General features: G+C 66.3%; 174 protein-coding genes, 1 tRNA gene, 2 rRNA genes and 23 pseudogenes (1 of these 200 running past the window's edge). 107 read left to right on the forward strand and 93 right to left on the reverse strand.

What is annotated here, in order from left to right:
- From LV780_RS19840 to LV780_RS19850, 3 genes are all read left to right on the forward strand, one after another.
- A 23S ribosomal RNA gene (locus LV780_RS19840) occupies positions 1–2,269 on the forward strand (it extends 652 nt beyond the left edge of the window).
- Between the two features lie 101 nt (positions 2,270–2,370).
- A 5S ribosomal RNA gene (gene rrf / locus LV780_RS19845) occupies positions 2,371–2,485 on the forward strand.
- A 70-nt stretch (positions 2,486–2,555) separates the two neighbouring features.
- Positions 2,556–2,632 (forward strand) — tRNA-Met (locus tag LV780_RS19850).
- Positions 2,633–2,689: 57 nt separating this feature from the next.
- Here the strand turns inward: LV780_RS19850 and LV780_RS19855 are convergent.
- Positions 2,690–3,781, reverse strand: coding sequence for an ISAs1 family transposase (locus LV780_RS19855; protein ID WP_117345187.1), 1,092 nt, complete (start codon positions 3,779–3,781; stop codon positions 2,690–2,692).
- Between the two features lie 60 nt (positions 3,782–3,841).
- Here LV780_RS19855 and tnpA (LV780_RS19860) point away from each other — a divergent pair, with 60 nt between their 5' ends.
- The 5 genes and pseudogenes from tnpA (LV780_RS19860) to LV780_RS19880 form a co-directional block, all read left to right on the forward strand.
- A complete protein-coding gene (tnpA, locus tag LV780_RS19860) occupies positions 3,842–4,249 on the forward strand; it encodes an IS66-like element accessory protein TnpA (RefSeq protein ID WP_117345188.1) in 408 nt (135 codons plus the stop codon).
- A complete protein-coding gene (tnpB, locus tag LV780_RS19865; RefSeq protein ID WP_011910610.1) occupies positions 4,246–4,596 on the forward strand; it encodes an IS66 family insertion sequence element accessory protein TnpB in 351 nt (116 codons plus the stop codon). Before tnpA (LV780_RS19860) ends, tnpB begins: the two co-directional genes overlap by 4 nt.
- Before the next feature lie 57 nt (positions 4,597–4,653).
- Positions 4,654–6,252, forward strand: a complete 1,599-nt coding sequence (tnpC, locus tag LV780_RS19870; protein WP_117345189.1) for an IS66 family transposase — start codon at positions 4,654–4,656, stop codon at positions 6,250–6,252.
- Positions 6,249–6,851, forward strand: coding sequence for a plasmid pRiA4b ORF-3 family protein (locus LV780_RS19875; protein WP_117345190.1), 603 nt, complete (start codon positions 6,249–6,251; stop codon positions 6,849–6,851). Before tnpC ends, LV780_RS19875 begins: the two co-directional genes overlap by 4 nt.
- Before the next feature lie 368 nt (positions 6,852–7,219).
- Positions 7,220–7,579: pseudogene (locus LV780_RS19880) on the forward strand (transposase domain-containing protein); the annotation flags it as partial.
- Here LV780_RS19880 and LV780_RS22025 read toward each other — a convergent pair.
- From LV780_RS22025 to LV780_RS19920, 8 genes and pseudogenes are all read right to left on the reverse strand, one after another.
- Positions 7,514–9,100: pseudogene (locus LV780_RS22025) on the reverse strand (hypothetical protein); the annotation flags it as partial. The pseudogenes LV780_RS19880 and LV780_RS22025 sit on opposite strands and share 66 nt — an antisense overlap.
- An 86-nt stretch (positions 9,101–9,186) precedes the next feature.
- On the reverse strand, positions 9,187–10,704 hold the full coding sequence (locus LV780_RS19890; protein ID WP_147326430.1) for a sulfotransferase family protein: 1,518 nt from the start codon (positions 10,702–10,704) through the stop codon (positions 9,187–9,189).
- A complete protein-coding gene (locus tag LV780_RS19895) occupies positions 10,697–13,339 on the reverse strand; it encodes a glycosyltransferase domain-containing protein (RefSeq protein WP_117345193.1) in 2,643 nt (880 codons plus the stop codon). Before LV780_RS19895 ends, LV780_RS19890 begins: the two co-directional genes overlap by 8 nt.
- 226 nt (positions 13,340–13,565) lie before the next feature.
- Complete coding sequence (locus LV780_RS19900; RefSeq protein ID WP_011907123.1) at positions 13,566–14,525, reverse strand: IS481 family transposase; 960 nt, start codon at positions 14,523–14,525, stop codon at positions 13,566–13,568.
- A 170-nt stretch (positions 14,526–14,695) separates the two neighbouring features.
- Positions 14,696–15,748, reverse strand: a pseudogene (locus LV780_RS19905) (IS110 family RNA-guided transposase).
- A gap of 504 nt (positions 15,749–16,252) precedes the next feature.
- Entirely contained in the window at positions 16,253–17,245 is a 993-nt protein-coding gene (locus LV780_RS19910; RefSeq protein ID WP_117345194.1) for a hypothetical protein, read from the reverse strand.
- The gene (locus LV780_RS19915) at positions 17,245–19,497 is read right to left on the reverse strand and encodes a glycoside hydrolase family 99-like domain-containing protein (RefSeq protein WP_117345282.1); all 2,253 of its coding nucleotides are present in this window, start codon (positions 19,495–19,497) and stop codon (positions 17,245–17,247) included. Before LV780_RS19915 ends, LV780_RS19910 begins: the two co-directional genes overlap by 1 nt.
- A gap of 63 nt (positions 19,498–19,560) precedes the next feature.
- Entirely contained in the window at positions 19,561–20,361 is an 801-nt protein-coding gene (locus LV780_RS19920) for an ABC transporter permease (protein WP_117345195.1), read from the reverse strand.
- Between the two features lie 476 nt (positions 20,362–20,837).
- On the opposite strand from LV780_RS19920, the gene LV780_RS19925 reads away from it, so the two are divergent.
- From LV780_RS19925 to LV780_RS19970, 10 genes are all read left to right on the forward strand, one after another.
- Positions 20,838–21,983 (forward strand): sugar transporter, encoded by a 1,146-nt coding sequence (locus tag LV780_RS19925; protein ID WP_117345196.1) that lies wholly within the window; start codon positions 20,838–20,840, stop codon positions 21,981–21,983.
- A gap of 17 nt (positions 21,984–22,000) precedes the next feature.
- Positions 22,001–22,729: an ABC transporter ATP-binding protein gene (locus LV780_RS19930; RefSeq protein ID WP_117345197.1), complete on the forward strand. Its 729-nt coding sequence runs from the start codon at positions 22,001–22,003 to the stop codon at positions 22,727–22,729.
- 176 nt (positions 22,730–22,905) lie between these two features.
- Positions 22,906–23,844: a glycosyltransferase family 2 protein gene (locus tag LV780_RS19935; RefSeq protein WP_117345198.1), complete on the forward strand. Its 939-nt coding sequence runs from the start codon at positions 22,906–22,908 to the stop codon at positions 23,842–23,844.
- A gap of 70 nt (positions 23,845–23,914) precedes the next feature.
- Positions 23,915–24,478 (forward strand): dTDP-4-dehydrorhamnose 3,5-epimerase, encoded by a 564-nt coding sequence (gene rfbC / locus LV780_RS19940; RefSeq protein ID WP_117345199.1) that lies wholly within the window; start codon positions 23,915–23,917, stop codon positions 24,476–24,478.
- A gap of 4 nt (positions 24,479–24,482) precedes the next feature.
- On the forward strand, positions 24,483–25,523 hold the full coding sequence (gene rfbB / locus LV780_RS19945) for a dTDP-glucose 4,6-dehydratase (RefSeq protein ID WP_117345200.1): 1,041 nt from the start codon (positions 24,483–24,485) through the stop codon (positions 25,521–25,523).
- The gene (locus LV780_RS19950; RefSeq protein ID WP_181969660.1) at positions 25,520–26,344 is read left to right on the forward strand and encodes a sulfotransferase family protein; all 825 of its coding nucleotides are present in this window, start codon (positions 25,520–25,522) and stop codon (positions 26,342–26,344) included. Before rfbB ends, LV780_RS19950 begins: the two co-directional genes overlap by 4 nt.
- Entirely contained in the window at positions 26,341–27,195 is an 855-nt protein-coding gene (gene rfbD, locus LV780_RS19955) for a dTDP-4-dehydrorhamnose reductase (RefSeq protein ID WP_117345202.1), read from the forward strand. The genes LV780_RS19950 and rfbD overlap by 4 nt, the downstream gene beginning before the upstream one ends.
- Positions 27,192–28,082 carry a glucose-1-phosphate thymidylyltransferase RfbA gene (gene rfbA, locus LV780_RS19960; protein ID WP_117345203.1) on the forward strand — a complete coding sequence of 297 codons (891 nt, stop codon included), beginning with the start codon at positions 27,192–27,194 and terminating at the stop codon, positions 28,080–28,082. Before rfbD ends, rfbA begins: the two co-directional genes overlap by 4 nt.
- A gap of 43 nt (positions 28,083–28,125) precedes the next feature.
- Positions 28,126–28,473, forward strand: a complete 348-nt coding sequence (locus tag LV780_RS19965) for a hypothetical protein (RefSeq protein ID WP_233864292.1) — start codon at positions 28,126–28,128, stop codon at positions 28,471–28,473.
- Positions 28,449–29,036 carry an exopolysaccharide biosynthesis protein gene (locus LV780_RS19970; protein WP_117345204.1) on the forward strand — a complete coding sequence of 196 codons (588 nt, stop codon included), beginning with the start codon at positions 28,449–28,451 and terminating at the stop codon, positions 29,034–29,036. Before LV780_RS19965 ends, LV780_RS19970 begins: the two co-directional genes overlap by 25 nt.
- A 127-nt stretch (positions 29,037–29,163) precedes the next feature.
- Here LV780_RS19970 and LV780_RS19975 read toward each other — a convergent pair whose 3' ends face one another.
- Positions 29,164–29,505, reverse strand: coding sequence for a carboxymuconolactone decarboxylase family protein (locus tag LV780_RS19975; protein WP_117345205.1), 342 nt, complete (start codon positions 29,503–29,505; stop codon positions 29,164–29,166).
- Positions 29,506–30,161: 656 nt separating this feature from the next.
- Between LV780_RS19975 and LV780_RS19980 the strand changes: the two genes are divergently transcribed.
- The 8 genes and pseudogenes from LV780_RS19980 (at position 30,162) to LV780_RS20015 (ending at position 35,499) form a co-directional block, all read left to right on the forward strand.
- Positions 30,162–30,497 carry a calcium-binding protein gene (locus LV780_RS19980; protein ID WP_117345206.1) on the forward strand — a complete coding sequence of 112 codons (336 nt, stop codon included), beginning with the start codon at positions 30,162–30,164 and terminating at the stop codon, positions 30,495–30,497.
- Complete coding sequence (locus LV780_RS19985; RefSeq protein ID WP_117345207.1) at positions 30,466–30,978, forward strand: hypothetical protein; 513 nt, start codon at positions 30,466–30,468, stop codon at positions 30,976–30,978. Before LV780_RS19980 ends, LV780_RS19985 begins: the two co-directional genes overlap by 32 nt.
- Complete coding sequence (locus LV780_RS19990; protein ID WP_117345208.1) at positions 30,968–31,210, forward strand: hypothetical protein; 243 nt, start codon at positions 30,968–30,970, stop codon at positions 31,208–31,210. The genes LV780_RS19985 and LV780_RS19990 overlap by 11 nt, the downstream gene beginning before the upstream one ends.
- 127 nt (positions 31,211–31,337) lie before the next feature.
- Positions 31,338–31,831 (forward strand): annotated as a pseudogene (locus LV780_RS19995) (RrF2 family transcriptional regulator).
- Between the two features lie 247 nt (positions 31,832–32,078).
- On the forward strand, positions 32,079–33,080 hold the full coding sequence (locus tag LV780_RS20000) for a sulfate ABC transporter substrate-binding protein (RefSeq protein WP_117345209.1): 1,002 nt from the start codon (positions 32,079–32,081) through the stop codon (positions 33,078–33,080).
- Positions 33,081–33,082: 2 nt separating this feature from the next.
- Positions 33,083–33,921, forward strand: a pseudogene (gene cysT / locus LV780_RS20005) (sulfate ABC transporter permease subunit CysT).
- A 3-nt stretch (positions 33,922–33,924) separates the two neighbouring features.
- A pseudogene (cysW, locus tag LV780_RS20010) lies at positions 33,925–34,769 on the forward strand (sulfate ABC transporter permease subunit CysW).
- A 10-nt stretch (positions 34,770–34,779) separates the two neighbouring features.
- Complete coding sequence (locus LV780_RS20015; protein ID WP_117345210.1) at positions 34,780–35,499, forward strand: sulfate/molybdate ABC transporter ATP-binding protein; 720 nt, start codon at positions 34,780–34,782, stop codon at positions 35,497–35,499.
- 176 nt (positions 35,500–35,675) lie between these two features.
- On the opposite strand, the gene nusG is transcribed toward LV780_RS20015, so the two are convergent.
- Both nusG and LV780_RS20025 read right to left on the reverse strand, forming a co-directional pair.
- On the reverse strand, positions 35,676–36,200 hold the full coding sequence (nusG, locus tag LV780_RS20020) for a transcription termination/antitermination protein NusG (protein ID WP_117345211.1): 525 nt from the start codon (positions 36,198–36,200) through the stop codon (positions 35,676–35,678).
- Entirely contained in the window at positions 36,197–37,384 is a 1,188-nt protein-coding gene (locus tag LV780_RS20025; protein WP_117345212.1) for an MraY family glycosyltransferase, read from the reverse strand. Before LV780_RS20025 ends, nusG begins: the two co-directional genes overlap by 4 nt.
- Before the next feature lie 595 nt (positions 37,385–37,979).
- On the opposite strand from LV780_RS20025, the gene LV780_RS20030 reads away from it, so the two are divergent.
- From LV780_RS20030 to LV780_RS20065, 8 genes are all read left to right on the forward strand, one after another.
- Positions 37,980–39,050, forward strand: a complete 1,071-nt coding sequence (locus LV780_RS20030) for a polysaccharide biosynthesis/export family protein (protein ID WP_117345213.1) — start codon at positions 37,980–37,982, stop codon at positions 39,048–39,050.
- A gap of 3 nt (positions 39,051–39,053) precedes the next feature.
- Positions 39,054–39,503, forward strand: a complete 450-nt coding sequence (locus LV780_RS20035; RefSeq protein ID WP_101342118.1) for a low molecular weight protein-tyrosine-phosphatase — start codon at positions 39,054–39,056, stop codon at positions 39,501–39,503.
- Complete coding sequence (locus LV780_RS20040) at positions 39,500–41,692, forward strand: polysaccharide biosynthesis tyrosine autokinase (protein ID WP_117345214.1); 2,193 nt, start codon at positions 39,500–39,502, stop codon at positions 41,690–41,692. The genes LV780_RS20035 and LV780_RS20040 overlap by 4 nt, the downstream gene beginning before the upstream one ends.
- A 60-nt stretch (positions 41,693–41,752) precedes the next feature.
- Positions 41,753–43,180 (forward strand): mannose-1-phosphate guanylyltransferase/mannose-6-phosphate isomerase, encoded by a 1,428-nt coding sequence (locus LV780_RS20045; protein ID WP_117345215.1) that lies wholly within the window; start codon positions 41,753–41,755, stop codon positions 43,178–43,180.
- Position 43,181: 1 nt separating this feature from the next.
- Positions 43,182–44,579, forward strand: a complete 1,398-nt coding sequence (locus LV780_RS20050) for a phosphohexomutase domain-containing protein (protein ID WP_117345216.1) — start codon at positions 43,182–43,184, stop codon at positions 44,577–44,579.
- Between the two features lie 112 nt (positions 44,580–44,691).
- The gene (locus tag LV780_RS20055; protein WP_117345217.1) at positions 44,692–45,585 is read left to right on the forward strand and encodes a UTP--glucose-1-phosphate uridylyltransferase; all 894 of its coding nucleotides are present in this window, start codon (positions 44,692–44,694) and stop codon (positions 45,583–45,585) included.
- 127 nt (positions 45,586–45,712) lie between these two features.
- Entirely contained in the window at positions 45,713–47,107 is a 1,395-nt protein-coding gene (locus LV780_RS20060) for a UDP-glucose dehydrogenase family protein (protein WP_117345218.1), read from the forward strand.
- 96 nt (positions 47,108–47,203) lie between these two features.
- Complete coding sequence (locus LV780_RS20065; protein WP_117345219.1) at positions 47,204–48,208, forward strand: NAD-dependent epimerase/dehydratase family protein; 1,005 nt, start codon at positions 47,204–47,206, stop codon at positions 48,206–48,208.
- 87 nt (positions 48,209–48,295) lie between these two features.
- On the opposite strand, the gene LV780_RS20070 is transcribed toward LV780_RS20065, so the two are convergent.
- The 6 genes from LV780_RS20070 to LV780_RS20095 form a co-directional block, all read right to left on the reverse strand.
- Positions 48,296–48,523 carry a hypothetical protein gene (locus tag LV780_RS20070; RefSeq protein ID WP_180325238.1) on the reverse strand — a complete coding sequence of 76 codons (228 nt, stop codon included), beginning with the start codon at positions 48,521–48,523 and terminating at the stop codon, positions 48,296–48,298.
- 188 nt (positions 48,524–48,711) lie between these two features.
- On the reverse strand, positions 48,712–49,869 hold the full coding sequence (locus LV780_RS20075; RefSeq protein ID WP_233864222.1) for an extracellular catalytic domain type 1 short-chain-length polyhydroxyalkanoate depolymerase: 1,158 nt from the start codon (positions 49,867–49,869) through the stop codon (positions 48,712–48,714).
- A 30-nt stretch (positions 49,870–49,899) separates the two neighbouring features.
- Complete coding sequence (locus tag LV780_RS20080) at positions 49,900–50,310, reverse strand: CopG family transcriptional regulator (RefSeq protein ID WP_117345283.1); 411 nt, start codon at positions 50,308–50,310, stop codon at positions 49,900–49,902.
- Between the two features lie 142 nt (positions 50,311–50,452).
- Entirely contained in the window at positions 50,453–50,860 is a 408-nt protein-coding gene (locus LV780_RS20085) for a BLUF domain-containing protein (RefSeq protein WP_117345220.1), read from the reverse strand.
- 327 nt (positions 50,861–51,187) lie between these two features.
- Positions 51,188–51,568 carry a histidine kinase gene (locus LV780_RS20090; protein ID WP_101341531.1) on the reverse strand — a complete coding sequence of 127 codons (381 nt, stop codon included), beginning with the start codon at positions 51,566–51,568 and terminating at the stop codon, positions 51,188–51,190.
- Positions 51,569–52,178: 610 nt separating this feature from the next.
- Positions 52,179–53,381, reverse strand: coding sequence for an IS256 family transposase (locus LV780_RS20095; protein WP_117345032.1), 1,203 nt, complete (start codon positions 53,379–53,381; stop codon positions 52,179–52,181).
- A gap of 403 nt (positions 53,382–53,784) precedes the next feature.
- On the opposite strand from LV780_RS20095, the gene LV780_RS20100 reads away from it, so the two are divergent.
- From LV780_RS20100 to tnpA (LV780_RS20120), 5 genes are all read left to right on the forward strand, one after another.
- Positions 53,785–54,603 (forward strand): type IV toxin-antitoxin system AbiEi family antitoxin domain-containing protein, encoded by an 819-nt coding sequence (locus LV780_RS20100; RefSeq protein WP_180325192.1) that lies wholly within the window; start codon positions 53,785–53,787, stop codon positions 54,601–54,603.
- Positions 54,593–54,754 (forward strand): hypothetical protein, encoded by a 162-nt coding sequence (locus LV780_RS22145; RefSeq protein ID WP_204840137.1) that lies wholly within the window; start codon positions 54,593–54,595, stop codon positions 54,752–54,754. The genes LV780_RS20100 and LV780_RS22145 overlap by 11 nt, the downstream gene beginning before the upstream one ends.
- 99 nt (positions 54,755–54,853) lie before the next feature.
- Entirely contained in the window at positions 54,854–55,261 is a 408-nt protein-coding gene (locus tag LV780_RS20110) for a GSU2403 family nucleotidyltransferase fold protein (protein ID WP_233864226.1), read from the forward strand.
- A gap of 399 nt (positions 55,262–55,660) precedes the next feature.
- Positions 55,661–55,921: a type II toxin-antitoxin system prevent-host-death family antitoxin gene (locus LV780_RS20115; RefSeq protein WP_101341529.1), complete on the forward strand. Its 261-nt coding sequence runs from the start codon at positions 55,661–55,663 to the stop codon at positions 55,919–55,921.
- A 670-nt stretch (positions 55,922–56,591) separates the two neighbouring features.
- Entirely contained in the window at positions 56,592–56,993 is a 402-nt protein-coding gene (tnpA, locus tag LV780_RS20120; protein WP_011910979.1) for an IS66-like element accessory protein TnpA, read from the forward strand.
- 216 nt (positions 56,994–57,209) lie between these two features.
- Here tnpA (LV780_RS20120) and LV780_RS20125 read toward each other — a convergent pair whose 3' ends face one another.
- The 3 genes from LV780_RS20125 to LV780_RS20135 are packed head-to-tail and all read right to left on the reverse strand — an operon-like array spanning position 57,210 to position 59,409.
- A complete protein-coding gene (locus LV780_RS20125; RefSeq protein WP_233864228.1) occupies positions 57,210–58,499 on the reverse strand; it encodes a sensor histidine kinase in 1,290 nt (429 codons plus the stop codon).
- The gene (locus tag LV780_RS20130; RefSeq protein WP_011911182.1) at positions 58,496–59,164 is read right to left on the reverse strand and encodes a response regulator transcription factor; all 669 of its coding nucleotides are present in this window, start codon (positions 59,162–59,164) and stop codon (positions 58,496–58,498) included. The genes LV780_RS20125 and LV780_RS20130 overlap by 4 nt, the downstream gene beginning before the upstream one ends.
- Positions 59,161–59,409 carry a Cys/Met metabolism pyridoxal-phosphate-dependent enzyme gene (locus LV780_RS20135; RefSeq protein ID WP_233864231.1) on the reverse strand — a complete coding sequence of 83 codons (249 nt, stop codon included), beginning with the start codon at positions 59,407–59,409 and terminating at the stop codon, positions 59,161–59,163. The genes LV780_RS20130 and LV780_RS20135 overlap by 4 nt, the downstream gene beginning before the upstream one ends.
- Before the next feature lie 161 nt (positions 59,410–59,570).
- Here LV780_RS20135 and LV780_RS20140 point away from each other — a divergent pair, with 161 nt between their 5' ends.
- From LV780_RS20140 to LV780_RS22030, 3 genes and pseudogenes are all read left to right on the forward strand, one after another.
- On the forward strand, positions 59,571–60,389 hold the full coding sequence (locus LV780_RS20140; RefSeq protein WP_233864233.1) for a prevent-host-death protein: 819 nt from the start codon (positions 59,571–59,573) through the stop codon (positions 60,387–60,389).
- Between the two features lie 430 nt (positions 60,390–60,819).
- The gene (locus LV780_RS20145) at positions 60,820–62,157 is read left to right on the forward strand and encodes a ferredoxin reductase family protein (RefSeq protein ID WP_011910974.1); all 1,338 of its coding nucleotides are present in this window, start codon (positions 60,820–60,822) and stop codon (positions 62,155–62,157) included.
- 84 nt (positions 62,158–62,241) lie between these two features.
- Positions 62,242–62,442: pseudogene (locus tag LV780_RS22030) on the forward strand (helix-turn-helix domain-containing protein); the annotation flags it as partial.
- Between the two features lie 92 nt (positions 62,443–62,534).
- Here LV780_RS22030 and gltS read toward each other — a convergent pair.
- Positions 62,535–63,740: a sodium/glutamate symporter gene (gltS, locus tag LV780_RS20155; protein WP_011910972.1), complete on the reverse strand. Its 1,206-nt coding sequence runs from the start codon at positions 63,738–63,740 to the stop codon at positions 62,535–62,537.
- 397 nt (positions 63,741–64,137) lie between these two features.
- On the opposite strand from gltS, the pseudogene LV780_RS20160 reads away from it, so the two are divergent.
- The 5 genes and pseudogenes from LV780_RS20160 to LV780_RS20180 all read left to right on the forward strand — a co-directional run.
- Positions 64,138–64,725 (forward strand): annotated as a pseudogene (locus tag LV780_RS20160) (Tn3 family transposase); the annotation flags it as partial.
- A 603-nt stretch (positions 64,726–65,328) separates the two neighbouring features.
- Positions 65,329–65,598, forward strand: coding sequence for a type II toxin-antitoxin system Phd/YefM family antitoxin (locus LV780_RS20165; protein WP_011910970.1), 270 nt, complete (start codon positions 65,329–65,331; stop codon positions 65,596–65,598).
- On the forward strand, positions 65,579–65,845 hold the full coding sequence (locus LV780_RS20170) for a Txe/YoeB family addiction module toxin (protein WP_011910969.1): 267 nt from the start codon (positions 65,579–65,581) through the stop codon (positions 65,843–65,845). The genes LV780_RS20165 and LV780_RS20170 overlap by 20 nt, the downstream gene beginning before the upstream one ends.
- Before the next feature lie 257 nt (positions 65,846–66,102).
- Positions 66,103–66,327, forward strand: a complete 225-nt coding sequence (locus LV780_RS20175; protein ID WP_108222325.1) for an AbrB/MazE/SpoVT family DNA-binding domain-containing protein — start codon at positions 66,103–66,105, stop codon at positions 66,325–66,327.
- Positions 66,324–66,728, forward strand: coding sequence for a type II toxin-antitoxin system death-on-curing family toxin (locus LV780_RS20180; RefSeq protein WP_011910966.1), 405 nt, complete (start codon positions 66,324–66,326; stop codon positions 66,726–66,728). The genes LV780_RS20175 and LV780_RS20180 overlap by 4 nt, the downstream gene beginning before the upstream one ends.
- A gap of 102 nt (positions 66,729–66,830) precedes the next feature.
- Here the strand turns inward: LV780_RS20180 and LV780_RS22035 are convergent.
- Positions 66,831–66,938, reverse strand: a pseudogene (locus tag LV780_RS22035) (helix-turn-helix domain-containing protein); the annotation flags it as partial.
- 164 nt (positions 66,939–67,102) lie between these two features.
- Between LV780_RS22035 and LV780_RS20190 the strand changes: the two are divergent.
- Positions 67,103–67,282 (forward strand): hypothetical protein, encoded by a 180-nt coding sequence (locus tag LV780_RS20190; RefSeq protein ID WP_101339531.1) that lies wholly within the window; start codon positions 67,103–67,105, stop codon positions 67,280–67,282.
- A gap of 118 nt (positions 67,283–67,400) precedes the next feature.
- The gene (locus tag LV780_RS20195) at positions 67,401–67,565 is read left to right on the forward strand and encodes a hypothetical protein (protein ID WP_180325088.1); all 165 of its coding nucleotides are present in this window, start codon (positions 67,401–67,403) and stop codon (positions 67,563–67,565) included.
- Positions 67,566–67,586: 21 nt separating this feature from the next.
- Here LV780_RS20195 and yddG read toward each other — a convergent pair whose 3' ends face one another.
- The 11 genes and pseudogenes from yddG to LV780_RS20250 form a co-directional block, all read right to left on the reverse strand.
- On the reverse strand, positions 67,587–68,510 hold the full coding sequence (yddG, locus tag LV780_RS20200; RefSeq protein WP_117345223.1) for an aromatic amino acid exporter YddG: 924 nt from the start codon (positions 68,508–68,510) through the stop codon (positions 67,587–67,589).
- Between the two features lie 119 nt (positions 68,511–68,629).
- Positions 68,630–69,433, reverse strand: a complete 804-nt coding sequence (locus LV780_RS20205) for an AraC family transcriptional regulator (RefSeq protein WP_117345224.1) — start codon at positions 69,431–69,433, stop codon at positions 68,630–68,632.
- Positions 69,434–70,648: 1,215 nt separating this feature from the next.
- Positions 70,649–70,870: a helix-turn-helix domain-containing protein gene (locus LV780_RS20210; protein WP_233864235.1), complete on the reverse strand. Its 222-nt coding sequence runs from the start codon at positions 70,868–70,870 to the stop codon at positions 70,649–70,651.
- Positions 70,871–71,009: 139 nt separating this feature from the next.
- On the reverse strand, positions 71,010–76,139 hold the full coding sequence (locus LV780_RS20215; protein WP_117345225.1) for a RecQ family ATP-dependent DNA helicase: 5,130 nt from the start codon (positions 76,137–76,139) through the stop codon (positions 71,010–71,012).
- A 280-nt stretch (positions 76,140–76,419) separates the two neighbouring features.
- Positions 76,420–77,046, reverse strand: a complete 627-nt coding sequence (locus LV780_RS20220; RefSeq protein ID WP_101339536.1) for an RES family NAD+ phosphorylase — start codon at positions 77,044–77,046, stop codon at positions 76,420–76,422.
- Positions 77,046–77,705: a hypothetical protein gene (locus LV780_RS20225; RefSeq protein ID WP_117345226.1), complete on the reverse strand. Its 660-nt coding sequence runs from the start codon at positions 77,703–77,705 to the stop codon at positions 77,046–77,048. Before LV780_RS20225 ends, LV780_RS20220 begins: the two co-directional genes overlap by 1 nt.
- Before the next feature lie 408 nt (positions 77,706–78,113).
- The gene (locus LV780_RS20230; protein WP_101339538.1) at positions 78,114–78,512 is read right to left on the reverse strand and encodes an H-NS histone family protein; all 399 of its coding nucleotides are present in this window, start codon (positions 78,510–78,512) and stop codon (positions 78,114–78,116) included.
- Complete coding sequence (locus LV780_RS20235; RefSeq protein WP_233864237.1) at positions 78,509–78,904, reverse strand: hypothetical protein; 396 nt, start codon at positions 78,902–78,904, stop codon at positions 78,509–78,511. The genes LV780_RS20230 and LV780_RS20235 overlap by 4 nt, the downstream gene beginning before the upstream one ends.
- A 1-nt stretch (position 78,905) precedes the next feature.
- Entirely contained in the window at positions 78,906–79,703 is a 798-nt protein-coding gene (locus LV780_RS20240; RefSeq protein ID WP_117345227.1) for a hypothetical protein, read from the reverse strand.
- Between the two features lie 826 nt (positions 79,704–80,529).
- Positions 80,530–80,673: pseudogene (locus tag LV780_RS22200) on the reverse strand (IS256 family transposase); the annotation flags it as partial.
- A gap of 62 nt (positions 80,674–80,735) precedes the next feature.
- Positions 80,736–81,752, reverse strand: coding sequence for a stealth family protein (locus tag LV780_RS20250; protein ID WP_117345228.1), 1,017 nt, complete (start codon positions 81,750–81,752; stop codon positions 80,736–80,738).
- Positions 81,753–82,344: 592 nt separating this feature from the next.
- Here LV780_RS20250 and LV780_RS20260 point away from each other — a divergent pair.
- The 3 genes from LV780_RS20260 (at position 82,345) to LV780_RS20270 (ending at position 84,661) form a co-directional block, all read left to right on the forward strand.
- Positions 82,345–82,602, forward strand: a complete 258-nt coding sequence (locus tag LV780_RS20260) for a hypothetical protein (RefSeq protein ID WP_233864239.1) — start codon at positions 82,345–82,347, stop codon at positions 82,600–82,602.
- A gap of 488 nt (positions 82,603–83,090) precedes the next feature.
- Complete coding sequence (locus LV780_RS20265; RefSeq protein ID WP_181969651.1) at positions 83,091–83,540, forward strand: hypothetical protein; 450 nt, start codon at positions 83,091–83,093, stop codon at positions 83,538–83,540.
- A 233-nt stretch (positions 83,541–83,773) separates the two neighbouring features.
- Positions 83,774–84,661: a metallophosphoesterase gene (locus tag LV780_RS20270; protein ID WP_117345229.1), complete on the forward strand. Its 888-nt coding sequence runs from the start codon at positions 83,774–83,776 to the stop codon at positions 84,659–84,661.
- A gap of 105 nt (positions 84,662–84,766) precedes the next feature.
- Here LV780_RS20270 and LV780_RS20275 read toward each other — a convergent pair whose 3' ends face one another.
- Positions 84,767–86,584: a DUF6634 family protein gene (locus LV780_RS20275; RefSeq protein ID WP_117345230.1), complete on the reverse strand. Its 1,818-nt coding sequence runs from the start codon at positions 86,582–86,584 to the stop codon at positions 84,767–84,769.
- 740 nt (positions 86,585–87,324) lie between these two features.
- Between LV780_RS20275 and LV780_RS20280 the strand changes: the two genes are divergently transcribed.
- The 7 genes from LV780_RS20280 to LV780_RS20315 all read left to right on the forward strand — a co-directional run bounded on the left by LV780_RS20280 (position 87,325) and on the right by LV780_RS20315 (position 92,470).
- Complete coding sequence (locus LV780_RS20280) at positions 87,325–87,777, forward strand: hypothetical protein (protein ID WP_011910945.1); 453 nt, start codon at positions 87,325–87,327, stop codon at positions 87,775–87,777.
- A 13-nt stretch (positions 87,778–87,790) separates the two neighbouring features.
- Positions 87,791–88,294 carry a hypothetical protein gene (locus tag LV780_RS20285; RefSeq protein WP_117345231.1) on the forward strand — a complete coding sequence of 168 codons (504 nt, stop codon included), beginning with the start codon at positions 87,791–87,793 and terminating at the stop codon, positions 88,292–88,294.
- A gap of 5 nt (positions 88,295–88,299) precedes the next feature.
- Positions 88,300–88,866, forward strand: a complete 567-nt coding sequence (locus LV780_RS22150; protein ID WP_407647929.1) for a type II toxin-antitoxin system RelE/ParE family toxin — start codon at positions 88,300–88,302, stop codon at positions 88,864–88,866.
- On the forward strand, positions 88,784–89,722 hold the full coding sequence (locus tag LV780_RS20300; protein WP_011910942.1) for a hypothetical protein: 939 nt from the start codon (positions 88,784–88,786) through the stop codon (positions 89,720–89,722). The genes LV780_RS22150 and LV780_RS20300 overlap by 83 nt, the downstream gene beginning before the upstream one ends.
- A gap of 287 nt (positions 89,723–90,009) precedes the next feature.
- Positions 90,010–90,372, forward strand: a complete 363-nt coding sequence (locus LV780_RS20305; protein WP_011910941.1) for a hypothetical protein — start codon at positions 90,010–90,012, stop codon at positions 90,370–90,372.
- 485 nt (positions 90,373–90,857) lie between these two features.
- Entirely contained in the window at positions 90,858–91,148 is a 291-nt protein-coding gene (locus LV780_RS20310) for a helix-turn-helix domain-containing protein (protein WP_011910940.1), read from the forward strand.
- Complete coding sequence (locus tag LV780_RS20315) at positions 91,145–92,470, forward strand: type II toxin-antitoxin system HipA family toxin (RefSeq protein WP_117345232.1); 1,326 nt, start codon at positions 91,145–91,147, stop codon at positions 92,468–92,470. Before LV780_RS20310 ends, LV780_RS20315 begins: the two co-directional genes overlap by 4 nt.
- 84 nt (positions 92,471–92,554) lie before the next feature.
- Here LV780_RS20315 and LV780_RS20320 read toward each other — a convergent pair.
- The 3 genes and pseudogenes from LV780_RS20320 to LV780_RS20330 form a co-directional block, all read right to left on the reverse strand.
- Positions 92,555–92,656 (reverse strand): annotated as a pseudogene (locus LV780_RS20320) (IS5/IS1182 family transposase); the annotation flags it as partial.
- 335 nt (positions 92,657–92,991) lie between these two features.
- Positions 92,992–94,344 carry a type II toxin-antitoxin system HipA family toxin gene (locus LV780_RS20325; RefSeq protein ID WP_117345233.1) on the reverse strand — a complete coding sequence of 451 codons (1,353 nt, stop codon included), beginning with the start codon at positions 94,342–94,344 and terminating at the stop codon, positions 92,992–92,994.
- A gap of 1 nt (position 94,345) precedes the next feature.
- On the reverse strand, positions 94,346–94,594 hold the full coding sequence (locus tag LV780_RS20330) for a helix-turn-helix domain-containing protein (RefSeq protein ID WP_011910936.1): 249 nt from the start codon (positions 94,592–94,594) through the stop codon (positions 94,346–94,348).
- Between the two features lie 342 nt (positions 94,595–94,936).
- Between LV780_RS20330 and LV780_RS20335 the strand changes: the two genes are divergently transcribed.
- Together LV780_RS20335 and LV780_RS20340 are read left to right on the forward strand one after the other, a co-directional pair.
- A complete protein-coding gene (locus tag LV780_RS20335) occupies positions 94,937–95,293 on the forward strand; it encodes a TA system antitoxin ParD family protein (RefSeq protein ID WP_101339594.1) in 357 nt (118 codons plus the stop codon).
- A complete protein-coding gene (locus LV780_RS20340) occupies positions 95,290–95,877 on the forward strand; it encodes a zeta toxin family protein (RefSeq protein ID WP_117345234.1) in 588 nt (195 codons plus the stop codon). The genes LV780_RS20335 and LV780_RS20340 overlap by 4 nt, the downstream gene beginning before the upstream one ends.
- 98 nt (positions 95,878–95,975) lie before the next feature.
- Here LV780_RS20340 and LV780_RS20345 read toward each other — a convergent pair whose 3' ends face one another.
- On the reverse strand, positions 95,976–96,224 hold the full coding sequence (locus LV780_RS20345; protein ID WP_117345235.1) for a hypothetical protein: 249 nt from the start codon (positions 96,222–96,224) through the stop codon (positions 95,976–95,978).
- A 59-nt stretch (positions 96,225–96,283) separates the two neighbouring features.
- On the opposite strand from LV780_RS20345, the pseudogene LV780_RS20350 reads away from it, so the two are divergent.
- Positions 96,284–96,746: pseudogene (locus LV780_RS20350) on the forward strand (IS5 family transposase); the annotation flags it as partial.
- 79 nt (positions 96,747–96,825) lie between these two features.
- On the opposite strand, the gene LV780_RS20355 reads toward LV780_RS20350, so the two are convergent.
- Positions 96,826–97,197, reverse strand: a complete 372-nt coding sequence (locus LV780_RS20355; RefSeq protein ID WP_143542796.1) for a glycoside hydrolase family 32 protein — start codon at positions 97,195–97,197, stop codon at positions 96,826–96,828.
- 210 nt (positions 97,198–97,407) lie between these two features.
- Here LV780_RS20355 and LV780_RS20360 point away from each other — a divergent pair.
- A pseudogene (locus LV780_RS20360) lies at positions 97,408–97,530 on the forward strand (IS3 family transposase); the annotation flags it as partial.
- Between the two features lie 370 nt (positions 97,531–97,900).
- Here LV780_RS20360 and LV780_RS20365 read toward each other — a convergent pair.
- Together LV780_RS20365 and LV780_RS20370 are read right to left on the reverse strand one after the other, a co-directional pair.
- Positions 97,901–98,299 (reverse strand): hypothetical protein, encoded by a 399-nt coding sequence (locus LV780_RS20365; RefSeq protein WP_117345236.1) that lies wholly within the window; start codon positions 98,297–98,299, stop codon positions 97,901–97,903.
- Positions 98,300–98,920: 621 nt separating this feature from the next.
- Positions 98,921–99,238 (reverse strand): H-NS histone family protein, encoded by a 318-nt coding sequence (locus tag LV780_RS20370; protein ID WP_117345285.1) that lies wholly within the window; start codon positions 99,236–99,238, stop codon positions 98,921–98,923.
- 570 nt (positions 99,239–99,808) lie between these two features.
- On the opposite strand from LV780_RS20370, the gene LV780_RS20375 reads away from it, so the two are divergent.
- The 3 genes from LV780_RS20375 (at position 99,809) to LV780_RS20385 (ending at position 101,831) form a co-directional block, all read left to right on the forward strand.
- On the forward strand, positions 99,809–100,339 hold the full coding sequence (locus LV780_RS20375) for a methanogen output domain 1-containing protein (RefSeq protein WP_117345237.1): 531 nt from the start codon (positions 99,809–99,811) through the stop codon (positions 100,337–100,339).
- Positions 100,340–100,416: 77 nt separating this feature from the next.
- Positions 100,417–101,373 (forward strand): sensor histidine kinase, encoded by a 957-nt coding sequence (locus LV780_RS20380; protein ID WP_233864241.1) that lies wholly within the window; start codon positions 100,417–100,419, stop codon positions 101,371–101,373.
- Positions 101,370–101,831 (forward strand): response regulator, encoded by a 462-nt coding sequence (locus tag LV780_RS20385; protein ID WP_117345239.1) that lies wholly within the window; start codon positions 101,370–101,372, stop codon positions 101,829–101,831. Before LV780_RS20380 ends, LV780_RS20385 begins: the two co-directional genes overlap by 4 nt.
- 142 nt (positions 101,832–101,973) lie before the next feature.
- Here LV780_RS20385 and LV780_RS20390 read toward each other — a convergent pair whose 3' ends face one another.
- The 3 genes from LV780_RS20390 to LV780_RS20400 form a co-directional block, all read right to left on the reverse strand.
- Complete coding sequence (locus LV780_RS20390) at positions 101,974–102,222, reverse strand: PIN domain-containing protein (protein WP_117345240.1); 249 nt, start codon at positions 102,220–102,222, stop codon at positions 101,974–101,976.
- Positions 102,223–102,376: 154 nt separating this feature from the next.
- Complete coding sequence (locus LV780_RS20395; RefSeq protein ID WP_011910924.1) at positions 102,377–102,889, reverse strand: hypothetical protein; 513 nt, start codon at positions 102,887–102,889, stop codon at positions 102,377–102,379.
- Between the two features lie 137 nt (positions 102,890–103,026).
- Positions 103,027–103,398 (reverse strand): hypothetical protein, encoded by a 372-nt coding sequence (locus tag LV780_RS20400; protein WP_233864243.1) that lies wholly within the window; start codon positions 103,396–103,398, stop codon positions 103,027–103,029.
- A gap of 587 nt (positions 103,399–103,985) precedes the next feature.
- Between LV780_RS20400 and LV780_RS20405 the strand changes: the two genes are divergently transcribed.
- Positions 103,986–104,699, forward strand: coding sequence for a hypothetical protein (locus LV780_RS20405; protein ID WP_101339585.1), 714 nt, complete (start codon positions 103,986–103,988; stop codon positions 104,697–104,699).
- Positions 104,700–104,794: 95 nt separating this feature from the next.
- On the opposite strand, the gene LV780_RS20410 is transcribed toward LV780_RS20405, so the two are convergent.
- From LV780_RS20410 to LV780_RS20420, 3 genes are all read right to left on the reverse strand, one after another.
- A complete protein-coding gene (locus LV780_RS20410) occupies positions 104,795–105,160 on the reverse strand; it encodes a hypothetical protein (RefSeq protein WP_117345242.1) in 366 nt (121 codons plus the stop codon).
- Between the two features lie 21 nt (positions 105,161–105,181).
- The gene (locus LV780_RS20415; protein WP_117345243.1) at positions 105,182–107,260 is read right to left on the reverse strand and encodes a hypothetical protein; all 2,079 of its coding nucleotides are present in this window, start codon (positions 107,258–107,260) and stop codon (positions 105,182–105,184) included.
- 114 nt (positions 107,261–107,374) lie between these two features.
- The gene (locus tag LV780_RS20420) at positions 107,375–107,902 is read right to left on the reverse strand and encodes a hypothetical protein (RefSeq protein WP_117345244.1); all 528 of its coding nucleotides are present in this window, start codon (positions 107,900–107,902) and stop codon (positions 107,375–107,377) included.
- 866 nt (positions 107,903–108,768) lie between these two features.
- On the opposite strand from LV780_RS20420, the gene LV780_RS20425 reads away from it, so the two are divergent.
- The 9 genes from LV780_RS20425 to LV780_RS20465 all read left to right on the forward strand — a co-directional run bounded on the left by LV780_RS20425 (position 108,769) and on the right by LV780_RS20465 (position 124,318).
- Positions 108,769–109,368 (forward strand): hypothetical protein, encoded by a 600-nt coding sequence (locus LV780_RS20425; protein ID WP_233864245.1) that lies wholly within the window; start codon positions 108,769–108,771, stop codon positions 109,366–109,368.
- A 172-nt stretch (positions 109,369–109,540) separates the two neighbouring features.
- Positions 109,541–111,874: a UDP-forming cellulose synthase catalytic subunit gene (gene bcsA / locus LV780_RS20430; protein WP_117345286.1), complete on the forward strand. Its 2,334-nt coding sequence runs from the start codon at positions 109,541–109,543 to the stop codon at positions 111,872–111,874.
- 5 nt (positions 111,875–111,879) lie between these two features.
- Positions 111,880–114,060: a cellulose biosynthesis cyclic di-GMP-binding regulatory protein BcsB gene (locus LV780_RS20435; protein WP_117345246.1), complete on the forward strand. Its 2,181-nt coding sequence runs from the start codon at positions 111,880–111,882 to the stop codon at positions 114,058–114,060.
- Positions 114,057–115,145 carry a glycosyl hydrolase family 8 gene (locus tag LV780_RS20440; RefSeq protein ID WP_117345247.1) on the forward strand — a complete coding sequence of 363 codons (1,089 nt, stop codon included), beginning with the start codon at positions 114,057–114,059 and terminating at the stop codon, positions 115,143–115,145. Before LV780_RS20435 ends, LV780_RS20440 begins: the two co-directional genes overlap by 4 nt.
- The gene (locus LV780_RS20445) at positions 115,130–116,506 is read left to right on the forward strand and encodes a hypothetical protein (protein WP_117345248.1); all 1,377 of its coding nucleotides are present in this window, start codon (positions 115,130–115,132) and stop codon (positions 116,504–116,506) included. Before LV780_RS20440 ends, LV780_RS20445 begins: the two co-directional genes overlap by 16 nt.
- Positions 116,507–116,908: 402 nt before the next feature.
- On the forward strand, positions 116,909–117,943 hold the full coding sequence (locus LV780_RS20450; RefSeq protein WP_117345249.1) for a sensor domain-containing diguanylate cyclase: 1,035 nt from the start codon (positions 116,909–116,911) through the stop codon (positions 117,941–117,943).
- 95 nt (positions 117,944–118,038) lie between these two features.
- A complete protein-coding gene (locus LV780_RS20455) occupies positions 118,039–122,403 on the forward strand; it encodes a diguanylate cyclase domain-containing protein (protein ID WP_233864254.1) in 4,365 nt (1,454 codons plus the stop codon).
- Positions 122,404–122,798: 395 nt separating this feature from the next.
- Positions 122,799–123,497: a response regulator transcription factor gene (locus LV780_RS20460; RefSeq protein WP_117345252.1), complete on the forward strand. Its 699-nt coding sequence runs from the start codon at positions 122,799–122,801 to the stop codon at positions 123,495–123,497.
- Between the two features lie 428 nt (positions 123,498–123,925).
- Positions 123,926–124,318, forward strand: coding sequence for a hypothetical protein (locus LV780_RS20465; RefSeq protein WP_233864256.1), 393 nt, complete (start codon positions 123,926–123,928; stop codon positions 124,316–124,318).
- 14 nt (positions 124,319–124,332) lie between these two features.
- Here LV780_RS20465 and LV780_RS20470 read toward each other — a convergent pair.
- A pseudogene (locus tag LV780_RS20470) lies at positions 124,333–124,559 on the reverse strand (IS110 family transposase); the annotation flags it as partial.
- Between the two features lie 58 nt (positions 124,560–124,617).
- On the opposite strand from LV780_RS20470, the gene LV780_RS20475 reads away from it, so the two are divergent.
- Positions 124,618–124,872, forward strand: coding sequence for a type II toxin-antitoxin system HicA family toxin (locus LV780_RS20475; RefSeq protein WP_101339598.1), 255 nt, complete (start codon positions 124,618–124,620; stop codon positions 124,870–124,872).
- Positions 124,869–125,198: pseudogene (locus LV780_RS20480) on the forward strand (type II toxin-antitoxin system HicB family antitoxin); the annotation flags it as partial. The gene LV780_RS20475 and the pseudogene LV780_RS20480, both read left to right, overlap by 4 nt.
- 442 nt (positions 125,199–125,640) lie before the next feature.
- On the opposite strand, the gene LV780_RS20485 reads toward LV780_RS20480, so the two are convergent.
- Complete coding sequence (locus LV780_RS20485) at positions 125,641–126,180, reverse strand: hypothetical protein (RefSeq protein ID WP_233864258.1); 540 nt, start codon at positions 126,178–126,180, stop codon at positions 125,641–125,643.
- 465 nt (positions 126,181–126,645) lie between these two features.
- On the opposite strand from LV780_RS20485, the gene LV780_RS20490 reads away from it, so the two are divergent.
- The 4 genes and pseudogenes from LV780_RS20490 to LV780_RS20505 form a co-directional block, all read left to right on the forward strand.
- Positions 126,646–127,269 (forward strand): LuxR C-terminal-related transcriptional regulator, encoded by a 624-nt coding sequence (locus tag LV780_RS20490; RefSeq protein WP_117345256.1) that lies wholly within the window; start codon positions 126,646–126,648, stop codon positions 127,267–127,269.
- A gap of 198 nt (positions 127,270–127,467) precedes the next feature.
- Positions 127,468–128,088 (forward strand): helix-turn-helix transcriptional regulator, encoded by a 621-nt coding sequence (locus tag LV780_RS20495; protein WP_011910905.1) that lies wholly within the window; start codon positions 127,468–127,470, stop codon positions 128,086–128,088.
- Positions 128,089–128,260: 172 nt separating this feature from the next.
- Positions 128,261–128,491, forward strand: coding sequence for a type II toxin-antitoxin system VapB family antitoxin (gene vapB / locus LV780_RS20500; RefSeq protein WP_044249817.1), 231 nt, complete (start codon positions 128,261–128,263; stop codon positions 128,489–128,491).
- A pseudogene (locus LV780_RS20505) lies at positions 128,491–128,598 on the forward strand (VapC toxin family PIN domain ribonuclease); the annotation flags it as partial. The gene vapB and the pseudogene LV780_RS20505, both read left to right, overlap by 1 nt.
- Before the next feature lie 113 nt (positions 128,599–128,711).
- Here LV780_RS20505 and istB (LV780_RS20510) read toward each other — a convergent pair.
- Both istB (LV780_RS20510) and istA (LV780_RS20515) read right to left on the reverse strand, forming a co-directional pair.
- Positions 128,712–129,476 carry an IS21-like element helper ATPase IstB gene (istB, locus tag LV780_RS20510; RefSeq protein WP_117345027.1) on the reverse strand — a complete coding sequence of 255 codons (765 nt, stop codon included), beginning with the start codon at positions 129,474–129,476 and terminating at the stop codon, positions 128,712–128,714.
- Between the two features lie 13 nt (positions 129,477–129,489).
- The gene (gene istA / locus LV780_RS20515; protein WP_117345026.1) at positions 129,490–131,028 is read right to left on the reverse strand and encodes an IS21 family transposase; all 1,539 of its coding nucleotides are present in this window, start codon (positions 131,026–131,028) and stop codon (positions 129,490–129,492) included.
- 170 nt (positions 131,029–131,198) lie between these two features.
- On the opposite strand from istA (LV780_RS20515), the pseudogene vapC reads away from it, so the two are divergent.
- From vapC to LV780_RS20530, 4 genes and pseudogenes are all read left to right on the forward strand, one after another.
- Positions 131,199–131,504: pseudogene (gene vapC, locus LV780_RS20520) on the forward strand (tRNA(fMet)-specific endonuclease VapC); the annotation flags it as partial.
- A 145-nt stretch (positions 131,505–131,649) separates the two neighbouring features.
- The gene (locus tag LV780_RS20525; RefSeq protein ID WP_181969653.1) at positions 131,650–131,967 is read left to right on the forward strand and encodes a transposase; all 318 of its coding nucleotides are present in this window, start codon (positions 131,650–131,652) and stop codon (positions 131,965–131,967) included.
- Positions 131,928–132,320, forward strand: a complete 393-nt coding sequence (locus LV780_RS21980) for a transposase (RefSeq protein ID WP_181969654.1) — start codon at positions 131,928–131,930, stop codon at positions 132,318–132,320. Before LV780_RS20525 ends, LV780_RS21980 begins: the two co-directional genes overlap by 40 nt.
- A complete protein-coding gene (locus tag LV780_RS20530) occupies positions 132,266–132,814 on the forward strand; it encodes a transposase (protein ID WP_011910902.1) in 549 nt (182 codons plus the stop codon). Before LV780_RS21980 ends, LV780_RS20530 begins: the two co-directional genes overlap by 55 nt.
- Positions 132,815–133,108: 294 nt before the next feature.
- Here LV780_RS20530 and LV780_RS20535 read toward each other — a convergent pair whose 3' ends face one another.
- The 4 genes from LV780_RS20535 to LV780_RS20550 all read right to left on the reverse strand — a co-directional run bounded on the left by LV780_RS20535 (position 133,109) and on the right by LV780_RS20550 (position 136,083).
- On the reverse strand, positions 133,109–134,335 hold the full coding sequence (locus tag LV780_RS20535) for a type II toxin-antitoxin system HipA family toxin (RefSeq protein WP_101339568.1): 1,227 nt from the start codon (positions 134,333–134,335) through the stop codon (positions 133,109–133,111).
- A gap of 2 nt (positions 134,336–134,337) precedes the next feature.
- Complete coding sequence (locus LV780_RS20540; protein ID WP_101339567.1) at positions 134,338–134,649, reverse strand: helix-turn-helix domain-containing protein; 312 nt, start codon at positions 134,647–134,649, stop codon at positions 134,338–134,340.
- Positions 134,650–135,403: 754 nt separating this feature from the next.
- Positions 135,404–135,649, reverse strand: coding sequence for a hypothetical protein (locus LV780_RS20545; protein ID WP_011910894.1), 246 nt, complete (start codon positions 135,647–135,649; stop codon positions 135,404–135,406).
- Complete coding sequence (locus tag LV780_RS20550) at positions 135,646–136,083, reverse strand: putative toxin-antitoxin system toxin component, PIN family (protein WP_101339565.1); 438 nt, start codon at positions 136,081–136,083, stop codon at positions 135,646–135,648. Before LV780_RS20550 ends, LV780_RS20545 begins: the two co-directional genes overlap by 4 nt.
- 557 nt (positions 136,084–136,640) lie before the next feature.
- Here LV780_RS20550 and LV780_RS20555 point away from each other — a divergent pair.
- The 3 genes from LV780_RS20555 to LV780_RS20565 all read left to right on the forward strand — a co-directional run bounded on the left by LV780_RS20555 (position 136,641) and on the right by LV780_RS20565 (position 138,885).
- On the forward strand, positions 136,641–137,000 hold the full coding sequence (locus LV780_RS20555) for a helix-turn-helix domain-containing protein (RefSeq protein ID WP_044249727.1): 360 nt from the start codon (positions 136,641–136,643) through the stop codon (positions 136,998–137,000).
- Positions 137,000–138,244, forward strand: coding sequence for a type II toxin-antitoxin system HipA family toxin (locus tag LV780_RS20560; protein WP_011910891.1), 1,245 nt, complete (start codon positions 137,000–137,002; stop codon positions 138,242–138,244). The genes LV780_RS20555 and LV780_RS20560 overlap by 1 nt, the downstream gene beginning before the upstream one ends.
- Positions 138,245–138,681: 437 nt before the next feature.
- Positions 138,682–138,885 (forward strand): hypothetical protein, encoded by a 204-nt coding sequence (locus tag LV780_RS20565; RefSeq protein ID WP_101339564.1) that lies wholly within the window; start codon positions 138,682–138,684, stop codon positions 138,883–138,885.
- A gap of 16 nt (positions 138,886–138,901) precedes the next feature.
- Here LV780_RS20565 and LV780_RS20570 read toward each other — a convergent pair whose 3' ends face one another.
- The gene (locus tag LV780_RS20570) at positions 138,902–139,984 is read right to left on the reverse strand and encodes an RNA methyltransferase (protein ID WP_011910890.1); all 1,083 of its coding nucleotides are present in this window, start codon (positions 139,982–139,984) and stop codon (positions 138,902–138,904) included.
- Between the two features lie 592 nt (positions 139,985–140,576).
- Between LV780_RS20570 and LV780_RS20575 the strand changes: the two genes are divergently transcribed.
- The 4 genes from LV780_RS20575 to LV780_RS20590 all read left to right on the forward strand — a co-directional run bounded on the left by LV780_RS20575 (position 140,577) and on the right by LV780_RS20590 (position 143,608).
- Positions 140,577–140,969 (forward strand): hypothetical protein, encoded by a 393-nt coding sequence (locus tag LV780_RS20575; RefSeq protein WP_044249823.1) that lies wholly within the window; start codon positions 140,577–140,579, stop codon positions 140,967–140,969.
- A gap of 271 nt (positions 140,970–141,240) precedes the next feature.
- On the forward strand, positions 141,241–141,660 hold the full coding sequence (locus LV780_RS20580) for a type II toxin-antitoxin system RelE/ParE family toxin (RefSeq protein ID WP_101339562.1): 420 nt from the start codon (positions 141,241–141,243) through the stop codon (positions 141,658–141,660).
- Positions 141,564–142,814, forward strand: coding sequence for a hypothetical protein (locus LV780_RS20585; protein ID WP_117345258.1), 1,251 nt, complete (start codon positions 141,564–141,566; stop codon positions 142,812–142,814). Before LV780_RS20580 ends, LV780_RS20585 begins: the two co-directional genes overlap by 97 nt.
- A 314-nt stretch (positions 142,815–143,128) precedes the next feature.
- Positions 143,129–143,608 (forward strand): hypothetical protein, encoded by a 480-nt coding sequence (locus LV780_RS20590; protein WP_233864260.1) that lies wholly within the window; start codon positions 143,129–143,131, stop codon positions 143,606–143,608.
- Between the two features lie 160 nt (positions 143,609–143,768).
- Here LV780_RS20590 and LV780_RS20595 read toward each other — a convergent pair whose 3' ends face one another.
- Both LV780_RS20595 and LV780_RS20600 read right to left on the reverse strand, forming a co-directional pair.
- On the reverse strand, positions 143,769–144,257 hold the full coding sequence (locus LV780_RS20595) for a hypothetical protein (RefSeq protein ID WP_044249825.1): 489 nt from the start codon (positions 144,255–144,257) through the stop codon (positions 143,769–143,771).
- Between the two features lie 416 nt (positions 144,258–144,673).
- Positions 144,674–145,264 (reverse strand): hypothetical protein, encoded by a 591-nt coding sequence (locus LV780_RS20600; RefSeq protein WP_233864262.1) that lies wholly within the window; start codon positions 145,262–145,264, stop codon positions 144,674–144,676.
- A gap of 315 nt (positions 145,265–145,579) precedes the next feature.
- Between LV780_RS20600 and LV780_RS20605 the strand changes: the two genes are divergently transcribed.
- The 3 genes from LV780_RS20605 to LV780_RS20615 all read left to right on the forward strand — a co-directional run bounded on the left by LV780_RS20605 (position 145,580) and on the right by LV780_RS20615 (position 148,707).
- Complete coding sequence (locus tag LV780_RS20605; protein WP_117345259.1) at positions 145,580–146,095, forward strand: hypothetical protein; 516 nt, start codon at positions 145,580–145,582, stop codon at positions 146,093–146,095.
- A gap of 552 nt (positions 146,096–146,647) precedes the next feature.
- Positions 146,648–148,183, forward strand: coding sequence for a YadA C-terminal domain-containing protein (locus tag LV780_RS20610; protein WP_233864263.1), 1,536 nt, complete (start codon positions 146,648–146,650; stop codon positions 148,181–148,183).
- Between the two features lie 62 nt (positions 148,184–148,245).
- Complete coding sequence (locus tag LV780_RS20615; RefSeq protein WP_011910881.1) at positions 148,246–148,707, forward strand: hypothetical protein; 462 nt, start codon at positions 148,246–148,248, stop codon at positions 148,705–148,707.
- A gap of 302 nt (positions 148,708–149,009) precedes the next feature.
- Here the strand turns inward: LV780_RS20615 and LV780_RS20620 are convergent, their stop codons facing one another.
- Positions 149,010–149,270, reverse strand: coding sequence for a WGR domain-containing protein (locus tag LV780_RS20620; RefSeq protein ID WP_011910880.1), 261 nt, complete (start codon positions 149,268–149,270; stop codon positions 149,010–149,012).
- A 371-nt stretch (positions 149,271–149,641) separates the two neighbouring features.
- Here LV780_RS20620 and tspO point away from each other — a divergent pair, with 371 nt between their 5' ends.
- The 4 genes from tspO to LV780_RS20640 all read left to right on the forward strand — a co-directional run bounded on the left by tspO (position 149,642) and on the right by LV780_RS20640 (position 154,748).
- Positions 149,642–150,112: a tryptophan-rich sensory protein TspO gene (gene tspO, locus LV780_RS20625; protein ID WP_011910879.1), complete on the forward strand. Its 471-nt coding sequence runs from the start codon at positions 149,642–149,644 to the stop codon at positions 150,110–150,112.
- 531 nt (positions 150,113–150,643) lie between these two features.
- Positions 150,644–150,982: a hypothetical protein gene (locus tag LV780_RS20630; protein WP_011910878.1), complete on the forward strand. Its 339-nt coding sequence runs from the start codon at positions 150,644–150,646 to the stop codon at positions 150,980–150,982.
- A complete protein-coding gene (locus LV780_RS20635) occupies positions 150,979–153,516 on the forward strand; it encodes a DUF927 domain-containing protein (RefSeq protein ID WP_101339557.1) in 2,538 nt (845 codons plus the stop codon). The genes LV780_RS20630 and LV780_RS20635 overlap by 4 nt, the downstream gene beginning before the upstream one ends.
- Positions 153,516–154,748, forward strand: coding sequence for a hypothetical protein (locus LV780_RS20640; protein WP_117345261.1), 1,233 nt, complete (start codon positions 153,516–153,518; stop codon positions 154,746–154,748). Before LV780_RS20635 ends, LV780_RS20640 begins: the two co-directional genes overlap by 1 nt.
- Positions 154,749–154,770: 22 nt before the next feature.
- On the opposite strand, the gene LV780_RS20645 is transcribed toward LV780_RS20640, so the two are convergent.
- Positions 154,771–154,914 (reverse strand): hypothetical protein, encoded by a 144-nt coding sequence (locus tag LV780_RS20645; protein ID WP_181969655.1) that lies wholly within the window; start codon positions 154,912–154,914, stop codon positions 154,771–154,773.
- Positions 154,915–155,128: 214 nt separating this feature from the next.
- Between LV780_RS20645 and LV780_RS20650 the strand changes: the two genes are divergently transcribed.
- Positions 155,129–156,331, forward strand: a complete 1,203-nt coding sequence (locus tag LV780_RS20650) for a Fic family protein (protein ID WP_117345263.1) — start codon at positions 155,129–155,131, stop codon at positions 156,329–156,331.
- Between the two features lie 93 nt (positions 156,332–156,424).
- On the opposite strand, the gene LV780_RS20655 is transcribed toward LV780_RS20650, so the two are convergent.
- Entirely contained in the window at positions 156,425–157,648 is a 1,224-nt protein-coding gene (locus LV780_RS20655; RefSeq protein WP_011910873.1) for an AAA family ATPase, read from the reverse strand.
- A gap of 224 nt (positions 157,649–157,872) precedes the next feature.
- Here LV780_RS20655 and LV780_RS20660 point away from each other — a divergent pair, with 224 nt between their 5' ends.
- Positions 157,873–158,682 carry a hypothetical protein gene (locus tag LV780_RS20660; protein ID WP_233864264.1) on the forward strand — a complete coding sequence of 270 codons (810 nt, stop codon included), beginning with the start codon at positions 157,873–157,875 and terminating at the stop codon, positions 158,680–158,682.
- 544 nt (positions 158,683–159,226) lie between these two features.
- Here LV780_RS20660 and LV780_RS20665 read toward each other — a convergent pair.
- The 3 genes from LV780_RS20665 to LV780_RS20675 all read right to left on the reverse strand — a co-directional run bounded on the left by LV780_RS20665 (position 159,227) and on the right by LV780_RS20675 (position 160,106).
- A complete protein-coding gene (locus tag LV780_RS20665; RefSeq protein ID WP_044249733.1) occupies positions 159,227–159,409 on the reverse strand; it encodes a hypothetical protein in 183 nt (60 codons plus the stop codon).
- A 150-nt stretch (positions 159,410–159,559) separates the two neighbouring features.
- Positions 159,560–159,853 (reverse strand): type II toxin-antitoxin system RelE/ParE family toxin, encoded by a 294-nt coding sequence (locus LV780_RS20670; RefSeq protein WP_011910870.1) that lies wholly within the window; start codon positions 159,851–159,853, stop codon positions 159,560–159,562.
- Positions 159,840–160,106 (reverse strand): type II toxin-antitoxin system ParD family antitoxin, encoded by a 267-nt coding sequence (locus LV780_RS20675; RefSeq protein ID WP_011910869.1) that lies wholly within the window; start codon positions 160,104–160,106, stop codon positions 159,840–159,842. The genes LV780_RS20670 and LV780_RS20675 overlap by 14 nt, the downstream gene beginning before the upstream one ends.
- A 675-nt stretch (positions 160,107–160,781) precedes the next feature.
- On the opposite strand from LV780_RS20675, the gene LV780_RS20680 reads away from it, so the two are divergent.
- Positions 160,782–162,155, forward strand: a complete 1,374-nt coding sequence (locus LV780_RS20680; RefSeq protein ID WP_233864266.1) for a Fic family protein — start codon at positions 160,782–160,784, stop codon at positions 162,153–162,155.
- A 468-nt stretch (positions 162,156–162,623) separates the two neighbouring features.
- Here the strand turns inward: LV780_RS20680 and LV780_RS20685 are convergent, their stop codons facing one another.
- From LV780_RS20685 to LV780_RS20765, 17 genes and pseudogenes are all read right to left on the reverse strand, one after another.
- Positions 162,624–163,955, reverse strand: a complete 1,332-nt coding sequence (locus LV780_RS20685) for a HipA domain-containing protein (protein ID WP_011910866.1) — start codon at positions 163,953–163,955, stop codon at positions 162,624–162,626.
- Positions 163,956–164,071: 116 nt separating this feature from the next.
- Positions 164,072–164,353 (reverse strand): annotated as a pseudogene (locus LV780_RS20690) (helix-turn-helix domain-containing protein); the annotation flags it as partial.
- A gap of 175 nt (positions 164,354–164,528) precedes the next feature.
- A complete protein-coding gene (locus tag LV780_RS20695) occupies positions 164,529–165,563 on the reverse strand; it encodes a GSU2403 family nucleotidyltransferase fold protein (protein ID WP_117345267.1) in 1,035 nt (344 codons plus the stop codon).
- A 350-nt stretch (positions 165,564–165,913) separates the two neighbouring features.
- Positions 165,914–166,225, reverse strand: a complete 312-nt coding sequence (locus LV780_RS20700) for an AzlD domain-containing protein (RefSeq protein WP_011910864.1) — start codon at positions 166,223–166,225, stop codon at positions 165,914–165,916.
- Entirely contained in the window at positions 166,222–166,902 is a 681-nt protein-coding gene (locus LV780_RS20705) for an AzlC family ABC transporter permease (protein WP_011910863.1), read from the reverse strand. The genes LV780_RS20700 and LV780_RS20705 overlap by 4 nt, the downstream gene beginning before the upstream one ends.
- The gene (locus tag LV780_RS20710; protein WP_117345268.1) at positions 166,902–167,582 is read right to left on the reverse strand and encodes a class I SAM-dependent methyltransferase; all 681 of its coding nucleotides are present in this window, start codon (positions 167,580–167,582) and stop codon (positions 166,902–166,904) included. Before LV780_RS20710 ends, LV780_RS20705 begins: the two co-directional genes overlap by 1 nt.
- 162 nt (positions 167,583–167,744) lie before the next feature.
- Positions 167,745–168,509 carry an IS21-like element helper ATPase IstB gene (gene istB, locus LV780_RS20715; RefSeq protein ID WP_117345027.1) on the reverse strand — a complete coding sequence of 255 codons (765 nt, stop codon included), beginning with the start codon at positions 168,507–168,509 and terminating at the stop codon, positions 167,745–167,747.
- Positions 168,510–168,522: 13 nt separating this feature from the next.
- On the reverse strand, positions 168,523–170,061 hold the full coding sequence (gene istA, locus LV780_RS20720) for an IS21 family transposase (RefSeq protein ID WP_117345026.1): 1,539 nt from the start codon (positions 170,059–170,061) through the stop codon (positions 168,523–168,525).
- Positions 170,062–170,170: 109 nt separating this feature from the next.
- Positions 170,171–171,361 (reverse strand): helix-turn-helix domain-containing protein, encoded by a 1,191-nt coding sequence (locus LV780_RS20725; protein ID WP_181969657.1) that lies wholly within the window; start codon positions 171,359–171,361, stop codon positions 170,171–170,173.
- 339 nt (positions 171,362–171,700) lie between these two features.
- Positions 171,701–172,132, reverse strand: coding sequence for a BLUF domain-containing protein (locus LV780_RS20730; RefSeq protein WP_108222394.1), 432 nt, complete (start codon positions 172,130–172,132; stop codon positions 171,701–171,703).
- Positions 172,122–173,741: a methyl-accepting chemotaxis protein gene (locus LV780_RS20735; protein ID WP_117345270.1), complete on the reverse strand. Its 1,620-nt coding sequence runs from the start codon at positions 173,739–173,741 to the stop codon at positions 172,122–172,124. Before LV780_RS20735 ends, LV780_RS20730 begins: the two co-directional genes overlap by 11 nt.
- 494 nt (positions 173,742–174,235) lie before the next feature.
- Positions 174,236–174,373: pseudogene (locus tag LV780_RS20740) on the reverse strand (transposase); the annotation flags it as partial.
- Between the two features lie 94 nt (positions 174,374–174,467).
- Positions 174,468–175,631, reverse strand: coding sequence for an ATP-binding protein (locus LV780_RS20745; protein WP_117345271.1), 1,164 nt, complete (start codon positions 175,629–175,631; stop codon positions 174,468–174,470).
- Between the two features lie 53 nt (positions 175,632–175,684).
- Positions 175,685–175,945 (reverse strand): annotated as a pseudogene (locus tag LV780_RS20750) (IS110 family transposase); the annotation flags it as partial.
- Positions 175,946–175,974: 29 nt separating this feature from the next.
- Positions 175,975–176,864: pseudogene (locus LV780_RS22045) on the reverse strand (ABC transporter ATP-binding protein).
- Between the two features lie 109 nt (positions 176,865–176,973).
- On the reverse strand, positions 176,974–177,270 hold the full coding sequence (locus LV780_RS20760; RefSeq protein WP_117345272.1) for a CcdB family protein: 297 nt from the start codon (positions 177,268–177,270) through the stop codon (positions 176,974–176,976).
- On the reverse strand, positions 177,270–177,515 hold the full coding sequence (locus tag LV780_RS20765) for a type II toxin-antitoxin system CcdA family antitoxin (protein WP_044249738.1): 246 nt from the start codon (positions 177,513–177,515) through the stop codon (positions 177,270–177,272). Before LV780_RS20765 ends, LV780_RS20760 begins: the two co-directional genes overlap by 1 nt.
- Before the next feature lie 440 nt (positions 177,516–177,955).
- Between LV780_RS20765 and LV780_RS20770 the strand changes: the two genes are divergently transcribed.
- A complete protein-coding gene (locus LV780_RS20770; protein WP_011910860.1) occupies positions 177,956–179,050 on the forward strand; it encodes a Fic family protein in 1,095 nt (364 codons plus the stop codon).
- 498 nt (positions 179,051–179,548) lie between these two features.
- Here LV780_RS20770 and scpB read toward each other — a convergent pair whose 3' ends face one another.
- The 7 genes from scpB to LV780_RS20805 all read right to left on the reverse strand — a co-directional run bounded on the left by scpB (position 179,549) and on the right by LV780_RS20805 (position 185,437).
- The gene (scpB, locus tag LV780_RS20775) at positions 179,549–180,142 is read right to left on the reverse strand and encodes an SMC-Scp complex subunit ScpB (RefSeq protein ID WP_011910859.1); all 594 of its coding nucleotides are present in this window, start codon (positions 180,140–180,142) and stop codon (positions 179,549–179,551) included.
- Between the two features lie 2 nt (positions 180,143–180,144).
- Complete coding sequence (locus LV780_RS20780; protein ID WP_011910858.1) at positions 180,145–181,023, reverse strand: DUF1403 family protein; 879 nt, start codon at positions 181,021–181,023, stop codon at positions 180,145–180,147.
- 187 nt (positions 181,024–181,210) lie between these two features.
- A complete protein-coding gene (locus LV780_RS20785) occupies positions 181,211–182,182 on the reverse strand; it encodes a TniQ family protein (RefSeq protein ID WP_233864270.1) in 972 nt (323 codons plus the stop codon).
- A gap of 71 nt (positions 182,183–182,253) precedes the next feature.
- A complete protein-coding gene (locus tag LV780_RS20790; RefSeq protein WP_011910856.1) occupies positions 182,254–183,132 on the reverse strand; it encodes a TniB family NTP-binding protein in 879 nt (292 codons plus the stop codon).
- Positions 183,125–184,771, reverse strand: a complete 1,647-nt coding sequence (locus LV780_RS20795) for a Mu transposase C-terminal domain-containing protein (RefSeq protein WP_117345273.1) — start codon at positions 184,769–184,771, stop codon at positions 183,125–183,127. Before LV780_RS20795 ends, LV780_RS20790 begins: the two co-directional genes overlap by 8 nt.
- Positions 184,772–184,901: 130 nt before the next feature.
- Complete coding sequence (locus LV780_RS20800) at positions 184,902–185,204, reverse strand: CcdB family protein (protein WP_101341595.1); 303 nt, start codon at positions 185,202–185,204, stop codon at positions 184,902–184,904.
- Positions 185,205–185,215: 11 nt separating this feature from the next.
- A complete protein-coding gene (locus tag LV780_RS20805; RefSeq protein ID WP_011910853.1) occupies positions 185,216–185,437 on the reverse strand; it encodes a type II toxin-antitoxin system CcdA family antitoxin in 222 nt (73 codons plus the stop codon).
- 400 nt (positions 185,438–185,837) lie between these two features.
- Here LV780_RS20805 and LV780_RS20810 point away from each other — a divergent pair, with 400 nt between their 5' ends.
- Entirely contained in the window at positions 185,838–186,935 is a 1,098-nt protein-coding gene (locus LV780_RS20810) for a tyrosine-type recombinase/integrase (protein WP_108222403.1), read from the forward strand.
- Between the two features lie 79 nt (positions 186,936–187,014).
- On the opposite strand, the gene kdsA is transcribed toward LV780_RS20810, so the two are convergent.
- Positions 187,015–187,851: a 3-deoxy-8-phosphooctulonate synthase gene (gene kdsA, locus LV780_RS20815; protein ID WP_117345274.1), complete on the reverse strand. Its 837-nt coding sequence runs from the start codon at positions 187,849–187,851 to the stop codon at positions 187,015–187,017.
- A 342-nt stretch (positions 187,852–188,193) separates the two neighbouring features.
- Between kdsA and LV780_RS20820 the strand changes: the two are divergent.
- Positions 188,194–188,720 (forward strand): annotated as a pseudogene (locus LV780_RS20820) (transposase); the annotation flags it as partial.
- Positions 188,721–188,899: 179 nt separating this feature from the next.
- Here LV780_RS20820 and istB (LV780_RS20825) read toward each other — a convergent pair.
- The gene (gene istB / locus LV780_RS20825; protein ID WP_117345275.1) at positions 188,900–189,763 is read right to left on the reverse strand and encodes an IS21-like element helper ATPase IstB; all 864 of its coding nucleotides are present in this window, start codon (positions 189,761–189,763) and stop codon (positions 188,900–188,902) included.
- Positions 189,760–191,296, reverse strand: a pseudogene (istA, locus tag LV780_RS20830) (IS21 family transposase). The gene istB (LV780_RS20825) and the pseudogene istA (LV780_RS20830) overlap by 4 nt, the downstream one beginning before the upstream one ends.
- Before the next feature lie 195 nt (positions 191,297–191,491).
- Here istA (LV780_RS20830) and LV780_RS22055 point away from each other — a divergent pair.
- A complete protein-coding gene (locus LV780_RS22055) occupies positions 191,492–191,668 on the forward strand; it encodes a hypothetical protein (protein WP_326489527.1) in 177 nt (58 codons plus the stop codon).
- A gap of 103 nt (positions 191,669–191,771) precedes the next feature.
- Here LV780_RS22055 and LV780_RS20840 read toward each other — a convergent pair whose 3' ends face one another.
- A complete protein-coding gene (locus tag LV780_RS20840) occupies positions 191,772–192,683 on the reverse strand; it encodes a replication initiator protein A (protein ID WP_117345288.1) in 912 nt (303 codons plus the stop codon).
- Between the last annotated feature and the right edge of the window lie 756 nt (positions 192,684–193,439).

Below are 193,439 nucleotides of genomic sequence, written 5' to 3' on the forward strand. Positions count from 1 at the left end.
TCAACGACTTGGTCTCACGAGCAAGCTTAAGCCGGTAGGTGGAGGCGCAGCGAAAGCGAGTCTTAAAAGGGCGTCGAGTTCGTGGGATCAGACCCGAAACCAGGTGATCTAGCCATGAGCAGGATGAAGTCAGGGTAACACCTGATGGAGGTCCGAACCAACACCCGTTGAAAAGGGTCTGGATGACTTGTGGCTAGGGGTGAAAGGCCAATCAAACCTGGAGATAGCTGGTTCTCCGCGAAAGCTATTTAGGTAGCGCCTCGGACGAATACCTCGGGGGGTAGAGCACTGCATGGATGATGGGGGCCCACAGCCTTACTGAGTCTAAGCAAACTCCGAATACCCGAGAGTACTATCCGGGAGACACACGGCGGGTGCTAACGTCCGTCGTGAAGAGGGAAACAACCCTGACCTGCAGCTAAGGCCCCCAATTCGTGGCTAAGTGGGAAAGCATGTGGGACGGCCAAAACAACCAGGAGGTTGGCTTAGAAGCAGCCATCCTTTAAAGATAGCGTAACAGCTCACTGGTCTAGATAAGCTGTCCTGCGGCGAAGATGTAACGGGGCTCAAGCCACGAGCCGAAGCTCAGGATGCACAGCAATGTGCGTGGTAGCGGAGCGTTCCGTGATATAGCGCACTGTCTGTTCTAATGATCGCGACACCAATGCGCTCAAGCAGCGAAGCGGTAGCGCGCGCATATGCGCAGACAAAGCGCTTTCTGTGAAGCCGGGCCGTAAGGCATCCGGTGGAGAGATCGGAAGCGAGAATGTTGACATGAGTAGCGACAAACAGGGTGAGAGACCCTGTCGCCGAAAGTCCAAGGGTTCCTGCTTAAAGCTAATCTGAGCAGGGTGAGCCGGCCCCTAAGGCGAGGCCGAAAGGCGTAGTCGATGGGAACCAGGTTAATATTCCTGGGCCAGGAGGATGTGACGGATCGCAGGTGTAGTTCGGCCTTATCGGATTGGCCGGGCTGCTGAGCGGTCCCTGGAAATAGCCCTCCATCAGACCGTACCCTAAACCGACACAGGTGGACTGGTAGAGAATACCAAGGCGCTTGAGAGAACCACATCAAAGGAACTCGGCAAAATGCCTCCGTAAGTTCGCGAGAAGGAGGCCCCGTCTTTGGGCAACCAGAGGCGGGGGGCACAAACCAGGGGGTGGCGACTGTTTACTTAAAACACAGGGCTCTGCGAAGCCGCAAGGCGACGTATAGGGTCTGACGCCTGCCCGGTGCTGGAAGGTTAAAAGGAGAGGTGCAAGCCTTGAATTGAAGCCCCAGTAAACGGCGGCCGTAACTATAACGGTCCTAAGGTAGCGAAATTCCTTGTCGGGTAAGTTCCGACCTGCACGAATGGCGTAACGATCTCCCCGCTGTCTCTGATGTGGACTCAGCGAAATTGAACTGTGTGTCAAGATGCACACTTCCCGCGGTTAGACGGAAAGACCCCATGAACCTTTACTATAGCTTCGCACTGGCATCAGGAATGTGATGTGCAGGATAGGTGGTAGGCATCGAAACGGGGACGCCAGTTCCCGTGGAGCCAACCTTGAGATACCACCCTTCGCATTCTTGATGTCTAACCGCGGTCCATTACCTGGATCCGGGACCCTGCGTGGTGGGTAGTTTGACTGGGGCGGTCGCCTCCCAAACAGTAACGGAGGCGCGCGATGGTGGGCTCAGACCGGTCGGAAATCGGTCGTCGAGTGCAATGGCAGAAGCCCGCCTGACTGCAAGACTGACAAGTCGAGCAGAGACGAAAGTCGGCCATAGTGATCCGGTGGTCCCGAGTGGAAGGGCCATCGCTCAACGGATAAAAGGTACTCTGGGGATAACAGGCTGATGATGCCCAAGAGTCCATATCGACGGCATCGTTTGGCACCTCGATGTCGGCTCATCTCATCCTGGGGCTGGAGCAGGTCCCAAGGGTATGGCTGTTCGCCATTTAAAGAGGTACGTGAGCTGGGTTTAGAACGTCGTGAGACAGTTCGGTCCCTATCTGCCGTGGGTGTAGGAGACTTGAGAAGAGTTGCCCCTAGTACGAGAGGACCGGGGTGAACGAACCACTGGTGGACCAGTTGTCGTGCCAACGGCAGTGCTGGGTAGCTATGTTCGGACAGGATAACCGCTGAAGGCATCTAAGCGGGAAGCCCCCTTCAAAACAAGGTCTCCCTTGAGGGCCGTGGAAGACCACCACGTCGATAGGCCAGAGGTGTAAGCGCAGCAATGCGTTCAGCTGACTGGTACTAATTGCCCGATTGGCTTGATCTGAACCGGTAACAGCAAGGCTCAAAAAGCCTCCGCTCTACCCCAGATCAGAAGCAGCACGACCTGGAACAAGCATAAGCCTGATGTTGTCGTTTCTTCTCCGGTCTGGTGGCCATAGCACGAGCAAAACACCCGATCCCATCCCGAACTCGGCCGTTAAGTGCCGTCGCGCCAATGGTACTGCGTCTCAAGACGTGGGAGAGTAGGTCGCCGCCAGACCTGAAAAGAAACGAAAATCTCCAGAACGATCAAAATCAACCGCGTCAAAATACAAACGACGCAAAACGGCCGCGGGGTGGAGCAGCCCGGTAGCTCGTCAGGCTCATAACCTGAAGGCCGCAGGTTCAAATCCTGCCCCCGCAACCAGAATTACCAAACAAGAACAACAGTTTGCAGCCTCCCGCCAGGGCCATCGCATTTGGATCAGGTCTCGGGCAACTGCTTGAGAAGGCTGAGAAGGAATTCGTCATCCCACCCCGCCCGCTTCAGCTTGATCGACAGCGAACTCTTGGACCCGTCTCGCCGGGCCACGTCCAGCGCGCGGCGTCGAAGGACGGCGATGTTGTCCGGCCCGTTATCCTTGCGGTTGCGCGCGGCGTCCTCGCGGAACGACACGTCCAGTTGCCAGTGCAGCGCGTTCTCGATGGCCCAGTGGGCGCGCACGGTGGCCAGCAGGACCTCGGGCGTGGGCAGCCACGAGAGGGCGAACCAGCGGGTATCGGACTGGATCTTGCCCTCGCTCTCGCGGGTGGCCTCGATCCGGCCGAACGCCTTCAGCCGAGGAAAATCATGATGCTCCGCCAATCCCTTGGCCGAGACCACCGTCGCCGTCCGCGTCTCGCGGCGGCCGTGCCCCGTCTCCTCCTGGCGGGCCACCGAATGGTCGGGCGCCAGCTTGCCGAAGCACGAGCGGGCGTCGGACAAAAGTGAGTCCTGGTTGGCCTTCAGCGAGAGGCACCAGTCGCCGCCCCGGGCGTTGATCGCTGCAACCGTGCGGCGATTGCAGTGCAGCGCATCGGCCGTCACCACCTTGCCCTTCAGCGCGATCAGTCCCAGCACCTCGAGCGCCGCCTCCAGTTCGCCGCCCTTCTCGGTCGGCACCGAGGCGAGCGTCAGGCGCAGCCGCGCGGCGTAGGCCGAGACCATCATCCGCGTCCGTCCGCCATCGCCCCGGTCGCGCGAGCCGCGCAGGACCTTTCCGTCGATGGCAATCACGTCGCCCTTGCCGAGGAGGCCCGCGATCTCGGCGAGCACCCGCCCGAAGGCCGCGTCGAGCGCCTTCGGGTCGATCACCCGAAACACGGCCGAGAATGTGTCGTGCGAGGGGATGGCGTGGCGGAGCTTCAGGAAATCCCTGAAAATACGCTCCTTTGCGCGGCCGAAGGCGGCCATCTCGGCGCAAGAGGTCGCTCCGCAGAGCACGGCTACAAAGGCCACCACGAGCAGCTCCGCAAGGTCGTGGCGGGCGTTGTCGGCGCGCGGATCAGGGATGTCGTCGAAGGCGGAGAGGAAGATCGTAAGGCTCCGCCGAGGGCCGCCTGCCGGGGCCTGGTTTTATGACTTACGTCATGACGTATGTCATGCGCTAAGGTCATTTCACAATTTGAGGTCTTCGCGGCGGGCGAGCTTGGCCGCCGCCGGACCTGGTCGGACGCGGAGAAGATCCGCATCGTCGAAGAGAGCTATCGCGGTCACCGGCAGGGCTCGGTGGTCGCACGCCGGCACGGCATCTCGCGCGCGCTGCTGACGCAATGGCGGCGCGCCTGGCACAAGGGGCTGCTGGACGGCGGACGTCCGGTTTTCACGCCGGTGGAGATCGGCCCAGATCTTCGTGACCGACAGCGGGAGGCACCGGCCATGCAAGGAGAGGATGCCCACGCGCGGATCGAAATCACGCTGGCGAACGGCCGACGCCTCGCCGTGTCGGCAGACATCGAGGCGGTGGCGCTGACGCGCCTCGTGCAGGTGCTCGAACGCGCATGATCGCCTTTCCAGCGGGAACGCGGGTGTGGATCGCCGGCGGCGTCACCGACATGCGGTGCGGGATGAACTCGCTCGCGCTCAAGATCCAGCAGGGGCTCGGCCGCGACCCGCATGGCGGCGAGATCTTCTGCTTCCGCGGCCGCAAGGCGGACATGGTGAAGCTGCTGTGGTTCGACGGGGTGGGCGTGTCGCTCTATGCGAAGCGCCTCGAGGCGGGCAAGTTTGTCTGGCCGTCGAGCACCACGGGCGAGGCCGTTGCGATATCCGCAGCTCAGCTCGGCTATCTGCTGGACGGAATTGACTGGCGCAATCCGCGCTGGACCCAGAGGCCGAAGAAGATGGGCTGATGTCGCGGAAGCATCTGTAATTGTTGGCTTCCGTGGCTGTGCATGGTAGAAGCGGCCATGTCCGATCCCGCTTGCGAACTCGAGAAACTGCGCGCCGAACTGGCGGCCACGAAGGCCGAACTGGCGCAGGCGCGCGCGGTGGTCTCGACCTCGGAGGCGATGATCGCGGGGCTCAAGCTCGAGATCGCGCTGCTCCGGCGCGAGCACTACGGGCGCAGCGCCGAACGCACCGCCAGGCTGATCGACCAGCTGGAACTGCAGCTCGAGGAGCTGGTGACCGCCGCCGCCGAGGACAGGATCCGTGTGGAGAAGACGACGAAGGTCGCGGCCTTCGAGCGCCGGAAGCCGGTTCGCAAACCCTTCCCCGAGCATCTGCCGCGCGAGCGCGTGGTGGTTCCGGCGCCGACGTCTTGTTCCTGCTGCGGATCGGACCGCATCGCGAAGATGGGGGAAGACGTCACCGAGACGCTCGAGGTGGTGCCGCGGCAGTGGAAGGTGATCCAGACGGTTCGGGAGAAGTTCACTTGCCGGGCCTGCGAGAAGATCAGCCAGGCGCCGGCGCCCTTCCACCCGATCCCGCGCGGCTGGGCCGGCCCGAGCCTGCTGGCCATGATCGTCTTCGAGAAGTTCGGCCAGCATCAGCCGTTGAACCGCCAGGCCGAGCGGTATGCCCGCGAGGGCGTGGACCTGAGCCTTTCGACGCTCGCCGACCAGATCGGCGCCGTGGCGGAACTGCTGAAGCCGCTCCATGACCTGATCGAGGCGCACGTCCTTGCCGCTTCCCGCCTGCATGGCGACGACACCACGGTGCCGCTGCTCGCCCGGGGCGGCACGAAGACGGCGCGGCTCTGGACCTATGTTCGCGACGACCGCCCCTTCAGCGGCACCGCCCCGCCGGCGGTGGTCTTCCGCTTCTCCCGTGACCGGGCCGGGGAGCATCCGGCCGAGCACCTGACGGGGTGGAAGGGCATCCTGCAGGCCGACGCTTACGCCGGCTACAACCAGCTCTACCGCGGCGACCGGAAGCCGGGGCCGGTCCTGCCGGCGCTTTGTTGGAGCCATGCCCGGCGCAAGTTCTTCGAGCTGGCCGATGTCGAGGGGAACATCCGCAAGGGCAAAGATGCGAAGGAAATCTCCCCGATCGCCTTCGAGGCGGTCAGGCGCATCGACGCGATCTTCGAGATCGAGCGCAAGCTGAACGGGCAGGATCCCGCCGCCCGTCTCGCAGCACGACAGGAACGCTCGGCCCCGCTGGTCGAGGATCTGGAGCGCTGGCTCCGGACCGAACGCGCGCTCCTGTCGAAGCACGCCAAAGTGGCCAAGGCGATCGACTACCTGCTCTCGCCCGATCACTGGCCGGGCTTCACCCGGTTCCTGTCCGACGGCCGGGTCTGCCTGTCGAACAATTGCGCCGAGCGGGCGCTGCGGGGAGTGGCCCTCGGCCGCAAGAGCTGGCTCTTCGCCGGTTCCGAGCGCGGTGGCCACCGCGCCGCCTTCATGTATTCCCTCATCGGCACCGCCAGGCTCAACGGCATCGACCCGCAGGCCTGGCTCGCGGACGCCATCGCCCGGATCTCGGACCTGCCGGTCTCACGCCTGCCCGAGTTGCTGCCGTGGACCTGGTGCAACCCAGCCCATCCCAGGATCGCCGCATGACGCTGGTCGCCCGCCTCAAGGTCACCCTGCCGGACGTCGAGCCGGAGGTGCTGCGCCGCTTCGACGTGCCGCTGAAGATCCGGCTCAGCCGGCTGCACGAGGTGATCCAGGCCGCCATGGGCTGGAGCGACACGCACCTCTACGAGTTCCGCGCAGGAGGCGTCGGCTGGGGTGTCGCCGATCCCGACGGCTTCCACGACGGCCCTCTACCCGCCAGCAAGACCAGCCTGCTCGATGTCATCGAGGACACCGGCACGAAGACGATCCACTACATCTACGACTTCGGCGACAACTGGCACCATGTGATCAGGGTCGAGAAGATCGACGACGCTCTCCCCGGCGCCGACTACCCGCGCCTTGTCCGTGCCATCGGCGCCTGTCCTCCCGAGGACGTGGGGGGTGCCCCCGGCTATGCCGAATTCCTCGAGGCACGCGCCGATCCGAACCATGAAGCTCACGCCGACATGATGGACCTCCATGGCGGCACGTTCGACCCGGACGACGCCGGCATCGGCCGCATCCTCGACAGCTTCGAGCGCCTGGCGAAGAAATGGGCGCCGAGGCCCCGGAAGCCGAAGACAACCAGCAGGCCGCTCTGAGAGACCGGCCGGCCCGCGGCCTTTGCCGGATGCTTACGGAAGATCTGCATCGGGCGCGGGCCTCCGGAGCGGGTTGTCTCCGCCCGAGAATCCATATCACGCCCGAGCGCAAGCGCCTTCGATCAAGCCTCGGACAAACGCGATTCCCCTGAGCCTCCCGCGGGAGGCCGTTCGCATTTGCAGAGCTGATCGGTGCTACGGCGCACCGCCACGGTAATCCTCCCCCCTTTAACGGGGCGCGACCGTAGAATTATGGTAACCGGCCGTTCTGTCTTGCAGTTACCCACAAGTTGGTGCGGTGAATTGATTCACCTGCCAGCCTGGTCTTGGCGACGACACTACGGTCATGATTCGTCATGTGGCACCGAATGCGTGAGGCCCGTGCCCGGCTGGAGCGGCTGCTCGCACAGATGCGGCGCGACACCTTCGGCTCGAAGTCCGAGAAGCTCGATCCCGACCAGCGGAACCTGCCGTTCGAGGATGTCGAAGCCGCGGCCGGCATGCTGGCCGCGGCAAGCGAAGCGGCCGAGAAGGCACTCGGGGGTCTAAAAAATCTCCCAAGCCTGTCCCAACACGAGATTTCCGTATTCCGTGAATCCCCTGCCCGCATGGGTGAAAGAGGTGATCTCTCCCAGAATCGGGCCGGTTCTCGCGGCGTAGAAATCTACCCGGACATAATCCTTCAGATTTGCCGCAACCTGATCGGCCAGCCTCAGGATCTCGGGCAGGCATCGCGGTGCAACGATAGGGGCGTTGGGATGTTCGACTACATGGCGGAAGGGCGCCGGGCTATGGCACCAGTCGCGGGCCAGCCAGGACTGACGGCGATGCAGCGCATCGCGGGAGATCGCGTTCTTGTCATCTACATGGATGATCCGCGCCCGACCCCCAAAGCAATGCACCTTGTAGTCAAGCGGGATGAAGGGAAGCCTAGGGTCGGTGCCGTCCTGCTCGATATATTCCTCCACCACGAATTCGCAATTCGGGTGGTTCTCCATATATTTAGCCACTGCGGCGCGGATTTCGGAACGACCATAAGTTAAACCGTCGAAAAGATTGAGATCCCCATGCATCAGGAACAGCGCCACGCCGGATCCGAAATCCGGCTTCAGGACATAGCGGCCGGGAAAGCAGAACGCATCGAAATCCGCCATGTCCCGTAGGATGGCATAGGTTTCGGGCACAGCGATGGACCGGGCCTTGGCATAGGCGCGGGTCAGTTCCTTTGACGCGAAGTGGCGGATCCGGTGGGGGCAGCGATCCAGCGGACCATCCCGGCGCCATGGGTCCGAATCGTGCAGGGGGTTGGTCAGCCCGGCCGGGGTGCTGGCGGGCGCATCCGCGTTATAGGCTAGGTCAAGCCGTTTGCAGCATGCCTCGCCTCGCTCGCAAAGCTGCTTGCCGAAAAGCCTGCCCCAGCGATCCAGGACCCTCTCATGAAACGGTTCGAACAGCCGATCCTCGACTAAGCAGCGGTCCTTGAGACCAAAATCCAGAAAGATCGCCCGGGGTCTGGCATCAATGAATTGAGCCGCCCGGTCCAGCGCCTGCGGCAAGGCGCCATCCACGACCTGCGCCCGGATGTCGAGATATTCGGCCTCCAAGTGCGCCGGCCAGTCCACCGCATGATCCGCCCCGCTGCCGATCCAGGGCCGCGCCAGATTGAAATGATAGGGCAGCTTCAGCCTGCGGCGGCTGGTGATCAGGGCCTCCCCGTCCGGCTGCGTGTCTGGCACCAGTTCACCCAGAATCTCGTGGCTGCCCCCGTCCAGCGCCCAGTCCGGCAGCCTTGCCGAGAAACCGTGGCAGCCAGTGCCGTATCCCGCCGCAAGCAGATCCCGCCGGAACCTGTTGACCGGTATCACACCGACCGCCTTGCCATCGATTGACAGGCGCAGGCTGCAGACCCGGCCCGCCGCGTCCCGCCCCCAGCCCCGCAGCAGGCCATTGGGGGTGACCATATCGCAGAACAACTGCGATGTGTTGGGTTTCCCGGCTTTCCGCGCGACCTTTTGCAACCCTTCGAAAGGGCCCGTGGTGACATGCGGCAGGGGCGTCAGGGAAAATGCACCCTGCATCGTCTTCCGGCGATAAAGAGAATCCAGCACCCGGGCATTGTCGAGAATGAGGGCAAAACAACCAGCTGCATCGGTTGCAAAATAGCCCGTCGCACCGATCGATGCTAGCGTGGTCCAGACCTCTTCTGGGTCGACCCCCGTGAAGGCGAGTTCCACAACCTGAACCGTCATTCATCCTCCTAATCCCGTGTTCAACACCGCAGGCGATTTTCTTCCAGCTTGGTGACAAGTGCCTTGTGCATCCTCTGCCTGTGCCTTCAGCGATTGCCTCGCAGCCTGTCCACCACGGTGCGCAGCGGCGCCGTGAGCCGCCAGGAGGTGCTGGAGCGCAGCGCGTTTATTTCTGCCTCAAGCCGCGCGCGTTCGGCCTCAAGCGCGCGGTCTGCGGCATCGCGGGCCTGCAGCCTGGCCTCCAGCGTCCGGCGCATAGCCTCCCCCTCCAGATGGCGCTGACGCAGTTCCTCCAGATCCTGACGCGTTTGCCCCGCCAGATCGGCCAGACGGCCCATTTCCTGCATCTGCTTCAGGCTTTTCGCCAGCAATTCGTTATTGCGGGTCTCGGCGGCCATGCGGGCGCGTTCGGCCTCTTCGGCCCGAAGCGTGGCCTGATCCGCCTCATGCCTGCGCTGCGCCAAGGCGCTTTCCCGCTCCGACAGCCGGTCATGCAGCGCGGCCAGTTCCGCCGTCGCGGCAGAGGCCCGGTCCTCGGCCCCGGCTTGCGCCGCCTGCGCGTTCTCCCAGGCCTGCCGCGCTACACTCATCTCCACCTGCAAACGCTCCGCCGTGACCTTGTGGTTCTGCAGCGTCTCCGTCAGCGTGGCGACCTTGTCCTGCAAGGAACGGCGGCGTTGGTCGTTGAGGCTGGCCAGCGCGGCAAATGCCGGCACCGCAGCGTCAAATTCACTCCGCACCCTGTCGAGCAATGCATGATCGGCCTTGCGCTCGGATTTCATGCTCCAGCGCTCCAGCACCCGATAGGTGTCACGCACCCAATCCAGTAAGGCGGGATTGTCGGTGACCCGGGCCGCGCCCTCCACATGGTGACGTAGCTCTGGGCCAAGAAAATCCTCGATCGTCCTCGCGGCGTCTGCGTCGAAGCGCGGCAGGCTGAGGTCGAAGGTCTTCTGCAGGGCGGCCGTGACGCCCGCCCAGTTGGCCAAAATTTGCTCATAGCTCGTGATCTGCCGGGGCGCGCCCCGCGTCGCCGCCTCTGCATCCAGCAAATGGCGCAGCCAGATCAGTAGCCCCTCCGCGCTGTCTATCTTGTCGCGACGGTTCAGCGACTGCGCCACTTCCAGCGGGTTGCGGAAGGTCAGCACCGGCATTGCCCGGAAGCCGGCCGCGGCGATGGCTTCCTGCCAAAAAGGAGTCATGCGGCAGATCCGCGGATCCTTGAGCACAGCTAGCGCGGTGCCGTCGAATTCCGCCAGCAGCAGGTCGCGCGCCTCGCCCAGCCGGGCCTGCCCCTCGGGAGAGCGGAACCAGCCGGCGGGCAGCGGTCGCCAGTCGTTCCACTTCGACCCGCAATCCGCCAGCAGCCGGTCATTGAAACGGCGCAGCCTCTCGCTCTCGAAATGGCCACGGGGATTCGCCTCGCTGGCCGGCATCGGGTGTAGGGGCAGGCGGCATCCAAGATGATGCAGAAGCCCGCTAAGTGCCGAAGTGCCCGAGCGGTGCATGCCCAGCACCAGAAAGATATGTCTCTTCACCGGGCTCTCGGGCCGGGCTGGTTCCGCGGTCGTCATCGGGCGATCACCATCCTTCGCGTTAGCCATGAAGCGCCCTACCAAGATGCGCCTCTATATGCTGCTGCACTTCCTCAAGCCTGATGGTCCCATGCGGCGGCTTGGTGGGGTAGAAGACCTCGGGAATGTTGCGGGTGGACTGGCCCTTGGGCCGCAACGACAGCGGATGGATGCCCGATTTCCACATGGCATAGGGAAAGCTCACTTGGTCCCTGCGGCTGTTCTCCTCAATCTCGTTCCACCATAGCGTCATCGCCCGCATCACATCCGGATCATTGTGCCGCCGGACGATGAAATTGCATTCATAGAGCGGCAACTGATTATCCCAGCCCTCGGCTTGGTAGCGGGCATATTGTGCCTGAATCAAATCAGGATCGTCCTTCCTGAGCTTGCAAAGCTGCGTGACCTCAGCATTCAGCGTATTGCGTTCCGGATGTTCGAACAATGCCACTTTCGCCTGCTGCTCGATCGCCATGGTCAGGAAACGGCTGAGATCGTCCAGGACGAAGATATTGGCGTCGATCCAGAGGCTCCATTCATAATCCGGAAAATAGAGATGTGGCAGGATCTTGGGTTTTTTGGCCGTGCGGACCGGATCTTCCCGGGCCTCGTCGAACGGCACCTGCTCCCAGGGCGCGACAGGATCGAGCGGCGTGTCGGAAAAGACGTAGAAGTCGAAATTCCCGAGTTCCGCCAGCGGCGCCTTCAGATTGTCATAGCCGCCCGCCACCGAGGTGTAGATGACATAGGGCTTGCGGAACTTCTTCTGCCAGCGGCTGTAATAGGCGCTGTCGCCACCGATGTTCTGTGGCAGGTAGCGCCGCTCGGAATCGCCGCGGTAATCCGGGTCGGTGCGCTTGTGCCCCTCGGCCAGCCCTGGGCGACCGAAGCCCCCCTTCAGCCCTAGATGCAGGCAGGGATGGTCCTGCAGCAGCCGCTTGTTTCCCTCGAAGCTCTGCCACCAGTAGCGGTCCAGCACACCCTTCTCGCGGATCTCGGCATTGTTCATCCGGCAGACTTCCAGCAGGTGGTCCCAAGCCGGGCCGCGGGTGAAGGCGGATTGCGCAAAGGCGGTGTGGCGCGGCGGCTTTCCATGTTTCCAGGTTGCCTCGATCAAATGGTAATAGCGGATGGTGTTGAGCCCCACGAGATCATGCTGCTCAAGATGCGGTAGCAGGTATTCCGCGTAAAGGGGGGAATACCAGTCATCATCCTCCACGATCAGTACCCGGTCGCCGGTGACATGTTCAAGCGCCGCCGGCACATTGACCGACAATGTATGGGGCGGGTCGTCGGATCGGCGCTCGCGGCGGATATAGGTGGCCCAGTCGGGCAGGCGCATCTGCTCGGTCAGCGGCACCAACCCGTCATCGACGATGATCCATTCGCGCGGCAGCACGGTCTGGGTCGCCACCATCTGGATGCAGCGGTTAAAGGCCGCGCCACGGTCACCGGTCGGGGTAATGATGGAATACTCCCCCTGTCGCTGGTTCTGCCGTCCTATCCGGGTGAAGCCCAACCCCGGACGGATACCCTCTACCGCCTGTTTCGAGCGAGTGACGATCCAGCCGTTACAGATCTCGCCCAGCAGTTCGATCATCGGGCGCTTTTCACGGAGGATCTCCGGCGGCAGCACCTCGAAGACCTCTGGTGCGGCCAGCGTGTCACGGCAGGAAGCCAAGGCGACCCGCCCGCCCATGGCGCGCGGCAGGATGCCAAAGAGCCGCTCCACGGCATGGGCAAGCTGACCGTCGCGGCGCATCGCCTCGGCCTTAAAATCCTTACCCGAAACCTGGGTCAGCAACAGATCCGCCACCTCGGCCCGCAGCCAGAAAAAGGTGCCCGCGAAAAAACCCCAGTCGCGGGCGGCAGGGTCGAACCCCTTCTGCTTGCCCGCATCAGCCCCTATTCCCGCCTTGGAGAGGATGCGCTGGATATCCCCACCATTGCCCATCAGGTAACTGGGACCGTGCAGGAACAGCTCACGCGGGCCGCCCAGCAGGATCTTCGGATCCTCACGAAACAACTTGGCGAACTGCGCAACCCGTTCCGGTGTTCCGACCGTGCCCTCGAAGAGTGCCTCGCGCCAAACTGCGGGCAGCTTGTTGCCTCCCTTGGAGTGGATCTTGCAGAAGAAGGCATACCGCGAACGGTCGATTTGCTCCATCACTTGGACGAAGGCGCCGACATCCTGCCCGACATTGACTACCTCTACCGGGATCGCACCGGGAAAGACCTCGCGGATCCGAGCTTCGGAATGCTGCTCCGATCCGGCAGGATAGCTCACATAGCGATCCACTTCGGGCGGAAAACAGCCTAGGTAATGCCCCAGATCGGCAAAGCAATCGGGGTGGTAGGCGTGGACAATCACCGCATAGCCAGCCTGCCCACCGCGCGCCGTAGTGCCGCGGCCCTCGGCCCTTCCGTGACGCTCGTAATGCAGCAGCGGGTTCACATCGACCGCACGCACGTCGGGGTTACGTTCTAAATAGCCCTCAGTGCTAAATTCCGGCCCCGGATCTCGACCGATGCGCGCGCCCACGAAAAGGTAATGAGCGGCAGGTTCAAGCTGGGAATAGGTCACATCCGGATAGGTCCGGCGATACCAGTCCGCATCGAAATAGGAACTAGCCGTGATGGTGCGGATATCGTGATCAGAACTCACGCATGTACCCTTTCTTGAAGAATGCCTGTATCAGACTTTCAGCCTCTAGAAAAACAAGGCAGAGCTCGACCCGAAGCGTGCGCGCGACCATTAGAACGGCAGGCTAGGGGCGTCAACATGAATAAGGCATCCCAAGTTCGACATCAAAACTTTTAAGTAATTGATATTGATAGGGCGTTGTTGCAGAACTTCTGCCCGGAAGGATTCACATCACGAATCCACGGCGTTAGGTGTTCAGTCCCGGCATCTGGTGGATCGGGTCGAGGATGAATCGATCTGGCTCTGAGGTCCAGACCTTGCAGATGTATTCGTAGGGCGTGAGGCCGTTCAGTGTCTTCAGCCTGCGTGCGAAGTTGTACGCTGCCATGAAGTCCGCGAGGTGGGTTCGCAACTGATGGTGGCTGCCGTAGTGGAAGCGCTTGACTGTGGCGTCCTTGATCGTGCGGTTCATCCGCTCGACCTGACCGTTCGTCCATGGATGGTTCGGTTTGGTCAGACGGTGCTCGATCCCATTCGCCTCGCAGATCATGTCGAAGCGCATCGGCCGGGAGTAGATGGTGTTCCGGTTCCGGGGTTGCTCGGCGAACTGGATGCCATTGTCAGTAAGAACCGTGTGGACCTGATAGGGCACGGCTTCGAGCAAGTGCTGGAGGAACTCCCAGGCAGTCTTTCTGTCAGCTGTTGCAACGAGTTGAGCAACGGCGAACTTGGACGTCCGGTCGATGCCGACGAAGAGGAAGAGCTTCCCTTCGCCGGTCTGCACCTCGGCGATATCGATGTGAAAGAACCCGATGGGGTAGCGCTTGAACTTCTGCCGCTTTGGCTTGTCGCCCTCGACATCCGGAAGACGCGAGATGCCGTGACGCTGCAGGCAACGATGCAGCGCCGACCGTGTCAGGTGCGGGATCGAGGGCTGGAGAGCATAGAGGCAATCATCCAGCGGCAGCAGCGTGTGCCTTCGGAAGGCGACGACTGCCGCCTCTTCGGCCTCGGTCAGGACGGTGGACCGCGGTTCCGACGGCCCGGTCTTCATGTCCTCGACTGTCGCCCGCTTGCGCCACTTCGCCACCGTCTTGGGGTTGATGCCCAGTTCCCGGCTCAGCTGCGCGAGCGAAGCTTGCGATCGCTGTATTGCAGCTCTGACGGCGTGCGTGGTCGTGGCGCTCCCGTGACGAACTTGTCCCATAGTGCTTCCTTCCATTCCTGCGAAAGGATCGCACCATCAAACCGTGGGATCAAACACCTAGTTCGACCATGGTTTTCCTGATCCAGATCTGTTCGATCGTTGCGCCCATTCAGATCGTCGGCTTCTCACACCCCCCTTGGCACCGGCACCGGAAATCTACGACATGAGGCTCATGCCGCAGACGCCGAGGCCGGATCCCTGTAGTCCTCGTTCTTCGTCAGCATTGCCAGATCTGCCGCGCTATCTTGTTCGCCAGCGCGATCCCGACCAGCATCTTGGGCTTCCTGGCCAGCATCCGCCCGATCCAGCTCTCGGCCTGAACCTTGTGGCGCGCGCGCCCCATGATCCGCGTCATGGCGCCAATGATCAGAAGCCTGCGGATGTCAGCCTGGCCGGCCTTCGAGATCCGCCCCAGCCGGTCCTTGCCTCCCGAGGAATGCTGCCTCGGAACGAGGCCAAGCCAGGCGGCAAAGTCGCGCCCGCACTTGAACTGCGCCATGTCGGGCCCGAATGCCTCGACCGCAAGGGCCGTCAGTGGCCCGACGCCCGGCATGGTCTGCAGGCGACGCGCCGTATCCGACGAGGCCGCCAGTTCCTTCAGCTTCCTGTCCCGGGCCGTGATCCGCGCGGTCTTCTCTGCAATCTGCGCGAGAAGCTCCTGGCACTCCTCGCGGATCACCGCGGGCAGATCGCAGGTCTCCGCTTCCACCAGCGCCTCCATGCGCTTGAGATGGCTGAGGCCGATCGGGAAGACGCGGCCTTGTTCATAGAGGGAAGACGCGGCCTTGTTCATAGAGGATTGCGCGCAAGGCATTCACGTCCTCGGTGCGCTGCCGCACCAGCCGCTCCCGGCCGCGGAACAGGGCTGCTCGCGCCTGCTGCTCCAGCGTCTTCGGAGCGACAAAACGTATCTCGGGCTGGCGCGCCGCGATCACGATCGCCTCCGCATCAGCCGCATCGTTCTTCTGGCGTTTCACGAAGGGCCGCACATACTGCGGCGCGATCAGCTTCGCCTCATGGCCAAGCGCTTCCATCTCCCGCACCCAGTAGCTGGCGCTGCCGCAGGCCTCGAAGACGACCAGACTGGCCGGCTGCTGCGCCATGAACGCGCGGAACTGCTCGCGCGTGAGCTTCTTGCGGAACTTCACCTCTCCGGTCATCGAGGCACCGTGAACCTGGAAAACACGCTTTGCCAGGTCCACCCCGATCATCGTATCCTTCATCTCGCCGTCCTCTCCGCTGCGTGGCGTTGAACACCACGACCTTGGCACATTGCGATGCCGTCAGGGGAGGGCGGCAACCATCCCATCTTGGGGGCACCGTTCTGGTCGGTGCTCTGGCCGCGACTGATGGCGCTACACTGGGCCGACCCGTAGCGGCCCCGCCTCGTCGAACATCAAGCGCCTGCGAAACGTCCGTGGACGATGCCTCGTGATGCGCGAAGGGCGCCGGCGCGGGCCCAACAGAAGCAAATCGGCTGAATTTCCCACGCCGAAACCCGGTCGAACAGTGTGCCGCGTCGGGCTGCTCCCATCGCAGGCTCCCAGAAAACGACGAAAGGCTCCCGCAGCGGAATTCGACGAATATCCCGGGCCAAGAGCTCGCTGTCGATCAAGCTGAAGCGAGCGGGGTGGGATGACGAATTTCTTCTCGGCCTTCTCAAACAGTTGCCCGCGACCTGATCCAAATGCGATGGCCCTGCAGGGCGATGCCCACTCCCGAGGCATTCAGGATTTGCGGGCGCGGTACATCCAGCGGCAACTCCGGGTCCAGAACGAAAGATTGAGACCATCACGATGGATGCGGCCCTCGTGGGGATCGCTCTCGCTCAGGCGGAATTCCGGCTGAACCCCCTTCAGACGCTCCGACAGGCGCCCATTGCGCTGCCGCGCATATTCCATGAGCTGTGCAAACTCCGAGCGTGTCCAGAGACAGGATTTGGCATCGTCACCATATTCAAGACGAAATGCGCCGGTTGTGCATTCCAGCACCCAGCGGGCCGGTTGATCAGGCTCCGTAATCACGCAAGCGGCGAAGGTCGGCAGGGCGAGAGGCGAAACGTTCGACAAACCATCATGCACTACCTTGAGGGAAGAGCCCGAAAGACCGCATTCGAGGGTCTCGAGCATGGCCCCCACCACCCCGTCCCGATGCCGGCGACATGTATCGAAATCGAGGAACGTGATCTCTTCGGGAGCAAAGGCAGCAAGCAGGTGATCATAGAGCAGGTTGTAGTCGATCCACAACCCGTCGGTCATATCGGACCTGAGAACGGAATCGACCATGGCGGACGGTCTGGGCGGTTGCCGCTCCTTTGAAGCCTGCAGATAGATCGACTGCATGAATTGCCACTGCTCACGCACTACGCAGACAACGGAAACACTTTCGAAGTCCGAGAGAAGTTCGCGAACGGCTCGAAAGTCCACCCGGGCGCCCGGCTTGCCGCGCGAGAACTCCTCGGAACTGAGAAACAGCGTTCCCGGCACCTTGGCATAGTTGCGAGCGAGTTGCTTTAGCGTCTCGATGCTGCCGTTCGGAAGAGCGTAGATCTCGGGCAGCTTGTTCCATTCCATCACGAGCCCATGATGGCCCGCCACGCGGCTGAGGCGCGGATAGATCACCCCATGCTGTCGCAGGAGGTCCGCATTGTGCGCGAACATGTCCTGGATCGTGGTGGTTGCCGTCTTGTGGGTTCCGATGTGCAGAACGACCCGTGCCATCAGCTGTTCCTTGCGTCTTGCGGGGAGGGTTCCGCGGGGTGGGTGGCCGGATCGCTCGCTCCCAGATGCTGCCGCATCACCTGGAGATTGAGATTGCCGAAGGTCAGGCTCGGTTCGAGGATGGCCTTCTCGGCCCATTCGTTCCAGGCGTTGACGAACAGCTCGCGGCGGTAGGACTGCGGCACGCGGCGTTCGAGCGCCTCTGCGAGCCAGACATTGAAGGTGGCAGGGTTGGCGCCATAGGCCACATGCCCCGCCGATCCGCGGCGGGCCGTGTTGTCCCAGCTCGGCATGATGCCGGCGATCGTGGACCGGGGCAGACTGCGGACATAGGTGTCCGACAGGGCCCGGCGCGCGACGGCGGCATAATCGTAGATCAGCCCCGAGAAGGCCGGGTTCATCCCGGCGGGCATCCGGTTGCCCTCCGGGCCGCCAAAGAGATAGTCCGCCCCCTTGACCAGCCCGTGCGGCGGCATCTCGACCCAGAAGTCGAAGAGCCCCTCGGGCACCGGATGGGCGCCTTCGACATGGAACCGCACCGCGCCGAGCTCGACCTCGCCGATCCCCGCCCGCCGCCAGCCCTCGCGCAGCCGCGCCACGCTGGCCTGTGGATCGGGCATGTCCTCGGGCCGATAGATCACGAAGCGCGGACGGCGCCCGTCGGGACGGGCATGGCGCGGGTCGCGCAGATAGGGGGCGGTATCGGCGGCGAGCTTCTCCTCGAATCCCTCGGCATAGGTCTGTTCGAGAAGCACGGTGCCCGACAGCCCGTCCCAGTTGCGCCGCCAGCTCTCGTTGGCCCAGCAGAGATAGAAGGGAAAGTCGATCTCGGGCCGCGCCATCAGCCGGTCGATCGGCGCCTCGAGGATGCGGCGCCCGTCGAACCAGTAGTGATAGACGCAGAAGGCGTCGATCCCGGCCGAGCGTGCGAGGCGCGCCTGCTCGCCCATCACCTCGGTGGCGCGCAGGTCGTAGAAGCCAAGGTCGGCGGGCAGCATGGGCTGGAGATGGCCGTCGAACATCGGAGAGGCCTTCACGACCGAGCGCCATTCGGTGAAGCCCTTGCCCCACCAGGCGTCGTTCTCGGGAACGGGATGGAACTGGGGCAGGTAGAAGGCGCTGACGAAGGCGGGCTTCGCGGGCCTCGCGGCGGCGGGGCGGATCTGGCTCGTCTGCAGGATCCTCTGTCCGGCGCGGGTGGTGAGATAGCCCAGAACCCGCTCGATCGCGTGGGCAAGGGTGCCATCGACCTGTCCCTCTTCGGGATCGAAATCCTCGAGACGGAGCTGCAGGCTGCGCAGAAGCCCCAGCACGAGCGGCTTGACCCAGTAGATCGAGCCCGCCGGAAACGACAGCGCCTCGCGGTCGAGCGGGATCTCGATGCGCTGCAGCAGGTGGCGCGTGGTCTCGACGTTCGAGCCCCACCATTCGGTGCCGGTGTAATGCTGGCCGTCGGCCACCCAGAAGCCCGCCGCGGGGTCCTCCACGAAGGCCTCGAGCTTCTCCTCGAGCCCGGTCTCGGGCAGGATCCCCTCGATCAGGTGGCGCCGCCAGATGTCGCCGTCCTGCCGGTGGGGCGATTTCTTCGTGTGGAACTTGCAGACCGCGCGATAGCCCTCGAAGGCGCCCGCATTGAGCAGGGTGACGAAGGGCAGGATGTCCCGCCCGCGGTTCGGCAGCGGCGTGACGAAGGCGCCGGGAAAGTCGGCGCGGATCCTTGCCGCCAGTTCCTCGGTCTCGTCGCCCCGATGGGTCAGGGTGACGTAGAGGTCGAAGGGAATGGTGAGCCAGCGCAGCCGGTCGGCGAATTCCGGCCAGAGGTCCGGATAATAGACATGCACCACCACGGCATAGGGAGCAACGGGTCGTTCATGCTCGAAGCGGACCTGGGGCATGTCCCGGGCCGGCAGCGAGATGACCTCGGGCAACTCCTTGGTCAGGCGCCGCTCGGCATGGCCGATCCGCACATAGTGCAGGAAGGGCGGCGCACCGGCCGTGGCCACCTCGGGGTTGTAACGCAGGTAGGCATCGGGCGAGAAATCCGGATTGGGCCGGTAGCCCAGCTTTTCGCCGTAGGCGATGTAGTGCTTCTCGGGAAACCTCAGGTAGAACGCGTTCAGACCAGGGTAGGCCCCCCGGTAATAGGTGCGGTCGAACAGGCCGCTCTTGCGGATCGCCCGGAGATAGCGGCGCTCCGTGGGCGTCAGGACCATGATCCGGGCGAACCGAAGCAGGCGGTGAATGTCGGGCATGGCCATCTCCAGACTGTCCGCCGCTTCCTAGCAACAGCCTCCGGCAGACGCAAACCCGAGCCGTCAGGCCCCCTCGTTGAGCAGCATCCGGTGATAGCGGTTCAGCAACAACATGCCGAAAAACATGCAGACAAGGCTTACGAGATAGACATAGAGCGGATCGGCCAAGCGTGCGTCATAGGTCGGGAAGAAGCCCTCGCGCATCTTTGCGATCACATGAACCAGCGGATTGTAGGACAGGAGCGCCCGGAATGGCTCGGGCACGGATTCGATCAGGAAAAAGATCCCCGAGAGAATGAACATCGGCCGGTTGAGAATGGCCCAGACCCGTTCCCAGACGGGGGCCACGCTGAAAAGGTAGCAGTTAATCGTGCCGACCCCGAAGGCCAGGGCCCCGGCCATGCTGAAGGCTTCGAGGATGACCGGGAGGTTCAGGCTCACGTTGAGACCGTAGACCACGATGATCCCGCCCGCCACGATCACAAAGACCAGAAGGTTTGTCAGGGTATTCAGCAGGAAGCGGCTCAGGATCGCATCAAAGAAGCTCACCGCCGGATAGGCCAGCAGCGGCCGCGAGAAGCGGATCGCTTGGCCAAGCTTCGAGGTGAGCGATGCGTAATAGACGAAGGGCAAGAAGCCCGTGGCATAGAACAGCGGGAAATTGTTGCCCAGCGGCGGCGAACGCATCACGAAGGAAAAGACCACCGTCAGGAGCGCCACACCGGCCACGGGCTCGGCGACGGCCCAGATGTAGCCGCCGGGCGAGCGGCCGTAACTCGTGGCCATCTCGCGCAGCATCAGCGCGATCACGGAGCGCCCCCAGACGAAGCGCCTGCCTGCGAGAAGACCAGAGAGCAGCGCCATGTCACCGTTCCGTCGTTTCGAACACCCTCCCCGGAGTCGGAGGGCATCGGAGAGGCCGCATAACAGCACTTGCAACCGGCGGTGTAAAGCTGGCATACTATCCTCGATGAGACCCGAGCCGCGGAACCGCCATTGTGAATGCTTCCAAGCCTTCGGCGCCGCCAGCGACCTCCGCCGACGAGACCTCATCCTCCCGACCCTCCGAACCCTTCGTCGCCCCTGCAGGGCCGGGACCTACGACACCGGATCGCCTCAGGCCGTTGCCGCGGCCCGAGAAAGCCGTGGCCAGCGGTGAGAAGGGCGGACAGGGGCCCGTTTCGCCCGGTCCCGTCAGGGCACCCGCCCCGCCTCCGGGAGGGGCTCCACGCCCGGCCTCTGCACCTCCGAAACCGCCCGGAAACCCTGGGAAAGGATCCCCGGCGGGAACGGGCGCCGGCAAGGACGGCCGACCCGGCCTTCTGCCGGGCTCGTTCCGGGTGCCGGCCGCAGCGCCCCGCGCCGTGGCGCGCCTGCGCCACCACGGCATCCTTGCGAGCTTCCTCGGTCTGGTCGCGGCGCCGACCCTTGCGGCGAGCCTCTATCTCTTTGCCGTCGCCGAAGACCAGTATGCCTCGGCGGTCGGCTTCTCGGTTCGGTCCGAAGACATGAGTTCGGCCCTCAGCATGCTGGGCGGCGGTCTGGCCAGCCTCGGCCTCGGCAGCTCGGGCTCGGCCTCCGACTCCGACATCCTCTACCAGTTCATCCAGAGCCAGGAACTGGTGCAGCGGGTCGATCAGAAGCTCGACTTGCGCAGGATCTACTCCCGCCCCGCCTTCGACCCCGTCTTTGCCTTCAACCCGGATGGGCAGATAGAGGATCTGGTCAAGTACTGGCGGCGCATGGTCCGGATCAGCTACGACAGCAACACTGGGTTGATCGAATTGCGGGTCCATGCCTTCGCCCCTCGGGATGCGCAGGCCGTGGCCGCCGCGATCCTCGACGAGTCAACCCGGATGATCAACGATCTCTCCGCCATCGCGCGTTCGGATGCCACCCGCTATGCCCTCGAGGAACTCGAGAAGGCCGTCAACCGCCTGCGCGACCAGCGCGTCGCCATGACCGAATTCCGCTCGCGCACCCAGATCGTCGATCCGAGCGCCGACATTCAGGCCCAGATGGGCCTGCTCAACACGCTCCAGCAGCAGTTGGCCGAGGCGAGCATCGACATCAACCTGCTGCGCCAGACCACCCAGCCGAACGACCCCCGCATCGCTCAGAACGAGCGGCGCATCGCGGTCATCGAGGAGCTGATCCAGCGCGAACGCGAGAAGTTCGGCATGGGCGGCACCGGCAGCGGGTCGGAGGCAAGCACCTATTCCACGCTGATTGCGGAATATGAGCGGCTGAGCGTCGATCTCGAATTTGCCCAGAACGCCTATGTGGCGGCGCTGACCAATCATGATGCGGCGATCGCCGAAGCCCAGCGGATGAACCGCTACCTGGCAACCTATGTCAGCCCCACGCTCGCCCAGCAGTCGCTCTATCCCCAGCGCGGGCTTCTGGCGCTGATGACGGGCGGGCTCACGCTGCTCGTCTGGGCAATCGGGATGCTGATCTACTACAGCGTGCGCGACCGGCGCTGAGCGCGAAAGGCCAGCCCATGATCGAACTGCGCAATGTCTCGAAGAGCTATGTCCTGAACGGGACGCGCAAGGTGGTCGCGCGCGATCTGAACTTCATCTTCCCCTCCGGGGAGAGCGTGGGGCTTCTCGGGCGCAACGGCGCTGGCAAGTCCAGCCTCCTGCGGATGCTTGCGGGCACGATGCTGCCCGACAAGGGCGAGATCCTCTCGAGCGGCACGATTTCCTGGCCCGTGGGCTTCTCCGGCAGCTTCCACCCCGAACTGACCGGGGCGCAGAATGTCCGCTTCGTCGCCCGGCTCTATGGGGTCGACACGGAGGCTATGGTGGAGTTCGTGCGCGACTTTGCCGAGATCGGCCAGCATTTCCACCTGCCGGTCCGCAGCTATTCCTCGGGGATGCGCTCACGCCTGGCCTTCGGCATGTCCATGGCCATTCCCTTCGACACCTACCTCATCGACGAGGTGACGGCGGTGGGCGATGCGGCCTTCAGCGCCAAGAGCAATGCGATCCTGCGCGAACGGCTGGAGCACAGCGGCGCGGTGATCGTCTCGCATGCCATGCCGCTGCTGAAGAAGCTCTGCACCTCGGGCGCCGTGCTCCATGACGGGCAGCTCTTCTACTACGACCGCATCGAGAAGGCGATCCAGCACCACGAGAGCATGATGCAGGGGGCTCTTCCGCCCTGGCTGCGCAAGGGTGCTGGGAGGCCCCACTCTCACCTCGCTGAAGCGGGGGCTGGTGATTGACTCCAGCTTGAAGCCGATGCCTGTCGTGCCGCAGGCGACGCGCCGACCCCAAGGCATTCATGGGGCCGATGCGGCACCGGCCGAGATCCGCCGACGCGGCCCTGCCCGGCTGCATCCGTGCCGGGCAGGAGCCGGACGATGCTGCCCTTGCCGCAGCGCGGCGCTATAGGAGAGTCATGACCGAGTCCCATCCTCCCCGGATCGCCATCCTGCTCGCCACCTACAACGGGGCGGCGAACCTCGACGAGCAACTGGAGAGCCTTGCCGCCCAGCATCTGCGTCCGGCGATGCTGATCGTCAGCGACGATGGCTCGACCGACGGCACGCGCGAGCTGGTCCGGGCCTTCGCCGTCCGCCATTCCTGGCTCGATCTGCGGCTGATCGACGGGCCCTGCCAGGGCTCGGCGCGGAATTTCCTGCATCTGCTGGGCCAGGTGCCCGAGGGGATCGACATGGTGGCGCTGTCGGACCAGGACGACGTCTGGCTGCCCGACAAGCTGGCCCGCGGCGCCAAGGCCCTGCGCAATGAGCCCGCGGACCTGCCGGTGCTCTATGGCGGCTCGAGCTGGATCTGCGACGCCGATCTGGGCAACCGCCGGCCCTATCCCCTGCCCCAGCGCGCGCCGGGCTTCCGCCATGCGCTGGTGCAGAACATCGCCGGCGGCAACACGATGATGCTGAACCGCGGCGGGATCGAGCTTCTGGCCGAGGCCAGCCGCGAGCCTGGCCGCCTCGTGGTGCATGACTGGTGGATCTACCAGATCGTCTCGGGCGCCGGCGGGCGGGTGATCTTCGATCCGGTGCCGCTGCTGCTGTATCGCCAGCACGGCGGCAACCTGATCGGGGCCAATCATGGGTTGGCCGCCAAGAACCGGCGGCTGATGATGATGCTGAGCGGCCGGTTCCGGCTGTGGAACTCGATCAACATCCGCGCGCTGCGCGCCTCGGCCCATCGCTTCACGCCCGAGAACCGGCGGCTGCTGGAGGAGTTCGAGGCGTTGCGCCGCGCCGGCCCTCTCAGCCGGCTGCGCCGCCTGAACCGGATCGGCCTTTACCGGCAGGGCCTGCCGGGCAGCCTGTCGCTGTGGCTGGCCGCGGTGCTGGGCCGGATCTGAGGCGACCCGGCGTGGACAGGATGTGGCCGAGTTGCTATCCAGCGGGCGATTCAAAGCAGGGGAATTTCAGGTGAAGGTTGAAGAAACGGAACTGCCGGGCGTGCTGATCCTGACGCCGAGGGTGTTCGGCGATGCGCGGGGCAGCTTCTGCGAATCCTGGAACCGGGCGACGCTTGCGGGGCTCGGGATCGACCTCGACTTCGTGCAGGACAACCAGTCGATCAGCGCACCCGTCGGCACGGTGCGCGGCCTGCATTACCAGGCGCCGCCGCACGCGCAGGACAAGCTGGTCCGCGTGGGCCATGGCGCGATCCTCGACGTGGCGGTCGATGTGCGGGTGGGCTCGCCCACCTACGGGAAATGGGTGGGGGTGGAGCTTTCGGCCGAAAACGCCCGCCAGCTTCTGGTGCCCAAGGGCTTCCTGCACGGCTTCGTCACGCGAGAGCCCGGAACGGTCGTCCTTTACAAGACCACCGACGTCTATGCCCCCGACTGCGACGGGGCGGTGCATTTCGCCGATCCCGACCTCGGCGTGGACTGGGGGATCGACCCGGCCTCCGCGGTCCTGTCGGACAAGGACGCCCATGCGCCGCGCTTCGCGGACTGGACCAGCCCCTTCACCTACGAGGCCTGACCCCATGAAACTGATCGTGACCGGAGGGGCGGGCTTCATCGGCTCGGCGGTGGTGCGGCAGGCGGTGGCAAAGGGCCACCATGTCGTCAATGTCGACTGCCTGACCTATGCCGCCTGCCTCGAGAACCTGGCCAGCGTCGCCCATGCCCCCAACTACGCCTTCGAGAAGGCCGACATCCGCGACGCGGACGCCATGGCGCGGGTCTTCGCCACCCATCGCCCCGACGCGGTGATGCATCTGGCGGCCGAAAGCCATGTGGACCGCTCGATCGACGGGCCGGGCGCCTTCATCGACACCAACGTCCGCGGCACCTATGTGCTGCTGGAAGCCGCGCGGGCCTACTGGACAGGGCAGGGAAAGCCGCAGGACTTCCGTTTCCACCACATCTCGACCGACGAGGTCTTCGGCACGCTGGGCGAGACGGGGCGGTTCACCGAAGACACGCCCTACGCGCCGAACTCGCCCTATTCGGCGTCCAAGGCCGCCTCGGACCATCTGGTCCGCGCCTGGGGCGAGACCTACGGGCTGCCTTACGTGCTGACCAACTGCTCGAACAACTACGGGCCGTTCCATTTCCCGGAAAAGCTCATTCCGGTGGTGATCCTGAAGGCGCTCGCGGGGGAACCGATCCCGGTCTACGGCAAGGGCAAGAACGTCCGCGACTGGCTCTATGTCGAGGATCACGCCGATGCGCTGCTGACGGTGCTGGCGCGGGGAGAGAACCACCGCAGCTACAACATCGGCGGCGAGAACGAGGCGCGAAACATCGACATCGTCCGCAAGATCTGCGGGATCCTCGATGTCCGGCGCCCCAAGGCCACGCCCTACGCCGACCACATCGCCTTCGTCACCGACCGTCCGGGGCACGACCTGCGCTATGCGATCGACCCCACGCGCATCCGCACCGAGCTTGGCTGGCGGCCGTCCGTCACGCTGGATCAGGGGCTCGAGCACACGGTGGACTGGTATCTGGCCAACGAGCCCTGGTGGCGCGCGCTGCAGGACCGCTCGGGCGTGGGCGAGCGGCTGGGGGTCCGGGCGTGACAGCCAGGGCGGCCGTGAAGCGTCTCGACTTCTTCATCGTCGGGACGCAGAAGGGCGGAACCACCGCCCTTTCGGCCAAGCTTGCTCGCCATCCGGCCATCTGCTGCGCCAAGCCAAAGGAACTGCACGTCTTTGATGACGAACGCCGTGACTGGACCTCCGGCGACATCCCGGACCTGTCGGCCCATTTCCCCGCGGCCAGCGATCACCGGCTCTGGGGAGAAGCCACGCCGATCTACATGTACTGGCCGCAGGCGATCGAGCGGGTGGCGCGCTACAATCCCGAGGCGAAGATCATCGTCAGCCTGCGGCACCCGGCCTACAGGGCCTTGTCGCACTGGAAGATGGAATTCGTCCGCCGCACCGAGGAGTTGTCCTTCGCGGAGGCCATCTCCGAGCGCGGGCGTGCGCGGGTGCGCGCGGCCCCCCAGGTGTTCTCCTATGTCGAGCGGGGCTTCTATGCGCCCCAGATTGCCCGGCTGCTGGCCCATTTCCCGCGGCAGAGCATCTTCTTCTGCCGGATGGAAGACCTGTATCAGGAGGAAGCCGCCGTCCTGCAGGCCCTGGCCGGCTTTCTGGGAGCGGATGGCGCCTTCCCGGACGACCTGGGCCCGAAACGCGTGGTGCCGGTCGAAACCTCCGGCCTTGCCGTCGATGCCACGGCCGAACTGTCCTGGCTGTCCTCGCTTTTCCATGACGACATCCGCGAAACGGCCCGCCTGACCGGCCTGAACCTCGGCGCCTGGACAGACGGAACCTATGATGAAACCTATCTGACGCAGGACTTGCCCATGGCCCCGAAAAGGGTGTTTTCCGCATGACCCTACTCATCTTCGGCCGCACCGGACAGGTCGCCACGGAACTGGCGCGGCAGGCTCCGCAAGCCCGCTTCCTCGGCCGCGACGAGGCCGACCTTGCCGATCCGGATGCCTGCGCCTGGGCCATCCTCGACGCCCGGCCGCAGGCGGTCATCAACGCCGCCGCCTGGACGGCCGTCGATCCCGCCGAGGACGAGGAGGCCCAGGCGACGGTGGTGAACGGTGAGACCCCCGGCGCCATGGCGCGGGCCTGCGCGGAACTGGGCATCCCCCTCGTCCATATCTCGACCGATTATGTCTTCAGCGGCGAAGGCACCCGGCCCTGGCAGCCCGAGGATCCGGTCGCCCCGCTCGGCGCCTATGGCCGCTCGAAGCTTGCCGGCGAAGAGGCTGTGCGCGCCGCCGGCGGGGTCCATGCGATCCTGCGCACCTCCTGGGTCTTCTCGGCCCATGGTGCGAATTTCGTGAAGACCATGCTGCGCCTCGGCGCTGCTCGCGAGACGGTGAGCGTGGTCATGGACCAGGTGGGCGGCCCCACGCCCGCGGCCGACATCGCAAGCGCCTGCCTTGCCATCGCGCGCAGCCTTCCGGCGCGGCCCGAACTGTCGGGCACCTATCATCTCTCGGGCGGCCCGGACGTGAGCTGGGCCGACTTCGCCCGCGAGATCTTCCGCCAGGCGGATCTTCCCTGCCGGGTGCAGGACATCCCCTCCTCGGATTATCCGACCAAGGCCCACCGCCCGGCCAATTCCCGCATGGACAATTCCGCCCTGTCGCGCTTCGGCCTTGACCGCCCCGACTGGCGGCAGGGCCTCGCCCGCGTTCTGGCCGATCTTCAGGAGATTTCCGAATGACCACTCGCAAAGGCATCATCCTGGCCGGAGGCTCGGGCACGCGGCTCTATCCGGTCACCATCGGCGTCTCCAAGCAACTGATGCCAGTCTATGACAAGCCGATGATCTACTATCCGCTCTCGGTGCTGATGCTGGCCGGCATCCGCGAGATCGCGATCATCACCAGGCCGCAGGACCAGGACCAGTTCCGCCGCGTGCTGGGGGACGGCAGCCAGTGGGGGATCGCCCTCAGCTATGTGGTGCAGCCCGAACCGGGCGGTCTCGCCCAGGCCTACACGCTGACCGAGGATTTCCTCGCCGGCGCCCCCTCCTGCATGGTGCTGGGCGACAACATCTTCTTCGGCCACGGTCTGCCGGAACTGCTGGCACGGGCGGATGCGAAGGCGGACGGCGGCACGGTCTTCGGCTATCACGTCGCCGACCCCGAGCGTTATGGCGTGGTGGCGATGGACGAGGCCGGCCGCGTCACCCAGATCATCGAGAAGCCGGAGGTTCCGCCCTCGAACTATGCCGTGACCGGGCTCTATTTCCTCGATGCCCGGGCGCCGGAACTGGCGCGCAGCCTCAAGCCTTCGGCACGGGGTGAGATCGAGATCACCTCGCTCCTCGAGATATACCTGCGCGAGGGCACGCTCAACGTTCAGCGCATGGGCCGCGGCTTTGCCTGGCTCGACACCGGCACGCATGGCAGCCTGCTCGATGCGGGCAACTTTGTGCGCACGCTGCAGAAGCGGCAGGGCATGCAGACCGGCTGCCCCGAAGAGATTGCCTACGCGAATGGCTGGATCGACGCCGATGCGCTGAAGAAGATGGCGGACCGGCTTTCGAAGAACGACTACGGCCAGTATCTGCATGCAATGCTCACCGACCAGATAATGGAAGGATAGGGCTAGAGGGTCTCGAAACCTTCGGACGGTCCCGCTGCTGCTCGTGGAAGAGGTCGATGCTGTCCGCATCGACGCCGAGGCCATGGGCGACATCCGCGGCGGCATCACCGCAAAGCATCCTCCGCTGAACGGCGGCGCGAGATCTGCCGGCGTGACGGCTCCCCTTGACGGGGCGCAGGTCGCGCGCTTCACCCCGGCCGACGTGCCCGGCGCCTTGTGGGAGATGGAGGCGAAGATGCAGATCCTCTGCTCGGTCGAGCATCACGCCGCCTGGGCCGGCTGGACCGCCGCGGACCATGCCGGCGGCGCCGGCGCAGGAACCCTGTCCGGTCCGGGGCCGTTGCTGCGGGAAGCCGGAGGATGGACATGGCCGAACGCACGAGGGCGCTAAGCGACGTTCTGGATGAGCTGGAGGGGGCGGTCCATGACAAGGATATCGCCGTGCAGGAGATCATCGAGCGGCTGGGCGACCGCTCCTTCGCCTCGCTGATGCTGGTCTTCTCGCTGATCTCCACCTCGCCGGCGAGCGCCATTCCGGGCATCACCGCCTTCGTGGCGGTCGTGGTCTTCATCCTGACCGTGCAGATGATCGTCGGACGCAAGAGCGTCTGGCTGCCCGGCTTCATCACCCGGCGACGGATATCGAGCCGGATGCTCTGCAAGGGGATCTCGTGGCTGCGCAAGCCGCTGCGCTTCATCGAGCGCTTCATCGGCAAGCGGCTCGCCTTCCTCGTGCACCGGCCTTGGCTTTTCCTGCCGCTTGCCTGCATCCTGGTGCTGACGCTCGTCATGCCCTTCATGGAGGTGATCCCCACCTCGGGCTCGGTCGCCTCGGCCGCCATCGCCCTCTTCGCGGCCGGCCTGCTGACGCGGGACGGGGTGCTCGTGCTCTTCTCGCTGATCCCGCTCTCGGCGGTGCCCTTCCTGATCTGGCAGGTGGGGTTCGGCATCTGAGGGGGGGGGGTGGCAGGCGCCGCGCCAAGCCGCCCTCATGGACCGGCCTGATCCCGCAGGGCCGAGGTCGGCTCAGGCCGGCCGCCTGCGCGGAGGGCGGCCGCTCCTGGCGGCGCGGCGCGGCCGGTCAGCCTGCGGCGGCCAGCTCGTCCCAGCAGGCGAGGGCCTTGGCCGCATACATCATGCCGGGCCCGCCGCTCATCTGGATCGCCATGGCCAGCACGTCGCCCAGTTCCTCGCGGCTGGCGCCGGCCTTCATCAGCGCCTCGACATGGAGCACGATGCAGGGCTCGCAGCGCTGCACCAGCGCCATGCCGAGCGCCACGAATTCCTTCTCCTTGTGGCCGAGGACGCCGCTCTCCTTGACCGCCTTCGAGAGGGCTCCGAAGCCCCGAGTCTGCTCGGGGGCGGCCTTGTAGAGCGCGCGCAGCTCGTCGCGGATGTAGTCGATCTTCTGTTTGTAGCTCATCGGTCCTGGTCTTTCCTTGTCCCGCTCCGGCGGGAATGGCGGCTCGGTCGCCCCCGGAGGCCGAGCGATCCTCCCCTCCCGAAGGGCACCGGGGCTGGCTCTCATAGACAGGCCACCACCGCCGCGTCAGTGACCATGTCACGCAGGGCCGGGGCCAGGATGTCCCACCTGCCAGAGCGAGGGGCTGCCGTTCCGGAAGATCGTGCGCGGACGCCGCGGGCGCGCCACAAAGGCGACGCAACTTCGACACGCACCCGTCCAGATCCGGACGAAGATATGCCCGCTTGATCGACGAAGGGGTTCGGGGCGGGCAGGATGTCCCAGGCCGACAGCTGGCCGCAGGAAGGCAGTGAATGGCAAACATTTTCGCGAACGTCGGGCTGAACATGGATCAGCTCGATCTAAACCGGATTTACCGCTTCGGCTTCGGCGCCGAATTTTTGACAACATCACGAGACCTTCAACGGCATCACCTATACGGACATCTTCACGGCCGGCTGGTCCCACGGCGGCGAGGAGTACGGCAGCCTCTTCGGCGGCCGGTCGATCGGCTATTCCTCCGTGACGGGCCACATCACCGGGGGAACGGTGACGGGCTATATCGAGGCGGTACTCTCGGACGGCTACTATGCAGCTGGGGCATCGAACGGGCCTCGGTGCCGGCCGTTTCGCTCTACAAGGCCGGTCTGACTCGCTCGACCACGGACGACATGGCGATCATGCGCTCGCTTCTGGGTGGCAACGACCGGTTCGACCTGTCCAACATGGCCGACCTCGTCCGCGGCCACGGGGGCGACGACACGATCCTCGTCCGCGGCGGGCACGACCGTCTCTTCGGCGGGGCGGGCCAGGACCGGATCGACGGCGGCACCGGAGCCGACCTGATCCGCGGCGGCGCCGGGCGCGACCTGCTGCTGGGCGGAGCCGACCGGGGCGCGCGACGTCTTCCTGTTCCGCTCGGTGGCGGACAGTCGGCCGGGCAAGGACCATGACACGATCCGCAGTTTCATCTCGGGGATCGACGACATCGACCTGCGCCCGATCGATGCCCGTCCCGCGGCGGGCGACCAGGCCTTCACCTTCAGCGGCGGCACGGCGCGCGCCTGGTCGGTCTGGTGCGTGGATACGGGACCGGACATCCTGGTGCGGGCCGACGTGACCGGCGACGGGCGGGCGGATTTCGAGATCCTCGTGGCCAATGTGGACCGGCTGACCGCGAGCGACTTCCTGCTGCCGCGTGCCGGGGGAGGAGGCACCCTCCGGCGCCGGCCACCCGTGCCCCCCGCCCCTGCCCTCCGCCGGTTGAAGTGGCGGATCGGGGCCCTATATCCTGTCAGGTCTCCCCCGGATCGGCCTGTCGGCCCCGCTGCGGGAGCCGAGCGAAAACTCCCTTCATTCGATGAAGCATGGCGGTGGATTGCCGCCCAACAATGCGGCAAGCGCCGCCAAGAGAAAGCAGACTATGGCACTTGAATTCGACATCACGACCCGGAACGGCCCGGTGCAGGCACAAGGCACGGTGGACGGCATCGTGCCCTTCCACTTCGAGGATCACGGCGACCACTGGACAGCCCGGATCGGCGGCCACTGGCAGCATACCGAGCCGCAGTCCACCGCCCCCGGCCCCCGTCGCATGGCCGAGGCCCGGCGCAACATCTACCGCGCCCTCGCCCTGTTCCGCAGCCAGGCCAAGCGTCAGGCCTGAACCGGGCCTGAACCGGGCGCCGCCCGGCGGGCGCAGCGCCCCCCATTCCCCCTGCCCCTCGGCCCGCAAGACGGTGACCCGCCGGATCTTTCTTGTGATGGCCCCGCCCGCCCCCTAGCTTGGGCGCATGATCACGCAAAAGATGAAATATGCGCTGAAGGCCCTCATGGTCCTCGCCGAGGAGCGCAACAGCGCGCAGCGTCCGCTGCGGATCGAGGATATCGCGCAGCGCTCGGGCACGCCGAAGCGGTTTCTCGAGCATATTCTGCTCGACATCCGCAATGCGGGCTACATCGCCAGCACCCGCGGACGCTCGGGCGGCTTCTGCTGGTCAAGGAACCGGCGCAGGTGCCGCTGAGCGAGCTTCTGCGGATGATCGACGGGCCGATCGCGCCGCTGCCCTGCCTCTCGCGCCGCTCCTACCAGAAGTGCGACGACTGCACCGACGAGGCCTCCTGCCGGATCCGCAAGGTCTTTGCCGAGATCTTCTGGTCCTATCTCGTGCTGATCGACTCGCTGACGCTGGCCGACCTCGTGGGGGTGCCGGCCGCGGCCGAGCAGATCCTCGCCGCCCCGACCCGGCCCGGTCCCTCGGGCGCGGATTCGGCCACGGGCCCCTGAGGAGCGGCGGCGGTTCTGCCTGTTTTCCAGGAATCGCCAGCCTTGCGGGGCCGGGGCGCAATCTTCCGTAACCCGCTGAAAAATCCGGATCCGGGGGACTCTCGCCCCTCGGGCGAGGCCGGCGATTCCCCTCGCCCGCCAAACACGACTGACTTACTGTATATTTCTGTTGCAATACACGACTTATCCTGTCGTAATTGCCGCGGGCCGGCCGCAAGGTGGCCGCCTCAAGCCAGGAGAGCGGATCATGACCTTCCACACCCCCCTTCACGGCCTCGCCGTGGCAGGCGTCGCGCTCGCGGTGGCGCTGGCGGGCCCCGCACGGGCCGAGACGCTGCTGAACGTCAGCTACGACCCCACGCGTGAGCTTTACCGCGAGGTGAACGAAGCCTTCGCCGCCCGCTGGCAGGCCGAGGGCCACGAGGCGCCCGAAATCGAGACCAGCCACGGCGGCTCGGGCGCGCAGGCCCGCGCGGTGATCGATGGGCTGGGCGCGCAGGTGGTGACGCTGGCGCTGGCTTCGGACATCGACGCCATCGCCGAAAGATCCGGCAAGCTTCCGGCCGACTGGCAGGGCCGGCTGCCGCACAATTCCTCGCCCTACACCTCGACCATCGTGTTCCTCGTCCGCGAGGGCAATCCCAGGGGCATCGCCGACTGGGGTGATCTGGTGGCCGACGGCGTGCAGGTCATCACCCCAAACCCCAAGACGAGCGGCGAGGCGCGCTGGAACTACCTCGCCGCCTGGGCCTGGGCCGAGAAGAACGGTCGGGACCCCAGGGCCTTCCTGCAGGATCTCTTCGCCCATGTGCCGGTGCTAGACACCGGCGCGCGCGGCGCGACCACCACCTTCGCGCAGCGGGGCCTCGGCGATGTGCTGCTCGCCTGGGAGAACGAGGCCTGGCTGGCGCTGAAGGAACTGGGCGAGGACCGGTTCGACATCGTGGTGCCTTCGGTCTCGGTGCTGGCCGAGCCGCCGGTGGCGCTGGTCGAGGGCAACATCGCCTCGGACGCGCAGCGCGAACTGGCCACCGCCTATCTCGACTTCCTCTATTCGCCCGAAGGCCAGGCGCTGGCCTTCAAGCACTATTACCGCGCCTGGGACGCCTCGCAGGCCGCGCCCGGGGATGTGAAGCGCTTCCCCGAGCTGGAGCTGGTGGACATCGGCCATTTCGGCGGCTGGGTCAGGGCGCAGCCCGAGCATTTCGGCGACGGCGGCATCTTCGACCAGATCTACGAGGCCAGGTGACCATGCGCCCGCTCGCGCTCAAGGCGCCCTCGGCCCTGCCGGGCTTCGGCCTCGCGATGGGGATCACGCTGACGCTTCTGTCGCTTGTCGTGCTGCTGCCGATCGGCGCGCTGCTCGGGCGCGGCGCCGCCATCGGCCCGGCCGAGATCGCGGCCCTGCTGGGGCGCGAGCGGGTTCGGGCGGCGCTGGCGCTGTCCTTCCGGGCGGCGCTGGTGGCGGCGCTCTTCAACCTCGTCTTCGGCCTTGCGCTGGCCTGGGTGCTGGCGCGCTACCGCTTCCCCGGCCGCCGCCTCGTCGATGCGGCGGTGGACCTGCCCTTCGCGCTGCCCACCGCGGTGGCCGGCATCGCGCTGACCGCGCTTTACGCGCCCAACGGCCCCCTCGGCCAGCTTCTCGCCCCCTTCGGGCTGCGCGTCGCCTATACCGAGGCGGCATCTGGATCGCGCTGATCTTCGTGGGCCTGCCCTTCGTGGTCCGCACCGTCCAGCCGGTGATCGAGGAGATCGACCGCGAGGTCGAGGAAGCCTCGGCCACGCTCGGCGCCTCGCGCGCGCGCACCTTCGTCCGGGTCATCCTGCCGATGCTGGTGCCGGCGCTGCTCACGGGCTTTGCGCTGTCGCTGGCGCGGGCGGTCGGCGAATATGGCTCGGTCATCTTCATCGCCGGCAACCTGCCGATGCAGACCGAGATCGCGCCGCTTCTCATCATCATCCGGCTGGAGGAGTTCGACTATGACGGCGCGGTGGCGATCGCGCTGGCCATGCTCGGCATCTCGTTCGCGCTGCTTCTCGCCATCAACCTCCTCCAGATCTGGAGCCGCCGCCGCATGGGCGCGGTCTGAGCCATGAGCCACACCCCCTCCCTGCGCCTTCCCGCCACCGCCGAGCCCGTCTGGCTGCGCCGGCTGCTCATCCTCGGCACGCTCGCAGTGCTGGCCCTGCTGGTGCTGGCCCCGCTGGCCATCGTCTTCATCGAGGCGCTGAAGGACGGCGTGGCGCTGGCGCTTGCCGCGCTCGGCAGCCGCGACGCGCAGGCGGCGATCCGGCTGACGCTGACGGTGGCGGCCGTCTCGGTGCCGCTGAACGCCGCCGCTTGGGCGGTCACCAAGTTCGACTGGCGCGGCAAGGCGCTGCTCATCACGCTGATCGACCTGCCCTTCTCGGTCTCGCCCGTGGTGGCGGGCCTGTCTTTCGTGCTGCTCTTCGGCGCCAACTCGGCTCTGGGCGGCTGGCTGGTGGCGAACGGCCTGCCGATAGTCTTCGCGATCCCCGGCATCGTGCTGGCCACCCTGTTCATCACCTTCCCCTTCGTCGCGCGAGAGTTGATCCCGGTGATGACCGAACAGGGCCGCGCCGAGGAGGAGGCCGCGCTGACGCTGGGGGCCTCGGGCTGGCGCACCTTCCTGACCGTCACGCTGCCCAACATCGCTGGGCGTTGCTTTACGGCGTGCTGCTCTGCAACGCCCGCGCGATGGGCGAGTTCGGCGCCGTCGCCGTCGTCTCGGGCAAGATCCGCGGCAAGACCACGACCATGCCGATCATGATCGAGATGTTCTACAACGAATATCTCTCGGTCGCGGCCTTCGCGATGGCGGCGCTTCTGGCGCTTCTGGCCCTCGTCACTCTCACGCTGAAATCGACCCTGGAATGGCGCCATGCAGACCAGCTGGCCGCCACCCACCGCCGCTGAGGAGAGGCCCGTGCATATCGAGATCGACGAGATCGCCAAGAGCTTCGGCCCCACCCCGGCGCTCCATCCCGTGAGCCTCTCCATCCCCTCGGGGGCGCTGATCGCGCTGCTCGGCCCTTCGGGCTCGGGCAAGACGACGCTTCTGCGCATCCTGGGCGGGCTCGAGTTTCCCACCTCGGGGCGGGTGCTCTTCGACGGGCAGGACGCCACCGGGCTCACGGTGCAGGAGCGCTGCGCGGGCTTCGTCTTCCAGAGCTACGCGCTTTTCCGGCACATGACGGTGTTCGAAAACGTGGCCTACGGCCTGCGTGCCCGCCCCCGCCGGACCCGGCCCACCGCGCCCGAGATCGACCGCCGCGTGCACCGGCTGCTCGAGCTGATCCAGCTGCCCGACATCGGCGCGCGCTATCCCGCGCAGCTGTCGGGCGGCCAGCGCCAGCGGGTGGCGCTGGCGTGCGCGCTGGCCATCGAGCCCCGGATGCTGCTTCTCGACGAGCCCTTCGGCGCGCTCGATGCCCGCGTCCGCAGGGAGCTTCGCCAGGGCCTGCGCGAGATCCACGATGCGACGGGCCTGACCACGGTCTTCGTCACCCACGACCAGGAGGAGGCGATGGAGCTGGCCGACTTTGTCGTGGTCATGTCGATGGGCCGCATTGAGCAGGTCGGCCGCCCCGCCGACATCCGCGCCCGGCCCCGGACCGACTTTGTCCGCGATTTCCTCGGGGCGTGATCTGGCCCTTCAGCGATGCCTGTCGGGTGTCCGCGGTGGCGTGAGGTCCCGGACATCTGGCGCGGTTTGCAGGAGGCCGGCAACGCGAGGGAGGCGGATGAGGTGGACGCCCTCCCGCTACGGGCTCGGCGGTGCCGGCTCATGTCGCCGATGTCAGGTCGGGGAAGGGTGCGAGCCTATCCTGCTTTTTGCAGCGCCGCGATCCGGATTTGTGTTTTTGTTTGTCCACCGAGGATATCGAGGAGGATCCAGACGCGTTTGTCGGGTTCGATCTGCTCGACGGTTGCGATGTAGTCGGCGAAGGGGCCGGAGATGATCCGGACGCGGTCGCCGAGGTTGAGCTGCTCGGGTGGGAGGAGTGTTCCGTCGTTTGCGCATCTCTGGCGCAGGCCTGCGATGAGCGCGTGCGGGACGGGGCTGGGGATGTTTCCGAAGGTGACGAGACGTGAGACGCCGTAGGTTGCGTTGATGGCGCGCCACTGGGGGAATTCGGGGTTGAAGCGGACGAAGAGGTAGCCCGGGAAGAGCTGCTGGACGGTGTGCCGGAAGCGGGTTCCGTGTTTTTTCGTCTGGTTCTGCGTCGGGGAGAAGACGGAGAAGTCCTGTCTCAGCAGGTTCCGTTCGGCGATGCGGAAGGCGTTCGGCTTTGTCTGGACGAGGTACCAGGGGGCGGTGTCGGGGAGGTTCTGGTGGCAGGTCACGCGCGCTCTCCGGCTTCCTCGAGATCGAGTTCGCCGCGGGCCTCCTGGGTGCGCGCGGTCATCCAGGGAGCGTTGGCGGCCCGGATGCGCGCCCTGAGGGAGGGGAGGTATCTTCCGCGGCGTGCGGCGAGGGTCATTCCGGTCATGTAGGTGGCGATGAAGAGGGCGCCGAAGGCGGCGAGGGCCGCGAAGGCGGCGAGGGGCTGGTCCCAGAGGAGGACGCCTGCTGCGATGGGAGCCGCGATCATGGGCAGCAGGATGAGGGTTGTGAGGGGATTTGCGACGCGGCGGGCCTGACGTCCGAGGATGAGGATCTCGAGGGCGCGCATGACGAGTTGGTGGAAATGCAGCCTGTCGGGTTCGTCGGAGGGGCGCCCGGCGGTGCGTCGGCGCCAGATGGCGAGGAGCGTGTCGGCGACGGGCCAGAAGAAGATGAGCAGGACGGCCCAGGGGGTCAGCTCGTCGATCCGCGAGATCGACAGGATCCCCACCCATGCCAGCAGGTGGCCGAGCGCATAGGCGCCGGCGTCACCGAGAAAGATCCGGGCCTGGGGGTAGTTGAAGATCAGGAAGCCCACCAGGGCGGAGACGAGCAGGAGCGCCATCCAGACGAGGCCCGGGTCTTCGGCCTGCAGGGCGACGGCTGCGAGGCCGAGGGCGGTGGCCACGCCTGTGAAGCCGGACAGACCGTTCATTCCGTCGATGAGGTTGAAGGCGTTGCAGACGCCCATGACGGAGAAGATGCTGAAGGGGATGGCGAAGGCGGACCAGGCCATGAGGAGGTCGAGGCCCGGGATATCGAGACGGGCGAGCCAGAGCTGCAGGGTGATGACCGCGACCAGGCTGGAGAGGGCGGCGGCGGCGAGGCGGCCGGCGGGCGGAATGCGCAGGCCCAGGTCTTCGGCGAGGCCGGCCAGGGCCACGGGGGCTGCGGAGGCGAGGATGAGGGACCACAGGTGCGCGTCATCGTGTGATGCCAGGAGCGCTCCCGCGGCAAGGCCTGCGAGGACCGCCAGTCCGCCGAGGCGGGGTGTGGGGGTGCAGTGGCTTGCCTGGACGGCGCGGAGGTCGTTGCGTCGCAGGACGAGGGCGATGTGATGGTCGCGTGTCCAGGCGACGAGGGCCGCGGTAAGGACGGATGCGGAAAACGCCGTGATGATCGGGATCAATTGTCCGGAGGTCATGGGGGTCTCCGCAATGTCAAGGAACAGGGTTTCTTGATAGGGGGAGGTCCCGGGATCGCAAATGGACGCCAAAGTTTCCGGCCATGTCTTTGGCGTGCAACCATTCATGCCTTTTCGGGGTTCGGGCTGTCGGCGGATCATGACCATAGGGAGGTTTTTGCCCGGGTCATTCCCCGTGACGCGCCAAAGTGCGCGCCGGCCGATACGTTCGATACATACCCGGGACAGGCGTCAGCCCTGGCTCGACCGGAGCAGCGCCCGGCCTTTTCCGCATGACTTTCCCGGGGGTTGCTGCGGCATGGACCGGGGTGGTCTCCTCGGCGGCTCCTGCAGTCCGCTCCGGACGGCTCCCATCCTTTTCTCTGCGGTATGGGTTTTCTGATACCTGCGATATTTGCCCTGACCGTCCGGTTGGATTTCTGTTCGGGTGGCTTTGTGCTTCTTGCGAATTCAGGGAATTGGCGCGGACGGGGATGATTTGAGGCCCGGTTTCGCGGTCCCGGGGACATCTGTTTTCAAACGATGTCCCTGTTTTCGAGTGTCAGTCGCCGGGTCTTCCGGGAAGGCAGCGGCATTGAAGGAGACGGGATCGCCGATGCTGCACCGACTGACGGTTGTTCTTGTGGGAAGCCTGCCGGTTCTCGCAGGCTGTTCGGAAGGCCATGTGCGCTTTCCGGTGACGGAGAGCGCGCAGAAGGCGCTTCCGGAGAATGTGCAGGTGATCCGGCTGGATGCGGAGAACATCCGCAGCTTCGAGGTGCCGGCGGAACCGCACCAGGCGACGCGGCTGCCGGCCGGCGGAGGATGGGACTACCGGATCGGGGTGGGGGACATCCTGGGGATCACGGTGTTCGACCATCCCGAACTCATGCTGCCGGGGGGCGAGAAGACCGCCGGGGAGAGCGGCTTCCGGGTGCAGGGGGACGGGACGGTGGCCTTTCCCTACGTGGGGGCGGTGCGGGCGAAGGGCCGGGCGCCGGAGGAGGTGCGCGAGGAACTCCGGACGCGGCTTGCGGCCTTCATCCCCGAGCCGCAGGTGGATGTGCGGGTGACGGCCTTCAACTCGCAGGCGGTGAGCGTGACGGGGGAGGTGAGAACCCCGAACCGGCAGGCGCTGACCACGGTCGAGCTGACGCTTCTCGATGCCATCAACGCGGCGGGGGGGCTGGCCGAGACGGCGGACGCGCGGCGGGTGACGGTCCGGCGCGGCAAGAGCTCCTACAGGGTCGATCTCGAGGGGTTCCTGACCGCGGGGCTCGGGAGCAACAACCCGGTGCTGCGGCCGGGCGACATCGTCACGGTGCCGCGCCGGCTGGCGCGCGAGGCCTATCTTCTGGGCGAGATCGTGAAGCCCGCGGCGGTCGATCTTTCGGTCGAGCCGCTGACACTCACCCAGGCGCTGAGCCGGCAGGGCGGCATTCTCGAGCGGCGGGCGGATGCGCGGGGGGTCTTCGTCTTCCGCGCGAACGGCGCGCCGGGCATGAAGGTGTTCCAGCTCGATGCGCGCTCGCCCACGGCGCTCCTCCTGGGGACGCGGTTCCTGCTGCAGCCGGGGGATGTGGTCTATGTGACGCGCGCGCCGCTCAGCCGCTGGAACGACACGATCAGCGACCTGCTGCCCTCGGTGGGGATCACCAGCAGCCTCGATCGGCTGGGGACGAACTGACCGGTGGAGGTTCAGTCCGTCCTCGTGGTCTGCGTCGGCAACATCTGCCGCTCGCCCACCGGCGAGCGGCTTCTGCGGGCGCGGCTGCCGGATCTGCGGGTCGAGTCCGCGGGGCTGGCCGCGCTGGTGGGAAGTGCCGCGGACGGGCGTTCGGCGGCGGTGGCCGAGGCGCAGGGGCTGTCGCTTGCGGGCCATGTGGCGCGGCAGTTCACGCCGGCGATGGGGACGGGGTTCGATCTCATTCTCGTCATGGAGACGGCGCACCGGGCCCGGATCGCCCGGATGGCGCCGCAGCTTCTCGGGCGGACGATGCTCTTTGACCACTGGACGGGAAGTCGAGGGATCCCCGATCCCTACGGCCGCCTGGCCGAGATGTACGAGAGCACGTTTTCACGATTGTCCGCGGCGGCCGATGCCTGGTCGGCCCGGTTGCGCAAGAGGGTTGACGGATGACGGACATGTCCCGGCCGGTGCAGGCCGCAGAGGAGGACGAGATCGATCTCGGACTGCTCATGGCCCGGCTCTGGGCCGGCCGGAACTGGATCGCGGGCGCGACGGCGGCAGCGGCGCTCCTGGCGACCGCCCATCTGGCCAACACGCCCCCCACCTACCGCGCGGATGCGCTGCTGCAGCTCGAGCCCAAGAGCGGCTCGATGGCGCTGCCGCAGGCCCTGTCCGCCATGGCCGAGATCGAGCCGCAGAGCGCGACCGAGGTGGAGATCCTGCGCTCGCGCTTCGTGCTGGGCGAAGCGGTGGCGGGCACCCATCTCGACTGGCGCGCCGCCCCGGTCCGGCTGCCGCTCCTTGGCCAGGCCGTGGCCTCGGGACGGCTGCCGCTGCCCGAGCTCGATGTTCTGGTCCCCTATGACCGGGGCGACGCCCGGATCCGGCTCGACATGCTCGAGGTGCCGCCCGAGTGGATCGGCAAGGAGATCCGGCTGACGGCGGAAGGGGAGGGACGCTTCACGCTTCGGCTGCCGGACGAAAGCCTCGCCGAGGGCGCGGTGGGCGTGCCGCTCTCGCTGCCCGCGAAGGGGTTCGGCCTGCGGATCGGGGCGCTCGAGGGCCCCGCGGGGCGCGCGTTCGTGATCCTGCAGCGCGACGAGACCGAGGCGATCCAGTCGCTGCGGGGGCGGGTTTCGGTCGCCGAGCGCGGGCGGGGCTCGTCCATCCTCGAGGTGAGCCTGACGGGGGAAGATCCGGCCGAACTGCAGCGCACGCTGGGCGCGATCACCGAGGCCTATCTGCGCCAGAACATGAGCCGCAGCGCCGCGGAAGCGCAGAGCAGCCTCGATTTCATCGAGCGCCAGCTGCCCGAGGCGCGCGCGGCGGTCACAAGGGCCGAGGAGCGGCTGAACGCCTACCGCCAGGCCCAGCAGGCGATCGACCTCGGCTTCGAGGGCCAGAGCCTCCTGACCCAGATCGCCGCCGCCGAGGCCGAGCTGCGCCAGCTTGCGGCCGAGGAGGAGGATCTCGCCGAGCGCTACACGCAGCAGCATCCGGTCTATCAGAAACTCCTCTCCGCCCGGGCGCGGCTCGAGGAGCGGCTGGCGGCGCTGCGCCGCGAGACGACCGAGCTGCCCGAGACCCAGCGCGAGGTCTTCAACCTGACGCGCGACCTGGAAGTGGCCCAGCAGGTCTATCTGCAGCTTCTGAACCGGGCGCAGGAGCTGGGCGTGCTGAAGGCCAGCACACTCGGGAACGTGCGCATCATCGACCATGCCCGCACCGAGCCGCTCCCGATCGCGCCGCGGCGGGGGCGGGTTCTGGCGCTGGCGCTTCTGCTGGGCGCGCTCGGCGGGGCGGGCTTCGTTCTCGGGCGGCACTGGCTGCGCCGGGGGGTGCGGGGCGCCGAGGAGATCGACCGGATGGGGCTGCCGGTCTTTGCCACGGTGCTCTATGCCCCTGCGGTGGCCCGCAACCACCGGCAGAAGGGCACCCTGCCGATCCTGGCCCTGACCGAGCCCGACGCGGTGGCGGTCGAAGGGATCCGGTCGCTCCGGACGAGCCTGCATTTCGGGATGCTGGACGCGCAGAGCCGGTCGATCGCCCTCACCTCCTCGGCGCCCGAGGCGGGCAAGTCCTTCCTCGCGGTCAATCTCGCGGTGGTGGCGGCCGATGCGGGCCAGCGGGTCTGCCTCGTCGACGCCGACCTGCGCCGCGGCCGGATCCGGCAGTATTTCAGGGTGGGGAAGGGAGAGCCCGGGCTTTCGGACTATCTCGCCGGCGAGGCGGCGCTCGAGGATCTTCTGCGGCCGACCCCGATCCCGGGCCTCCGGGTGATGACGACGGGCCGCTATCCGCCGAACCCGTCCGAGCTCCTGATGCGGCCGGCCCTGTCCGACCTCGTGGCGGAGCTTGACCGCCGGTTCGACCTGACGATCTTCGATGCCCCGCCCGCGCTCGCGGTCACCGATCCCGTGGTGATCGGGCGCGCGGTGGGGGCGACCATCGCCGTCGTGCGCCACGATGTCACCACGACGGGCGAGGTCGAGGCGCTGATGCGCCAGCTCCAGGGCGCGGGCGTGAAGCCCGCGGGCGCGGTGCTCAACGCCTACAAGCCGGAAGCCGGCCGCGGGCCCTATGGCTACGGATACGGCTATGGCTACCAGTACAGCTACCGGCCGCAGGCCAGGGACTGATCCGCAGATCCGGGTCCGGAACAGCCGGGACCGGAGGACCCATCGGGAAGGTGAGAAACCATGATCACGCAGATCCTGCTCTGCGGCGGCTCGGGCACCCGGCTCTGGCCCCTGTCGCGCAAGGGCTTTCCGAAACAGTTCGCCACCATCCTCGGCGGGCGGAGCCTCTTTGCGGCCTCGGCCGAGCGGCTCTCGGGGCCGGGGTTCGGCCGGCCGGTGATCGTCACCGGTGCCGACTTCCGCTTCGTGGTGACCGAACAGCTGGCCGAGGCGGGCATCGATCCCGCCGCGATCCTGATCGAGCCCGAGCCGCGCAACACCGCCCCCGCGATCCTGGCCGCCGCCCTCCATGTCGCGGCCCGCGACCCCGAGGCGCTGATGCTCGTGGCGCCTTCGGACCATGCGATCGCCGATCCGGCCGCCTTCCGCGAGGCGGTGATGCAGGGGGCACCGATCGCGCGCGCGGGCCGCATCGTCACCTTCGGCATCGCCCCCACCCGCGCCGAGACCGGCTATGGCTGGCTCGAGCTCGAGGGGGCCATGGAGGGGCCTGCGGTCCCGCTCCGGCGGTTCATCGAGAAGCCTGACCGCGCCCATGCGGAGGAGATGCTGGCCGCGGGCCACTTTCTGTGGAACTCCGGGATCTTCCTCTTCTCGGCCGCAACCATCCTGGCCGCCTTCGAGGACCATGCGCCGGGGCTTCTCGAGCCGGTGCGAGGCGCCGTCGAGGCGGCCGTGCCCGATCTGGGGTTCCTGCGCCTCGCACCGGAGCCCTGGGCCAGGGTCGAGCCGATCTCGATCGACTATGCGGTGATGGAGCGGGCGTCCAATCTCTCCGTCGTGCCCTACGTGGGGAGCTGGAACGACCTCGGCGGCTGGGACGCGGTGGCGCTCGAGATGGGACCGGACGACCGGGGCGTGAGCCTCGCGGGCTCGGCCACCGCACTTGACTGCCACGACACGCTCCTGCGGTCGGACAGCGAGGGCGTGGAGATCGTGGGCATCGGGCTCGAGAACATCATCGCGGTGGCGATGAAGGATGCGGTCCTGGTGGCCGACCGCAACCGGGCGCAGGACGTGAAGGCGGCGGTCGAGGCCTTGAAGGCCCGGGGCGCGCGGCAGGCGGAGAACTTCCTCCATGACCGCAGGCCCTGGGGCTTCTTCGAGACGCTGGCCCTGGGCGACCGCTTCCAGGTGAAGCGGATCCTGGTCCATCCGGGCGCCGCGCTCTCGCTTCAGAGCCATGTCCACCGCTCCGAGCACTGGATCGTGGTGCGCGGCACCGCCCGGGTCACGGTCGACAACGAGGTGCGTCTCGTGACCGAGAACCAGTCGGTCTATATTCCGCTCGGCGCCCGCCACCGGATGGAGAACCCCGGCAAGGTGGCGATGGAACTGATCGAGGTGCAGACCGGCAGCTATCTGGGCGAGGATGACATCACGCGCTACGAGGACATCTACGCCCGCGGCCAGGGCGCGCGGGGCTGAGATGGCGCCGCGGTTCGGCACGAGCGGCCTCCGGGGCCTGGTGACGGAGCTGACGCCGGATCTGGTTGCGGCCCATGTGGGGGCCTTCCTGACCGCCTGCCCCCATGGCACGGGGCTTTTCATCGGGCGCGACCTGCGGCCCTCCTCCCCCGCCCTGGCCTCGGTCGTGGCCGAGACGGCGCGGCGCGCGGGTGTGCCGGTCACGGATTGCGGGGCGGTGCCGACGCCCGCGCTGGCGCTGGCTGCGATGGGGGCCGGGGCGGGAGCGGTGATGGTGACCGGCAGCCACATTCCCGCCGACCGCAATGGCCTGAAATTCTACCTGCCCACCGGCGAGATCACCAAGGCCGACGAGGCCGCGATCCTGGCGGCGCTGGATCATCCGATGCCTCCGGCCCCGGAGCCCGCCCCGCTGAGCCGGGATACGACCGCGGGCGCAGCCTGGGTCCGCCGCTCTGTCACGGCCTTCGGAGCCGACGCCCTGGCGGGCCTGAGGGTGGGGGTCTGGAGCCACAGCGCGGTCAGCCGCGATCTCATGATCGCCGCCTTGCGCGCCCTGGGGTGCGCGGCGGTGGTGGAGCTTGGCCGGTCGGAGGAGTTCATCCCGGTCGATACCGAAGCGGTGCCGGAGGGCGCGCGCCGGCAGATTGCGGACTGGATCGCCGAACACCGCCTCGATGCGCTGGTCTCCACCGACGGCGACGGTGACCGGCCGCTTCTGGCGGATGCGGAAGGGCGGGTCATTCCCGGCGACCTGCTGGGCCAGATCACCGCGGCGGCGGTCGGGGCCGAGGTGGTGGTGACGCCGGTCAGCTCCAACAGCGGCGTGGAGGCGGGCGGGCGCTTCCGGAGGGTGATCCGGACGCGGATCGGCTCGCCCTTCGTCATTGCGGGCATGGAGGCGGCTCCGGGCCGCACGGTGGGCTACGAGGCCAACGGCGGCTTCCTGCTGGGCTTCGAGGCCCGTCTTGCCGGGCCGCTGCCGCCGCTTCCGACCCGCGACAGCCTGCTGCCCATTCTGGCGCCCCTGTCGCGGGCGCGCGCCGCGGGCGGGCTTGCGGCGCTGGTCGGCCGCGAGCCGGACCGGTTCACGGCGTCCGACAGGCTCGAGGAGGTGCCGGCCGAGCGGGCCCGGGCGCTGGTGGCCGGGCTCGCAGCGCAGCCGGAGCCGCTCGCCGCGTTCCTGGCTCCGCTGGGGGAGGTGCCGGGCCCGACGGACCTGACCGATGGCCTGCGCGTGACCTGCGCCTCGGGCCGGATCCTCCATGTCCGCCCCTCCGGCAACGCGCCGGAGTTGCGCCTCTATGTCGAGGCCGAGACCCCCGGGACGGCCGGGGATCTCCTGACCCGCGGCCTTGCGGCGCTCGGGCAGGCTCTTGTAAAGATGCCCCCGGCATGACCCCGAGATCCAGTGGCGCGATCCGGCGCCACGGCTCCGGGCGCCCATTTTCGCTCTCCTGCCGGCGGCTTCCGCCACACCCGGATTCCGTTCACAACCACCAGGGCACTTCATGCAACGCAAGATCACAAAGGCGATCCTTCCGGTGGCGGGTCTTGGAACACGCTTTCTTCCCGCCACCAAGTCGATCCCGAAGGAGATCCTGACGCTCGTCGACCGTCCGCTGATCCAGTACGCGATCGACGAGGCGCGGGCGGCGGGCATCGAGCAGTTCATCTTCGTCACCTCGCGCGGCAAATCGGCGCTGGAAGATTATTTCGACGAAGCGCCCGAACTCGAGGAGGCGCTGCGGCGGTCGGGCAAGACGGCCCTTCTCGAGGCTCTCGCCGCGACCGATGTGGCATCGGGAGCAATCGCCTATGTGCGGCAGCACCGGCCCCTCGGCCTCGGCCATGCGGTGCGCTGCGCGCGCCATCTGGTGGGGGATGAACCCTTTGCCGTGATCCTGACCGACGATGTGATCGCGGGCGATCCGCCCTGCCTGCAGCAGATGATCGAGGCGCATGCCGAAACCGGCGGAAGCATGGTGGCGGCGACGGAGGTGCCGCGGGCGGCCACCTCCTCCTACGGCATTCTCGACATTGCCGGGGAGATGGGGGATCTCGTCCGGCTCCGGGGCGTGGTGGAGAAGCCGAAGTCCGAGGCCGCGCCTTCGACGCTCGCGGTGATCGGGCGCTATATCCTGGCCCCGCGGGTGATGGCGCATCTCGACCGGCAGACACCTGGTGCGGGCGGTGAGATCCAGCTGACGGACGCGATCGCCGAGGAGATCCGGGCCGGCGGGCAGGTCTACGGGTTCCGCTTCCGCGGCCGCCGGTATGATTGCGGCTCGAAGGCGGGGTTCCTGCAGGCGACGGTGGCCTTCGGGCTCGCGCGCCCGGATCTGGGCGAGGAGTTCCGTGCCTTCCTCGAGGAGGAGGTCGGTTTCCGCAGGGCCGCCGAGTGATGCCGCGAGCCTGCGCAGACGTCCGGCGGTTCATGGAGAGGCGGGGACCCCGTGACCTGATTGCCTCTTGCCTGCGCCGCCCGGATCTTCGGGCGGCGCTCCTTCCTTTTTGCAGAGGTTCAACGACATGAAGATCGCGATGATCGGCACGGGCTATGTGGGTCTCGTCTCCGGGGTCTGCTTCTCGGACTTCGGCCATGAGGTCGTCTGCGTCGACAAGGACGTATCGAAGATCGCCAGGCTGAAGGACGGCAAGGTGCCGATCTTCGAGCCCGGGCTCGAGGCGCTGATGGCGCGCAACGTGGCGGCGGGGCGGCTCACCTTCACGCTCGATCTGGCCGAGGCGATGCGCGGGGCCGAGGCGGTCTTCATCGCCGTGGGCACGCCGACGCGGCGGGGCGACGGGCATGCCGACCTCACCCATGTCATGGCCGCGGCCGAGGAGATCGCCCGCACGCTCGAGCATTACGCGGTGGTCGTGACCAAATCGACCGTGCCGATCGGCACCAACCGCAAGGTGGCCGAGGTGATCCGGGCGGCCAATCCGGCCGCCGATTTCGACGTGGCCTCGAACCCCGAGTTCCTGCGCGAAGGGGCCGCCATCGACGATTTCATGCGCCCGGACCGCGTGGTGGTGGGGCTGGAGTCCGAGCGCGCCCGGAAGATCATGGCCGACATCTACCGCCCGCTCTTCCTGCGCGACTTCCCGGTGGTCTACACCGGCCTCGAGAGCGCCGAGATGATCAAGTATGCCGCGAACGCCTTCCTCGCGACCAAGATCACCTTCATCAACGAGATCGCGGCGCTCTGCGAGCGGGTGGGGGCCGACATCAAGGCGGTCTCGAAGGGGATGGGCCTCGACGGGCGGATCGGCAACAAGTTCCTCCATGCCGGGCCGGGCTATGGCGGCTCGTGCTTTCCCAAGGACACCAGGGCGCTCGCCCGGATGGGGCAGGAGCATGCCACGCCGATCCGGATCGTCGAGACCGTCATCAAGGTCAATGACGAGATCAAGCGCCGGATGATCGAGAAGATCGAGGATCTCTGCGAGGGCTCGTGCCGTGACAAGGTGATCACGGTGCTGGGGGTGACCTTCAAGCCCAACACCGACGACATGCGCGACGCGCCCTCGCTGACCATCGTCCCGGCCCTGGTCGGCGCGGGGGCGAAGGTGCGGGTGGTCGATCCCGAGGGGCGGCGCGAGGGCGAGCATCTCCTGCCGGGCGTGCGCTGGATGGAGGATGCCTATGCCGCGGCCGAGGGGGCCGAGGCGCTGGTGATCCTGACCGAGTGGAACGAGTTCCGGGCCCTCGATCTGGGCCGGCTGGCGGGGTTGATGGCCGTGCCTCGGCTCGCGGATCTGCGCAATGTCTACGAGCCGGAGGCGGTGCGCGCGGCGGGCTTCATGGCCTGTCAGGCGGTCGGCCGGAGGCTGGACGGGCGGCCGGTCCGGGGCCCGGACCAGGAAACGGGTCGTGCTGCGGCGCACGCCTCCGGGGAGCATGCGCGGAAGACGGCCTGACGGCAGCCCGGCACATCGCTACAGTCCGGCGCCAAATGAAGAACCGCCTGGCCTTGCGGGCCGGGCCCCACCCAGCGAACCCAAGAGGGGCTTTTCGTGAGGCGCATCCTCGTCACCGGCACGGCCGGCTTCATCGGCTTCCATCTCGCGCGGCTGCTGCTGGCCGAGGGCTTCCGCGTCCATGGCTACGACGGGATGACCGACTATTACGACGTGGCCCTGAAGCGGCGGCGCCATGCGATGCTGCTGCAGGACCCGAACTTCTCGGCCACCGAGGGGATGCTCGAGGACCAGGCGCTGTTCGACCGGGTGGCCGATGAGTTCGCCCCGGAGGTGATCGTCCATCTCGCGGCCCAGGCCGGCGTGCGCTATTCGGTCGAGAACCCGCGGGCCTATCTCGATGCCAACGTGATCGGCACCTTCAGCGTGATGGAGGCGGCGCGGCGGCTGAAGGTGGCCCACCTGATGATGGCCTCGACCTCGTCGGTCTATGGCGCGAACGAAGAGATGCCCTTCCGCGAGACCGACAAGGCCGACCACCAGCTCACCATCTATGCGGCGACCAAGAAGGCGAACGAAAGCATGGGCCACGCCTGGGCCCATGTGCATGGGGTGCCGGTCACGATGTTCCGCTTCTTCACCGTCTATGGCCCCTGGGGGCGGCCCGACCTCGCGCTGTTCAAGTTCGTCGACGCGATCCTCGACGGCCGGCCGATCGACATCTACAACCACGGCGAGATGTGGCGCGACTTCACCTATGTGGACGATCTGGTGCGTGCGATCCGGCTTCTGATCGAGGCCGTGCCCGGAGGCCCCGAGACGGCGGTCGAGGAGGACAGCCTCTCGCCCGCCGCCCCCTTCCGCATCGTCAACATCGGCAATTCCGACAAGGTGCGGCTGCTGGATTTCGTCGAGGCCATCGAGGAGAGCCTCGGGCGCCGCGCGATCCGCAACTACATGCCGATGCAGCTGGGCGATGTGCCCGCGACCTGGGCCGATGCGGGGCTCCTCCACCGCCTCACCGGCTACCGCCCGCAGACGGATGTCCGCGACGGCATCGCGCACTTCGTCGCCTGGTATCGCGACTATTCGGGCAAGTAGTCGTGGCTTGTTCGCGACGCCCCGCTGTTGACCGAGCGGGGCGCGGGGCAGGACAGCGCGCCGAGCAGTGGCCGGACGACGCCCGGGTCACCGACGCGCGGGACGAACACCATCCTTCTTGCCGTGCCAGACGATATGGTAGCCGTCGGGGTGGGTCGATCCGTCGTGGCAATGGGCGATGCGATGTTCCGGCACGCCCTTCTTTTCCGGAAGTCCATGCTTGTGGCGAACGCCGCACGGGCATTCGAAGATGCCCAGCGGGTCGCGGTTGTAGTGGTTGGCTGTCACTTCATAAAGCGGCAGATGCTTGACCATGGGATGCGCCTTTCATTTCCGAGGCGAGAATACCGGAGCGGCCTCTGCCCGCAAAGGTCCGGCGCTTCGCTATCCACAGGATCATCGCGAGCGTATTCGGGCGGGGTGATGCGCGGTCCCGACCGCGCCGCCGTCGAGGCGCGGCTCGCCCTGCCACGGGGGCGCCGGATCAGGCGCCCCCGGCCGGGTCAGCTTCCTTCCAGGAAGAAGCGCACCATCTCGGCCGAGGCATCGGGCCCGGCCGGGTCGGTGTAGCTTCCCGAGGCGCCGCCCCCGGCCCAGGCATGGCCGGCGCCCTCGATGCGCCACAGTTCGGCGAGGCTGCGGCCATCCTCCCCCGTCACCGTCTCGCGCCTCCAGCTCCGCCCGGCCGGGGTGCGGCCCCGCTCCTGCCGGCGCGCGCCCCGGGCCGTGGCGCCGGTGGCTGCAAGCAGGGCCTCGGCGTTCGAGGGATGCACGGTCGTGTCCGCCAGCCCGTGGAAGATGATCGTGCGCACCGGCTGGCGCGCCGTGACCGTCGCCCGCGCCCGCTCGCCCCGCATGGCGGCGAAGGCCGAGATCACGTCATGCGCCGCCCCGTGCGGCAGGCCGGAATGGATGCCCGCCGCCGCGAAGAGCTGCGGATGGGTGGCGGCGAGGGTGGCCGCCATCGCGCCCCCGGCCGACAGGCCGGCGACGAAGATCCGCCCCTCCCCGACCGCGCAATCGCGCGCCACCTCCTGCGCGAGGGCGGCCAGCAGCGCGGCCTCTCCGCCGTCCTCGCGCTGGTCGCCGGGACGGAACCAGTTCCAGCAGCCTTGGGCGTTGTGCTGGCGCGTCTGGTGCGGGTAGGCCACGACCAGCCCGTGCCGCTCGGCCTCGGCGTTCATCCGCGAGCCGGCGGCGAAGTCATCGGGATCCTGGGTGCAGCCATGCAGCATCAGCACCAGCCCGCGCGCACCCTGCGACGCCGAGGCCGGAACATAGAGCAGATAGTCGCGCGCGCCGTGGCGGCTGGCGAAGCTGCGGGTCTCGAGCCGCGCCCCCTCGGGGATCGGCGGCCGCGGGCCGCGCCCCGGCTGCGGCGCGCCCGGCCGGATCCGCGCCAGCGCATCGACCACCTCGCGCAGCCCGCGGCGCGCGGGTGGCCCGGCCGGAGCGGGGCGCGGAGCCCTCTCGGCGACCACCTCGGCCTCCTCGATCGGGGGCCCGGCGAGCGGAGGGCGGTTCGCGGGTGCGGGGGGCTCCGGCCGCGGCTCCGCGCGGGCCGAAAGCGCCGCCTGGATGGTGCGCGTCGCATCCCCCGGATGGCCGGCGCGGATCTGTTCGAGCGCGCGGCTCATGGTGGTCGCGAAGTCGATCTTCATGATGTCGTCCTTTCCGGGGCCCGGCTGGCCCTAGCGAATGCGGTCCTTCAGGGCCGCCTTGACCTCGGCGGGCGCCTGCAGCGCGCCAAGGATGGTGAGCGAGCCGATCACGGCCGCGGCGAGCTCGGCCGGAACGTCCGGCGCGATGCGGGCAAGGCCGAGGACGCGGATGTGCAGCCTCTCGCCCGCCGCCTGCGCGGCCTCGAGATCCGCGCGGGTGATGTCGCGCAGCCCCAGCTCCAGCGTGTGGCGCGCGATCGAGCGCGACAGGACCTCGCCCTCGGTGGCCAGCTGGCTGCGGATCGCGGTGCGGATGAAGTCGCTGCGGTTGGAATAGAACCCTTCCTGCACCAGCAGGTCGATCCGGCCGAGATCGACCGGCCCGAGGTTGATCGTGATCTTCTCGCTGTCTGGAACCCTCTGGGCCGGCGCGTTCGACATCGTCTTCTCCATCCACATGGATGGTATATGGATGCCTTACGCCATCCTTCAAGAGGGCGGGGCATCAGCGACCGGCGGCGAAGCCTCGGATGGGTGCGGGCGGTCTGCCCCGCGCGAGGGCGGCGCCCGGTGCTGCGACCCGTCAGGCGGCCGACATCCGGGCCACGATCTGGTCGTGAACCCGCTCCATGTCCTCGGAATCCTTCAGATCGAGCAGCTTCAGCTTCGGCATGAGCGCGCGCAGTTCCTCGCGCGACAGCAGGCGCATGGACCAGTCGGGGAACCGGCGCTGTTCGATCTTGCTCAGGCCGAAGGCGATGATCTCGGAATGCCGCGGGTCCTGCGAGATCCGCAGGAACAGATCCCGGCACGCCTCTTGCGGACCTTCGAGGGTCTGGACGAAGTGAAAGCCGTTGTAGAGCAGGATGCCGGTGATCCCGAGCCGGAAATTCCTCATGCGGCTCGACTGCATGATGCGGACCATGTCACCCACCGGATCGGAGAGGCGGACACGGCTTCTGTAGCTCAGGGACACCAGTTCACGGCACATGCGGTCACAGTCTGCGAATGTGGATATTTCAACAAGCCCATTTCCCGCGTCAGCCCGCGATACGTTTGTCGTCCACATGATCAAACGGAGGAGCGGACCCCGTCCAGCGGTCTCGGGGCGCGAGGGCACGCGCCAGGAGCCGGGCGGGCGGGCCCCGGCAAGATGCGGCCCGCGGATCGGATCGGAGAGCAGGCGGGATCAGACAGCCCTCACGAGACGGAAGGTGGTCATGGCGGCCCTGCCCGGCGCCTGCCGCGGCCGGAGGCTGGCTGTGGCGACTGGGACCGAAGGGATCGTCCGCATCGAGGCGAGGGTGCTCCAGGCGATTTACTGCAGATCTTCCCAGGTGATGGGGAGGCGATACCGGGCAATGATGTCCGCGGCCCTCTGCGCGATCCAGTCGCTCTCCTGAGGGCGCAGGGCGATGGCTTTGGCCACCCGGCTCAGGAAGACGAAGTCTTCGGGGTCGTAGGGCAGGTTGTGGTGCCGGATGATCGCGGCGATCTCGAACGCGGGCAGATGGACGCCCCCCGTTGCCGCTTCGAGAAGACGCGCATGTTCGGCATAGGGGGTCACGGCCTCCCGGAAGGCCTCCTCATCCTCCCTGCGGATCCAGACGGTCCGGGGGATGAGCCCGCGCGCCCGGCGTTCTGCCGAACGGCGTGCCTGATAGGTTTTCATCTCCGCCCGGCGTATGTCGTCAACCATGATCTCTTCCCGACGTGTCGGGGAGAATTTCTATCAGCGTGGCGGGACGGGATCGAGATGCGGCAGATCCGATGGCGGCCCGCCGCGGGATCCGGAACGCGTCAGGCCTGTGCCGCAAGTGGCTTTCCCCTCCAGGCCGGTGCCGCCGGATGTTACAGCGCGTGACCGGTTGAGAGGTCAGGGCGAATGCCGCAACGGGCCCCTTCCCGGCCGGCGGTAAGGCCGCCTCCGGCCAGGCCGGACATCGGGCGAGCGCGGTTCTCCTCGTCGCCGGCCGCGGGACTGCGGCGGCTTTCCCCGGGCGCGCGGATGGCCCGATGAGCCGGGTCTGGTCTTCGCCCGCCGGTCGTCCGGCCGAGCGAAGACCAGACCGGGGCGCCGGACCGAAGGCGGCGATTGCGGCCCCCAGGACGATCAGGGTCGCCGCCGCAAGGATGCTCCAGCTCATCGGGGTCAGGCCGAAGAGGAGAAGAAGGAGCGTGGAGAGGAGGGGCGCCCAGCAGCGGCAGGTGCCCGTGCTTCGTCGCATGGTCCCAGGCGAAGAAGGATCGTGTCCCATCTTGTGGTGTAGCTGACCGCGGGCCTCGTGCTCGGAAGCGGGTCGAGCTGGTCAGTCGCGCTGCGCGGCAGGCAGGCTGACGGTGAGATCATCGCAGACCGGAGCGAGGGTTTCCAGCGTCAGGTATCGGCCGCGCTGGACGGTCCATTCCTCGGTCTGCTCCATCAGGATCGCGCCGACCAAGCGGCGGATGGATGCTTCGTTCGGAAAGATCCCGACCACGTCGGTGCGCCGCTTGATTTCGCCGTTGAGACGCTCGATCGGATTCGTGGAATGTAACTTGGCGCGGTGCTGGGCGGGAAAGGTCATGTAGGCCAGCACATCCTCCTCAGCCGTGTCCATGAGCGTGGCGAGCTTCGGCAGCTTGGGCCGCATCTGGTCGGCCACGAGCCGCCATTGCGCCTTGGCCGCCGCGTGGTCCGGCTGGGCGAAGGCGGTGGCGATGAAGGCGGAAACCACCCGTCGGCTGTTCTTGCCGGCATGCGCCAGGGCATTGCGCTGGAAATGGACCCGGCAGCGCTGCCAGCTGGTGGACAGCACCCGGGCCGTGGCAGCCTTGATGCCCTCGTGCGCGTCGCTGATCACCAGCTTCACGCCGGAGAGCCCGCGGCGCACGAGGTCGCGCAGGAACTCGGTCCAGAACGGCTCGGCTTCCGAGGCCCCAATGGCCATGCCCAGGACTTCGCGTCGCCCATCCGTGTTCACGCCGACGGCGATGGTGACGGCCACCGACACGATGCGCCCGCCCTGGCGGACCTTGAGGTAGGTGGCGTCGATCCACAGATAGGGCCATTCGCCCTCGATCGGCCGCGTGAGGAAGGCGTCGACCCGCTCGTCGATCTCTTCGCAGAGCCGGCTGACCTGGCTCCTGGAGATCCCGGTCCCGCCCATGGCCTGCACGAGATCATCCATCGCGCGGGTCGAGACGCCCTGGACATAGGCTTCCTGGATCACGGCCGTCAGCGCCTTCTCGACCGAGCGCCGCGGCTCGAGGAAGGAGGGGAAATAAGAGCCGGTGCGCAGGCGGGGGATGCGCAGTTCGACACTTCCGGCCCGGGTCTGCCAGTCCCGGTCGCGATAGCCGTTGCGCTGCGCCAGCCGCTCGCTGCTCTTCTCGCCGTAGTCGGCGCCAGTCCTGGCGCCCACCTCGAGCTCCATCAGCCGCTCGGCGGCGAAGCCGATCATCTCGCGCAGCAGGTCGGCATCAGCGCTCTTCTCCACCAGCGCACGGAGGTCCATCATGGGTTTGGTCATCGGGGGCATTCCTCGGTTCAAGGTTGGCTCAGCAACCCGACCCTACCGAAAAACCCGATGACCACCGCACCGCCGCCCGCCCGCTACGGCGCTTGATGTGAGCGCGCGAGCGGGCGGCGGCGCTACCGGCGAGCTACACCATTTGAAGGGACGTCACCCGAAGAAGGCCAGACCCCGTGTCGCCATGATACAAGGAACTTAGGCGATTGGTGCGCCTATGGCTGCGCGGGGCTCTACGCTGGCCGCATGCTATGCGGCGGCCAGCGTAGAGCCTGGTCCGGCCTGCCGGACGCGCCCGCGCGTTCTTTGAAATCCCGCAAATCCGTGCACTCAAAGTATCCGGATCCTCTCAAAGCCAAAGCCCTCCTGTCACCATCTTTGATATTGTGGCATAATGTGTACTATGAGTGCACAACGGAAAGAAAAGTTGAAGAGCGTTCTGGAGGCGGTCCCCGCCGGCTTCGTCGTGGACGCGCGCTGGCTGGACACACATGGCGTCAGCCGTTTCCTGAGCCGCCGCTATACAGACAGCGGCTGGCTCGAACGCCTGGAGCGCGGCGTCTTCCGCCGCCCCGCGCCGCAGCCCGCGCCGCTCGACTGGCAAAGCTGCGTGCTCTCTCTTCAGCATATCATGCACTATCAGGTCCATGTCGGCGGCATATCCGCCCTCGGCCTTCACGGTTACCGCCACTATCTGCCGCTCGGCGCGCCACCGCCTTTGTGGCTCTACGGCGACGACACGCCGCCCTGGCTCTCCCGCCTCACACTCGACGCACCACTCACAAGCCGCCCGTTGTCCCTGTTCAGCGACCCGGCGCTCGGCCTGACGGAGAACAAGACGGGCAGCACGGTGACACTGCCCTGGGGCTGGACCCTGCGCCTGTCCGCCCCGGAACGCGCGATCCTCGAAGCGCTCGACGAACTGCCGGAACAGGAGAGTTTTCACAATCTCGACATGGTGTTCGAAGGGCTTACGACATTGCGCCCCCGCCAGCTGACGGCGCTGCTGCATAGCTGCCGCAAGATCAAGGTCCGGCGCCTGTTCTTCGTCTTCGCCGACCGCCACAAACACGCCTGGCGCGAACGGCTCAATCCGGAGGATTTCAACCTCGGCACGGGCGACCGCGCGCTGATAATCGGCGGCAGACTGCACCCGCGCTATCGCATCATGGTCCCGCCGGACTTTGTGGACACAACCGACGGAGCGACCGATGGCCCATGATGCCTATGCCGCGCAGGTCGCGCTGCTGGTGCGACTGCTGCCCTTCATCGGGGCGGAACCGGTCCTTGCGCTCAAGGGCGGGTCGACCGGCGATAGCGTTTCACCCATGCGTGCGTCGGAAGCTGCTCGAGGTTTGTGTGTAGCAGATTGAATCTACGACACTTTCGGACGCACGCAACCGCCTCCCGCCCAGTTCGATGAATAAGGCGGGGTCACTTTCCCACACAAACTATTTTTTGTGCAGGAAGAATTGCGTCGGACCGGCTTCGCCCTATTCCCACACATCGGCGAGTCCGTTCAGGCTCTCAGGCATCTCGAGTTCACCTTCGATGGCTCGCGCGACGCTGTCTCGCTCTATCGCTCGGGCGTACCGATCAAGGTCCCTGCGCCAGAGCGATACGCCCTGCACAAGCTGATCGTCGCCCCGTTGCGCAGCGGGACATTCCGGGAGAAACGCCGCAAGGACCTCGACCAGGCCAGCTGGCTGCTCTCCGTCCTTTCCGAGCGACGCGCCTACGAACTGTGGTCGGCATGGGACGACCTCTGCCGCCGCGGGCGAACGTGGCGTGAGCGGGTGGATGCCTTGCTCGAAGAGCGCCCCGATGCCCGGGCAAGCCTCGACCTTGTCGAAGACGAGTTCGGGCCTCCCGCATCCTGACGCCGGTCCGGCGGGTACCGTCCGGTGTTCTGACGACTTTTCAAGAAAATATATCTCCATAATCCGGACCGTAAGCCCTCTCCGCAAGGGGCATCTTTTTTGTGACGCCTTCCCGGAGCCGCTCCGTCGGAGGGACGCGGCGATTTCATTTGTCATTTCCAGTCAATGGCTTGCACCCCGACCTTCCATGCCGCCCTCCCGAGCACCGGGACATCTTCCGGGCGCTGCCTTCCTCCGTGGCCCGCAGCGCGACCTGCGCGGGTGGGCCGGGTCGAGGATGGTCCGGACCATCCCCCGGGCCTGGGCAGACGGCGATCTCGCGGCGGCGAGCGGGCATTTCGGACTGGATGTCGAGCGTAAATTACGTAATTTACGCTCAGTTCGAAGGACAGATCGCCCATGCCTCACGCCACGATCGTGGAGGAATTCCCCAAGACCGCCCTTTCCCGCCGGACAGGAGACGTGCTGGCGGCCGCGGCCACCGGCCCGGTCTGCCTCACCGATCATGGCAAGCCGCGCTTCGTGCTCATGACCATGGCACAGTTCGAGCGGCTCTCCGGCCGCACGGACGGCCGGACGGAAGACTGGACCAGGGACCTCTCGCCGGAGGAGCAAGCGCTTTTTCTCGCCGAGATCGACGAGCGGATGTGCGACATCTGATTTGGGGGCCGGGGACTGGGGCCGGTGACTGGGAGCTGTCGGGCGCGGCGATCGGGAAGCCCGCCCTTGGCGTCATCCGGCGCGCATCGCGCCCCTGCGAAAGAGGGCGCTTTGATACCAAGACAGATTGGTGAGCCGTGGAGCCGCGGTTACCTGTTCTTGCGAGGGTATGCCCGCAGGACCGGCGTGATCCGACGGGTTGGACGAGGTCGCATGGCTGCCGCCATGCGTGGGGATGGGGAAGGATGCAGGCGGTGGCAGGGGTACGGGTCCGGACGGTGGGAGGGCTGCACGGATGACGGCGGCCCTCCCCTCCCCGCCCGGAACACCGGACCTGCCGCGCCGCATCCTGGACCTTCTCGGCGCGCTTTTGCGCGCCAGCCCGACCGGGGCCGACGCAGCGCTTTCCTCCACACTCGCCCGCCTTGCGGCGCTCTTCGGGGTCGACCGCGCCGCGGTGGTGCGGCCGGGGTCCGATCCGTCCGGGCCCGACCTGCCCGCGTGCTGGTCGTCGGATGGTGTCGCGCCGGCAGGCATCGGCCTCTCGGGGTCGTTTGCGGGAGGGGGCGAATTCCTACAGGGCTTTGGACGTTCTGCCCTCCGGTCCGTCCGGATGTCTCCGGTGAGGGCCGTCTGCCGGGGTTTGGATTTCTGACTTAAGGCATGCCTTATGTCATGCGCTAAGGTCTTTTCACAATTCGAGGTCTTCGCGGCGGGCGAGCTTGGCTGCCGCCGGAGCTGGACGGATGCGGAGAAGGTCCGCATCGTCGAGGAAAGCTATCGCGGTCACCGGCAGGGCTCGGGGGTCGCGCACCGCCACGGGATCTCGCGGGCGCTGCTGACGCAGTGGCGTCGGGCCTATGATCTCGGGCAACTGGACGGCGCGCCGACGGCGTTCACGGCGCTGGAGATCGCGCCCGATCCGGTGCCGTTGCCGCAGGGGGCGCCATGCGGGGCGGCAGCCGACGCGCGGGTCGAGATCACGCTGGCGAACGGTCGGCGCCTCGCCGTGCCGGCCGACATCGAGGGCGGCGCGCTGACGCGCCTCGTGCAGGTCCTCGAACGCGCATGATCGCCTTTCCAGCGGGCACGCGGGTCTGGATCGCGGGCGGGGTCACGGACATACACCTCGGTGACCAACCGGGATCACACCGTAGACGGCGCTGAAATTACACCACGTGCTCGGACGCTAACGAGTCCCACGCCAAGCCCTTTTGGGCCAAATATATTCTCCTGTGATGAGGATACCTGGACGCAGCGATTGACGAACCGACGCGACCGTGCCCGGTCATGCCCGCGCGGGCAATGTCACGGTGATTGCCAGCCCGCCGCCTTCGGCCTCGGCAAGGATCAGCCTCCCGCCGTAGGCCGCGATCCGGTCGGCCGCGATGGAAAGGCCGAGGCCATGGCCGGGCATCGTTTCATCCAGTCGCGCCCCGCGGGCAAGGATGCGGGCGCGGTCGGCCTCGGGGATGCCGGGGCCGTCGTCGATGATGGTGATCTCTACGCCGTCAGGACAGGGTTCCGCCGCCAGCCGCACGGATGTCCGCGCCCATTTCACCGCATTCTCGGCCAGGGCACCCAGAATTTCGGCCAGATCCTCGGCATCGCCCCGAAAATCCGGGGCGCCGGTCGCTGCGACCTGCAGCGCAACGCCGCGACGCCGCGCCTCGGGCGTCAGGACCAGCGCCACATCCTCCAGGACCGGAGCCAGCGCGACATGGGCGGACGGATCCAGCCCGGCCGCCGCTGCACGGGCGCGCTTGAGGTGCCAGCGGATGATGCGGTCCATCCGGTCGATCAGGGCAGCGTCCTCGGGGCCCGCGCGGTTGGCCAGCACCGCCAGCGGGGTCTTCAGCGCATGCGCCAGATCGCCCGCATGGGCGCGCGCGCGCTCCAGCTGCGCGGCATTGGCGGTGATGAGGCGGTTCAGCTCATCCGACAGGGGCTCCAGCTCGGCGGCCCGTGCCCTGGGCAGCGCCTTCGCCCGCCCGTCGCGCACGGCCGCCACGGCCCGGGCGAAGTACGTCAGGTCCATCAACCCTGCCCGTACCGCCAGCACCTGCGCGGCCATCAAGGCCGCCCCCAGCACCGCCAGCGCCAGGGTCAGGGGGCGGCGAATGACGGCCAGTGCTCCTTCGGCCTCGGCCGCAGGCAAGGTCACCGTCACCGTCAGCCGCCGCCCGTCGCCCGGCGCAGTGAACCCGGCGACGTGCGAGACCAGCGCCGCGCCATCCGGCCCGGTCCGACCCGCGCCATCCACGCCTAGCGTGCCGGTCACCAACGAAGGCGAGCGCGCCAGCACCGCCGCCCCGTCGCTGACCTGCCAGTACCAGCCGGACAGCGGACGCTCGAAACGCGCATCGGCAGGGGACGGAACCACCGCGACGCCCCCCGTCGCATCCCAACGCGCCGCCGCCATCACGCCCCGTGCCGCCGCCGTCAGTTCCGCATCAAGCCTGCGGCTCACGAAATCCGCCAGCACGGCCGACAGCGCCACCCAGGCAACGACCAGCGCCGCCATCGTCAGCCCCGTCGACCAGGCAAGCATCCGCGCGCGGATGGATCGCAACCTCATGCCGGATCGCCGGGCAGCAGCCGATAGCCCTCGCCCCGCCTGGTTTCCACCCGCGCCTCGCCGATCTTCTTCCGCAGCCTGCCGATCACCACCTCCAGCGAGCGGAAATCGCGGTCGGCGTCACGGTCATACATATGTTCGGACAGTTCCGTCCGACTGACGACACGGCCCTTGTTCAGCATCAGGTAGCGCAACAGCCGGGCCTCGAAGGCTGTCAGCCGCAGCGGCATGCCCTCCAGCGTGGCAAGCCCGGTCGCCGTGTCCAGCACGAGGCCGCCCGCCGCCAGTTCCGCCGTCGCGTGCCCCGCCGCGCGGCGGATGAGGCTGGAGAGGCGCAGCGTCACCTCCTCCATGCGGAAGGGCTTCAGCACGTAGTCGTCAGCCCCGGCCCGGAACCCCGCCACCTTGTCCGACCATGCGTCCCGCGCGGTCAGGATCAGCACGGGAAAGGACAGTCCCGCGCCGCGCCAGCGCCGCAGCACCTCGATCCCGTCGATCCCCGGCAGGCCGAGGTCCAGCACGGCGGCGCCGACCGTCTCGGTCGCGCCGAGGAATTCGCCCTCCTCGCCGTCATGCGCCAGTTCCACCGTATATCCCGCCTGCGCCAGCGCGGCCGCGATCTGGCCGGCAAGGTCGCGGTCATCCTCGACCACCAGAACCTTCACGGGGCGCCCTCCGGCAGGATGCGCGCCTCGGACTGGCCGACGCCGTCCACCTCGAGGAACCGGCATCCGGGGCCGGTGATCTCGATGTCCAGCACATTTCCGGCGGGGGTAAGCCAGCGGATTTCCTGCACCAGCCCGTCATCCTCCGCCTCGATCCGCAGGGCCTCGCCCCGATAGCGGGCGGAGACGCAGGCCAGGGCCGAAGCAGCGTCGATGGCGGCGGCATCCTCGGGCGGGTCGGCCATCGCCGGCGCGGCAAGAAAGGCAAGAATCAGGAGTGCGAACGCAGGACGCATGGTTTGTGGATAGTAGCCCAAGGCTCAACGGAAACCAAACCGCGCGGTTGCGGTGGCGTTTGGCGCGAATCGCGCAGAACAGCGCCATGATGAACTCCAAGGAGAAACCGATGAAACGCGTTCTTGCCGCCCTGATCCTGACGACGGCCCTCGCCACTCCCGTTGCCGCGCAGGAAGTCCCGCTTTCCGGCACGGTGGCCGAGGTCTTCGGCACCCGGATCGTGCTGAGCACGCCCGAGGGCCGCGTCCTCGTGACCCTTCCGCAAGGCACCACCGCTCCCGCGCCCGGCACGCGGCTGGACCTGACCGGCACGCGCACGGGCGAGACCTTCGCCGCCACCACCGTGACCGAAGGGCCCGCCGCCGCTCCGGCCGAGGCGGTGCTGCCCTCTGCTCTGCGCGGCCTTGACCTGACCGACATCCGCACCCGCTCCCGCAAGGACGGCAAGATCTACATCTATGCCCGCGGCGGCACCGGCTGGCTCCGGGCCGAGGCGCGGGGTGACCGGCTGCTGGAAGTTCAGACCGATGGCGCGGGTCTGCCGCAGCCGCTGATCGAGACCCTGCTGCCCGCCGCCGTCCGGGCCGAGCCGCGCCTTGCCGAGATCGCCCGCCTGACCGAGATCGATCTGGACGACGACGGCGAAATCTCGGTCGAGGGCTTTGCCACCGACGGAATGCGGATCGAGATCGAATTTTCGCGCGACGGAACCCTGAAGGATTTCGAGCGCGAGCGCGACGACCGCCGCTCGCTGTCCGAGGCCGCGGCGCGGGAAAAGCTGGTTGCGCTCGGCTACACCGACATCGGCTTCATGGAGCGGGGCGGGCGGCATGTCACCGCGCTCGCCACCAACCCCTACGGCGACACGGTCGAGGTGCGGCTGGACGATCAAGGCCGCGTCGAACGCGAGCGTCTGTGGCAGAACTGACGGGGACGCAGATGATCGTCACATCTCGTCCCTCTGCCGTCGTCGCCGAACCGGCCCGCCTTTCCGGCACCCGGATGGCCGCAGGAGCCGGACTTCGCCATGCCCGCCCCGCGGCAAAAGGAACCTCTCTGGCCGGTTCTCCCGACCGGCGCGGTTCCTGCGGCGCCGGCCCTTGCCGTTGATCTGATCGAGGAGGTCCTTGACCTCCTCTGGCGCCTCGGTCGCCGGATCGGCATCAGGTCCCCCGGCGCAGGAGGCCACGGGGGCCGGATGGCCGATCACCGCGATCGAGGCAGGACATGCCGCCCGGGCGTATGGGTGACGCCCCCGCTTCAGTCCGACCATGACCTCATGACAGAGGCTGGCGCGGGCTGGGCGATGGATGCACAGCGGATGCGGCCGGGCGGGCTGGAAATTCCGGAGAAGAAGAATGTTGCGTATCACGTTGGTGTTCTGGGTAGGCCTGCTCGCCCTCACGGCACTTTGGTTTGCGGCCGCACCGGGGGTTCTTGCGGCCCCGGGACTTTTCGAACTTCGCGCCTTCATGCTGCAATACAGCGGGCTTCTGGCCATGGCGATGATGAGCGCCGCGATGATCCTGTCCTTGCGTCTGCGGTGGCCCGAACGCTGGCTTGACGGGATGGACAGGGTTTACCGCCTGCACAAATGGCTGGGCATCGGCGGGCTTGTCCTGTCGATCGTGCATTGGCTGTGGGTCGAGGGGCCGAAATGGGCGGTGGGCTGGGGCCTTGCGACGCGTCCCCAGCGCGGCCCCCGGCCGCCGATCGAGGATCCGGTCGCGGCCTTTCTCGCCGGCTATCGCGGAGCCGCCGAGGACGTGGGCGAGTGGGCGTTCTATCTCGCGGTCGTCCTGATCGTCGTGGCGCTGGCGCGTGTGGTGCCTTACGGCGTTTTCCGCAAGCTCCACCGCCTTCTGCCGCCGATCTATCTGGCGCTGGTGTTTCACACCATCATCCTGACCGACTTCAGCTACTGGACCCAGCCGGTCGGGGTGGTTCTGGCGCTTCTGCTGGTGGCGGGCAGCTATGGGGCAGTGGTGTCGATCCTTGGGCGGATCGGGGCAGGCCGCCGCATCGCCGGCAAGATCACCGGACTGACCCCCTTCCCCGGCGTGCAGTCGCTGGAAAAGCTGATCACGCTGGAACCCGGCTGGCCCGGTCACCAGCCCGGCCAGTTCGCCTTTGTCACCTCCGTTCCGCGTGAAGGGGCCCATCCCTACACCATAGCCTCGGCCTGGAACCCCGACAGCCGGCGCATCAGGTTCGTCACCAAGGCGCTTGGCGACCATACCTCGCAGGTCGGCCAGCGGCTGGAAGTCGGCCAGTCCGTGACGGTCGAAGGCCCCTATGGCTGCTTCACCTTCCAGGACGACTGCCCGGTGCAGATCTGGATCGGCGGCGGCATCGGCATCACGCCGTTCATCGGGGCCATGCAGGCACGGGCGCAGCAGGGGTGGGGGCGGGACAAGGTCATCCACCTGTTCCACACCACCGCCGAGGTTGACGAGAACGCCCTGAGCAGAATCCGCGACGATGCCGCAGCGGCGGGCGTCACGCTCCACCTGATGATCGATTCGAGAGATGGCCGACTGACCGGCGACAGGATCCGCGCCGCCGTGCCCGACTGGCGCGAGGCCAGCCTGTGGTTCTGCGGCCCCGAAGCGTTTGGCCAGGCGATCCGCAAGGACATGCTCGCCCATGGCCTGCGCGCGAAGCGCTTCCATCAGGAACTGTTCCGCATGCGTTGACAGCCGCAACTCCCATCAGGCTGGCCAGCCGGCTGCCATCAAGGTCAGCCGGGCTCCCGCCCGCAGGACCCCCTCGCGCATCCGCGCGAGGGCATGGCGATTGCCAGAGCACGGGGCAAGCTGCGCGGCAAGCAGCCCAAGCTATCGGAAAAGCGGCAGAAAGAGCTGAGGCGTATGCATAGCTCAGGCGAGTACTCGGTCAGCGATCTTGCTGAACTCTTCTCCGTCTCCACGCCGACCGTCTACCGAACCCTGAACCGCGTCAGCCGACCAGTCGGGCCTTGACGTACTTTTCTGTCCCGTCCGGCATCAGAGCCCAGAACGGCTTCGTCAGCGCCACCAGAGGCCAGACAGGCCGCCCGGAGGCGCGCCACATCTCACCCCACCAAAACCGCGATGATCGCCGCATTGACGATGTCGATGAAGAAGCCGCAGACCAGCGGCACGATCACAAAAGCCCGGTGTGCCGCGCCATGCTGCTGCGCCACGGCGGTCATATTGGCAATGGCAGTCGCGGTGGATCCAAGGGTGATCCCGCCAAACCCTGCCGATATCACCGCCGCCTCGTAGTCGCGGCCCATAGCCGGAAATACGATCAGCAAGATGAAGAGCACGGTCAGCAGGATCTGGGCCGCGATCGCAGCGAGGATGAAGAGGAAGACGCTGCTCAATTCCCAAACATGCAGGCCCATCAGCGCCATAATCAGAAAAAGCCCGAGCGATAGATCAGAGATCAACGCCAGCGCATCATCCACTCCAGGCCAAACCCGCCGCACCTTGCGCCCTGGTGCCAGCGGCGCAAGGTTGCGCAGCACGATCCCGGCCACAAGGCAACTCACAAAGGCGGGCAGCGTAACCCCGGCTGCACTGATCACCTCGTGGAGCGCAAGGCCCAGAATCACGGTCACATTCAGCGCCAGCATCGCCCAGAGAATGCAGAAATAGTCCATCCGAACCGCAGGGGCAGCATTGGGCGCGCCGATGTCCAGATCACGGCCTCCCGAGGTCAGGACGCCGCCCCTGCGTATCAAGAAGGCGGCGATGGGGCCACCGATCATACAGGCCGCGATCAGCCCCAGCGTATTGGCCGCAATGCCGAGTTCCAGCGCATTGATGATACCGAGTTGTTCGACAAAGATGGGGGCCCAAGCCAGCGCAGTTCCCACCCCTCCTGTAAGAGAGACCGAACCAACCAGCAGTCCGGCTTTTGGCTCCATCCCGAAAAGACCCGCAAGGCTCATGCCGACCACATTCTGCAGGAGGATGAAACCCGTAGCCAGCACCAGCAGCACGACAAGCGGCCTGCCTCCGGCGAGAAGGTCACGGATACCAGATTTCAGCCCGATCCCGGCAAAGAAAACGAGAAGCAGGAAGTCGCGGATAGCCACATCGAAGGTAATCTGAGTGTCGAACAGGGTCCAGGCGAGACCCGTGACCGCGATGCAGAGAAATCCGCCCGCTACCGGCTCAGGGACAGAATATCTACGCAGAAACCCGCAATTGAGCGTCAGGACCTTGCCCGCGATCAGGAGGACCATCGCGAGGTTGAAGGACAGAAATGGATGTATTGAAAATGTTGTCATGAATTTGCCTTTCGTCCGGTTTTGCCGGCGATTTTTTCACTTTCCTTCGGTTCCGGTGAATCTGTCCTGCTGGGCCGAATTCCGGCGGAACTGGCCGCGGGCTCCAGCTGCTGCCACCTGCTCTTGCAGGGTAATGATGCTGTCCTGTGCCTGGGCGGATAGAGGCCTCGCCCGCATCAGCCTCCGGCAACCCCGGCGCGGTTCAGTACCCCGTGCGCGATCCAGCCTTGAAAAGCTGTTTTCTTCCTGAGGGTTGCCTCATAACAAAAAGAGGTAAGGTGGTCCACCCAGTCTTGCCTCCCTCGCCGTACAGAGCCGCTCCAAGCGTTCATTTTGGTATGCGGCGTGATCGTATCTCAACCAAGGCACAAGCAACCGACGCCCTGTCCGGCGTAGGTCTGACGCTCTTGCGCAGCGCTTCGTCGCCGAGTGCCGCCGGACCAGAACGATCCTGCCCGCGGTCACCACCATCGAGCGGCTCTGCGCCGACGCGCTGGTCGAGGCCGAACGGTGGATCGAGGCCCGCATCGCCGACCGCGTGGACGCTGTGCTGAGGGAGCGGCTTCTGGCGATGCTGGAGGAGACGGTGGACGCTCGCCTGACGCGCTTCGTCTGGCTGCGGCAGTTCGAGGCGGGCTCGGACTGGGCCGCCGCCAACCGCCTGCTGGACCGGCTGGCCTGGCTTCAGGATCTGCCGCTGACCGTCGACCTGCTCGCCGGCGTCCCGGCCACGCGGGTCAGCAGCCTGCGCCGACAGGGGGAACGCCACTTCGCCGACGGGATGCGCGACGTTCCCGAGCGGAGGCGGCTCGCCATTCTCGCCGTCTGCGTGGTCGAGTGGCAGTCGGCCCTGGCCGATGCCGTGGTGGAAACCCACGACCGCATCGTCGGCCAGCTCTACCGCTCGGCCGAGCGGCTCTGCGACGCCAAGGTGGCCGATGCCAAAACGGCCACGCGCGACACGCTGAAATCCTTCGCCGAGGTGACGTCCATCCCCGCATATCTCCACTCGCCGGAGTGCAAGCCCGTTTTGCGGCGCGGGTTCTCTTTTTCCGGCAGGGGCACTCTGCAAGCCTGAGGAGACCGGTCCGCATCATCCCCATGCGGGATCTCCGGCCGCCTGGAGCTGCGACAGGCGACACCACGGTCGATCGACAGCTCCAGCCAATCCGTCCGTCCACCTGCCGCATGGGGGTAGCGCCCGAGACCTGCCCTCCGACGAAAAAATACTTCAAATTCCATTGGCGCCTTCAGGCCTACCATCGAATATCTGGACGCGCAGCCGGGATCGGCTCGACTCTCCGACACGGACACCGCCGCATGACAGGCCGCATCTGCTCGCCGCCGTCGCCCGCAACCGTGCGGCGCGGCGCACAGCTGTCGAAGGCTGAGAACCCGTTCCCCGACGAGCAGAGGCCTGCGCCGCGCCCTATCCTGGCGCGCGCCCGGCAAGCCAGGGTCCATCCCCGCGGGCGCGGTTGCAAGCCAGGGCTTGATATGTACAGCATTCTGTACATATAGGGGTGAGCAGAGACCATATTCGTCCAGGTACATCTCGCATCAACTCTCTCCTTTCCGGCGTATCCACATGAACATCCTCACCTATACGGATGCTCGAAAGCATCTGAAATCCGTCATGGATTCCGCTATCCATGACAAAGAGGAAACCGTGATTACCCGCGCGGGCCAGGAAGCTGTCGTCGTCGTCGGGAAAGAAGAATGGGATGCGATCCAGGCAACGCTCCATCTTCTGTCGTCACCGGTCAACGCCGCCCGACTGCGGGAATCCATTGCTCAGCTGAACGCCGGGCAAGGAACGGAGCGAGACCTGATCGAAGATGAAACTGATATTCTCTGACCGGGCCTGGGATGATTACCACCATTGGCACCAGACAGACGCCACGATCTTCGAGCGGCTGAACGGACTGATCAAGGAGGCCTCACGCCAGCCGTTCCGAGGCACCGGGAAACCGGAACCCTTGAAGGGGGACCTGTCGGGTTGGTGGTCGCGCCGGCTGACCGGAGAGCACCGCCTCGTGTATCGGGTTTCCGGGAGCGGTGTGACGCAAGCGCTGGAGATTGCCCAGTGCCGCTATCACTACTGAGACACCAATGGCCCGGCTTCGACCAGGGCACGCATCGGCAACCGGGCGGGCGCACACCCTGCTGCGGCATCTTCGGAAGACGCCCGCATGTCGCGTCGAGGAGCGCCTCGAACGGGTTCGCGACGAACTCATTCCTGGTCGAACTCCTGGCTTGCCCTGCGAGCAGGAGAAGTGCGTAGGCTCCTGCCCTGAGCCTTGCCCTGCATCGACTCCCGCGGCAATAATGTATATACTTATGTATATACCATGAGGCTGCCATGTTCGAAACGAAGATCCGCAAGGTGGGCAACTCCGCCGTCATGACGTTGAGCGCCGAACTGCTGGCGATCCTCGACGCCAAGGAAGGGGACACTTTGTTCGTGGTGCGGGGCGATGACGGCTCGCTGAAGATCATGACGCATGACCCGTCGGTGGCGGCGGCGCTGGAAGCGGCCGAGATCGTGATGGATGAGAACCGCAGCCTGCTTGCGGCTCTGGCTTGACTGCCCCCGTCTGGGTGCCTCTGGCGGCGATCTTCGCCATCCATGACCGGCAGATCGCTCGGCACGGGGGAAAAAGCGGGCTTCGGGACCGGGACCTGCTCGCGAGTGGCAGTGCCCGTCCTGTCGACCTCTGGTCCTGTGGCACCCCCACTCTGGAGGAGCTGGCGGCCTCCTGTGCGTTCGGCATCACGAAGGCTCATGCCTTCATCGACGGGAACAAGCGGACAGCTTTCGTGACCGCGGTCACCTTTCTGCGCCTGAATGGGGTCGCGTTTCGGCCTGATGCCGCGGAGGGCGTTCGGATGATGGAGGGGCTCGCCGCGGACGCAGTCTCCGAGGCCGAACTTGCAAAGTGGCTGCAGGCGGGCAGCCGTCCGATCCTGATCGGGGCCGCGCGCTGAGTTGGTTTGCGCCCCGACCTGCGGGCCGGAGATACCGGCATCCCGGTAAGTCATCAAAGCCTCGAGCGGCACCCGGCAATGCTTGCCAACCTCGACGAACGCGATCTCGCCCGACTTCAGAAGCTTGGTCAGGTGCGGCCTCAAGACGTTCAGCATGTCGGCCGCCTGCTGGGTCGTGAGCATCGTGCCCACGGGCACCAGCGTGACCATGTTGCCGCTCGCGGCATGGCCGAGGAGTTCGATGATCAACTCGCCAAAGCGGACGGCTTTCGTGACGGCTGCAACCTTTCTGCGTCACCTGCAAGGAAGGTCCGGGAGACCGCGGCTTGCCCGGAAACCGGCAAAAGCCCACCTTGGCCGAAGGAGACACCATCATGCGCATCGAGTCCCAGACCGAGGTGGATCGCTGGCTGAAGCCAGGCCTGCCCGAAGACCAGCCTGAACCGGGCTACGAGGAATGGCTCGCCGCCGAGATCGCGGTCGGGATTGCCGAGCTCGACGCCGGGAAGGGCATTCCGGCTGAACAGGTCTGGAAGGAACTCGGCCTCGAATGAGGCTGATCTTCTCGCCCCGCGCGGCCCGCCGTCTGCGGGAGATCCAAGCCTACCCGCCTTCGCCGCCAGCCTGAACACCGCGCTCCGCGTGGTTCTGCGCATTCGCCAGAGCGCCGAGATGCTCACGGACTTTCCCCTCCTCGCCGTGGAGTGGGAGGGTGGGCCAACACGCACTCTGCGCGTCTCCGGTCTGCCCGGCAGCATCCACTACCGGCTTCACGCCGAGGCGGCCGAGATCATCACCATCCACCACCACCGTCAGACGCCCCCACGCTTCGGCTGAGCGGCTTCTTTGCTGTTTCCATCAGCGGATGTTGCGGACCCGAAGTCCGAAGGCGGCGATTGCGGCTCCCAGGACGATCAGGGTTGCGGCCGCAATGATGCTCCAGCTCATCGGGGTCAGGCCGAAGAGGAGAAGAAGGAGCGTGGAGAGGAGGGGTGCGAGATAGGACAGCGCGCCGAGCAGCGGCAGGTAACCGTGCTTCGTCGCATGGTCCCAGGCGAAGAAGGCCAGGCCGACCGGACCGGCTCCCAGCAGAAGGATCGCCGCCCACTGCGTCGCGTCGGGCATCACGGTCGTCTCGAGGGCCAGATGGGCGCCGAGACCCGCGATCGAAACCAGGCCGCAGACCCCTCCGATGAATTCGCTCGGGACATGCCGGAAGCGTCGGTTGAACACGGAATAGCTGGACCAGACCAGCGCACCCGCGGCCGCGGCCGCGTAACCGGCCAGTGGGAAGGCTCCCCCCGTGGGGCTGCCGTCGGGTCCCAGAATGACCAGCGCGGAGCCGGCGAAACCCAGCGTGGCGCCGACCAGATGCCGGGGGCTGAAGGCCTCACGACGCGAAAGCGTCGACAGGATCACGATCAGAAGCGGCCACAGATAGGCGATCAGGCTGGCCTGCGCGGCCGGCGCCTTGCTCAAGGCCGTGAAGTAGAGGGCGTGATAGGCAAAGATCCCGATGAAGCCGAAGGCCCAGACGCCCCATGGCTGACGCCAGACGCGGAAGGACCCTTTGCCGCGCAGGCCGAGAAGGAGCACGCTCAGCACGAAGGCCACCCCGAAGCTCAGCGAGAGCAGTTGGAAAGGGGGCAGGCCCGCGGCCAATACCGTCAGCAGTGCCAGAGCCGACCAGAAGCCGATCGCGACGAGGCCGACCGCTGTTGCCACGCCCGCCCGGCGGGCTTCGGTGGCCTGGTGGATTGCCGAAGACAGGGAACTGGCCATGGAACCGCCGCGCGATGATGCAGGATGACATCCACGACGCTACCGGGGCTTGTGAGAGGCTGTCTTGTCGGATCCTGCATGTTCCTGGGCCATTCCTGCAAAACCGGGACAAGGGGCGTTCACGACCGGCCGGCGCATCTCCGCCGGAAGGCCGCCGGCGTCACGCCACGTGCCTTTCGAAGCGCGCGGGTCAAGGCGGACTGATCCGAATATCCCGTCAGGACTGCGATCTCGTGGATCGGCTGCCCTGTCTGCTCCAGCAGCGCCAGGGCCCGGGCAGTCCGGCGTTCTGTCAGGTAGGCGAAGGGGCTGATCCCGAGCTCGCGCTGGAAGCGGTCATGCAACCCCCGTTCGCTGATCCCGGCGGCACGGGCGATTGCCGCGACCGTCAGCGGCTCCGCGAGGCTCTTCTCGATGAACAGGCAGGCGCGTCCGACCCGCGTGGAGCGACGTCTTCCGGTTTCCACAAGCTGCCGCGCCGAATCCTCGATGAAGAGCGTGGCCCAGGCCCGGGATATCGGCAGCGCCCCCGTTGTCTTGAAGCTCGCGGCATAGCTGACGAGCAGGTGCAGCCTTGGCGTCATGGGGAAGAACGTCTTGTGGGCATAATCGTCGAGGACGCTGATGCCATTCCGCAGGCTCGTGAAGTGACTGGTGTCGATGTCCAGGACGATGAAATCGCTCGGGTCCGAGCTGACGAACTCGTGGACCTCTCCGCCGGGGACGAACGCGCCTTGCGCTGCGTTGACGACGCCACCCCGTCCGGCCACCTCGATCTCCATCGCCCCTTCCCGCGGCAGGACGACCTGGTGGAAATCGTGTTTGTGGCGGGCCACGGCAGAGGCATAGCTGCGGCGCTCGAGCTTCGGCAGCAACTCCGGCCGCTCTGACCAGGCTTGGGTTTCCAAGATTGCCTCCAGCATGGTGCGGTGCCTCAAACGCTGCGACAAAGGCAGGGATCTGTCACGCCCTTCCTGCCGGAAAGATCAGACCCTCGAAGCCGGGGATCATGGACCGGATGGCGTCGGGATACCTTGCGTTCCGCCCTTGTGGCGCAGTTGCCTGTGGTCGGAAAGCCGGGCCTTGATCGCGCCAGGGGGGAGGAGGTGCAGCGCACGATCCGCAGGGGGCCCAACCAGTTCGTCGACCGTCTCTCATGCCGTCTTGTCGCGGTTCTCCATGATCTGCCGGACGCCGTCCTCATCGAGCATGAAGGCCGCCTGCGGCAGGCCGGAGGGAACGGCCGGGAGGGGGCGCCGCAGGCCTGATGGCGAGAGGTGTGCGGGCTGTTCCCGGTCAGGGCTGCGGCAGGCCCGCTGTTCCCTGCGGAAAATCATTTCGTTTCCAAGCGACTGGACAATGTCCCCGCTGTCCCCGCCGTTCCCGCAGCGGGACAGCCGCTCCTGTCTCCGTTCTTCCTGATTGCTCCCGGCAGAGGAAGACTCCCGTCCCCTTCTCCCTTTTTCCTTCCGGGAACAGAGGGAACAGGGGGACAGGCGGAAGATTGTTCGGCAAATGCAAGGAGATGACCCCGTCGCGGCCTGTTCCCGGCTTGGGAAACGGGCGGGAACAGCGGGGACATTCGGGCCCGGGCTGCCGGGAACGCTCGATGCGCGTCGCCCTGACCGCAGCTGCCAAGGCGGCATTGATGGATCCCGCCTCCCCCGGAGGCCTGAACCGCGCCGCGGCTTCCAGGTCCTGGGGGCTGGCGCCAGGGTTCACCAAGGGAAGCCAGTGCGCGCCCCTCGGGCCGCTCCGCCATCCGGCACCTCGCAACCGGGCCACTCGACAGCCCAAGGGACGCGGCGCGGGCTGTTCCCGGCCAGGACAGCGGCCGATCCGGCGTTCCCCAAGGAAAAACCTTTCCGAGCAAGGAGAGAAGGGAATGTTCCCTCTGTTCCCTGCGGTTCAAGACGGCCTCTTCTGTCTTCCTCTCTTCGCTGGTCCTGCCCCCGAAGAACAGGAAGAATCCTCTTCCCTCTTCCTTTCCATCGGGAACAGAGGGAACAGGGGAACGGGACGACGGGGGAGCGGAATATCTCAGGGGAATGGATTCCGCTTCCTGTTCCCATGCGGAGACGGCCGGTCGGGAACGGCGGGAACCGTCCAGCCGGGCCGGCGGGTTCAGCGATCAGGCCTCAGGCGGCAGAGTGGCGGCCACGCCGCGCAAAGAGCTTCCGCCAGCCGGCGACCGTCTCATCGGGAAGATAGAGAAGACCTGCGACATCCTCGACAGAGAGACCCTCGGACAGGAGCAGCAGGGCATTGGCCATGCGGGCCTGGACGACATCCGGTGTCCGGGCGTCGAGTGCCTTCCTCAGCTTGTCGCGGTCGTCGTCGGAGAGAAACATCTCGGTCATCATACAGTCACCCTGGCCCGGAAAGGGCGCGCTTTGGCACAGAGTCCTGTTGTCTTCAAGCCGGCCGGCACAGCCTCCGCACGGGATGCCCGCCCGCGACAAACGGCACCTCAGGCACGCTGTGCCGTCCGTCTGACGTTCAGCCCGACCATCGGCTGAATGGATCGAGTTCTGGCAGAACGACGTCCCACTCGTCCCGCCGGATCAGGTGCCGGTAGGCGTCGTCGCCGTCGTCCCGCCGCCATTGGAGCACGACCGCGATGTCTCCGCGGATGATCTCCGCGTCATCGGGCGGCACGAACGCCTTCGCCATGCGGCCGAGAACACGTTCCCGGCCATCCAGGATCAGCCAGCGGTCGCCGTGGCGCGACAGGGTGACGGGATCGCCCACCGCCGCCTCGGCGATGGCCGCGAGCGATGGATCTGCGTCCCTCAGGCGACCGGCGAAGGAGAGATCAACGAGCCTGGGATCGGGCGCGATGATCCGGCGCCGGGCGTCCGGGAGCGAGGTGGGGTCCGGAGATACCTCGCGCGGCAGCACCGCACCGCCCACGGATCGCAGGAACGGATGGCGCCCCTGCGCCAGCACGGTGAGGCTCGAGCGCGCCCGGGTCATCGCGACGTAGAACAGCCGGCGCGGCGCATCGGCATCTTCACCGCGCGAGGGACGGTCCCAGCCGCCGTCAAGGATCGCCACGTGGTCAAATTCCAGCCCCTTGGCGCGATGGGCGGTCAGAAGCAGAAGGCCCCGCTGCTCGCCGCGCGCCTCGCGCGCCCATTCGCCGAACCACTGGACGAGATCGGGCACCGGCGCGGCCTTCTCCACCAGCTCGCGCGCAAGGGTCCCGATGCCCTCGCCGATCAGGTCGGTCCAGCGGTTCTGCGGCAGGCCGTTCAGGATCCCGACCAGATCGGCAATGGTCAGAAGCCGCGCGCGGTCGCGCAGCATCTCGCGCAGGAAGGCCTGCATCTCGCGCATGCGCCAGAGGCTGGGCATGGTCTCGCTCGCCAGCTCCACCGGAATGCCAAGCTGTTCGGCATAGGTGCGCGCCGGCTCCAGCCGCCGCCATTCCCGCGCGATGACGGCGGCGCGGCGCCACGACCAGTCCGGGTCGAGACGCGAGAGCCGCAAAAGCTCGTCGACCGCCGCCACCGCCTGCATCCCGTCCCCCGGCGGGCAGGCGAGCAGCGTGACCCGACCCTGCGCCACCGGGTCCAGCGCCGCCATGACCCCGCCCGGGGCCTCCCCGGCGCGGGCGCGGTTGACGGCGATGTCGTGCCCCGCCTTCATCCGTCCCGGGGCCGGGGCGATCACGGCGTTGGCCGCCGCGATGATGTGGCCGGTCGAGCGGTAGTTCTCGGTCAGGTAGACGGGCTTTGCCGCATAATCCGCCTCGAACCGGCGGATGAAGTCGATCGAGGCGCCGGCGAAGGCGTAGATGTTCTGGTCGTCATCGCCGACCGCGAAAAGGCTGAGTCGCAGCTCGCGGTCCTCCAGGGTGCGACCCGCCACGGCGGCGATCAGGGCGTATTCCTCGGGGCCGATGTCCTGGTACTCGTCGACAAGGATCCAGCGGTAGCCCTGGATCAGCGTCTCGCGCAAGGCCTCGGCCTCGGCCTTCGGAAGCCCGTCGCCGCGCAGGAGCGCCACCGCCTGCATCACGATGCCGTCGAAGTCGCGGGGCCCGTCGCGGTCACCGGCGAAGCTTGCCCCGACCAGCCGCATCGCCAGCGCGTGGCAGGTCGAGACGGTGATGCCCGCGGCTTCGTCGCCGATCAGCCGCCGCAGGCGCTCGCGCACCTCGGCCGCTGCGTGGCGGTTGTAGGTCAGGACCAGGATGCCCCGCGGGTCCTCGCGCTTCACGCGAACGAGATAGGCGATGCGATGGACCAGCACGCGGGTCTTGCCCGAGCCGGGGCCGGCCAGGACCAGGACGTTGGTCTGCTCGCGGTCGTCGCGGACGATCTCGGCCTGCACCGGGTTCTCCAGCGCCTCGACGATCGCCTTCCACGAGGCACCCGTGGTCTGGCGGCGGATCTCGACGCCCTTGCCCGGCAGCCAGCGGCGCAGGAAGGCCTCGCGCTCGAGCACGAAATAGTCCTCGGCCAGCCGCTCTGCCTCGCTCATCGCGGTCAGGCCCCTTTCGGCATAGGCCGCCATGGCATGGGTCTGCATCGTCTGCTCGGTGTAATGCTCCTCGAGCGGCGCGAAGTTCTGCACGGTGAAGGTGGTGCCCTTCGGGTTCAGATGCACCGTCATCGCCGGGCGGAACACCGTGAGGCCGCGCCCGAGCGTCGCCACCTGCTGCTCGTGGAGCCAGAGGAGCGCCCGGTCCATCAGCCGGTTCATGTCCTGCACGGACGCGCGCAAGAGCGCGTCACCGTTCAGCGCCGCCTGCATGTGGCCAAGCGTGGTCTCGACCTGCACATCCTTGCCCCGAACTCCCTTCGGCACCCGCCCGATCAGGTGGCGGAGCAGGATCCCGGCCCCCTGCCGCCGCAGGCTCGCGGTCTGCTCGAGCACCGGCCAGCTGCGCTGGAGCCGGACAAACAGCGTGTTCCGGCTGGCCTTCCGGAGGTGCAGGTTGCCGCGCCCGCCCTCCTGGTCGCGCCCGTCCTGCGCCAGGCCCTTCAGAAGCGCCTCGACCAGATCGGGACGCACGCCGGCGTGGCCGCGGTCGCGCAGCGCCTGGGTGGTCTCGGTCAGGTGCAGGGGCTCGGGCTCGCGCCCGTCGGCCTCGGGCGCGGCCTCGCGCATCAGGGCGATGAGGTCGGTTTCCAGCCGCGCCGCCAGCTCCAGCCGCTTCAGCGAGGCGTCCTCGACGCCCACGTGAATGAAGATCGTGATGGCGGTGTCGTTGCTGGCGATCCCCAGCACCTCGAGGTCGCTCAGCGCCTTGCGCAGTGCCGGGCCGGTAAGGCCGCAGGCGCCGGTCAGGTCGTCGGTCGAGATGCCGGTGTCGGCGGGCGCGGTCATCACATGGCGCACGAGGTCGAGGAGCTGGGTCCGCCGCGTTCCGGTGACCTGCGCCTTGTCGAGGATCCCGGCCGCTTCCTCCAGCGTGCGGATGCGGAGCGACGAGGGGAAGACCTGCACCCGGTTCTCCTCGCGGCTGAGAAGCGTCGCCTCCTCCAGCCAGGCCACGGCGGTCTTCACGCGCGTGTCGTCGGTGGCACGGTCGCGCTCGAACTCCTGGTCCTTCTCCTCGCGCACGATCTCGCCGGGGGTCGCCACCACCTCGCCGTTCTTCTTCGTGCGGGTCTCGAGACGGCGCAGCGCCTTCAGGATCGCCCCGATCTCGTGCCGGGCGAGGCGTGAGCGGGCGGAGAGGCCGAACTGCCGCTCCACATCCTCGGCCGCGAACAGCAGCACACAGCGCGCCGGCTGACGGTCGCGCCCGGCCCGTCCCGCCTCCTGCAGGTAGTTCTCCAGCGAGCCCGGGATGTCGCCATGCACCACGAGGCGAATGTCGGGCTTGTCGATCCCCATGCCGAAGGCGTTGGTCGCGGCGATCACGCGCAACTCGCCCACGCGGAAGCGCTCCTGGATCTCGCGCTTCTCCTCGGGCGGCAACCCGGCGTGGAAGCGCTCCGCCGCCAGCCCTTGCGCCTTCAGGAACTCCGCCACGCGCTCGGTGGCCGACCGCGTGGCGCAATAGACCACCGCGCCCGAGGCGCCCTCGGCCGGCAGGTCCGCCTCGATCGCGTCGAGGATGTCGGCGAGCTTCGTCTGGCGCTGGGTGGGAAGGATGGAGAAGCTGAGGTTCGTGCGCACCGCGCCGCCGTCGAGAAGCTGCAGCTCCTGCCCCACGCGGCTCTGGAAATGCTCGCGGATGTCGCGCACGACCTCGGGTTTCGCGGTCGCGGTCAGGCAGAGCACCGGCGCCGGCGGCTCATCGCCCGAGAACTCCCTGATGAAGCGGCTGACGTAGCGGTAGTCCGGCCGGAAGTCGTGGCCCCATTTCGAGATGCAATGCGCCTCGTCCAGCACCCACAGCCCGACCTCGCGCTGCCGCAGCGCCGAGCGGACCGAAACCGAACGCAACTGTTCCGGCGCGATCAGCAGGATGGCCGCGTCGCCCATCCGCACCTGCTCCAGCGCGTGGTGGCGCTCGGGCAGCGAGAGCATGCCGTTCACCGTCACCGCCGAGGAGATCCCGGCCCGCGCCAGCCCCTGCACCTGGTCGGCCATCAGCGCCACCAGCGGCGAGATCACCACGGTCAGCGCGCCGGTCTTGTCGAACTTCGAAAGCGCCGGGATCTGGTAGCAGACCGACTTGCCGGTACCGGTGGGCAGGATGCCGAGGACGCTCTTTCCCGCCATCGCCTCGGCCACGATGCGTTCCTGCAGCGGCCGCCCCATCTCGTCGACCGGCTCGGGGCGGAAGGCCGGGAAGCCGAACCAGCGCTCGAGCGCCCGCTTCGGGTCGTTGTTCGCGGCGCACCAGGCGCAGTCGGGGCTGCCGCAGGCCGTGTCGCGCAGGTGCCGCACGATCAGCGCAGCCTCGCGGAACTGCGTCCGCACCCAGGGCGGCATGACCGAGTCCCCGCCGGCCACCGAGATCCAGGACAGCGCGTAGGCCATCGGCCAGCCGAGCTGCGGGTTCGAGATCCGGCTCAGCGTCTGCTCGATGCGATGCGCGCAGGCCCGTCCCGCCAGAAGCCGCCGGATCGTCGCCTCGGCCTCGGGCGCCGACGGTGGTGGCCGGCCGCGGATCGCCCGGAACAGCGCGTCGAACCCGGCCGACGTCTCACCCCGCGTCGTGAGGAAGTGGGGAACGAGCAGCGCGCCGGGATCCTCCCGCTGCATGTGCCCGAAGGCCGCGATCTGGTTCTCCAGCACCTCGAAGACCAGACGCGCGTCGAGTTCCGGGTCGTTCACATGGCCCGCCTGAAGCCGCCCGTCGTGATAGTGCTTCACGAGGTGGTGATAGGGGTTGCGGGGAAAGGCCAGCGGGTTGAGCCAGAGCGTGTCGATGACGCTCTGGCCCATCGCCGTGAAACGCGGACGCTGCGCCACCAGATGCGGCAGGTCATGACGCAGGATGTTGTGGCCGATGAGGTGATCGGCGCCCTCGCAGAACGCCCCCAGCCGGTCGAGCGCAGGACCGGGATCGCCTCCACTGTGGCGGCAAACCTCGCCGTCCCCCGTCCGGACTGCCGCGAAGGCGAAGAGCCGCGCCGTCCTGGGATCGACTTCCAGATCGAGCGATACGCAGTTTCCCAAGAGGGCGCCCACCGAGGCTCCCGTCTCACGCTGCCGGTTCATGTCAGCCCCGCAATCAGCCGCCACGACCGGAACCTTCCCACTCCGCGACCCGCTGGTCCACCCCAGGCGCCAGGCGCCGGACGTTTCGGATGACCCGGGAATCAGCCGGGCTTTTCACATTCGGCGTTTCCGTATTTTGCGATGCAGGCCTGCTGTGTGCATTGCCGGATCTGCAGGTCTCTCAGCGGTTCGTTTCGATCCACGGTCCGAACGGCGGGAACGGTGTAATATTCGGTGCGCATCATCTGATGGTAGTATGTCTGTGCTCCGGGCCTCGTGGCTATCGCACGATGAAGGAACCGCAACGGGCAGCGGTCTCACTCAGCTCGTCGAGCAGGGTCGGGTCGATTTCTAGCAGCCGGACCGATTCCACGGAAAAATCCGCCGGATCCAGCCGATCACCGAAGAGCAGCATGGCGTGTGCTGCGCTGTCACGGACAGAAGACCAGACGATCCCGTCAGCGTCCGGATTGTCTCGCCATGCCATCTCGGCCAGGCTCCGGCAGAACGGGTAGACGCTGTCATGAGCTTGGAACATCTCTTCAGGGAGGATGCCGAGGCGGCGCAGCTCCGGCGTGAAGAGACCCACGAGCCGTAGCGTCCTTACGGGGGCGATGACGCTCACGCCACGGTCCTCGAGCAACTGCCGGCGATAGCCGCCATACTTCGACGGCGGATCGCGGAACATGGTCTCATAGGCCGCGCCATCGAAGGTCGTGGCCGCATGGAAGGTCGGAATGCACGCCCCGGCCGGGTTCAGGAGCGGGGCAAACCGCGTCGCCCCGCCCCGACAGGGGTTGAACGAGGCTCCGCCGAAATCGCGATGATGGTTACGGAACAACCGGGTCCCGGGATCGACGGTGAAGAGGCTTGCCGGTCGGACGCTGGCGGGAAGAACGAGCGGCATCAGCCGATGATCTCCGAAGCCTCGTTCCGCGCCGCTTCAACAACCCTCTCGTCGTCGCGCCGGATCGCGTCGAGCGGAAGCCCGCCATCGAGCACAGATGAGGGCGAGACCAGCCAGAACGCCGTCTGCCAGGGCGTCATATCGTCCGGCAGGGCGTCAAGGACACGCTTTATCAGCGGGTAAGGCCTGCCGCCCTCATCGAACTGGAAGGCCGGATAGACGGTCCTTTGTCCCACGGGCAGTCCCAGGATGCGGTTGGCTTTGCGCCATACCGCGGCCGTCTGCGAGGGGTTGCTCCCCTTGTTACCGGAGATCTCGTGAACCCTTGTCGAGTCGATGACCGCGAACTCGTCCAGAAACTCCTTCCGCTTCTCGGCATTGCGCAGGTCGATCCGAGCTTCTGCCGCTGCGCGCGGATCGATGGCTATGAGAGAGTCGAGGAGTGCGTTGATGCGGTCCTCGCTGAGTTCGCGCAAACGGTGAGGGGCCTGCTTTTGCAGGAGCCCGACGAGCTTTACGGCAACCGCCTGGATCGCCGGGTTCGCAAAACTCACCAGAAGCGCCTGCCGCTCGTCTCCGTGCTCCAGACGGGTCATGGCCAGATCGAACGGCATCGACTGCGTGGTCTTCTCGTCGATAAACTGCAAGGTGTGGGTCATGTTCAGCTCCTCTGCGATCCAAGGAGAGATATAATTGATATGCATATAGTCTGATATCTGGTCTATTACAAGCCAAGCCCGTTCCCGGTCGAAATCACGGCCCCACCTGGACCCGATTTCCGCCACCGGCGGTCCGGATCTCCTCACTCATCCACCGTCCACGAGGGCGTGTGTCGATCGTGACCAATCGAGGGACTGCGAAGGGCGCAGGCCGTTCTTGTCGGGCGGGGTCCACGCAGACCAACGACAGGCCGCAGGTCCATGGCCGGACGCCGCGCCGTTTGCTCGCCTCTCCTTCGGGTTCGAATGCCGACCCGGCTGGCACCTTCATCGGGCACCTGCCCTTTGCGCCCCACAACCGGCGGAGGCCCGCCGGGATCCCTGCGCCGGCCGGCGCGCCCGCGCGCGTCAGATCAGCATATCCTCGGGTGTCCGGCCGGCGGCCATCGCCTTTTCGAACCAGCGGGGCTTGCGGCCGCGGCCGCACCAGGTCTGGTTGACATTGGCCGGATTGGCGTAACGGAGTTCCCAGGGCGCCAGCTCGCTCGTTCCGGTCAGCTCCCTCAGGGTGAAGCCCAGCTCGCGGGCCCGCCTGGCCAGTTCGGCCTGCGCCTGCGCCTTGCGCTGCCTCTCGAGGGTGGCGATGGCCGCGGCGACCTCGGCTTGCAGCGCTTCGAGCTCCTCGCGCGAGAGGGTTTCGAGATCGAGGACCGCCGCATCCTCCTCCGGAACCGGGCCCTGTCCGGTCGGCGCCCCGGAAGATCCGCCTGGCGCGGTCTGACCCGCGGATGCGCCGCCCTCTGTCATCCGTTCCCTCCCGACGAGATCATGCGGACGAGTTCGCGGGTTGCGGGCGTCGAGCCGGTCAGACGGGCGATGTTGTTCAGCAGTTCGAGCGCCGCCGCCCGCTCCTCGGCCGTCATCGGGGGCAGGCTCCCCAGGGCGATCATCCGCTCGGCATAGGCGTTGAGGATGGTAGCCACCAGCGAGAGCGCCTCGGGACTTCCGGGTTCGGCAGACGCCAGGGCCGCGGCCAGTTCGGGATCGCCCAACTGGGCCGCAACGGCGGCCATGTCCGCGATCGTCGGCGCAAAGACGTCCGGAAGCACCTCGGGGGGCGGTTCCACCACTGTCCGCCCGGCCCAGCCCGTTGCCGGAAGCGCGGCGATGAGGATCGCGGCTGCGGTCCGTTTCAGCATGTCATCCTCCCATTCCGAAGGCATTCCTGAGGGCGAAGGACAGCGAGAGCGTGGCGCGCCGGCTGTCCTCTTCGTCGAAGATGTCGTTGCAGGTCAGGGACACCGAGGCCCCCTTGAGGCCCGGGATCTTCACGCCCACGCCCAGGTTGGCGTAGTCGCCGCTGTAGGAGATGCTTGCGCCGAGATATTCGGTCAGGCCGAGGCCGAAGCCGGCGATGAGGCCGGGATCATCGTCGCGTGCGTGCGTGCCCGCCCCCAGCGTCAGCATGTAGGGGGTGCCTCCGGAGCCACCCAGATGGCCGAACCGGGTGAGAGCCACGGTGGTCTCGACGGAATTGTCCGAGGCATCCCCCCAGGTCACGACATTGTCGAACCCGATCGCGGCATGGAGAGTGCGATCGAAGCTGTGGCCGAACTTGAGCGACAGGAAGCCTGAGTCCCCGAAATCCCTGTCCTCGACGGAGGTCACGTTCACGCTGGCCTGCAGGCCGATGCCGGTGGCCGCGTTGCCGAAGCCTGCGCCGAAGCTCAGCGAGCCGTCGACATCGTCGCTGTCGGGTCCGCGCTTGTTCGATCCCGAGATGGATCCGAAGAGGGTGCCGCCGGGGGCCACGGTGCCGGATCCGATCCCCTGCATGGTGACGTTCAGCGAGGGCCGTGTCGCCATGTCGAGAGCCTGGAGCAGGCCCAGAAGGCCTGGGTCCGCGGCCTGCTGGGCGGCCGCGGCCGAGGGAAGGAGGGCCGAGGCGGCAACGAGTGCCCATCCTTGCAGCCTTCCGACGGATGCTGTGTTCGTCACCGTGTCACTCCTGGGGTTGGGGGTGGCATGTGCCAGGGCGCCGCAGGCCTGCCCTGCGGCCCGGTCTCGCAGGCCCGACTCCGGGCCAGGGTCGCCTCCGTTGCGGGTGGGGCTGCGACCGGAGCGGCCGGTCCCGGAAGCCCGGCGGATGCCCGAAGGCTCCGCCTCCGGGCCATGATCGGATGGGATGCCGCAAGGTCGGTCAAATCGGAAATCCCCCGCCTGGAGATTCAGGCCGCTCCCCGGCCATTCAATACGGATTGCCCATTGGTTTCCACCCGGCCGGAAGATAGGACCAAAAGCGCGGATCGGGTCTTTGGTATTATGACCCGTGAAGGGCGGGGCAACCGGCCGAAATCCGAAATCGCCGCACAAGACGGACCCGGACACATCCGCCGCCGTGAGGAATCCGGAAAACATGAGCCATTCGGCCGCAGGATCTATGTTTAATGGATGACTTCCATTTTTTTGCGCATTAGGCTGCCAAATAGTGACCAACTGCCTCAGGATTGCCCGTCCTGAACCACCTGGCCGCCTCCTGGCGGCATTGACGCCCGGCCCAAAAAGCCCGGCGTCATTTTTCTTTCGGCGCTTGCTGCCGAAGATTCACGAGAGGCCTGCACTGAGCCACCCCTCGTGACGGTCGGACCGATCCCGTGGTCGACTCTGTGTCATTGCATGATGCTGGCGCGGGAAGAACATGCGGATCATCAGCCTGCGCAAGGCCAATGCGCGAGACTGAGCCATGGCTGAATCCGGGAGATGCGGCTCTCGGTATCGCCAGTCTTGGCGACGCCGTCTGTGATTATGACGCCCTCGTCCCTACGCCGGGAATGGCCGCCAAGGCTTCCTGCACGTCCCCTGTGGAGAGGCCGCGGAGGGAGAGCGCCCGCAGGAGCGCGTCGAGGCTCGTCGACCGTCGCGCCCCTTTCGGCAGGATGGCCGAGCTGAACCGGATCTTCACCTCGGCCCCGAGCTGCCAGCCTGGCCGCAGCGCGAGACTTCAGGCGAGGACGCACACAGGCTCCGACATCAGGCCACTGCCTGATCGTCCCTGTCGACCTGCGACCTCGTGTCAGCAGGCAGATGGCTCGCGAATTTCGCCCGCATGACCCTCGTGAACTTCGCGCGCCATTTCGGCTCGAATTCGTCCAGGCTCTGCACACAACCGTACGCTATATCGGGGCGAAAAAGTTGCGCCAGAAGATCCCTGTTCACGGTTTGCGGGCGAAGATAGGCGCAGCCAAGGGGGCTGCGCACCACCGCATTTCCGGAAGCGATTTCCAGATGATTTACGAGGCCAACGGGCAGGAACTGGTCAATGCTGCGAAACCTGTGTTGCACCTGGCGAGCCAGGACGTCGGGATTTTGCGCGAAGAATTCACAAAGCGTACGGCGTCTGATGATGTGAGGGTGGTGGCCAATCTCCAGATACTGGCTCAGTCCTGCCAGCTTTGCGGCATGCATTTGCGCCGTCCTGAAGTGTGCAGATATCCGGCGGTTTCTAAAAATCTTGCAGCGCAAGTTTCTCAGCCGGTACTTTGCTTCCAGCGGCCAGATGGGGCGCATTTTGCCACGAAGGACAATCTTCCCATCCGCGCCGATCAAGTCGGATCTCGCGATGGGGGCGTTCAGGAAGACGTCATCGTTGAAGTACAGGAAATGCTCGGACAGATTCGGAATTGCCCATAGCATCGTCTCGATGGTCAGAGAATTGAACGTTGGCAGAGCTTCGGGAATGCCCTGGAAAATCTCGGTATGATCGACCACGACGATCCGATCTTCGGAGCATAGTCCTGACGCCGAGAAGCTGGACAGCCCTTCAGGCTGTTGGGAGGCTGTGACTACATGGATCCTGTTTATGAAGGGTGCGTACTTGAGGATCGACGCAATGCAGTAGTAGATCTCGCCCAGGTTGTTGAACCGGGTTTCATACGTGCCGTTGCTGTTGTGGGGTCGCCCCTCCGCCTGTATTGCAGCCAACCTTGCCGCTCTATGCTCGGGGTCCGCACCATCGACCCAGGTGATAACTGCATCAATCTTCGTCATCGGATTGCCGTTAAAAAATTCAGATTTCTTGTCTACGGTGCTGCGTCGCGGATTTCAATTTCTTGATCGCGAAGCGACATATTGTCGCTATGCGCGGTGGCGAACCGCCCCAAGTGCGGATTGCCATGGGATCGAGCGCCCCTACAAGGCAGATCATGATCTTGAAAGCGCTGTTCGCAGTACCATTGCTTCTTTTTATCAACAGCGTTTCAGCTGTTTGTTCGGCCCGGCCAAAACAACTTCATCTTCTGCGGGTGACCATGGACGATTGGACAGACAGGTTGGAAGACTACTGGCCTGGCCCGGAGAAATAGCAGTCAGCGCCTCCTTTCGGCGGCTCGCAGGATCATCCGCGCGGGGCAGTCGGTGACAGATGCGCGCGCGGGGCGCGCGGTGATGGAGGAGCCGGCGCACCTTGATCCGCGCGTCTGGGAGAGCGCAGGTACCTCTGGCGGCAGGCTGATGGATCCGCCTACGCCGGTGGCGCCTTCCCTACGGAGGAGACCTCCGCAATGTTCCAGAACCAGTCCTCGTCGAGATTCTCGATCCGTTCGCGAAGCACGATGCGACTGGAGCAGTGATCGAACAGCGCATGGCACTGCGGCTCGTCATCGTGGCGTGCCGTGTAGAGGATGCCGTCCATCCGCGGGAAGGCGGCGCGCAGCGCCTTCGACCATTCCTGCGGCAGATCGTAGGGCAGGCCGCCATGCGTGACCTCGGCGGTCGCACCCAGGCGGCCAAGACCTTCGCCGCAGAGCTACACGAGATGCAGCTCGGATCGAGCCTCGAGCCGCGCACAGGCACGGTTCCGAAGCCGGTCGTTTCGTCGATCAGGTTGACGCCGGGATGACGCAGGAAGGTGTCCGCGAAAGCACCTCTGACGGTCATGGTCGTGTACATGACATCATAGGTGCCGTCGGGAGCGTTCAGCCGGCCGGAGCGCGACCGATCGAAATACACAGGATCGAAACCTGCCGCATGAAAGCGGTGGAGGCTGTGTCCGGCTGGCAGGACGACGACAGAAGTCACGTTCCCCCTGCCCCGCTGTGCCGACAGGGGGGTAAATGGCCCTGAGAGCGCCGCGAGCCCAGCCTCCCCTCTTCATCACCCGCATGTGTCGTGCCGCACGTCAGACCCGATGAGCGGTGCCGGCAGTCCCGCCCGGCTCCCCGGCGAACCTGAACGGGTTGGGGATGACACCCTGATATGACCGAAGGCGTCTCCCCGCCCGAAAGAGAGATCATGTCGCCGCCCCCCCTGGATTACTGTCTCCACGCAGGTCGTTCGACCTGCCGTCAGGGAGAGGGATCCCTTCGACAGGCAAGGGGGGGGGTCTCGATGTTCAGAGCGATTGCGGATCAGGCGGAAGAACCTTGCGGCCCGGAGGGCCTGCCGCCTGCCCTGCCGGCCCGATGGGCCCGGCTTGCGGACCGGATCCGGCTCGAGTGGCAGGCCTCGTGGTTTCCCGACCGCCATCTTGTCATCCGGACGAGCTGGCTGAGCCGAAGGGTTCTTGCCACGATGGCCATCGTTCCGGTGCTGGAGCCGGTGAAGGGGAAGGTTTTCGAGCGCATTTCGGTGGCGGCACGGTCGGTCTTTCCGAATGCGCATGCCCCTGCCGACCGGCTGGACCTGTCCTTCTGCCGGGAACTCGACAATGTCGCCGCGCTCCACGAGGCCGAGGCGGAATTGAAGATGCGCTACGTCAGACTGCTTGCCGACCGCGAGAGCCGGGGAGAGGCGTGGGAGCATCTCGTCGAGGCCGCCACCCTTGCCGACCCTGCCTGATCCCGTGCCGTATCGTGGAACATGAAGGCGGAGCCCCGGCGGCGTTCGGGAGGGCTCCTGCCCTTGCCTGATCCGATCGCCTTGCCTGGGCTCCGCGGCACTCTTGTGGATGCGGAATGACAGAAGCATCTTGCCCATCCCTGTGGTCGCGGGGGCATTGATCCGGCAGGCGGCCAGCTCGAGCATCTCCCGGCATTGAGCAGCCGACGTCCCAGATCCCACGGAGTGCCTCAATGGCCCACTTCTTCACCGCGGACCCGCACTTCGGCCATGAGGCCGTCATCGCGCACGAGCAACGGCCGTTTGCTTCGGTCGAGGCAATGAACGAGGCGCTGGTTTCAAACTACGCGGCCGCGATGACGGTCAGGGACGACCTCTGGATCCTGGGCGATTTCGTCCATGGCGCGAACGTGGCGCTGGCGACGATGCTCCTCGAGCGGATCCCGGGTCGGAAGCATCTGGTCCGTGGCAATCACGACCGCTCGACCATCGCGGCCCTTCCGGGCTGGGCGTCCGTCACGCCCTACCGCGAGATGGTGATCGACAGGCAGCCGCTCACACTCTGCCATTACCCGATGGCGTGCTGGAACGGGTCGCACATCGATCCGGCCGACGGCCGTGGCTCGGTCCAGCTCTTTGGTCATGTCCACGGGCTGACCCGCGGCTGGTGGCGCTGCGTCAACGTTGCGGTCGAGGTCTGGGACTGGAAGCCCGCGAGCCTGGCAGACATCATCGCACGCTCGTCCGAGAACTGTTTCGCAACGCCACTGCATGAGGACATATTCCCAGCCCGCCGCCGGGTGATCTCCTGCGCCACCTGTCACGGCGCGATCGACCGGGGTCGTGGCGATGGCGGCTACCGTTGGGACGGACCACGCATCGTCACCTTCCGCGGCCATCCCGTGCTGGAGCGGATCGCCGACTGGCCAGCCCGCGGCCCGGCGCCAATGGCCAGCGCTGAGGGCACCTTCTGCAGCGAATGCCTCGAAGTGGCGCTTGCCTACGGCGACGCGACCCTTGGGCAGCACTACCGCTTCGCGCCCGGCGTCACGCTGGATAAGATTGCCAGCGGATCCGCCAGTGCCGCAGGGTCAGCGGATGATGGGATCAAGAAATCATGAGTTCCATGTCGCTTGACGCGACCCTGGGTCTTTCCGAGACCGGGACTCCGCCCCTTCTCAGGTAGATCAAGGTGCGCCGGCTCCTCCAGCCAATGATCTGGATGGTCAGGAACGACGATGAGAGCGTACTTGAGCGCGGTCCGTGGCGATGATGTTTTGTACCTCGTCCAGAGTCAGCACATGGGTACGATAGCGTCCAACAGGCGGACCCCAACGCTCGATCAGGCTGTCCATGTCGGAGGGAGACCCGAGGCGGTACCAGCGGGTCACCGTCCGGGCCCAACGCACATCCGGATCGAGGCCACAAAGCCGGCTGGTGGTGCTCACCGGCCCGCAGCACCAGGGATGGCCCGAAGGAGTGCCGAGGAGGAAGCAGCCGCCGTAGCGGCTGTCGCGCACCGCCACCCAATCGTCCAGCCGCGGAGCATCTGCCAGATCGAGGTCGGCGGGTCCTGCGGCTCCCAGCTGCAGCGACACCCTCCACAAGGCGTCGTGGGCCGCCGCCTGATGGCGCTCAAGGAAGAGGAGCCAGTCATGCAGGTAGGCGTGGTCTTCCCCGCCGATGACCGGGCAGGCCGATCCGATCATGTGCCGCTCGAAGTCGATCCGCAGGTCCGCGGGCACGTCGGAAAAACGGATCGCGCGGATGTTGCCCTCGTCGATCACCGGCAGCGTGAGGGATCTCAGCCTGGCATGGCGCTCCGCCTCGGGCGGTTCGCTTCGAGCCGGAACGGCACGGGCCGTCGTCCCGGCCGGTTCCTCGGACACAACCGTGCCTGGCAGTTGCTCCGCCGAGGCCGCCGCGTCCGCGGAGAGCGGGGCATCGGTGGCCTCCGAAAGCAGCCAGTCGAAGAGCGTGGCCTGCCGCTCGATCTCCGCGTCGGAGGGGCGCGGCATCGGCACACCCGCGGCGCCGGCGGCGAGGAGCAACTCGGCTCCGTCGCGCAGCCCGAGCGCCGCGCAGGCGCCGGCGGTCGTGAGCTGTCCGGCCGACCAGCGCCGCAGCGGATGCTCCGGCGCGAGCGGAGCCGCCGGGATGGAAGCATCGAAAGCGATCTGGCAGAGATCGATCAATGGCCGCTCGTCCACGCCCCGGACCTCGCCTGAATAGCCGATCGAGACGTTGCGGATCTCGGTGGTTCCCACCGACGCCGCAAGGCGGCGATGGGAATGGCCGAAAAGCCAGACAGCCGGGCGGCCGGCGGCAATGAGATCGCCGAGATCCGAATGGAAGGCCGGCGTCAGCTCGTCGACCGGGCCCGTCGTCGCGGGGTGCGGACCGTGGTGGGTCACGACAATGGTGCGACCCGCCTCGCCCGCGAAATGCGGCGTGGCCAGCGCGGCGGCGAGCCAGGCGCGGTGGTCCTGGTGGACGGCCACCGTGTCCTCCGGCACGATCGGCACGAAGCGCCGCCGAGCCTCCACGTCGAGCGCCAATCGCGCGTCGGGATCGGACTTCGAGATCCGGCCATAATCGTGGAGCCGGCGGCGCGCCATCTCCATGGCGTCCTCGGGCCGCCCGGCCAGCGCGAAATCGGTCCAGAGCGTGCAGCCGAAAATCCGGGTCGTGCCGTGGCGCAGCTCGCCCTTCTGCAGGAGCCGCGCCCCCGCCGCCTCGGCCAGCCGCCGCAACACGTCGTCGCCGTCGAGGGTGTGCATGTAGTAGTCGTGGTTGCCAGGCACGATGAAGACCCGCTCCGGCGGCAGCCGCCCGCTCAGGAAGGCCAGCGCCCGGGGCCAGTTCAGCTTCGGCACATCTGCGAGGTCACCGGCAATGATCAACGCGTCGGCATCACGCCAGAAGTCGGGCCCGACCGCCAGCGTCTCGAACGGATCACGCTGCCGTCTTGCGTGGCTGTCGTGGTGCAGATCGCCGAGTACGACAAGTCGGCCGGTGCGGTAGGGGATTTCGTGGTGGGTCATCTGCGGGCCTCCGCAACTGCGGCCCGAACGCCGGCCGCGGCCGAGATATCGACGCCGAGGCGCTGCGCTTCCGCGTGCAGGTCTCGTGGCAGGACGCCCCTCTCCCGGGCGTCGGAACTGCCTGCGTGAGGATCACGACCCATCCGGGCCGCGAACTCTTCCAGACGTCGAATGTCCGGCTTGAACCCGTCGCCCCGTCGAGGCGTGAGCCGCCAAGCGATCCACCCCATGCGGGTGACTGCCCCCGGGAGGTGGTCGTCTTCATCGGGCACTCGAGGCCTCCCTGGTCGTCGCGGTCCGATCGGCACGGCAAAAACGGGCGCCACGGGTCATACGCGGATCAAAAGCGCGGCATGGTCTGCCGGAACCCCTCGCACGGAGAGAGCTGCAAGTCAATATTATTGTTCATTTTCAGATGTTTGATGGATTTCATTTTCGCATTCGCAGGGACGGGCGGTGCATGCACGGCCATGGGTGGGCGCCTCCCCTTGAGGGACCGCGCGATGTCGGCAGCGGGCAGAACGCGCGGCTGGCCGGCACAATCGCGGAGAACGTGCGGCCGCCGCAGATAGCGACCTGCTCCGCCGGATTGCCGGCAAACTGGTCGGCGCAGGAGATCTGGTCGGTTCAGTGACCTGAACACGTCACTTCCCAGCCCTCCCACCCAGGTCCTGTCCGATTGACATCGAGAGAGTGCCCGCTATGTTCCAGAAAGTTCCGGATTCTTGAAGGAGCCGATGATGACCGCGATGGAAACCCCGCGCTTCAAGGGCGAAATCAGCGCTCAGGATGATCTGCGCACCAACGCCAAGGGCGGGAGCTTCGCGGCGATCCTGAAGAAGCGTCTCGCGACCGCTCTCGGGCTGGCAGATGCCCCGGGCGGGCAAACCCAGATTCTGGCCGCGGCCACAGTGGAAATCGACAGCGCGCACAGGCTGCTTCTCATGACCGCGAAGGAGTCGTTCGGCACGACCATCCAGGTTCGCCGCACCGGCAAGCACAGCGTGGAGCTCTCGGTCCTGGAGGAGGAGACAGACGAGATCGACGAGGTCGCCGCGAGCTTCGTGGAATTCAAGAAGAAGCTGTTCGCCCGGGGCCGCCTGAACCTCACGGCGCCAATGGACGCTGACGCCTTCGAGGCGTTGGCCGATCACGCGCTGGCAGAAGCCCAGGCTCGCCACCGGGCGGGTTGATCCCGACGTCAGGATGCAGCTCGTTCTCGACACGGACAGCTTCGAACGGCCTTTTCTGGCCGCTTTCGACGAGACGGTTGGTGCCTTGGAGAACGCGGGGCGTATCGTGTCCGGGGCTGCGGCCCGCGCGGAGATGGCCAAGCGGGACCTCGACGACCTCAAGACATTCAAGGCGGAGGTGGTCCGCCATCTGCGGGCGGGGACGCTCGCCAGCCTCCCGGCCCTGCGTGCCGCTTACCGCCGCATCCGACACTGCCACCACCTCACCGTCGGCCCCTGGACGGGGGTGTTCCTGATGGATCCGGACGGGGTGCTCGCGATCGGCCTGGTGTTTTCCAAGGCCCCGCACAGCTTCCTGGACCGCCTTCATGAACTCGTCAACGTGCGATTGGCGGTGCTGGACCAGGCGCTGGCGCGCGGCATCGGCGATGACGAGGCAGGACGGACCAGGCCGCTGGCCGATGTCATCGCGCGCCTTGAGCGCAAGTATGAAGTTACGGGTCGGTCCACGGATTGAAGGTCGTGATCACCGCCGAGGCCGAGGCGGACCTTGAAACGATCGGCGACTACATTGCCCGAGACAACCCCGTGCGGGCGCTGAGCTTCCTACGTGAACTCTACCAGCTCTGCCTTGACATTGCCGACATGCCGCAAGCTTGGCCGAGGGGGTCTGCTGCCGGAGGGGGCGGCGCGAGCCCGTCTTCCGCGTCCGGCAGCACTCGCTCGAGCCACGGCTGCCACGGCTGGACACCGGGTGGACGGCCGGGTGCCGGAACGGTGCGGAATTCTGGCGCCGGATGCAGGCGGCCGGATTCAGCGGCAGCCTGCGCGGCGTCACGCAGTGGGCGACACGCCGGCGGCGGGCAGAAACGTCCCGCAGCGCACTTCCGGCCCGCTGCCCGGCGCCGTACAGGCGACAGGACCGGACATCCGAGTTCCCGTGCCATTTTTCTGGTTCAATACTACACCAACATGAGATACTTGGCGGGACGAAAAGAGGTATTCCATGGCGGACCCACAGTTTTCCGAGGAAGAGCGGCGCACGATCGCCAGCATCTTCTTCACCATCTTCGACAAGCTCTCACTTGAGGAGATGCGCAGTCTCCTGGGCAATCGCATCGGCAAGTCCACGATCAACCGAGACAAGCAGGGTCTGCGCGAGCGCGCAGCGCCATCCTCGGCCTCTGCCGCGGCCTATGCCGCCGCCCTGGGATACGGCGACACGCTCAAGCCCGACGATTCGAACTTCATGCGCATGGTCGTCGACCGGGCAGTCAGCGCACGGCGCAGCTTCTTCGATGCCCAGCCGCTTCTGAGGCGCTTTACATCCGCCCGCCATCCCTATCCCGCGAAGACGATGGCGCGGTTGTTCCGGGCCATCGACGAGCGCCGATGGGACAGCGTGATCGACATCATCGAGACCTTCCGCGAAGGCGACACCGCGGACAAGCATGCATCCGTCGCGCCCTACTTCGAGTTTTACCTCGGCCTTTCCCATCGCAACCTGGGCGACATGACAAACGCGCTCACGCACTTCCGGGCAGCCTACGAAATGATCCCGGAGGGAACCAACGAGGAGCGCGACTTTCTCAGCCATGCCGCCGCCAACTATGCGCTGGCCTTGCAGGACAGCGCGGGGCCACTCCCCGAGCCAAAGGTGCTCGATCACCTTCTCTCGCTGGCCGTTGGCTGCATGCCCGAAAACTTCCCGGACGTCCTCGTCAATGCATTCGTCGTGGCCTCGCGAATGCCGAACGAGTATCTCGGGGTCACCGCCGAACGGATCGCCTCCAAGGTTCGCACGATGCGGGAAGCGGATGAAATCGAGCGGATTCGTGCCACTTTTATGGAACAAATCGAGTTGAGGGACCTTCGCGATGATGATATGTTCCAATACGTCATCGCCGCTCTCGACGAGCAGGTCGCAAAGGTCAAAGGAGCTTAGACAATGATGGACATTGTGCAGGGCTACCCGGTGCCTGGCAACTGGCGCCAGCCCCTCGAAGAGCAAGAGAAGGAAAAGGGCAAATAGGCCCCGCACCCGACCCTGGTGCGGGGACCGATCGGCACGCTGGCGCTCGTGGCAAGGCTCGTCCGGGCCAGGGGATTCCCATCCCACGACAGAAGCGGTGGTATCATACGATCACCGACCTCTTCTCGTCCAAGGCTTCTCCAGCCCCGGAGAAGGGTCCCGGTCCAAACCAGGGCTCACGCGTCGCCTTCATCGCGACGGTGCTGGCCGCAATCCTCTCGGGCGGCCTCATCGGCTATGGCCTCGCCCGCTCGGCTGACTGGGCCTGGAAAGCGGGCCTCGCTGGCATCGTGGTGTCGGTTCTGCTGGGCTTCCTGCTGACAAGGTCGCTTGAGAAACGCCTTTGGGCTCTCTTCTTCGCCTTCATGGCGGGAGCCGCCGGCTCATTGGCGGCACCGGTCTACAGCTTCGCCATCGTGGGCCAGATCGGCAATCCGACGACCGGAACAGGCGTGGCCGGAGATGGCACCCTTTCTTCGGGCGGCAGCATACTCGGCACGGTGATGTGGTTTGCCGGCGCACTGATCGCCGCGCGGCTGGCCTACCTCGAACGACGCCGGTAAGCACTCTCCCCGACCACGACAGCCCTTGGGGCTCGATCGGGCTTGTGGTGACAGGCCAGGCGGGCTTCGTCCAGAGAAGGCGCTCCGGGATCTTCTGGCTGAGGGCTGTGAGATCGAGGTCGTCTGCAAGGGCGGCACCGAGAAGCGCACAACAGATGGTGCGGGAGCTGGGTCACATTCGGGCCGTCCTGCAGAATGGCCGTTCGAGCAAGGTTTCGGTCACCAGGCGGACCCTGTTCAAGCAGCGCGAATTCAAGACGGTCGTCGGTCTCTTGAGTTTCCTCGTGGATATGGGCTTCAGGACGGCCCGCATCCCCGGGGCGCAGGTGGCGGGTCTGCCCCCCAGATCTTACCGAATAGGGGAAGATTGCACCGCATGATTGCTGAGATGAGGGGATTTACCGAATACAATAAAATTCTTGTGTTGCCCCTAGGTCGACCACATGTGTTACCGTAAAAGGTAACGCGATGTGTGAGGCGGGGACATGACGTCCAAACCCGAGGCGCAGATTTTGACCGAAGTCGGTCAGCGGATCCGTGTGCGGCGTGCGGCGGAGGGGCTCAATCTGGGGCAACTCGCCCGCCTGACCGGGATCAGCGGCCCAGCCCTGTCACTCATCGAGACAGGCAAGCGGGACGCCCGCCTGACGACCCTTGCCCGCATCGCCGCCGCCTTGCGCGTCCCGCTGGAGGCCCTGTTGGCGGATGGGACGCGGGAGCGGGAGACTGCCCGCCCGCCCGTCGGTGAGGGCTACGATCTCAAGGACTTCCTGTGACACGGCGGGTCCCGGTCTGGTTCGACAGGCTCCATCTGGCGGATATCGAGGTCGCAGCCGATGGCGCACTCTCGCTGCGCTATGCCGAGCGCTGGTGCCTCACCGACGGGGCGTTTCCACTCTCCGTCACCATGCCGCTGCGTGCCGAGCCTTATCCGTCCGAGGTCGTCGCGCCCTGGCTCGCGAACCTTCTGCCGGAAGAGGAGCCGCTCCGCATCCTGACCCGCTCGCTGGGGCTCGACCAGGCCGATGTACTGGCCCTGCTGGAACAGATCGGCGGGGATACGGCGGGGGCGCTGTCCTTTGGCACGCCCACGGACCGCGCCCGTTGGGCCTGGCGGTCGCTGACCGACCACTATGGCCGCGACGACCCGGCCGAGGCGCTCGAGCGTCATTTCGAAGATCTCGGGCGGCGACCCTTTCTGGTGGGAGAGGAGGGGGTTCGGCAATCGCTGGCGGGCGGCCAGAAGAAATCCGCCCTTGCGGTGCTGGATGCGCAGGGAAACCCCGTTCTGCGCCTGCCCGGACCGGACGATGTGCTGGCCATTCCCCTGAACGGTGCGCCCTCGACCCTGATCGTGAAGCCGGACAATCCGAACCTGCCGGGCCTGACCGAGAACGAGGTCTGGTGCCTGAGACTGGCCTCTGCCATCGGCATCCCGGCGGCGGAGGCGACGATCCTGCGGGCCTCGGGCCGCAGTGCCATTGCCGTCCTGCGCTATGACCGCAGACTGGGGCGACAGGGACAATTGCAGCGCCTGCATCAGGAGGATTTCGCGCAGGCCAATGGCCTGCCGCCGGGGCGGAAGTACGAGCGCGGCACGCGACCCGGACTCAATCTCGCCACCCTCCTGCGCACGGCACGGCATGTGAGCGTGACAGATGCCCTCGCGCTGCTCGACCAGGTGATCTTCAACATCCTCGTCGCCAACACCGACGCCCATGCCAAGAACTATTCCCTGATCCTGCCGATTGCCGGGCCACCGCGTCTGGCACCGCTCTATGATGTCTCCTCCGTGCTGTCCTGGCCGCATGTCGTGCAGGCCTACGCCCAGAACATCGCCGGAAAGAAGCGGACATCGGAGGGGATCGCGGCGCGCCACTGGGCAGCCATCGCCAAAGAGGTCGGCTATCGCCCGCGGGACGTGCTCAACCGTGTCCAGGACCTGATTGACAGGATCGTCGCGCATCGCGTCGGGGTGACGGAGGAGGTCGCGCGTCTGCCCGGCGCGACCGAAGGGTATGTGGCGCAGACGGCGGAGCTGGTGGACGGCAACGCGCTTCGGATGGCCGGGCGTCTTTACGGTCCAGTGTCGACTTAGTTCATCATTGTCGCGCCCAAGTTGACGAAGGCGAGAAGGGTGGCGTCGATCCCGGTCACCGGCCTTTCACCGAAGGCGCCGGTCTTATCCCACGGCTTCCGTGACGGGGATGCCGAGCGACGCGGTGAAGCCGTTGAGCACGGCGACGCGGACCTGGAACTCGGCGACCTGACGGTCGAAGTCCCGGGGGCCTGATGCGGGAGAGGGCAGAACAGCACTCTCATCCGCGGGCTGGTTGCCGCCTGCCTCTGCCCGATGCGGGCTTGCCTCCAAGAACGGATGTCTGTCCCAGCGTACGTGGAGGGTTCCTTGATCTTGGGCCGCCATCTCCAGCGTGCTGCACAGGCGCAGCCTGTGCTTTCCGTTCTACTACTCGAACCTGATCGAGGGACACACACGCGCCCGCGCGACATCGAACGCGTCCTCGCGGGGGCCGAGCTTGACAACCAAGATGGCCGGTTCTGGCCGCTGCGATCGGTTCGGTTGGTCGGCGTTGTTCTCCTTCATGTTGTCGGTGTCGCCTATGACTCGGAGTCCGCTGATGTGTCCTGCAACAGGTCCTTCATCTGTGCGGCTCGCTGAGCCGCATCGGATGCGATCGGTCCCTTGACGGCATCCGGCACCTGATCGCCGACCGCGAGCCGCGCCCGTTCCAGCGCGAGGTCGAGACGGTCGGTCATGTCGCGCAACAGCTTCAAGGTACGACCCTTGGGCAGGCCTGCGGCGCGACCCTGGGCCTCGAAATGGCGAGGCACGATTTCGTCGATGCCGTAATGGCCATCGATCGACATGGCGAGGCGGTAGCGTTTGCGCTGCAGCCGTCCGGCGTGCACGACCGGGGCAAGGCTCAGGATGTCGTAGAGGGGTGCGAGGCGGAAACGGCCGCGGTGCTGCAATTGCAGGCTGAAGTTCTTGGCGTGACCATCCGAGGCACCGATCAGAAAGAAGAAGATCTGCGCCCGGAAGAACGTCTCTCGATCCTCGATCGGCTGATCGGATTCCCGCAGGAGTTCCATGATCTGGGTGATGCCAGGGCCACCCAGCTTCTGGTATTTCAGAGCCGAAGGATATCCGAGGGACTGGCAGATATCCTCCTGTGGCAGGCGTTTCAGGATGTTGCCCTGCCAGGCCCGGTCGAACCGCTCGACGGACAGTGCCACCTGCTCGGGGAGCATGATCTTTTCGACCTGTGCGGTGGGCAGTCCGATTTCGCGAGCCAGCGTCATGCAGAACAGCTCGTTCTCGACACTGTCGCTCAGGTCGATCTGGTCCGGGCCGGGCAGGATGCCCATGGGTGTCTTGAAGATGTGGCTGGTGGGCGTGATGCCGCGAGGCTTCGCCCATTGACCGTTCACACGCAGATAGGCCGTCTTCTCCTGGGCTCCGGCAATGGAAATCCTGAAATCCTCGTCCTCGCCCTGAGCGAGCGGAGCTGCGGCGAGATTCTTCAGATCGGCAACCATCTCATCCTCCGAGATGGAGCGGTACTGCATGTCCTGCTCGGACGGGGTCTCGTCCACTGGCAGGAACTGGAGCGCGCCGACGCAGTCGCGACCCAGCACCGACAGGAGCGAGAAAGCGTCCTTGCCGGTCGCCCCCACGCGCGCGGCGATCTTCTCGCGCAGCTCTCCCTCTGCGTCCGGCAACAGGTTGTCGAAGGCCGCAATAACGGGCTCGCCCTGCCATTTTGTCTGAGTCAGCGGCAGGGCGCTGGCCACCGGGAACGCTTTGTCGGATGCCTGCCAGGCCGGATCGTAGACAAACGTGATGGCGCCGTCGATCGCGCGCATCAGGGTGCCGACCCTGGTCCGCTCATACCAGACGGCGGTCCGGCTTATGCGTTTGCGGTGACCGGGCCGGGCGTTGCGGGCCATCTCAGGATGGCTCCCTGTCGGTCACGCGGTTCGTCGCCGACAGTTCGGCACCGAGGGCCTCGAGGAGGCGCAGATAGACATCAAGGCTCGCCGAGACGACTCCGTTCTCGATGTCGGAGATCGTGGACTGTGCTGTTCCAGTCATCTCGCCCAGCTGCTTCTGACTCAGTTTGCGTGCCGTGCGGCGTGCACGCAGGACGGCCCCGGCCTGTCGCAGGCTTCGAATGGGGGATGAGGGTGATGTCGGCATGAGTGATTTATAGCTTATAAGCGATATATCGTCAATATAGCCCGTAAGCTATATGGCGATCTGGTTACATTTCGTGGATCCAACGGGGTACCGTCCGGGGGGGGGAAGATCCATGAGCGTCACTCCCTGTTGATGGGTTTTCTGAAGATGGCACGCGGTCACGAGGGTGCCGTTGTCGCCAACGATGGCGTAGGCGCCGAGCCAGGGCTCGATCAGCCGGAGCGAGCGCGCACCCCCGAGACAGGCCTTGGGATCGGGGCCAGCGCGCCGATCGTCGACCTGTCAACCTTGAACTTCAGGTAGCAAATTGCTACCTTTTCAAGATCGACAAGGGAATATCGGATGGCCCAGTCCGTCAAGCTCGCCGACGATGTCATGGCGCAGGTCCGCCGGGAGGCGGAGCTTCACAGCCGGTCGGTCGCAGGTCAGATCACCCACTGGCTGCGGCTCGGACAGGCCATTGAACAGTCCGGCGCCTATGACCATGCCCGCGTGACCGCCGCGCTGGAGGGTCGGCTCGATACGGTCGAGCTTGGCAAAGAGGAAGAGATCGCGTGGATCGACGCCTTCACCGAGAAGATGTCCCGCCCTTCCAGGACCGAACAGGCCTTCTTCGCCAAACGTCAGAGGCTTGGCCGGGGCGTCGGGCTTGATGCTGCCGGAAATCTCGTCCGCGCGGGGGGTGACGCGGCCGGATGAGACCCAGCCTCGTCCTGCTCGCCGGTCCGAACGGGGCTGGAAAGTCCACGCTCTACCAGACCCGGGTCGCGCCGGGCTTTGCAGGTCCGTTCATCAACGCAGACCTCATCCAGCGGGACGACCTCGGGGACGCCTCCATGGAGGCGTCCTACCGGGCGGCGGCCATCGCCGAGGAGCGCCGGACGAAACTGCTTGAGGACCGCAAGAGCTTTGCAACCGAAACCGTCTTTTCCCATCCGTCGAAGCTCGATCTTCTCGCGGCCGCGAGGGAGCGCGGCTATATCATCGTGGTCCTGCATGTCGGCGTAGGCGACCCGGAGCTTTCGGTCGCGCGGGTGAAGGGACGTGCGGCGGAAGGTGGCCATGACGTGCCCGAAGACAAGATCAGGGCCCGCTTCGACCGGGGCCAGCCGCTGATCCGTCAGGCCGTGCTCCAAGCCGATCGTGGCATGGTCTTCGACAACTCGGGCCTCAACGAGCCCCCGCATCTGGTCCTGCTCTTCGCCGGCGGACGTCTGGTTCAGGCAGAGGCCATCCTGCCGAACTGGGTTCTGACCGGCTACACCGACGACCTTCTCATCTGATCCTCTCAATCCATCAGCCGGGCGTTTGCGGTCGAGCTGGCGGCACTTCCGGATTGAAGATGGCCCGGGTGACCGGCACCCGGCTCTCTCCTCCGAGATCACGCGTCAGATGGCGCATACCGCTTCTCGAGCCCGGTGCGCCGGTCCACTCGGACCTCCACCCCATGCAGCCTCAGTACGGTAAGCACCCGGCGAAGGCCCCGGCCTGAGTGGTAGCTCGGAGCGGCTTGCTGGCTCGGCTTCCGGGGCTTGGGAGCTCGTTTCGTTGCCAGACGCTCGAAGCTGTCGAGGATGCGGCCGATGCCGACGTCGTCCGGCTCGAACTTGCTGGCATGGAGGTCCATCATCTCGGCGTGAGCCTCATTCGGATCGGCGCGAGCCTCGAGGAACTCGGCATAGCCGGGGGGCGGCCAACACGGCCTCCAGCCTGTGTGTAAAAAAGAGGGACGTGCGCGTCAGATAGATAGGACGAAGGGCGGCATGAACACCAAGCTGCATGCCGTCGCCGATGCGAAGGGCGGCCAATCGGGTTCTTCATGGCGGCCGGCCCGGTCAGCGACTACACTGGGGCCGCCGCCCTGCCGGGTAGCCTGCCGAAGGCCGACTGGATTTCGGCCGACAGGGGCTACGACGCGGACTGGCTGCGAGATGCGTTGAAAGACAAGGGGATGAAGGTCTGCATCCCGGGCAGGAAGACCCGCAGGAAGCCAGTGAGATACGACAGGCGGAGGTACAAGCGCCGCAACCGCATCGAGATCATGTTCGGGCGCCTCAAGGACTGGAGGCGCGTCGCTACCCGATACGACCGATTCCCGGAAACCTTCTTCTCTGCTATTGCCCTCGCAGCCATCGTCTTGTTCTGGCTCTGAAACTCAATGAGTCTGCAGCCTTGGGTCCAGCTACGGAGACGGTATTATCTGCCCTGCCCGAAATCAGACCGAACCAGCATCACCTAGTTACAGGGATTACGAAGCTGGCAGGATACTCGCGGTGCTTGTCCGTGATGGCATCCACAATGCCAAAATCAAGGAAGACGGCGCTTGCTACGATCTTTCCACCCATCGTGCTGGGAATAGCACCGATGGCCTCCTTGCCGCGAGCTGTCTTACAAGTGTACTGCAGAGGATCGTCGGATCGGCGAACTTGAACCACTGTCGGAATATTGACATTTTGGGTCTGCCGTTTGTTGCGCAGCACGCATGTTCCGGAATCTCCGGTGCTAAATGATAGCGCAACCGGCACATTATCGTCATTAGTCAATGTTGCGCATCCGGACAGGCACAGAGATGCTGAGATGACGAGCAGGATTTTCTGGGGCATTAATATCTAACTCTTGCGTTATCTACGAACATGCGAGGAACCCCTTATGCAACGAATGTAGCAGGGTTCGAGCACACGCGCCAAAAAGCTTAAACCTCGGATGACAGAAAGATCCAAGAGCTTTTTGCCGCATGCTGTTGATTTCCCCGGAGAAGTGACTCGATGGTCTTGATCAGCAGCCATTCCCCACCTTCCTCGCCGACCCACTTGCGCCCGCATTCATCGCTCGGCTAGCGTCCTCCGGCACCACGGGCGGTGGAGTGGCCGGCTTCGCCACCCGCACCCGCTACGCCGGCCACCTCAACCGTGGCGCCAAGACTTGTCATGAACTAAGATTAAACCGGACCACCCCATGGGGGCAGACCAATCACGGCCGACCGGAAAATGCTGGTCTACGCTGGTGAACGAGAGGATCCGGCGGCGACGGTTTACGCGCAATGCCTCTGGATGCCGCCGTGGGCCAGTTACGCAATCTGTCGTGCTCGTCGCACACCGAACGTGCCCGATGATGGGCTCCGAGGCTCGTTGGCAGCCAGATTCTGATGACGACAATCCGTCACATCACCCCCGGATATGGCCGAGCTAACATGGCCTTACCCTCAAGTCGGGATTTGTGGCCGCTTGGGATAGGCCGCAGCTCAGCTGTCCACCACTGTTGCTGCGGCCGACCTTCCTTCTCTCCTGCCAACGCCCATCGCGTCTCTCAGTTCAGGATCGGGTAGACCGCTCCGAACACCATGATCAGGAGCGGCGGTAGAACCAGATGACGCCTGCAGGGAACAACGGCCATGAAGGTGATGGCCAGAAGCGCCACCGCGCCGGCGTTTGCCAGCGCCAGGATCAGCGTCACGAAGGGTGCCCCCGCCGGTTCATGATTGAGGCCTGTTCCCGCCAACGTGAGCACGAAGATCAGATAAGCGGCCTCAACCGCCATGAGGCGGCGCCCCCTTCTGAGGGCGTTCGGCCGTAGCTCATCGAAGCGTGCGGCCCATGCGGGATTCTCGCAAAGGCGACTGTTCTGCTTCTGCCGGCGCAATCCATGCATATAGACCAGGGCCGCCATCACCGCCGAGAGCGAGGGTGACAAGAGGGTAAGGATCAAACCAGGTCTCCGGCTCGTGAGTGGACGCAGGGGTCATGCCAAGCTGCGCCTGGATTGCTCTTTGGCCGCGCCATCAGGGCGAGGGTTGATGAGGGTGATATGCCAGATCGCAGAGTCAATATTTGCCGGAGGGCGAACACGGCAAGGCGGTGTGTTTTACGGTCAGAAGGGCATGCGGGCGCGACCCCGGCATTTCCGGGCACGGCTGCTCTGGTCCCTGCGCGGCGGTCGCCTGCCGGTCTCTCCGAGCCGGTCACGCCGTGCGTGGTCCGATAGGACGCCTGTCTCCGTCCATCCGGGTAACGATCCGCACGCGGGCGAGCTGAGCGCGAGGGCCGTGCCGATCCGACGGCGGTTACCGTTCCGCATCAGGAGCGTGCTCTTCATCCTTGCCCACGAAGGACTTGTCCGCGCCAGGTTCGCGCGTGAGATCCTGGACGGTGGACAGGCAACCTGATCGAGCAGAAACCGCCCGCCGCAGAGACGTCTTTCCCGCAGCCGGCATTACCGGGCCGGGAGGGGCGGCATTTCTCCCCGGCCCGATAATACCGGGTGCGCCGGGATCGGGGACCTTTTCGGGCCGGAACAGGAACTGTCCCAGGCCCGGTCAGATCGGATCAATCAGATCCTGAGATCGTCGGGGGACTTGCCGGCGGCAATCGCCGCCAGGAACCAACGTGGCTTGCGGCCCCGTCCGGACCAGGTGTCGGCGGGATCGAGAGGATTGGCATATTGGGCGGGAACGGCCGACCGCTTGCGGACGGGCGCGCCGCCCACCAGTTCCGCAAGCGTAAATCCCATCTGGCGCGCCCGGCTCTCGAGGTCCTCCAGGGCCTGCCTCCTGCGGCGATCCTCGTGGGTGGCAATGGCCTTTGCGATCTGTACCTGCAGGCTTTTGAGCTCCTTCAGCGACAGATCATTCAACTCGATGGCGGACAATTTTCCGTACTCCCTGACTTGAACGGATTGCCCCCCTGCGTAATGGGCGTCTTGCGGCATGACAATTCCGCTTGTGGCCAAATTGCGGAAAATCTCTCTGGGAGCCTGCCGCATGTCCGCCCGGATTTTCGGGCGACAAACGCGAACGACAGGAAAGTCCTGTGCAACGAGGCTTGTCCGGAAAACAATCCGGAAAATTGTCCGCACTGACCTGCAAATCCGGAAAGGGTTTGCCCCGACCAGAGGAAGATCCTGCGCATCGGGGCCAGGATAGCCCAACACGACGCCTGGGAAAGCATTCGCCCGAACGGATCCGGAAGGGCCTCGGCCTCGCATGAGGCAAGTTCCGCGTTCACGAGGTTCAGGATCTCACCCTTGTCGACCGCGGGAAAACGGGCCGTCGCCGGAGGAAGCCGCACCCGTTCCCCGGGAGGCGCCATCGGCAGCTTCGACAGTGTGGACCGTGAGCGTAGAGTGCGCCGGCGGCCGCCAGCGCGCTGGCAAGTTCCTTCGGCCCGTATCATAGTGGGGTTCGGGTTCAAGGCGCGGAGCAGAGGCGAGGGAGTTCCCATGGACGCAGGGGCGGACAAAGTCAGCGATCTTGCCGTGCCGCTGGACGCTGACGTCTTCCTGCGATCGCTGCTTCGGGAACTGGCCGGGACGCTGGAAAAGGTCGTCGGTCTCGACGAGGCCTCGGGCTATATCAGTATCGTCGGCGGCATCATGGGCGAGCATATGAACGGCGCCTACCGCCGCGCGCTGCAGGTCGAGACGCTGACCCGGGAGCAGATCGGCGAGGTGCTGGTGGATCTCAAGCGGCGCATCGAGGGCGACTTCCACATCCTCGAGGAGCGCGAGGACCGGGTCGTGTTCGGCAACCGGCGATGCCCCTTCCGCGAGCATGTGCTGGGACGACCGTCGCTCTGCATGATGACCTCCAATGTCTTCGGCTCGATTGCCGCCGAGAATCTTGGCTACGCACGGGTCGACATCGAGCAGTCGATCGCGGCAGGCGATGCCGGCTGCCGCGTGACAGTCTATCTGACCCCGAAGGAGATGCCCGAACCCAACGCACGCGAGTATTTCCGGCGGGAGGAATGATGGCGGCAGGGGTCGAGCAGTCGCTTCTGGATTTTTTCCAGGAGCCGGTCTTCCTTCTGACGCCGCAGGGCCGGATCATGCGTGTCAACGCGGCCGGCGTCCGGCTGGTCGGCGGCGACCCCACCGGGGAGCATCTGGGGTCCCGTCTCGAGACGTCCCCCGAGGAGCTTCGGGCCTGGCTGCGGTGCTGTTCGGGAACGTCGAGTCCCGTGGCAGGCCAATGGCTGTTTCGTCAGCCGGACGGCGCGGCCCGGCGCCTGCGGGTGCATGGCGCGCGGTTGCGCGAGGCGGATGGGCAGGTCCTGATCGCCGCGCGCTGCACGGTGCCGGAAGCGGACCGTTTCTCGTTGCTGAAGAAGGAGGTCGCTCAGCTGAACGCCGAGGCGCATGCGCGCCGTCAGCGCCAGGCACTTCTGGAAGAGGCGCTGCACCGCAACACGATCCTGCTGCGCGAGCTCAACCATCGGGTGAAGAACAATATCCAGCTCATGGTCGGGCTCTTCTCGGCCGCCATCCGCGAGACCGGATCCCGCGAGGTGAGGGACGCGCTTCAGGCCGCCAACCAACGCCTCCTTTCCGTCAGCGCGGCTCAGGCGCTGATGTACGAGACGCAGCAGATAGCGACGGTCTCATCCGCCGCCTTCCTGCAGGCTCTGGCGCACGCATTCTCGGCGTCGTTCGGCCCGGAGGTGCGCCTCGAGGTTTCGGCGACCGAAGGACAGCTGACCAGTGACGCAACCTTCCCGCTGGCGCTGATCCTGAACGAGCTGGTGACGAACGCGGTCAAGCACGGGCTTTGCGGGCGGGAAGGTGTGGTGCGCATTGCACTAAAACGACAGGGCGACGAGTTCACGCTGATCGTGCAGGATGACGGCCCCGGCATCGCCACGGCCACGCCGGAGCGCCGTTCCTCGGGGCTCGGCCTCGTGAAGGGACTGTGTCGCCAACTGGGCGCCGAACTGAGGGTGGAAAACCGGAACGGGACGTGCATCACCGTGAGATTTACCGACAGCTGCGACGGGACCTGTCGATGACCCTTCAAAGCTTCGCCCCGCCTTCGGGCCCCAGGGACGCTGACAAGACAGCGGCGTCGGAAGAGGTCGTCGCCGGGCCGAAGCCGCTTGCGCGCATCCTCGTGGTCGAGGATGAGTGGCTGGTCGCTTGCGACATCGAGGCGGCGCTCGAAGCCGAGGGGCTGGACGTCGTCGGAATCGCCTCCAGTGCGGACGAGGCGGTCGGCATGGCCGAGGTTCACGGGCCTGATCTGGTGCTGATGGACATCCGGATCCGAGGCCGCCGCGACGGTATCGACGCAGCCCTCGAGATCAGCCGTCGCTTTGGTCTGCGGTGCCTCTTCGTGTCCGCCAATCACGACCCCGGCATGCGGGAGCGCGCGCAGGCCGCCCTCCCGCTGGGATGGGTGCCGAAGCCCTTCTCGGCCCCGCAACTCGTTTCAGCGGTCGGGAACGCGCTGCAAAGCCTTCGATCCTGAGAAGCCTCCCCTTTTCGGAGCGGCCACAGTAATCCGGCCACGGATTCCATGAGCATCCGGCCAGCCATTCCACGGCGATCCGGCCACCCTCATGGCCAGGTTCGGCGGGCGCGCCACGGCCGTGTCCTGCCGCGCCCGGCCGTCAGTCCCAGCGTTCGACCTGCAGATCCGCGACCTTGCGGCATTCCGAAAGCCGTCCGGCCACCAGGATCAGCCCCTGCGAGCGGGCATGGCCGGCCACCATCGCATCCAGGAGGCTGATGTGCTTCCGGCGCCGCAGGAGTTCAAGGCGGATGTCGTGACCATGCCGGGCCGCCAGCAGATCGAACTCCAGCACGTCCAGTTCGATGGGGGCTGCGGGAGAGAAACGCAGATCCCGCAGCCGTGTCATTCCCCAGACGGCCAGCCGGCAAGTGACGGCGCGAAGATGGTCCGGAAGCGGCGCTTGCGCAATATGACCATGAGATCAGGACGCCGTTCTTTCGCGAGCCCGACGCCCGCAGGCGGTCATGTTCCTCGCCGGGGCGGCAACCGGCACCGATGTCTCAGGTCCCGGATGTCGCCGCAATCACCTCGCACCCCCTTTCGGAGGCAAGGCCGCTCAACTCCCGCAGATGGCGGTGGAGGGCTTTCTCCGTCATGAACGTCTCCCAGGCGTAGCGATCGCGCTCCAGCCCCGGAGCGGGATGCGCGGACCAGAGCAGGACGAGCCAGGGCCACCCCTTGAAAGGCGGGGCATATACCGCGACACTGATGCCCGCATCGGGCCTCAGCGCCATGCCCGAGGCCTTGCGGGCAACCGCGCTGTCCGGGCCGCGCCGGAAGTCGAGCGCCCCTTGTGTGACGGGGCACGGCTTGTCCAGTTGTTTGAGGACATTCTCGCGCTCCTCGCGCGTCTCGCAGATCCATGTCTTCCAGCGCAGGCCGGGCGCACCTGACATGAGGGCGGGGACCTTCCCCATGACCACATCGGGCATGTTGGGCAGGTAGGCCTTGTAGACGGCGATGGGCATCCAGCTCCGGATCGGAGCGTTGAAAAGGTGATCCTTGGTGACCATGGGTGATGTTCCTTGGGATGTGGTGTGCCATCGGCTGATGGCCGGTTGCGGATTGCCCGGAGCGACCGCCGAGCGGCCGGTGACGGAAAGGGGGAGGCTTCGATCCCCCCCTTCGCCAGGCGATGGGACGATGCCGCTCAGTAGATCCGGTGGATCATGTGCTCCTGCTGCAGACCGTCCCGGCTGTAGACCAGCAAGGGCTGCCTGCAGGTGGACGGCCTGAGCGTGCGATCGAACATGTGCTGGTCGAGGAGGAGACGGAACGGCGTGCGGGTCAGGTCGTCGAACCAGATCGTGGCAACCGGACGGTCGTGCCAGAGTCCGGTTTCGATCTCGACATGATGGGCGGTCGCCATCTCCGGCAGGAAGCCGCGCTGGCAGTCAGGAACCAGCAGGCGCCAGGCCCCGGCGTTCCCGCTCATGGCAAACAGCCCGTGGCGGGCATGGATGGAATCCCAGTAGCAGGTCTGCTTGATCCGCATTCCATCGTTGATGACGGCATATGCCATTTCTTTCCTCCGTCGCGGGACGATCCCGCCGTGCCCTGAAGATCTCTCGCCAAGGGGCGATCCGTCAGTGGGGGGACACCTGAGGAGGAGGGCAGGCGCGCCCTCGCCCATGGCCCGACGGCACCCATAGGGGTGAGAAGGGTGCGCGCGGATTTCTTCAGGGCCGCAGGCTGACCGGCGCCGGCATCGATGGCCCCTGACGGCTGTGATCGACTGACCGGGATCCCGGCGCGGTGATGCTTCGCGAGGTGCTGGAGAGGCGCATCACGGGACGATGTGCGTCGCGACCGGGGGCTGCGATGGAACTGGTCCGTGCCGAAATCGCAGGCCGTCGAGCGCAGGCACGAGGGTGGCGCCGCTGGTCATGACAGATCCGAACATCGCCCGTCGCTGGACGCTTTGCTCCCGGAAGGCCGGCAGCCGGGGTTCACCTCGGCCGCAGCCCGCCATGTGCAGGAAGAGCCGGCCGGATGCGCGGGTTTGACAGGAAAGGGCAACGCCGGATAGCCTGAACATCCAGTTGCGCGGGGCGCGCGCGCGGTGCCTGCCCCGGTCCTCGAAAGGGCTGTTTTTTCGGGAAGTCCGAGATGAAACTCCTTCTTGCCGGTGTCCTGCCGCATGTGAGTGCCCTGGCGATTTTCGCCGTGTCCGCCTCGGCCCAGGATCTGGACATCCAGCGGGACGCGACATTGCTCATTGTCGAGACCGCCGAGCGGATTTGCGGCATCACCGAAGACAGCGGATCCAGCTCGGAGCTGAACGTTGAAGGCAAGACGGATGCAACTCTGGGTGTGCTCTCGCGTCGACTTCTCAACCTGGGCATAGAAGGCGGCGCAAACCTCGACGAGCACAGCTACAAGAACGTGCTGCGGGAACAGCTTGCGGATGAGCTGAAGGATTCGCGGCAATGCCGCCAGATCATTTTCGACCAGATGTTCGCAAAGGTGTTCGGTGCCGCTCCGCGCGAGGTCTTGCAGGATCAGACGGACGAGATCCTTGCAGGCGGGCGATTGCCGCATCAACTCGACATCATCGGCCCGAACCAGATGTTTCAGGCCAATCCGGGTGAATCCGTGGCCCTGGGACGCGTTTCACGCATCTTCTCGCTGAACGATGTCCTGAGGAACACCAATCTCGGCCCGCTTGTCCATTACAGCTGGGTCGACATGGCGGCCGGGACATCCGACGGGGGATATACGGGACAGGCCCAGCCGATAAAGGTCGCGGACTGTGCCATGACGCCCTATCGGATCGATGTGGAGGAAAAGACGGCGTCCTTCTTCAACACCTGCGGACCGTGATGAGTCCGGGCGATGTGGACGCGGGCTCCGCGGGCCGGGGCAAGGGCCGCCGGCCGTGGGCGGCCTTCCTGGGCCGGGTGGGGATTGTCCGGGGGCTAGTCCTGCCCGAGGAGCCCCACGTCGGAGCTGAAGGAGCAGTCTGCCGTCTGGCTGCAGGCACGGACCGTCTGGATCACGGACCAGTTGGCATCCTCGTAGGAGGCCGAGCGCGACCGGCAGTCGGCGTCGTCACACTCCCATTGCAGGCCTTCCATGTTGGTCTCGAACGCGGTCCCTCCCTCGCCAGCCCCATAGACGAAATTGAGCCCGGTCATGCTGAAATCCGACCCGATCGTCCCCTGCCCCACGATGACGAGGCGCACGCCGGAGGTCGCGGGTCCCGAGGGATCGGCCAAGACCGCGCCGGATGAGGCGAGCAGGCCGATCGCGATCCAGGCGGGGAGTACGATCCTGTTTTTCATCTGCGGGTGCTCCTGTCGGCCTCAGAACTGCATCTTGTAGGAGACCAGCAGGGTGTCTTCCCGCTCGCGCAGGGAATTTCCGAACTGGTCTTCGCCGTAGTCGTATTTGATGGAGGCCCACTGGACACCGAGGACGGGAGAGTTGGGGCGGCTTGCCTGACGCCAGGAGAAGCCGGCGCGGGCGGCGATATAGGCATCCTCGTTCGAGAAGGGGGTGATCTGCGAGGAGAAGGACCAGTTGTCCGAGGCCCTGTAGCTGAAGCCGATGGATGTGCTCTCGTCGTCGGACCCGTCTTCCGCCTGCACGAGACGGTGGCTCAGGGCATAGCTGTGCCCGGCTGTCGTCTGGTAGGAGGCCACGAGATCGATGGTCCGGTCGTTGTCGTTCAGCGTCACGCTTTCTTCGGTGGAGGGCGCCCGATCGAGCTCCTCGCGGGCGCCGAGGCCGAAGGTCAGCTTTCCGCCCTTCGAGAGGGCAACGGTCTTGCTCAGGCGCGCCTCGACATTGCTGTAATAGTCGCGATCCGGGCGGGAATAATGCTCGCCGCGCAGGAGCAGCGAGAGGCCGTTTTGCCCGCGGTAGGAATGGTCGAAGCCGACATAGGCGTTGGTTTCGTCATCGAGGATGGCGCCGGCATAGTAGCGCGTGACGCTCGTTCCGGTGGTCAGGTTCCCCGAGAAGGACAGATGCGGCACGTACCGATAGCTGGACTTCTCCGAGGAGGTATAAAGGGCCAGACCGTCCTGACGTGTGAGATCGATGCCGGTCTGGATGAAGAGATCCTCGATGTTGGCCAGTTCGATCTGGGAGATGCGCTGGCTGATCTCGTCGACGATATAGATGGAGGTACCTTCGGCGAGGGGGGTGTCGAACCCGCCCTGCACGAAGGAATATCCGCCCTCGAGCGTGCTCTCGCGGGGTCCGGTGGTGACGAAGCCGGTACGGCTTGTGGTCTCGATGTCCCGCACGGGCGAGAAGCCGATCCAGAAGCTGTTGAAGATGGACGAGGGCGTATCGGCTGCGGAGCGGATCGGCTTCTGGGGGTGGGCGACATAGCCTCGGCCGGCATGATAGGCGGTGAGGCTTTTCTCGGGCAGTCGGGTGTTGTTGGCCGCGAGGAAGAGGTTGTTGCCGATGCTCAGGCGGGCGGCCGCTTCGGTGAGGGCAAGGGGCGCGCGCGCCGAGGGCAGGATCCAGGAGAGCAGCTGCGCGGCGGCGGCTTTTCCGGTCCATTCATCTCCCTCGAGGAAGATGAAGCCGCGGGTGGTCCGGGCCAGGGAGGCGCCCTCGGCATTGCTGTTCAGCGTCTGGCTGAACCTGTAGATCCCTCCGATGGCGCGCTTGTCCACCGACTCGTGGCGCTCCACGGAATTCTGTCCCGAGCGCTCCTCGCTGGCCACATAGCCCGAGTTGGGCACTGCGAGGGAGAGGCCCACGATTTCCTCGCCGCCGGCGACACCGCGCTGGAAGCCCTCCGCCTTCAGGGCGTTGTGGGTCTCGGCGGAGATTTCGGCTCCGACATCCTCGCCGAAGATGAAGGCCCCCGGGATGAGGGTGTCAGGGTTAATGCTGTCGGGGTCGATCTCGACGGACGGTGTGTAGGTGCAGTAGCTTTCCGGCTCAGCTCCGGGGAAGAAGCACCCGCCCGTGACCGTCAGGTCGAGCTGGAAACCATAGATGTCGATCGCCTCCCGGCGCGTGACCTTGACTTCGCGGCGCCGGTCGACCGTGCGGGCCTGGAAATACCAGCCCGTCTGCTCGCGGGTGTAGAGCCCGCCGCCGGCCCGTTCGTGGAGCGACTGCCGGATCGGATGGGTGCCGGAGATCTCGAAGTCCCAGTCGCGGGAAGCGCCCGACAGCGACAGGGCCTCGAGGGTCGGGCCCTGGCCATAGTTCAGGGTCTCGCCATTGAGCACGAAACGGGTTGTCAGGGGGACGACCCGGCCGGAGGGTGCGGCGGTCGGGGCGGTCATCGGACGCCGGTCCTCGGCGCCGGGGCTACCTTCAAGCAGCACGGCCTTGTCGTCGGCCTGAACCGCGGCCGCGGCCAGCGCCAGTACGGAGGCCGAGAGGGTCAGCCTGAGGCTACGAAGGCGCATACAGTCTCATCCTTGTCCGTTCCCGCGACAGGCGGCCGCGGGCAGAAGTCATCGCCCGGGAAGGGGCATCCCGCACCTGGGGGGATGCGGGATGCCCTGGCTATGTGCCGAAGATCAGCGACGACGGCCTTCCTCAGCCAGAATCAGGATCTCGGATTCGTAGGCATCCGAGCGACCGTCGAAGTCGGTTTCCAGCACGAGCCGGTTGCGCGAGCCGGTGGCCGCCGAGCTGGCGGTGGTGGCGCCCTGGGTCGAGGCCGCGGTGGCCGCGGCGCTGTCACCTTTCGAGGCCGCTACGCTGAGCGACATCAGCGGGCCCTGCCCGGTGTGGATCACGCCGGTCGCGGTCCCGGTGACGGTGACATCGGTATCGGTCGTCGAGGTGGTCAGATTGATGTCGTGGTCGTGGCTTCCGACCGGCTGCCCGAAAACAGACCCGACCGAAGCCGATCCGGTTTCGCCGACGATCGAGATGGTCTGGCCGCCGACGGTGCCGCCAGCGACGACATCAAGGGTCACCGTCTCGGCCACCGGCGGGGCGAAGCTCGCGCTCAGCGCCACGGCCACGGCATCCGCCGACGCGGCGACGGGGGCGAGGCCCATGGCTGCGCCCAGAAGAACGCCTTTTGTGTATTTCGTCATAATCATGCTCCCAATATCGGAACCCTGCAAATGCATGGGCAAAATCTACCTTCAAGCCATACTCATGGCATCGGCAACAGCAATTCTCCAATAAATCCAAAAGATCTCCAAAACTTCATGAGTATTGGGCCGACGCGGAGTCATTAATACCATTGAGAATTTCGAGACGGAACGATCACCACAAGATAAAACCTGAGGTCATGGGCTTTCAACGCAGGCATTGGAAGAATCGGACAACCCATACTTTTTTCCTCGCCAGTTCGCGCATAAGCAGATTCTGGCTCCATCTTATATCGTTAAAAGCGAGGCGTTCAAAATGAAAATTCTGCCCGATGCTCCGGAAGAGATATCATTCAGCGCGGCGTGGGACGGGAACAGCCTGCGGGCCGGAACTTGGCAGGCACCCGCCCTGCGTCGGTCGATGCCAGGAACACCCCTCGAGATTCGGCAAAAGGTCCGGTGGGCATTCTCGCGAGGGCAACGCCGGTCTGGCCGGGTCGTTCGATCGCCCTCGAGACAAGCCGACCGATACTTTCGATAAGAAGCGCGCAGGGATGCCGATATCGAAGCGCATTTCGATACGGCAACAGGAGACGAAACCCATGAGTGACACGCCAAAAGTCGGTCATTCCGGTTCGCAAGAGCAACGCCTTTCATACCGGGCGCAGATTGATCATCCGGGGGAAGTGACCTCTAGTCATTCCGATAATGGCGCCGCCACGGCTCGATGTCCGACTCGAATGGCGAGATGATCTCAAGCGAAATCGGGCAATAGCGTACCAGTGTTTCTGCAGTTCCTCCGGAATGTTCCCTGTTTCCGGCAGCCCGGCCGAATTCTCGTCGCGCTGATCGCGACAGGCCTGCTGATGGCCGCCTGTTCCCCCGATGCCCTGCCCCTGATGGCGGCCCGCACGCCCGAATTCGCAACGGAATATCGGCTCGTGTCGGACCAGCAGCGCTGGATCGGGGCCCCCGCCGGCGGCGTCACCCTCGAGCGCCGGACGCGGACCGGCCCGGAACAGCTCATTGCGCTGCCCAACCATACCGTCACGGCGGGCGACAATTACATTCTCGCCAAGGCACGTGAGGATCTCGGGGGCGGCCGGCGGTTCTCGACGGCGATCTTTTCCGGCCAGATCGGCCCGTCGACCCTTCCCTTCCGCAAGCTCGAAGAGGCGCAGCTGCGCAGCCGCCATGACGGGCTGGGTCCCCTGGTCTGGAGCGAAGTACGCCAGGGCAGCCTCTACTGCGTCCTGGCCTTCCGGCGGACGGACACCGCGGTGCGGATGCTGCCGGGCCGGGCCCGCAGCATCGACCTCATGATGCGCAACTGCGTGACGGGAGATCTCGAGACAGCCCTCGCCCCGATCGGAGATGCAAGCCTTCTGGGCTCCCCAGTCGGGGACGGGAGGGGCGATGCCAGAGCAGGCCTCATGCTCTCCCCCCTGGCGGGGCCCAAGCCATGACCCCCCTCCTCCGGGGCTCCCTTCACAGGCCGATGACCGTCGGCCCCAGCCTCACGGACCGGGGTTCGCACGAGGCCTCCGCAAGCCGGATATGTGCATGCACGCTCCTCCCGCTTCCCTGAGAGGACACAGGCTCCTGCGGGGCCTGCTGATCCTCGCCACCGCCCTCGGCATGCTGCCCCTGGTGGTGTTGCTGAGCGTTCCCTCCGATACGCTCGCCCAGGGGCTGTTCGGCATCACCACGATCCTGATCGTGGCGCTTCTGAAGCCTTTCACCTGGCGCTCCACGCCGCTCCGCTTCCTGATGCTGGCGACCGCCGGCATGGTCGTGATGCGCTACTGGATGTGGCGGCTGTTCGAGACCCTGCCCTCCTGGGAGACGCCCCTGTCGCTGACGGCGGCCGGGATGCTCTTTGCGGTCGAGACCTATGCGATCGCGCTCTTCTTTCTCAATGCCTTCCTGCTTGCGGATCCGCTGAAGCGGGGCCTGCCCGAACAGGTGCCGTCCGAGCGGCTGCCCACGGTCGACATCCTCGTGCCCTCCTACAACGAGCCCGTCGATCTGCTTGCGGTGACGCTCGCCGCGGCCCGGAACATCCGTTACCCGCCGCATCTGCTCAGGGTCGTGCTCTGCGATGATGGCGGCACCGACCAGAAATGCGCCTCCTCCGACCCCGAAGTGGCCCGTGCCGCCCAGGAGCGGCGCCGGGTCCTGCAGGCGCTTTGCGAGCGGCTGGGGGTGAGCTATCTCACCCGCGAGCGCAATGTGAGCGCCAAGGCCGGCAATCTGAATGCGGCCCTCGAGCGAACCGGGGGGGAGTTCGTGGCGGTCTTCGATGCCGACCACATTCCCTCGAGCGACTTCCTGGCCCGCACCGTGGGCTTCCTGGTCAAGGATCCCAGGCTCTTTCTGGTCCAGACGCCGCATTTCTTCATCAACAGGGATCCGATCCAGCGCAACCTCGGCCTGCCGGCCTCCTGCCCGGCCGAGAACGAGATGTTCTATGCGCTCATCCAGCGCGGCCTCGACCGCTGGGACGGGGCCTTCTTCTGCGGCTCGGCGGCCCTTCTGCGCCGTACGGCGCTCGAGGAGGTGGGGGGCTTTTCCGGCAAGACCATCACCGAGGATGCCGAGACCGCGCTCGACATCCATGCGCGGGGCTGGAACAGCCTCTATGTCGACCGGGCCCTGATCGCGGGGCTGCAGCCCGAGACCTTTTCCTCCTTCATCCGGCAGCGGGGCCGCTGGGCGGTCGGGATGATGCAGATCCTGCGGCTGAAGAACCCGATCTTCCGCCCCGGCCTGAGCCTCGCGCAGCGGCTGTGCTACTACAATTCGATCAGCTACTGGTTCTTCCCGCTGGTCCGGCTCGTCTTCCTGCTCTCGCCGCTGCTCTATCTCTTCTTCGGGTTGCAGATCTTCGTCGCCACCTTCGAGGAGGCCCTCGTCTACACGCTGACCTATCTGGTGGTCAGCTTCCTCGTGCAGAACGCGCTCTTTGCGCGCGTGCGCTGGCCGCTGATCTCGGAGATCTACGAGATTGCCCAGACCCCCTATCTGCTGCGCGCCACGCTGGGGGCCCTGCTGCGCCCGAAAGGGTTCCGCTTCGAGGTGACGGCCAAGGACGAGACCGTGGCCGACAGTTTCCTCTCCCCGATCTACAGGCCTCTTCTGGCCCTTTTCCTGCTGATGGCCGCGGGGGTCGCCGCGGCGGGGCTGCGCTGGTTCCTCCTGCCCGACGACCGCCAGGTGGTGCTGCTCGTGGGAGGCTGGGCGCTCTTCAACTTCCTGATCACCGGGCTCAGCCTGCGCGCGGTCGTCGAGCAGCGCCAGCGCCGTGTGGCGCCCAGGGTCGATCTGAACGTGAAGGCGCTCCTGGTGCCGGGCGAAGGCGAGACCTCTCTCGAGGTCGAGGTGGTGGATGCCTCGACCTATGGCGCCCGCCTGCGCCTGGCCGACGCCGCCCGCCCGGGGCTGCGCCTCACGACCGGACAGGCTGTGGCCTTCAAACCGGAGATCGCGCTCCTGCCGCAGGTCAGCCGCATGATCCGGTGCGAGCTGCGCTCGCTTCAGCACGAGGGCCCCGACCTGTTTCTCGGGCTGCGTTTCCTGCCGGACCAGGACCCGGCCGCCCGGGAAACGGTGGCCTGCCTTGTCTTCTCCGATTCGAGGATCTGGGACCGGATGCGCCGCAGGAGCTTCTCGGGACGTGGGCTCCTGTCGGGACTGGGGTTCGTCGCCTGGCGTGCGGCAACAACCATTCCGCGCACCGCCTACGACCTGGTCCGATTGTCCCGGACGGTCCCCGAGGAGGAGACGGGCAAGGACGAAAGTCCCGCGCCCCATATCCTGGCCTTCGGCGGAGAACTGGCCGCACCGGTCCTTCCTGTGCCGGACATGGGCCGGAAAGCGCGTGGCGGGCGCAAACGGCTGGCCGAGGGCCTGTCGGGTCCGGACCTGGAACCTGCCGGCGAAAGCCCGGCCGCTGGCTGGACCGGAGGATGAGCGTCATGCGCCTGGCAACGGCGGGATGTCTCGCCTTCTCCCTGATGCTGGCCGACGGGGCGGGCGCGCAGGTGATCCGGTTCGAGGGCGGGGACGCCAGCCCTGCCAGCCCGGCAGGCCGTCCGCTCGCGGAGGAGGCCGGGGCGGTGGATGTGGCCCTGCGCCAGAGACAGGAGGCCACCGGCGCGGCGGGGGATCGGGCCGAGCCGTCCGCACCCCGGCCCGCAGCCCTGGCTCCCCTCATTCCGCAGGAGCCCGCAAGGATCGGCACCAGCATCCTGCGCCAGCAGGGCACGCAGGGCCGGCTCGAGTTCGAGGTCTTCGCGGCCGACCCCGGTGGAGCGGCCTCGCTCATCCTGGCCTACCGCAACAGCATTGCCGTCCTGCCCGAGGCCTCCTCCATCACCCTGTCGGTCAATGGCCGTGACGTGGCCCGCTTCGCACCCCGGGGCTTCGACGGCTTTGTCCGCGAGACGATCCCGATCCCGCCAGGCCTTCTCATCCAGGGACTGAACCGGATCGTGCTGGAGCCGCAGCTCACCCACCGGATCTATTGCAGCACAGAAGCCTGGTTCCAGCTCTGGAGCGACTGGAACCTGTCCCTGAGCGGTCTGGCCGTGTCTCAAGGAGCCGACCGGCCGGTTCTGCCGGACGAATTCCGCGCCGCGCTGCGGGCGATGGAGGGCCGCGCGCAACCGCTCGTGATCCGCAGGGACAGCACCACGCTCATCGACGAGAAGGCCACGCTCGCCCGTCTCGTCGGCCATCTCGGGGCTGCCGCCGGCGGCAGCCTGCCTCCGGTCGAACCGCAGCACACCCATGGGCTGCACCGAAAGCCCCCTTCTCCGGCGCGCGTGACCTTCCTCGCCTCCGATCGAAACCATGTCGGTTTCCGGCGCGGTGGCGACGGCGCCGCGGTGCTGGTGATCGAATATCCCCCGGGGCAGCTTGCGGATCTGGACGGGCTCGCCCTTCTCCTGCCGCCCGAACCCGCCGTCGGTGATCCGCTCCCCATGCTCACGCCCGGGCGGGTCCAGACGCTCTCCAGCCTCGGTTTCGAGCCGTTCGGCAGTTCCGCAACCCACTCCGCCCGCACGATCCGCTTCCGCCTTCCGCAGGACTGGCTCATCCTGACCAACGAGCCGGCGACGCTGACGCTCGTCCATGCGGCCATGCCGGGACTGGTCCCCGGCTCGCAGATGGTGGTCCGGGTCAATGGCGAGGCGATCCGCCTGATCCGTCTGGACGGCTCGGTCCCGGCACGGGACGATCCGCTGGAGATCCGCTTCGAGGGCCGCAGGCTCCGGCCCGGCATCAACAGCCTTGATTTCCAGGTGGTTCTCCCGAGCCGGTTCCCGGACCGGCCCTGTCCGCCCGACACCATGGAACGCTTCCGGATCAGTCCGACCTCCACCCTGCATGTTCCGGCCTCGCCGCGCATGATCCTGCCCGACCTGGGGCGCGATCTCGCCCGGGTGGAGCGGATGGAGTTCCGCATCTCCGGCGACGGGCTGGGGCTCCAGGCGGCCCTCGGGGCCATGCTGGCCGGGAAAGCCCCGCCCGGGCCGGGACCGGCGGGGAGCATCGAACTGCATGTGGTCGATCTCGAACATCTTCCCCTCTTCCTGCAGGAGCGCCCGGGGCTTTCGGGTCTGTCCGTCGGAGCGGTGCTGCGGCCACTGCGCGGGCAGGCAGGAGGGCCCGGAGACGGCAGCGAAGAACGGCGCCGGCTCCCTCTCGGTACCCGGGAAGCGCTGCGCTGGCTGCAGCTGGCCTTCGGACCGGGGCAGGGGCCGCTGGAAGACTGGCTTCGGGGCCGACAGGGGACTGCGCTGCTGGCCTCGGCGGGGGGGACGGATCCGCGCCGCATCTGGCTTGTGCTTGGCCCCGATGCCAATCCGCGCCAGATCGCCGGCGCGCTTCGGGCCGCCCTCACGACGCCCAACGGGCCGCGCGGCGAGGTGGCCCTGCTGGGACGTGACGGCCGGTGGCAGAGCTGGGGCTCCGACCATGCCTGGCCCCGGCTGCTCGAACCGGTCAGCCTTGCCAACCTGCGCGCCCTCGTCGCAGCCTATGTATCCTGGGCGCCGGGCCTTCTCGTGGTTGCGGGGCTGTCCGTTTCCTGGATCGTGGCCATCGGAGCATGGCTGGCCATCCGGACGGGCCGGAAGAGGAGACACGTATGAAACGCAGGCACTTCATGGCGTCTCTGCTCGGCACCCTCGCGGCAGGACGGGCTTTCGGCGGCTTCGCACAGGAGGGAGCCGCCTTCGTCCTGCCCGCCGATCATCCGCTGCAGCCGGCCTGGCAAGCCTGGAAAAGCCTCTGCCTGCAGGAGGACGGCCGGATCGTCGATGCGCCCCAAAGCGGGGCCAGCCATTCCGAAGGCCAGGGCTACGGCCTGCGGCTGGCCGTGGCCTTCGGGGACGAGGAGGCGTTCCGCAGGATCTTTGAATGGAGCGAAAGCCATCTGGCCCTGCGCGAGGACGGGCTGCTGAGCTGGCGCTACCTGCCCGAAGCCGGCGATCCGGTTCCGGACCGCAACAATGCCTCCGACGGCGACCTCTTCTACGGCTGGGCGCTGATCCAGGGCGCGGTGGCCTGGAACGAGCCCCTCTTCGCCGACCGGGCCCGGATGATCGGCACGGCGCTCGCGCGCAGCTGCCTGGCCGATCATCCCGACGGCTCGGGACGCCGGTATCTTCTGCCGGCCGCCTATGGGTTCACCAGCGACAGGGCCATCACGCTCAACCTGTCCTACTGCATGCCCCGCGCGATGCGCGAACTGGGCGCCTTCGCCGAAGCACCCGCCCTCGTCACGGCGGCGCAGGACGGTCTCGACCTGATGAACGGGATCGCCGGATCAGGCCTTCTGCCCGACTGGCTGCAGCTGACGCCCGAGGGGCGCACTTCCGCGCCCGGCCTGTCCGACCAGAGCGGCTACGAGGCGCTGCGCATTCCGCTCTACCTCTGCTGGTCAGGCATGACCGACACGCCCGCCCAGCAGCGGTTCCGCGAGATGCACCGCCAGGCCGCGGCCTGGGATCCGGGCACCGCCACGGTCTTCGATCCGGAGACCGGCCGGATCCGGGAGAGCAGCGACGAGGTCGGCTACCGGGCTCTCGTCGCTCTCAACGACTGTGTCCTGTCACGGACCGCAGGATCCGCCATGCCGGATTTCGACGCCGCCCAGGTCTATTTCCCCGCCACGCTCCATCTGATGGCGCTGGTCGCACAAGCCGAGTTCTTCCCCAAATGCCTGCCCGTCTGATCCCGTCCCGGCTCCGCCGCAGCCTCACGATCCTCCTCCTCGTCCCGGCGCTCGCGCTCCCGGCAGGCGGGTCCCTGGCACAGGCCCCCTCCGAAGAGGATCTGCGCGCGCTGCGCTATTACCGATCGCAGAACGACACGCCCTCCTACGAAGCGGAGTTGCGGCGCCTTCGGGTACGGTTTCCCGACTGGACGCCCTCGGCCGATCCTCTCGCCGGGCCCGGCGGCCTTGAAGGCCCCTCCCGGGAGATCGACGGGATCTACCAGCTGATCGCCTCCGGCGCCTTCGATGCGGCCGAGGCGCGGATCGGGGAGACCCGCCTGCACTATCCCGACTGGATCCCGCCGCGGGAGATGACGGAGCTGCTCACCCTGTCGCGGGCGCAAGCCTCCTTCGACCGGGCCCTGGTTGCGGCCGACTCCGGGCAGGCGGCGCGGATCGCCGCCGCAATGCCCGCTCTGCTGAGCTGCGAGAGGATCAACAACGCCTGGCGCCTGGCGCAGGCTCAACAGATGGCCGGCGCCACGCAGGAGGCTTTCCGGCTGATGCAGGGGATCGTGCAGAGCTGCGGCAATGGCGAGCATGTGACCGCGACGCTCGAGAAGGCGGATGGCTTTGCCACGCCCGCGCAGATGGCACAGCTTTTCGGCGAGGCGCGGCGGCGGTTTCCGGCGCAGGCCGCACGCTGGGACGAGCTCGAGACCAGGCTGGCCGCCGGCCATGGCCGGTCCCGGCCCGCAAGAGGCCCCGCGGAGCCTGCAACCGCTCCGTCGGCCGGATCCGCCAGGGCCCTTGCGGGGGATCCCTCCTCCGCGGGCGCCGGCACCCCGCCCTCCTCCCGTGTCGTCACCCGTCATCCTGCCCAGTGCCTGGCGGGCACAAGCCCCGCGGTCACCTCCGGCCAGGCCCTCACCCGCGCCTGGTGCGCCTATGACATGCAGCGCCCACTGGAGGCTCTCGCCCTCTTCCGGCGCGCGGCATCCTCGGGCCCGGCCGAACAGAAACGCGATGCCCGGTTCGGAGAGGCCCTCTCGCTGCTCAGGCTCGGCATGGCCGACAGCGCCGCCCGCATCGCCGCCACCACCGAACTGACCCGGCAGCAGCGCCTCGATGTCGAACTCTGGATCCTCGACCAGCGCGGGGTGAGCGCCTATCACCGGGAGGAATACCGGCAGGCCGTCGCCTTCTTCGACGCCTACAGCGCGCTGGCCGGCTTCGAGCGGCGTGATCTGGCGATCCTGCGCGCCTACGCTCTCTTGAACATGGGCAAGCGGAAGGCAGCCCATGCCGCCTTCCAGGCGCTGCATGATGTTCTGGCGTCCGAAGAGACGCGGAACGGCCTGAGGGCGTCCGCCCCCTGACCTGAAAAGGCGCGTCACCGGGGGCGAGCAAGCCCCTGCCAGGGCTCTCACGGAATTTCCGCGGGCGCGCCTTCCTGAAGCAGTCCCGTCCTGCACCGGCAGCCGCCGACCGGAACCATGGCGATGGGCCGCGCCAGAATGTCGCGAAACGACGGCCCAAACGCAGCCTATGATTGCATCGGGACGGCCGCGGGTTCCTCGGCTCCCGGAAAGACGGGAGATGGAGAGGGTCCATCGTGTGAACAGGATTTCAACCGGTGCCGTCGTCAGCAGGCCTCGGGGCGCGCGGGCGGATCGCCGCCACAGGGAAAGCAGCGCGGGACATGGTCCATCCGTACCGAAGAGAGTGCCCCCCCCGCCTTCGGGAAGCCTGCCCGGGGCGCGGGCTGGAGGGAGGGACCAATGCCGCCGCCCATGACATGCCGGCCGGGAATAGCCGGCAACGGTGAGGCCCGGCGGATCGCCGCCTTGCGGCAATACCACATCCTCGACACACTCCCCGACCGGGAATTCGACATCATTACCCGGACCGTGCAGCATGTGTTCAACGTGCCCATGACGGCGATCACCTTCATCGACTCATACCGGCAGTGGTTCAAATCCGAGATCGGCATGGACAGGCGCGAGACCGACCGTGCCAGCAGCTTCTGCAACCGGACGATCGAGGGCTCCGGTCCGATGGCCATCGCCGATGCGCTCGAGGATCCGCACTTCTCCTCGAGCCCGCTGGTCTGCGGCCCCCCCCATATCCGCGCCTATCTCGGCGCCCCGCTGCCGACGCCGGAGGGCCACAATATCGGGGTCCTGTGCATCATGGACCATGTACCGCGCGCCTTCAGCAGCCGTGACGGCGCCCTGCTCACCCATTTCGCCCAGCTGGTCATGGAGCGGCTGGAATTGCGCCGGAGCATTTCGGAGGACATGCTGACCGGGGCCTGCATGCGGCGGGCCTTCGAGGAACAGTTCGCCGCGGCCCTGCACCGCCGACAGGGATCGGGAGACGAGCTGACGCTCGTTCTGTTCGATATCGACGAGTTCAAGGCCTTCAACGACACCTACGGCCATCCCGTCGGTGACCGGATCCTCCGGGCCGTGGGGCGCTGCACCCGCAGCATGATCCGGCCGGGAGACCTTTTCGGCCGCATCGGAGGGGACGAGTTCGCCATCGTCCTGAATGGAACACCCCTGGCCACCGCCGAACGCCGCGTGGAGCGCCTGCGCCAGCGCTTTGCCGCGATCCGCCTTGCGGAGGCACCCGATGCCGCCGTGACCGCCAGTTTCGGCCTGGCCCGCGCCCCGGCCGGCACAACGCCCCAGGAGCTGATGAAGATCACCGATGCCGCGCTCTATGCCGCGAAGGGCCAGGGCAAGAACGCGGTCCACATGAGCACGTTCCTCTTGCCCGGGGGTCCCGGTCCGGGTGAGATGCCGGACTGAGAGCGCCCGGACCTGCCGGGCAGGCCGAAAAGCGGCATCCGTTGCCCCTCACGGCCCGAGGCAGGACGCATTGGCCTCAAACAGCCGGATCACCGATGGACGCTCTTTCCTGCTTCACCTCCCTCGGCCTCGACCGCGCCGTCTACGCGACCGTGGCAACCCTTGCCGGTTTCGTACTGCTCGTCTCCTGGATACTGCGCCAGGACCGTTTCTTCGGCCGCAGGCATTTCCTGGCCTGCCTTTTCGGCATGATCTGGTGGCTCGGCGCCGCATCCCTCGAGCTTGCGACCCCAACGCTTGCCTGCAAGCTTGCCTTCGCATCGGCAGCCTGGCCCGCCATCACCCTCGTGCCGATCTGCTGGTGCCTCTTTCTCGCCCACTACTGCTTCGGACTTGGCGCGCGCCTGCGGCGCACCGAAACCTTCGTCGTCACGGGACTTGTCGGTCTCGCGACGCTCCTGGTCGCGACCAATCCCTGGCACGGGCTGTTCTACCTGCCGGGCACGCGGCTCGGGATGCTCGACGGACGGCCGTCGGCCATCTTCGAGCACGGGCCGCTGTTTCATGCCCTGGCCTCCCTGCTCTACATCTTCCTCTCCTCGGCCGCAGCCATTGCGGCCGCGGCAGCCTTCCGGGCTCCGCGCGCAATGCGGCCAGCCTGGATGATGATGCTCTTCGGCACCCTTGTGCCGCTGGCCGCCAACCTGGCCTACGTGACGCTCGAAACCACCCTCTTCGGCTTCGACCCGACGCCCTTCGCCTTTGCCTTCGTCCTTCTGGTCTTCACCTGGGCCATCTATGCCAACCGGTCCCTCGATCTGACGTCCCAGGCACGCGACCTGATCTTCTTCAACCTCACCGATCCGGTGCTGGTGCTGGATGCCGGGGGGCGGATCGTCGGGATGAACCCGGCGGCGCAGGCGCTGATGCCGGACTTCGCGCCCGGCCAGAGCCCGTCGGACACCGGTCCGCTCGCGCGCCTTCGCCCCCTGCTCGAGGAGAAGGAAGGGGAAGGAAGATGGCAGCGGGTGGAGATCGGGGACCGTATCCTCGAGATCCGGCTGATGCGCATGCGCAAGCCGCTGGGTGGTCGGCAGACCCTTCTCGGCGCCGTGGTTCTGCTGACCGACGTGACCGATCTCCATCGCAATGCGATGCGTCTCGAGCTGGCGCTGGGGCTGGCGCGCAACCAGCTTGCCGAAATCACGCGCCTGCGGGAGATCTCCGAACGTCTCGCACGCTCCGACCCGCTTACGGGTCTCGGCAACCGCCGCGCCCTTGATCTCGTCTTCGAGGCCGCCCTGCCGGAGCATCCTTCGATGGGTCTCGCCCTGCTCGACATCGATCATTTCAAGCAGATCAACGACCGTTTCGGCCATTCCGCGGGAGACCGGGTGCTGCGTCGCTTTGCGGAGGCGGTCACCGAGGTGCTGCCGGAAGGGACACACGCCTTCCGGGTGGGCGGCGAGGAATTCCTGATCCTCTGCCCGGGCTTTGACATGGCCGCAATGGCCGGGCTCGTCGGGCAGGTGGCGCACCAGGTGCAACAGAAGCCGCCCCTGCGCGTGCAGGATCATTCTCCCCTGACCTTCTCCGCCGGGATTGCCGTCCGACCCGAGGACGGCAGCAGTCTTGACCAGCTCTATGCCCAGGCTGACGCCTGCCTCTATGAGGCCAAGCGGAGCGGACGCAACCGCTTCATTCCTTCTCCCGAACGCCCGGCCCTGGATGGGGCGGGGCCCCTCCGGGACGGATCCCGCGATCCTGCCGGAGAAGATGTCCTCGCGCGGCACCTGTCGGACCGGCAGTCGCGCATGGCTGTCCTGATGCGCGAGCTGATGCGGGCCACGGGCTCCGAGGTGGATGGCGCCATCGACCGGGCGCTTGCGGTCATGGGGGCGCAATGCGGAGCGGACCGGGCCTATGTGTTCCGGATCGAGGAGGGCATGTATCTCAGCAACACGCATGAATGGTGCCGCGACGGCATCAGGCCCGAACGTCCCTCGCTGCAGCGGCTGCCGATCTCGCTCATCGAGCCCTGGCTGCCGTTCCTGCAGGAGGACGCCACGATCGACATTCCCGACGTCTCGGCCCTGGAGGAGAGGAACCCGGCCAAGGGACATCTCGTCTCCCAGGGCATCCAGGCCCTGGCCCTGGCTCCTCTCATGGACGGCCCGGCCCTTGCAGGTTTCGTCGGCTTCGATGCGGTCGGACGGCGCGCGCCCTTCGATCCGGGGGAGACGGCCATCCTGCGCTCGCTCGCGGATGCGGTCGGGGCGGCCCTGGCCCGGCACGGCGCCGAAACGATCGCCGCGAGCGCCCAAGGCATCGCCCGGGCGGCCGAACGGGATCTCGCCCGGCTCGCCCATGTCGCCGAGGTGATGACGAACCTCGTCATCATCCTCGACACCGAACTGCGGATCCTCTGGGTCAATCGGGCCTTCGAAACCCAGACCGGCTACCGGTTGGCCGATGTGGCAGGGCGGGACTTCGCGTCCCTGGTCCGGGGTCCGCAGACCGATCCCGCAGCCGTGGCCGCGGTGCAGGCCGCAGTCGAGCGGCGCGAGAGCCACGAGGGCGAGACCATCAATCATGATGCCCGCGGACAACCTTACTGGATCCACTTCAACATCCATCCGATGTTCGATCGGGATGGCACCTATCTCGGCTATGTGTCGGTCGAGACGGTGATCAGCGACCGCAAGGCGCTCGAGCGCGAACTCGAGGCCCGCAATGCCCTCATCGCCGGTGTCCTGCGCACGAGCGTGTCGGCCATTCTCGCGACGGATGCCGCCGGGCGGGTGCTCTATGCCAATGCCGCGGCCCAGCATCTCCTGGCACTCACGCCCGCCCCCGACGATCCGCAGGTCTTCCGCGTGCCCGGCTGGCCGCTCGAGACGCTCGACGGCCAGCCGGTCGGCGAGGCCGCCCTGCCCTCGGCCCTGGTGCGCAGATCCGGCGAGGACCAGCATGACCTGCGCTATGCGGTCCATCTGCCGGAGGGCGGCCGGCGCTTCCTCTCCATCAATGCAGCCCCCCTGCCCCCGGCTCCGCACGGAGCCGAAGTCGTGATGTCGGTGACCGACATCACCGATGCCGAAGCCGTCGCCGACCGGCTGCGCCAGCTTGCGGACGAGGATCCACTGACCGGTCTTGCCAACCGCCGCGCGCTGAGCGCAGCCCTCCAGGCTCGGCTGGCGGATGCCGCCGGCCCTGCCCCCCTGGCCCTGATCATGCTCGACATCGACAATTTCAAGTCCGTGAACGACACGATGCGCCATGAAGCCGGCGACCGTGTGTTGTGCATCGTCGCCGAGCGTCTGCGCGCCTGCGCCGGCCGGGAGGATCTCCTGGCCCGGTTGGGGGGAGACGAGTTCATGCTGCTGGCGTCCGGACTGGAGCGGGAGGCGGCGGTGGCGCTCGCCGAACGGTTGCGGGATGCCATTGCCCGGCCGATCCGGATCGAGGCGCAGCCGATCAGGCTCACGGCCTCGGCGGGGGTTGCCTTGTGCCCCGACCAGGGAACGGTGATGCCCCTGCTGATGTCCGGGGCCGACATCGCCCTCCACGCCGCCAAGCGGGCAGGACGGAACCGGACCATCCTGCTCTCCCGGGAGCTGTTTGCGGCCGAAGAGCGACGCAGCGCCATCACCCGGGCGCTGGACGGCCCCGCCCTCGACAGGCTGCAACTGGTCTATCAGCCGCAGTTCTCCCTCGTGGGCGACGGCGGACTGGCAGGCGTCGAGGCGCTCCTGCGCTGGACGGACCCGGTCCTTGGAGAGGTGCGCCCCGATGAGTTCATTCCGCTGGCCGAGGAAGTCGGCCTGATCGTGACCATCGACGACCAGGTCATCGCGCTGGCCGCCCGCCAGCTCCGGCAGTGGGCGGCTTGCGGCTGGCATCCCCGGCTGAGCATCAATGTCTCGGCACAGAGCCTGGCCCGACGGGCATTCGCGCAGGATACCCTGCAGCGCCTGGCGGCGGAACGGATCGATCCCCGTCAGATCACCCTCGAACTGACGGAAACCTCGCTCCTTGCGCATTCCTCTGCCGAGCAGAACATCGCCTCCCTGCGCCGTAGCGGCATCGGCCTTGCCATCGACGACTACGGGACCGGATATGCCTCGCTTTCCTATCTCCACCGGCTGAAAGCCACGGAAATCAAGATCGACCGCAGCTTCATTGCGGGCCTCACGTCCGAAAATCCCCGGCACAGCAGGACACTCATCCGTGCCATCATCGGGCTTGCCGGAACGCTGGGGATGAGCACGACGGCCGAAGGGGTGGAGACCGACGCACAACGGGAGTGGCTACGGCAGGCGGGGTGCGACCGCATCCAGGGCCATCTCCTGAGTCTTCCCCTGGCGCGGGACGAGCTCGAGGCCCGGTTTCTCGAAGCCCGGCCTCTCGAGGACGCTCACGCACCGCATCCGACACCCCCATCGACACCTTCCCGATGATCCCGCCCCTTCGGGCAGCATCCCCGAAGGAGAGCCGGATGGGCACGTCGAAAGAACTCTTCGATAGCCCCCGCGGGTATTTCGCGCTAGGATTGCAAATCCGGTCCGCTAATATCCTTCATGCAGAAAAGGTATGGCAGGTATGAGTCATCATTTGCTCTGGTATTAATACTTGCGATAAAAAGTACTCTTCGCGAGATAGGAGTGCCATGTGTATCCTCGCGTGGTATGCGCGAACAGTTAAGGCCTCTAGCGCTGAGGTTGAACCGCTCCTTCCTTTGGTTGCGCGCGCTCACCTCACCCCTGCCCTATGGCGGGGCGAATGCGTAAAAAGAAGAATGTGGTGCAGTTTTATAGCGGTTTTGATGCCGCCATCGGTCAGGTGACAGGAAAAGATGCAGAAGAGAAAGATCGCGCTGGCGGAGAATCAGGGACTCGTCCGGGAAGTGCTCGCCGCCTACCTCGCCAGCCAACTCGATGCAGAGATCATCGAAGCCGGGAGCACCCATGAACTCGAGGAGCACCTCGAGCGGAATGGGTCGGTGGACCTGATTCTTCTCGATCTGCTCCTGCCGGGCATGAAGCCGGGGCTCGAGGCGCTCTCCCGTCTCCTCGAGTTGAACCAGGGCCAGCCGCTCGTGCTTTTCGCCAGCAATGCCGGACCCAGTGTCGTGATCGAAGCTCTCGACAAGGGAGCGGCCGGCTACATCGACAAGACCCAGGGCGCCCGCTCGATGGTCAATGCCCTGAACTTCATCCTGGCGGGAGAGACGTACCTCCCGGCCTTCATGCGACTGACGCCGCGGCGGCACGCCTCTGACGAGCGCGGGCTCACTCCCAAGGAACTCGAAGTCCTGGGTGGGCTGACGATCGGCCTGATGAACAAGGAAATCGCCCAGAACATGGGCTTGAGCGAGGTGACGGTGAAGATGCATGTCCGCTCCATCTGTGCCAAGCTGAATGTGAAAAACCGCACACAGGCGGCGATGGTGGCCGCGCAGTTCGGCTATCAGGAGCCTCGGGCCGCCAGGCCGGGACGGCTGGAGGTCGCCGCCCCCCGGCCTGCCGAGAACCCGATCGATCTCGCCAGCTGACCGGATCCGGCACAGGCAGCCGCGCCCGACGGGAGGGGCAGAGTCCACGCACCTCTTCCCGGGGCACGATTGAAATCCTTGAAATCCACCGCGCGCATGGCGAAGGCCGGCCGCGCGGTTTTCCTTATTGATCTTTTTAAGCTGCGCCTCGTCGCTTTGACACCGGGGATATTTCCGTATTTCAGGGGGAACCGCCTCATCCTCCCCCTTGTTGTCAAGCTGGCAGAATATATCCCTTTCCAGATCAGAGGCCGAATGCATATTAACGCTCTTCGCATTTCAGAAACTCTCAAGCGTGCATGATGGAATACGGCAACAAGTCAGGGCGCGCGCGTGAACTGGCCAAGGGCGCCAGAAGAAGGCCGGCGCCCGGTGGAGTGTCAGGAACGCCCGCAGAAGATCCTCGATGCGAGGGAGAGCATATCCTCATGAAGTTGGACCAGATGGCGCGCGGGACGCTGGATGCGGGGCTGCAAAAGGGTGGCGTGAGGCCACGACCATTCTCGGGCTGGGCTCTCGAAGCCGCCCAGGAACTGGAGTGGCAGTCGGCTATTCCCCTCGTCTCCCGGCTCTTCGCCGCCAGCGACCTGCGCCGCGGCGCGGCCTTCCTCGCCTTGTCCGCATGGTATGCGCCGGGCAGGGCTCAACGCATCTGTCTCGCCGGAATGGGCAGCAGCGAATTCGTCACCTGGCTTCTCGAGGAGGACCCGTCGGAAATTGCCGAGGTACTCGACAGCCGCAGGCGCGACCCGCAGGGCCTCGCACGCCTCGGCCGGGAACCACTCCTCCGCCCCGAACAGTATCGAAATCCCTTTCTCTGACCGCCTGCCCTGCCTCAGGCCGCCTCCGGCTGCCGCACCTCAAGGCGTTCCTGAACATCGCCGTTCGTCAGCATGGCCCGGATCGCCCGCGCCATCGATTGGCCCGCGCGATCGCCACGAGCATTCTCGGCTTTCGTGCAGAGATGCGCGCGAGCCAGGAGTCTTCCGGGATCGAGCGCCGCCCCAGCCCGTTGAGCCGGGACATCGCGCCGATGATCAGCAGGCGACGGATGTCGGCCTGGTGCAACAGAACGCACTTCATGCTTGCATCTTTCGCTAGCAATTCCCATCTTGCCCCGATGAACAGCAAGCACCGCAAGACCCTTGCTGCCGTTTTCACGGATCCTGTGTCAGGCACCATCGAATGGGCCGCAGTCGAAAGCCTGCTGCTGGCGGTCGGTGCGCGGCTGATCGAAGGGAGCGGGTCACGGGTGCGACTCGAAAAGGATGGCGAGGTAGCGACGTTCCACCGCCCGCACCCCGCAAAGGAAGCGAAGCGATACCAGGTGCGCGATGCCCGCGACTTTCTGGAACGGATCGGGGTAAGACCATGACCAACACCATGACCTACAAGGGCTATGCCGCCCGGATCGAGTATGACGACGAAGACGGGATTTTCACGGGGCGGATTGCCGGTATCCGTGACGTGGTGGGCTTCCATGCCGACACCGTGGAAGGGCTGCGCAAAGCGTTTCACGAGGCTGTCGAAGACTACATCGAGACTTGCGCCAGGATCGGCAAGGAACCGCAGAAGACCTATTCGGGGCAGGTCATGTTCCGCGTCAGCCCGGATGTTCACCGTAAAGCCGCGCTGGCCGCCGAACTGTCGGGCAAAAGCCTGAACCAGTGGGCCGAAGAAGTGCTGGACCGGGCCGCTGGCTATCCCGCAGAAACTTCAGGATGCCTGGATTTTACCCAACGCCGGCCCAAAACTGGCCCACTTGGCCGAAGTAAAGCTGACCCACCCGGGCGATGAGCAGGCCAGAGCGCGCGGGGTCGCCACATAACCCAGGCGCGATCTGCGTGAAGCATACGTTCCGACGCGGCAACGATCCTCAGCTGACCGGATGCTCCGGAATAGCTGACCGGATGTTGTCGGAACGCCGACCGGATGCCCCGGAATGCGCATTCTGCCCTCTCTCCAGCAGCAGCCCCCTGTTCAGACCTGCAACTGAAGCAACGCTGCGGGATGTCCAGCAATCTTCGGAGTCCGGTCCTCCGGACCACCTGCAGGCAGATCGCCGCCGCCGGAGCAGGGGGTTTCCAAGCCGGACCCGTATTGGTCAGGCCCACTCCCCGAAGTGCCTCGCCGGTCCCAGGTTTTATCCTCGGGTGAGGATCTGCGCGAGCGCCTCGGCGAAGCCGACGCGGGCGGGGGGACGGAAACCGCAGATCTGCGACAGGGTGGTCGCGAAGGCCTCCGCATCATCGATGGGGACGCCCTCCGCCAGGCAGCTCCAGTCAGCCCCCGCCTCCACACGTTTCAGGATTTCGTGCAGAAACCGGGATTTCAGTTCAGCCCCGGCCCGGATCTGTGTGGCCCGGTCGCTCCCGGGCAGCATGAACTCGATGTTCATCTCACAGGATTGGGCTGCCCCCGGCTCCCATGCGCCGGCATGGGCCGAAATATAAACCCCATCCTCCAGGAAAGGAGGGCGGTTTCCTTCCGGGCCTGGGAGGATCATGATCGCATAGGCAGAGGAGCAGAGCCGCGCGCGATACTGCTCGACCCCCGGGCAGGGGGCGTCACTGCGGAGCCAGCGAAGATCGATATGGGCCGCAAGCCGCGCCAGATTCCGGACAAGGCCGGCATGCGCAGCAGAAACGGGCGCCAGGGGCATCCGAAGGCGAGCATGGGTCATGGGAGGTATCTTGCTCATGGACGTGGCGGCGGACCGTTGGGGAAAGTGTTTCCCACGATAATCCGGATCGCACCCGAGCGGAAATGCGCGTCCGAAGGGCCGGGGTCTCCGCTGCAGGGATTACCCATCGCCGCCCCGCCTTTCGTATGGGAACCTCAGCCAGCCTCCCACTTCCGCAAGGATGCCGCCGACACTACATGCTGCATTCATTGGGATCAGGACAGCCAGATCATTGTCCTTGGAACATAACGATTTAATTGATTCACGCTCGCAAGATACAATGCGACGTCCCCTTTCCCATGATAATTCACTGAAGAGAGGGATGGATAAAGGCAAGCGGGAAGAAGTCACCTTTCGCGATCCCGATCCATCCGGTTTTTCTCAGCCTTCAAAAATCGGCCCTGCGAGAGGGCTGACCATTCATCCCCGCGCGCAGGCAGGCCCGAGTTCCCAAACAGCAGATCCATGAAGAAGAAAAAGATTGCCATTGCAGACGACCACATTCTGGTGCGGGAGGTGATCGCGACATATCTCGCCGCCCAGATGGAGGCTGAAGTCATGCAAGCCGGCTCCATCCAGGAACTCGAAGAGCTCCTCGAGAAGGAAGGCTCCTTCGACATCATCCTGCTCGATCTGGTCATGCCCGGCATGAAACCCGGGCTGGAGGCGTTGACGCGGATCCTCGAACTCAACCAACACAAGCCGGTCATGCTCATTTCGGGAAATGCGCCGCCCGGCGTGATCCATGAGGCCCTGCATCGAGGAGCCGCCGGCTATGTGGAGAAAAGCCAAAGCGCCCGATCACTTGTCAATGCGATCAATTTCGTGCTGGCCGGCGAAATCTACGTTCCGATGTCCCTTCGCCTGAACTCCGTACGCCCCTCCATCACCGACGAGAAGGGACTCTCCCCGAAGGAGCTGGAAGTGCTCCGCTGTCTGACGAACGGCCTGATGAACAAGGAAATTGCCCAGACCCTCGGAATAAGCGAGGTGACCGTGAAGATGCATGTCCGCTCGATCTGCGCCAAGATGAACGTCAAGAACCGCACACAGGCGGCCATGATCGGCTCCCAGTTTCTCATGGTGTAGCAAGCACCGACCCCAGAACGAACAGGACAGGCCCTGCAGCGCAGTTCGGAAGCGGAATTTCCCCTTTTCCGGAGAGAAGCCTCTGCAGGGACAGCTTGAAATCAAAAGACAGACTATACTAAATCCCATACAGGGCGTAAAAGCTCTCGCCGGATGGATCTGTATTGATCCTTTGCAGCAATTATTTCATGAACCCGTATGGCCAAGCAGTTCGAGCAGGAAAGAACGCTCCTCTCCCAGATGGCTCCAGCCGGATATTACATTGCCCTGCGCATGCGGTTCTTCGCGCCGGAAACGGAGATCAGCACACTGCCTCCAGCTCTGATGCAGAAGTACTGCATCCGAGGTCTCGCACTGGAAGATCCCATGCTGCAATGGGCCTTCCGCAACCAGGGCGCCATCTGCTGGACCGGGCTTTCCGACCGCGATCCCGCCGGCGTTCTGGCGGAATACGGCGGCCACGGCCTCACCTACGGCGCCGTCGTCAGCATCATGACCCACGGCCGCCCACCGTTGCGCAGCTTCGGGATTTTCGGCCGGCCCGACCGGATCTACAGCGAGGCGGAAATGACCCGGATCGGACAGATCCTCGGGCAGATGCATCGGTCGGAGACACAGATCCTCACCCAGCGCCAGATCGATGTGCTGCGCCTGCTGGCCGAGGGGCATCGCTACAAGAAGATCGCCCACATCCTCGGCATCACGGAAAGCGCGGTGAAGGTGCGACTGAAATCTGCCGCCCTGCGTCTCGGAGCCCGTACGGCCGCACAGACGCTCCGGATGGCGGTCAGCGCCGGCCTGCTGCAGACAGACGAATAAGCCGCCGGCCGGCCGCAGAAGCCCTTTCCCGGATGGGTGGAAGATTGCGCGCGGCCGACACACGATGGAAAAATCAAGCTCCACAGCTTCGACAGGAGCAGGGTGCCGCCCTTGCCTTGACACCGCCCGCCTCGGCCAGTATATACAAGTTGTATATATGCGGGGGCGCGAGGTGGATCGGGGATCGGTCTTCATGAACAACCGGACGCAGGCCATCCGCCTGCCGAAATCGGTCGCGCTCCCGGAAGGCACGCGGAGCGTCGACATCGTCCGTTCGGGCAGAGCCTGGCTCATCGTGCCGAGCCAGGACAGTTGGGCTCAGTGGTTCGACGAGGTCCCTTCGAGTGAAGACTTCATGGAGCGCCGGGAGCAACCGGACGCCGATGAGCGCGGCGATCTCTGATGCTGCGCTACATGCTCGACACGAACATCCTGATCTACACGATCAGGAACCGGCCCGGCGAGGTGAGGGCGAAATTCGAGGCCCATCACGGGACGATGTGCATCTCGTGCGCATTCTACGGATGATGGGCATCGATTCCACGCGATGGTGGGCACGGATTCCACGGCATCGTGGGCAGCCGTTCCACGGCTCGGGCAGCTTGGCCGACCCGCACATGGAGTCAGGCTTGATCGGTAGGGTCAAGCGGTTTCAGCCTCGTTGCGCGCCTACGCATGCTTTCACCCGCCAGCGTCAGGCGGTGGGCATTGTGAACGAGCCGGTCCAGAATGGCGTCGGCCAGCGTCGGGTCGCCGATGGCCTCGTGCCAGTGCTCGAGCGGGAGCTGGCTGGTGACGATGGTAGCGCCGCGGCCGTGGCGGTCCTCGAGGATCTCCAGCAGGTCGCGCCTCTCGAATGATGTCAGGACGGCAAGTCCCCAGTCGTCGAGAATGAGCAGATCAGTCCGCGCCAGAGCCTTGAGCATCCGGGCGTGCCGTCCGTCGCCCCGGGCGATGGCAAGCGCTTCGAAGAGGCGCGGGACCCGGTGGTAGACTACCACTCGCCCGTCCCGGCAGGCCTTTTGGCCGAGTGCGCAGGCGATCCAGCTCTTGCCGAGGCCGGTGGGGCCGGTGATGAGCAGGTTCTCGTGGCGGGCGATCCAGGCACCGTCGACCAAGTGGGCCATCACGGTGCGGTCTATGCCGCGCGGGGTGCGCAGATCGAGATCCTCAACGCAGGCGGCCTGCCGCAAGGCGGCGAACTTGAGCCGGGCAACCAGCCGCTTGGCGTCCCGCTCGGTGGCCTCGCGATCGACCAGAAGGCCGAGCCGCTCTTCGAAGCCGAGGCTGTCGAAGGTGGCCGGGGCGTAGCGCTGCTCGTCCAGCGCCTTCGCCATGCCGGTCAACCCGAGGGCGGTGAGGCGCTCGGAAGTGGGATGGGTCAGCAAGGTCAGTCTCCTTTCAATGATAGTAGCCTTGGCCGCGGATGTTGGGGTGCTGCAGGGGAAGCTGCCCGGCCTCCTCCTCAAGAAAGGCGCGGTCGAGCCCGCTCTGCAGGATCGACCGGATCGAGGCGACCGAACGCGCGCGGATGGACAGGCCTCGCCGGCAGGCCGCGTCGAGACGCGCCGGACCGAAGCTTCTGGCGAGGGCGAGGACGCCGAGGCAGGTGCGAAATCCCTGCTCGGGGTGGGGGCGATCGGCCATCACCACCTCACAGAAGGCGGCAACCGAGGGGCCGAGCTTCGCCGCCTGCGCCAGCATGCGTGCCGGTGTCCATTCGGCGTAGCGGCGATGCGCCGAGGGCATGTGCTCGGGCACCGTGACATGGCTGCGCCGTCCGGAACTGCGGGCGTGGCTGGCAACCCGTTGGCCCTTGTGGAAGATCTCGACGGTTCCGCCGCAGATGCGGACATCCACCTCCTGGCGGATCAGCCCGAACGGCACGGAATACCAGCAGCTGTCGACCTCGACGTGGTAATCCGGTGCGATGCGGGCGCGCTTCCAGCGGGCGAACATGTAGGGCTCCGGCGGCAGCGGTTGCAGGTTCGGTCGGTCGAGGGTGGCGAAGAGATCGGCACGGCTGGCGCCGTAGCCACGCATCACGCGCATGTTCAGTTCATCGACCAGCTGCCGGATCGCAGCGTTCAGCTCGGCCAGCGAGAAGAACCGCCGATTGCGCAGACGCGCCAGGATCCAGCGCTGCGCGACCTGCACCGCGACTTCGACCTTCGCCTTGTCGCGCGGCCGGTAGGGACGCGCCGGCAGGACAGCGGTGCCGTAGTGGCCGGCCATCTCGGCGTAGGTTCGGTTCAGTCCCGGGTCGAACCGATCCGCCTTGAACACTGCCGACTTGAGGTTGTCAGGCACCACCACCTTCGGCACGCCGCCCAGGAAGGCAAACATCCGGACATGTGCGCCGATCCAGTCCTCGAGGCCCTCCGATGCCACGGCTTCCGCGTAGGTGTAGTTTGACGCTCCCATCGCGGCGACAAACAGCTTCACCGCCTGGACCTCGCCGGTCTCCGCGTCGATCAGCTCGGCCGTGTCGCCCGCGAAGTCGACGAAGACCTTCTCGCCGGCCACATGCGTCTGGCGCATCGTGGGGCGGACCCGGCCCTTCCAGGCCTCATAGTGCTCGCAGAACCAGGCGTAGCCAAACCCGAGGGGATGGGCCGCGCGGTATTCCTCCCAGAGCAAGGCCCGCGTGACGCCGGGGCGCCGCAGTTCCCTGTCGACCACGGACCAGTCAGGCACGGGACGCTCGTGATCCGGAACGGAAGGTGCCGCCGGGAACAGCAGCAACTCAAGGTCGTCGTCGGTCAATGTCTCGGGAAGCGGCCATGTCAGGCCGGCCTTCCGCGCCCGGCCCAAGTAGGCTCCCACGGTTCCCTTGCCCAGCCCGAGCGAGGCGGCGATCGCCCGCTCGCTCAGCCTCTGGGCATGCTTCAAACGCAGCACATCACGTATCAGGCGCATCGACAGTCGTTCCGTTGGCATTCAGGTTCCCTCGCTCAAACGAGGGCACCGTAGCTTCAGACTGTCGGCCAGAACTGCCCACCATCCCGTGGAACGCGCGCCCACGATCGCGTGGAATCGCTGCCCACGATCACGTGGATCCCGCGCCCATCATCCCGTGGAATCCCTGCCCACCATCCCGTGGAACACGCATCTCGACCGTAACCGCGATGGAACTGATCTACGGGGCGCAGAAATCGCAGGCCGTCGAGCGCAACATGGCCGCGGTCGAGGGACTTCTTGCGCGCCTCGACATCCTGGATCTCGACCTGGCGGCTGCCCAGCATGCCGGGGAAATCCGGGCGCAGTTGGCCAGGGCAGGGACGCCCATCGGGCCGTTCGACGTGATGATCGCCGGACATGCGCGATCGAGGGGCTTGGTCCTCGTGAGCAACAACACGCGGGAATTCGAGCGCGTCGACGGCCTGAGGCTGGAGAACTGGGTCCAGACGTCCTGAGGGACAAGCGCGTGCCTGCCCTCCTTCGGAGCGGGCGCAGCCGAAGCAGAGGAGGCTTGGTCCCCGGGACATGCCGCCTTCAGAAGCGTTCCCTGTCGTGTCCATACGGGATTTCCAGACTTCGAAGGAGCCTCCGCCCGCGCCCATGAGCCCGGCTTATTCATGGAACTGGCGGGAGGCGGTTGCGTGCGACGGGCTTTTTCCTCCACCGCTGAACGGTCCGGGGCTCGCCTCGCAGCCGACGCTGTCGCGTTTCACCGCGCTGATGGCCGAGCCGGGCAATCTGAAAATCCTGCGCGAGGCGGTGCTGGAACTGGCGGGCCGCGGGATCCGGGCGGAGCGGAAGGGAAAGCGGGTGCGCTCCGTCACCCTCGATGTCGACAGCGCACCGATCGAAGTTCGCGGGCACCAGCCGAAGGCCGAGTGGAACGGGCATATGCGGCCCGCATCTACCACCCGCTGATCACGTCCATCGCCGGGACCGGTGACATGCTCGACGCGCGCCTCCGCCCCGGGAATGTCGGCACCGCGGACGGTGCGCTGGATGTCATCCTCGATGTCGTCGATCGCGCCCGGAAGAGCTTCTGCGACGTCGCCATGGTCCGGGTCGACGCGGGCTTTCCCTCGGCCGCGCTGCTCGCCGGGCTCGAGGCGCGGGGCATCGACTGCGTCTCCCGCCTTCCCGCCAATCGCGTGCTGGACCGGCTGGCCGAGCCGCACATGGTCCGCCCTGTCGGTCGGAGACCGGCCAAGCCGCGGATGTGGCTGCGGAACTGCGCTACCAGGCCGAGACCTGGGACAGGCCGCGCCGCGTGATCCTGGTGGTCAAGGAGCGCGAGGGTGACCTGCTGCTCGACCGCTTCTTCCTGGTGACCTCGCTGCCGTGGACGACGAAGCTGCGCCACGAGGTGCTGGCGCATTACCGCGAACGCGGCAAGGCCGAGGGCCACATGGGCGAGTTGAAGGACGTGCTGGCGCCTGCGCTGTCGTCGACCAACCGGGCGAAGACGCACTGGCGCGGGAAGAAACCGAAGTCGCATACCCCTGCGGTGGACGCCTTCGCCTGCAACGAGGTGAGGCTGCTGATCGCCTGCCTCGCGTATCAGGTCATGCACATCGCCCGCCGCGCGATGGCCTCGGCCACCGGCACGGGCTGGAGCCTCCGCCGCCTGCGCGAGAGGGTGCTGCGCGCCGGTGCCCGGCTGCTGATCTCGGGGCGCCGGATGACGCTGGCGCTATCCGCAGCGGCGGCACCGTTCTGGTCGGTGCTCTGGCAGCAACTGATGGCGCTGCACTGGGCCGATCCGTAGCAACCTGAAACCGCGCCAGACCGTAAAGCCACAGTGTCCATAGGCGCTCTGACATCATGCGCACATGGTGCCCGAGCGACAAGGGAGCACGACGAAAACCCCAGTTCGTCGTCGCGGTGCCCCCGCAGCCGTCTCGCGACACCGTCTCGAACCCGCCACAGCGGCCCAAACCACCCCTGAAACCCACCGATCCGACCAACGGCGCAGGTCGGTGAATAAGCTGGGTTCATGCGGAGCGCTGCAGAATATGGACGCGGCGCGAGCAGTTCCTGGCGCAGATGCACGTCGTCGTCCTTATATGGCGAAGTAGCCTGCGATCTGCTTGGCGCGCCGCGACGGAACTCCTGCCGCATCTGCGTGTCGCGGCCAGTCGGCAACGGCGGCGCAAATCGGATCAACGAGCGCCGCGATCGCTGCGGGTTTCATCCCGAGCGCCCGCCCGACCTCGTCCACATGCTTCCGGCCAGGTCGACGCCCCTCTCCAGCGATGGCGAGATGGTGCTCGCCGCCGGGACCGTCGGAAAAGCTGATGTCGTAGGCCGGCGACAAGCGCCAGCTGCCTCGGGGGTCCATCAGGAAGGCGTGGTTCTTCAGGTGATCATCCCGGTTGTGGGTGAGGACGTTGAAGGTCATCCTGCGGAACATTTCGTCCTGATCTCCAGCGTGCCGGGTGGTCCAGCGCACCAGCTTCAGCAGGTTTGCGTAGTCGATGGACGGCTGGCGGAAGTCGACGTCGAGCAGGCCGGCGGCGGTGTGCATATGCACCCGTCCGGCGCCGCGGCGGTCGAAGCGCTCAACGGCAAGGAAGGGATCGCCGCGCCTGGAGCGCAGCACCATGGTCCAGGGCATGGCGATGCCAGCCGCCCGTGCCATCCGCGCATAAGCCTCCTCCTCCTCTATCGCGGTCGGGCTGTCGGCCGCCGCCCGATGCTTGATTAACACCTGCCGCTCGCCCCGCTCCGGAGTGCGTCGATGGTCGCGCACCCGGCCAGTCTCCACATCAAGCAGGGCCACGAACTTCGGCCGGGCACCGGCAGAGCCGCCTGCTGCCGCACGGGCCTTGCCAAGATCCTCCACCGACGCGTCCTCGGCCATGCTGGTTGCGAGATCGGCAAACCATTCAAGGTCGATGCCGGCCAGGTCGACCGTTCGCTCCTCGGGACGGTAGGTGAGGGCGCCCATGCCGTGGGTGCCGACGATAGCCAGACGGTCGACCGGGGTGATGGCGGTGCGACCGCTGCCGCGGCGCTCGAGTTCCCGGTCGATGAGCAGCCGGCCCCAGCCGTCAGGGAGCGAGTCGCCGAACACCCCGGGCAGGCCTTCGAAGGCTGCCGGATTGCCGGTGCGATAGAGACCGGCGAGGGTCTTGATGTGGTAGGGCGAGATCGGCAGCGGGTCAGCCAGGAACGCCGGATCCCATTCGACCGCTGCGGAGTGGCGGGCGGGATCCCAGGCGATCCGTCCCACGGGGCGGATGGTGTTCGGATCGAAGGCGATCTCGATGCGGAGGCGGCGGGCCATGCTCAAGACGACTTGCGTTTGCGGACCCGCTGTCGCGCCGCGGGCTTGTCGAGATCCTCGAGACGGGTCGCTTCCACGGCTGGGAATAGGGTGCCGAAGCCCGCAAGCGCATCGAGCGCGTCGGCGAGGGCGAGCAGGCCAGCGAGACTGATCTGCCCCTTCTGCTCGAAGCGCTTCAGGGTGGCGAGCGGAACTCCGGACCGCGTGGCCAGGTCGCTCTGGGTCAGTCCGAGTGCGAGCCGGCGGTTGGCGGCAGCTGAGCGAACCCGATCCTGCATCTCGAGAGGAGTGCGCAGATCAAGTACAAGGGACATCTCAGTATCCGTTAAGCTTGTTAATGACCACTACGGCTACTATATGAGCCGAAATACGCGAACAAGAAGAGATTCGGCGCGGTTGGTGCTGGGCTAACACCTTGGTATCGCAGCGCTGCAGCTGGCCTCATGGAAGATCCCACCATGGCGGATCTCTACCGGTTCTGACGATCGGCTACGTCTCCCGCCTTCCCGCCAATCGCGTAACCCCAGTTCGTCGTCGCGATGATCCCGCAGCCGTCTCGCGACGCCGTCTCGAACCCGCGACAGCGGCCCAAACCACTCCTGAAACCCACCCGTTCGGACCCACGGCGCGGGTTCGGTGAATAAGCAGGAATGAGGGTGCAGAGCCATTCCTCCAGAAGCTCACGTCGAGCGATGCCGCCTGCCTACGTCTGAGCGGCCAGCGGCGTGGCGCCGCAATACATCCTTGATCTTCCTCATCGGCAACCTTCGCATCTCGCCCCCGGCCAGATCGAAACGCGGCACGATAGGCGGCTTCAGATTGTCCCCAGGACCTCACACGAGGGTGGCCGGATGTTCATGGAATCCGTGGCCGGGTCACCGCGGAGAAAACGCCAAGACCTCGGCCACGCTGCACGCCCATGGGAGCGACATCCCCGACAGCAGGCCGGTGGCTGGTGCGGCCGCGCGATGAAGGTGCTGTCCCCGCTCCTGTCATGCCCATGGCTTTCGGACAGCGAAAGGGCCAGCCCTTCGTTCTCATATTCCGAAATCCGCTGGTCGTCCGGTGTCATCCTTTGATCTCATCATCCGGATCGGGCGGAACATCCGGGACAACGGTCTGCAGGATATGAAGGGCCGCTTCGGGATTTCCCCGCGCAGCGCGCTCCTTCATTTCCATGAGAGCCCTTCGGTGTCCAAGACCTTCGGCAACAAGGGTGACGAGTAGCTGGTTGATCGAGACATTGTCTTGCGCAGAAGCCTCCCTTGCCTGTTGCATCAGGTGGTCTGGCATGCGAAGCGCATAGGAACTCATCTTATCCTCCTTTCCGTCTTGATGGCATTCACGTAGTCGCCAGCGTCCAGAGAACTCAGGCCGAACGCCGAGATCCTGTTGCGCCGGAAGACCTTATCTCCTGACACGATGATCCGGGCTCCGGCGGCCATGGCGCATTCGATCACCTGGTCATCTTTCGGGTCGTCAAGAAACGGCCGGAAGCGGAACCAAGGAGAGACCACGACCGCCATCGAACATAATGCGTCAAGCACGACACCGATCTGCTCATGCGAAAGCGTCGGCGGGTCTCCGAGTGCCCCAGGCCTTTTCAAGACGTCTTCATATTCCAAAACGACTGCCGGCGAGAGGGCAAACGGGATTTCACCCCGCAGCATCCCCGTGAGGATCAGATGTGAAGCTCCTCGACGAGACCTCAGTCCGCTCAAGACAATATTGGTATCCGCCACGATCATGATATCTCATATGATATTGCATATGATATCGTCAAGTGCTCCTGGTCGCTTGACCGCAGCATCTCAGGGGGCCGGTTTTCTCCGGCAGACACAGACGTCAACCTCGAACCGCCCGCACTCCGAGCCGCTTCACCGGACCCCGTAACGAGAACCGGAAACGGACGGGCCCATGGGCGTCACGCTGAAACTTGCAAGAGCTGCCGATGGCTGACGGTGCGATGCTCCCTTGGCTCCCCGCCGAGCTGCCAGAGGGGGCGGGTCCCCACATCATTGCCGCTGCCCTCGTCGCGACCGTCCCGCCCCGGACTCGATGCTCCCGGACGGGTAGACCCTGGCCGAACGCCTGATTCACGCGCGGCCACAGACACCGGGAACGGGAGGAGGAAGCGGAGGTTGCCGCATACATCGGATGAAACTACGACATGGATATTTTTGATCGGAATATTATCCGATTTAGGCTGCTCACGGATTGACTTCCAGACGACCCTCCACCTAAGACGTGCCATGGTCCGAGTTACATGCAACCAGCCGGACTTTACTCCGAACAAGAGGCTCCAGTGGCGTCCTTTCAGGTTGAATCCGCGCTCAAACAGCTCGGCCATGATATCCGCACCGCCCGCAAGAAGCGCCGTCTCTCCGTGGCCGATTTCTGCGAGCGCGTCGGGGTGACCGACAAGACCCTCGCCAAGCTCGAGCGGGGCGACGGCGGCGTACGGATCGAGACGCTGGCCACGGCGCTCCTGGCGCTGGGGGAACTGCACCGCCTCAAGGAGCTGATCAACCCGGCCGACGACCACACCGGACTGGTGCTTGATGCGGGCCGGCTGCCCCAACGGATCGTCTCGAAGCGCCGCACGTCCCGCGCCTCGGGAGGCACCGTCTCCGATCCCGTCGACGACGAGGGGAGCGCCTTCTGATGCCCGAGGCGCAGGTGGTTCTCGGCGAAGGCAAGATCCCCGTCGGCCGGCTTGTCTTCGAGCATGACGGCCGCCGCTCCCATTCCACCTTCCTCTACGACCGGGCCTGGCTCGAGAACCCGCGCGGGTTCGATCTCTCGCCGCAGATGCCGCGGGCGGTCGTGCCCTACACGGCCGCCACAGGCGGACGCGACAGCCGCAAGCAGGACGTGATCGCGGGTCCTTTCAGCGACAGCTCTCCCGACAGCTGGGGCCGCAAGCTGATGCGCCGCGTGCTGGGCGAAGGCGCAACCGAGTTCGATTTCCTGATCTGCTGTGACGACACAGCGCGTCAGGGGGCGCTGCGCTTCCTGGATGACAATGGCCGGCTTTTTGGCACGGGCGGACCGCCCGTGCCACGGCTGATGGATCTCGAGGAGCTGCGCGCCATAGCGGCGCGCTTCGAGGCCGACCCGGCAGGGGCCGAGGATGCTGCGCGCGAGCTCGTGGGCGCCGCTGGCTCGCTGGGCGGGGCACGCCCGAAAGCCAACCTCAGGGACGGCGCCGATCTCTGGATCGCCAAGTTCACCTCGATCAACGACACCTGGCCGGTCGAGCGGCTCGAAATCGCAACGCTGAAACTGGCCCGCGACCTCGGCCTGCGTGCGCCCGACGCGCGACTTGCGTTGCCCGCGAGCGAACGTCCCGTGGCGCTCATCCGACGCTTCGACCGTCGGGCAATCGAAGGCAGGCCCGGCCGTATACCCTACATTTCCGCTCGCACGGCGCTCGGACATGTTGGCGGCGGCACAGGCAGCTACACCGACATCGCCGATGCGATCCGCGCAATCTCCGTGCGGCCGGCGGACGACATGCGCGAGCTGTGGTGCCGAATGCTCTTCGGCATCCTTTGCACCAATACCGACGACCACCTGAAGAACCACGGCTTCATCTATGCCGGCAACAACCTCTGGCGCCTCTCGCCCCTCTTCGACGTGAACCCGCAGCCGCGGCGGCACCCGCAGCTCGAGACCGCCATCAGCCCGATCCACGGCCATGAGCCGGCCATCGAGGCGGCGATCGAGGCAGCGCCCTTCTTCGATCTTGACGAGACCGAGGCCCGCCAGAGGGCGCGGGACATGGCGGTCGCGCTCGCCGCCGGCTGGCGCGACGCACTGCGACGTGAGGGGATCACGGGACCGGCGCTCGCCGCCTGCGCGCCGGCCTTCGAACATGACCGCCTGGAGGCGGCTCTGGCGCTCTGATCTGTCACAGATTTTCGCGAGATGGACTTCACCAGACAGCCCTGTTTGAAAGTCTCGTCAGCGCTTCTACGGCAAAGGTTGACCGTTGTTTGGCCGCCCGAAGCAATTTCCTTCCCACATCTGGCAGGGCAATGGGACCTTTCCCGGAGGGGCGACTTCCGAGCGCCCCGGCATTGACGCGAGGAGGGGCTCGGATCGCGTGGAATGACAGGTCGGATGTTTGTGGCATCCGTGCCCGGATCCACCGTGGCGTGCGCAGGTTTCGCAGCGGCAATCCACTGGACTTAGCGGAAAGGGGGCAGGCAATTGCTGAAGATTTCTCTCTTAAGGATATGAACAATACCGAAAGACAAAACCAAAGACAGCTAGGCGATGCTAGCCCATGGCCTTAGATTATCCATGTTTCAACCCTGAATTGCCGCAGAGAGTGGTAGTGCATGTATCTTCCAAAGGCTGCAGAGACCGAGGAAATGCCCGATCAATCCTCCTCGATACATGGGATCGACCTGAAAGCCGTCGCGCATGCCCTTGACCAGCAGGCGGAGGAGAACCGCAAGATCCCCGTGGGTTTCTGGGTGGTGATTTCCTCGGGACTTGGCCTGCTGCTTTTGCTGGTCCTCTTCGCACTCGCCCTCTTCTGAAGATCACCCGCGCGCCTCAACCCGCTTCATGAACGCGCAGGACATGCACGGGCTCGACATGGGCCAGTCGCTCCACCACATCAAAGGCAATGCCCGGCCGGTGGGTGAAGGCCAGCGACAGGATACCGCGCCGCCGGAGCCGCCGCCGGATTTCTTGCTCAAGCCGATCCGAAAGCCCGGCCCCGTCAGGACCCTGGAGATCCTGGCAGACCCAGAAAGTCTCGGCCCCGTCGTTCATCCGGACCAGCTCCACAAGCACCGGCGCATGCCTCCATTCCGCATAGGCGGCAACACCCAGGGCGGCATTCAGGATCTTGCCGGAGGAGGGGGTGGCCAGGTCAGTCCCATGACGGTCGGCGCCGGCGCCGAAATCGTCCGACGTACGGAAAAACCGAAAATCCTCGTCATCGGCCAGATCGCAAAGATCATCGCCCCACCAGAGCAGCATCCGGTTCGTCCAGTCGTGAAGATTGAACAGCGCCCCCGAGGCCAGCGACCGCGCGATCTCATCCTCCGCAAGACCCGAACAGGACTGCAACAGGAACTCCGTGATCCGTTCGATCCGGTCCGCGACCTCGGGAGACCGGATGGCGGAGACCACGTCCGGCCGCAGGTAGGGGTCGCGCAGGCGGGCAAGGATCCGCAGCAACCTGGAACTGACATGGTCCGCCTGCCCAAGACATTCTGCCTGCAACCGCGCCCGTGGATCTTCTCCACAGAGCAGAGCGGCAAGGCGGAGATAGTCTTCGGGATCCTCGAGCGGATCGCCGCCGGTGCGGGCAATGACCGCCGCGAGCCCGGGCACCTCGCCATGAAGGGCCGTGAGGATCCTCTCCGGAGGGGTCGACAACAGCCAGTCCACGAACTCGTCCGGCGCCAGCTCGGCCAGATGGGCCGAGATGCCTCCCTCGCTCCCGAGGGCCGCCAGAACCGCAAAAACGGCGGAGCGACGGTCATCTTCTGCCACCGACAGCGGCCCGATCAGGCGGCGGTCGGCGGCCGCCTCAAGCCGCACCAGGGCAGGCAGGACCCAGCAGTCAGGCACATCGGGCGACAGGGCGCGGTCAAGTCGGCAACGGAAATCATGGCACGTCGTCATGACGAACTCCTTTGAGACGAATGGCTGAAGAAACGCGGATCGGCACCGGAAGAATCTGGCCGGGAGATCGACGCCCCCGAAAAAGGGGAAGGGACGAAATGGATGCTCCCAATCAGGCCCGAGTGGACGTCACCTCCGGCTTCTGCCCCAGCGATCAAAGCCGGGAAACATGAACAGGTTTTCGCGAAAACGCAGGACTCAATGCCGGAAGGATTCCAGATTCAGCCCCGATCGCGAACCTGTCTTGCGATGCCTTAACTGTCTCTTTAGGATATATATTTTCGAGGTATGCAGACCGCCCAAAGGCGTAACAAGCCAGCAGGCTGCCCGAATCTGCAGCGGCATGGTGCTCGAGCTTGCGGCCGTCAGAATCGCCCGGCAGGCGCGCCTTTTGCCTTTCCGTCGGCGCATCGGGCGCGCGGCATCTCCCTGCCCTCTCCCAGCGCCAGCCTCAGGAACGGTCAAAAAGTGCATCTGTATGCCTTATGTCAGGCTCTGATACACCACGACGATATTTCTTCCCTTCCTCCACTGTGCGACAAGTTGTCACCAAGCTCGGGCAAGGCGTCACGGGAAGGTCCACCAGGTGATCATGGAATACAAGCCGCCCTCCGCAGCCACGCGTGAGACCCGATCCACCGGCCTGCGGCCCTTCGGCGGCTGGGCCCTCGAGGTCGCCTGCCGGCTCGAGGAGCAGTCCGGCATTCGTCTTGTGGCTCCGTTGTTCGCAGCAAGCGACCTGCGTCGCGCAGCGGCCTTTCTGGCTCTCGCGGCCTGGCACCTGCCGGGCAGCCGGCACCAGAACCTCTTTCATGATTTGACGCCCGCAGAATTCGCAAACTGGCTGCTCAGGGAAGATCCCACCGAAATCGCCGAGGTCCTCGACCGTACCTGGCGCGATCCGGGAAAACTTGCCCTCCTGGGCGGTGAGCCCCTCTCCTGCCCGACCGACTACTGGCCTCCTTCGGTGGACAGGGACGACTGACGCCCTCCAGAACCGAAGTGATCGCCCGCTACATCTTTGCACGCCCGGGCGCGGCGCCGAGCGCGCGGGTCCCTCCCGTGGACAACCCTCCGCGCCACCAGCGCCCTTGTCCGCAGGCCCCTCACAAGGGTGGCCGGATGCTCTTGGAACGGACGGCCGGATGCAGTGGAATGCGCAGTCCGGGCCGCCTGCAGACGCCGCGCTCGGCTGACGTCGGAGTCGATGAGGCCTTTGCCGCCGCCCGAGCGCGGGTTCAGGCGGCGCGCGAGGCGTGAGCTACCGCGTCCGGTTCCATCCGGCCGTCGCGGATGACCTCGATGCCATCCTGCGCTGGATCATCGACTTCGCCGGACCGCAGGTCGGCGCGCGTCGGCGGGCCGAAATCGAAGCGGCGACTGCCGACCTGGCGCAGACGCCGCACAAGAGCAGCCTTCGCGACGAGATCGCACCCGGCCTGCGCGCGCTTCCCGCCGGGCGGAAGGCGGTCATCGTCTTCACGGTGGATGATGCGCCGCGCGAAGGTTATCATTCACGCCCTCAGCTATGCGGGAGCAGACTGGATGGCGCGCAGCAGACCGCGAAGCAGGTAGGGCCATGGCGCGCGTGCCGTCCCACAAATGGGCCTTCAAGCCGGGCATGCGGGCCGGCGCCTTCGGCTGGCGCGGCTCGGCGAAGGCCGTGGAACGGCTGAAAGCGGCCAGTTCCGAAATCCGGGCGGTCAACCGTGCCGATCCCGTTCTTGCTGCCGAAGGCGTGGTGGCGCTGGCCGAGCGGATCTGGCCGGCCTTCGAGCATATCGACACCTCCTCGGGCTCCCTGGGCGGTGCGGTGGGCCGGACGCTGGCGGACCTGGTCCCCGTCCTGATCGCGGCTCCGGCCGACGAGCCGACGCGGGCGGGTTGGCTGGAGCGGCTGCGCCAGACAATCCTTGACGATGGCGTCGACTACCTTGCCCCGATTGCCGACCGTTTCGGCGAGATCGCCGCCTATCCGGCGCTGATGACCCTGCATGCCGATCGCGACCTCGACCTGATCCGCGCGGCCTGGTCGGACTGGGAGCACTTCTCCCACGTCACGACCGCCACGCTCACATTGTCCTGCCTGCTCGAGGCGGGACGCCATGACGAGCTGCTGGCGCTCCTGGCGGTGAAGAAGTCTCGTCTGTGGTTCGACGAGAAGTTTGCCGCCAAGGCGCTGCTCCGTCAGGGGCAGGAGGACGCGGCGCTCGCCCGTGCCGCATCCCTGCTGGAGAGCGACCGGCAGCCCTGGGGTTGCCACGAGATCTCGCGCTTCTGCGAGGCGATCCTGATGCGGCAGGGCCGCGGAGACGAAGCCTATCGTCGCTTTGGCCTGCCCACGGCAGCCGGCAACACCTGGCTCGCCATGTGGCGCGATCTGGTGAAGCGCTACCCCGACCGCGACGCGCGGACGCTGCTGGAGGATCTGATCGCGTTGCACGGGCGCAGAGGCAAATGGTTTGCCGCGGCCAAGACGGCCAGGTACCTCGACATCGCGCTCGATTGCGCCGCCGACGACGAGGCAGCGCCCGCAACCCTGATCCGCGCGGCGCGGGATTTCGTCGTCAAGGAGCCCGCCTTCGCCGCTGAGGTCGCATTGCATGCCATCCGGCACCTGCTCGCGGGCCGCGGCTACGAGGCAAGCCCGCTCGATATCGACGAGGCGATCACCCACCTCATGGCCGCCAGCCGGCGGATCAATGCCACGGCCTGGGCGGTCGACCAGTTGAGCCGGTTGGCATCGCGCGGTGGCCGTGACGACCTCATGGCCAAGCGGCTGCGCCTGAAGCTCGGAGAACTTCAGGGGGTCTATGCCGGAGAGGACTGAGCAATGTGGAAGTCAAGCGGCCCGCTTCGACCTGTTCGCCGGGCGGTCCTTCCACTGGAAGGCCCGCTGATCCGGCTCACTCCTCGACGACCTCTCCTACGTCAGGAAAGATCAGGCCGAGACGCGCGTGCTCTTCGAGCTGAATAAGGCACAGCTGCCTGGAAACCTTTCCGCTCTCCCCGCGATGACTGGACAATCCAGGATGGGCGGCCTGCAATCATCGTCCGCCGAAAAATCCCGCATCCGCCGGTCCCGCTCGCTTCCGCGACACCATACATGCCTGGAAGATCCGCCATGAAGAGAAGGGAAAGCCGGTGAGACTCGTCATGCGCCAGGTCTCGCTCCTCACCGGACAACTCACGCGGCATCATCGCGGCATGGTGCCCGAATACAGCGTCGCCCTCTGCACCGAACCGCTCGTGGCCGCCCTCCTCGGTGGCCGGCCCGCTCTGCCGTTCGAGGACAACCGCTGGCTTTTGACCGCACATGCCGAAGAACAGAATCTCTTCGCCACTCTCTGGGCGGGACCCTGGCCGCAGCGCGCGCCCATTCTGACCTTGGGCGTGGCTCTCCGCGCCCGCGAGGGCCAAGGTCTCTGGGACCGGCTGCACGACACTCCCCTGCCACTGCAGACCGATCCGGTCCGGCCCCCGCGCACGCCCTGGATCGCCGACCGTCTTGAGCCCGCGGCCATGGATCACGCCCATACCCTCACATGGACCACCGGCTTCAGTCGCGCCCTGGCCTGGACCTGGTTCGACTTCACCCGACACCAGAACGACCCGGACATGTGATATTGAGGCCGTGAGCGACAGCCACCGACAGGTCTGGACATGCGAGGACAGGCAGCGACACGGCCATGGCCGGGCGCTGCTTCATGCCATCCACCGATGGGGTGGACGCTTCCGATCATCATGCGAGAGCCGGCATCATGCCGGTCCGGCCGGAGCATGTTCAGGCAGGATGCCCCAACCGCGCCCTCTCGTCCTGATGACGACTGACGATCTTTCCGAGAACCGCCAGCACCTCTTCCCGAAACCCCTGCTCCAGAGCGGACATGACCATCGCATCGGATCTCGTCAACAAGCCTGTGGCCGCGAGAACCGAGAGCGCATGGCGCTCGCACTCATGAAGGGCGAGATAGGGAAGCCGGTTCGCCGGCTGATCCCGGAACCATTCCAGGGCAGTTTCGGCAGGAACCGTCATCCGATGCAGGACATGGCGAACGAAATCCAGCAGATCCTGACCGGGATCTGACGGGTCGCCGGATCCCTGCAGAAGCAACAGGCGCGCCCGCGTCACCGCCAGCCGCCCGTGCCCGGCCAGCCAGCAGGGAACATCTCCATCCGATCCGGGAAGCGGCACATGGCGTCGGACGAAAGCGGCCAGGGGTGTCTTCGCCTCCTCATCGGGCACCAACTGGATGAATGGCGTGGCTTCCATGCTTCGGCCCGTCTCCAACCCGTCGGTCCGCCGGGCAGAACGGGTGCCCTTCACAGGCGGTACGCCGGCTCTCTCCATCACACTCTCTCAACCGCCTCCGGCAAAACCGGACAGTGCTCTGAGACAGGGCATTCGGAAAGTGCGCAGAAGCGTGCGGCTCTCGGACCTCAAGCATCAAAAGGCAGGGCTGCCGCACCCGCACTCCCATCCCGAGACGGGGTAGCTCACCCATCCACGCATTCCGGGACTATCTTTTGAAAGCATCGGCCCGCCGTCGGTGACCTGATGCATACCCGCAGGAATGTCCGTCATCGATGCTGCGGCGGCAAACTCGACGGCAAGGCGGATGGGAGGCCCTCATGCCGTGTGGCAATCGCGTGGGCATCCCGCCGGAATGCCCCCAGCGACGGCGGGTTCTAGGTCCGCCTCGCACTCTCCTGACTGCGCCAACGAATGTCCATGGTGTATTGCATGACCTCGGACACGAAGTCGAAGTACCGCTCTTCCTTGAGTTTCCGATACTTCTTCGACCATATCATCTCCATCAGCGACAGGCCGGTGGCATGAAGATCGGGGTTCTTCTTCCTGAAACCGTCGCCGTAGCCTTCGATCTCAAACCCCGGCACAAAAAAGACCGGGGACATGTCTGCAACCAGGTCGCGGAAGACCATGACCTCTCCGATGGCTCGGTCCTCCCGGTCCCGGCAGAGGTCGGAAGGCTGGGTGGCGAGGATGGTACAGAGCCGAAGCAGGCCCGCCAGCCCTGGCCGTGTCCCACGGTCGGTCTCGAAGACCAGGTCCGGCCCGTCATAGGCCCGCCGCATGACGACGCAACCAGGAGAGCCGCTCGCGGCCTCCATATCCTTCACATGAGAGTAAAACTGCTGAATGGCGTCACGCGCGCGATCCAGGAATGCCCTCTTGTGAATGTTGTAGGCCGTACCGGGATTTTCCGCATCAGCTCCCCGGCCGGACACGTAGGCGACCACAGGCATTACCAAACCCATACAAATATCCTTCCTGACGCACCTCATGGAGGTGCCTTCGCCAGCCCCTTCCCGGGGCGGGGCGACGTGACCTCTCCCCCCTCCTGAGGTCAATCCCTGCTCCCCCAGCTCCCGCCTTATGTTCAATGTGAAATGACGAAAGGGAGCAGCGTCCGATGCGAAAGCAACCCGTCACAACGGGAAAAAGGCTGGGGCCTCCGGGCGAGGTGCCAAGTCTCGCGCCGCCTTGTCCCTATGACCGATCAGATGCCGATACCCGCTTCAGGCCAGATCCCTGAAGCCTCACCCCATCACCACCTGCCCCAGGATGACCGTATGATCTCCTCCCTCCATCACGTCACGCTCATGACCGGCCACACCGCGCAGCCGTTGCGCAGCATGGTGACGGAAGACGTCGTGACGGTCTGCCAGAAGCTGCTGACGGCAGCACTTGCCGGCAGATATCCCGTCCTGCCCTTCGATAATGGCAAGTGGACCCTGAGTGCCGCGGCGCAAGGACAGAACCTCGTGGCCACCCTGTGGGCCAGTTCCCGACACCCGCTCCCCATCCTCACCACCGGCGTGGCGCTGGACCCCGGATCGGCGCGCAACCTGTGGCGCGCTTTGCATGACACCTCGCTCCTTCCCCTGGTCACGGATCCCGGCCAGCCGCCGGAGCCGCCCTGGATCGCGGACCGGATCGAACCCGCCTTCCCCTTCGAAGCCGCTCTCTGGACGGGAGATTTCAGCCGGTGCCTCGCCTGGGCCTGGACGGACGAGATGCGGGGCCGCAAGGAACCGGAAGTCCGGACCTCGCCTGATCCGGACCGCCCTGCCGGAGCTTGCGCTTGAGGAACCCGAACCCGGCTGCGACGAGGCGGGCACACCTGCGGGCCGATCAGGCCGCCTGTCTCGCTCGCGGCATGGGGTCGCGGAAGGGCGGCTGATCTCCTTCAGCCCCGGCGGGTTGAGGCTCTCAAGGATCTGAAAAAGCCGCCTCATCCCGCTCCAAGTTATCTCCGGGGCCCCCATGTCTTTTCCCGCCGCCGGAGATATTATTCCAAAGAGTCGCGTTTTGATAAAACCGGGAACCAACCGGCCCGCCGGACTCGAAAGTTATTTTACCCCTAACCCTAAGACATATTCCAATTTCAGGCGCAAAAAAGCACTAGCTTCAACAGGTTCGCACGAGAGCAGGATTAACCGATGTGCGTTCCGGTACCAACAAAGGGACGGCAACCCCAACAATCGCCGCCCGACCTCTGGAGCTTGAGTATGACAGTCGTATCAGTGCCCCCCCATTCTCAGGGAATTCCAGAACAGGACCCCACGCGCTGCGCCCGGAACTTGCGAACCACCCTTGGATACCTCGCGAGCACCACCTTCTTGTTGCTCGTGGCTGGCATGGCTCGGGCCGACATGACCATTACCGGGGATGTAAATGTCACGGGACACCTGAGAGCCGGCAGCATTTCCGCGGCAACAATCGATGGAGCCCTCAATGTCGCCGGACCAAGCGTTCTTGGCGACACTGCCGCAACCTCCCTGTCAGTCAGCGGCGCCTCCGAGCTCGACAGCCTCACCGTCTCGGGCAGCAGCACCTTGCAGGCTGCGGCCATCCGAGGAAATGCCGCGGTGGCCGGCGCGCTGAACGTGACCGGCCAAAGCACGTTCGCCGATACACAGATGCAGAGCGCAACCGTTCAGAAGGGGCTCAATGTCAACGGCCCCATGGGCGTGCGTGGCACCGCCAGTTTCGGATCGGACATGGTCGTGAGCGGCGCCGGGCACTTCGGGAGCGCCAGCGTCACCGGAACGACTTCGACCGGCTCCCTGACCGTGGATGGCGCCTCCCGGCTTGACACCCTCACCGTCTCGGCAAACAGCACATTGCAGGATGCGGCCATTCGAGGAAATGCCGCGGTGGCCGGCGCGCTGGACGTGACCGGCCAAAGCACGTTCACCGACGCCCAGATGCAGACCGCAACCGTCCAGACGACGCTCAATGTCAACGGCCCCATGGACGTGCGTGATACCGCCAGCTTCGGGTCAGACATGGCCGTGAGCGGCACCGGGCACTTCGGGAGCGCCAGCGTCACCGGAACGACCTCGACCGGATCCCTGACCGTGGACGGCACCTCCCGGCTCGACACCCTCACCGTCTCGGGAAACAGCACCCTGGCCGACGTCGACGTACTCGGCCCGTTGGCGGTCACCGGCGCCGCCAGCTTCGTCGATCTCGCCTCTGAAAGCATCCTCGCCGAGGACCTGCACGTCACAGGCAACCTGACCATAGACGGCGGGTTGACGCTGCCTTCGCGATTTTCCTTCGGACAACTGGAAGCCACCGGAAGCAGCAAGCTGAACGACGTCGAGGTCGTCGGCAAGGTCGCGATGAACAACGCAAGCTCCAGCTTCACCCTGGACTCTTCGGGCGTTCAGGCCAGCACGGGGGCGGGCCGCATGCAATTGACGGACAGCACCGCAGCCCTTGCCCAGGGCGAAAACGGGATTACCGCCAGCAGCGCCGGAACCACGAAGGTCACAGCCATACGCGAGGCCACGCTGCAAGGAGGCGAAACCAGACTGACCCTGACAGACAGAGGCGCCCGTCTTTCCGGGTCCGGCGGCGCACCCGCCCGCCTCTCCGGGGTCGCCGACGGCATAAACGAAGATGACGCCGTGAACGTCAGGCAGCTGAATGAGGGCCTGCAGGAGGTGGGAGCAGGCGTTGCCATGAGCATGGCAATGTCACAGCTGCCGTCCCCCCTCGCCGGCAGCAACCATGCCTTCGGCATAGGTCTCGGCAACTTCGACGGGCAGGCGGCCATGGCTTTGGGAGGAACGGCCATCCTGAGCAACGGTGTCACGCTGCGGGGCGCGCTCAGCCATGCCAGCGGCAAGACAGGCGCCGGGGTCGGCGTAGGCTGGAGCTTCTGATCCCAGGAACAGGCAGGAGCCCACAGAGCCCGCGTGCCGTCCCAACCCGGAAGCCGATATTCATGATCTTTCTCGGACCTGCCATCGTCCTGCTGGTCTTTCTTGCAGTACTCCTGCTTCTCTTCATCATCGCAACCAGATCCCTGCGGAACAGCTGGTATGTTTCGCTGGGATGCCTGGCGATGCTCGGATTGAGCGCCACCTATCTGACCGCCCTGCATTCGGTCACCACCGATCGCCTGCAGCGGCTGCTGAAGAGCCTCTCCATGCCGGCGGGCCAGCCGGTCGTCATCAATCCGACGACCAACCTGATCGAGGTCGAGGCGCAGAAGCGGGCGCTGATCTACATGTATGACACCACCGACCGGAAAATCCTGCCCACACGGTCGGACGCCATCCGGCAGAACTGCCGGGCCACCGAGCTGCGCGCCGCACTCGAACTCGGGGCGCAGGTCGAGCATCGGTACAGGGCCGGAACGACAATCGTTCAGCATATCATCGTGCGCCGCGAGGATTGCTTCTGATCCATGCCGTCTCGGGAGGCCCCGCAGGCAGAGCCCTGGAAGCCAAGGCCGGCCCCCACCGGCCTTCCACAGGAAGCAATGGGATTTCGCTGGATAGCGACCGCAACGACTTCCCGACAGCGGCTCGCCGTGGGCTCGGACCTGCTTCAGCCATAGACCGGGCGGGATCCTCTCGGGGCAGAGGACCAGCCCGGCACAGAAAGCCGTCACATCCAAAAAGGCTCACGGTGTCCGCGTCGGCTCAGCCAGCGCCATGAGCGAACCTTGAGCCGCTGCAGCCCGGCGGGGACCGTGTCTGCCCCTCACGGCTCGTATCCGCGCCGCCGCTTCTCCTCGGCAAGCTTCATGAGGGCCGTGATCGCCCGGCCCTCGTCTTCATGAAGCTCGATCAACTGCCGGCCGCGCGTCCCGATCCTGCCCCATGTCCGCACGAGGCTCACGCCGCCGAAAAGGTCCCGCTGAACCGCCATCCGGTAGAAGCGCCGCATGTTGCGCGCGCAATCGATCCGCCGCAGGTGCAGACAGGTCGGGAAGACCTCAAGCTGAATGCCACTCTCAGGCATGACAGACCTCGATGCAGGGCTTCGGGGCAGGGCTTCGGGACAGTAGCAGGCGGTCCCGGTTCCAAGCCATGGCAAACCGGGCGATGCGGCCTGAGAAGACGGAATATCGCCGCAGGGGCGGATCCATCGGAGCCGCGACACGTCTCGATATGGCGATCCCAAGGGCCGTGGGCCTGGCGTCCCTCCCCGGTCTGGCGCTCGGCGTGGGCACCCCGACAGGAGTGCCAGCCTCCTCGGCACCCCCGAAGTCGATGCAGCCCCCTCGTGATCTCGGCCCGGACGAGATGACCCCGCCACCTGTTCTCTTTCCGGTCTTGTCCTGCCTTTGGTGACCGACTACCCGGTGGCATCCCACGGTTCGAGGTTCGGTCATGACCCTGTTTGCGATTTTCCTGGCCACCTGTGCCGTCCCGGCGGCGGCGGGCATCCTGTTCAAGCCGGGACCATGGTACCGCGACCTCGACAAGCCGGACTGGACGCCGCCGAACCGGCTGTTTCCCGTGATCTGGGCCACGCTCTACACGCTGATGTCGTTGGCTGCGGCGCGCATCGCCCTGCAAGCCGACAACGATCCGGCACTGGCGCTCTGGGGGCTGCAGATCACCATCAGCACGCTCTGGTCCGCGGTCTTCTTCGGGCAGCACCGGATCCTGGCAGGGGCGGTGATCATTGCGCTGCTCTGGATGTCGGTCCTTGCGACCACGGTGGCCTTCGCCAGGCTGGATGCGCTCGCCGCAGGAATGATGGTTCCCTATCTTGCCTGGGGCACCTTCGCGCTGGCTCTCAACATTTCCGTGTGGCGCCGCAACCGGAACAGGGCGGGGATGCCGGCCAGTTCCTGACGGGCACGGACCCGCACAGGCTATCGGCGGATCGAGACCCTACGGCCGGACTCCGGATCCTGTTCCCTCCGTTCCCGATTTCCCTCCGTTCCCGATCGGAAAGGGAAAGTTTTTCCTTTTCGCTGGAGGCAACCACCGAACGGAGGAGACAGGAGAGGCTGCCGCGTCCCCGGGACCGGTGAGAACATCCTCAACCATTTGCAGCAAAACCCTTTTTCCGGAGCGAATACCGCAACGGCCGCGGCCTTTCCCGGGAACAGCCCGCACAACTCTCGCCCCAGGGGCGGGCGCCGGTTCTCCGGGGCGAGGGAGGGTTTTCCACAGGGATGACGTCACCCCGGCTTGCGATTTTGCCGGCGATTCGCGACCATGTCCGTGATCCGAAAGCGAGACGGGATCATCCCGGCGCATGACTGGCATCATGCACCGGGCGATTGGCGGAAAAACTTGTTCGCGTATTTCCTCCATTGAGTTTCGCACACCTCCCCGCGTCGCGCAAGATCCGCGCCCGCGGCCCCAAGGACTTGTGCCGTGACCCGAAAGAAACTCCACCCCCCGCGGACCGGGCTCCCCGACCCGCACAGCATCATCGCCCGCGTCAATGCCGCAGCACTCCCGCGTCTGGACGGGCTCTGCCCGCGCTGGATCCCCGGCGGCCGGCGCATGGGCGCTGAATTCGTGGCCCAGAACCCGACGCGCGCCGATCGGCGGGCCGGCAGCTTCAAGATCAACCTGCGCACCGGAAAATGGGCGGATTTCGCAACCGGCGACGCCGGGGGCGATCCGGTCTCGCTCTACGCCTACCTTCGCGGCCTGCCCCAGCTTCAGGCCGCGAAGACGCTCGCCGAAGACCTGGGGGTGACCCCATGAACGCGATGCCCCCGGTCGAGGCCACGCTCGTCACGCCCATCCCCGCCGGGGCACCGCCCAGGCCGGACCATGCCAGACTGGGATCTCCCTCGCGGAGCTGGACCTATGTCGACGCGCAAGGCGAGCCGCTCGTCGTGATCTGCCGCTTCGACCGGCCGGCCCGCGAGGGCGCGGCCAAGCCCGGCAAGGAGATCCTGCCGCTCTCGCTCTGGCGCCAGCCGGACGGAACCCTCGAATGGCGCTGGAAGGGCCTCGAGGCGCCGCGCCCGCTCTACAACCTCCACCGGATCGCCGCCACGCAGGAGAGTGACGCCTGGATCGTCATCACCGAGGGCGAGAAGGCGGCCGAGGAGGCCGCCGACCTCTTTCCCGACGGGGTCGCGACGACGCCGATGAACGGCGCCAACGCTGCCGCGCAAACCGACTGGGCGCCCCTGCGCGGCCGGAACTGCCTCATCGTTCCGGATCTCGACGAGCCCGGCCGGAAGTTTGCCGAGACGGTGGCCGCCCGTCTCCGGGAGGCGGGGGCCGCCCGGATCCGCATCCTGGATCTTTCGGAGATCGCCCGGATCTCCTGGCAGGGCGACAGGGAGCAGCACCGCTCCCCCGACGCGGTCCCCCAAGGCTATGACCTGGCCGATGCCGCGGCCGACGGCTGGACGGCCGAGCGGCTTCAGGCCGCCCTCGCGGCGAGCCGGCACCTCCTGCAGGAGATCGAACTGTCCGCCGCCGAGCCTGCGGTGTCCCCCCTGCCGGCCGTCCCCTCCGGCCTGCCGCAGGCCACCTTCATTCTCGATGAGGACGGCGTCTGGAAGGTCGTACAGACCTACGACAAGAAAGCGAAGGAAACCGTCGAGGAGCTGGTCTGGGTCTGCGGCCCGCTGCGGATCGTGGGCTACAGCCGCGACCCGCAAACCCGGGACTGGGGCCGCCTTGTGGCGTTCGAGGATCCCGACGGCCATCCCAAGCGGCTCGTCATCCCGGCGCAGAGCCTGGCGGGAGGCGGCACCGAGGTCTTCAAGCGCCTGATGTCCCATGGCCTGACCTTCGTGCCCACGCGGAAGAGCTGCGAACTGCTCATGGAATATCTGCTCGTATCGACCCCCGACCTTCGCATCACCCAGACCCGCATGCCCGGCTGGGTCGGAGAGACCTTCGCCCTGCCCGGGATCTCCTTCGGGCCGGACGAGGTGATCTGTGACCTGGGCGAGATCGACCATCGCTACGCCGTTTCGGGCTGCATCGAGACCTGGCGGAAGACCGCGGCGCTCGCGATCGGCAACTCGCGCCTGGCTTTCGCCCTCTCCGCAGCTTTCGCAGGCCCCCTGCTCCGGCCGCTCGGCCAGGAAGCCGGAGGAGTGCATTTCGTGGGCAGCATGGGTGACGGCAAGACGACGCTCGCGGAAATGGCCGGCAGCGTCTGGGGCGGCGGGCGGGCGGGCTATATCCGCAGCTGGCAGGGATCGGAAAGCGGGCATGAGGGGGCGGCCGTCGCGACGAACGACACGTTGCTCGTCCTCGACGAGATCGGTCAGGCGGACCCCGCCCTCCTCGGCCCCATCGTCTACATGCACCATAACGGCTCCGGCAAGAACCGCGCCGACACCGACGGAAGGCTGAAGGACTCGACCTCCTGGAAGTGCCTGCTGCTCTCGACCGGCGAGAAAACCGTCGCCCAGGCGATCGCCGACAGCCCCAGGGGCGGGCGCGCCATGGCGGGCCATGCCGTCCGCCTGCTCGACATCCCGTCCGATGCCGGGGCGGGCCTGGGGGTCTTCGAGGAACTGCATGGCTTCGAGAGCAGCCGGGAGCTGGCGCTGCATCTGCACCACATGGGGGGCCAGCATTACGGCCATGCCGCCCGTGCCTTCCTCACGCGGCTGACGGACGAGCCGGACGAGGCCTCGAACCTCGTCGGCCCGCTCATCAAGGAGTTCGTCGCGCAGGCCTGTCCCCCGGGCGCCTCCCGGCAGGTGCAGCGTGCCGCGGCCCGGTTCGGGCTGATTGCCGGGGCGGGCGAACTGGCGATCTCCTTCGGCGTGCTGCCCTGGCCGACCGGCGAGGCGCTCAGGGCGGCAGACCGCTGCTTCCGCGACTGGCTCGCCAGCCAGGCGAACCCGGAACATTCCCGCGAGCATGTCGAGGCGATCCGCACCGTCCAGCGATTCATCAGCCTGCATGGCGCTGCGCGATTCGAGGAGATCCGGCCCCGAAAGGCAGAGCACGATCCTGAGGCATTCGAACGGCCGGTCTCGAACCGGGCGGGATACCGCAAGCCGGTCGCGGAAGGCGTGGAATACAATGTCCTGCCCGAGGTCTGGCGCGGCGAGATCTGCAAGGGACTCGACCCCGAAAAGGTCGCGAGAATCCTGCAGCAGTCGGGCCTCCTCGATCCGGGCGAGGCGGGGCGCTTGCAGAAGAAGGTCCGCCTGCCGGATCATGCGCAGCCGGTGCGCTGCTATGTCCTGAAACCCGGCATCCTCTCCTGGCCCGGGACCGACGAGGACGACGCCGACGGCCCGGAGGAGGAGTGATGCTCAACCCGGACATGCTGCAGGGCTTCGCACGCCTGGCCCAGCGGCTCGGGACCGCGGTCCCGGTCGCGCCGGCGGGCGAGGCGGGCCGGCGACCCCGGCCGGTCGCGGATCCTCCGCCGCGGCCGGAACCGCAGGGCCGCCACCAGGCCTTCCCGCTCTTCGCGCCCCCGGCGCCGGACTGCGCGCCCCGGCCGCACGCCCTCCTTGCCGCCCGGCTTCCGCCACCCGCCGGGACCTCCTCCGCGGCGATCGGGGCATGGCTCGCAGGAGAGATCCACGACCCGTTGGCGCCCGTCCTCGCCCTGAGCGCCCAAAGCGAGGCCCTGGCCGAGGATCTTTTGCAGATCGAAATCCAACTCTTCGGGCAGGGCGAGGCCGGCCTGGCCGAAGCCGGAGCGCGGGCCTCCTGCGATCTCTCGACCGGACGGGAGGATGCTGCCTGGCTGCAAAGCCTGTTCGGGCCGGAGCCTGCGGGCGGAGCCCCCTCCGCCTGCGAGGCGGCGGCGCAGGATTTTGTCCGGGCCCTGGCCGAGGTCTACGAAACCTTCGAGCCCGAAGCGGCGGCGGCGCTGGCGCTGCACGGCGCCACGCTGAAGATCGCGCCGGACCTCGCCCGGCTTCTGGCCGGGGTGAAGGCGCTCGAGGCGGACTGGCTGGAAGAGGGGCCGGCGGGCGGCATGGCGGCCCAGGACCTGCGCGGCGCCCCGTCCCCCGCCGCCGACCTGCGCAGGCCCACCGTCCTGCGCCGCGCCGCCTTCCTGCATCTCCTGACCTCCCGCTCCGTCCCCGGCGGCCTCCGGGATGCCCTGGTGGAAACACGGTTTGCCCAGGCGCTGGCTCTCGCCCCCGAAAGCCTCCTCACCCCCGGCGCGATCGAGGCCCGGCTTTCCGAGGCTCCGGCAAGAGAGCGCCTCGAGGACCTGCTCGCAGGGCTCGCCTGGGCCTGCCTGACCCCGACCGGAGGGGTTGGCACTTCCGGGGCCCCGCCCCCGGATCCGGTGGACCTCTTCGAGCGCTTCCGCGAGCGGGCTGCCATCCGCGAACACGAGGGCGGCCAGCCCCGCCCCCTGGCGGAGCGCGAGAGCCTGTGCGAACTCGCAACCGGCCTCGCCCTCCGGCCCGGCGATCTCCTCCGGGCCTGGCACCTTGTTCCCGGTCTGGCGGCAGGCCTGAGGGCGCTGAGCTTCCGCACCCGGCCGCGCACGCTTCATCCGGCCCGATCCCCCTGATCGGGCAGACTGCGCCATTGGTTCAAGCGCAATGGCGAGCGGGCGCGGTGATCAGCGCCGAGCGCTGGCGATCGATCCGGTCGAGGCTGCCGAGGCTCTGGAACAGCGCGCAGGCGCGACGGGATGCGCACCGGGTGGTGCGCCGGGCTTGCTCGCGGTCGATCATCAGTCCGATCCATGCGACGGGTCGAGGCTGCGGCCGCGATCTTCAGAGATCAGGTCGGCAAAAGCTTCGGCCATTCTTGACGCTCCGATGCGCCACATCCGGATGCAGGGCCTCGGCATCAACAATCGGCACATCACATCGGCAAATTCTTGGACTTCACGGCGAAAAACTCTAACAATATCCAGAAGTTCCGCAGCCACAAGGTCGGCAAGAAATGCGAGAGACACCCGGCAGGATTGAACCATGCTTCTTTGAAGAGCACATACCTGCCAGCCTCGCGGACCTGTCGGTCGAGATTCAGCGCGACGCGGCGAACCTCGGCCAGGGTCTCCACCCGGACAGCGCAGCCGAACTGGCGGACCTCGTCAGGGTGATGAACTGCTACTACTCGAACCTGATCGAGGGGCACAACACGCGCCCGCGCGACATCGAACGCGCCCTCGCGGGGGCCGAGCTTGAGGCGGAGACACGCCCGCTTGCGCTGGAGGCTCGAGCCCATGTCATCGTCCAGCGAACACTCGACAGGATGCATCGGGAAGGCACCTTGCTCCGGCCCACATCCGTCGCGTTCCTCACCTGGGTACACAAGGCCTTCTACGACGAGATGCCTGACGAGTTCCGGCATGTCGAACATCCGGATGGAACGACCGAGCCGATCATTCCGGGCCGCATGCGGCAGGAGGGCGACCGCGAAGTCGCCGTCGGCCGCCATCTGCCCCCCTCCTCGAGTCGGGTCGCGGCCTTCATGGATCACTTCGACAAGCGATTTCAGATCGCGGCCCGCTCGGCGAGCGGACGGATCATCGCCATCGCCTCGGCACACCACCGGCTAAACTACATACACCCGTTTCCCGACGGGAACGGGCGGGTCAGCCGGCTGATGTCGCATGCGATGGCGCTCGAAGCAGGCATTGGAGGCCAAGGCTTATGGTCCGTTTCGCGCGGGCTGGCGCGCGGGCTGGCGGATCGGGGCGAATACAAGCGCATGATGAACATGGCCGACTCCCCCCGTCGCGGCGATCGCGACGGGCGGGGCAATCTGTCCGAGACCGCCCTGAAGACCTATTGCGAATGGTTCCTGAAGGTCACGCTGGATCAGATCATCTTCTCGGCCAAGCTCTTCGACCTTGGCGGCCTGGAAAAGCGCTACCGGCGTCTGGTCGAAGACACGGTCGACGACAAGCGTGCGCCCGACCTCATCTCGGCGGTCCTTCGCTATGGCACGCTGGAACGCGGCGAGGCGCAGATCGTCCTCAAGACGTCCGAGCGCACGGCGCGCAACACGCTGAGCAAGCTGACATCAGCCGGCTACCTGTCATCAGCCTCACCGAAGACGCCCGTGCGGCTCGCTTTTCCTCTCGACTACCGGGAGCGCCTTTTCCCGAACCTGTTCGCTGATGCGTGCCTTCCCGGGTAACAAAGCGGCTGACCGGAAGGCCACAAAGGGTGCTGCGGTCTTCAGGTTCGTCGCGCGCCACATCCGATACCCTGTCCATCATCATCTGCCCTTTCAATGCAGCATCGGCCGGCGCCCGAGCGCCCGGAAATCGTTTTTCAGACGATCGAGCCCGCGGAGCGTCAGCCGCCCGTTCTCGATCTCGGCCGTGAGCCGCGCCACCACGCGCTCGTCCACCTCCAGCCCGTCCAGCACGCGGATGACGAGGCGCTCGAGATCGGAGCCCGTGGGATAGCCCACGGGAAAGAGTGTCACGCGGTCGAGAAGCGGCGCGCTGAGCCCCTCGAGGCTGTTGGCCGTGAGGATCCAGGTGACGTGGCTGAGATCGACAGGCGCCTGCAGGTAGGGGCAACGGTAGCTTGCCGCGGTGGAGCGCTGCAGAAAAGGCAGGAGGGCCTGGCGAGGATCGCCGCCGGAGGAACTCGTCTGCCCCTTTTCGACCTCATCGAAGATCACGAGCGGATTTGCCACGTCGCTCTCGTGGATGAGCCTCACAGCCTCACCCGGATGGGAGGAATTCCACTGGAAATCACTCCCCCCGATCGGAAAGCTCGCCGTCATGCTGGCGCCCTCCAGACGCGACCGGGGCAGGCCCGCCAATTCGGCCAGCCGCTCGGCCATCCGGGTCTTGCCGCAGCCGGGAGGTCCGAGCAGCAACAGCGGCGGCAGGCGAAACCATCCACATTCATCGAGACTGTCGAGCGCCCTCTGCCAGGCCCATGCGAGCGGCTTCCGGAGCCAGGGGCCTTCCGCAAAGAGGGCGGCAAAGAGCCTGTCCACCTCGTCCGGCGTTCTCGGTCCAGCAAGCCTCTTGGGCTTGGCCAGCGCCTCTCGCAGGGCGTCCCGGCCGCGCCGGTCCTCCCCGACTTTTGCCGGAGCGGCATGCAACAGGATATGGCCCGCCGGCACGCTGCCGTTCGTGACCTCGGCGGATGCGGTTCCGCAATCCCCCTCTCCTTGCGAAAGATCGCCGGCCTGCAGCATGAGCCGCGCGCGTACCTCGGAGGCGAGGCCCACCCACAGCGGATCGGCATTCTGCAGTTCACGCAGCCGTCTCCTGACGACCTCATGAGGCTCCCCGCAGGCGCGCTTGAAAAGGAAGCTGTAGGTCTCGAGACTGGACGGCCGCTTCAGGAACGACCACCTCTGCGCCTCATTGTGATGCATCGAGGCGTCCATGTCCCGCAGCTGCGCCCACTCGCGCCGGAAGCCGGCTGGCGTCGGGGGAAGCTCTTCGGCACTCCCGGTTTCATCGAGATCGTCGTCGAAAAGAGGCACGGCCACCACCTGGGTCCACGGTCAAGCTGATGCGGATTGGTAGGAGGCCCGGGACTCGAACCCGGTCGCTACGCTGATCTGGCGCTAAGGGCTTATAAGACCCCGCCGCACACCCGTGCCGCCTCCCGAAATCGGAAGATCAGCGTATCGAGTGGTGGGCGTGCTGGTTCGACATGCCGAGATTCTGACGGCGCCCGAATCGGCTGTCAAGATGGAAAATCCAGATGGGGATGCTCGGCTCCGGCCCGATAAGGTCCGCAGACATCGTGAACCGCCTATTACCGGATCTGGAAATGATCCACGGGATCTCCGATCCGCTGACAGTTCCCGCGAAGCTGCACTTCCACCAAGGGGCCAGGTCGATCGGCTCGCATGGCCGGAGCGGAAACGTGCCATATCGGATCCCTGGCTCACCACACCCCTCGCCGCTGCAGGAACGAAACGATTGGAAGAAAGATCGGCCGGCACAACAACAGCCCGGGGCGGATCCTGAGAAGATCCGGATTTTCTTTGCCGATGCCGCCCCGACACCGGCCTCCATCCTCCGACGCGGCAGGCACGGGATGCAGAATCTCCGGATTTCGGATACGCCACCGAAAACAGGCGAGTCGAACATGTCGAAAGTTTCTCCTCCCAGAAACCTGACCCCTGGCCTGTGCCGGAGGATCGAGGCGGACATGCTGGAGGCTTGCTGCCAGGTAGCCCAGAAGCACGGCCTCCTTGCGGAGAGCCTCGGGGTGAAGGCGATGAACCTGCGCTGGAACTTCGAGTTCGGCATCCGCGTCTCGATCCCGCTGGCGGACGGCACGGCGCTGAATCCGGAGCGCATTCTGTTCGAGGCGCTGGCCGAGGAATATGGGCTGTTGCCCGATGACTATGGTCGCGAATTCTCAACGGGGCGCGAGCGATTCCGGGTCGCGGGCATCGATCCCCGGAGGCCCAGATATCCGATTTCGGCCGAACGCATCCCGGACGGCCAGGGGTTCAAGTTTACAGCCGATCATGTGGCGCTTCTGCTCAAGGCCGAAGAATGAAGGAATGACACCGGGGCGGCGAGGGACGTGCCCGGCGAGAGGATGAGAACCTCGGCCAGGGATGTCCGTTGCAAGCCTGCCATTCCGCCTCCCCTGAAGGCTATCCGCATCTGGGCGCCGCCGCTGCCTCCGAAAGGTCGAGGCTGGGCGGAGGGATGCTACGCAGCAACCTACCGCCGGTACACCCAAGGGCGTAAACCTCTGACCCCATGGTTTAATTGACTCACATCCTGAAACTTCATCATCGTAAACAGGCCCTGGAAGGGTGCCCGTTCGGTATTTATTACCCGGACTAACCTGCTCTTCCTGTCCCTAAGCAGGAAGATGCAGGGGGCTCCGTGAATCAGAAGAGCGTCAGGGTTTTTTAAAAGAAGTCATTATTTCATTTGGTGGCGGGGGCGGCGGGAATGCCGCCCCCGCCCTCATCATCAGGACAATCACGACTGGCGCAGTCTGCGCTTAACAGTCTGACAAGCCCGTATTGGCCTGAATCTGGCGGCAGAGGATTGTCCGGAGGCCCAGATCAGGTCCTGGGTGCTGAAGGTCACGGCGCAAACGCACTCACCCCGGCAAGATGGTACGCGGCCATCCCTCCCAGCGTGGCGAGGCCGGGATCGGCGCGCAGCCGCATCACCGCTCCGACCGCCAGCAAGCCTGCGAGCTCGGACAGGATATCGAGCGCCGTGGCGGCGCTCAGGAAGGGCGGCAGGATGACGATCGTCGCCATGGCGGCGATGAGACAGGGTCCGAGACGGTCAAGCCCCCGCCGCGTGCGACGGCCAGCGGCGTCCACCGATCCCAGACCAGGGGCACGACCCGCGTGGCATAGTTGGGGGTATCCAGGGTGCGAGGCTTTCCAGGTCCCGACGGATCGGGGTCAAGCCAGATGACGGGCCGGATCCATCCGGCCGTGCAGGACGCGCAGCACGAGAATACCTACCCCTGTAGAGCGGTAGTATATAGCGTGGGACACAGCCTCGTACCTGCGAACACCCTTGATAACGAAGCCGTAGTCAGCCCCAAAATCTGGATGCTCTGCCGCCATGTCGATCTTGGCGTTGAGCGTCTTCGTGTACCTCTCGGCCTGAACCGGGCCGAAATGTTCGATCCCGTAGAGGAAGATGTCGATCAGGTCCCGTTCGGCATCACGCGTGAAGTCAATTTTCGTCACCAAGCAGACCCTTTTGTCGGGCCTCCCGGCGCGCCGCCTCCAGGATATCTGGGAAGGAGCGATCAGAGACACCGCTCGCGTCCGCGCGCTCAAGCATGGTCCGGAGCTCGGCAACGGCCGCTTCCCTGCGCTCTTGGTCACGCCGTACCAGGTCCCGGAAGTACTCGCTGACGTTACCGTAACGGCCCGCCGCGATCTGCGCCTCGACCCACTCGTTCATCTGGTCGGGCATCGAGATGGTCAGTCTGGACATGGGGAAACCCTTCTTCATATCTGATCATAACAGATCATACCCGCCTAACTCAAGAACAGTTACCGCTTATCGCATACAGACTGTCAGAAATGGTGGTTTCTGACCCCGGCCCCCCTGCCCTGCAGGATCAGGCCCTTACCCCGACAGAAACCAGGTCCGGCCGTGTCTCAAGGCTCCAACGACAAGGCCAGGCTCATGCCACTTTGAAAGGAGAAGGAAGCAGCATCTGCTCGCCTGGGGGCGGCGCGCCTTTCGGCAGGATCTCGGAGCGATCGGGCACCCCGGAATCCGCGACCGGATCAAATCGGAATGGCTGACCGGATGTTATCGGAATCCGTGACCGGATGACCCCGGTGCGCGCACTCCCGGGCGGCAAACTCGACCGAGCTACCAGATCACGGTCCCCGATGACCTTGTTCACGAGCAGAAGGTCGACCGCCGGCACCGCGATCGGCACTGAAGAGACGCCCTGCAGATCCCTCACAAGGGGTGGCCGGACGTCATGGAAGGGCCGGCCGGATGCTCGTGGAACGGATGACCGGATGCCGTGGAATGCGCAGATCAGCCTGATCTTTTCGCGTGGGCCAGATGTCGCGACGCCGATCACGACATGGATCGTGACATGGATCGCGACATCCCATATATGTTGAAAGGCTCGTTTTGAAGGAGAACACGATGAAGGATCTGAAGGACCTTATTCTGAAGTTCCTCTCGGAAGCGGAGTCGGATGTCAGCCTTACTGAAATTCAAGAAAAACTTCGAGTATCACAGCCCTCCCTGAACCGCCGCTCCCTTCAGCGTGCAGTTCTGGAACTTGTCAAAGCCGGGCAGATCTCGCGCCATGGTGCCGGCCCGGCCACGAAATACAGATCCTCAAATCCGGAAAGGAAGGACGAGCAAGATGCCATTCCGCTTTCGGCAGCCGCGAAAAGACAGCTGGCCTATCTTGCCTTGCCGCTTATCAAGCGCACCCCGGTGACGTACCGCGATGAGCTGCTTTTCAAGTATGTTCCGAACAAGGATTTTTACCTGTCAAATGAAATTCGCACCCAACTGCATGACATGGGACGCACCGGACCGGATGATCGCCCTGCGGGGACACACCTGAGAGATGTTCTCGGTCGCCTTCTCATTGACCTGTCCTGGGCATCATCGAAGCTGGAAGGTAACCGCTACACGCTTCTTGATACGAAGCGCCTCATTGAAGAGGGCAAACTGGCGGAAGGCACCGATCGTATCGAAGCCGTCATGATCCTCAACCACAAGGCCGCAATCGAAATGATTGCCGAGGAGCCTGACCATGTCGGAATTGATCGCCGCACATTCCTGAACCTGCACGCTCTCCTCGCAGACGGGCTGAGGGATGAAGAGGCAGTGGGCCGGCTGAGACGCCGACCGGTAGACATTACGGGCAGTGTTTATACTCCAACGGCGGTCCCGCAGAGGATCGACGATTGCTTTAACCGGGTTCTGGCAACGGCCAGAGAGATAAGCGACCCCTTCGAGGCCTCTTTCTTCCTGCTCGTGCATATCCCCTACCTCCAGCCGTTCGAGGATGTGAACAAGCGGGTGTCACGGCTGGGATCCAACATTCCCCTGATCAAGGCGAACCTCTCTCCCCTGTCCTTCATCGACATGCCTGAGGATCTTTACCTGAAGGGAATGCAAGCATTTTACGAAACGGGAAAGACCGACTTGATTCAGGACGTCTACCTGGCGGCCTATGACAGATCCTGCCAGAGATATGCTGCAATCTCGAAGTCCATGGTTGTACCCGACGCTTTCCGGATCGCATGGCGCGCCGATCTCTTTGATCTGGTGCATCGGATAGTCACCGAGGGCATTGAACCTGATGACGCCGCTCTCATCGCGCTGACACCGGTACATGTTCCGGAAGGTGACCGGGGTGCATTCGTGAAGATGGCCATGAAGGAAATCGAAGGCCTGCATGAGGGAAACTTCATGCGCTACAGGTTGCGCGCCGGGCAGTTCCAGCAGTGGCAGGATCGCACCCATGCTGATACAGGGCCGTCATGTCCTGAGGCGTGAAGGACGTGGAAATTCCACAACACGGTCAGGCTGGTCCTCCGCATGGGGCGTCGGTATCCACGTCCCTTGCCATCCGGTTTATCGCAACCGACCATGCAGATCCGCCTTCAGGGATCCCAGAATGCGCAAGTCGTTCCGTTCGACGAGATCCCTGATGTTGGCGATCATCGGTTCATCCCCGCCAGAACATCAGGACGGAGGTCTGCAACCCGGATGCAGATCCCTCACAAGGGGTGGCCGGACGTCATGGAACGGCCGACCGGATGCCCTGGAAACGCACACTTGCCTGACGGTCCGTCCGTCAGCGCGCCGGTCAGGCGGAAGAACCGACGCTCCGTTCACCGTCCCGCGGCCGCCCGGGCCAAGTCCCCCCGGCTCCGAAGAAATGCCACCTCCTCGAACCCGGCAGTCGTCAAGCGGGCGCAGCAACAGCCCCCAGCGAACCGGATGCTCCGAAAAGAACTGCCCCTATGGGCCTTCGATCAAGCCGGCGCCGCACCGGGCCGTCAGAAGAGACATGCGGTCCCTGGCATGATCGATGATCGGCCCCGCCACGCGATCCGGAAATCCCGCGGGGAGGGCATTGGCAACCTCTTCGAATGCCGCCAGCCCTGTTTCCACGAGGTCGACGAAGGCACGACGCCGGATGTCGGAGGGTACGCGGGCGCGGTCGGATGTCTCCTCGAAGTGGCGCGGCCGGATCTGATCCAGCCGATAATGCCGACGTCGGCCAACCGACATGGCAAGACGCAGTTCCCTGTTGCGGAAGGCGCCGTTTGCCATGGCAGGCGCGGCGCTCACGATATCGTAGAGCGGGGTCATCCTGAATCCACCCGGCCCCAGGAACAGGGAGTAGTTCTTGGCATGCCCATCGATGGCGGCAAGTATCCAGTTCACGATCTGCGCCTTCAGGAACAGAAGCTGATCGGCGGCGCGCTCGCTCGAGCCCTCCAGCAGGCGCAAACCATCCTGCATCCCGGGCCCCCCATGTTCCTGGTACTTCTGGCCGGACTCGAAGCCAAGCGCCTGCAGGAAATCCTCCTGCGGCAGGCGCAGGATACCGCCCTTCGCGCGGGGCGTGCGGTCGAAACGGGTGACAACCAGAACGGTCTGGTCCTCGAAGGTCTCGATCCTGGCCTCGTTTACCGGCAGACCAAGAGCTGCGGCAAGCTTCAGGCAGAGCCATTCGTTCTCGACGCTGTCGGTCATGTCGATGCCGTGCGAAACGATGCCCATCCGACGCTTGAAGATATGCGTGGTGGGTGTCAGCCCGGCGGGCTTCAGCCACGTGTCATCCTTCCAGAGAAAGGCGGTCTTTTCCTGCGCCCCCGCCAAGGAGATGCGGAAGGGATCCTCCGCGCGGATGCCCAGGGGCCACTCGGCCAGATCCCGGATGGCGGCCGCAATCTGCGCCTCCGCCTGGGGCACACCGTCAACCCGAAAAGGGTCGCCAGGATCGGCGCCATGCGGAAGGAACTGCATGGCTCCGATGCAGTCGCGCCCGATGGCGGCCAGAAGATCATGGGGTCGGTCACTGCGCGCCTCCGCACGCTCGGCGATCCTGCGGCGCAGGTCCGGGTTATCCGGCAGCAGGTTTTCGAAGACGGCATTGACATGGGTACCGGACTGGGCGCCGCTCCTCAGCGGAAGCTGGCGCGAAATGGGGAAAGCGAACTCCCAGGCCAGCCAGCCGGCATCGTAGGCGAAGCTGACCCCGCCTGCAGGAGTGAAGCGATACTCTCCTGCCAGCCGCCCGTTGATGCGGACATCAAGGCGCCTGACAACCGGCGGCCGTCCCATCAGAAGATGTCCTGAACCGAAGGCGCGGGGGCAATCTTTCCCTTCTCGCCCAGAACCAGTTCCAGTCCGAGGGCCGAGATCAGAGCAAACAGCGTCGACACCCTGGGTTCATGGGTGCCGCTCTCAATGCGCGAGACATGCTTGGCCGCCAGACCTGCACGCCGGCCCAGCTCCTCCTGAGTCAGCCCCAGTTCCCTGCGGCGGCTTCGCAGAGCCTGGTTCAGACTTGTGGCGTCACGGAGAACATGTGGCTGCACATGCGACCTGCAGAGTGATATATATGTAGAAAATCGAGAATATACCAAAAACATTACCAACGCAATAAATCCCGAAAACATCACCTGAACCCTTTCGGGTCCATCGTCGGCGAGCGCGTATCCCGCGTCCGACCCGTTCATCCGCAATCCACTCTCCTTGCGAGGTCAGGCCGAAATGCGGGGCCGAGAACCAGCGCGCCGCCAGACGATTGAGGCCCGGTCATCGCTGTCGGGCATATGGGTGGGCGGCTGATGGAACTCGAGCGTGAAGCGATCGAACCGGTGAATTGATCGGAGCCAGCCCTCGTAACCCGTGCTACCAGGAGGGATTGGTTCTCGTCGCGATGGGTGACGGCTCCAGCATCCTTGCCAGCTCACGTGGCAGCATCCGCCGGAAGCGCTCGTCGAACGGAAGCTGCGGGAGCTTGTCGCCGATGAGTTTCGCCATGACATCTGCCTGCTGTCGATCCCGTATCTTCTTCTGCGGCTCCCGGGTTTCCCGGGCGGACAGCCAGAGCTTGTGGACCGCCCAGTACCGAGGATCGGGACACCGCATGGGAGCAGGGAAGCCCCTCTCGTCAAGAACGACCACGTCGACCGCCGGAGCGTTGACCAGCCACTGCAGTCCCGCGATGGGAGCTGGACGGATATCTCCGGCCTCCAGAGGATCGGCGCCGGGCATTGAGCGGTATATCGGCGGGGGCTCCGGTCGAAGGAACTCGATCATGTAGCCCTTGTCGTTGGTCAGCCGGAACTCCATCGTGCCGCGGGACTGGAAGCTCTTGTCCACGGTCCGCTGCACCAGTCGCGTCAGACCGATCCGCTCATCCGTCTCGGTCAGGAGCCGCAGACGGTTCCGGTCATCGACAGGGATATCGACGTCACCGGTCGCAGTGGATGCGGAGTTGAACATGACCCCGGCAAGACTCTCATACGCGTAGAGCGCGTTGGTTCCAATGACCCGGATCGTGGCACTCTTGTCGTGAATCCGCAGGGCCCGCAGCGTTCGCGCGGCCATGATGGGAAGCCGCCCTGCATTCAGGGCACGCAGCACCGCGGCCTGTTGGTTCATCTCCGCAGAAAGGGATGCCAAGCGGGCCTTGTTGGCATCCCGACCCTGATGGAAGGCCAGGTGGATCCGCTCGGTGTCCGGGCTGCGGGGCCCGAGGGATTTCACCACACCGCGTTTTCTGCTGTACAGGTAGTCCCGCCCGTTCCTGACCTCCCAGCCGACAGATCCTCGAAAGCTGTGCCGGCGCAGATCATCAGCCGCGATCCAAGCGTCCCACAACTGCGCCATGTCGATCCGCTCACGCACAGTCCTCGCATCCAAGTCACTGTAATTCATCATTTTGGTATCACATGCTGACAATGATATCATTGCGGTACCAAAATCATTTTATTCAAATATTTAGTCAACAAAATTGTCCCCTCGGGGGCGTGGCTGCAAGGGAACTGGAGCCGTTCCCGATTCATCGATCAGGTCGTTCGGCCACCGATCAGCTCGGGGATCTCCTTGCGGTGCCCTTCCCCCGTCCCGACCGGGCGAGAAGCCGATGCTGGTCCGATCGATCGGATGAAAAGCTGATCACCCTTTTTCCGGAGAACCTTGCCACCGGCAAATCTTCTGCTGTCTGCTTGGAGAGGGTTGTCCGGAAGCCCCGATCGCGCCCGGGGCTGAAGGTCACGACGCTACTGCATTCACCCGGCCAGATAGTATGCGGCCATCCCTCCCAGCGTGGCGAGGCCAGGATCCGCGCGCAGCCGCATCACCGCGGCGACCGCCAGCAGGCCTGCGAGCTCGGGCAGGATATCGAGCGCCGCCTCCGCAGTCAGGAAGGGCGGCAGGATGACGCTCGCCGCCATGGCGGCGATGAGACAGGGGCCGAGACGATCAAGCCACCCGCCGCGCGCGGCGGCCAGCGGCATCCAGCGATCCCAGAGCAGGGGCACAACCCGCGTGGCATAGGTGGCGATGCCGATGACGAGGATGGCAAGCCAGATCTCGCTCATGCCGTCCGCCGCCGTGGGAGAAGGGCGGCCAGCGCCGCCAGGGGCACGGCGAGTTCCGGCCGGCCCAGCCCGAGAAGAAGGGCGGCGATGCTGGCCGCAAGAAGCATCGGCAGATGGAGGGATCGCCGTGCCATCGCCAGAACCAGCGCCAGGAACAGGGCGGGGAGGGCGAAGTCGAGGGTGCTGGCCAGATGCGGCGACACGGCCTGAAGGGCATCTCCGGCGGCATTCCCCATCCCGGTCCCGGCCACCCAGACCAGAAGCACCGTCAGCCCCAGCGCGATCAGCCAGGGGCCGCGCAGAGGCCTGCTCTGTCCCTCGCCGGCCGTCAGGGCGGTGGCGAAGACCTCATCGGTCAGCCCGTAGCCGAAGACCGAGCGCTGGATCGGGCTGGCCGAAATCCGCGGGGCAAGGGCGAGTCCGTAAAGCAGGTGCCGGAGGCTCGCAGCTATGCACAGGGCCGCGATGACCAGCAGCGGCACCCCGGAGGAAAGCGAACTCAGCATGAGCGCCTGGTTGGCGCCCGAGAACATCGTGAAGGACCACAAGGCGCTTTCGGCCGCCGAGAATCCCAGCCGGGACGAGGCCGCACCAAGGGCGAAGGCCACCGGCAGGTAGGCCGGCGCGATGGGCAGGGCGGCCCGCGCGCCGGCCCTCAGATCGCGGAGAACCGTCATCACAGGGCCTCCAGAACGAAGAGATGGGTGCCGGCATCAAGATCCCCGTCGCCGTCCGTTGCGTAGAGGCGCTGGTGCGATCGGAGCTCGAATCCGCAGCAGCGGGCGAGGGCCAGGAACCGCGCCGGAAAGGTCTTCGGGTGAACCTCGTCATCCGGTCCGGCGACCAGCGCCTGCAACTCGAGCAGGTGAAACCGCGAGAAGACCGCCAGAGGATGCGAGGGCAGGACGGGACGCTCGACAAGGACCAGTTCCTCGTGAAGAGCGCGGATCTTGCGGATCGCCGCCTCCGTCCGGCCCCCCTGCGCCAGGGCCTGTGCCATCGGCAGATCCTCCCGCAGCTTCTCGGCAAGCGCCACATCCCCGGGATGGCTGCCGCTCGGAAGACTCACCAGCGTGTCGAGGACATACCACAGGTGGTGCCGGATCAGGGCCGCCTGACGCTCCTGCCGCGTCCTGAACGGCGCGAGCATCTCGTCGGCCACGATCAGCAATCCGCCGGTCTCCAGCTGTCCGCGAATGGAGGAAAGGAAGGCTGCGGTATCCAGGTGGTGCAACGCGCCGATCGAGACCGCACAGGAAAAGGGAGACGCCGGGGGTGCAAGATCGGTCACGGACGCCTGCCGGATCTCGACATTCGGGTCCGAGGCAAACCGGCGTCTCAGCTGCGCAACTGCCACCTCGCTCGGATCGACAGCGAGAGCCGAGAGGTCCGGGCGGAGTTCACGCTGCGCATTCTACGGATGATGGGCATCGATTCCACGCGATGGTGGGCACGGATTCCACGGCATCGTGGGCAGCCGTTCCACGGCTCGGGCAGCTTGGCCGACCCGCACATGGAGTCAGGCTTGATCGGTAGGGTCAAGCGGTTTCAGCCTCGTTGCGCGCCTACGCATGCTTTCACCCGCCAGCGTCAGGCGGTGGGCATTGTGAACGAGCCGGTCCAGAATGGCGTCGGCCAGCGTCGGGTCGCCGATGGCCTCGTGCCAGTGCTCGAGCGGGAGCTGGCTGGTGACGATGGTAGCGCCGCGGCCGTGGCGGTCCTCGAGGATCTCCAGCAGGTCGCGCCTCTCGAATGATGTCAGGACGGCAAGTCCCCAGTCGTCGAGAATGAGCAGATCAGTCCGCGCCAGAGCCTTGAGCATCCGGGCGTGCCGTCCGTCGCCCCGGGCGATGGCAAGCGCTTCGAAGAGGCGCGGGACCCGGTGGTAGACTACCACTCGCCCGTCCCGGCAGGCCTTTTGGCCGAGTGCGCAGGCGATCCAGCTCTTGCCGAGGCCGGTGGGGCCGGTGATGAGCAGGTTCTCGTGGCGGGCGATCCAGGCACCGTCGACCAAGTGGGCCATCACGGTGCGGTCTATGCCGCGCGGGGTGCGCAGATCGAGATCCTCAACGCAGGCGGCCTGCCGCAAGGCGGCGAACTTGAGCCGGGCAACCAGCCGCTTGGCGTCCCGCTCGGTGGCCTCGCGATCGACCAGAAGGCCGAGCCGCTCTTCGAAGCCGAGGCTGTCGAAGGTGGCCGGGGCGTAGCGCTGCTCGTCCAGCGCCTTCGCCATGCCGGTCAACCCGAGGGCGGTGAGGCGCTCGGAAGTGGGATGGGTCAGCAAGGTCAGTCTCCTTTCAATGATAGTAGCCTTGGCCGCGGATGTTGGGGTGCTGCAGGGGAAGCTGCCCGGCCTCCTCCTCAAGAAAGGCGCGGTCGAGCCCGCTCTGCAGGATCGACCGGATCGAGGCGACCGAACGCGCGCGGATGGACAGGCCTCGCCGGCAGGCCGCGTCGAGACGCGCCGGACCGAAGCTTCTGGCGAGGGCGAGGACGCCGAGGCAGGTGCGAAATCCCTGCTCGGGGTGGGGGCGATCGGCCATCACCACCTCACAGAAGGCGGCAACCGAGGGGCCGAGCTTCGCCGCCTGCGCCAGCATGCGTGCCGGTGTCCATTCGGCGTAGCGGCGATGCGCCGAGGGCATGTGCTCGGGCACCGTGACATGGCTGCGCCGTCCGGAACTGCGGGCGTGGCTGGCAACCCGTTGGCCCTTGTGGAAGATCTCGACGGTTCCGCCGCAGATGCGGACATCCACCTCCTGGCGGATCAGCCCGAACGGCACGGAATACCAGCAGCTGTCGACCTCGACGTGGTAATCCGGTGCGATGCGGGCGCGCTTCCAGCGGGCGAACATGTAGGGCTCCGGCGGCAGCGGTTGCAGGTTCGGTCGGTCGAGGGTGGCGAAGAGATCGGCACGGCTGGCGCCGTAGCCACGCATCACGCGCATGTTCAGTTCATCGACCAGCTGCCGGATCGCAGCGTTCAGCTCGGCCAGCGAGAAGAACCGCCGATTGCGCAGACGCGCCAGGATCCAGCGCTGCGCGACCTGCACCGCGACTTCGACCTTCGCCTTGTCGCGCGGCCGGTAGGGACGCGCCGGCAGGACAGCGGTGCCGTAGTGGCCGGCCATCTCGGCGTAGGTTCGGTTCAGTCCCGGGTCGAACCGATCCGCCTTGAACACTGCCGACTTGAGGTTGTCAGGCACCACCACCTTCGGCACGCCGCCCAGGAAGGCAAACATCCGGACATGTGCGCCGATCCAGTCCTCGAGGCCCTCCGATGCCACGGCTTCCGCGTAGGTGTAGTTTGACGCTCCCATCGCGGCGACAAACAGCTTCACCGCCTGGACCTCGCCGGTCTCCGCGTCGATCAGCTCGGCCGTGTCGCCCGCGAAGTCGACGAAGACCTTCTCGCCGGCCACATGCGTCTGGCGCATCGTGGGGCGGACCCGGCCCTTCCAGGCCTCATAGTGCTCGCAGAACCAGGCGTAGCCAAACCCGAGGGGATGGGCCGCGCGGTATTCCTCCCAGAGCAAGGCCCGCGTGACGCCGGGGCGCCGCAGTTCCCTGTCGACCACGGACCAGTCAGGCACGGGACGCTCGTGATCCGGAACGGAAGGTGCCGCCGGGAACAGCAGCAACTCAAGGTCGTCGTCGGTCAATGTCTCGGGAAGCGGCCATGTCAGGCCGGCCTTCCGCGCCCGGCCCAAGTAGGCTCCCACGGTTCCCTTGCCCAGCCCGAGCGAGGCGGCGATCGCCCGCTCGCTCAGCCTCTGGGCATGCTTCAAACGCAGCACATCACGTATCAGGCGCATCGACAGTCGTTCCGTTGGCATTCAGGTTCCCTCGCTCAAACGAGGGCACCGTAGCTTCAGACTGTCGGCCAGAACTGCCCACCATCCCGTGGAACGCGCGCCCACGATCGCGTGGAATCGCTGCCCACGATCACGTGGATCCCGCGCCCATCATCCCGTGGAATCCCTGCCCACCATCCCGTGGAACACGCAGTTCACGCAACATGGCCAGCGGAAGACCGGGCCCGGTTCCGACATCCAGGATGCGAAGACCTTCGACCGAAGGAAGGGCCCCCGCCACGGCAAGGGCCCGGCGTGCATGGGCCGGGTGGACGAGGTCGTAGGCCTCACAAGCATCGACATCGATGCGGTCCTCGAGCAGGCGGCGGCCATCGCTTGCCCCCCGGCCGGTTCGCGCGGCCTGCACATTGATCCCGTGGGGCACCGTCGGCCGGCCAGCGCGCGTCAGCACGTCGGCCGCCAGCGCGGCCTCGATGATCGTGCCTGGCGCGCGCGCGACATCTTCAAGCCTCGCGGCGTCACCCTCGACCCTCCGCTGCACGGCCTGCCGGGCGAGATCCCAGCAGCGCGCGCCGAGATCACCCGCGAGTCCCTGCGGGCGGGGGCCGAGATCCCGCATCGGGCTTCCCCGATAGAGCGTGATGACCGCCGGATCCGCGGATGTGACGAGGAAGCGCCGCACGGCGGGGGAAGCGGGGAGCCCCTCGACATGGCGCCGAAGCCGGTCGAGCCCTTCTTCGGAGATCCTGCCGACCGGGGAGGCCCTGAAGGTGGTGACGCTGACGCCAAGGCCGTTCTGCACTTCCACCGTGGCGCGGCTCAGGATTGCCGTGACGGCGTCCCAGTCCGGCCCGCCGGCCGGCCAGGGAAGATCATGGTCGGGCGTGCCGGGCGTGATCTCGGGATAGACGACGCTCACGAGCGCCCGGCAGGCCGCGTTTCCGGCGGCGTAGATGTGATCGACATCTGCGGCGAAGGACATGGACTGGCCGGCGCGCAGGGTCTGGGGGCGCGCGGCCGGTCCGGTCCGCATTTCTCCCGCCAGAACCACGACATGTTCGAGCACCCCCGGAAGATGGGGCTTGGCCTGTCGGCTCTCGCCGGCGGGAAGTTCGAGGATGTAGGTCTCGATCACCGGAGGCGTTGTCTGCCGCTCGACCAGGCGGACGCTGACGCCCGCGTCCTCCACCAGAGCGCTCGCGGGCTCATCGCCGAGCAAGGCTGCGAAGTTCAGGCCCAGAGCGTCGGCCAGGCTCCAGAGGGTCTGAACGCCGGGATTGCCATGCCCGCGCTCGAGAGCCGAGATGGTGGCCCGGCTCACGCAACTCAGCTCGGCAAGCCCGGTCCAGAGTGAGGCCGCGCCCCTGCCGGGCGCGGGCGATGTTGGCGCCGATCCGCGCCGCCCTGTCGACCTCGACCGAATGAGGCACTGGCCCCTCCCCATGTTGCCGGGGGCAAACGTAGCAGCTATTCCATTATAATGGAAGATTCCGACAAATCGGAAAGCGCCATTGCCGGTGCGGGAGCCCGCAAGGCTGCGTCACCTACGGCCATCCTCCGCAATCGCCAAGCGCCCAACGCCTGACGCGCAGCCCTTGCAACCCCGCGCACGCTCGATGTCTTGGCCATTTCAGGCAAAGCGGCACAGCGCTTCTCCCGATCAGCCTGCTCTGTCCACACCCGGCTCCGCCGGAGCCAGTCTCCTGACGATCCCGGCATGGACCCGCGCAATTTCCTCGCGCTCCCCCACGTCGAGCAGATCCAGCTCGGGGACGAGGGCGTGCAGTTCCCGACGCGATACCAGCCGCATGGACCAGTCGGGAAAGCGCCGCCTTTCAATCTCGAACATCCCGAAGGTCACGATATCCTCGTGGCGGGCATCGCGGGAGATGCAGGAGAACATCTCATTGCAGCCGCTTCGTGGCCCCTCAAGTATCTGAACGAAGTGGAAGCCATCGTAGAACAGGATGCCGGTGATCCCGAAACGAGGGTTCATCACGCGGCTCATCCGAATGATGCTCAGAATATCCTCCTCTGGATCGGACAGGCGGGCGCGGCTTCTGTAGGTCAAGGATATCAGTTCACCCGACATGACGGCGGTCCGACATGTCGAAGCCGAAGCCCTGTTCCGGCCCCACCACGCGGAGCACCGGCCTGGAGGCATGGCGGCTTCCCGGGGAGGACATTGCTACGGACATTTCCGTTCGATCCTGACCGCTGCGGAAGAAGGCGACCGCTTCCTTGAGTTGCTCGGCTTCAGCCGAAAGTTGGGCCGCTCCGCTCGCCAGCGCCTCCGCAGAAGTGGTGTTCTGCTGTGTCACCTGATCGAGTTGCTGGATTGCCAGCGCCACCTGCTGCGCACCAACCGACAGTTCGCGCGATGCGGCCGAAATGGACGAGACGAGGCCCGACGTGCGCTCGATGTCCGGCACAAGCCGGCCCAGCATCTCCCCGGCCGTACGCGCCGTGGTCGCGGTCCGCGCCGAGAGCGTCGAGATCTCCGCCGCCGCGAGTTGACTGCGCTCGGCCAGCTTGCGGACTTCGGATGCAACGACCGCGAAGCCTCGTCCGTGCTCTCCGGCGCGGGCAGCCTCGACGGCGGCATTGAGGGCGAGTAGATCGGTCTGGCGTGCGATCTCCTGAACGACCGAGATGCGATCGGCGATCGCTCCCATTGCCTCGACCGCTTCCCGGACCGCCGCGCCGGAGGCGCGGGCATCCTCGGCCGATTTCGCAGCGATGGCTTCTGTCTCTCCCGCATTCCCAGCCGCCTGCTTGATGTTCGAGGCCATCTGCTCGACGGACGCCGAGGCTTCTTCGGTCGCGGAGGCCTGTTCGTTGCTGCCCTGCGAGAGCTGTTCCGAGGTGGCGGCCATTGTCAGGCTGTTCGCTGCGACCTGACCCGTTGCCGAACTCACTCGGCCAACCACCTCACGGAGCTTGACGATCATCGTGTTGTTGACGTGGAGAAGTTCTGCGAGTTCGTCCGAACCGCGCGGTTCGGCAAGCGTGGTCAAGTCGCCCGACGCCACCCGCTTCGACAGGTCCAGGGCACTGCCGATGCCCCGGGTGATTGACCTGATGACGGCCATCGCGGCGAGGCTTCCCACAACCACGGCGACAATGGCGAGGAGCGACAGGTTGAGGCCGCTCGCGCTCAACTCTCGATCGGCCTCTTCTGTCGCGGCGGTCATCTGGTGGCTGTAGGCATCGCGAAACGCTTTCAGTTCCGCAGCGAGTGCCGACATCCCCTGCCGTGACTCGGTGGCGAGAAGCCGGGAGGCTTCTACGGCCTTCCCCGTATCCGCCAGAGCAAATACCCGATCATTGATCGCCGCCGCAACCTTCCGCTGCTCGCTGTAGCGTTCGATCATCGGTCGGCCGGCGTCATCGGCCAGGGCGTTCAGGCGGTCGATGCTCGCGCTCATCGCCGCGCGGATGCGGGTGATGTCCTCCTTGCGGGCGGCACGCTCTGTTGCGTCCGCCGCGGAGACATAGTCGCGCAGCACGATGTTGAACTCGCCCTGCTCGACCTCCAGTTGCCGCGCGGCATCCACGCGAGCTGCCAGAACATGTGCGATTTCACCCAGCGTCTGGTTGGAGTGGCGAAGATCCACGATACCGAGCAGCATGCCGGCCCCCATCAGCAGGAAGACCAGCAGGAAGGTTGAAACCAGCTTGAGCTTAATAGTAAATCTCATGATAATCTTTAAGTCTCCACACTTCCGCCGCCTCTGAGCGACGGTGCTTGCAACGGCTGATACGGCCTCGGATTACTTCAACGGTGACTGTGCCTCGCCAGGCCATTCGGCTGGCAGAGAGGCGCGAAGTGCTGCTTCAAGCCGAAATGAGGGCGCTCGGGCTGCGAACGGATGTAGCCTGCAAGGGGAGATCCCCAACCACCACATCTACCTGCGTAGCTTCTTCTCGGCCTTTCCGGCCAATGCGGCTGGCGGGGACGTGTCCCTTTCCGGCACCGGCCATCCGGTCGCGGCGGCGGGTCGAGACGCCTATGGGGGCGCAGGCGCAGGTGAATCAGGGCCGAGTATCCCGGCATGGTGATTGGCGGCGAGACCGTGACCCGCAGAGGAAGAATTCCAGTTGTTCGCGAGACCGACGCTCCAGCATTCCCGACCCCGCCCAAACCCAGCCATAGACGAACTGAATCAGAGGGTTCCGACTTTTTCAACAGCCCCACCCGGCAGCGCTGCCAGCTGGTGGACAGCACCCGGGCCGTGGCGGCCTTGATGCCCTCGTGCGTGTCGCTGACCACCAGCTTCACGCCGGAGAGCCCGCGGCGCACGAGGTCGCGCAGGAATGCGGTCCAGAAAGGTGAGGGCCATTCTGGCTGCCAGGGGAGGGGTAAGTCTCCCAGCTCGGCGCAAATAGGCGTAGCATCGCGAGGGGTCCGGAACGGACGTGGAGCACTACAGATTACGCAACTGACCCACGGCGGCAGCCAGAGGCATTGCGCGCAAGCCGTCACCTGCCGGGACTTCCCGTTCACCGGCGTAGACCAGCATCTTTCGGTCGGCCTTGATGTCGTCGACCGCCAGGTGAAAACCACGCGACACCTTGGGCGCGGTGGTGCGCTTGATCTCGATCGCCCAGATGTCATCCCCGGGAAGCCGCAGAACAAGGTCAAGTTCAGCCCCCGCCGCGGTTCGGTAGAAGAAGGGCTCGGTTCCTGTTGGTGCGGAGGCGATCAGGGTCTCGATGCAGAACCCTTCCCAGCTCCCACCGACCACCGGATGCCCCAGAACGCTCTCCATTGAGCTCAGGTTAAGCAACGCATGGACGAGGCCACTATCCCTGACGAAGACCTTCGGCGACTTGACGAGGCGCTTGCCGACATTCTCGTGCCAAGGCTGCAGGCGCCGCACCAGCATAAGGTCGACGAGCAGATCAAGGTACCGTCCTACTGTCTGACCCGAGACACCTAGGCCCTCGGCCAGCGCGGCTGCATTCAGCAGTCCACCCTGCGCATGCGCCAGCATCGTCCAGAAGCGGCGCAGTGTGGCGGCCGGGATGCGCGGCCCGAGTGCGGGGATATCGCGCTCCAGGTAGGTGCGCAGAAAATCCTCGCGCCAGATCAGGCTGTCCCGGTCGCTGTCCGCCTGGAAGCTGTCCGGGAAGCCGCCTCTCAGCCACAGGTCGTTCAACCTCTCTGGGCCTACTTCGTCCAGTAGGAGAGGCGGCATCTCGATATAGCGAACCCGCCCGGCGAGGGACTCCGCTGATTGATGGAGCAGTACATTCGAAGCAGACCCCAAAAGAAGGAACTGCCCCGTGCGGGCCCCTTTGCGCCGTCGCATGTCGATCTGCCCACGGAGGTTCTTGAACAGGTCCGGCATCTGCTGGACCTCATCCAGAATCACGAGTTTGCCGACCTGTTCATCCAGATAAAGATCGGGCTCCGTCAGGATCTGCCGATCCGCGTCGCGTTCCAGGTCGAGATACACAGACGGGCGTTGCCCGGCTATCTCCAGCGCAAGAGTGGTCTTGCCAACCTGCCGGGGCCCCAAAAGGACAACGGCCGCTTGGCTCTCGAGGGCGGATAGCACGGTCTGACTGGTCCGGCGCTGGTACATACCCTGCAATTACTCCATCACATGGAGGATTTGCAAGGTTTCTGTGCCCGGTTGAGCGCGGGCGCTACGATGGCACAGTCGAAGCCGAGCTTCGTCAGCAGCCGGTGCAGACCATAGCCGCAGGGGCCGGCTTCGTAGCAGAAGACCGGGTTCGATCCCGCCGCCTTCAGCCTCTTCGTCAGGCGCAGCACGGCGTCGGCCGTGTTCGGGATCACCCCGGGAAACCGGACTTCTCTGTCGCGGCCCTCGTCTGCAGTGGCTACGGAGAGCGTGTCGGCGTGAACATCCAGCCCGACGTAGGTTGTCTTCGTCATCAGCATTCTCCTTCGCAAACCGGTTCAGGTTAGCCAAGGAACCACGTGGCAGGACTGCCGACACCGCTCATGGGGGCTAAGAGCCGGAGGCTAAGAGCGGGAGCTACCGTTTCGGCCCTTTGCGGACTCAACGGGTGGCCTCTGATGCTGCGGCGTGGCCCGCCAGACCTGCCTTTGGCTGCGGCTGCGAGATCGACCTCGCGGTGCAAGGCAATTGTCCCTTTGTGCATTGCCGCTCGTCGTTGATTTCCTTCGGCCGATGAGGATAGTCGGTCGCTCGACTTCATTCTCTGGAGCCAAAGTTCCTGACCATCGCGAAGGGCGGACATTGCCGAGGGGAGCAGCCTCCCGATCTCGGCCGCCAGCTTGCGCAGCAGATCCATCACCAGTTGCGCCCGCTGGCTGTCCAGAGCGGCGGTCGGCTCATCTGCCAGGATGATCCTGGGTCGGTTCGCCAGCGCCCGCGCAATGGCCACCCGCTGCGCCTCGCCGCCCGACAGATGCGCCTGCTTTTCCCCGGCGCGGTGGCTGACCTCGAGATAGTCCAGCAGTTCGCGTGCCCGGGCCTGGCACATGGTTGCGGCGCACCAGCCAGGTCCAGCACCAGCGCGACGTTTTCGCTGGCTGTCAGAAAGGGCAGCAGGTTGTGTACCTGAAAGATGAAGCCGATCTTGTCCAGCCGCAGGCGCCGCAGATCGTCGCGCAGCCATCGCCCATCGAACACCGTCTCGCCGTCCAGTGCCAACTGTCCGGCCGTAGGGGCGAGGATGCAGCCGATGATGTTGAGCAGCGTCGTCTTGCCGGATCCTGACGGGCCCAGCGGCGCGATCACCTCTCCAGCCCGCACCTGGAGGTCCACCGAGCGCAGCGCATCGACACGGGTTTCGCCCGCGCCGTAATGCTTGGCCACGCCCTTCACGTCGATCAGACGTGTCCCCCGGCGTCATCTCATGCTACCCGTCTGACGCCATGTATTCGTGATGTGAATCCTTCCGGGCGGAAGTTCTGCATCAATGCCCACCTGAGGTTCAGAAACCGGAAAAGAGCATGTCGAGAGCGCCCCGGATCTCATAGTCGAACCCGGAAAGATCCGCGACCGGCGGCCCATTGAGCAGGCCGGAGGGAACAGCCGCCATCTCTGCGGTGTGAAGAACGTGGGCCTCCCCCTCGATCGTGAACACCGGCTCGAGCCGACTGATCGCTTTCGGGCTGGAAGCGGCCGGGAGAAGCGGCGCGACGACGCGGGAACCGGTGTCAATCAGGTCCGTCTGGAGGTCGAGCACCAGCCGCCCGCCCAGGACTCGGTAGACCTGAAACTGCGCCATCAGTCGACCTTCAACACCTGAAGATCCGCCAGCGGTGTGCCGTTGGCCTCGATCCAGGCGCGGCGCTCGGATATCGCCTCCGCGTTCTCTGCGGCCCAGGCACGCGCCCGTGCCGCTCGGACCGCCTCCGAGACAGCCGCGTCGCTGATCGCTGACACGTTGAGGCCCAACTCCCGTGCCGCGGCGAGATTGGCCGCTGTCAGGGTGACGTTCGTGCGCTGTTTTCCTGTAGACGCTTGCGGCATCGTTACCTCCAAGGACACACACTACATATACACACAGCATGTTCTCTACAAGGATGCCACAGCTCGCATGTGACACCCATGGCGCTTGGTGTCAGTATCCGTGTCGCTTCTTCCCGGCCTTTCCGGCACCGGCCATCCGGCCGCGGCGGCGGGTCGAGACGCCGATGGGGGCACAGGCGCAGGTGAACCGGGGCCGAGTATCCCCGCATGGTGATTGGCGGCGAGACCGTGACCCTCGTCGCGCCGGTGGTTGTCGTGGAGCCGCACGCTGTTGGGGGAGGTCCTCGTTGTTCAGCCGGAGTCTGACCGGCCATCAGGGCCATATTGCCCTCAGATCCCATTTGCCCTGCGGGCGTGAACCCGGAGGGGGCTGGCTCTGTCGCTGGCAATCAATCAATTTAGGCCCTATGGGTGATCGATAACGGCGAGGGTTATCGATCATGCAAGAGCTTGTCCGGTGGAACTGGCAGCAGCCCGACTGGCCACATTGGCGTTTCCGCCCCGAGGCTCTGGTGGAGCAGGAGCGGGAGTTCCTGCTGCGGTCCGGGAAGCTCGTCGGGGCATGGCAGCATCTGGCAGCCGCCGAGCGGGATCAGGCCAAGATCGCCCTCCTCAGTGAGGAGGCTGTCATGACCTCGGCCATCGAGGGTGAGGTGCTGGACCGGGCCTCCGTCCAGTCCTCTGTCCGCCGGCAGTTCGGCCTCTCCTCGGATCGGAGGGCAGGACCGGCCGAGAGCGGCATTGCCGAGATGATGGTGGACTGCTTCACGGGCTGGAACGAGCCGCTCACGACAGAGCGGATCTGGACATGGCATGAGCTGGTCTGCCGCGGACGGAGCGACCTGCGGGCCGTGGGGCGCTACCGTGACCATCCTGAAGCCATGCAGGTGGTCTCCGGTCCTATTCATGCCCCCAAGGTCCACTTCGAGGCGCCACCCTCTGACCGGATGGCGGCGGAGATGGATCGGTTCCTTGGGTGGTTCCAGATCTCCCCCCTGCCCTCTCTGGTTCGGGCGGGCCTGGCCCACCTCTGGTTCGTCTCCATCCATCCCTTCGAGGATGGCAACGGCCGGATAGCCCGTGCCATCTGTGAGACGAGCCTGGCCCGAAGCCTGGGCCAGCCCAGCCTCGTGGCCCTGTCCCGGCAGATCGAACGCGACAGGAAGGGCTACTACGCCGCTCTCGAGGCGAACAACCGGCAGATGGAGGTGACGCCCTGGCTGGTCTGGTTCGCGGACACGGTCCTGCGGGCGCAGGACTATTCCTCGGCTCTGATTGCCCATCTGATCGCGAAGACCCGGATGCTCGATCGGTTGAGGAACCAGCTGAACCCCCGCCAGGAAAGGGCTCTGCTGCGCATGTTCGACGCTGGCCCGGACGGCTTCCTCGGCGGGCTGAGTGCCAAGAACTACATGACCATTACCGGAGCTCCCCCGGCCACGGCCACACGGGACCTGAGGGATCTCGTGGTCAAGGAAGCCCTGGTCCGGACGGGGGAGCAGAAGGCGACCCGGTACTGGCTCAAGCTTGAGTGAAGTCTTGCCTTCCGGGCAAGGCAAACTCGGTGGCGTTCTCGATGGCCGCTTCTCCCGCCCTTCCAGGGACTCCCTCGATGCCTGAGGGCTGCTTCGAGCGGATCGAGGCGGTCATCGGTGAAGACCACGGCATGAGCCATGGTCCGACCCAGGGCCTCCTCTTCCTCTGCGGTGAGCTGTAGGGCTCTCGCCCGGCATGACAGCCTGACGAAATACCGCATCGTGATCACATCGCCGGGCAGGGGCACATCGACCGGGCTTCGCCACTCACGTCGGCTTCCCCCCGCATCGCCCAGCCGGCGCGCCGCCCCGTCACGACAACCCGGCGGCAGGCGAGATGAGTACCGTCGGGGATCCAGCCCACCGCCGTCGCGGCCGAGATCCGCCAGGCCTTCGACCGCACACATGCTGGCGAGACCTGGCGCAAGGCCGCCGATCCGCTGCGCCCGCACCGGACGCGCCGGAGCAGCCCCCAGTTGCAGCTCCCAGCTGCGGGCGTCATCCCCCGGCTGGCCCGGCATCCCGCTGTTGCTCGGCCTCCTCCAGATCGTGCAGCGACTCCAGGCCGAAGGCGGCGAGGAAGGCTTCGGTGGTGACGAACGTGTGGGGCGCGCCGCGGCGGGGTTCGCGCGGGCCGGTGCCGATCAGGTCGCGCCCGGCCAGACGCCCGATCAGCTCGCGGGGGATCTCCTTGCCGAAGATGTCCCTGAGCCCCTCGCGTCCGATCGGCTGGTGAACGGCGATGGCCGCCAGCACCGCGAGATCGAACTCGGCCAGGTTCAGCGCCTGCCCCCCCGCATCCGCCGCCGCCCGGATCGCGGGCCCGTAGGCGGGCCGCGTCCGGAGCCACCATCCTGCCCCCACCCGTGCCACCTCGTAGGGGCGATCCTCCAGATCGGCCGCCAGATCCTCGATCAGCAGATCGACCGAGGCCCCCTGCCCCACCACCCGGGCCAGATCCTCGCGCGGCACCGGGCTGGCAGAGGCGAACAGCACCGCCTCGACCCGGCGCATCCATTCGCGCCAGCGCAGTTCGGCCGGCAGGTCCGCCAGCTCGCGGTCGAGATCGGGCTCTTCCCGCCGCCGCGCCATGGTCAGAGCCCGTAGAGGCGGAACGTGTCCCGCCCGGTCAGTTCGCGGAGCGCGCCGAGCTCCACCAGCCGGTCGCAGAGCCGCCGCGCCGCCCGGTCGGACATGAAATCGAGCGCCGCCGGCGCCAGAGCATCGCGGGCGAGAAACATCTCGACCGCCCGCCCCGCACCCTTGGCGCGGAGCTTCGGCGCCACGGCCGCAAGACGTTCCGCCCGCCGCGCGAGATCGGCCGCCAGCGGCACCGCCCGCCCCGCCCCCGCCACGACGGCCCGGTGGCAGGCGAGCTGCAGGGCCTCGCCGCGCAGCCGCAGGTCCCGCGCGGTCAGGGCGAGGCCGAGACAGGGCAGCAGATGGCTCCAGCCGAGCGCCCGGGCCAGCACCGCATCGGCGAGGATCAGCGCCGGCGCCTCGGCACGGGGCCCCTCGGCCAGAAGGGCCGCGAGCAGCCCCGCGGCCCGCTCCACCGGCCCCCCGCTCGCCGCCGCGAGGCCGCGGGCGAGCCGGTCGGCCGGCAGGTCGGCGATCATCCCTTCCAGCCCGCTCCCCGGCAGCGGCCGCGCCACGGCCCGCGACCATTGCCGCAGGATCAGGCCCCCCGGACCCGGGCGATCGCCCGGGCGCAGTAGATGCAGCGCATCGCGCAGCTCGCGGCCGCCCTCGCGCCGTCCGGCGTGCTGCGCGCAGCGCTCCGCGGCCATCACCGCGAGCCGGTCGCGCCACACTCCCTGGGGGATTGCCTCCTGCCGCACCACCAGATGCAGCGTTCCGAGCGCCGCGCCGGAGCGGAAGGCCGCCGTCGCGAGGCTCTCGGCCGGCGCGGTTTCGATCCAGCCGGGCAGCGGCGGGATCGGGGGGGCGGCAGGGGGGCGGGCGTCGGTCATGGCGGCAAGCCTATCCCGCCACGGCGCTTTCTGCCAGTTATTTCGCCGAAAAGCGCCGCAGCTTGCCGTCCGCCGCTATGTCCGGTAAGATTGCATTATCGGACGCAAGAACCACAGGAACGCGACCATGCAGGAAAGACCCGGAAAAGCGCCTCCGGAGCTGTCGGATGACCGGAAATCTTGAGAGTCAGACACTTCCCTGAAAAACGAACCGGGGTTCATGAGATTCTCGAGCGGTATTCGTGAGACTGGACGCGCCGGAATTCCTGAGACTGGCGCCGTCTCGGGGGTTTTCCGGGCGATCTGGCGCGCGCTCGTCGTGCTGAGCACGCCAGAGACGGGCAGAGATGCGTCGCCTCAACGAGAGAGGCCATGATCTGAGGGCGTCCTGGACACGCCCCTGTCCGTCCGCATCGCTCTTCAGAAAGACGGCGATCGCCTGATCGACCGGCGCCTCGGCGATGCGGCCGATCCCGACCGCCAGGGCGAAGGCCTGCAGCGGCGAGCCCCGGGCCAGGGAGTGCAACCCGGGGCGCACGGGTTTGACAAGCACCGGAGCCGCCGCGTCGTACTCAGGAACGACCACCGTCAGCACCTGGCGGATGATCAGCGTCGTGAGGAACTCGTGGTAGTCCCGCCGCGTCTGCAGCGACATGCGTGGCTGCTCGCGTACGGAGGGAGGCGAGGCGCGCCGGTGACGCGCGGTCAGCAAGGCCAGCATCTCGACCGGACCGAGGCCATCCTGCCCGTCACCTCGGGCCCAGGCATCGAGGAGGGCGGCGCCGGTCCTCGCGTGTGCTTCCATCGCCGCCAACCGCCCGGCGCCCAGAAACTCCGAAAGGGACCCGCCTGTGACATCTTCCATGTCCGCGCCGTGAAGGGGACAGCGAAAGACCCAAGGCAGGGCCGCGGATTTGCCCTGCACATCGCCGGAGCACTGCGGGCAACGATGCCAGTTCCGGCGGATTATCATCCGGGCCTCGGGGATCAGCTCACCAAAGGTCATGGCCTGCAGGGCCTGAACCGAAAGCCCCGTCCGGGCAGCGATCAGGGCCCCCTCCCCTTCCGAAAGACGCCATTCCAGATCGAAGACATCCCGGCCGGGCAGCCCGAGCTCGGGCAGGAACTCCGGCACGGTCATTGCGTAGAAGCGCGCCATACGGGCGATCCAGGACGACAGGCGCTCGTCGCTGGCGGGCGCGAACACGACCGGAAGACGGCCTTGACCCGTCACACTGGTTCGCCCAAGGCCGCTTGCAACCGGTCGCCGCCGAGGACATCGCGCGTGAGGACCCGCTCCTCGCCGCTCTCAATGGCGGCGATCGCCAGCTGCGACATGATCGAGAAGACGCCCGATGTGATACCGCCGGTCATCTTGAGCATCCGCGCGAGCGCCTTGTCGTCGATCTCGCTCTCGCGGCGGAGCGGCAGGCTGCGGATCAGCGTGCTCATCAGCCCGGTGAAATCCGTCCCCTCCTGCCAGGGCGGCAGGGCGAAGGCCTCGAACCGGCGCACCAGCTGCGCATCGGTGCGCAGCGCATTGCGGGCCTGGGCGGTGCCGACACAGACGAGCGGCACGCGCAACTCGTTGCCGAGGAACCGTAACATGTTCAGAAACCGCGCCTGCTCGCGGATCGTGCCCGCCTGCAGGCTGTGGATCTCGTCGATCACCAGCATGTGGGGGCGCAGTTCGGTGAGGAGCCGCAAGGCGAGGCTTTCGAGCACGGCGAGCGTCGCCCGCGGCGGCTCCGGGGCGCCGATCGCGGCCAGGATCCGGCGATAGAACCGGGTCTCGTCGGGCCCCGGGGCCATCTGCACCGCGACGACCGGCATGTTGAGCCGACCTGTGGTGTCGTCGAAGCTCGCGGCATGATCGCGGGTGAACTTCTCGATGATCATGGTCTTGCCCATACCGCTTTCGCCGACCAGAAGCAGGTTCGGCATCCGGGCGCGCTCGGGGAAGGACATCAGCGTTTCGAGCTTCGCAAGCGCCGCCTCCGCGCGCGGATAGGAGATCCAGCGGTCGGCGCGGATGCGCAGGATGCGTTCCTCGGCGCTCAGCGCCGCGATCCTGCCGGCGCCCGGGTAGAGGTGCGGAAACTCAGTCATCGTCGTACCACTCCTCGACATAGAAGCCCGGGTGATCTTTCAGCGCATTGCCCTTGGTTTGCGGGGCGGGAAGCGAGTCAGGCGCCTCTGGCGCGGGCGTCACGTCGATCATCTGGCGCCGCTCGAGATGCGCCCGACGGGCCTGGTGGCGTCGGATCGCCTTGGTCTGCCGCGCGGCGCTGTCGACGAGGTCGCGCTGCGCCTCGATCGTCCGAAAAATCAGCTCTTCGTCCACCGACCGGCGCCCGGCCTCGCTCAGGGCTCGCCGCGCCGCGCGGTGTTCCCAGAGCGTGATCGCGGGCCGCGTCAGATCCGCCGGCCGGGCCTCGATGATCCCCTCATCCGTTACGACGAAGATGCGCGAGAGATCGCGCGGGTCGTATTTGAGCGAGTACTTGCGGCTGTCCCGGCCCATCAGCCAGCGCAGCTCGTCCGACCAGTAGCGGATATGGAAGAGATGAAAACCGTCGCGCTGCAGTACTCGCTGCTCGGAGGGCAGGAAATCGACCAGGAACTGCCGGAGATCGGCCGGCATGCGGGGTTTCGCCGCGTCCATCCGCGTCGTCCAGGCGGCCGCAGGTATGGTTTCCAATGCGCTGTGGATGCGCGCATGGTAGGAGCCGGTGATTTCCAGCGCCAGCCAGGTCTCCAGCTCGTCGAGCGTCATCACCGCTTCCGCCTCGGCGTCGAGGTCTCCACGCTCGAAGATGTTCGAGAAATGCGAGCCCGGCAGCAGGTGCACCGCGCCCATCATTGTGCCGATGAGCCGCTCGATATGGCCACCGTAGCGCGGCGTGCCGGGCGGACGATGTCGCAAATCGATCTGGTATTCGGCGCAGGCCATCGCGAAGGCGCGGGCGTGGAACTCCGCGCCGTTGTCAACGTAGATCGCTCTGGGTATGCCCTGGGCGGGCCAGTCCGTGTTGATCCCGCGCACGGTCAGCCAATGCGTCTTCTCCATCACCGCATGGGTCAGGCAGAGCGCGACGGAGAGAAGCGAGGGCGGTTCCAACGACAGATGGAAGCCCAGTACCATGCGGGAATTCACGTCGATCGCCACGGTCAGCGTCGGCCGGCCGAGCGGGCGCCGGGTCACCGGGTCGACCACCGTCACATCGGCCCTGGTGTGATCGATCTGGACGATGTCGAGCGGGCGGCCTGCCGTGAGCGTCCCGGGCGTGGCGAGATGCCGGCGCTCCGCCTTGTCCTTGCCCTCGCGCCTGGCCATGAGCTTGGCCTGATCCTTCAGATCCAACCAGCGGCCGAGGCGCCGGATCGAGGGCGGCGCCAGTCCCCGCGCCTGGCAATCCGCCGCCACTTCGCGCCAGAACCGTGTCTTGGTCGGCTTGCGGCGGGTGGCGTAGAACGCCTTGAAATGGTGGGCCACGATCGCCTCGACCGCAGGGGCCAGCGGCTGCATCCCCGGCTTGCGACCCGACGTATTCGGCAGAAGCGCGCTGGTCCGCGCATCTTCGCGAAGCTGCTTCGCCAGACGATAGACCGTCGCCCGGCTGACGCCGAGCAGGCGCATGGCCCGTTCCACCTCGCCCTGGGTCAACTGTTCCGGCAGTTCGGCAAGCACTCTTGCGCGAAACTCGGCTTCTTCCCAATCCTTGTCGGCCGCAGAAGTATCGGACATGACCTGAGCGACGCCCGGATGCAGTCTAGTCTCATGAAAAGTGACTCACATCCATGTACAGTCTCATGAATTCCGACTCAATCTCAAAATGAAGCACCGGCAAAGCCTTGAAAACAAATGGGCCGCAGTCTCACAATTCCGGCAGACCGACAATCAGGATATCCAGCGCCCGTTTCAGCGCCTCGCGATCCGCAACGAGGCTGGCGACCGGAGTCCGCAGCTCCGCACCAGGAACGGCCGCGAGTTCCTGCACACGGACAATCCAGGCGGTCCCGTCCACCTCGACCAAGGGGGTCAAGCCAGGAAATGCCGCGTAGCGCCCCGCTTCGCGCAGCGGCGCAACAACCCGCGACGCCTCGATGCCGATCAGATCGGTCTGCAAGTCCACGACCAACAGGCCGCCTCTCAGGCGAAACACATCGAACTGCGCCATGTCGACCAACCTCAGAATGTACGGAACCGGGCGAGAGGCAGGCCCTCGCGGGCAAGCTCCTCGGCATAGGCCGCGTGGGCCGCGCGGTTTTGCTCGCGCCACAGCCGGTTACGCTCCACCCTGGTCGCCTCGGCAATCGCCCGTTCGGCCAGGCGCGACATGTTCAGACCAAGCGCGCGCGCCGCATCGGCCACGTCGGCATCCAGGGTCAGGTTCACCTTGATCCGGCCCATAAGGAACTCCCATCTCATCCGTACAAAACAGGAGTATGAGTTGCGCAGCACTGAGGATCAAGAGAACGTGCCGCCAAGCGAGCTGCCCGCGCGCGTCGCGCAGCAGCCCGCTGATGCGCCCGTCCTCGCGGAACGGCTTCACCAGCATGGACCGGCTGGCATCCAGCTCGCGCAGGGCTCATTCGAGAGTGTCCGGACTTAGCCGCCCCGGTAGCTTCGCCCGCACCTGGGCGCGAAACTCCGCCCCTTCCCAATCCTTGTCAGCTGCAGGATTATCGGACATAACTTGCTCCGTGTGCGGGTGTCGGACAGTCACCCCCATGGTGACGCACATCGGCGTCCAGTCTCACATACTTGAATCCGTCTCAGAAATGAGACACAGGCAAGTCGTTGAAAACAAATGGACCGCAGTCCCAAAAACTCCGGCAGACTGACAAAGGCGCCTCCGGAGCCGCGCGAACAGGGCGAGAGCCCCGACCGGGAGCCCGACCCGATCGCCCCGCCCGCCCATGTCGCCGGGTCGGGCACGTTGGACCGCCTCGCCGAAACCGCCCGCGACTACGCCCGGCAGGCCGTCGCCACCAACACCCTCAAGGCCTATGCCCGCGACTGGGCGCAGTTCACCCGCTGGTGCCGGATGCGCGGAGCGGACCCCCTCCCCCCCTCGCCCGAACTGGTCGGCCTCCATATCGCCGATCTCGCCGCACCGCGGGGCAAGGCCCGCGCCCTCTCGGTCGCCTCCATCGAGCGGCGCCTCGCCGGCATCGGCTGGAATTATGCGCAGCGTGGGGAAAGGCTGGACCGAAAGGACCGCCACATCGCCACCGTCCTCGCCGGCATCCGCCGCCGGCACGCCCGCCCGCCCCTGCAGAAGGAGGCCCTCCTGCCCGAGGACCTGCGCGCCATGCTCGCCACCCTGCCCCACGACCTGCGCGGACTGCGCGATCGGGCCATCCTGCTGATCGGCTTCGCCGGAGGCCTGCGCCGCTCCGAGATCGTCTGCCTCGATCACGGCCGCGAGGACACGCCCGACAGCGGCGGGTGGGTCGAGATCCTCGAGGACGGCGCGCTGATCACCCTGCGCGGCAAGACCGGCTGGCGCGAGGTCGAGATCGCCCGCGGATCGACCGATCCGACGTGCCCGGTCCATGCCCTGACGCAGTGGCTGCACTACGCAAGGATCGACTTCGGCCCCCTCTTCGTCGCCGTCTCCCGCAACGGGCGCAAGGCCACCGCGGACCGGCTGTCCGACAAGCATGTCGCACGCCTTGTCAAACGCTGCGCCGCCGAGGCCGGCCTGCGCCCCGAGCTGCCGGTCGAGGAACGCCGCCGCCTCTACTCGGGCCACTCCCTGCGCGCAGGCCTCGCCAGCAGCGCCGAGATCGACGAGCGCCACATCCAGAAGCAGCTCGGCCATGCCTCCGCCGAAATGACACGCCGATACCAGCGCCGACGCGACAGGTTCCGGATCAATCTCACCCGGGCCGCAGGGCTCTGAGCCGGAACCGACGCACCCTGCCCTCCTGCGCTCCGGTTGCCGCGCCCCCGCCACGCGGATCGCGGACCACCGTCGATCCTCAGCCCAGCGACTTCGCCAGCGCGTCGAACGCCCGGAGCTCGGCAATGAGCCGGCCCATCCGATCCACCGGGATCATGTTCGGCCCGTCGGATGGCGCCCGGTCCGGGTCCTCGTGCGTCTCGATGAAGAGCGCCGAAACCCCCACCGCACAGGCCGCCCGCGCCAGCACCGGAGCGAACTCGCGCTGCCCGCCCGAAGAGCCGCCAAGCCCCCCCGGCTGCTGCACCGAGTGGGTCGCGTCGAACACCACCGGCCAGCCGGTCGCGGCCATGGTCGGCAGGCCGCGGAAATCGGTCACCAGCGTGTTGTAGCCGAACGAGGTTCCCCGCTCGCAGAGCAGGATCTTCCGGTTGCCGGTCGAGGCGACCTTCGCCGCCACGTTCCCCATGTCCCACGGCGCAAGGAACTGGCCCTTCTTGATGTTCACGGCCTTGCCCGTCTCGCCCGCCGCGATGAGCAGGTCGGTCTGGCGGCACAGGAACGCCGGGATCTGCAAGACGTCGCAGACCTCGGCCGCCTTCGCGCACTGCCAGGGCTCATGCACGTCCGTCAGGACCGGCACCCCGAACTCGTCGCGGATGGCCCCCAGGATCTCGAGGCCCTTCTCCATGCCCAGTCCCCGCGCCGTGCCCAGCGACGAGCGGTTGGCCTTGTCGTAGCTCGCCTTGAAGATGAACTTCGTCCCGGTCGGCGCGCAGGCCTCGCTGATGCGCCCCGCCATCATGCGGGCATGCTCGAGGCTTTCCAGCTGGCAGGGCCCGGTGATGAGCGCGATCGGATTCGCACCTCCAATGGCGATCTCGCCGATGGTCACGATGCTGGGCGTCTCTGTCATGGTCGTCTCCCCGCTGCTGACCCACCCATACGCCAGTCGCGCCCGGGGTTCAAACCGCGCACGGGTCAACCCTCGAGCCGGCGCCATCGCGCCGCGGCCGCACGCGCAGGTATCCGCGTACCGCGGGATGTGGTCCCCGCCTCCGACATCCGCAACGGCCGGGCCGTCGATCCAACGGCCAGGCAGGCGCTTCTGCCGCCATGAACCGCAGGATCGCACGGCGGACACCTCGCCGCGGCTGCAGCTGAGCTATGGCCAAAATTGGGTGATGGGGTGTGAGAAGGCGGCGTATCGTGGCGGGTGTCGAAGCCTGCCAGAACCTCCAGACGGAGCGATACGCCTGTGTCCGAAGTTAACAACATCCTCCCGTTTCACCAGCCCGGTTTGGTCCTTGACCCTCTGACCGAGATCACCCGCGAGGGCGCGCGTCGCATGCTCATGGCGGCGCTGAAGGCCGAGGCCGATGCGTTCGTCGCCGGCTTTGCCGAGGATCTCCTGCCCGACGGCCGCCGTCGTGTCGTGCGGCATGGCGCCGGTCCAGAGCGCGAGATCCAGACCGGGATCGGGCCGATCCCGGTCCAGCGGCCCAGGTCCGCGACCGGGCTGATGTGCCGGCCAAAGAGAAGATCCGGTTCAGCTCGGCCATCCTGCCAAAGTGGGCGCGGCGGTCGAAGAGCCTCGACACACTGCTGCCAGCGCTCTACCTGCGCGGCCTCTCGACCGGCGACGTGCAGGAGGCCCTGGCGGCGATCCTCGGCGCGGAGGCTCCGAACCTGTCGCCCGGGGTGATGTCGCGCCTCACCGCGGACTGGCAGGACGACGCGGTGCGGGACCGGACGCGAAGCACCAAGAGATCTGCTCGTTCCTTCTCTGTATGAACGGATCTATCCCGGCCTGAAGGCTTGGGAGACGAAGTACTTCAAATGGCTTCAAGGCATCCGCTTAGACTACCCTGCTCAGCATGCCGTGCTGCAAGTGTAGAGCGTCAACCTTCTTGGCCGTGACCGACAACCAGGATGGCCGGTTTTGACCGCTGCGGTCGTTGGTGTTACTCGGCGCTGATCTCCCTAAGCTTGTCGTTGATGTTGTCGGTGGCTTCGACGCCGATGTTGTCGCTGGAGGCTGTCGGCGCAGCGACAGGCTCGGAGGATCGGCGTCGTGCGGCGGCGCGGCGGCGGAAGCTCTCGCCGTTCATCTCGAGGATGGTGGCGTGGTGAACCAGCCGGTCGATGGCGGCGACGGTCATGGCCTGATCGGGGAAGACGCGGTTCCAGGCGCTGAACGGCTGGTTGGCGGCGATGGCGAGGCTTCGCGTCTCGTAGCGCCGGGCGATGAGCTCGAAGAGCACCGAGCTCTCGGCCTGGTCCTTCTGGGCGTAGGTGATGTCGTCGAGAATGATCAGGTCGAACTTGTCGAGCTTCGCGAGTGCGGCCTCGAGGACCAGATCGCGGCGGGCGGCCTGCAGCCTCTGCACGATGTCGGTGGTGGGGGTGTAGAGGACGCGCTTGCCGGCCTCGACGAGAGCATGGCCGATGGCACAGAGAACGTGGCTCTTGCCGGCGCCCGAGTTGCCGATGGCGATGAGATTGGCGCCGGTCTCAACCCAATCCCCGGCGGCCAGCGCCTCGATGCGGGCCCGGGTCACGCCGGGCAGTGCCTTGAAGTCGAGCGTTGCCAGCGTCTTGCCGCCGGGGAGTTCGGACTGCTGCAGATGGCGCTGGATGCGGCGGGCATCGCGATCGGCGAGCTCGACCTCGGCCAAAGCTGCGAGGAAGCGCGACGCGGGCCAGCCCTCGGCGTCGGCGCGGTCTGCGAGCATCGTCCAGTGGCGCTGGATGCTGGGCAGGCGGAGAGCCGTGAGCATGGCGGGCAGCGCATGCACGTCGACGGCGCGGGGTGCGGCGGCGGTCATGCGCGCGCCTCCAGCAGTTCGTCGAAGCGGGCCAGATCGGTGAGGTTGACGGGCGTGTCGTCGGGCAGCTCGCGCCGGCGCGGCTCCAGCTTGCTCCTTAGCGCATGGGCTTCGGGCAATTCGCCATGACCGAGGGTCTGGGCAATCAGCGCGGCCAGTTCAGCCTCACAGCCCTCCTCATGGGCGAGCCACAGCAGATCGACCATGCGACGGCAGGCGTCGCGACGCGGCAAGGCGGCGGACAACGCGACCCAGGCCGTCGAACCGAAGGTTCGCCTTCGGCGAAACGGCGTATTCCGATCGCGGGAACAGGCCGTCGCGGTAAACGGAACCGGCCAGCGCCTGCGGCTTGCGGCGCAGGGCGTGGATGACATGGCGATAGTTGACGCAGTGGACGCGGGTGCCGTCATCGCGGCCGCGACGGCGGGGGTGCGTGACGACAGAGGTCGCTCCGAGAAAGGCCTCGATCCGGTCGTCGTAGACATGGACCCGCAGGCGCTTGCCGATCAGTTGGGAGGGCGCCGAGTAGAAGACCTGGTGGACCAGGAAGCCCCCGGTCTTCGTGACCCGCGCGACCACCTCGGTGAAGTCGGTGGTGCGCCGGGCCGGCAGCGGCCTGAGCGCCGCCATCTCAATGCGCACCGCGGACTCGCGCCGGCGGTTGCGTCGAGCAACCAGTTCATCGACGAAGCGGCGCCAGCTGGCGAGATCGGCGAAGTCGCGGGAGCCGCGCAGGATCAGGGCCTGATCAAGGGCGACCTTCAGGTGGTTGTTGTGGGCCTCGACAGATCCATTCTCGTGCGCCTCGCCCGGATTGTTGCGGCTGGCGAGCATGCCGTAGTGGGCGCAGAAGGCGTCATAGCGCTTGGTGACGTCCGCCGCGGCCTCGGCATCGAGGTTCCGATAAGCTGCGGACAGGCTGTCGGTGCGATGCTCGCCAGGCACTCCGCCAAGGGTCCAGAGCGCGTTCTGGAGGTTCTCGGCCAGCGCCGGGAAGCTCTCGCCGCCCAGCACCACGGCGGCATGTTCCCAGCCGCTGTAGGCCAGGACGAAGTGGTAGAGGCGCTGCTCAAGCGGCTGCCCCGCGATCGTCACGCAGAGTTCGTTCGCATCGGTGAAGTCCGACAGCGCCATCCGGCCGGGTTCCGGCGTCTGGCGGAAGATCACGTCGCGCTCGGGTCCGTTCAGGGCACGCCAGTCGCGGACGCGCCGCTCGAGCGTCCGGCGCACGCGGTCGTCGGGGAAGGCCTCCGGATCGCTCGTCTGAAGGTGCCGCAACAGGGTGACGGCCTGAACGGCTGGATCACGCGCGAGGATCGGCAGCAGCACCGGTTCCCACACCGCCTCGAGCGGGTCGGGCACGGTGCGGCCCCGGGGGGCCGGACGTTGCGATGGAAGGCGCGGATCGGCATCGATGCGGCGGGCGGTGCGTTCGCTGAAGCCGGCGCGGGCGGCGGCGACACGCTGGCTGTGCTGGAGACGGTCGGTCATGTAGACTCTCACTTGCTGGTCGGTGACGGGTTTGCCCGGCACGGTCGGATCTCCGTTTGGTAGCAGAGACCTCGACCCTACCGGCCCGCAGCGGCCAGCACCTACCCTTCTCCCCCGAAACGAGGGCCAGCCGCTGGGTTCAGCCTCCGGGACGGGCTACGCCCGTCCTCCGGCTGAACCCAGCGGCCAACTTGCCTGACGGTTTCGGCCAACTTGGTTGTCGCTCATCAGCAAGAGATGATCCTCGCCGAGAGCCAGTGTCTCAAGCGGCTCGAAAAGGCCATCGAGCCGCGCACCGTGCCGGCCGGCAGGCTGATCGACTGGTTATCCTGCACGAAGTCGAGCGCGATCCCAAGACCAGCCAGCGTCGCCCGGTTCCAGGATCCGCTGAAGCTGCCCCACGCGTCGCGTTAGGATCAGCACGCCCAGCAGTTCCGTTCCCTTCGAGATTCGTATTTATAACTCATTGAAAATGATTTGGATAATAGCCACCCTTCATACTCGTGCAAGCCGGGCCTTACCCCGCCGCCCGGCGCTCGATCCAGCCGAGGAAGGCGGCGTCGGCCGATCTCAGCCGGGGCTGGCCGGTGCGGTTCCAGAAGGAGTGCCACTCGGCCACCAACGCATGGACGTCCCAGCCCGGCATCAGGGCACGCACCCGCTCGAGCGTCGCCTCGCGCAGGGCGGGGGCGAGGCCCGGCGCCAGCACCGCCTCGCGCCGGGTGACGCAGAGGATGTCGCCCGGCTCCTCGGCCAGAAGATAGCCCGGCAGCGCATTCGCCCCGATCATATCGCGGATCATCTTGCGGAAGACCCGGAGCGGCGAGGCCGAGCCCGACTTCTTGGCCAGCGTGGCGATCGAGACCCGCCATTCCGGCTGGTGGCCGCAATGCTTGCGCGCCAGCTCGTAGATCCGCCGCTCGAGCGGCTTTCTCAGCCGGAAGTAATCGCGGCTGAGCGTGAGGACCGATTTCGACAGGACAGCCTGGAACAGCCATTCCGAGAGGGTAACCATCACCTGCACCATGCGCCCCCCCCGGCTGCGGCGCACGATCTGCCAGCTCTCGATCAGGCCGAAGCCCGTGGTGATCTCGCGGCCTCCCTGCTCGATGTTGGTGGTGATGCGGGTGCCCGCCAGCCGCTCGAACGCCTCGCGCAGGCGCTGGTAGCCGTCACCGCTGGTCTCGCGGTGGGTGGCCGTCATCAGGTCGTGCGCGGTCAGGTGCAGCGTGCGGCTGATGGCGCGCCCGGCGTTCAGCGCGGCCATGAGCTGGCTGATGCAGTAGATCAGGATGTCCTTGTCGAAGAGCGTGGCGAGGCCGCGCACCGAAGGCGTCACCGTGATCCGGACCCCGTTGTGGGAATAGTCGAGCACCCGCAGGTCGGGCCTTGTGGCCAGCGAAAAGACCGGATGCTCCATCGAGGCCATGTCGTCCTTGGGCAGCGCATCAAGGATGTCGCAGATGAAGAAGTCAGCGGTCTCGGGGGGGCGCGCCGCAGGGGTGGCCCTGCGCCCGGCCGCCACCGTTCCGCCCGCCGGCCCCTCGGCCGCGGCGGGTTTTGCGGCCTTCCGCGTCCGGGCCATCCGCGCGGTTGCCTCGCCCGGTCCGGTCACCTCCGGACCCGGATCGGCCGTGGCCTGCCCCGCAGCGATGGGTGCGCGCGCACCCATCGCTGCAGTGGCGGCTGTCCGCCGTCCACCTGTCTCCTCCATCTCGCGTCGCCTGTGCCTGCTCGACGGCGCGGCCCCCGATGTGTCCCCGGGATGTCGCACGCCTTCGTGGTTTCGATGACACCGACCCTAAGCCCAAGCGCCTCCTCCGTCCAGCGCGCCGCGCAGGCCAGACCCGGAAAGATCGGGGTTCCGGATTCGGAGAAGCGTGGCTTCAGAGTCGGATCTTCGGGGTTCCAGAGTCGCACGCCCGACGAAGCCGAGGCCATTTCTGTCGGAAGATCAGAGGGTTGGACGGATGATCGGAAACCTGTAACTATAAATAACCCAAAACTAACTGATGCAGTCCGGCAACGGCTTGCGGAAGGGCGCCGGCGGAGCCCAACGGAACCGGCGAGAATCAGCCATGAAAATCAGAAAGTTGCCGCGCCGTGTGCGCATAAATTTGCCATGTCAGCAAAAAGCTGATACTTTGCCGGAAACAGAGTAGATGACCCGGAAAAGGGGACAGAC

This window comes from Cereibacter azotoformans, from assembly GCF_021391315.1.
GTDB lineage: Bacteria > Pseudomonadota > Alphaproteobacteria > Rhodobacterales > Rhodobacteraceae > Cereibacter_A > Cereibacter_A azotoformans.

Bases quoted from the DNA above. Each gene is read 5' to 3' on its own strand.
- tnpA (WP_117345188.1), top strand. From the start codon at position 3,842: ATGTCATGCGCTAAGGTCATTTCACAATTTGAGGTCTTCGCGGCGGGC.
- tnpB (WP_011910610.1), top strand. From the start codon at position 4,246: ATGATCGCCTTTCCAGCGGGAACGCGGGTGTGGATCGCCGGCGGCGTC.
- tnpC (WP_117345189.1), top strand. From the start codon at position 4,654: ATGTCCGATCCCGCTTGCGAACTCGAGAAACTGCGCGCCGAACTGGCG.
- LV780_RS19875 (WP_117345190.1), top strand. From the start codon at position 6,249: ATGACGCTGGTCGCCCGCCTCAAGGTCACCCTGCCGGACGTCGAGCCG.
- LV780_RS19890 (WP_147326430.1), bottom strand. From the start codon at position 10,704: ATGGCTAACGCGAAGGATGGTGATCGCCCGATGACGACCGCGGAACCA.
- LV780_RS19900 (WP_011907123.1), bottom strand. From the start codon at position 14,525: ATGGGACAAGTTCGTCACGGGAGCGCCACGACCACGCACGCCGTCAGA.
- LV780_RS19910 (WP_117345194.1), bottom strand. From the start codon at position 17,245: ATGGCACGGGTCGTTCTGCACATCGGAACCCACAAGACGGCAACCACC.
- LV780_RS19915 (WP_117345282.1), bottom strand. From the start codon at position 19,497: ATGCCCGACATTCACCGCCTGCTTCGGTTCGCCCGGATCATGGTCCTG.
- LV780_RS19920 (WP_117345195.1), bottom strand. From the start codon at position 20,361: ATGGCGCTGCTCTCTGGTCTTCTCGCAGGCAGGCGCTTCGTCTGGGGG.
- LV780_RS19930 (WP_117345197.1), top strand. From the start codon at position 22,001: ATGATCGAACTGCGCAATGTCTCGAAGAGCTATGTCCTGAACGGGACG.
- LV780_RS19935 (WP_117345198.1), top strand. From the start codon at position 22,906: ATGACCGAGTCCCATCCTCCCCGGATCGCCATCCTGCTCGCCACCTAC.
- rfbB (WP_117345200.1), top strand. From the start codon at position 24,483: ATGAAACTGATCGTGACCGGAGGGGCGGGCTTCATCGGCTCGGCGGTG.
- rfbD (WP_117345202.1), top strand. From the start codon at position 26,341: ATGACCCTACTCATCTTCGGCCGCACCGGACAGGTCGCCACGGAACTG.
- rfbA (WP_117345203.1), top strand. From the start codon at position 27,192: ATGACCACTCGCAAAGGCATCATCCTGGCCGGAGGCTCGGGCACGCGG.
- LV780_RS19970 (WP_117345204.1), top strand. From the start codon at position 28,449: ATGGCCGAACGCACGAGGGCGCTAAGCGACGTTCTGGATGAGCTGGAG.
- LV780_RS19975 (WP_117345205.1), bottom strand. From the start codon at position 29,505: ATGAGCTACAAACAGAAGATCGACTACATCCGCGACGAGCTGCGCGCG.
- LV780_RS19990 (WP_117345208.1), top strand. From the start codon at position 30,968: ATGGCACTTGAATTCGACATCACGACCCGGAACGGCCCGGTGCAGGCA.
- LV780_RS20000 (WP_117345209.1), top strand. From the start codon at position 32,079: ATGACCTTCCACACCCCCCTTCACGGCCTCGCCGTGGCAGGCGTCGCG.
- LV780_RS20025 (WP_117345212.1), bottom strand. From the start codon at position 37,384: ATGACCTCCGGACAATTGATCCCGATCATCACGGCGTTTTCCGCATCC.
- LV780_RS20030 (WP_117345213.1), top strand. From the start codon at position 37,980: ATGCTGCACCGACTGACGGTTGTTCTTGTGGGAAGCCTGCCGGTTCTC.
- LV780_RS20040 (WP_117345214.1), top strand. From the start codon at position 39,500: ATGACGGACATGTCCCGGCCGGTGCAGGCCGCAGAGGAGGACGAGATC.
- LV780_RS20045 (WP_117345215.1), top strand. From the start codon at position 41,753: ATGATCACGCAGATCCTGCTCTGCGGCGGCTCGGGCACCCGGCTCTGG.
- LV780_RS20050 (WP_117345216.1), top strand. From the start codon at position 43,182: ATGGCGCCGCGGTTCGGCACGAGCGGCCTCCGGGGCCTGGTGACGGAG.
- LV780_RS20055 (WP_117345217.1), top strand. From the start codon at position 44,692: ATGCAACGCAAGATCACAAAGGCGATCCTTCCGGTGGCGGGTCTTGGA.
- LV780_RS20060 (WP_117345218.1), top strand. From the start codon at position 45,713: ATGAAGATCGCGATGATCGGCACGGGCTATGTGGGTCTCGTCTCCGGG.
- LV780_RS20070 (WP_180325238.1), bottom strand. From the start codon at position 48,523: ATGGTCAAGCATCTGCCGCTTTATGAAGTGACAGCCAACCACTACAAC.
- LV780_RS20075 (WP_233864222.1), bottom strand. From the start codon at position 49,869: ATGAAGATCGACTTCGCGACCACCATGAGCCGCGCGCTCGAACAGATC.
- LV780_RS20080 (WP_117345283.1), bottom strand. From the start codon at position 50,310: ATGTCGAACGCGCCGGCCCAGAGGGTTCCAGACAGCGAGAAGATCACG.
- LV780_RS20085 (WP_117345220.1), bottom strand. From the start codon at position 50,860: ATGTGCCGTGAACTGGTGTCCCTGAGCTACAGAAGCCGTGTCCGCCTC.
- LV780_RS20090 (WP_101341531.1), bottom strand. From the start codon at position 51,568: ATGGTTGACGACATACGCCGGGCGGAGATGAAAACCTATCAGGCACGC.
- LV780_RS20095 (WP_117345032.1), bottom strand. From the start codon at position 53,381: ATGACCAAACCCATGATGGACCTCCGTGCGCTGGTGGAGAAGAGCGCT.
- LV780_RS20100 (WP_180325192.1), top strand. From the start codon at position 53,785: ATGAGTGCACAACGGAAAGAAAAGTTGAAGAGCGTTCTGGAGGCGGTC.
- LV780_RS22145 (WP_204840137.1), top strand. From the start codon at position 54,593: ATGGCCCATGATGCCTATGCCGCGCAGGTCGCGCTGCTGGTGCGACTG.
- LV780_RS20115 (WP_101341529.1), top strand. From the start codon at position 55,661: ATGCCTCACGCCACGATCGTGGAGGAATTCCCCAAGACCGCCCTTTCC.
- tnpA (WP_011910979.1), top strand. From the start codon at position 56,592: ATGTCATGCGCTAAGGTCTTTTCACAATTCGAGGTCTTCGCGGCGGGC.
- LV780_RS20125 (WP_233864228.1), bottom strand. From the start codon at position 58,499: ATGAGGTTGCGATCCATCCGCGCGCGGATGCTTGCCTGGTCGACGGGG.
- LV780_RS20135 (WP_233864231.1), bottom strand. From the start codon at position 59,409: ATGGCCGACCCGCCCGAGGATGCCGCCGCCATCGACGCTGCTTCGGCC.
- LV780_RS20140 (WP_233864233.1), top strand. From the start codon at position 59,571: ATGAAACGCGTTCTTGCCGCCCTGATCCTGACGACGGCCCTCGCCACT.
- LV780_RS20145 (WP_011910974.1), top strand. From the start codon at position 60,820: ATGTTGCGTATCACGTTGGTGTTCTGGGTAGGCCTGCTCGCCCTCACG.
- gltS (WP_011910972.1), bottom strand. From the start codon at position 63,740: ATGACAACATTTTCAATACATCCATTTCTGTCCTTCAACCTCGCGATG.
- LV780_RS20165 (WP_011910970.1), top strand. From the start codon at position 65,329: ATGAACATCCTCACCTATACGGATGCTCGAAAGCATCTGAAATCCGTC.
- LV780_RS20170 (WP_011910969.1), top strand. From the start codon at position 65,579: ATGAAACTGATATTCTCTGACCGGGCCTGGGATGATTACCACCATTGG.
- LV780_RS20175 (WP_108222325.1), top strand. From the start codon at position 66,103: ATGTTCGAAACGAAGATCCGCAAGGTGGGCAACTCCGCCGTCATGACG.
- LV780_RS20190 (WP_101339531.1), top strand. From the start codon at position 67,103: ATGCGCATCGAGTCCCAGACCGAGGTGGATCGCTGGCTGAAGCCAGGC.
- LV780_RS20195 (WP_180325088.1), top strand. From the start codon at position 67,401: ATGCTCACGGACTTTCCCCTCCTCGCCGTGGAGTGGGAGGGTGGGCCA.
- yddG (WP_117345223.1), bottom strand. From the start codon at position 68,510: ATGGCCAGTTCCCTGTCTTCGGCAATCCACCAGGCCACCGAAGCCCGC.
- LV780_RS20205 (WP_117345224.1), bottom strand. From the start codon at position 69,433: ATGCTGGAGGCAATCTTGGAAACCCAAGCCTGGTCAGAGCGGCCGGAG.
- LV780_RS20210 (WP_233864235.1), bottom strand. From the start codon at position 70,870: ATGACCGAGATGTTTCTCTCCGACGACGACCGCGACAAGCTGAGGAAG.
- LV780_RS20215 (WP_117345225.1), bottom strand. From the start codon at position 76,139: ATGAACCGGCAGCGTGAGACGGGAGCCTCGGTGGGCGCCCTCTTGGGA.
- LV780_RS20220 (WP_101339536.1), bottom strand. From the start codon at position 77,046: ATGCCGCTCGTTCTTCCCGCCAGCGTCCGACCGGCAAGCCTCTTCACC.
- LV780_RS20225 (WP_117345226.1), bottom strand. From the start codon at position 77,705: ATGACCCACACCTTGCAGTTTATCGACGAGAAGACCACGCAGTCGATG.
- LV780_RS20230 (WP_101339538.1), bottom strand. From the start codon at position 78,512: ATGACAGAGGGCGGCGCATCCGCGGGTCAGACCGCGCCAGGCGGATCT.
- LV780_RS20235 (WP_233864237.1), bottom strand. From the start codon at position 78,904: ATGCTGAAACGGACCGCAGCCGCGATCCTCATCGCCGCGCTTCCGGCA.
- LV780_RS20250 (WP_117345228.1), bottom strand. From the start codon at position 81,752: ATGACGAAGATTGATGCAGTTATCACCTGGGTCGATGGTGCGGACCCC.
- LV780_RS20260 (WP_233864239.1), top strand. From the start codon at position 82,345: ATGGCACTGCGGCTCGTCATCGTGGCGTGCCGTGTAGAGGATGCCGTC.
- LV780_RS20265 (WP_181969651.1), top strand. From the start codon at position 83,091: ATGTTCAGAGCGATTGCGGATCAGGCGGAAGAACCTTGCGGCCCGGAG.
- LV780_RS20270 (WP_117345229.1), top strand. From the start codon at position 83,774: ATGGCCCACTTCTTCACCGCGGACCCGCACTTCGGCCATGAGGCCGTC.
- LV780_RS20275 (WP_117345230.1), bottom strand. From the start codon at position 86,584: ATGACCCACCACGAAATCCCCTACCGCACCGGCCGACTTGTCGTACTC.
- LV780_RS20280 (WP_011910945.1), top strand. From the start codon at position 87,325: ATGACCGCGATGGAAACCCCGCGCTTCAAGGGCGAAATCAGCGCTCAG.
- LV780_RS20285 (WP_117345231.1), top strand. From the start codon at position 87,791: ATGCAGCTCGTTCTCGACACGGACAGCTTCGAACGGCCTTTTCTGGCC.
- LV780_RS20300 (WP_011910942.1), top strand. From the start codon at position 88,784: ATGGCGGACCCACAGTTTTCCGAGGAAGAGCGGCGCACGATCGCCAGC.
- LV780_RS20310 (WP_011910940.1), top strand. From the start codon at position 90,858: ATGACGTCCAAACCCGAGGCGCAGATTTTGACCGAAGTCGGTCAGCGG.
- LV780_RS20325 (WP_117345233.1), bottom strand. From the start codon at position 94,344: ATGGCCCGCAACGCCCGGCCCGGTCACCGCAAACGCATAAGCCGGACC.
- LV780_RS20330 (WP_011910936.1), bottom strand. From the start codon at position 94,594: ATGCCGACATCACCCTCATCCCCCATTCGAAGCCTGCGACAGGCCGGG.
- LV780_RS20335 (WP_101339594.1), top strand. From the start codon at position 94,937: ATGGCCCAGTCCGTCAAGCTCGCCGACGATGTCATGGCGCAGGTCCGC.
- LV780_RS20340 (WP_117345234.1), top strand. From the start codon at position 95,290: ATGAGACCCAGCCTCGTCCTGCTCGCCGGTCCGAACGGGGCTGGAAAG.
- LV780_RS20345 (WP_117345235.1), bottom strand. From the start codon at position 96,224: ATGATGGACCTCCATGCCAGCAAGTTCGAGCCGGACGACGTCGGCATC.
- LV780_RS20355 (WP_143542796.1), bottom strand. From the start codon at position 97,197: ATGCCCCAGAAAATCCTGCTCGTCATCTCAGCATCTCTGTGCCTGTCC.
- LV780_RS20375 (WP_117345237.1), top strand. From the start codon at position 99,809: ATGGACGCAGGGGCGGACAAAGTCAGCGATCTTGCCGTGCCGCTGGAC.
- LV780_RS20380 (WP_233864241.1), top strand. From the start codon at position 100,417: ATGCGTGTCAACGCGGCCGGCGTCCGGCTGGTCGGCGGCGACCCCACC.
- LV780_RS20385 (WP_117345239.1), top strand. From the start codon at position 101,370: ATGACCCTTCAAAGCTTCGCCCCGCCTTCGGGCCCCAGGGACGCTGAC.
- LV780_RS20390 (WP_117345240.1), bottom strand. From the start codon at position 102,222: ATGACACGGCTGCGGGATCTGCGTTTCTCTCCCGCAGCCCCCATCGAA.
- LV780_RS20395 (WP_011910924.1), bottom strand. From the start codon at position 102,889: ATGGTCACCAAGGATCACCTTTTCAACGCTCCGATCCGGAGCTGGATG.
- LV780_RS20400 (WP_233864243.1), bottom strand. From the start codon at position 103,398: ATGGCATATGCCGTCATCAACGATGGAATGCGGATCAAGCAGACCTGC.
- LV780_RS20405 (WP_101339585.1), top strand. From the start codon at position 103,986: ATGAAACTCCTTCTTGCCGGTGTCCTGCCGCATGTGAGTGCCCTGGCG.
- LV780_RS20410 (WP_117345242.1), bottom strand. From the start codon at position 105,160: ATGAAAAACAGGATCGTACTCCCCGCCTGGATCGCGATCGGCCTGCTC.
- LV780_RS20415 (WP_117345243.1), bottom strand. From the start codon at position 107,260: ATGCGCCTTCGTAGCCTCAGGCTGACCCTCTCGGCCTCCGTACTGGCG.
- LV780_RS20420 (WP_117345244.1), bottom strand. From the start codon at position 107,902: ATGACGAAATACACAAAAGGCGTTCTTCTGGGCGCAGCCATGGGCCTC.
- LV780_RS20425 (WP_233864245.1), top strand. From the start codon at position 108,769: ATGGCCGCCTGTTCCCCCGATGCCCTGCCCCTGATGGCGGCCCGCACG.
- bcsA (WP_117345286.1), top strand. From the start codon at position 109,541: ATGCTGCCCCTGGTGGTGTTGCTGAGCGTTCCCTCCGATACGCTCGCC.
- LV780_RS20435 (WP_117345246.1), top strand. From the start codon at position 111,880: ATGCGCCTGGCAACGGCGGGATGTCTCGCCTTCTCCCTGATGCTGGCC.
- LV780_RS20440 (WP_117345247.1), top strand. From the start codon at position 114,057: ATGAAACGCAGGCACTTCATGGCGTCTCTGCTCGGCACCCTCGCGGCA.
- LV780_RS20445 (WP_117345248.1), top strand. From the start codon at position 115,130: ATGCCTGCCCGTCTGATCCCGTCCCGGCTCCGCCGCAGCCTCACGATC.
- LV780_RS20450 (WP_117345249.1), top strand. From the start codon at position 116,909: ATGCCGCCGCCCATGACATGCCGGCCGGGAATAGCCGGCAACGGTGAG.
- LV780_RS20455 (WP_233864254.1), top strand. From the start codon at position 118,039: ATGGACGCTCTTTCCTGCTTCACCTCCCTCGGCCTCGACCGCGCCGTC.
- LV780_RS20460 (WP_117345252.1), top strand. From the start codon at position 122,799: ATGCAGAAGAGAAAGATCGCGCTGGCGGAGAATCAGGGACTCGTCCGG.
- LV780_RS20465 (WP_233864256.1), top strand. From the start codon at position 123,926: ATGAAGTTGGACCAGATGGCGCGCGGGACGCTGGATGCGGGGCTGCAA.
- LV780_RS20475 (WP_101339598.1), top strand. From the start codon at position 124,618: ATGAACAGCAAGCACCGCAAGACCCTTGCTGCCGTTTTCACGGATCCT.
- LV780_RS20485 (WP_233864258.1), bottom strand. From the start codon at position 126,180: ATGACCCATGCTCGCCTTCGGATGCCCCTGGCGCCCGTTTCTGCTGCG.
- LV780_RS20490 (WP_117345256.1), top strand. From the start codon at position 126,646: ATGAAGAAGAAAAAGATTGCCATTGCAGACGACCACATTCTGGTGCGG.
- LV780_RS20495 (WP_011910905.1), top strand. From the start codon at position 127,468: ATGGCCAAGCAGTTCGAGCAGGAAAGAACGCTCCTCTCCCAGATGGCT.
- istA (WP_117345026.1), bottom strand. From the start codon at position 131,028: ATGCCAACGGAACGACTGTCGATGCGCCTGATACGTGATGTGCTGCGT.
- LV780_RS20525 (WP_181969653.1), top strand. From the start codon at position 131,650: ATGAGCCCGGCTTATTCATGGAACTGGCGGGAGGCGGTTGCGTGCGAC.
- LV780_RS20535 (WP_101339568.1), bottom strand. From the start codon at position 134,335: ATGGCCCGCCGCCTCCGCATCGAGATCGCCTTCGATCCGAACACCATC.
- LV780_RS20540 (WP_101339567.1), bottom strand. From the start codon at position 134,649: ATGTCCCTTGTACTTGATCTGCGCACTCCTCTCGAGATGCAGGATCGG.
- LV780_RS20545 (WP_011910894.1), bottom strand. From the start codon at position 135,649: ATGAGTTCCTATGCGCTTCGCATGCCAGACCACCTGATGCAACAGGCA.
- LV780_RS20550 (WP_101339565.1), bottom strand. From the start codon at position 136,083: ATGATCGTGGCGGATACCAATATTGTCTTGAGCGGACTGAGGTCTCGT.
- LV780_RS20560 (WP_011910891.1), top strand. From the start codon at position 137,000: ATGCCCGAGGCGCAGGTGGTTCTCGGCGAAGGCAAGATCCCCGTCGGC.
- LV780_RS20565 (WP_101339564.1), top strand. From the start codon at position 138,682: ATGTATCTTCCAAAGGCTGCAGAGACCGAGGAAATGCCCGATCAATCC.
- LV780_RS20570 (WP_011910890.1), bottom strand. From the start codon at position 139,984: ATGACGACGTGCCATGATTTCCGTTGCCGACTTGACCGCGCCCTGTCG.
- LV780_RS20575 (WP_044249823.1), top strand. From the start codon at position 140,577: ATGGAATACAAGCCGCCCTCCGCAGCCACGCGTGAGACCCGATCCACC.
- LV780_RS20585 (WP_117345258.1), top strand. From the start codon at position 141,564: ATGGCGCGCGTGCCGTCCCACAAATGGGCCTTCAAGCCGGGCATGCGG.
- LV780_RS20595 (WP_044249825.1), bottom strand. From the start codon at position 144,257: ATGGAAGCCACGCCATTCATCCAGTTGGTGCCCGATGAGGAGGCGAAG.
- LV780_RS20600 (WP_233864262.1), bottom strand. From the start codon at position 145,264: ATGGGTTTGGTAATGCCTGTGGTCGCCTACGTGTCCGGCCGGGGAGCT.
- LV780_RS20605 (WP_117345259.1), top strand. From the start codon at position 145,580: ATGATCTCCTCCCTCCATCACGTCACGCTCATGACCGGCCACACCGCG.
- LV780_RS20610 (WP_233864263.1), top strand. From the start codon at position 146,648: ATGGCTCGGGCCGACATGACCATTACCGGGGATGTAAATGTCACGGGA.
- LV780_RS20615 (WP_011910881.1), top strand. From the start codon at position 148,246: ATGATCTTTCTCGGACCTGCCATCGTCCTGCTGGTCTTTCTTGCAGTA.
- LV780_RS20620 (WP_011910880.1), bottom strand. From the start codon at position 149,270: ATGCCTGAGAGTGGCATTCAGCTTGAGGTCTTCCCGACCTGTCTGCAC.
- tspO (WP_011910879.1), top strand. From the start codon at position 149,642: ATGACCCTGTTTGCGATTTTCCTGGCCACCTGTGCCGTCCCGGCGGCG.
- LV780_RS20635 (WP_101339557.1), top strand. From the start codon at position 150,979: ATGAACGCGATGCCCCCGGTCGAGGCCACGCTCGTCACGCCCATCCCC.
- LV780_RS20640 (WP_117345261.1), top strand. From the start codon at position 153,516: ATGCTCAACCCGGACATGCTGCAGGGCTTCGCACGCCTGGCCCAGCGG.
- LV780_RS20645 (WP_181969655.1), bottom strand. From the start codon at position 154,914: ATGATCGACCGCGAGCAAGCCCGGCGCACCACCCGGTGCGCATCCCGT.
- LV780_RS20650 (WP_117345263.1), top strand. From the start codon at position 155,129: ATGCGAGAGACACCCGGCAGGATTGAACCATGCTTCTTTGAAGAGCAC.
- LV780_RS20660 (WP_233864264.1), top strand. From the start codon at position 157,873: ATGGGGATGCTCGGCTCCGGCCCGATAAGGTCCGCAGACATCGTGAAC.
- LV780_RS20665 (WP_044249733.1), bottom strand. From the start codon at position 159,409: ATGGCGACGATCGTCATCCTGCCGCCCTTCCTGAGCGCCGCCACGGCG.
- LV780_RS20675 (WP_011910869.1), bottom strand. From the start codon at position 160,106: ATGTCCAGACTGACCATCTCGATGCCCGACCAGATGAACGAGTGGGTC.
- LV780_RS20680 (WP_233864266.1), top strand. From the start codon at position 160,782: ATGAAGGATCTGAAGGACCTTATTCTGAAGTTCCTCTCGGAAGCGGAG.
- LV780_RS20685 (WP_011910866.1), bottom strand. From the start codon at position 163,955: ATGGGACGGCCGCCGGTTGTCAGGCGCCTTGATGTCCGCATCAACGGG.
- LV780_RS20695 (WP_117345267.1), bottom strand. From the start codon at position 165,563: ATGATGAATTACAGTGACTTGGATGCGAGGACTGTGCGTGAGCGGATC.
- LV780_RS20700 (WP_011910864.1), bottom strand. From the start codon at position 166,225: ATGAGCGAGATCTGGCTTGCCATCCTCGTCATCGGCATCGCCACCTAT.
- LV780_RS20705 (WP_011910863.1), bottom strand. From the start codon at position 166,902: ATGACGGTTCTCCGCGATCTGAGGGCCGGCGCGCGGGCCGCCCTGCCC.
- istA (WP_117345026.1), bottom strand. From the start codon at position 170,061: ATGCCAACGGAACGACTGTCGATGCGCCTGATACGTGATGTGCTGCGT.
- LV780_RS20730 (WP_108222394.1), bottom strand. From the start codon at position 172,132: ATGTCGGGTGAACTGATATCCTTGACCTACAGAAGCCGCGCCCGCCTG.
- LV780_RS20735 (WP_117345270.1), bottom strand. From the start codon at position 173,741: ATGAGATTTACTATTAAGCTCAAGCTGGTTTCAACCTTCCTGCTGGTC.
- LV780_RS20745 (WP_117345271.1), bottom strand. From the start codon at position 175,631: ATGTACCAGCGCCGGACCAGTCAGACCGTGCTATCCGCCCTCGAGAGC.
- LV780_RS20760 (WP_117345272.1), bottom strand. From the start codon at position 177,270: ATGGCGCAGTTTCAGGTCTACCGAGTCCTGGGCGGGCGGCTGGTGCTC.
- LV780_RS20765 (WP_044249738.1), bottom strand. From the start codon at position 177,515: ATGCCGCAAGCGTCTACAGGAAAACAGCGCACGAACGTCACCCTGACA.
- LV780_RS20770 (WP_011910860.1), top strand. From the start codon at position 177,956: ATGCAAGAGCTTGTCCGGTGGAACTGGCAGCAGCCCGACTGGCCACAT.
- scpB (WP_011910859.1), bottom strand. From the start codon at position 180,142: ATGGCGCGGCGGCGGGAAGAGCCCGATCTCGACCGCGAGCTGGCGGAC.
- LV780_RS20780 (WP_011910858.1), bottom strand. From the start codon at position 181,023: ATGACCGACGCCCGCCCCCCTGCCGCCCCCCCGATCCCGCCGCTGCCC.
- LV780_RS20785 (WP_233864270.1), bottom strand. From the start codon at position 182,182: ATGGCGCGCTTCTACGCAATGACCGTGCCGGAGTTCCTGCCCGAGCTC.
- LV780_RS20790 (WP_011910856.1), bottom strand. From the start codon at position 183,132: ATGACTGAGTTTCCGCACCTCTACCCGGGCGCCGGCAGGATCGCGGCG.
- LV780_RS20795 (WP_117345273.1), bottom strand. From the start codon at position 184,771: ATGTCCGATACTTCTGCGGCCGACAAGGATTGGGAAGAAGCCGAGTTT.
- LV780_RS20800 (WP_101341595.1), bottom strand. From the start codon at position 185,204: ATGGCGCAGTTCGATGTGTTTCGCCTGAGAGGCGGCCTGTTGGTCGTG.
- LV780_RS20805 (WP_011910853.1), bottom strand. From the start codon at position 185,437: ATGGGCCGGATCAAGGTGAACCTGACCCTGGATGCCGACGTGGCCGAT.
- LV780_RS20810 (WP_108222403.1), top strand. From the start codon at position 185,838: ATGGACCGCAGTCCCAAAAACTCCGGCAGACTGACAAAGGCGCCTCCG.
- kdsA (WP_117345274.1), bottom strand. From the start codon at position 187,851: ATGACAGAGACGCCCAGCATCGTGACCATCGGCGAGATCGCCATTGGA.
- istB (WP_117345275.1), bottom strand. From the start codon at position 189,763: ATGACCGCCGCCGCACCCCGCGCCGTCGACGTGCATGCGCTGCCCGCC.
- LV780_RS22055 (WP_326489527.1), top strand. From the start codon at position 191,492: ATGATCCTCGCCGAGAGCCAGTGTCTCAAGCGGCTCGAAAAGGCCATC.
- LV780_RS20840 (WP_117345288.1), bottom strand. From the start codon at position 192,683: ATGGCCTCGATGGAGCATCCGGTCTTTTCGCTGGCCACAAGGCCCGAC.